The 230,686-nt window shown below is 40.9% G+C and carries 196 protein-coding genes and 2 pseudogenes (1 of these 198 cut by a window edge); 80 read left to right on the top strand and 118 right to left on the bottom strand.

From position 1 onward, the window contains the following. The 7 genes in view from ACM2FC_RS09245 to ACM2FC_RS09215 are tightly spaced (at most 40 nt apart) and all read left to right on the top strand, a layout consistent with a single transcriptional unit that may run on beyond the window. Window positions 1–68, top strand: partial view of a type II secretion system F family protein gene (locus tag ACM2FC_RS09245; protein WP_498480620.1) — the 3' end only. It extends 811 nt beyond the left edge of the window; 68 of the gene's 879 nt are visible here — the last part of the coding sequence; its start codon lies off the left edge, out of view; its stop codon occupies window positions 66–68. A gap of 23 nt (window positions 69–91) precedes the next feature. After that, window positions 92–901: a tetratricopeptide repeat protein gene (locus ACM2FC_RS09240; protein ID WP_498480619.1), complete on the top strand. Its 810-nt coding sequence runs from the start codon at window positions 92–94 to the stop codon at window positions 899–901. Window positions 902–903: 2 nt separating this feature from the next. Next, complete coding sequence (locus tag ACM2FC_RS09235; RefSeq protein ID WP_498480618.1) at window positions 904–1,404, top strand: pilus assembly protein; 501 nt, start codon at window positions 904–906, stop codon at window positions 1,402–1,404. Further along, complete coding sequence (gene tadF, locus ACM2FC_RS09230; RefSeq protein WP_498480617.1) at window positions 1,385–1,936, top strand: tight adherence pilus pseudopilin TadF; 552 nt, start codon at window positions 1,385–1,387, stop codon at window positions 1,934–1,936. The genes ACM2FC_RS09235 and tadF overlap by 20 nt, the downstream gene beginning before the upstream one ends. A gap of 2 nt (window positions 1,937–1,938) precedes the next feature. Next, complete coding sequence (locus tag ACM2FC_RS09225; RefSeq protein ID WP_498480616.1) at window positions 1,939–3,195, top strand: TadE/TadG family type IV pilus assembly protein; 1,257 nt, start codon at window positions 1,939–1,941, stop codon at window positions 3,193–3,195. Window positions 3,196–3,234: 39 nt separating this feature from the next. Beyond that, on the top strand, window positions 3,235–3,906 hold the full coding sequence (locus tag ACM2FC_RS09220) for an OmpA family protein (protein ID WP_498480615.1): 672 nt from the start codon (window positions 3,235–3,237) through the stop codon (window positions 3,904–3,906). 40 nt (window positions 3,907–3,946) lie between these two features. Beyond that, a complete protein-coding gene (locus ACM2FC_RS09215; protein ID WP_498480614.1) occupies window positions 3,947–4,966 on the top strand; it encodes a phosphatase PAP2 family protein in 1,020 nt (339 codons plus the stop codon). Window positions 4,967–5,106: 140 nt separating this feature from the next. On the opposite strand, the gene ACM2FC_RS09210 is transcribed toward ACM2FC_RS09215, so the two are convergent. Next, on the bottom strand, window positions 5,107–5,412 hold the full coding sequence (locus ACM2FC_RS09210; RefSeq protein ID WP_498480613.1) for an MFS transporter: 306 nt from the start codon (window positions 5,410–5,412) through the stop codon (window positions 5,107–5,109). A 718-nt stretch (window positions 5,413–6,130) separates the two neighbouring features. Here ACM2FC_RS09210 and ACM2FC_RS09205 point away from each other — a divergent pair. Together ACM2FC_RS09205 and ACM2FC_RS09200 are read left to right on the top strand one after the other, a co-directional pair. Then, on the top strand, window positions 6,131–6,328 hold the full coding sequence (locus ACM2FC_RS09205; RefSeq protein WP_498480788.1) for a group II intron maturase-specific domain-containing protein: 198 nt from the start codon (window positions 6,131–6,133) through the stop codon (window positions 6,326–6,328). Window positions 6,329–6,833: 505 nt separating this feature from the next. Next, on the top strand, window positions 6,834–7,991 hold the full coding sequence (locus ACM2FC_RS09200) for a hypothetical protein (RefSeq protein ID WP_498480612.1): 1,158 nt from the start codon (window positions 6,834–6,836) through the stop codon (window positions 7,989–7,991). A gap of 485 nt (window positions 7,992–8,476) precedes the next feature. On the opposite strand, the gene pcp is transcribed toward ACM2FC_RS09200, so the two are convergent. After that, window positions 8,477–9,145, bottom strand: coding sequence for a pyroglutamyl-peptidase I (gene pcp / locus ACM2FC_RS09195; RefSeq protein ID WP_498480611.1), 669 nt, complete (start codon window positions 9,143–9,145; stop codon window positions 8,477–8,479). A gap of 362 nt (window positions 9,146–9,507) precedes the next feature. Between pcp and ACM2FC_RS09190 the strand changes: the two genes are divergently transcribed. Then, the gene (locus ACM2FC_RS09190; protein ID WP_498480610.1) at window positions 9,508–11,445 is read left to right on the top strand and encodes a hypothetical protein; all 1,938 of its coding nucleotides are present in this window, start codon (window positions 9,508–9,510) and stop codon (window positions 11,443–11,445) included. Between the two features lie 236 nt (window positions 11,446–11,681). Continuing rightward, entirely contained in the window at window positions 11,682–12,530 is an 849-nt protein-coding gene (locus tag ACM2FC_RS09185) for an AraC family transcriptional regulator (protein WP_498480609.1), read from the top strand. 36 nt (window positions 12,531–12,566) lie between these two features. Here the strand turns inward: ACM2FC_RS09185 and ACM2FC_RS09180 are convergent, their stop codons facing one another. Further along, the gene (locus ACM2FC_RS09180) at window positions 12,567–13,319 is read right to left on the bottom strand and encodes an SDR family oxidoreductase (protein WP_498480608.1); all 753 of its coding nucleotides are present in this window, start codon (window positions 13,317–13,319) and stop codon (window positions 12,567–12,569) included. A gap of 42 nt (window positions 13,320–13,361) precedes the next feature. Here ACM2FC_RS09180 and ACM2FC_RS09175 point away from each other — a divergent pair, with 42 nt between their 5' ends. Beyond that, the gene (locus ACM2FC_RS09175; protein WP_498480607.1) at window positions 13,362–13,946 is read left to right on the top strand and encodes a hypothetical protein; all 585 of its coding nucleotides are present in this window, start codon (window positions 13,362–13,364) and stop codon (window positions 13,944–13,946) included. A gap of 27 nt (window positions 13,947–13,973) precedes the next feature. Here the strand turns inward: ACM2FC_RS09175 and ACM2FC_RS09170 are convergent, their stop codons facing one another. The 14 genes from ACM2FC_RS09170 to ACM2FC_RS09105 form a co-directional block, all read right to left on the bottom strand. Then, on the bottom strand, window positions 13,974–14,282 hold the full coding sequence (locus ACM2FC_RS09170; RefSeq protein ID WP_498480606.1) for a hypothetical protein: 309 nt from the start codon (window positions 14,280–14,282) through the stop codon (window positions 13,974–13,976). A gap of 305 nt (window positions 14,283–14,587) precedes the next feature. Then, on the bottom strand, window positions 14,588–16,057 hold the full coding sequence (locus tag ACM2FC_RS09165; protein WP_498480605.1) for an NADH-quinone oxidoreductase subunit N: 1,470 nt from the start codon (window positions 16,055–16,057) through the stop codon (window positions 14,588–14,590). Beyond that, window positions 16,044–17,552: a complex I subunit 4 family protein gene (locus ACM2FC_RS09160; RefSeq protein ID WP_498480604.1), complete on the bottom strand. Its 1,509-nt coding sequence runs from the start codon at window positions 17,550–17,552 to the stop codon at window positions 16,044–16,046. Before ACM2FC_RS09160 ends, ACM2FC_RS09165 begins: the two co-directional genes overlap by 14 nt. 16 nt (window positions 17,553–17,568) lie before the next feature. Further along, a complete protein-coding gene (gene nuoL, locus ACM2FC_RS09155) occupies window positions 17,569–19,449 on the bottom strand; it encodes an NADH-quinone oxidoreductase subunit L (protein WP_498480603.1) in 1,881 nt (626 codons plus the stop codon). After that, the gene (gene nuoK / locus ACM2FC_RS09150; RefSeq protein ID WP_498480602.1) at window positions 19,449–19,775 is read right to left on the bottom strand and encodes an NADH-quinone oxidoreductase subunit NuoK; all 327 of its coding nucleotides are present in this window, start codon (window positions 19,773–19,775) and stop codon (window positions 19,449–19,451) included. Before nuoK ends, nuoL begins: the two co-directional genes overlap by 1 nt. Continuing rightward, window positions 19,772–20,311 carry an NADH-quinone oxidoreductase subunit J family protein gene (locus ACM2FC_RS09145; protein WP_498480601.1) on the bottom strand — a complete coding sequence of 180 codons (540 nt, stop codon included), beginning with the start codon at window positions 20,309–20,311 and terminating at the stop codon, window positions 19,772–19,774. Before ACM2FC_RS09145 ends, nuoK begins: the two co-directional genes overlap by 4 nt. Window positions 20,312–20,327: 16 nt before the next feature. Next, complete coding sequence (gene nuoI, locus ACM2FC_RS09140) at window positions 20,328–20,861, bottom strand: NADH-quinone oxidoreductase subunit NuoI (RefSeq protein WP_498480600.1); 534 nt, start codon at window positions 20,859–20,861, stop codon at window positions 20,328–20,330. A 44-nt stretch (window positions 20,862–20,905) separates the two neighbouring features. Next, on the bottom strand, window positions 20,906–21,883 hold the full coding sequence (gene nuoH / locus ACM2FC_RS09135) for an NADH-quinone oxidoreductase subunit NuoH (RefSeq protein ID WP_498480599.1): 978 nt from the start codon (window positions 21,881–21,883) through the stop codon (window positions 20,906–20,908). Beyond that, window positions 21,883–24,252, bottom strand: a complete 2,370-nt coding sequence (gene nuoG, locus ACM2FC_RS09130) for an NADH-quinone oxidoreductase subunit NuoG (protein WP_498480598.1) — start codon at window positions 24,250–24,252, stop codon at window positions 21,883–21,885. The genes nuoH and nuoG overlap by 1 nt, the downstream gene beginning before the upstream one ends. 2 nt (window positions 24,253–24,254) lie before the next feature. Next, window positions 24,255–25,544, bottom strand: a complete 1,290-nt coding sequence (nuoF, locus tag ACM2FC_RS09125; RefSeq protein ID WP_498480597.1) for an NADH-quinone oxidoreductase subunit NuoF — start codon at window positions 25,542–25,544, stop codon at window positions 24,255–24,257. After that, window positions 25,544–26,110 (bottom strand): NADH-quinone oxidoreductase subunit NuoE, encoded by a 567-nt coding sequence (gene nuoE, locus ACM2FC_RS09120; protein ID WP_498480596.1) that lies wholly within the window; start codon window positions 26,108–26,110, stop codon window positions 25,544–25,546. The genes nuoF and nuoE overlap by 1 nt, the downstream gene beginning before the upstream one ends. Before the next feature lie 121 nt (window positions 26,111–26,231). Then, the gene (gene nuoD, locus ACM2FC_RS09115) at window positions 26,232–27,959 is read right to left on the bottom strand and encodes an NADH dehydrogenase (quinone) subunit D (RefSeq protein ID WP_498480595.1); all 1,728 of its coding nucleotides are present in this window, start codon (window positions 27,957–27,959) and stop codon (window positions 26,232–26,234) included. Beyond that, window positions 27,960–28,511, bottom strand: coding sequence for an NADH-quinone oxidoreductase subunit B (locus ACM2FC_RS09110; protein ID WP_237360291.1), 552 nt, complete (start codon window positions 28,509–28,511; stop codon window positions 27,960–27,962). Beyond that, complete coding sequence (locus ACM2FC_RS09105; RefSeq protein WP_498480594.1) at window positions 28,508–28,882, bottom strand: NADH-quinone oxidoreductase subunit A; 375 nt, start codon at window positions 28,880–28,882, stop codon at window positions 28,508–28,510. Before ACM2FC_RS09105 ends, ACM2FC_RS09110 begins: the two co-directional genes overlap by 4 nt. A gap of 841 nt (window positions 28,883–29,723) precedes the next feature. Between ACM2FC_RS09105 and ACM2FC_RS09100 the strand changes: the two genes are divergently transcribed. Next, window positions 29,724–30,659 (top strand): ketopantoate reductase family protein, encoded by a 936-nt coding sequence (locus ACM2FC_RS09100; protein ID WP_498480593.1) that lies wholly within the window; start codon window positions 29,724–29,726, stop codon window positions 30,657–30,659. Window positions 30,660–31,063: 404 nt separating this feature from the next. On the opposite strand, the gene ACM2FC_RS09095 is transcribed toward ACM2FC_RS09100, so the two are convergent. Continuing rightward, window positions 31,064–31,555 (bottom strand): hypothetical protein, encoded by a 492-nt coding sequence (locus tag ACM2FC_RS09095; RefSeq protein WP_498480592.1) that lies wholly within the window; start codon window positions 31,553–31,555, stop codon window positions 31,064–31,066. Between the two features lie 405 nt (window positions 31,556–31,960). Between ACM2FC_RS09095 and ACM2FC_RS09090 the strand changes: the two genes are divergently transcribed. Both ACM2FC_RS09090 and ACM2FC_RS09085 read left to right on the top strand, forming a co-directional pair. After that, complete coding sequence (locus ACM2FC_RS09090; protein WP_498480591.1) at window positions 31,961–32,974, top strand: ABC transporter substrate-binding protein; 1,014 nt, start codon at window positions 31,961–31,963, stop codon at window positions 32,972–32,974. Beyond that, on the top strand, window positions 32,974–34,329 hold the full coding sequence (locus ACM2FC_RS09085) for a GGDEF domain-containing protein (RefSeq protein ID WP_498480590.1): 1,356 nt from the start codon (window positions 32,974–32,976) through the stop codon (window positions 34,327–34,329). Before ACM2FC_RS09090 ends, ACM2FC_RS09085 begins: the two co-directional genes overlap by 1 nt. A 161-nt stretch (window positions 34,330–34,490) precedes the next feature. Here the strand turns inward: ACM2FC_RS09085 and ACM2FC_RS09080 are convergent, their stop codons facing one another. The 3 genes from ACM2FC_RS09080 to ACM2FC_RS09070 all read right to left on the bottom strand — a co-directional run bounded on the left by ACM2FC_RS09080 (window position 34,491) and on the right by ACM2FC_RS09070 (window position 38,047). Beyond that, the gene (locus ACM2FC_RS09080) at window positions 34,491–35,501 is read right to left on the bottom strand and encodes a LacI family DNA-binding transcriptional regulator (protein WP_498480589.1); all 1,011 of its coding nucleotides are present in this window, start codon (window positions 35,499–35,501) and stop codon (window positions 34,491–34,493) included. A 203-nt stretch (window positions 35,502–35,704) separates the two neighbouring features. Next, the gene (locus ACM2FC_RS09075) at window positions 35,705–36,718 is read right to left on the bottom strand and encodes an ester cyclase (RefSeq protein ID WP_498480588.1); all 1,014 of its coding nucleotides are present in this window, start codon (window positions 36,716–36,718) and stop codon (window positions 35,705–35,707) included. A gap of 30 nt (window positions 36,719–36,748) precedes the next feature. Next, entirely contained in the window at window positions 36,749–38,047 is a 1,299-nt protein-coding gene (locus ACM2FC_RS09070) for an MFS transporter (RefSeq protein WP_498480587.1), read from the bottom strand. A gap of 302 nt (window positions 38,048–38,349) precedes the next feature. Between ACM2FC_RS09070 and ACM2FC_RS09065 the strand changes: the two genes are divergently transcribed. Then, window positions 38,350–39,903: a sodium:solute symporter family transporter gene (locus tag ACM2FC_RS09065; RefSeq protein WP_498480586.1), complete on the top strand. Its 1,554-nt coding sequence runs from the start codon at window positions 38,350–38,352 to the stop codon at window positions 39,901–39,903. A gap of 105 nt (window positions 39,904–40,008) precedes the next feature. On the opposite strand, the gene ACM2FC_RS09060 is transcribed toward ACM2FC_RS09065, so the two are convergent. The 3 genes from ACM2FC_RS09060 to ACM2FC_RS09050 all read right to left on the bottom strand — a co-directional run bounded on the left by ACM2FC_RS09060 (window position 40,009) and on the right by ACM2FC_RS09050 (window position 43,381). Continuing rightward, the gene (locus ACM2FC_RS09060; RefSeq protein ID WP_498480585.1) at window positions 40,009–41,772 is read right to left on the bottom strand and encodes a hypothetical protein; all 1,764 of its coding nucleotides are present in this window, start codon (window positions 41,770–41,772) and stop codon (window positions 40,009–40,011) included. 579 nt (window positions 41,773–42,351) lie between these two features. Further along, window positions 42,352–42,648 carry a Dabb family protein gene (locus ACM2FC_RS09055; protein ID WP_498480584.1) on the bottom strand — a complete coding sequence of 99 codons (297 nt, stop codon included), beginning with the start codon at window positions 42,646–42,648 and terminating at the stop codon, window positions 42,352–42,354. A gap of 43 nt (window positions 42,649–42,691) precedes the next feature. Beyond that, window positions 42,692–43,381, bottom strand: a complete 690-nt coding sequence (locus ACM2FC_RS09050; protein WP_498480583.1) for a substrate-binding periplasmic protein — start codon at window positions 43,379–43,381, stop codon at window positions 42,692–42,694. A gap of 173 nt (window positions 43,382–43,554) precedes the next feature. Here ACM2FC_RS09050 and ACM2FC_RS09045 point away from each other — a divergent pair, with 173 nt between their 5' ends. Next, the gene (locus ACM2FC_RS09045; protein ID WP_498480582.1) at window positions 43,555–44,382 is read left to right on the top strand and encodes an aldo/keto reductase; all 828 of its coding nucleotides are present in this window, start codon (window positions 43,555–43,557) and stop codon (window positions 44,380–44,382) included. A gap of 78 nt (window positions 44,383–44,460) precedes the next feature. Here the strand turns inward: ACM2FC_RS09045 and ACM2FC_RS09040 are convergent, their stop codons facing one another. Then, window positions 44,461–47,136 (bottom strand): heavy metal translocating P-type ATPase, encoded by a 2,676-nt coding sequence (locus ACM2FC_RS09040; protein ID WP_498480581.1) that lies wholly within the window; start codon window positions 47,134–47,136, stop codon window positions 44,461–44,463. Between the two features lie 168 nt (window positions 47,137–47,304). Between ACM2FC_RS09040 and ACM2FC_RS09035 the strand changes: the two genes are divergently transcribed. From ACM2FC_RS09035 to sthA, 3 genes are all read left to right on the top strand, one after another. Further along, window positions 47,305–47,538, top strand: a complete 234-nt coding sequence (locus ACM2FC_RS09035) for a hypothetical protein (RefSeq protein ID WP_498480580.1) — start codon at window positions 47,305–47,307, stop codon at window positions 47,536–47,538. Between the two features lie 182 nt (window positions 47,539–47,720). After that, window positions 47,721–48,782, top strand: a complete 1,062-nt coding sequence (gene uxuA / locus ACM2FC_RS09030) for a mannonate dehydratase (protein WP_498480579.1) — start codon at window positions 47,721–47,723, stop codon at window positions 48,780–48,782. Window positions 48,783–49,065: 283 nt separating this feature from the next. Next, window positions 49,066–50,466, top strand: coding sequence for a Si-specific NAD(P)(+) transhydrogenase (gene sthA, locus ACM2FC_RS09025; protein WP_498480578.1), 1,401 nt, complete (start codon window positions 49,066–49,068; stop codon window positions 50,464–50,466). 78 nt (window positions 50,467–50,544) lie between these two features. On the opposite strand, the gene ACM2FC_RS09020 is transcribed toward sthA, so the two are convergent. Continuing rightward, window positions 50,545–51,360, bottom strand: coding sequence for an alpha/beta fold hydrolase (locus tag ACM2FC_RS09020; protein WP_498480577.1), 816 nt, complete (start codon window positions 51,358–51,360; stop codon window positions 50,545–50,547). A 193-nt stretch (window positions 51,361–51,553) separates the two neighbouring features. On the opposite strand from ACM2FC_RS09020, the gene ACM2FC_RS09015 reads away from it, so the two are divergent. Both ACM2FC_RS09015 and ACM2FC_RS09010 read left to right on the top strand, forming a co-directional pair. Continuing rightward, window positions 51,554–51,790, top strand: coding sequence for a hypothetical protein (locus ACM2FC_RS09015; protein WP_498480576.1), 237 nt, complete (start codon window positions 51,554–51,556; stop codon window positions 51,788–51,790). Between the two features lie 96 nt (window positions 51,791–51,886). Next, window positions 51,887–52,390, top strand: a complete 504-nt coding sequence (locus tag ACM2FC_RS09010; RefSeq protein WP_498480575.1) for a hypothetical protein — start codon at window positions 51,887–51,889, stop codon at window positions 52,388–52,390. Window positions 52,391–52,439: 49 nt separating this feature from the next. Here the strand turns inward: ACM2FC_RS09010 and ACM2FC_RS09005 are convergent, their stop codons facing one another. Then, window positions 52,440–53,525, bottom strand: a complete 1,086-nt coding sequence (locus ACM2FC_RS09005; RefSeq protein WP_498480574.1) for a threonine aldolase family protein — start codon at window positions 53,523–53,525, stop codon at window positions 52,440–52,442. A 164-nt stretch (window positions 53,526–53,689) separates the two neighbouring features. On the opposite strand from ACM2FC_RS09005, the gene ACM2FC_RS09000 reads away from it, so the two are divergent. Continuing rightward, window positions 53,690–54,442 carry a substrate-binding periplasmic protein gene (locus ACM2FC_RS09000; protein WP_498480573.1) on the top strand — a complete coding sequence of 251 codons (753 nt, stop codon included), beginning with the start codon at window positions 53,690–53,692 and terminating at the stop codon, window positions 54,440–54,442. A 57-nt stretch (window positions 54,443–54,499) separates the two neighbouring features. On the opposite strand, the gene ribB is transcribed toward ACM2FC_RS09000, so the two are convergent. Next, window positions 54,500–55,573 carry a 3,4-dihydroxy-2-butanone-4-phosphate synthase gene (gene ribB / locus ACM2FC_RS08995; protein ID WP_498480572.1) on the bottom strand — a complete coding sequence of 358 codons (1,074 nt, stop codon included), beginning with the start codon at window positions 55,571–55,573 and terminating at the stop codon, window positions 54,500–54,502. A 494-nt stretch (window positions 55,574–56,067) separates the two neighbouring features. Between ribB and ACM2FC_RS08990 the strand changes: the two genes are divergently transcribed. From ACM2FC_RS08990 to ACM2FC_RS08975, 4 genes are all read left to right on the top strand, one after another. After that, window positions 56,068–56,979 carry a CgnE/CgnB domain-containing protein gene (locus tag ACM2FC_RS08990; protein WP_498480571.1) on the top strand — a complete coding sequence of 304 codons (912 nt, stop codon included), beginning with the start codon at window positions 56,068–56,070 and terminating at the stop codon, window positions 56,977–56,979. Between the two features lie 23 nt (window positions 56,980–57,002). Next, entirely contained in the window at window positions 57,003–57,809 is an 807-nt protein-coding gene (locus ACM2FC_RS08985) for a class I SAM-dependent methyltransferase (RefSeq protein WP_498480570.1), read from the top strand. 210 nt (window positions 57,810–58,019) lie between these two features. Beyond that, window positions 58,020–59,195, top strand: a complete 1,176-nt coding sequence (locus tag ACM2FC_RS08980) for a cation:proton antiporter (protein ID WP_498480569.1) — start codon at window positions 58,020–58,022, stop codon at window positions 59,193–59,195. Between the two features lie 352 nt (window positions 59,196–59,547). Next, window positions 59,548–60,894 carry a sodium/glutamate symporter gene (locus ACM2FC_RS08975; protein ID WP_498480568.1) on the top strand — a complete coding sequence of 449 codons (1,347 nt, stop codon included), beginning with the start codon at window positions 59,548–59,550 and terminating at the stop codon, window positions 60,892–60,894. Between the two features lie 240 nt (window positions 60,895–61,134). Here ACM2FC_RS08975 and ACM2FC_RS08970 read toward each other — a convergent pair whose 3' ends face one another. From ACM2FC_RS08970 to ACM2FC_RS08960, 3 genes are read right to left on the bottom strand one after another with little or no spacing between them, the layout of a single operon-like run. Continuing rightward, window positions 61,135–62,172, bottom strand: coding sequence for an alpha-L-fucosidase (locus ACM2FC_RS08970; RefSeq protein WP_498480567.1), 1,038 nt, complete (start codon window positions 62,170–62,172; stop codon window positions 61,135–61,137). Between the two features lie 9 nt (window positions 62,173–62,181). Next, window positions 62,182–63,288 (bottom strand): glycoside hydrolase family protein, encoded by a 1,107-nt coding sequence (locus tag ACM2FC_RS08965; protein WP_498480566.1) that lies wholly within the window; start codon window positions 63,286–63,288, stop codon window positions 62,182–62,184. Beyond that, on the bottom strand, window positions 63,281–64,465 hold the full coding sequence (locus ACM2FC_RS08960) for an MFS transporter (RefSeq protein ID WP_498480565.1): 1,185 nt from the start codon (window positions 64,463–64,465) through the stop codon (window positions 63,281–63,283). Before ACM2FC_RS08960 ends, ACM2FC_RS08965 begins: the two co-directional genes overlap by 8 nt. Window positions 64,466–64,745: 280 nt before the next feature. On the opposite strand from ACM2FC_RS08960, the gene ACM2FC_RS08955 reads away from it, so the two are divergent. Beyond that, complete coding sequence (locus ACM2FC_RS08955) at window positions 64,746–65,531, top strand: hypothetical protein (RefSeq protein WP_498480564.1); 786 nt, start codon at window positions 64,746–64,748, stop codon at window positions 65,529–65,531. 72 nt (window positions 65,532–65,603) lie between these two features. Here the strand turns inward: ACM2FC_RS08955 and ACM2FC_RS08950 are convergent, their stop codons facing one another. The 6 genes from ACM2FC_RS08950 to ACM2FC_RS08925 all read right to left on the bottom strand — a co-directional run bounded on the left by ACM2FC_RS08950 (window position 65,604) and on the right by ACM2FC_RS08925 (window position 70,802). Continuing rightward, window positions 65,604–66,443, bottom strand: a complete 840-nt coding sequence (locus tag ACM2FC_RS08950) for a hypothetical protein (RefSeq protein WP_498480563.1) — start codon at window positions 66,441–66,443, stop codon at window positions 65,604–65,606. Between the two features lie 237 nt (window positions 66,444–66,680). Further along, window positions 66,681–67,367 (bottom strand): arginine ABC transporter permease ArtM, encoded by a 687-nt coding sequence (gene artM, locus ACM2FC_RS08945; RefSeq protein ID WP_498480562.1) that lies wholly within the window; start codon window positions 67,365–67,367, stop codon window positions 66,681–66,683. Further along, a complete protein-coding gene (locus tag ACM2FC_RS08940) occupies window positions 67,364–68,014 on the bottom strand; it encodes an ABC transporter permease subunit (RefSeq protein WP_498480787.1) in 651 nt (216 codons plus the stop codon). The genes artM and ACM2FC_RS08940 overlap by 4 nt, the downstream gene beginning before the upstream one ends. Before the next feature lie 36 nt (window positions 68,015–68,050). Continuing rightward, a complete protein-coding gene (locus ACM2FC_RS08935; RefSeq protein ID WP_498480561.1) occupies window positions 68,051–68,779 on the bottom strand; it encodes a transporter substrate-binding domain-containing protein in 729 nt (242 codons plus the stop codon). A 44-nt stretch (window positions 68,780–68,823) separates the two neighbouring features. Then, complete coding sequence (gene artP / locus ACM2FC_RS08930) at window positions 68,824–69,552, bottom strand: arginine ABC transporter ATP-binding protein ArtP (RefSeq protein WP_498480560.1); 729 nt, start codon at window positions 69,550–69,552, stop codon at window positions 68,824–68,826. A 329-nt stretch (window positions 69,553–69,881) separates the two neighbouring features. Continuing rightward, a complete protein-coding gene (locus ACM2FC_RS08925; protein WP_498480559.1) occupies window positions 69,882–70,802 on the bottom strand; it encodes a LysR family transcriptional regulator in 921 nt (306 codons plus the stop codon). Between the two features lie 241 nt (window positions 70,803–71,043). On the opposite strand from ACM2FC_RS08925, the gene ACM2FC_RS08920 reads away from it, so the two are divergent. Next, window positions 71,044–72,432 carry an MATE family efflux transporter gene (locus ACM2FC_RS08920; protein WP_498480558.1) on the top strand — a complete coding sequence of 463 codons (1,389 nt, stop codon included), beginning with the start codon at window positions 71,044–71,046 and terminating at the stop codon, window positions 72,430–72,432. An 83-nt stretch (window positions 72,433–72,515) separates the two neighbouring features. On the opposite strand, the gene ACM2FC_RS08915 is transcribed toward ACM2FC_RS08920, so the two are convergent. Both ACM2FC_RS08915 and ACM2FC_RS08910 read right to left on the bottom strand, forming a co-directional pair. Beyond that, the gene (locus ACM2FC_RS08915) at window positions 72,516–73,289 is read right to left on the bottom strand and encodes a DNA/RNA non-specific endonuclease (protein ID WP_498480557.1); all 774 of its coding nucleotides are present in this window, start codon (window positions 73,287–73,289) and stop codon (window positions 72,516–72,518) included. Window positions 73,290–73,413: 124 nt separating this feature from the next. Beyond that, a complete protein-coding gene (locus ACM2FC_RS08910) occupies window positions 73,414–74,340 on the bottom strand; it encodes a LysR family transcriptional regulator (protein WP_498480556.1) in 927 nt (308 codons plus the stop codon). Between the two features lie 107 nt (window positions 74,341–74,447). Between ACM2FC_RS08910 and ACM2FC_RS08905 the strand changes: the two genes are divergently transcribed. The 3 genes from ACM2FC_RS08905 (at window position 74,448) to ACM2FC_RS08895 (ending at window position 78,123) form a co-directional block, all read left to right on the top strand. After that, window positions 74,448–74,834: a carboxymuconolactone decarboxylase family protein gene (locus tag ACM2FC_RS08905; protein ID WP_498480555.1), complete on the top strand. Its 387-nt coding sequence runs from the start codon at window positions 74,448–74,450 to the stop codon at window positions 74,832–74,834. 370 nt (window positions 74,835–75,204) lie between these two features. Continuing rightward, the gene (locus tag ACM2FC_RS08900; RefSeq protein ID WP_498480554.1) at window positions 75,205–76,593 is read left to right on the top strand and encodes a TadE/TadG family type IV pilus assembly protein; all 1,389 of its coding nucleotides are present in this window, start codon (window positions 75,205–75,207) and stop codon (window positions 76,591–76,593) included. Window positions 76,594–76,821: 228 nt separating this feature from the next. Next, the gene (locus ACM2FC_RS08895; RefSeq protein ID WP_498480553.1) at window positions 76,822–78,123 is read left to right on the top strand and encodes a DEAD/DEAH box helicase; all 1,302 of its coding nucleotides are present in this window, start codon (window positions 76,822–76,824) and stop codon (window positions 78,121–78,123) included. Between the two features lie 66 nt (window positions 78,124–78,189). Here ACM2FC_RS08895 and cobA read toward each other — a convergent pair whose 3' ends face one another. From cobA to ACM2FC_RS08855, 8 genes are all read right to left on the bottom strand, one after another. Continuing rightward, complete coding sequence (cobA, locus tag ACM2FC_RS08890) at window positions 78,190–78,945, bottom strand: uroporphyrinogen-III C-methyltransferase (RefSeq protein ID WP_498480552.1); 756 nt, start codon at window positions 78,943–78,945, stop codon at window positions 78,190–78,192. A 37-nt stretch (window positions 78,946–78,982) separates the two neighbouring features. After that, window positions 78,983–79,306: a nitrite reductase small subunit NirD gene (nirD, locus tag ACM2FC_RS08885; RefSeq protein WP_498480551.1), complete on the bottom strand. Its 324-nt coding sequence runs from the start codon at window positions 79,304–79,306 to the stop codon at window positions 78,983–78,985. Next, window positions 79,306–81,867 (bottom strand): nitrite reductase large subunit NirB, encoded by a 2,562-nt coding sequence (nirB, locus tag ACM2FC_RS08880; protein ID WP_498480550.1) that lies wholly within the window; start codon window positions 81,865–81,867, stop codon window positions 79,306–79,308. The genes nirD and nirB overlap by 1 nt, the downstream gene beginning before the upstream one ends. Window positions 81,868–81,945: 78 nt before the next feature. Next, the gene (gene narI, locus ACM2FC_RS08875) at window positions 81,946–82,623 is read right to left on the bottom strand and encodes a respiratory nitrate reductase subunit gamma (protein WP_498480549.1); all 678 of its coding nucleotides are present in this window, start codon (window positions 82,621–82,623) and stop codon (window positions 81,946–81,948) included. After that, window positions 82,620–83,345: a nitrate reductase molybdenum cofactor assembly chaperone gene (narJ, locus tag ACM2FC_RS08870; protein WP_498480548.1), complete on the bottom strand. Its 726-nt coding sequence runs from the start codon at window positions 83,343–83,345 to the stop codon at window positions 82,620–82,622. Before narJ ends, narI begins: the two co-directional genes overlap by 4 nt. Further along, a complete protein-coding gene (gene narH / locus ACM2FC_RS08865) occupies window positions 83,345–84,880 on the bottom strand; it encodes a nitrate reductase subunit beta (RefSeq protein ID WP_498480547.1) in 1,536 nt (511 codons plus the stop codon). The genes narJ and narH overlap by 1 nt, the downstream gene beginning before the upstream one ends. Continuing rightward, entirely contained in the window at window positions 84,880–88,644 is a 3,765-nt protein-coding gene (locus ACM2FC_RS08860) for a nitrate reductase subunit alpha (RefSeq protein WP_498480546.1), read from the bottom strand. Before ACM2FC_RS08860 ends, narH begins: the two co-directional genes overlap by 1 nt. Before the next feature lie 352 nt (window positions 88,645–88,996). Next, window positions 88,997–90,397: a NarK family nitrate/nitrite MFS transporter gene (locus tag ACM2FC_RS08855; RefSeq protein WP_498480545.1), complete on the bottom strand. Its 1,401-nt coding sequence runs from the start codon at window positions 90,395–90,397 to the stop codon at window positions 88,997–88,999. 291 nt (window positions 90,398–90,688) lie between these two features. Between ACM2FC_RS08855 and ACM2FC_RS08850 the strand changes: the two genes are divergently transcribed. After that, window positions 90,689–92,434, top strand: coding sequence for a histidine kinase (locus ACM2FC_RS08850; protein WP_498480544.1), 1,746 nt, complete (start codon window positions 90,689–90,691; stop codon window positions 92,432–92,434). Beyond that, window positions 92,434–93,084, top strand: a complete 651-nt coding sequence (gene narL / locus ACM2FC_RS08845) for a two-component system response regulator NarL (protein WP_498480543.1) — start codon at window positions 92,434–92,436, stop codon at window positions 93,082–93,084. Before ACM2FC_RS08850 ends, narL begins: the two co-directional genes overlap by 1 nt. Window positions 93,085–93,368: 284 nt before the next feature. Here narL and ACM2FC_RS08840 read toward each other — a convergent pair whose 3' ends face one another. The 7 genes from ACM2FC_RS08840 to ACM2FC_RS08810 all read right to left on the bottom strand — a co-directional run bounded on the left by ACM2FC_RS08840 (window position 93,369) and on the right by ACM2FC_RS08810 (window position 106,656). After that, window positions 93,369–93,953 (bottom strand): hypothetical protein, encoded by a 585-nt coding sequence (locus ACM2FC_RS08840; RefSeq protein WP_498480542.1) that lies wholly within the window; start codon window positions 93,951–93,953, stop codon window positions 93,369–93,371. Window positions 93,954–94,801: 848 nt separating this feature from the next. After that, complete coding sequence (locus ACM2FC_RS08835) at window positions 94,802–96,613, bottom strand: FUSC family protein (protein ID WP_498480541.1); 1,812 nt, start codon at window positions 96,611–96,613, stop codon at window positions 94,802–94,804. Window positions 96,614–96,802: 189 nt separating this feature from the next. Beyond that, window positions 96,803–97,693 carry a DMT family transporter gene (locus ACM2FC_RS08830; protein WP_498480540.1) on the bottom strand — a complete coding sequence of 297 codons (891 nt, stop codon included), beginning with the start codon at window positions 97,691–97,693 and terminating at the stop codon, window positions 96,803–96,805. Then, window positions 97,690–98,520, bottom strand: a complete 831-nt coding sequence (locus ACM2FC_RS08825) for a PLP-dependent lyase/thiolase (protein WP_498480539.1) — start codon at window positions 98,518–98,520, stop codon at window positions 97,690–97,692. The genes ACM2FC_RS08830 and ACM2FC_RS08825 overlap by 4 nt, the downstream gene beginning before the upstream one ends. Before the next feature lie 357 nt (window positions 98,521–98,877). Beyond that, window positions 98,878–100,275, bottom strand: coding sequence for a hexose-6-phosphate:phosphate antiporter UhpT (gene uhpT, locus ACM2FC_RS08820; protein WP_498480538.1), 1,398 nt, complete (start codon window positions 100,273–100,275; stop codon window positions 98,878–98,880). Window positions 100,276–100,548: 273 nt separating this feature from the next. After that, the gene (locus ACM2FC_RS08815; RefSeq protein ID WP_498480537.1) at window positions 100,549–105,075 is read right to left on the bottom strand and encodes a hypothetical protein; all 4,527 of its coding nucleotides are present in this window, start codon (window positions 105,073–105,075) and stop codon (window positions 100,549–100,551) included. 681 nt (window positions 105,076–105,756) lie between these two features. Next, window positions 105,757–106,656, bottom strand: coding sequence for a DMT family transporter (locus tag ACM2FC_RS08810; protein ID WP_498480536.1), 900 nt, complete (start codon window positions 106,654–106,656; stop codon window positions 105,757–105,759). 308 nt (window positions 106,657–106,964) lie between these two features. Between ACM2FC_RS08810 and ACM2FC_RS08805 the strand changes: the two genes are divergently transcribed. Beyond that, complete coding sequence (locus tag ACM2FC_RS08805; RefSeq protein ID WP_498480535.1) at window positions 106,965–107,447, top strand: MarR family winged helix-turn-helix transcriptional regulator; 483 nt, start codon at window positions 106,965–106,967, stop codon at window positions 107,445–107,447. A gap of 124 nt (window positions 107,448–107,571) precedes the next feature. Here ACM2FC_RS08805 and ACM2FC_RS08800 read toward each other — a convergent pair whose 3' ends face one another. From ACM2FC_RS08800 to ACM2FC_RS08790, 3 genes are all read right to left on the bottom strand, one after another. Beyond that, window positions 107,572–108,546 (bottom strand): glycosyl hydrolase family 18 protein, encoded by a 975-nt coding sequence (locus tag ACM2FC_RS08800; RefSeq protein ID WP_498480534.1) that lies wholly within the window; start codon window positions 108,544–108,546, stop codon window positions 107,572–107,574. 234 nt (window positions 108,547–108,780) lie between these two features. Next, a complete protein-coding gene (locus ACM2FC_RS08795; RefSeq protein WP_498480533.1) occupies window positions 108,781–110,664 on the bottom strand; it encodes a glycoside hydrolase family 125 protein in 1,884 nt (627 codons plus the stop codon). Between the two features lie 863 nt (window positions 110,665–111,527). Beyond that, a complete protein-coding gene (locus tag ACM2FC_RS08790; RefSeq protein ID WP_498480532.1) occupies window positions 111,528–114,260 on the bottom strand; it encodes a GH92 family glycosyl hydrolase in 2,733 nt (910 codons plus the stop codon). A gap of 630 nt (window positions 114,261–114,890) precedes the next feature. On the opposite strand from ACM2FC_RS08790, the gene ACM2FC_RS08785 reads away from it, so the two are divergent. Beyond that, window positions 114,891–117,635 carry a glycoside hydrolase domain-containing protein gene (locus ACM2FC_RS08785; RefSeq protein WP_498480531.1) on the top strand — a complete coding sequence of 915 codons (2,745 nt, stop codon included), beginning with the start codon at window positions 114,891–114,893 and terminating at the stop codon, window positions 117,633–117,635. A gap of 72 nt (window positions 117,636–117,707) precedes the next feature. On the opposite strand, the gene ACM2FC_RS08780 is transcribed toward ACM2FC_RS08785, so the two are convergent. Continuing rightward, entirely contained in the window at window positions 117,708–118,274 is a 567-nt protein-coding gene (locus ACM2FC_RS08780) for a hypothetical protein (protein ID WP_498480530.1), read from the bottom strand. A gap of 509 nt (window positions 118,275–118,783) precedes the next feature. Between ACM2FC_RS08780 and ACM2FC_RS08775 the strand changes: the two genes are divergently transcribed. Next, window positions 118,784–119,569 carry a hypothetical protein gene (locus ACM2FC_RS08775; protein WP_498480529.1) on the top strand — a complete coding sequence of 262 codons (786 nt, stop codon included), beginning with the start codon at window positions 118,784–118,786 and terminating at the stop codon, window positions 119,567–119,569. Window positions 119,570–119,705: 136 nt separating this feature from the next. Here the strand turns inward: ACM2FC_RS08775 and ACM2FC_RS08770 are convergent, their stop codons facing one another. The 9 genes from ACM2FC_RS08770 to uxuA (ACM2FC_RS08730) all read right to left on the bottom strand — a co-directional run bounded on the left by ACM2FC_RS08770 (window position 119,706) and on the right by uxuA (ACM2FC_RS08730) (window position 131,819). After that, window positions 119,706–120,782 carry a class I mannose-6-phosphate isomerase gene (locus ACM2FC_RS08770; protein WP_498480528.1) on the bottom strand — a complete coding sequence of 359 codons (1,077 nt, stop codon included), beginning with the start codon at window positions 120,780–120,782 and terminating at the stop codon, window positions 119,706–119,708. A 741-nt stretch (window positions 120,783–121,523) separates the two neighbouring features. Then, window positions 121,524–122,183, bottom strand: a complete 660-nt coding sequence (locus ACM2FC_RS08765) for a substrate-binding periplasmic protein (protein ID WP_498480527.1) — start codon at window positions 122,181–122,183, stop codon at window positions 121,524–121,526. Between the two features lie 255 nt (window positions 122,184–122,438). Further along, on the bottom strand, window positions 122,439–122,618 hold the full coding sequence (locus ACM2FC_RS08760; RefSeq protein ID WP_498480786.1) for a DbpA RNA binding domain-containing protein: 180 nt from the start codon (window positions 122,616–122,618) through the stop codon (window positions 122,439–122,441). A 271-nt stretch (window positions 122,619–122,889) separates the two neighbouring features. Beyond that, window positions 122,890–123,870: a LysR family transcriptional regulator gene (locus ACM2FC_RS08755; protein WP_498480526.1), complete on the bottom strand. Its 981-nt coding sequence runs from the start codon at window positions 123,868–123,870 to the stop codon at window positions 122,890–122,892. A gap of 259 nt (window positions 123,871–124,129) precedes the next feature. After that, window positions 124,130–125,512: an ATP-dependent RNA helicase DbpA gene (dbpA, locus tag ACM2FC_RS08750; RefSeq protein ID WP_498480525.1), complete on the bottom strand. Its 1,383-nt coding sequence runs from the start codon at window positions 125,510–125,512 to the stop codon at window positions 124,130–124,132. A gap of 130 nt (window positions 125,513–125,642) precedes the next feature. After that, window positions 125,643–127,334 (bottom strand): methyl-accepting chemotaxis protein, encoded by a 1,692-nt coding sequence (locus ACM2FC_RS08745; protein ID WP_498480524.1) that lies wholly within the window; start codon window positions 127,332–127,334, stop codon window positions 125,643–125,645. Between the two features lie 329 nt (window positions 127,335–127,663). Continuing rightward, the gene (locus tag ACM2FC_RS08740; protein ID WP_498480523.1) at window positions 127,664–128,773 is read right to left on the bottom strand and encodes an SGNH/GDSL hydrolase family protein; all 1,110 of its coding nucleotides are present in this window, start codon (window positions 128,771–128,773) and stop codon (window positions 127,664–127,666) included. A 448-nt stretch (window positions 128,774–129,221) separates the two neighbouring features. Continuing rightward, the gene (gene ulaA, locus ACM2FC_RS08735) at window positions 129,222–130,481 is read right to left on the bottom strand and encodes a PTS ascorbate transporter subunit IIC (RefSeq protein WP_498480522.1); all 1,260 of its coding nucleotides are present in this window, start codon (window positions 130,479–130,481) and stop codon (window positions 129,222–129,224) included. 153 nt (window positions 130,482–130,634) lie between these two features. Next, window positions 130,635–131,819: a mannonate dehydratase gene (gene uxuA, locus ACM2FC_RS08730; RefSeq protein ID WP_498480521.1), complete on the bottom strand. Its 1,185-nt coding sequence runs from the start codon at window positions 131,817–131,819 to the stop codon at window positions 130,635–130,637. Window positions 131,820–132,354: 535 nt separating this feature from the next. Between uxuA (ACM2FC_RS08730) and ACM2FC_RS08725 the strand changes: the two genes are divergently transcribed. Further along, window positions 132,355–133,950, top strand: coding sequence for a hypothetical protein (locus tag ACM2FC_RS08725; protein ID WP_498480520.1), 1,596 nt, complete (start codon window positions 132,355–132,357; stop codon window positions 133,948–133,950). A gap of 45 nt (window positions 133,951–133,995) precedes the next feature. Here ACM2FC_RS08725 and ACM2FC_RS08720 read toward each other — a convergent pair whose 3' ends face one another. The 3 genes from ACM2FC_RS08720 to ACM2FC_RS08710 are packed head-to-tail and all read right to left on the bottom strand — an operon-like array spanning window position 133,996 to window position 136,002. Beyond that, window positions 133,996–134,361: a GtrA family protein gene (locus tag ACM2FC_RS08720; RefSeq protein ID WP_498480519.1), complete on the bottom strand. Its 366-nt coding sequence runs from the start codon at window positions 134,359–134,361 to the stop codon at window positions 133,996–133,998. Continuing rightward, the gene (locus ACM2FC_RS08715; RefSeq protein ID WP_498480518.1) at window positions 134,358–135,035 is read right to left on the bottom strand and encodes a class I SAM-dependent methyltransferase; all 678 of its coding nucleotides are present in this window, start codon (window positions 135,033–135,035) and stop codon (window positions 134,358–134,360) included. Before ACM2FC_RS08715 ends, ACM2FC_RS08720 begins: the two co-directional genes overlap by 4 nt. Next, the gene (locus ACM2FC_RS08710; RefSeq protein WP_498480517.1) at window positions 135,019–136,002 is read right to left on the bottom strand and encodes a glycosyltransferase family 2 protein; all 984 of its coding nucleotides are present in this window, start codon (window positions 136,000–136,002) and stop codon (window positions 135,019–135,021) included. Before ACM2FC_RS08710 ends, ACM2FC_RS08715 begins: the two co-directional genes overlap by 17 nt. 534 nt (window positions 136,003–136,536) lie before the next feature. On the opposite strand from ACM2FC_RS08710, the gene ACM2FC_RS08705 reads away from it, so the two are divergent. Together ACM2FC_RS08705 and uxaC are read left to right on the top strand one after the other, a co-directional pair. Further along, window positions 136,537–138,000: a mannitol dehydrogenase family protein gene (locus ACM2FC_RS08705; RefSeq protein ID WP_498480516.1), complete on the top strand. Its 1,464-nt coding sequence runs from the start codon at window positions 136,537–136,539 to the stop codon at window positions 137,998–138,000. 36 nt (window positions 138,001–138,036) lie between these two features. After that, entirely contained in the window at window positions 138,037–139,449 is a 1,413-nt protein-coding gene (gene uxaC, locus ACM2FC_RS08700) for a glucuronate isomerase (RefSeq protein ID WP_498480515.1), read from the top strand. 67 nt (window positions 139,450–139,516) lie between these two features. Here the strand turns inward: uxaC and ACM2FC_RS08695 are convergent, their stop codons facing one another. From ACM2FC_RS08695 to ACM2FC_RS08645, 11 genes are all read right to left on the bottom strand, one after another. Beyond that, entirely contained in the window at window positions 139,517–140,128 is a 612-nt protein-coding gene (locus tag ACM2FC_RS08695) for a cytochrome c oxidase assembly factor Coa1 family protein (protein ID WP_498480514.1), read from the bottom strand. Window positions 140,129–140,226: 98 nt separating this feature from the next. After that, on the bottom strand, window positions 140,227–141,213 hold the full coding sequence (locus ACM2FC_RS08690) for an ABC transporter ATP-binding protein (protein WP_498480513.1): 987 nt from the start codon (window positions 141,211–141,213) through the stop codon (window positions 140,227–140,229). Beyond that, a complete protein-coding gene (locus tag ACM2FC_RS08685) occupies window positions 141,210–142,196 on the bottom strand; it encodes an ABC transporter ATP-binding protein (RefSeq protein ID WP_498480512.1) in 987 nt (328 codons plus the stop codon). Before ACM2FC_RS08685 ends, ACM2FC_RS08690 begins: the two co-directional genes overlap by 4 nt. A 1-nt stretch (window position 142,197) precedes the next feature. After that, window positions 142,198–143,082, bottom strand: a complete 885-nt coding sequence (locus tag ACM2FC_RS08680) for an ABC transporter permease (RefSeq protein ID WP_498480511.1) — start codon at window positions 143,080–143,082, stop codon at window positions 142,198–142,200. 12 nt (window positions 143,083–143,094) lie between these two features. Next, window positions 143,095–144,048 carry an ABC transporter permease gene (locus ACM2FC_RS08675; protein WP_498480510.1) on the bottom strand — a complete coding sequence of 318 codons (954 nt, stop codon included), beginning with the start codon at window positions 144,046–144,048 and terminating at the stop codon, window positions 143,095–143,097. Between the two features lie 91 nt (window positions 144,049–144,139). Next, window positions 144,140–145,897, bottom strand: a complete 1,758-nt coding sequence (locus ACM2FC_RS08670) for an ABC transporter substrate-binding protein (protein ID WP_498480509.1) — start codon at window positions 145,895–145,897, stop codon at window positions 144,140–144,142. Between the two features lie 211 nt (window positions 145,898–146,108). Further along, window positions 146,109–147,011 carry an EamA family transporter gene (locus tag ACM2FC_RS08665; RefSeq protein WP_498480508.1) on the bottom strand — a complete coding sequence of 301 codons (903 nt, stop codon included), beginning with the start codon at window positions 147,009–147,011 and terminating at the stop codon, window positions 146,109–146,111. Window positions 147,012–147,152: 141 nt separating this feature from the next. Beyond that, the gene (locus tag ACM2FC_RS08660; protein ID WP_498480507.1) at window positions 147,153–148,172 is read right to left on the bottom strand and encodes an ABC transporter ATP-binding protein; all 1,020 of its coding nucleotides are present in this window, start codon (window positions 148,170–148,172) and stop codon (window positions 147,153–147,155) included. Next, on the bottom strand, window positions 148,169–148,957 hold the full coding sequence (locus tag ACM2FC_RS08655; RefSeq protein WP_498480506.1) for an ABC transporter permease: 789 nt from the start codon (window positions 148,955–148,957) through the stop codon (window positions 148,169–148,171). Before ACM2FC_RS08655 ends, ACM2FC_RS08660 begins: the two co-directional genes overlap by 4 nt. Then, entirely contained in the window at window positions 148,944–149,780 is an 837-nt protein-coding gene (locus tag ACM2FC_RS08650) for an ABC transporter permease (protein WP_498480504.1), read from the bottom strand. Before ACM2FC_RS08650 ends, ACM2FC_RS08655 begins: the two co-directional genes overlap by 14 nt. Window positions 149,781–149,839: 59 nt before the next feature. Continuing rightward, the gene (locus ACM2FC_RS08645; protein ID WP_498480503.1) at window positions 149,840–150,970 is read right to left on the bottom strand and encodes an ABC transporter substrate-binding protein; all 1,131 of its coding nucleotides are present in this window, start codon (window positions 150,968–150,970) and stop codon (window positions 149,840–149,842) included. Window positions 150,971–151,306: 336 nt separating this feature from the next. On the opposite strand from ACM2FC_RS08645, the gene ACM2FC_RS08640 reads away from it, so the two are divergent. The 4 genes from ACM2FC_RS08640 (at window position 151,307) to ACM2FC_RS08625 (ending at window position 154,377) form a co-directional block, all read left to right on the top strand. Beyond that, the gene (locus ACM2FC_RS08640) at window positions 151,307–151,966 is read left to right on the top strand and encodes an HAD family hydrolase (RefSeq protein ID WP_498480501.1); all 660 of its coding nucleotides are present in this window, start codon (window positions 151,307–151,309) and stop codon (window positions 151,964–151,966) included. Window positions 151,967–152,005: 39 nt separating this feature from the next. Next, a complete protein-coding gene (locus ACM2FC_RS08635; RefSeq protein ID WP_498480499.1) occupies window positions 152,006–152,812 on the top strand; it encodes an alkaline phosphatase family protein in 807 nt (268 codons plus the stop codon). 153 nt (window positions 152,813–152,965) lie between these two features. Then, window positions 152,966–153,523 carry an HD domain-containing protein gene (locus ACM2FC_RS08630; RefSeq protein WP_498480498.1) on the top strand — a complete coding sequence of 186 codons (558 nt, stop codon included), beginning with the start codon at window positions 152,966–152,968 and terminating at the stop codon, window positions 153,521–153,523. Next, on the top strand, window positions 153,520–154,377 hold the full coding sequence (locus ACM2FC_RS08625; protein ID WP_498480497.1) for a phytanoyl-CoA dioxygenase family protein: 858 nt from the start codon (window positions 153,520–153,522) through the stop codon (window positions 154,375–154,377). The genes ACM2FC_RS08630 and ACM2FC_RS08625 overlap by 4 nt, the downstream gene beginning before the upstream one ends. Window positions 154,378–154,479: 102 nt before the next feature. Here ACM2FC_RS08625 and ACM2FC_RS08620 read toward each other — a convergent pair whose 3' ends face one another. After that, on the bottom strand, window positions 154,480–155,886 hold the full coding sequence (locus ACM2FC_RS08620; RefSeq protein ID WP_498480496.1) for an aldehyde dehydrogenase family protein: 1,407 nt from the start codon (window positions 155,884–155,886) through the stop codon (window positions 154,480–154,482). A 679-nt stretch (window positions 155,887–156,565) separates the two neighbouring features. On the opposite strand from ACM2FC_RS08620, the gene ACM2FC_RS08615 reads away from it, so the two are divergent. Next, window positions 156,566–159,379, top strand: a complete 2,814-nt coding sequence (locus ACM2FC_RS08615) for a hypothetical protein (RefSeq protein WP_498480495.1) — start codon at window positions 156,566–156,568, stop codon at window positions 159,377–159,379. Between the two features lie 278 nt (window positions 159,380–159,657). Here the strand turns inward: ACM2FC_RS08615 and ACM2FC_RS08610 are convergent, their stop codons facing one another. From ACM2FC_RS08610 to ACM2FC_RS08600, 3 genes are all read right to left on the bottom strand, one after another. After that, a complete protein-coding gene (locus tag ACM2FC_RS08610) occupies window positions 159,658–161,658 on the bottom strand; it encodes a heparinase II/III domain-containing protein (RefSeq protein ID WP_498480494.1) in 2,001 nt (666 codons plus the stop codon). A gap of 65 nt (window positions 161,659–161,723) precedes the next feature. Continuing rightward, window positions 161,724–163,490: a sodium:solute symporter family protein gene (locus tag ACM2FC_RS08605; protein ID WP_498480493.1), complete on the bottom strand. Its 1,767-nt coding sequence runs from the start codon at window positions 163,488–163,490 to the stop codon at window positions 161,724–161,726. Between the two features lie 241 nt (window positions 163,491–163,731). After that, window positions 163,732–164,517, bottom strand: coding sequence for an FCD domain-containing protein (locus ACM2FC_RS08600; protein ID WP_498480785.1), 786 nt, complete (start codon window positions 164,515–164,517; stop codon window positions 163,732–163,734). 282 nt (window positions 164,518–164,799) lie between these two features. Here ACM2FC_RS08600 and ACM2FC_RS08595 point away from each other — a divergent pair, with 282 nt between their 5' ends. Together ACM2FC_RS08595 and ACM2FC_RS08590 are read left to right on the top strand one after the other, a co-directional pair. Continuing rightward, window positions 164,800–166,800 carry a hypothetical protein gene (locus ACM2FC_RS08595; RefSeq protein WP_498480492.1) on the top strand — a complete coding sequence of 667 codons (2,001 nt, stop codon included), beginning with the start codon at window positions 164,800–164,802 and terminating at the stop codon, window positions 166,798–166,800. 356 nt (window positions 166,801–167,156) lie between these two features. After that, a complete protein-coding gene (locus ACM2FC_RS08590) occupies window positions 167,157–167,774 on the top strand; it encodes a LysE family translocator (RefSeq protein WP_498480491.1) in 618 nt (205 codons plus the stop codon). A 785-nt stretch (window positions 167,775–168,559) separates the two neighbouring features. On the opposite strand, the gene ACM2FC_RS08585 is transcribed toward ACM2FC_RS08590, so the two are convergent. Beyond that, entirely contained in the window at window positions 168,560–169,279 is a 720-nt protein-coding gene (locus tag ACM2FC_RS08585) for an SDR family NAD(P)-dependent oxidoreductase (RefSeq protein ID WP_498480490.1), read from the bottom strand. Window positions 169,280–169,424: 145 nt separating this feature from the next. Between ACM2FC_RS08585 and ACM2FC_RS08580 the strand changes: the two genes are divergently transcribed. Continuing rightward, window positions 169,425–169,802, top strand: coding sequence for a thiol-disulfide oxidoreductase DCC family protein (locus ACM2FC_RS08580; protein ID WP_498480489.1), 378 nt, complete (start codon window positions 169,425–169,427; stop codon window positions 169,800–169,802). Between the two features lie 46 nt (window positions 169,803–169,848). On the opposite strand, the gene ACM2FC_RS08575 is transcribed toward ACM2FC_RS08580, so the two are convergent. From ACM2FC_RS08575 to ACM2FC_RS08560, 4 genes are all read right to left on the bottom strand, one after another. After that, on the bottom strand, window positions 169,849–171,375 hold the full coding sequence (locus ACM2FC_RS08575) for a cryptochrome/photolyase family protein (RefSeq protein ID WP_498480488.1): 1,527 nt from the start codon (window positions 171,373–171,375) through the stop codon (window positions 169,849–169,851). A gap of 76 nt (window positions 171,376–171,451) precedes the next feature. Then, complete coding sequence (locus ACM2FC_RS08570; RefSeq protein ID WP_498480487.1) at window positions 171,452–171,556, bottom strand: DUF2474 family protein; 105 nt, start codon at window positions 171,554–171,556, stop codon at window positions 171,452–171,454. Further along, entirely contained in the window at window positions 171,556–172,554 is a 999-nt protein-coding gene (gene cydB / locus ACM2FC_RS08565; protein WP_498480485.1) for a cytochrome d ubiquinol oxidase subunit II, read from the bottom strand. The genes ACM2FC_RS08570 and cydB overlap by 1 nt, the downstream gene beginning before the upstream one ends. Before the next feature lie 16 nt (window positions 172,555–172,570). Continuing rightward, window positions 172,571–173,959: a cytochrome ubiquinol oxidase subunit I gene (locus ACM2FC_RS08560; protein ID WP_498480484.1), complete on the bottom strand. Its 1,389-nt coding sequence runs from the start codon at window positions 173,957–173,959 to the stop codon at window positions 172,571–172,573. A gap of 313 nt (window positions 173,960–174,272) precedes the next feature. On the opposite strand from ACM2FC_RS08560, the gene ACM2FC_RS08555 reads away from it, so the two are divergent. Further along, window positions 174,273–174,536: a DUF3081 domain-containing protein gene (locus ACM2FC_RS08555; RefSeq protein ID WP_498480483.1), complete on the top strand. Its 264-nt coding sequence runs from the start codon at window positions 174,273–174,275 to the stop codon at window positions 174,534–174,536. Between the two features lie 79 nt (window positions 174,537–174,615). On the opposite strand, the gene kdgR is transcribed toward ACM2FC_RS08555, so the two are convergent. Continuing rightward, window positions 174,616–175,407: a DNA-binding transcriptional regulator KdgR gene (gene kdgR / locus ACM2FC_RS08550; protein WP_498480482.1), complete on the bottom strand. Its 792-nt coding sequence runs from the start codon at window positions 175,405–175,407 to the stop codon at window positions 174,616–174,618. Between the two features lie 252 nt (window positions 175,408–175,659). Between kdgR and kduD the strand changes: the two genes are divergently transcribed. The 7 genes from kduD to ACM2FC_RS08515 all read left to right on the top strand — a co-directional run bounded on the left by kduD (window position 175,660) and on the right by ACM2FC_RS08515 (window position 181,887). Then, entirely contained in the window at window positions 175,660–176,421 is a 762-nt protein-coding gene (kduD, locus tag ACM2FC_RS08545) for a 2-dehydro-3-deoxy-D-gluconate 5-dehydrogenase KduD (protein ID WP_498480481.1), read from the top strand. A gap of 16 nt (window positions 176,422–176,437) precedes the next feature. After that, complete coding sequence (locus ACM2FC_RS08540) at window positions 176,438–176,986, top strand: YgjV family protein (protein WP_498480480.1); 549 nt, start codon at window positions 176,438–176,440, stop codon at window positions 176,984–176,986. Window positions 176,987–176,993: 7 nt separating this feature from the next. Further along, window positions 176,994–177,314 carry a cupin domain-containing protein gene (locus tag ACM2FC_RS08535; protein ID WP_498480479.1) on the top strand — a complete coding sequence of 107 codons (321 nt, stop codon included), beginning with the start codon at window positions 176,994–176,996 and terminating at the stop codon, window positions 177,312–177,314. A gap of 35 nt (window positions 177,315–177,349) precedes the next feature. After that, window positions 177,350–177,994, top strand: a complete 645-nt coding sequence (locus ACM2FC_RS08530; protein WP_498480478.1) for an RpiB/LacA/LacB family sugar-phosphate isomerase — start codon at window positions 177,350–177,352, stop codon at window positions 177,992–177,994. A gap of 424 nt (window positions 177,995–178,418) precedes the next feature. After that, the gene (locus ACM2FC_RS08525) at window positions 178,419–178,835 is read left to right on the top strand and encodes an Hsp20 family protein (protein WP_498480477.1); all 417 of its coding nucleotides are present in this window, start codon (window positions 178,419–178,421) and stop codon (window positions 178,833–178,835) included. 132 nt (window positions 178,836–178,967) lie between these two features. Then, window positions 178,968–180,866, top strand: a complete 1,899-nt coding sequence (dnaK, locus tag ACM2FC_RS08520) for a molecular chaperone DnaK (RefSeq protein ID WP_498480476.1) — start codon at window positions 178,968–178,970, stop codon at window positions 180,864–180,866. A 118-nt stretch (window positions 180,867–180,984) separates the two neighbouring features. Continuing rightward, window positions 180,985–181,887 (top strand): DnaJ C-terminal domain-containing protein, encoded by a 903-nt coding sequence (locus ACM2FC_RS08515; protein ID WP_498480475.1) that lies wholly within the window; start codon window positions 180,985–180,987, stop codon window positions 181,885–181,887. Between the two features lie 108 nt (window positions 181,888–181,995). Here the strand turns inward: ACM2FC_RS08515 and ACM2FC_RS08510 are convergent, their stop codons facing one another. From ACM2FC_RS08510 to ACM2FC_RS08495, 4 genes are all read right to left on the bottom strand, one after another. After that, complete coding sequence (locus ACM2FC_RS08510) at window positions 181,996–182,751, bottom strand: carbon-nitrogen hydrolase family protein (RefSeq protein WP_498480474.1); 756 nt, start codon at window positions 182,749–182,751, stop codon at window positions 181,996–181,998. A 74-nt stretch (window positions 182,752–182,825) separates the two neighbouring features. Continuing rightward, complete coding sequence (locus ACM2FC_RS08505; protein ID WP_498480473.1) at window positions 182,826–183,314, bottom strand: GrpB family protein; 489 nt, start codon at window positions 183,312–183,314, stop codon at window positions 182,826–182,828. 483 nt (window positions 183,315–183,797) lie between these two features. Then, window positions 183,798–184,847, bottom strand: a complete 1,050-nt coding sequence (locus ACM2FC_RS08500; RefSeq protein WP_498480472.1) for an alpha/beta fold hydrolase — start codon at window positions 184,845–184,847, stop codon at window positions 183,798–183,800. 494 nt (window positions 184,848–185,341) lie between these two features. After that, the gene (locus ACM2FC_RS08495) at window positions 185,342–186,106 is read right to left on the bottom strand and encodes a hydratase (RefSeq protein WP_498480784.1); all 765 of its coding nucleotides are present in this window, start codon (window positions 186,104–186,106) and stop codon (window positions 185,342–185,344) included. 716 nt (window positions 186,107–186,822) lie between these two features. On the opposite strand from ACM2FC_RS08495, the gene ACM2FC_RS08490 reads away from it, so the two are divergent. Next, window positions 186,823–187,227: a VirK family protein gene (locus ACM2FC_RS08490; protein ID WP_498480471.1), complete on the top strand. Its 405-nt coding sequence runs from the start codon at window positions 186,823–186,825 to the stop codon at window positions 187,225–187,227. Window positions 187,228–187,457: 230 nt separating this feature from the next. On the opposite strand, the gene ACM2FC_RS08485 is transcribed toward ACM2FC_RS08490, so the two are convergent. Continuing rightward, window positions 187,458–187,967 (bottom strand): GNAT family N-acetyltransferase, encoded by a 510-nt coding sequence (locus ACM2FC_RS08485; RefSeq protein WP_498480470.1) that lies wholly within the window; start codon window positions 187,965–187,967, stop codon window positions 187,458–187,460. Between the two features lie 1,006 nt (window positions 187,968–188,973). Here ACM2FC_RS08485 and ACM2FC_RS08480 point away from each other — a divergent pair. Beyond that, window positions 188,974–190,080, top strand: coding sequence for a DSD1 family PLP-dependent enzyme (locus tag ACM2FC_RS08480; RefSeq protein WP_498480469.1), 1,107 nt, complete (start codon window positions 188,974–188,976; stop codon window positions 190,078–190,080). A gap of 24 nt (window positions 190,081–190,104) precedes the next feature. Here the strand turns inward: ACM2FC_RS08480 and ACM2FC_RS08475 are convergent, their stop codons facing one another. After that, the gene (locus tag ACM2FC_RS08475) at window positions 190,105–190,770 is read right to left on the bottom strand and encodes a helix-turn-helix transcriptional regulator (RefSeq protein ID WP_498480468.1); all 666 of its coding nucleotides are present in this window, start codon (window positions 190,768–190,770) and stop codon (window positions 190,105–190,107) included. A gap of 1,480 nt (window positions 190,771–192,250) precedes the next feature. Between ACM2FC_RS08475 and ACM2FC_RS08470 the strand changes: the two genes are divergently transcribed. The 3 genes from ACM2FC_RS08470 (at window position 192,251) to ACM2FC_RS08460 (ending at window position 194,353) form a co-directional block, all read left to right on the top strand. After that, a complete protein-coding gene (locus ACM2FC_RS08470; protein WP_498480467.1) occupies window positions 192,251–193,048 on the top strand; it encodes a COG4705 family protein in 798 nt (265 codons plus the stop codon). Between the two features lie 153 nt (window positions 193,049–193,201). After that, window positions 193,202–193,759, top strand: a complete 558-nt coding sequence (locus ACM2FC_RS08465) for a cytochrome b/b6 domain-containing protein (protein ID WP_498480466.1) — start codon at window positions 193,202–193,204, stop codon at window positions 193,757–193,759. Window positions 193,760–194,119: 360 nt separating this feature from the next. Next, window positions 194,120–194,353, top strand: a complete 234-nt coding sequence (locus tag ACM2FC_RS08460) for a hypothetical protein (protein ID WP_498480465.1) — start codon at window positions 194,120–194,122, stop codon at window positions 194,351–194,353. A 172-nt stretch (window positions 194,354–194,525) separates the two neighbouring features. Here ACM2FC_RS08460 and ACM2FC_RS08455 read toward each other — a convergent pair whose 3' ends face one another. Continuing rightward, window positions 194,526–194,948 carry a DoxX family protein gene (locus ACM2FC_RS08455; protein ID WP_498480464.1) on the bottom strand — a complete coding sequence of 141 codons (423 nt, stop codon included), beginning with the start codon at window positions 194,946–194,948 and terminating at the stop codon, window positions 194,526–194,528. A 142-nt stretch (window positions 194,949–195,090) separates the two neighbouring features. Here ACM2FC_RS08455 and ACM2FC_RS08450 point away from each other — a divergent pair, with 142 nt between their 5' ends. Further along, window positions 195,091–195,993, top strand: a complete 903-nt coding sequence (locus ACM2FC_RS08450) for a LysR family transcriptional regulator (RefSeq protein ID WP_498480463.1) — start codon at window positions 195,091–195,093, stop codon at window positions 195,991–195,993. A gap of 16 nt (window positions 195,994–196,009) precedes the next feature. On the opposite strand, the gene ACM2FC_RS08445 is transcribed toward ACM2FC_RS08450, so the two are convergent. Both ACM2FC_RS08445 and ACM2FC_RS08440 read right to left on the bottom strand, forming a co-directional pair. Next, window positions 196,010–196,741 carry a GntR family transcriptional regulator gene (locus ACM2FC_RS08445; RefSeq protein WP_498480462.1) on the bottom strand — a complete coding sequence of 244 codons (732 nt, stop codon included), beginning with the start codon at window positions 196,739–196,741 and terminating at the stop codon, window positions 196,010–196,012. 56 nt (window positions 196,742–196,797) lie between these two features. After that, window positions 196,798–197,943, bottom strand: coding sequence for a glycerate kinase (locus tag ACM2FC_RS08440; protein ID WP_498480461.1), 1,146 nt, complete (start codon window positions 197,941–197,943; stop codon window positions 196,798–196,800). 210 nt (window positions 197,944–198,153) lie between these two features. Between ACM2FC_RS08440 and ACM2FC_RS08435 the strand changes: the two genes are divergently transcribed. Then, the gene (locus ACM2FC_RS08435; RefSeq protein ID WP_498480459.1) at window positions 198,154–199,743 is read left to right on the top strand and encodes a PTS transporter subunit EIIC; all 1,590 of its coding nucleotides are present in this window, start codon (window positions 198,154–198,156) and stop codon (window positions 199,741–199,743) included. A 77-nt stretch (window positions 199,744–199,820) separates the two neighbouring features. Beyond that, complete coding sequence (locus ACM2FC_RS08430) at window positions 199,821–201,146, top strand: 6-phospho-alpha-glucosidase (RefSeq protein ID WP_498480458.1); 1,326 nt, start codon at window positions 199,821–199,823, stop codon at window positions 201,144–201,146. A 26-nt stretch (window positions 201,147–201,172) separates the two neighbouring features. On the opposite strand, the gene ACM2FC_RS08425 is transcribed toward ACM2FC_RS08430, so the two are convergent. The 4 genes from ACM2FC_RS08425 to murQ form a co-directional block, all read right to left on the bottom strand. Then, a complete protein-coding gene (locus tag ACM2FC_RS08425; RefSeq protein ID WP_498480457.1) occupies window positions 201,173–201,886 on the bottom strand; it encodes a substrate-binding periplasmic protein in 714 nt (237 codons plus the stop codon). Window positions 201,887–202,163: 277 nt separating this feature from the next. Further along, on the bottom strand, window positions 202,164–203,627 hold the full coding sequence (pbp4b, locus tag ACM2FC_RS08420; protein ID WP_498480456.1) for a penicillin binding protein PBP4B: 1,464 nt from the start codon (window positions 203,625–203,627) through the stop codon (window positions 202,164–202,166). A gap of 121 nt (window positions 203,628–203,748) precedes the next feature. Then, window positions 203,749–205,218, bottom strand: a complete 1,470-nt coding sequence (gene murP, locus ACM2FC_RS08415; protein ID WP_498480455.1) for a PTS N-acetylmuramic acid transporter subunit IIBC — start codon at window positions 205,216–205,218, stop codon at window positions 203,749–203,751. 44 nt (window positions 205,219–205,262) lie between these two features. Continuing rightward, a complete protein-coding gene (murQ, locus tag ACM2FC_RS08410; RefSeq protein WP_498480454.1) occupies window positions 205,263–206,165 on the bottom strand; it encodes an N-acetylmuramic acid 6-phosphate etherase in 903 nt (300 codons plus the stop codon). 215 nt (window positions 206,166–206,380) lie between these two features. On the opposite strand from murQ, the gene ACM2FC_RS08405 reads away from it, so the two are divergent. Continuing rightward, window positions 206,381–207,244 carry a MurR/RpiR family transcriptional regulator gene (locus ACM2FC_RS08405; RefSeq protein ID WP_498480453.1) on the top strand — a complete coding sequence of 288 codons (864 nt, stop codon included), beginning with the start codon at window positions 206,381–206,383 and terminating at the stop codon, window positions 207,242–207,244. 32 nt (window positions 207,245–207,276) lie between these two features. On the opposite strand, the gene ACM2FC_RS08400 is transcribed toward ACM2FC_RS08405, so the two are convergent. Further along, window positions 207,277–207,771, bottom strand: coding sequence for an Lrp/AsnC family transcriptional regulator (locus ACM2FC_RS08400; protein ID WP_498480451.1), 495 nt, complete (start codon window positions 207,769–207,771; stop codon window positions 207,277–207,279). Window positions 207,772–207,865: 94 nt separating this feature from the next. Between ACM2FC_RS08400 and ACM2FC_RS08395 the strand changes: the two genes are divergently transcribed. Next, complete coding sequence (locus ACM2FC_RS08395) at window positions 207,866–209,077, top strand: MFS transporter (protein ID WP_498480450.1); 1,212 nt, start codon at window positions 207,866–207,868, stop codon at window positions 209,075–209,077. Window positions 209,078–209,330: 253 nt separating this feature from the next. Here ACM2FC_RS08395 and ACM2FC_RS08390 read toward each other — a convergent pair whose 3' ends face one another. Continuing rightward, window positions 209,331–209,735: a hypothetical protein gene (locus ACM2FC_RS08390; protein ID WP_498480449.1), complete on the bottom strand. Its 405-nt coding sequence runs from the start codon at window positions 209,733–209,735 to the stop codon at window positions 209,331–209,333. A gap of 163 nt (window positions 209,736–209,898) precedes the next feature. Beyond that, on the bottom strand, window positions 209,899–211,371 hold the full coding sequence (locus ACM2FC_RS08385) for a peptide MFS transporter (protein WP_498480448.1): 1,473 nt from the start codon (window positions 211,369–211,371) through the stop codon (window positions 209,899–209,901). A gap of 332 nt (window positions 211,372–211,703) precedes the next feature. Between ACM2FC_RS08385 and ACM2FC_RS08380 the strand changes: the two genes are divergently transcribed. Beyond that, window positions 211,704–211,871 (top strand): hypothetical protein, encoded by a 168-nt coding sequence (locus tag ACM2FC_RS08380; RefSeq protein WP_498480447.1) that lies wholly within the window; start codon window positions 211,704–211,706, stop codon window positions 211,869–211,871. A 196-nt stretch (window positions 211,872–212,067) separates the two neighbouring features. Here ACM2FC_RS08380 and ACM2FC_RS08375 read toward each other — a convergent pair whose 3' ends face one another. From ACM2FC_RS08375 to ACM2FC_RS08365, 3 genes and pseudogenes are all read right to left on the bottom strand, one after another. Beyond that, window positions 212,068–212,454, bottom strand: coding sequence for a nuclear transport factor 2 family protein (locus ACM2FC_RS08375; protein ID WP_498480446.1), 387 nt, complete (start codon window positions 212,452–212,454; stop codon window positions 212,068–212,070). A gap of 6 nt (window positions 212,455–212,460) precedes the next feature. After that, entirely contained in the window at window positions 212,461–212,985 is a 525-nt protein-coding gene (locus ACM2FC_RS08370; protein WP_498480445.1) for a GNAT family N-acetyltransferase, read from the bottom strand. A 249-nt stretch (window positions 212,986–213,234) separates the two neighbouring features. Then, window positions 213,235–213,327 (bottom strand): annotated as a pseudogene (locus ACM2FC_RS08365) (efflux RND transporter permease subunit); the annotation flags it as partial. Between the two features lie 326 nt (window positions 213,328–213,653). On the opposite strand from ACM2FC_RS08365, the gene ACM2FC_RS08360 reads away from it, so the two are divergent. The 5 genes from ACM2FC_RS08360 to ACM2FC_RS08340 all read left to right on the top strand — a co-directional run bounded on the left by ACM2FC_RS08360 (window position 213,654) and on the right by ACM2FC_RS08340 (window position 217,493). Next, complete coding sequence (locus ACM2FC_RS08360) at window positions 213,654–214,415, top strand: response regulator transcription factor (RefSeq protein WP_498480444.1); 762 nt, start codon at window positions 213,654–213,656, stop codon at window positions 214,413–214,415. Between the two features lie 111 nt (window positions 214,416–214,526). Further along, the gene (locus ACM2FC_RS08355) at window positions 214,527–214,904 is read left to right on the top strand and encodes a hypothetical protein (protein WP_498480443.1); all 378 of its coding nucleotides are present in this window, start codon (window positions 214,527–214,529) and stop codon (window positions 214,902–214,904) included. Between the two features lie 415 nt (window positions 214,905–215,319). Beyond that, complete coding sequence (locus ACM2FC_RS08350) at window positions 215,320–215,586, top strand: hypothetical protein (RefSeq protein WP_498480442.1); 267 nt, start codon at window positions 215,320–215,322, stop codon at window positions 215,584–215,586. Window positions 215,587–215,722: 136 nt separating this feature from the next. Beyond that, entirely contained in the window at window positions 215,723–216,118 is a 396-nt protein-coding gene (locus tag ACM2FC_RS08345) for a hypothetical protein (RefSeq protein WP_498480441.1), read from the top strand. 418 nt (window positions 216,119–216,536) lie between these two features. Beyond that, window positions 216,537–217,493, top strand: coding sequence for a sulfatase family protein (locus ACM2FC_RS08340; RefSeq protein WP_498480440.1), 957 nt, complete (start codon window positions 216,537–216,539; stop codon window positions 217,491–217,493). 69 nt (window positions 217,494–217,562) lie between these two features. Here the strand turns inward: ACM2FC_RS08340 and ACM2FC_RS08335 are convergent, their stop codons facing one another. After that, entirely contained in the window at window positions 217,563–218,177 is a 615-nt protein-coding gene (locus ACM2FC_RS08335) for a hypothetical protein (protein ID WP_498480439.1), read from the bottom strand. A 536-nt stretch (window positions 218,178–218,713) separates the two neighbouring features. After that, window positions 218,714–219,136, bottom strand: coding sequence for a hypothetical protein (locus tag ACM2FC_RS08330; protein WP_498480438.1), 423 nt, complete (start codon window positions 219,134–219,136; stop codon window positions 218,714–218,716). A gap of 574 nt (window positions 219,137–219,710) precedes the next feature. Here ACM2FC_RS08330 and ACM2FC_RS08325 point away from each other — a divergent pair. Then, window positions 219,711–220,025 (top strand): c-type cytochrome, encoded by a 315-nt coding sequence (locus ACM2FC_RS08325; protein ID WP_498480437.1) that lies wholly within the window; start codon window positions 219,711–219,713, stop codon window positions 220,023–220,025. Between the two features lie 231 nt (window positions 220,026–220,256). On the opposite strand, the gene ACM2FC_RS08320 is transcribed toward ACM2FC_RS08325, so the two are convergent. Both ACM2FC_RS08320 and ACM2FC_RS08315 read right to left on the bottom strand, forming a co-directional pair. Beyond that, window positions 220,257–220,562: a hypothetical protein gene (locus ACM2FC_RS08320; RefSeq protein WP_498480436.1), complete on the bottom strand. Its 306-nt coding sequence runs from the start codon at window positions 220,560–220,562 to the stop codon at window positions 220,257–220,259. Next, window positions 220,550–220,684: a hypothetical protein gene (locus tag ACM2FC_RS08315; RefSeq protein ID WP_498480435.1), complete on the bottom strand. Its 135-nt coding sequence runs from the start codon at window positions 220,682–220,684 to the stop codon at window positions 220,550–220,552. Before ACM2FC_RS08315 ends, ACM2FC_RS08320 begins: the two co-directional genes overlap by 13 nt. 85 nt (window positions 220,685–220,769) lie before the next feature. Between ACM2FC_RS08315 and ACM2FC_RS08310 the strand changes: the two genes are divergently transcribed. The 4 genes from ACM2FC_RS08310 (at window position 220,770) to ACM2FC_RS08295 (ending at window position 225,498) form a co-directional block, all read left to right on the top strand. Further along, window positions 220,770–221,480, top strand: coding sequence for a Crp/Fnr family transcriptional regulator (locus ACM2FC_RS08310; RefSeq protein WP_498480433.1), 711 nt, complete (start codon window positions 220,770–220,772; stop codon window positions 221,478–221,480). A gap of 40 nt (window positions 221,481–221,520) precedes the next feature. Beyond that, window positions 221,521–222,750, top strand: a complete 1,230-nt coding sequence (locus tag ACM2FC_RS08305) for an anaerobic sulfatase maturase (protein ID WP_498480431.1) — start codon at window positions 221,521–221,523, stop codon at window positions 222,748–222,750. Window positions 222,751–223,234: 484 nt separating this feature from the next. Continuing rightward, window positions 223,235–223,756: a hypothetical protein gene (locus tag ACM2FC_RS08300; protein WP_498480430.1), complete on the top strand. Its 522-nt coding sequence runs from the start codon at window positions 223,235–223,237 to the stop codon at window positions 223,754–223,756. 383 nt (window positions 223,757–224,139) lie between these two features. Further along, the gene (locus ACM2FC_RS08295; RefSeq protein WP_498480429.1) at window positions 224,140–225,498 is read left to right on the top strand and encodes a sensor domain-containing diguanylate cyclase; all 1,359 of its coding nucleotides are present in this window, start codon (window positions 224,140–224,142) and stop codon (window positions 225,496–225,498) included. 66 nt (window positions 225,499–225,564) lie between these two features. Here the strand turns inward: ACM2FC_RS08295 and ACM2FC_RS08290 are convergent, their stop codons facing one another. Together ACM2FC_RS08290 and ACM2FC_RS08285 are read right to left on the bottom strand one after the other, a co-directional pair. Beyond that, window positions 225,565–226,281, bottom strand: a complete 717-nt coding sequence (locus tag ACM2FC_RS08290; RefSeq protein ID WP_498480428.1) for an ElyC/SanA/YdcF family protein — start codon at window positions 226,279–226,281, stop codon at window positions 225,565–225,567. A gap of 238 nt (window positions 226,282–226,519) precedes the next feature. Beyond that, window positions 226,520–226,792 (bottom strand): IS3 family transposase, encoded by a 273-nt coding sequence (locus tag ACM2FC_RS08285; protein WP_498480427.1) that lies wholly within the window; start codon window positions 226,790–226,792, stop codon window positions 226,520–226,522. 25 nt (window positions 226,793–226,817) lie between these two features. On the opposite strand from ACM2FC_RS08285, the gene ACM2FC_RS08280 reads away from it, so the two are divergent. Continuing rightward, complete coding sequence (locus ACM2FC_RS08280; protein WP_498480426.1) at window positions 226,818–227,114, top strand: helix-turn-helix domain-containing protein; 297 nt, start codon at window positions 226,818–226,820, stop codon at window positions 227,112–227,114. 202 nt (window positions 227,115–227,316) lie between these two features. Next, window positions 227,317–227,520: a hypothetical protein gene (locus ACM2FC_RS08275; protein WP_498480425.1), complete on the top strand. Its 204-nt coding sequence runs from the start codon at window positions 227,317–227,319 to the stop codon at window positions 227,518–227,520. Between the two features lie 147 nt (window positions 227,521–227,667). On the opposite strand, the gene ACM2FC_RS08270 is transcribed toward ACM2FC_RS08275, so the two are convergent. Next, complete coding sequence (locus ACM2FC_RS08270) at window positions 227,668–228,387, bottom strand: 4'-phosphopantetheinyl transferase family protein (RefSeq protein WP_498480424.1); 720 nt, start codon at window positions 228,385–228,387, stop codon at window positions 227,668–227,670. A gap of 613 nt (window positions 228,388–229,000) precedes the next feature. Here ACM2FC_RS08270 and ACM2FC_RS08265 point away from each other — a divergent pair. After that, window positions 229,001–229,169: pseudogene (locus tag ACM2FC_RS08265) on the top strand (nitroreductase family protein); the annotation flags it as partial. A 257-nt stretch (window positions 229,170–229,426) separates the two neighbouring features. Here the strand turns inward: ACM2FC_RS08265 and ACM2FC_RS08260 are convergent. Continuing rightward, window positions 229,427–230,686 (bottom strand): class-II fumarase/aspartase family protein (locus ACM2FC_RS08260; RefSeq protein ID WP_498480423.1); only part of this gene is annotated, 1,260 nt, incomplete at its 5' end.

Below are 230,686 nucleotides of genomic sequence, written 5' to 3'. Positions count from 1 at the left end.
TCATATTTCATATGTTCCCAATCGTACCTTTAGTCGTTGGGCCACCGATTATGAAGTTTTTCTCCTAACCTAATTAAATAAGTAGACAGACATGATTAAATATAAAAAACTTTTAGTATGCCTTGTCATACTAATTGCCTCAGGGTGTGCATCAACACCGCAAAAAAGCAATAACTCTACCGTTGAATCAGCATTAACGGTAACTAAAAACTATCAAGGTTTAATCAAAATTTATCGTGATGAGTTGAAGAAGGAAGATACTGATTCAACTCGCATTAAGCTGGCTCAAGCATATTTAGACTTTGGTGATCCAGCCAATGCAATGTTCGTTATCGAGCCAGTTAATAAAACCAAACCTGTTGTAGCTTCTCTAATTATTCAAGCGAAAGCTCAACTTAGGCTTGGTAAAACAGATGCCGCAATGAACACAGCTATCAAAGCAAATAAGCTAAATAACAGTGATGGTGAAGTTGAGAACTTACTAGGTGTCATCTACGCATCTAAAGGTTTGTATGCCCAATCTAGACATTATTTTGATTTAGCGCGCGCTCACTTTTACGATGAAAAGAAAGTAACAAACAACCTAGTTGTTCTCGATATATTGCAAGGTCATTATCAGCAAGCAATCGATCGCATTATGCCACTGTACAAAAGCGATCAAGCAGACCAACAGATGACAGCTAATTTAGTGTTGGCAGTAGCAAAATCTGGAAATTTGCAGTTAATGCAAAGCATTCTTGAAACCAAATACAACGATAGAGAAATTGCAGAACTGTATCTAACTCTTAAAACAACAAAAGAGGTTTCTCTAGCTCCACAATATCCTAGCAATCAGCCAAAACACACTTCTTCTGAACCAAAAACGGCTGCAACATCTAGCAGTAGCAAAGCTAAGGGTTAGGAATGAGATTGCTTAGACGCAAAATGCAGGGAACGGTCGCCATCGAATTTACGTTTGGCTTCCTCGCATTATGGTTGATTATGATGCTTTGGGTTGAGATTAGCTACATGTCTTACATCTCATCGATTAGTGATCTTATTGCAACTCAAGCAGTACGAGAAGCGAAAGTGACCGATGGAAGCACTGAATACCTTAGCGTTGTACAAAAGGTTATTGATAATAGTAGCTCTTTTTGGTCTGGGGTCATTGACGCAAAGAATTTTCGTCTCACCGTTCAGTATCTAGATAGCATGAGTGCACTTGCAAGCGTCACTGGGTCGTGCCCAATACCAGACGGACAAACATCTGCAACTTGTGGTAACCCGGTAAATAGCGATATTGCAATATATCGAGTGAACTACGAGTTTCATGCAATTTCCGATTATTTTACCTTCACTTCTGGCTTGTTTAGTCGCGAGATGATAGCTGTACAGGAATACCAACGTGATCAATTCCAATACTAAACGCAAGCAAAGCGGCGTCTACGCAATTGAGTTTGCGATCATCACATTTTTTGTATGCATGCTATTAGTGTTTAGCGAGCAGGTCCTGGTGCAAATTTCATTGAAAGGGCAACTTGATAGGCTGTCATTTTCTTTGGTAAGCCTGCTAAGAGAAAGAACACAATTATACGATAGCGATGAGACCATAAGCGTGTCGGATGCTAACACGCTTTACACCGTCGCTCAGCACTCACTCGATAGAACGCTGGCCGTCTATGATCCAAAGAGATTTGGTGCAACAGTTGAAGGATTAACCTACGACCAAAACGATAATAACTCTGTTCACGTAACGAGTTACCAGTTAGGCCAGTATAAATGTACCTCTAGCAAAAAAATTAGTGACTACCAAGATCTAACTGTCACTACAACTTGGGGTCGTAAAGCACCGCTTTACCGTGTCACCCTTTGCTACAAAGGCGTCAACTTCTACGGTTATAACTACGGTGGTGACTATAGCGACATCAGTACATCATCAATTTCTATAGGCAGATAGCAATGACGAATACTCGACACAATCAACAAGGCGTGGCCGGCATTCTATTCATTTTACTTCTGCTAGGCATGATTGGATTTTTAGCATTAGCTACTGACGGTGCTCGTGCCTTGCAAACTAGAGCCAGGCTGGATAATGCATCTGAAGTCGCTTCAATAGCTATCGCGGCACTGAATGATGACAATTCCAGTACCGATGGCAATGGTAGTGCTGTTAATCAAGCCTTGGCAACGAACTATGCCAAAGCCTATATCCCTGATATTCAAGACATAAAGGCTCTCAAAATTACTAAGCTAGACTGTAGCCAAACTGATACAGAATGCTTACAAAACTTTGTCGACGGCTACCAGTATCAGATCAATATATCGACTGATCAGTTGTCTTGGTTTTCCGGCAATTCTGAGCAACCTGGATTAGGTGCTAAATTTACCACTTCAAGTGGAGCGATCTCACAAAAAGTTGAATCGCCAGTAGATACCGTGATCGTTGCAGACTTTTCTGGTTCGATGAAAGACAGTCCATCGGAAGGCGGTGACCCGAAATACAAACAGCTCCAGCAAGTAGTGCAAGAAGTTACCGATCAATTAGCAGTGCAAAATGCGGGCTTGTCATCTGACTATCAAAACAAGATTGGGCTTGTTGTATACAACTATGCAACGCACTCCATCCCATCGGATGGCACGTCATATATAGGTATGATTCAAACTGTTGATAGTCATGGAAATCCAACAAACAATTCGAGTAATGTTGACGCAAGTAAAACAGTCGAAGGCATATTTGACGTTAAAGACAGCTCTTACGAGATTGCAAAACAAGATGCTACGTTTCACGATATGAAACTGACTACAAATTTTAATCTATTTAACAGTACCCTAGATGGATTCAAACCAAACAATGGGACATCTTCCTACCAAGGTATTATTCGCGCAGCCCAAGTATTGCAACAAGGAACACTACCAAGACGGTTAATGATTGTCATCTCTGATGGAGTGGACAACCACAAAGACGTTACCAACAAACTAGTAGATGCTGGAATGTGCTCCACGATTGTAAACACTCTCGATAGCGGTACAGCATCAGTAAATGGACAACCAATTAAAACGACTTTGGCTTTTATCGGATTCGATTACGACACAAGTACCAACCCAGCTCTTACGCAATGTGTTGGTAGCAACAACGTCTACGAAGCTAAGGACGGAGAGCAAATGGTCAATCAAATCCTAGGAATAATAAACGAGGAAACAGGTCACTTACGATGATCTGCTATGAAAATTAATTTAAGTATTAAAGTGACAACTATGAAAAAACATTATTTATTGCTACTAGTGGCTTTTACTATGCCATTAACAGCATTTGCAAAAGAAGAAATCGATAGTAACAAAGCTTTTAGTCTTTATTGCGGCTCTAAACATGGAGAGTTTAAAGAACAAATTATTGTTGGGGATGGCACAGAGCTAGAACTAAACCAAGGACCATTTTACCAAGTACAGAAGCTGGATAAAGTGTCTCCTGACAAGTATTTAATTGAGAGCATTCTGAATCAAGACTCATTTAGCCAGCAAAATATCAACAAGCAGTGTGAAGAATACTTGCTAAAAAGCATTATTTCCGAACATCAAACAGTGAATATTACCCAAAAAGGGAAAGTATTGGCACGCGTCTATTTTGCCTTTAATAAATCGAACTTAACCAACCGCTCTAAGTACGTTTTAGATCAAATGATCAAAGATATAAAACAAGAAAAGCATAAGCTAACTGTAGAGGGCAATACCGACTCAATTGGTAGCATTGCCTACAACAAGAAATTAGGGCAAAAGCGCTCAGATGCTGTAGTTAAGTATCTAGTTGCACACGGCGTTAACGCTGATCTCCTAACAGCAGAAAGCAATGGTGAATCAAAACCAATCGCAACCAATAAAACATCTGCTGGCCGACAGAAAAACCGCCGTACTGACGTCGTAACAGACTAAGTCTGTTACGCGTTAAGTTCAAAAGTTACGTAGAGTATTCATGAAGATGACACTTGTAAAACAACCAAGCAATAGCAAGGCTTTTTATGATAAAAGGCTAACCTGTTCAGATATTTTTAATCGTAGTCTTATCGATAATTTTTTAATCAAAGTTAAAAATATTAACCGAGCGAACCAAATTACATTTATCAGTTTCCTCTCGATATTGCTACTAAGTTTATGTAGCTATTCATACAATGAAGCTGTTACTCAATATCTAACCGGTCCAAGCACTTATGTAGTAGCACTAAAGGTGATGCTGTTTTTAATCGGTTTAACGTTAGGGTTCATAATCTTTGAAAAATTAGTGCCTAACATTAAAAAGCCGCTCATATTTATTTTTGTATTTATGACCCTATGGCTTTCAATGTACATATCGACAATAATTAAGGTGACCCCTTTTCAACCGGTCGATGCCTTTTTGTACCAATTAGATATGAGACTTGGTATCGATCAAAACAAGATCTTGGACTGGTTTTTCCAGTATACTTATGTCGTAAACACATTGTCAGTAGCGTATGCATCCCTAACACCACAGTTTATCGTGTTACCTTTTCTCTTGTTTTTTTTCTATAAAAAGGAAGAAGGGGAGTTATTTTTAGCTAAGTTTACTCTAGCTAATGTTATTGGAATGACGATATACTACTTCTTCCCAACTGCTTCTCCAGCTAGCGTGCTCGATCATACGCACCTGATCGAGCCTCAGATCAACCTAGCTCTGCAATTTCAGCAAATTCGCCAAGGCATTGAGCCTACAGTTGTTGGTGGCGGGCTAGTAGCTTTCCCGTCATTTCATATTATTTGGTCAACCCTGTTCACTTACACGTTCAGAAAAACCAAGTGGCTTTTCTATCCATTACTTGTGGTCAATGCACTGTTAGCTAGCGCAACGTTTTTACTAGGTTGGCACTATTTTGTCGATATCATTGGTGGCTGGGTGATCGCCGCAGCTGTGATTTACTATGTAGATGTATATCCATCGAGATCGAATAAAAAAGTGAAAGAGCCTAAATATACATAGATGTAATCCAAGAGCTAGTCATGCTGGCTTGGAGAGAGGTGCTTTGGCATAGATGGACTCTGGGTGGCTGGTAAAATTCGAACTCTGATCCGAGTACCATGATTTTATCCGCTTTCGCTTATGCGCACCTCTTTCGAAGCCTAGATCACACCCGAAACCGTTCGAAGAGTAGAGAAAGCCATTATAAAAATAGAGTATGAAAAAAATTTGGCTCGTCCATATTTATCACCAAGGTGGCCAAAAATAATTCCACCAAGTGGCCTTGCTACATAGCCAATAGCAAAAATTGACAATGTGGCAATAAGAGCTGTCATACTATCTGCATGAGGAAAAAATACTTCGGCAATATAACTCGACATAACGGCATAAACGATGAAATCATACACATCGAGCATACCACCTATATTTACCATTAATATTTTTTTAAAGTTACTATTAGATTCCATTAGATTTTCTCTTATACTGCTTTGTAAAACAATAACATAGCAATCAACCATTAGTGGAAGCAAGTAAACGTAAATACCCCATGGATAACTAAGAAGTACTTTTACAGCACTTGTACTAACACATTTACCTTGTTTGATTTATATCAAGAGAAAAAGCTCTTTTGCCGATGTTACGTCATGACTCCTATTCATTGACATAGCGAGCCACTTCTATATCATTCAAATTAGCAAATGTAGAACTTATTTATGTAGTCGAGGAACAGTTGTCAACAGTGCACACATTATCAATGATCGGAGCCACTGTTTTATAGCGTCTATAACAGCAACACTTTATAACTAAAGATTTCGCTTACGCGTCTAGGTTTATGCGCTGGATCGAGCGAGCGGAAAGCTCAAAAAACGGGTTGGGAAAACTCAAAAATATGCCACAATACACGTAAGGGTAAAATAACATTATAAATCTATTATATACCCTAAAAATCTTGACTCATAGAGGCTCAATAAAGTGAGGAAGTACCCTAAAATACTGAGGATTAACACTCTCCTTGGAAAAGACGCACATCACCTACATTAACCATGGATTTGCTTTCTCGATTTTAACGTACGTAAGTACAAAACCAAACTGCTCATAAATCCAATCAAAGAGAACATCAAAACCTTTTTAGCTAAAATAAAACTTACTATCGTTGACAGTGGCTACTTAACGACCCCATAGCTTATCCGACAGCTCAATCCCAAAATAAGGTGGTGGTCGAATTACTACGGGCATGTTGTGTCCAAGCGAACTTTTCCTAGTTTCCTTTGCAAGCCGCTACAATTTGGCGTTTTCAGGGTTATTTTTCTAGTGGCCTATGGTTTTACCCTACTGTCTCCATGGAGTTTTAATTTAATTACAAACATAAAGTTAACTCTTTAATCGTTGTTTTCTGTTCCGTTGTACTTCAAACCGGAGCACAAGCATAAACGCAAAACGCATCTAATTGCATTTTCTATAATAGATTAAATATTTTAATTATTCTTAATCTATATGAATAATTTATATTATATATTTATATAATTTTATTAATTACATTCAACAAACTAATTTAATGTTAGGTTTTATTTTATATATACGTAACATACTATGAGCAAAGTTAGACTATTTACTTTAAGTTAATGTAACCTTCCCCCCTTTTTATACATCAATCATGTCTGTTCTTATTTGTACTTAGTTTGTGTTTCATATATAGCTACTGGATGTATATACCAATATATTCCAAGTAAGAATAATTAAAATATTAAATGTTATACATATTGAATAACTCCAAGCAAGTCTATAATTTATTTGAATATTCTTAATGAAAAAATATAAATTTTGGGACTTTTTATTTTTAATAATTTTTTGTTAATTGCGTAATCACTAATAGATTAAGGAGTAATTTATGCCGAAAAAGACGAAACTTAGCTGTATGGCTATGACTTGGAACCAAGCAGGACAACACATATCAGACAAGACCATAAATTATTTTATAAAAAAAATATTCGAAAATAACTGCCCTGATTTGTTGTTTTTTTCTCAGCAGGAAGCAGTTAGATCGTCACAAGGGAACTTATACGCAGCACAAAGAATTGCTAAGTCAATTAAGTTTCGAGTACAGAATCCAGCACAATTGTCTAGCGCAGCAAATAATAATCAGGGAAACGCATTAGGTACTCCAGTGTCTTATGATACGTTAGTCGCTGAAGCTTTTGGTGGTTATGCAGGCGCGAAACCAAAAGACTTTTTGACCTTAAGCGCCAAATCAAATAATTGTACGCTGCATATTTTTTGTCGGTCTGATCTACGGAAATTTTTGCGGGTTAAAACTTTAGCAGCCGACACAAAAAGACACTTCGCTACCCGCAACGTTAATGGTGTAAAAACGTTAAATAAACTTGGGAATGGTTCTAATATGGGTAAAGGGGGATGCGTTGCAACTATAGAAATAGATGGCTTGCGTATCGATACTATAAGTGCTCATTTAGATTCAAAAAGTGCGGTTAGCAGGCAAAATGAGATTGAATATCTATTAAAATCAATAGGGTTTACTAGCCACAATCCGGTTTTATTTATGGGAGACTTAAATGAACGTCTAACAAAATCAGATGTATCCAATTTCGATGAATTGAAGACTTTTGGAGCCCATATCGAGAATGGTACCGACAGCCCATTTGAAACAAGTCATAGTAATCTGAGTGAACGATATTATCTAGAGAAATATGACCCTTTAAGTAATGGACAGGTCAAAGCCTTTCAAAAGGCGGGCATTAAATTTGAGTGCCTCCCAAACTATACATACAGAAAAATAAAAGATAACCATATTAAAGCCAATAAGAAAAGGCTGCTCCCCGATGTTGGGGGACTAGATAACATTGGTTTTTATGATGATACTCAATACAATGTTAGGTTTGATTCAAAAGAATTAACCGTCGTCGACGAACACAATGCTCCTGAAAGTGATCATAGACCCGTAATAAAATTCTTCGATATTAATCTTGATATTAATAAGTTTCAGCCTAAGGTAGAACCTTTAGAGGGACCCAGTCTTTATTGGGATTAGGTGTGATAATTTAATTATTTTTATTGGAATGGCTCAAAAACAGCGGTTTTTACTGATCATTACACACGCCTATCTCTAACTGATTAGGGAATATCGACTGCTGTCTTTTTGAACTGAATTAGTCAACCATATCGAGTCGCTTGAAGCACTTAAGTCCTAGTATATACAACCATCTTGGACGAGTTGCTGTGCCAGAACTTCAGCTGGAAATTTGCCTTGGAGATAGGCATGCTGACTGCGACGGAAGACCTAGTAATTCTAATAAAAGCGAATAGAATCTAGGCTCATCTGGGTGACCTGTTTATCCGTATAAAGATACAGGAGTAGCCGGCTATTGACTTCGTTTATGCACACCTCTTTCAAAGTCCAGGCCACACCCGATAGTGTTCAGTTGATTAGAATCATACCGTTAATTCAACCTTAAGAATGCGTTAAATTAACGCTTTAACGCATTTTTTATAACTAAAAGCGACTTTATCCACGCACTAAATTTGAAAATTAGACAATACTGCTTCTTCAATATCGTACTTGTTCTCGATTGCAGCTTGTATCGCATGCGATACTCCTTTGACCGACGTCTCTAACGACATACTTGGTGCCCCTAAATTATGTTCTAATGCTGCGACACTCGGTAAGTGTGGCAGATGTAGCCAACCTGCTTTAACTGACAATTTATTTGTAGCGATATGATGCAGCACGCCATACATTAAATGGTTGCAACAAAATGTTCCTGCGGTATCGGAAATATCCGCGGGAATCCCCTGCTCTCTCATTACTTTTGTCATTGCGCGAATAGGAAGTGTGGAATAGTACGCGACTGGGCCATCAGGCTCGGTCATTTGCCCTTGAAATGAAAGACCTTTGTTATCTATTAACTGATAGCGAGTTGAATCATTTAAATTATGCGCAATTCGCTCAACAGTTATCATCGCACGACCTCCAAATTCCCCTAGCATTACAACCCAGTCTGGATTTATCTCCTCGACCGCGCTTTTTACGCAAGTGATACAGTCATAAAATGAGTTGGGTACAATTCGAGATACAACTTCTACACCACAAATTTGGGTGCCATCTAACTCTTTTGCCACCAGCTCTGCAGGGTTAATTGGGGTATTACCAAAAGCTTCAAACCCAGTTAATAAAACTTTTTTCATTTTTGTTCCCACCAAGATCAAGCTGCATTAAACAGTGTATAAAAATCATACACTAATACAGCTTATTTGAATGCTGAAAAATTTCTATTCAAGCTCCATTTTCTATCCAAATCCTAAATGTATTCGACAACTCATTCCTTACCCTGCTAGTTAAGAATTTGGATAAAAGAATATACATGCCTCATATTTTACCATTTGCTAATAATGTACATATCTCAGCAAAATAACTATATAAATCGAATTTCAATGGTAAATATCAGCCAAAACTGGTTAACCAAATATTGGTTATGTGAACACAATCGCCTATAAAAAATACCTCCGTGATATAAGAAGCGCATTCATGAACAAAAGGAGTTATTAAAATGAATGCGATTAGTAAGTCCTTGTTATTAGCGAATATGACGCTGATATCAGGCTATGCAAGCGCCACCACTCAAGTTCAAGTAGATTTAAATGTAAAACACGTTGTTGGTGGAATTTCTGATTTTGACCGTAGTAAATATATCGTAGCTCACTCGATGATCACTTCGAATGATTGGGTTGGTGAACAAGATAAACTCGATTATTTGTTCAATGATCTCGATATTTATTTTGGTCGGGACAATGGCTCAATGCCGTATTACGCAACTCAAGTCGAAGAAGATCCCAACAGGCCCGGCTATGCGGATGCGTCAAAACTTGAAGCAATAGGAAAATACTATCGCGAGCAATATTACGGTCAAGAGCTAGCGGGTCAACACCATTATGAAGATCGTTTTAACGTCATGATTGGTGGCCAACTCAATCAGTTTTGGATCGGAAACCATACTGGAAAAGGTGGCTGGTCTTTCAAAAATACCGATGCTGTGGGTGAGTTCATGGGACGGTATTTGAATGACTTCTATCGAAACGACAACCAAGACGCGAGTCAAGGGCCTAAACGTCCAAAATACCTAGAAATATTGAATGAACCTTTGTATGAAATCGTCGATGTTGAACACGGAAAACCTATTGACGTATTTACTTATCACAATGAAGTTGCCACCTCGATTCGAAAATATAACAAGGATGTCATGATTGGCGGTTATACCGCAGCTTTTCCTTGGTTCGACGATAATAATTTCTCAGATTGGGACGAACGCATGAAACTATTCATCGACACGAGCGGTGAATACATGGACTTTTTCTCAATCCACTTATATGACTTTGGCTATTTGAGCCGAGACGGTGGCGTTGCCAATTATCGGGGAGGACGGATTGAAGCGACCATGGACATGATGGAGCAATACGAAAAGTTAAAACTTGGTAAAGTGAAACCATTCATGATCTCAGAATACGGTGGCCGCGATCATCAAACCGAACAAAACGTCTGGTCAGCTAAAAATGATTGGCAAACCATGAAGTCATTCAGTCCAATGATGATGCAATTTATGGCGAAACCAAATCAAATTCTCAAGGCAATCCCATTTAGTCTTATGAAAGCAGAATGGTCTGGTGATGAAGGAAGAAATTATCCTTGGCGTTTAATGCGTCACAACGATGAGAAAGCAGGTGAACAAGGTAGCCAATATATTTTCAGCGATATCATCAAGTTCTACCAACTTTGGGCGGATGTTAACGGCACTCGTGTAATCTCCTACTCCGACCAGCCTGATGTGATGGTCGATAGCTACGTTGATGATAAAAAGGCTTATGTCATCCTCAGCAATCTGGTGACTAACACTGCTGATGTTGCTATTAACCTTACTGATACACAAAACGCATCGCCACAAAGTATCAAAATGAAACAACTTCACTTTGCCAATGGTGAACCAACATTGACTGAGACTCAGCTTTCATCCATGCCAGAGTCTATAAAGATTGATTCGGAAGCAACGGTCATCCTTGAGTACACATTCTCACAAGAACTCAACATCAATGAGACGGCTACAGAAAGCAAGTACTACGCGAACAGCTATCTAAAACCAATTAAGAAAGACACGGCTATTAATTTCGAGATTGACGACGTGAAGACCAGCCAATACGGCGAAGCGACGCTGCGCCTGAGCTTTGGTCGACAACATGGCCTTTCCCTCAAGCCAATTGTTAAGATCAATGGTACTCAGGTTGAAGTGCCGAATGATTTCGCAGGCGACGACCAGGACTATCGTCCACAGTTCTTTAGTATGCTGGCTATAAAAATACCATACCAACTACTAAGTGGAGATAACGACATCTCTGTCACTTTCCCTGATGACGGTGGGTTCGTAACCACAGCAACACTTAAGACGGTTGATTTTTCTTCAGATATTGGTAAAAACACCTTAGCTAAAATTCAATAGTCCAACCTTTAGGCAAAGAGGGAAACCTCTTTGCCTACCTCTTTATTTAACGAAGTATGCCTTTCTAGATCCAACTTACATTCGAGTTTCATTTGTCCACAATATCGCAGCTGCGTGATAAAACTGGTAAACCAGATAATAGATACTGTGATCTAGCATAAGCTCTGTTTGCTTACCTATAGACTTAACCGGCGACAGATACAAAATTGGGGCACTTACAATATTAGAGCACTCGCATGAAACCTGTTCTTGAAACTATTCCAAATAGCGATCAACAATCTTTCTACCTTGGTCACTATGAACAGAGCAACTTTAGCTTTCCTTGGCATTATCACCCTCAATGGGAGCTTACCTACATAGTTAAAGGCTCCGGAATTGCCTATATACACAATTCTATTCGCGAATTTAGCGCAGGAGAAGTCGTACTTGTCGCGCCAAATACACCACATTGCTGGAAAAGCGAGACAGAAAAAGAAGACAAGGTAAAGTCAACCTACATACAATGGGACAATAGCTACCTAGGCGAAATGTGGTTAAACAAACCTGAATTTCGCTCCCTAAAAAACATGTTTGACCAATGTAGCTCAGCACTGAGCTTCCAACTACCAAAAACAAATGACATTGCCAGAAGAATAGAAAGACTACGTTTTTTAAACCCATTTAAAAGGCTTTGGGAATTCACGGACTTACTTTACGAACTAAGTCTTGTTGAGAAAAAAGCATTGGGTTACTGGAATAGGATTACACCAGATTTGGATAAATCTGGTCGAATTGAAAAGGTGCTAGGTTACGTACATCAGCATTATGGAAAGCCGATTAGTGCTGAGGATATGGCTAACATAACCAGTATGACTCAAGTATCCTTTTCCAAATATTTCTCACGAACCTTTGGCAAGCCGTTCACTAAATTCTTAAATGAATTTCGTGTCAGCAAGGCATGCAGCCTCCTTATCTCCAGTAATAAAACCGTTGATGAAGTTGCCTATCTTTGCGGATATCAAAACATGTCTTTTTTTCATCGCCAATTCAAGTCGATAACCACAAAAACGCCACTTCAGTATAAGCAAGACTATATGCCAAACTAAACGCGATTAGAGTTTCCGTCTTTACTAGCCAAAAAGTCAAAAGCCTTTGAAAAAACCACCATCAAGTAATAGGTTTTGCCCGCTCATATGGTTTGACAACGGACCAAGCAAAGATATGACGGCTTCGGCAACATCTTCCACTGATGCATATTTTTTAAGAGGAATATTTGCAACCTCATCCACCATTAATTGATCGTAGGAAATACCGAGCTGTTCAGCCTTAGCCTTTAGCTTGCTGATATAGGAATCGGTCATCACCCCGCCCAAAGAAAGTGTATTGATGGATATCCCTTGCTCACCTAACGCTAACGCCATTGTCTTAGCTTGTCCTAGCCAAGCGCTTCTCAAGCAATTATTTGTCGCGTAATGACTTAATGCCGATTTAGAGCTTAGACCGGATATCAGGACAACCTTTGAGCCCCTTTGCAAAACTTGTTGTTCAACGAGCCCTTTAATCAAACTTAAAGGCTGAATGAAATATTCATTAAACAAAGCTCGCCAATCCTGCTCGGTAGGAAACACCTCATTTGAAGGCAGAATGCGCGGTATGATAAATACCAAGTTATCTACCTGCCCTGCTTGCGCTACCTGCTTAACACAATGCTCGACACTGCTTGAATCGAAAAAGTCCAACGGATAAATCTCAGGAGAAATACTCCACTCGCAAGATAACTTCTTCAACTTATCTAAATTTCTCGATGCTAAAAGGACTTTCTCTTTTTTGGACATTCGCTTCGCAATTTCTGCTCCAATTTCGCTATTAGCGCAAGTGATCAATGTTCGTTTCATTGTCATCCTTTTGTTATCAATTTCACCTAGCATTGCAAGACAATGGCGAGCAAGTGTACTATTTGCTCTGAGTCCGCCTACAGTGAAAATAAAGATTTCTATTCTATGCAAATTACTCAACAAACTACTGCAGAAGTGGAAACAAATACAGCGATAAGTCGCGGTTTTTGGGTTTCGACTTACGTCTGGCTTTCGATACTTGGTTCGGTACTCATCATAGGTTTATGTATCGAGGCAACACCTATCTCTCAATGGATTCATAACCAAGTCGTTATTGCGGTACAAGTCATCGAGCAAATGATGGGAACTCTTTTACCTACTTTGGAAATGTATGGCGTTAAGCCGGCTGAGCTCACTCAACAACTGCATACGATAGAAACCACTTCGTATACCCTTTCAGATGGATTGCTAGTGGCTTACAGCCTGATTTCTGCTGTCAATATTGTTGGCTGTTTAGGCATCTGGTACTGGAAAAAGTGGGGCGTCTTCATCACTTATTTAAGTATGGTACTGGCGTTTTTAACCAACTACTACACAGGCTTTAGCTTCACAAGCTTTTTGTTTAACCTAGCCAACGCTTACGCGCTATATGCCATTGCACGTCACTACTGGCAACAATACTCGTAGCCAGCGGCGATATGTTAAACAAAACCGCTAATGTTTGAGTTTAGAGAGCATGGGAGCTGAAAAAGTAGCATTCTTACTTCTCTTCTCTCCTTCAATTACCTTCGCTGTTCCCTCTACAAACTGTAAGTCAGCCAGTAAGCCGGGAAGATCTCCCTGATATTCGTTCAGAGCACGTATATTTTGAAAATTCGGACTATCGTCGCCGACGCGGTTGTCAAAGTGGATCAGTTTACCCTCAATAGAAAGAGAGCCCGAAACAGCAACGTCCAAAGAAGATGTAAGTTGCAAAAATTGTTCTAGTGCTAGCTCCAAAGCAAATTTATCTTTGGTTCTCATACCTAACTCCTAAATCAGTGCAATGAAAATTTTCATTCCAACTCAACGATTTACTCTTGGCATAAAATCAAATTGACAGCTATTACAGACAATTACAAGCGTAGTAACTCTCAATTTTTAAAAAGCTGGTAATCAACCAGATTAAGTATAATTAATATTATCAATAAACAATGGCACAATTTTGAATGAACGTCATAGTGTCAAGCTCTCTCTGACAAAGCTCTGACATTGCTACTATCAGATACGGTGCAAAAAAAACCCCACCTTATTAGGCAGGGCTTAATGTTTGCTATTGAAACTGTAACTTAGAACATAAAGTTAAATACAGCCTGAGCAAAGATACCGAACGCTAGTGTGCCGATTGCACAAATTGCGATAACTAGAGCTGGGCCAAATGCTGTTGGCTCGGCAATAACAGTACCATCATTGTTAATGGCAACATTCACAGAATCTTCTTCTGTAGACTCTTGCTTAGCAAAGAGGGCCAGTAGGATTCTTAGGTAGTAGAAAATTGATACCGCTGAACCTACGACTGCAAGCAATACAAAACCTAGGTGGCCATTTGCAAGAACATCTGAGAACAGGAAGAACTTCGCAAAGAAGCCGGCTGTAGGTGGAATACCTGCTAGAGATAGCACAGAGATTGCCATAGCAACACCTGCTAGGGGGAAACGACGGCCTAGGCCACGGTATCCATCTAAGTCGCCAGTTGGGTTGTATTTACCTAGCATCGTGATAACCGCGAACGCTACCATGTTCATAATCGCATAGCTAAAGCCATAGTACGCTGCCGCACGAACAGAGTGGTGCATTGAAATAGCGTCGTTTGGAACAATACTCGCTAGCGCCATCATCACATAACCGAACTGAGCAACAGATGAGTATGCCAGAATGCGCTTGGCGTTCTTTTGACGTAATGCCAGCAAGTTACCAAATACGATGCTTAGGAAAACAAGTGCCCATAGAACGCTTTCTAGGTGATACCACACAGGCGCAATTTGTACTGCAAAGCTGATTAAGAAAGTCAGCATGGCAATTTTTGCGATACTACCGATAAACGCCATAACAGGTGCAGGAGATGCTTGGAATACATCGGCTAACCATGTATGGAACGGTGCAAGAGCCAATTCAAACGCAACACCAACTAGCAAGAAGATAATACCCATGATAGCGATAAGTGGGATAGCGTGAGCCGTTCCGAGCGCTTCTGGGATTTGATCAATTACGAGTGTACCAGTGCCGAAGTAGATAAGCGCGATGCCGAACATAAAGAACGCTGCAGCAACTGTTGCTGTGATTGCATACTTAATCGCACCTTCGACCGCACCTTTGCGGCGAGGGTTCCATGCAACAAGAGCAAACATTGGAATCGCAACTGTTTCCATACCGATAAACGCTGCAAGCAGGTTTACAGAAGAAACCAACAAGAACGTACCAAGTACAGCAATCAACACTAGCCCGTAGAACTCTTCGTCTACATGCTTGTTCAGCGCTGGATAGTTCTGCGCAAGTAAGATAGTCGCTAAACCACCCGCTGCAAACAGCTCAAACGCAACCAAAACGAAATGGTTTATCTGGACAAAGTTTTCAATACGATGGTCACTGCCAAACAGGGTTCCAACTTGGAACATTGTCGCCAGCAAAACAACGATAGAACCAATGTAAGGGACTTGGTTGTTCTTTTTGCCCGGTAATACACCGAGCAATAGAACGATTAGCGCACCAATACCAACGAAAGCATATGGCATCACATAAGTTAAATCATGGAGTGACATACATTACCCCTTTAATAATTGCGTGAGTAATTTCGACAGGCTTAGCGTTAACTAAATCTGATGTTGAGTGCGCCATAAGCTGCAATAGGTAGTTTGGATCTAAACCCACCCAGAAAATACCGATTACTAGAACTGCAGCAATCATTTTCTCGCGAGCAGATAAGTCTAGAATGTCACGTGACTGGTTCTCTTCAGAGATAGGACCAAGCATTGAACGGCCGTAAGCTTTTAGGAAGTAAACCACACCCAATAGAATTGAGAATGCCGCGACACTTGCCCAAAGTGGTGAAGTGCTAAAGCTACCCACTAGAAGTAGGATTTCACCAGCAAAGTTTGCAAGACCCGGTACACCAACACTTGCTACCATCAAGAAGACAAGGAAAACACCGATTCCTGGGATAACTTTGTATAGGCCACCCATTTTCTTCATGTCGCCTTCGTAGCCGCGAGATTGCAGCATACCAACTACAGCGAATAGGCCAGCAACTGACAGGCCGTGTGCTACTAACTGTAGAACTGCACCGTTAAGTGCTTGTAGCTGCCAAGCAAAGATTGCAAGAACAACAAGGTTCATGTGGCTCACACTCGAGTAAGCAATCACGTTGCGGATATCACTTTGTCTAAACGCTAAGAATGCGCCGTAAAGTGTGCCGATTGCGCCTAACGCCATGCCGATATCAGCGAACTGATGCATTGGACTTGGGAAGATAGCTAAGCAGAAACGTAAGATACCGTAAGCACCGACGTTCGCCATTACACCAGAAAGCAACATTGTTACTGCTGGGTTACCTTCACGGTAAGTATCTGGTGCCCAGAAATGGAATGGGAAACCCGGCACCTTGATTAAGAATGCAATCAAGAAGCCCGCTAATACATACTTCGATAAAGTGCCTGCCATTGGGTGGCTTGCTAAGTAGAAGTAGTCAAATGTCATGTGGCCAGTCACATTCATATTCACGATGTATAGAATGATCAGCGACACCAACATTAATAGTGAGCCAGTGATGGTCACAATCATAAACTTAAGCGCAGCTTTCTTCGTGCCTGCCGAGCCCCAGAAGCTCAACATGAAGTAGATTGGGATTAGCATTAGTTCCCAGAACACGTAGAACAGTAGTAGATCAAGCGCTAAAAATGCACCGATGATACCACTCAACGTTGCTAACATAAGTGGACCAAATGCGTTCCAGCGGTCAATCTGCTTCCAGCCTGTCATAATGGAAACTAAGAACAGTGCACAGCTAAGGCCAATCAAGCTTAAGCTAATGCCGTCTATGCTGAGCAGATATTGGACCCCAAAATCAGGGATCCAGTCTAGGCGCTCGGTCATAGAGAAGCCATGTACATGGCCAGAGGTAAAGATCCACGCCACCATCAAACATTCGATGACGACCGCAGAAAGCGTCAGTGAGCGAGCTAGCTCAGGTTGTTTACGACAACCTAGCCATATCAGCACTGCTGCGATAAGCGGGAAAAAAATCAATAAACTAAGCATAAATAAACCTTATTGATTAAACCATGTAAAACAGCAATATAACTGCACCAACGATCATCCATAGGACGTAACGCGATACTTGATTGCCTTGCCCTTCGCTAACTATCTCACCACTGCTTGAAACTGCAGAAGAGACACCACCGACGACACCTTTGTTAAGAATCCAACGCTCGATTACTGTATCTAGTAAACCAGTCAGCGCTTTAAAACCACGGATAAAGATAAGCTTCGAAAGATCATCGATATACCAAGCTGCATTGAGGAACTTGTTGTTACCAATCCCTTTGCCTGTAGCCAGCTCTTTCTTAACCATTACATGGGCAATCCACACACCAGCAATTGCAATTACAGCACCTAGTAGCTCAAGCAACAGGCCTGTTGAAGGGTCAAGTTCAGGCACATCACCCAGTACTTGGCTCAACCAAGGAACAAATAGGTGTGGACCGAAAGACCAATCTGATGGGAACTGAATCCAACCAATTGCGATAGAACCAACCGCTAAGATGCCAGTTGATACTTTCATCTGCCAAGGTAGGCCTTTCTCACTGATGTAAGACGGCTTAGTGAACTCAGTACGGTTTTTGCCGTTGAATACCATGAAGTACATACGGAACGCGTAGATACTAGTAAATAGCGCACCTACTAGACCCAATCCAGCGAGCAACCAGCCTAGATGGCCTATATCTGTTGCAGCAATGATCGCATCTTTTGAGTAGAAGCTTGAAGTGATAACCGGCAGTGCTGCCAAACTTGCAGAACCTGCTAGATAAGTCCACTTCATCCATGGTAGACGTTTGCCAAGGCCACCCATCTTACGGATGTCGTGATCATGGTTGTACATGTCGATGATGACACCAGAACCGATGAACAGTAGCGCTTTAAAGCAAGCGTGAACAATCACGTGGAAAATCGCTAAGTCGTAAGCACCTACACCAAGAGCGGCAAACATGTAACCGATTTGGCTGATTGTAGAGTAAGCAAGAATACGCTTGATATCGTTTTGCGCTACTGCACAAGTCGCTGCGTAGAATGCAGTGAATGCACCCACTAGCGATACCCACCAAGCCACATCAGGAACTAGGTTGTAAAGAACGTGAGTACGTGCGATTAGGTAAACACCAGCCGTAACCATGGTTGCCGCGTGAATCAGTGCCGAAACCGTTGATGGGCCTGCCATTGATTCAGGTAGCCATACGTGCATTGGGAACTGCGCAGATTTCGCCATACCACCAACTAGGAACAGTAGGCAGATAACTGCGATGATACCAAGATCAACAGGTTGCGTTGTTGCTAAGTGGAAGATCTCTTGCAAGTTAACTGTCTTGAAAGAAACAAACGCAAGCAAGATACCGATAGCAAGTAGCGTATCACCAATACGGGTAACAACGAATGCTTTACGACCAGAGTAAACGTTCTTCTCTTTGTTGTAGTAGTGAGAGATCAAGCCGTATGAACATAGGCCCATGATTTCCCAGCCTGTGTACAACAAGATTAGGTTATCGGCCATAACGAAGAACAGCATGCCCGCTACGAACAAGTTCAAGTAACAGAAGTAACGACGTTCACCAAAGTCTTTACGCATGAATGGCACAGAGAACAAGTGGATTAGGAAACCAACCCAAGTTGTTACTGTGATCATCACAAGCGTTAGTCGATCAACGGTTAAACCAATGTTGACCTTCCACGCACCGACAGACATCCACGTCCACAGCTGTTGATGGTAATCAGGATTAAAATCACTGTTAATCCAAAGCGCACCAACCAAAATCGCAGAGATAAATACCGAGCTTGCCGCCATAATACCGCTTGCACGAAGTGGCATTCTGCCACCTAGCAATACGATGATTGCAGCACTCAATAGTGGCAATGTAGGGATTAACCATAAAACGTTATTCATTATAGCTCTCCCCCTTTCGCAACTAGGCTGTCACTAAGCTGGTTAAGCTTGTCAACGCGAGTTGTTTTAAGATGACGGTAAGATAGCATCGCTAGCATAAGAACCACTGAAAGTTCACAACCTGCAGCAATCATCAAAAATAGTGTCACAACCTGACCGGTTGGGTCGTTCCAGTATTGGCCTGCACCAACAAGCGCAAGTGCAACACCATTAAGCATGACTTCGATGCCCATCAGGACGAACAGAAGTTGACGACGAACTAAAACAATTAAAAGACCAATCACAAACATCAACAGTGACAGCGTCAGAACAGTAAACACACTCATGCTTGTTCCTCCAATGTCGCTTCTGAAGCCTCAGCTTCAGGCTGTGGTTTGACATGTGCAGCTAGATAAATCACAGCAACAAGAGCACCTAGTAGAAGAGTTGAAATCGCTTCAATAGCCAGTTTGTAATGCTCGAATAAGTCATAGCCAACGCTCTTCGCGCTGATCATATGTACCGTTTGCGCAGTTTCAACAGTTAGAGAACTGGTCATTACAAGGAAGCCTTCAACCAACATCACCACCAATAAAATGATTGGCAAAATGATGCTTTTATTGGCTGTCATAGGAAAACTTTCACTTGCTGGGCTGAGCATAATGAAGAATACAAACAACACCATAATCGCGCCGACGTACAAAATAATTTGCAGTGCAGCAACAAATGGCGAGCCAAGAAGATAGAAGATCACTGCCAGTGCCAATAGAGAAGTGGTGAGATACACCGCCCCATGCATCGGCTCTTTGACGAACAGCAAACTTATTGCAGCGAGCAGCATAATCACACTGCTGGCATAGAATATAATATTCCAAGTTAACATTATTTACCTCGCCAAGTTACGGCAGCAAAGTGTAAACATCGATAGGCGGTTTTTCGTCCGCACCATCACCGATTTCTTTTCCTTCAATTGCTACGCCAGCGTGCTCGTAGTAATTAAAGTCAGGATGCTTTCCTGGTCCATCAATCAACAGATCTTCTTTCTGATAAATCAGTTTTTCATGGGAGTATTTGCCCATTTCAAAATCAGTCGTACATTGAATTGATAACGTTGGACAAGCTTCTTCACACATGCCGCAGAAAATACAGCGACTAAAGTCCAACTGGAATGTTTTCGCGTAGCGACGTTCGTCTTCTCGCTCAGCACCTTGAATGGTGATCGCGTTAGAAGGACAAACAGAAGAACACAAGTAACAAGCAACACAGCGCTCATCACCCGTTGGATCTTTTGTCAAAACAATACGGCCGCGCCAACGCTCTGGTAGATCTGGCTTTACTTCCGGGTAACAGACAGTGTCTCTTGGAGCCCAAGCATGTTTAAGGGTCGTTCCGAAGGCCCCTGTGACTTCACTGAGTATTTTTAATATTTTCATAATTCTTTCTCGATAAAAGAGCTATCTCGATCAACTCCGTCCTGTTACATCCAGAATGCACCGATGATTGCTGTCGCAAGGATATTCAACAAACCAAGTGGTAGTAGGAATTTCCAACCGAACGCCATCAATTGGTCGTAACGAGTTCGTGGCAAACTTGCGCGCATCCAAACAAAGAAGAATACGAGTAAGAATGTTTTTAGGCAGAACCAGAATACGCCCATTAGTGGGAATGTTTCTGCCCAAGGACCATGCCAACCACCAAGATACAGAGTCGTTGTCATTGCGCCGACGAGAATCACGCCTAGATATTCACCTAGGAAGAACATCGCAAATGGCATACCACCGTATTCAGTGTTGAAACCTGCGTTCAATTCGTTTTCTGCTTCTGGCATATCGAAAGGCAGACGGTGAGTCTCTGCGATACCCGCAATTAAGAAAACAATAAAACCAACGGGTTGCAGTACGATGTAAGGAATGGTTTGAGCATCAACAATTTTGCTTAAGCTGAAGCTACCTGCAAGCATAACTACACCAAGCACAGCCACACCCATAGCAAGCTCGTAACTGATTAGCTGAGCGATGGTACGGATTGCACCCAACATAGTGTATTTAGAGCTTGAAGCCCAACCACCAAGGAACACGCCGTAAGCATGAATCGAGCTAAGGCCCATCAAGAACAGCAGACCAACGTTTAGGTCACCCGCCCAAGAAATGTTTTGGCCGACAGGAAGAAGAGCAAAACTTACTAGTATCGCTACCACAACCAATATTGGTGCTAGGATATAAAGTTTTCTGTCTACGAAACCTGGCAAAAAGTGTTCTTTAGTCAGTAGTTTAGCTGCATCACACAGCGCTTGAAACATACCAAATGGACCAGCACGGTTCGGGCCGTAACGGTCTTGTAGAAGTGCTAGAGCACGACGTTCAAACAGTACCGTATAACCAGCAACAAGGATCAGACCAAAAATGGTGACCACCATGCCAATTAGAACGTAAATCCAATAATGCAAAGGATCCATTAAGCTTCTCCTACCGTTGCTGTTTTCGCTTCGGCTTTGCCATTAGCGTCAACATTTGTTGCATCAATAAAGAGATCCGCTGCTTTCTCAAGTTGAACTGGAGCAGCAATCTCAGTACCCAGCTTGTTCACATCTGCGCGAGACAACGCGACAGTGCTGTCAGCAATATGAGAATCAATCACGACAGTGCGTGTTACTTGCTTCTTCGCGACTTTTACAGTTAGACGGTCACCCGTTTTAACCGAAATCGCTTTCGCTAACTCAGCATTGACATAAATAGCTGCATTCGGTTTTAGAGAAGCGAGCTCCTCTGCGCTATCTGCAACGTAGCCTTCGCCGTGCCAGCGTGAAAGAGCAACTTGACTTTGCCCTGCTTTTGCTGGTTTGAATACTGCTTTTTGCTCACTCGCTGAAAGTTCAAGCGCGAATTTGCTTGCATCAAGGCGAACACCTTGAGAACCGGCTTGCGGATGCGTTTCTGTTAAACCAGCAAGGAAGGTGTTGATCGCTTGTTGGTCAACGTCGACCATTTGCTCAATCAATACTTCAGCGCTGAATAGTGACTCTTTACGCTTGAACGATTGTGCGAAGCTTTGTAGGCGACCTTCGTAGTTGATAGTCATACCATTGCGCTCTGGCCATGCAGCCAAAGGAATCACAAGATCAGCCGCTTTCACAGACGCTGTGTTGATCTTGTCAGCAACGATTAAGCGCTTAACTTGGCCACGTAGTTCAGACCAACCTGTCGCTTTCTCGCCGAATGGGTCAGAACCCACCACCAATAGTGTATCGATTTCGCCCTTAGTTAGTTTCTGCTTCAGTTTTTCGCAAGAATCAGCTTCAGCAACTAGTGCAGAACCTGTTGAGCCAGCTGCTGATTGAGCAACGGCAAGTTTTGCTTTCTCGCCTAGAGTCGTTGTCACTTTCTCTAGTGCTTTAATACCAGCAACATTAAGGAGCTCAGCCACACCTAGAACCACAACTTTGTTGGCGTCTTTAGCGGCTGTCGCAAACTTGTTTGCCCATTCGTTGTTAACAGACTCACCTGCACAAGCTTTAGCAACTTGCTCTAGCGTCTCTAACCATTGTGAAGGAGCAACAGTTTGGCTTAGACCTTTTTGGAACTTACGTGACGCTGTCACCAAGTGAGAACCAGTCGCGTGAAGAATATGAACTGGACGCTTCTCTTTCATCACTTGGCGAACTGCCATGTCTAACATTGGAGCGTGCTCAGTGAGCTCACCAACAACAAGAACAACGTCAGCTTGCTCAATCTCTTTTACGCTTGGTGCGTTTGAGTTTGCTGCAACTGCTGCTTTAGTGAACGCTTCTTCTGTTTCAGAAACAAACGGAGAGAAAGGCGCATTCAATTGAGCAGCTAGCTGGCGAAGTGCCGCGTTAGTTAGTAAATCTTCTTCAGCAGAACCTAAAATACCCACGCGGCCTTGCGCTTCACCTAGCTCTTTCGCTAGACGCTTCGCTGGCTCTGCATCAGCAAGTGGTTTACCATCAAGCAGAACTTGCAGTGGACGATCTTTTGCTTCAGTACCATGCGCGCCATAACGGCCACGGTCACAAATGAAGTATGGGTTTACCGCAGATTTGCCTTCTTCAGCTGGATGAACGCGACGTAGAGTACCTTCACGGCCACCTACTTCAACGTTACAACCTACGCTACAGCCAGAGCAGATAGAATCTGCTTTATCTAGCATCCAAGTACGGCTGTACTTACGACGATAAACTTTATCCGTGAATACGCCCGTTGGACATACTGTCACTAGGTTACCAGAGAATGGGCTGTCGAAAGCGCCATCGTCTGTACGACGGAACAATACGTGGTTGCTTGAACCCATTGCGCCGAAGTCATCGCCTAGTGCGTAGTTTTGATAGTAACGAACACAGCGGTAGCAAGTCACACAGCGGTTCATGGTTTGATAAACCAGTGGACCTAGGTATTGATCAGGCATAGTACGCTTCATACCATCGTAACGACGGTACGCATGACCTACGCTGATTGTTGTGTCTTGGAGGTGACAGTCACCACCTTCATCACACACTGGGCAGTCGTTCGGGTGGTTAGTCATATAGAACTCAACCACACCTTTTTGAATTTGCTGAGCTTTGTCGCTCTTGAACTTGTAGCGCTGGCCATCTTGAGCCGGAATGGTACAAGTCATCACAGTACGTGGACGCTCGCCTTCTTTTTGCGGCACAGTTTCCATCGCACAAATACGACAAGAACCCGCAGCGCCTAGCGCTGGGTGATAACAGAAGTAAGGCGCTTCGATGCCTGCACGGCGAGCGGCGTCTAGAACGTTCTCACCTGCTTCGAATTCGACCGCTTTATCATCAATATAAATAGTACCCATGATTAAGCTTCCTCCGCTTCTACACTTGCTGCCATTTCGTGCGTGCAAGCTTTCGCTTCGATGTGTGCTTCAAAAACGTGTCTAAAGTGCTTAAGACCAGTCATGATAGGCATTAACGCACCCGGTGCTAGTGCACAGAATGTGTTTGGATAAATCGTGTCACACAGCTCATGGAGTAGATCAAGATCTGCTGCAGTCGCGACGCCTTTCTCAAACTTCTCAAGAACGTGAACCACATATGGAAGACCGTCACGACAAGGCGTGCAGTAACCACAAGATTCACGAGCGAAGAACTCTGTCAGGTTGATCATGAAATCGATTGGACAGATAGAATCGTCCATTACGATGATGCCGCCCGTACCAAGACGAGAACCAACACTTGCAGGACCATCCCAATCTAAAGGCACATCTAAATGCTCAGGAAGCATAAATTGCGTAGACGCACCGCCCGGTAGGAAGCCAACTAGCTCTCTGCCATCTAGTAGACCGCCTGCGTGCTCAAAAATCAGCTCGCGTGCTGTCGTACCCATTGGCAATTCGAAGAAGCCAGGTTTTTTTACTGGGCCAGATACTTGATAGATGTGGCTACCTGCTGCGTTGCCTTTACCTTGAGACTTAAACCACTCAGCACCTTTGTGCGCAATCCAAGGGATATGACAAACGGTTTCGACGTTGTTAATGATTGTCGGTTGTCCCCAAAGACCTTTTACGATTGGGAACGGCGGCTTAGCTCGTGGGTTACCACGGTAGCCTTCTAATGCGTTTAGTAGTGCAGTTTCTTCACCACAGATATAACGACCAGCACTTAAGTGCACGTCAACATCCAGATCCCAGCCAGATCCTTTGATGTTTTTGCCTACCAAACCGGCTGCTTTCGCGTCTTCAACTGCTTGTTCTAGTAGTTTTGCACCTTCACGGTATTCGCCACGAATGAAGACGAATGCTTTGTCAGCGCCCAATAGATAACTACTGGCAATCACACCTTCAAGGATGGTGTGCGGGTCGCGGTAAAGTACTTGACGATCTTTGAATGAACCCGGTTCAGATTCATCTAAGTTAACCACTAGATAAACTGGGTGAGACGCGTCTTTTGCAAGGAAGCCCCATTTAACACCAGTAGGGAAACCACCACCACCGCAGCCACGTAGGCCAGAGGCTTTGATTTCTTCTAGAAGTGGCTCTCTGTCTTTACCAATAATGGTTTCTAAACTCTCATAACCACCCGCTGCTTGATAGCCAGCTAGGTCTAGAGGTTTTTCGTTGTGGAAGTTACGGCTTAATACGAGATCCATTATGCTTTCCCCCCATTTGGCTTACTTGGCTCATCTTGAGGAGTCAACATTGCGATCATGCTGCGGTAATCAGGTTTCTCAGCGAGCTTCATTTCTTCTTCAGCCATCTGAGCGATGATGTCACGTACTTTTTCTTCTGTTAGCTCACCTTCTACGCGATCATCGTTAATTAACGCTGCAGGAGCGCGGTCACAAAGACCTAAACAGATGCTCGGTAAGACAGTGACACTGCCGTCATTTGCAATTTCACCCAACTCTTTTCCAGTGGCTTTCTTTGCAGCTTCTAGTACCTTCTTTGAACCACGCGTATGACATGAAATGCTGTCGCAAACACGCATGATGTTTCGGCCGACTGGTCGACGGCGTAACAAGGTGTAGAAAGTAATAATTTCATCTAGTTGAGTCGTTGAAAGCTCAGTTAGTTCACTAACCGCTTGCAAACCCTCTTTAGTAATATATCCATATTTATCCTGCACAAAGTACAGACAGTAGATAGCTCCTGCCCGCTTTTCAGGATAGTGAGCAATATGCTCTTCCAAATGTGCGATTTCTTGTTCAGTTAACATTTTTTCCTCACATCGGCCCGACTTTACATCGACCAGTATCTAAGTTATCGCTTCTTAGCGTGCTATAGGCTAAAAAGCGCCTAACTTCAGCATCTTATAAACGGTGCTGTTTTAATGATATTTAACGGTCAATGTCCGCCAAAACATAATCTATTGAGCCTATCAAGCAGATGATGTTCCCGAGCAAATCGCCTTTAGAAACTGCTTTAACAGACTGGAAGTGGGTGAAAGACGGAGTGCGAATACGCACACGGTATGGACACCCGGTACCATTACTTACGGTGTGGTAACCTGTAATACCCTTCGAGGTTTCAGTAGCAAAGAATGTTTCTGCAACTGGGAAGTCAAAGCCACGGCCAGTATCAACGAAACTGTGAATCAAGGTTTCGATGTCTTTCAGTGCATTTTGCTTACGAGGGAAACCAAATTTTGGCGCATTGTCCGCTAGGAATGGGCCTTCAGGCATACGATCCGCCGCTTGGCGAATGATCTTCAAACTTTCTGTCAGTTCTTCAACACGTAGAACAGTACGAGTGTATGCGTCGCCGTCTTTACCGACTGGCACTTCGAAGTCGTAGTCTTCGTAGCCCATGTATGGCATTTGCTTACGCACATCAAAGTTAATACCTGTTGCACGCAAGTTTGGACCTGTTAGGCCATAATCTAACGCTAATTCTTGGCTGTATACCGCAACGCCTTGTGTACGCGCCTTGAAGATCATTGATTTAGTCATCAACTTCTCAAGATCGGGTACTAGCTTTTCTACCGCGTCACACGCTGCATCGACGGCTGCTCTCCAACCTTCAGGTAGGTCTTGAGACACACCACCAATACGGAAGAATGCTGGGTGCATACGACCGCCACAGATAAGCTCGATTACATCGAAAATCTTCTCACGCTCAGTGAAGGCATAGAATGCTGGCGCCATACCACCAAGGTTGTGCGTGATACTACCGAACCAAACTAAGTGGCTTGAGATACGGAACAGTTCGCAAAGCATGATACGCATGGTTTTGGCGCGCTCTGGAACTTCAATACCTGTCATTGCTTCTAGGCCAAGAAGGTATGGCAGCTCACCTGCTACACCGCCTAGGTAATCGATACGGTCAGTGTATGGGATGTAGTTATGGAAGGTATGACGCTCTGCAAGCTTCTCAGCACCACGGTGGTGGAAACCAATCTCTTGGTCTAGCTCTTCAATGCGCTCGCCTTTCATTTTTACTTTAAGGCGAATAACACCATCCGTACCCGGGTGGTTTGGACCAATGTTCAATACCATTGAGCCATCTTCTTGCTTACCTTTGATCTCGTAAGATTCCATTACGCTTTGGAAGTCATCACCTTCAAGATCAAATGGTTCGTCCATTAGCGTAGCGCGAGCTGGGTAAGTTTTACGAAGTGGGTGACCTTTCCAGAAATCAAACGTCAGGATACGGCGTAGATCTGGGTGGCCCGCAAATTTGATGCCGAACATGTCATAAACTTCACGCTCGTACCAGTCTGCATTCGGCCATACAACGGTCGCTGTCGGTACTTCAATAGAATCGTTCGCGATGTGAGTGCGAACAGAAATAAATTGGCTAGTTGAAATGCTCAGTAGATGGTAAAAAACTGTCAAACCACCACCACGCTCTGCTTCATCAATCGCGGATAGGTCAAACAGCATTTCAAATTTAGGCGTCGACTCTTTCTTTAGGTAAGTCAGCATCGCAATGAGCTGATCACAGTCAACTTGATAGCTTTCAGTGCCGATAACAGAGTCTGGAAGCGCTTTCGCACCAAAACGCTCTGTTAACGTTTGTTGTAAATCGCTTACAGCGACTTCTTCTATTGTTAGTTCTGTGCTCATTTATTCAACCCTTAAGCCAAGAGGTTTACGATTTTTCTTTAGAACAGAAACTGGGTTTGCTTTGACGTAGTCTTGAAGCATCAACAAACCTTCTAACAACGCGTCAGGACGAGGAGGACAGCCTGGAACGTATACGTCAACCGGTAGGATTTTATCGACACCTTGAACCACACTGTAGATATCGTACATACCGCCAGAGTTTGAGCACGAACCCATAGAGATAACCCATTTTGGTTCAAGCATCTGGTCGTAGATATGCTTCATTAGTGGAGCCATTTTGACAAAGCATGTGCCCGCCGTAATTAACACGTCACTTTGGCGAGGAGAACCACGTAGTACCTCAGATCCAAAACGCGCCATGTCGTAACGTGGCGTCGCGGCTGTCATCATTTCTACGAAACAGCAAGAAGTACCAAAGTTATATGGCCATAGTGAGTGTTTACGGCTGTAAGAGATGAGGTCATCTACTTTGCCAACGATATTAGTGATTAGATTATTGCCTTTTTCAGATTGCTCTTTATCGGCATTAACAACAGGTATGATATCGCTCATGATTCGTATACTCCGATCTTAAAAGCGCCTTTACGCAGCATATACACGAGTCCTAAAAGGAGGATTACAATGAAAACTACCGCAGCGATAACGCCCGGAATACCTAGCTTCCAGTAATCAACGCCCCAAGCGAGTAAGATGGCTGCTTCTAGTTCAAAAATGAGGAAAGCGACAGCAATGAGATAGTAGCTAATTGAAAAGTTGTGTTTTGTTGTGCCAGAGGGAAGAAGGCCACATTCGAAAGGTTGTTCATCTTCATATCGACGATCAAAACCGCCGACCAGTTTGCTTGCAAATAGGATTGCAGAGATTACCGCTATGACAAGCACAGTAAATATGCCGATCAATAAGGCTGGACTAAAGCCACTCATTTTGAACTCCTCGTATAACCTCGTCCATTGAGTGCGCTATCAGCCCGACTGCTACTGACTTATCAATACACCTCATGAGGAGGGTGTACTGAGCGATCCTTTTTTATTACTAACATTACTTTAAAATCGGCATTTCGCTCAATTTGTTACTATGAACAACTGCCACATATTTATTATCAAATTGCACAAAAGCAAACTGCCAGTCCATGTGACTAGCCCGTTCGCTTCCTACTGTCCTTAACGTGCAACTTTTATCCTAATCTGGCATGTTTTACTTCTTTAATAGCCATATGGCTTACGGAAGAATGAGCATCGATAAATAAGCTTCATCAATCACTTTGAATCACTATTTAGAACTGCTTGCTCAAATCTTGATCTAACTGTTGAAAATCTTATTAGTTTGTCAGACCAATGTACCAGATAGTGGTCGTCACTCTAACAACTCTTAATAACAAATCAAGAGTTTATTAAAATCGCACTGCTTACTATTCATTCAAAAAGAACAAGAAAAAAATCAATAACTGATATGCAAGATTGTCGTAAATTAGCTGCTAATTCTTGATTAAACAGGCAAGAAAACACCCTGTTTTAGAAAAATTGATATAAAAAACCCATCAAATTTGGCAATGCGTTTATCAAAAATGAACTTTAATATTGCATTTTGTTCGGTAAATATTTAGTCAATTTCAGAGAACCATCTCAAGTTTCATGATGCATGTCATAGACGCAAATGATTAGTTACTCAGTGAGGGCTCCTTTTTTGATCTTCCTCAATCAAACAAATGTTGGACAGCTCGCGCAGTAGAGTTATATTGGAGTTTTCCTCTCTACTGGATTAACTATGAAAGTCAGCATCATAGGTGTAGGAGCTATCGGCGGATATATTTTCGCCAAACTATCACAGACAAACGCATACGACTTGCAATGCGTCGTCCATCCCCACTCAGCATTATTAAATCACGGCAAGCTCCAACTCAGCACACCAAACATTCATTTAAGTTTCCCTATAGAAAGGGTGACTTCCGATTATTTAGCTATCGACGGGGATGTCATTTTTATCACCGTCAAAGGCACACAAAATTCCATCGTATTCCCACGTTTACAGCATCTGAGAAACAAGACTTTTGTTGTGGTACAAAACGGTATTGGCAACGAACAACATCTCTCCCAATTTTTACATCAAAGCAATACCATAATCGGGGCCACGACAAACGTTAAAGTGACGAAAGAAATAACAACAAACCAAGTCACACTACATAATGAATTCAATAACTTAAATTATGCATGCTATCGTAAGGGAACTAGTGAGATCGAATTAGAGCCAATTTTTGGTCATGTCTTTGTCTCCGTATATAAAAGACACAATATCTACCAAACACGATTTCCCAAGCTACTGGTCAACACATCATGCAATCTAGCCTCGATAATCTATGATGCGTGTATGCAAACCCTCTCCCTATCCTCACAGCCGCGCCAGCTCGTAGAAAAGGTTGCAGATGAGGTCATTCAAGTTGCTCAAGCTTACGACGTAGATGTAGATTCCACTGCAATCACTCAGTTAATGGAGCGATTAGCAGTACCTGCATTTAAAGGTGTTTATTTCAGTATGAAAGAGGATTTCGACGCAGGTAGGGCTATGGAAGTAGAAACCATCTTCCACAACTTAGTTGAACTGGCCAATAAAATGGGCGTGCAAATACCAAATACTAAGGCGGCACTTAACACAGTGTTGTCAATGATTGAGCAAAGAAACGATCAACTAAAACCTTGCAATTAGCTTATAAAAGCCTGTGTCACCCAGCAGGCTTTAGAACCGGTTTCTGAGTGAAATACAGGATATGCTAAGACGAATATATCGCTGCTTTCGCCTCGGCAGATAAAATGGCGACTTGTTGCCATTAATACACTGCCGAGCTATCACCTCTGACACCTATAACTTTAGATTTATTCTTGAAGATACTTTCTAAGTAGTGACAGATTCTAAAACTCTCTACCCTAGAATCAGTTAACCTTCCCCTTTCAATATTATAAAAAGAATTTATATTTTCCACTCAAGATTAATCCGAATTTAAAATATCAAATAATGTATAGCAACTGATAGATTAAATTAACATACTAATTAAATAAATAGTATAGGTTAAAATTTTGATAAATAAAAACATCAAAATAATATAACAACTTTTAAGATAATGGTGTGCTCGACACAAACTTAATATCAGCGTACTTACGAGAAAGAGCAACATCACAACCCATTTTTTGATACGAAAAATCGGCAGAGCATACTACATTATATGGTGTATCCTTCCGAAACTTCGTCGGCATAGTTTGAATATAAAATTCTCCCAGCGCCTTTCCATATTTGCAACCGTTTGTTGAATAATCATAGACAAGACACACCAAGTCAGGTTCGCTGTTTACTGCTAAGTACTCAAGTTCGTACGTCGATTTTAATGGACGGAAATTATCAGAACAGGCATTTTGTACATTCGTATTAGATAATACGAAGCCGGTATTGGTAGCGTAGATAGTATTGCCACTAGTGCTGTCTGCATCCTTACATATTACCACTTTATTATCTGGTAGTGCGCTTGAATTAAAGTGGAGAGTATATGCTTGGACAGTCGAGAAACTTGAAGATCCTATTAACGTAAAAAAGATAAGTACTTTATTCATACTGAAATCCTATCAATGAATAATAAAAAATATACTAGTAATATAAAGTAAGGAAATTTTACACTAGCTTTTATATTATAACGATCAATTCTATAGAAGATAGTTCGTAAATAAATGGTAATCATCACTAATAAATCAAATAATTTAACCTTAAGCAGTAGAAAGTGGTTCGATTCGAATATCATCTAAAAATATGTTTAACACTACACAACCTAATTATATTTTGAGGTTACACACGATTTTCCTAGCTGTTTAGCTAGTATCACAAGCCTGTAGCGCAAATTTAAATACAAAAAGTTTCTCAGCTTGTCGTTCATCATACAAAATATTCATAAACACGCACAGTAACTGTCAAATACATCAGCTATACTTATGTTTATTTGTTATGTAGCAGAGGATAAGTGAATGATAAAAAAGTGGCTTTATGTCATACCCTTCTGTTTTTCCTTTGTTATCCCATCTGCTTCGGCTAACTCTGAGCCATTTCGCATATTGCACGTGATGAGTTATCACAAAACTTGGAAATGGAATATTGAGCAGTTTCAAGGGTTCAAAGATGGCATTGGAGATTTAGATATAGAGTATGAGGTTATTGAACTTGATACTAAGCGTAACAGCTCCCCCGCTGCTATTGAGGAGAAAGTGGCCATTGCGGAGCAAGTTATTGAAAAGTGGCAGCCAAACTTACTTTATACCAATGATGACAACGCTCAAAAATACGTTGCTCAAGCGCTAGTTAATTCTGATTTACCAATAGTGTTTAGTGGTATCAATCGTGATCCTTCAGAGTATGACTTTGTCGGCTCTAACAACGTAACTGGTGTATTGGAGCATGAACACTTTGTTCCTACCGTCAACCTAATTCAATCTCTATCGCCACAAGTAAGCAGAATTGCCGTTATTGTAGACAGTGATCCTACTTGGAAAGGGGTCATGGCTCGTATTCGAGCAAGTAGTAAACATTTAAATGATGTCACGATTACCGAATGGATTTTGGTTAAAACTTTTGCCGAATATCAAAAGGTTATAGAACGGCTACAAAACCAAGTTGATGCTATTGCTCTGTTAGGCATATTCAACCTAAAAGATAAAAACGACAAAGATGTGCCCTATGAACAAGTACTAGAGTGGACTGTAAACAATAGTCAATTGCCTGACTTTTCATTTTGGGAGACTCGCGTTAACAGCGGCACTTTGGCAGCAGTGGCTGTTTCTGGCTATGACCAAGGCTATGTAGCAGGACAAATGGCAAGAAAAATTCTGGCTGAGAAAGTGAGCCCTAGCGATATCGAAATACGACCAAGCTACAAAGGCGTACCCATGCTCAGCTTACCAAGAGCAAGAGCTTTAGGAATAGAGCCAAACGTCCACGTGTTGCTAAATAATACCATTAAACAAAATTATACTTGGGACAAATAATGTTCAATCAATTGAATTCGATACGAATAAAAATTGTCTTATTATTCTTGATTAGCCTGTTTCTGATCTTGTTTATTTTTATGGGCATACTTTCTATTGAAATACGCCATCGCTACGAAGATTTATTCATCCAGCGCGGCTACATTAATGCTGAGCAGCTGGCTCTAAAGACCGATAGGCTGCTTGATTTAGGTTTAATGCCGTCTGAGTTCTCAGGATATGAAGAGCTATGTGAGGAAATTATCACACGCACCGAGGGCGTCACTTATGTTGGTTTGTTAGACGGGAAAGGAGCACCAGTATTCCAAGCTGGCACCTCATTATCTAAACCAGCCAGCCGCGACGACCATATATCTAATATCTTAACGAGCACAAGCCCCAGTGATTTTTATATTTATGTCCCATTAACAAATGAAAATTTTCGTGGATCAATACTCGTTGTTGTCGATGAAAGCTTGGTAGAAAGGCAAGTTGTCTCGGTACTTAAATATATACTGATGTACGGCGTCATCACTGTATTTGCTTGCGCCGTTGGTGTGCTTGGATTTCTAAGGCTTTATTTAGGTAAACCTATTGAGACTTTGGTGAGTCATATGCGGCTAGTTGACCTCCACGAAGGCGAAATAGAATCCGATGAACTAGCTGAGAGAAAAGATGAAATTGGCTTAGTCGCCAGAACCTTTGATGATCTAATTAAAAGCCTACGTTCCAGTCAAATTTCGTTGTCCAAATCCAATGCTGAATTGCAAGCTATTGCTGAAGAGCTTGAGCACCGAGTTGAGCTTCGCACCGAAGAACTTAAAGAAGCGAATAAGCAGTTAAAACTCGTCGCGCATACTGACGCATTAAGTGGTCTTTCTAACCGACTTCAGTTTAGCGAAGTGTATTACCAGCGTTTCGCCCATGCGAAAAGACATGCTCACAACTTCTCAATACTGATGATCGATTTAGATCGCTTTAAGGAAGTGAATGATAAATATGGACACATGGCGGGCGATCACGTCATCCAAGTGATCGGACAAAGGTTACGTGAAGACTTACGCGAAGGTGACAGTTACTTTAGAATGGGTGGTGATGAATTTGTATTCTTAGCAGAGGAATACGACACTCCACTTGAGTTACGTAACATTGTTGAAAAGATACGTAATCTAATTTTAACGCCAATCGATTACCAGAATGTGCATTTGCCAATCGGGGTGAGCATTGGTGTTGCCAGTTTAGAGAACGATGCTTACAAAACTGCAGATGAACTCTACGCATTAGCTGATTTAGCTATGTATCGCGCTAAACAAGATGGTGTCGACTATCTTTACGCTGCAGAATCGGTTGATCCTCCGATAACACAAGATAAGTAAGAGGTTACTTTAGAAAAGAAAGAGTATCTTGCTAAACAGCAGCTTTGGAGCATTTTCAAGTTAGAAACCTGAGACCCAATAACGTCACTGCCATTTCTGTGCGACTCTTGATTCTATATCCAAATTGACATCAGTGCGGTCAGGTATCTAGGGTTCACGCCCTAGATAGTCTTTAGTGTCTTCCTTTCGATTAACTTAGTAGGGACCATCAGCTTAACTAAACTATCGTCCTGCTCTTGAATTTGATGCACAACTATTTTTACGGCTTCTCGCGCTAACCGACCATAGTCTTGTTGAAAGGAAGATAGCTGATAGCTTGTCCAGTTTGCTTGAGGAATATTGTCAAAGCCAAGCACTTGCAAGTCACCTGGGATGGATAAACCAAACTCAAAGCGAGCAACATCCATTAGGGACATGGCAATAATATCTGTCGCGCAAAAAGCTGCATCAATCGTTTCATCGCTGGAGAGCAGTTTTCGAAGCTCTTTTTGGGCAAGCTCATAGTTGTATTTCGTTTCAACGTAAATTGGCTCACACCCCAAACTTTCTTTCACGGTATCGTTGAAACCATTCACTCGCTCTGTATTTGTAATTGTCGGGATTTCACCAGTGATATAAGCCAGCTTCTTTGCGCCTCTTTCGATCAACTCCTTCGCCGCTAATTGACCTGCACTATAGTTATCGCTCACTGCAAAGCTGCATTTGGTATTTTGCTCCACACGAGCAAATTGCACGATAGGAATATTGAAATTTTGGCATTCCTCATAGAGAGCAGTATTAAACTGAGCAGAAGCGGCTATCACGCCATCGACCTTATATTGGAAGATATTTGGAATCGTATGATTTGCCCTGTCATCCAACGTCCAAGGGATCAGTACCGCTGAATAACCATTTTTCTGTAACTCGGTACTAAGTAATTGCAGTGTTTCCATATGGATGGGATAGTCCGCATCAGGAAAAACAAGACCTATTAGTTTCGACTGCTTGGTGGTGAGACTACGTGCAAACGCATTTGGACGATAGTTTAGCTCTTTTGCTGCTTTAAGTACTTTGCTGCGTGTTTTTTCTGATGTTGCCTCTGCATTCATGAACACTCGTGAAACGGTAGACTGCGATACGCCAGCCAATTTTGCGACGTCTTTGGACGTTGCATTGATACTCTTTCCTGCCATTAATAAACAACCAAGTATTCGCTAAAAACCAACAGATTATATATCCCGAACAAAATAAAGGTACAGGATTTAAAGTGAAACCTGCTTGCTGTGATCAACAACTATTTATAAAACGTTCACTATTATTTTAATGCAATACTAAGCCGTATAGGTTCGATACTTAAAAATGCCCTAAAAAGGGCATTATCGCGTAGAAGAATACATTAGATACAAGGGTTCATAATTTGCTTAGTGCGTTCAAAGACATCAAGTCCTTGTTGCTTTAACCAATAAGGGATATCGATCAACACCCAGTTTTCAGACAACTTATCACCTGTTCTGTAATAAACATCGACCACCTGCATATCCGCTCGGACCTCTCCGCCCGGCATACCGAGGAATCCGCCAATAGGTGTATTAGATAGATTCGGCCAACCGAAGAAACAAGCAAAATTACCCTCCGCAAAACGGCATACATGGCCATTAAACTTTTTATCTTTTAGATTGTTTCTAAAAGGTAACTGGTGCTGAACCTGATAACGCGGAATCGTATATGACGCCCCGATCCCACATGGGCCATACCAGATCATATCCTTAGACCAACTTTTTTCTAGTACTTCCGGTGGACACCCCATCGCTCCACTATCGTTTAGTGCACTGAGATCGTCGACCATCTTATTAACTAAAGCGAGTGTTTCTACTCCTTCTTCTTCTGGCGCATCTTCAAACAAAAGACCGTTGTGGTCGCGAGGGCCAGGATACACAAAGTGGCGTCCCGTTGAAGGTGGTAACGGATAGCAACCCGCTTGGTCCATGACTCCTAGTAAATCCATAAATAGGCCGGACTTAGTAATTTTGCCGTTTTCAACACAAGTAAATTCTGCATATCGAATATTAACCATTTTACCTGTTGCCCGAATACCCAACCAATCGGTATCGAATAGGCCCATAAAATGGCCCATGCTCATCACCCACTGTTCCCCGCTGATCTCATTGGTTCCACCAATAAAAATATCTTGACGGCGCTGCATACGAGTCATTGACTGTTTTAGAGGAGCCCAAAAAACCTCTGCGACAGCCTCTGCACCTTTTTGCTCACGAAATGGATACACACCACGCCAATCGTAATCCTCACTCACATAATCTTTTAACACACTGGCTACTGACTCAGGCGTTGCACCTTCTAAAGCATCAAAATATTCACGGACTATACGCTTCGTTTGTTGATATTTGCTCATTATAAAATCCTGTTGTAATTATTAGGTAAATCAGTTTGTGACGGGCTCACCAGCTCTTTGTTTTTTATAAAAAATACCGCCTTTCAATGTTTCAGGGAGTGAGAACCATAAAAGCCCAGCAAGAATCCACACTACCGGTGAACCCCACATCGCTGTTGTTAAATCGGTACGATCTTTGATGAATACCAGCACCATCGGCGCCCACATACCAATGATCCGCCCACCATGGAATAAAGCTGCACCAAAACTGCGTAAGTGAGGTGGAAATAGCTCGGAAAAATATCCTCCCCATACCGCACTTGATGAAAGGCCAAAGTTATAAATCAGCCCTAATAGTGCTAGAAGGTTTAAGCTACCAATAGTGATGTCATTAGGTGCAACAAAGAAAATCGCCGCCATCGCGCCAGCAATAATGAAACCAAAAGCATTCACTTTACGACCATATTTGTCGGCCACCACTCCCCATACCCAAGCGCCAAACAAACTACCAAACGCAGAAATAGAGAAGATGACACCAATTGTCGCACCGTCAAACATGCGAACTTCTTTTAAATAGGTTGTGACAAACCCCCCAAAGAACTGATAGCCATAGAAATTTAAACCCGCCAACAAGAGGCAAGAGATGGTTATCTTTCTGTGTTTAGCACTTAGCATCTCAGCCCAAGAACCTTTTTTGCCGCTAGCGCCTTCGTCTGATGGACTCTGCTGCTCTTCTTCGCCAAAAGCGATGACCTTTTTATCCGAAGGGAGTATAAATATCATAACGATAGAGGCGATCAACGGTGGTAAGCCACCAACCCACATAATGCTCTGCCATGGCGCTTCAATGCTTGAGATAAATGCTGCGTACGCCCCCATAATCATTAGCGCTAAAGAGAACATACTTGATGCAAAAGCGGTAAGTTTACCTCTTACACTTGGTTGAAACATGCCAATCATCGTTGAAACAGCGACGGTAAAATACCCCCCGAGAGAAATACCAATAATGAAGCGCATCAACGCCCAAGCGGTATAATCGGTAAACATCATGTTTACTATGGTCGCCCCACCATTTAACGCTGTTATGGCAATCAACGTCGATTTTTTACCAAAGTTTGTCGCAACCCAAGCACAGCTTAGCGCACCAATTAACGCGCCAACGGACTGCCATGTATAAAATTGTGCAGTATCTGCTAGGGTGATACCGTCATATGCGTCAACGATATACGGCCTGACATAATCAATGATGACAAAGTTGTAGCAGTAGAAAAAATAACCAACAAGGATAGCTAGATAAGCAGCAATCCTTTGAATTAATGGTACTTCTTCCATATGAATTTTTTCAGCCATGAACAGTTGACCCTCTTAATGCGAGCTTTTAATGCCTCAATGAATGCAAAGATATTAACCAGATCCTATGTGTTCATACCGTGATCTAACTCGCTATAAAATGAATACGTACCCATTAAAGTTATTAGCGTGATAAAGATCTAATTCGAACTTAAAGTCATAGAAAGAACCTTTTCTAGGATTAAAAGTAGTCATAAATCACGAAGTTTATCTCCAAATTGCAAATTTTAACGTGTTCATTACCTTTTAATGAGTAATATGTTGTGACATTTGAAGTAGTAATTGAAAGTAGTGGAATCTAAATGGTTGCGTATTCAAGTTTTGCAATAATGGGGATATACCTAGCCACAACTCTAATGATTAGCTTGATCGTTAGTCATAAAAGCACTTCTAAATGCGACTTTTCTACAGGAGGCAAGCAGTTTGGTTGGATAACGGCAGGGATTTCTATTCTAGCCACCTACATCAGTATCATGACTTTTCTTGGTCAGCCTGGGTGGGTATATAACCAAGGTATGCAGGTATTAGAAGTTCATCTCTCCTATCCCATCGCGATTTTCTTTGCTGCCGTCTTTTTTATTCCCATTTTCTATAAGCTGGGATTGACCTCGATTTACGAGTATTTGGAGCTTAGATTTGGAGTGATCGCTAGAACGATTAATTCTGTCGTGTTTATTTTAGTGCAATGTATATCAGCGGGAGTCATTCTTTACGCTGTATCCATTATCCTAATAAAAGTCCTCCCTATTACCATTCAACAATCGCTTATTTGTATTACTCTTTTTACTGCGCTTTATACGTACTCGGGAGGGATCTCGACTGTGATATGGACAGACGTACTACAATCTGGGGTACTTTTCTCCGGTTGTATTGCCATCTTTTACATTCTTTTTAATCAAGTTCACGACATTACAACCACGTTAGAGCTCAGCCAATATGCCAACAAATTAACGATCATCAACACTAACTTTGATCTTCAAAGCGACACTAATTTATGGGCAGGTTTAATCGCAATTTCATTCTTAAACCTTAGTGTCTATGGAACTAATCAACTTATTATCCAACGTACGCTTGCAACCAAAAATGTAGAAACAGCTCAAAAATCCATGCTGCTATGTGGTTACGGCACCTTTTTTATCTACCTGTTTTTTAGCGTGATTGGGGTAATGCTGTATATCTTTTATCATGGTCAGACATTTGAAAATTCAAATGACATCATTTTGGATTTTGTATTTAACCACACAAACCCCATTGTGATCGGGCTTATCATGTCTGCTCTAGCTGCAGCGGCCATGTCGACGCTCGATTCTACGTACAACTCTATCGCAACAGTCGCGACTTACGATATATATAAGCGTTTTGTTCGAAAACAAGAATCCAACCAACATTATGACAAGATTGCTCGTCGACTAAGTTTGTTTAGCGCCATTGCGGTACTAATACCTGCAATGCTTTCTGTATCGAATGAATCCGTACTAAAAACTATCGCCAGTCTCACGTCTATTTTTGTCGGTATTCGCTTAGGTTCGTTTGTTCTTGGTATAGGTTTTAAGAGTGCCAATGAAAAAGGGATAATCATCGGCAGCCTAATGAGCATACTGGCAATAGCAACGTGCAGATTTATCCATATCTCTTGGCCTTGGTACGCGCCGATTGGAACCATCATATTTCTACTTGCAGGATATTTGACTAGTCAATATTGGGGAAGTGTTAGTGAGGAACAAGCGTCATTTATCAAACGACAGAAAAGCCTTTACCGAAAGCCCGCTCGAAGCCAACTTTTATTGCTTATATTTACAGCGATATCTGTTGGGTTATGCTTTTTTATACCTGAATGGTTGACTTCGGTGTTCTAATTGCGCATATCATCTACTTTCAATTCTATCGACAGCAATATCGTACACTAGGTAGCCGAGCCTCATGGCTCGGCTAAAAGTAAGTAAACTTACCGACTTCGAGTTCTATGCATCGTCAACAAATACATATCGTGTTTTGCATGGATTGGTAAAGTGACTACCATCTTCATTCCACTCATCAAATGTGTCTGGCGTATCTACCGTCGTTATGTAAACTGTCCTTACCCCTGAATCGATAAGGTACTTGGAATCATAATCGAGATAATCTTCATTCTTTATTTTAGCAGCAAAGCCATACCAAACTAATTCACCAACGGTACTATTGTGGCTACTAGCGTAATTTGATAATGCAAGCTGGAGAAAGTCCTCCGTGTCTGCATAGACGTCATCTCTAGTTATCACTTCAAAATCAGCATATGTATCTAAATTATTGGTAAGCCAACTTTCTAAGTAGTCATGTACACTCACATCCGTATTTTGATTGTATGAGCCTACATCTGTCCCGTACCTACTATAGTGCCCCGAATGAAAGGTCAAAAATATCAGGTGGTATCCGGCATGAAAATACTTGTTTGCTGCGATTTTAGCACTTTCATACATCTCTGGGGTGTAAGACTCATACCCACCTTGTAGTTTTTCATCAAACTCCTTTTCCGTCATTGTTTGTCCAACAAGGAAAGCAACTGTAGGAGTTTGCGTCTCTAGTCCACACTCTGGATTGACTTGGCGTGTTGCCGTCCCCTTTCCTGTCACCAAAATGACGTTGGCCTCCCCATCCTCTTCTTGATTGCTGGGTGTAAGAATAGAAGTTCCTTGAGCAAGTTCTTTGGATTCGAAGCTTAAAAAGTCACTGACGCCATCTTTACCAGTCGTTGGGTCAAACTCTGACGCTACAACATAGTTTCCACCTGCCTCTGAAGCATCTTCTGCAGCTGCATTCGCATCATAAGCTACCGACAACGTCGTTTTTCCGCCGAAATACCCACCACCACCGTAACCTACACTCCCATCATCAGCATCATCCTCAGCGACAACTGCACCATTACCAAGTCGAAGTTTGTTAGTGGCATAGTCATAGCTAATCCATTCACTGCTTGAGTCCAGATTCAACCATTTAGGTGGAGTTTCGTAGTCTGCTCTATATCCGCCTTGCCCACCTAAAGCGTCGTCCAAAACATCTTGTGAATCGTAATTCGCAGAGGCAGGGATATAATACATTACACCATCTAGAGATATGGATTCATCCCCTCCTCCGCCCTCAGTGTAATAAGACCCACCACCGCCACCACCCGCAACCATAATAACGTTATTTGAGGTTGGACTTTGCTCTAGCGGATTACTCGTCATAATAAGAGTCGCCGCTCCCCCGCTTCCCCCGAGTGACGTGGACTGTTTTACACCAGCTTCACCTATTGCCCAATAAACCGGGGCTGAGAAACCGCTTTCATTCGAAAAATAGGCATTGTGGAATAAACTTAGCGTAGTGGCCATGACGGCAGTACCACCATTACCTCCATTGTGGTATCCACCTATGCCTAAGCCTTGACCTCCACCACCTCCCTTAGCTAACAAAATCATAGGGGTCGCTGAATTGACAGATTCTGGAAAGTCAGAAGTATCTAAGTTGATATTTTTTTCGAGCACTTCCAAATCAGTAGAATAATTTCCAAGCTCTTTTGAAAGAGGACATGTTATAAAATGGTAATAATCGTACTCTTCTGTATCTGTCGCTAAATAATGTTTTTCAAAACTACATTGTGTAGAAACATCAATATCCTCCGCATAAGTGTAGTCTGTAAATAAAAATGATAGAATTAAAAGTAACAATATTAAATATAAAACTTCCGTCAAATAGTATTTCTTATTCATAATAAACAGCCTCCTGCTTTTTTATAAGCCATGGTCCAAGCTTTTATAGAACACCACTACTAATCTATATTCCTCTCACTTTACTAAACGAAAGAGTAGGCTCTAGCAAAGAAATCTTTGCGTAACGAGCCCTCCAAACATTGGATATAAAGCAAGTAAGTTTAACCAAACAGACACGGAACGTGGCTTTGCAAACAAGGATTTAGGTTGCTTACAAAACTAGAGTTCTGATGTCTGATAAATACGTTATTCGTTAAGGCTAAAAATTTAAATTGGCAATAATATATTTACGGATATATATCACATAACATTTTAATCTTAATATTATTGGTTAATTGCCATGTTAATTATAAGGTTTATTTTGAATTGGATTTTATTATTCCGAGATGATGTGTAATTTATTCCACCAATTAGTTAACTTTGTAAAGGTTTAATTTCAGATAATAAAACTCTAAAAACTTAAGTTACTTAGATTATGATTCTCTATTAATAACATTTTATGCTCTAGCTTTTAACGGAGCAGTGTAGGCTAAAGACAGTGCATTAGATAATTAAGTGTGGATAGCGCTATACATAACGTTATATCTGATAATCAAATACAATCACATCCTCTAAAAGAGGTCGAAACACAGCTTTCAAAGCTTCATGTTCAGGATGTGGTAAGTAATTTTGTCTGCCCTGCTCATCAGCAAACGTCATAAACACACAGTGGGTGTAATTTTGGTTTTTACCTTCTGGGCTGTCATTTTTTCCCCACTCGACCGACGTGACACCTTCGACTTTGTCTGGCATAAACTCAAACAACGACTTTAAGTGATTGATGTCCGATTCTTGGGCTGACTGTTTAAATTTGATCAGTAATACGTGACGTATCATTCGAAGCTCTCTTTAGGGTAGTGTCGCCCATTTAGAGTAAACTTTAACGGCGCTCGCGTATAGCCTCGTTTAGTTTATCCATAAACTCTGGATGCTCTTCTAGAAAGGCTTTAGATACGTAGACACCGAACTCTTTTTCTTTCTGCGTCAAGATTTGGTATCTTGCATCATACTTAAACGCACTATTGAATACTGCCTCCGCTACCAAAATAGCGTCCACTTCCCTACTATCTAGTTTGCTAACCAAAGACCGTATATTCATCGCTGGTTTCACCGTCTTATAACCAGACTTCTGTAACCAATAGTTGGTGTTGGTGTTAAGCAAACTCGCCATCACATAATCGTCTTTTTCATCTGGATTAAAGCTTTCCCTAGATTGCCTTAACATCACCCAAACCCAACGATTAATCATCACAGATTCAGAGAAGACAGCGAATTGATCTCGCTGCTCATTTTTTGAGGCCATAAAGAATCCATCTGAGCGACCACCTCTCAACTCAGATAAGGCTCGTCCATGATTAGAGCCAACTTGAATGGTATATTCAACGCCAATTGAATCCAAAATTGGTTTCATCGCGTCTAAACCGATACCAGAAAAGTCTCCTTGCGCATTCACTATTGTGTAAGGAGGGAAATGAGGTAGGAAAAAATGCATTTTATATTGCGCATAAGCTTTTCCAGCACAAATCAAAAATAGAACAAACATACCTCGAACTAGCGTTTTCGCAATCATAATCTATCGCTGAAACTCTCACCTATTACCTATTGAAATTATAGATACATTTATTCAAGTGTGCTGAAGAGAACAGAGATTATTAAAGCAAGCTTTTTTCATTCTCACGGATAAATTTTCGTGTATTATGAAATGCCGTTTCATAGCGTAATACTTCCCCAATCGAGGTTCTTATGAGTAACGAACAACCAATCATCCAACTTTCAGATGGAAATCAAATTCCTCAGCTTGGTCTTGGCGTCTGGAGAGCAAGCCAAGAACAAGCAAAAAACGCGGTTAGCCATGCTTTAAAATCCGGATATCGTCACATTGATACTGCTGCCATCTATGACAATGAAGAAGGTGTGGGTGCCGGCATTCGTGACTCGGGTATCGACCGAGAGGAGATATATCTAACCACCAAGGTGTGGAACTCAGAGCAAGGCTTTGACTCTGCAACTGCGGCACTTGAAGCGAGTTTAAAACGCTTACAGGTTGAATATATCGATCTACTACTTATTCACTGGCCAGCGCCAAATAAAGATAAATACGTTGACACTTGGCGTGCGTTAATTCAAGCCAAAGAACAAGGTAAGGTTCGTTCCATTGGCGTCTCCAACTTTACCGAGCAGCACATTCAGAGACTTATCGACGAAACTGGTGTCACACCAGTATTGAACCAAATAGAGCTACACCCTTTCTTTCAGCAAGCTCCATTGCGAGAAAACCTAAACAAATCCGGCGTGAAAACCCAAGCTTGGAGTCCATTAGGTCAAGGGCAAGCTCTTGAAAATAAAACTATCATAGCTATCGCCAGTAAGCACCAAAAATCGCCAGCACAAATAATCATTCGCTGGCATCTTCAACTTGGCAATGTCGTGATTCCAAAGTCTGTGACGGATCATCGCATTGAAGAAAACTTCAATGTGTTCGACTTCGAGTTAGATCAAGACGATATGGTGCAAATAGCAAGTTTGGACAACAACCAACGCATTGGCCCCGATCCACTTGAGTTTGAATAAACTCTCAAGAACCTGCTCTACTCGGTTAAACATAAAAAATCCGCCATAATTCGGCGGATTTTTTATTCTTTCAGATTATTAGCTGCGTCTGCTCGCTTTAAATCTGCGCAAGCGATTAGCGTTAGTAACTACAGTGAAGGATGAGAATGCCATCGCTCCACCAGCAACAATTGGGCTAAGTAAAATACCCCAAACTGGATAAAGTACACCAGCGGCCAATGGGATGCCTAATCCATTGTATATAAACGCGAAGAACAAGTTTTCTTTAATGTTTCTAAGCGTTGCTCTAGAAAGCTCGACTGCATCAGCTAGACCATGCAAAGATGCTCTCATTAAGGCAATATCGGCCGATTCAATGGCAACGTCAGTGCCAGAGCCCACAGCAAAACCAACATCTGCTTTCGCTAGTGCAGGCGCATCATTAATGCCGTCACCAGTCATACCCACCTGCAAGCCTTGTTTTTGTAGCTCATCAATTAACTCGGCTTTCGTTTCGGGCAAGCATTCTGCACGGAAATCATCTAGATGGACTTGCTTCGCAACCGCTGCGGCTGTTTTAGGGTTATCACCTGTTGCCATAATCACTTTTAAGCCCATTTTGTGTAGGCGACGGATAGCTGCTGCTGAGTCTTCACGAATAGCGTCAGCGACAACTATCAGGCCAGCAAGCGTACCATCAATAGCAAGATACATTGGTGTTTTTCCTTGCTCAGCGAAACTATCTATCTGAGTTGTGACAGATTGTGTATCGATGTTGTTGCGCGCCATGAGTTTATGGTTACCCATTGCAACAACTTTATCGCCTAATTTACCTTCGATACCAAAGCCAGATATTGCTTCAAATTCTGAACTTACTTCGAGTTCTAGATTTTTAGTCTTGGCTGATTCTACAATCGCTTCCGCTAACGGATGCTCTGAAGATTGCTCAATGCTACCTGCTAATTGAAGTAATTCATCTTGTTGATATCCGTTGAGTGCAACAACATCGGTAACACTCGGTTTACCCTCAGTCACAGTACCTGTTTTATCAACAATGATGACATCAAGTTTACTCGCTTTCTGCAAAGACTCACCGTTGCGAACCAAGAGTCCTAATTCCGCTGCTTTACCAACTCCTGTGATTATGGATAGCGGTGTCGCAAGACCAAGAGCACAAGGACAAGCGATAATAACAACGGTTGTAAAGACAATCAGAGCATGAGTCAGAGCTGGTGTTGGACCAACGAAATACCATATTAACGCAGAGAGTATCGCGACACCGACGACAAATGGCACAAACACTGCTGAGATCTTATCCGCTAACTGAGCAATTGGTAGTTTGGTATTTTGCGCACTTTTTACAAGACGAATGATGTTGGCTAACGCGGTGTCTGCGCCCACTTTTTCAGCGACAAAGATCAAGCTACCGTTTTTGTTGATGGTACCAGCAGAAAGCAAATCGTTCGCTTCTTTAGTCACAGGAATAGGTTCACCAGTGAGCATTGACTCATCCACTGCAGACGTTCCTTCAACGACACGACCATCAACAGAGACTTTGTCTCCAGGGCGCAAACGAATTCTATCACCTACTTTCACTTCCTCAATAGGCAAGTCGATTTCTTGGCCATCACGGATGACGCGAGCGGTTTTCGGTTGCAGGCCAATCAGTTTTTTAACCGCTTCACTGGTTTTACCCCGCGCTCTAAGGCCTAAGCCGTGACCTAAATTGATGAGACCAACGATAAAGGTTGCCGCTTCAAAGTAGACGTAACGCCCTGCTTCAGGAAATACATCAGGAAATAGAACAACAACCATACTATAGAGCCATGCGGTACTAATCCCCATTGCAACTAGAGTATCCATGCTGGTACTGCCGTGTTTTAGGTTTGCCCAAGCACCTTTATAGAAGTGTCCACCCGGACCAACAAGGATACCTAAAACAAGTAAACCGATAAAACCCCAAATCCATTGCTCTGTAGGGGTATTTATTGCCGTATCACCGATAAAATCCCATATCATGAGTGGAACACCAAGCGCCAACGATAGCCCAGCTCCCCACATCATATGCTTATACTGTTTACGCTCGGCTTCCGCTTTTTTCTTTTCCCTTTGCTCATCAGCTAGCAGTTTTTTACCTGGATAGCCAACCCCTTCTAATGCGCTGAGCATTTCTGACTCCAGTGCAGTCCCTTTTACGGTGACGGATTTATCAGCCAAGCTAGCAACTGCGCTCACAACACCAGATAAGGAGTTGAGCGCTTTTTCTATTTTGGCTACGCAACTCGCACAGCTCATATTGTCAATTTCAAATGTCACTTCATTTGCTACTGTGACCACGGCTTTACCGGGATAGCCAACATCTGCCAAGGCTTTTAAAAGTTCGGCTTGTGAAGCTGAGCCAGCGACAGTAACTGTTTTATCAGCCAAGTTAGCAAACGCTTTTGTTACTCCAGACACGGCGTTTAAGGCGGTTTCGATTTTATTTACGCAGCTAGCACAGCTCATATTTTCGATGTCGAAAACTTGCTCAACGTGTGCTTTCGCAACAACTTGACCTGGGTAACCAGCACTAGAAAGGGCCTTCAAAATTTCTTGCTCAGTCGCGTTTCCTTCAACTGTAACCGCTTTGTCTACAAGATTAGCAACCGCTTTGGTCACGCCGGGTAAGACATTCAAAGATTTTTCAATTTTGTTTACACAACTTGCACAGTTCATGTTTTCAATATCAAACGTTTGAGTCCGCCCGATGTTATTGTATTTCATTTGAACACCCATAATCTTCACCTTCGATTTATTTGGTATGGACATATCCTAAAGGTTACCCTTCGGTCAAGGTCAAGGTGTTTTTACCAAATAAATTGACGGTTACTTTCTATTGACTTTCCCCTAAGGGTAAACCCTAACGTACTACAAGTTAGCCACATTAATATCTAAGGGAACATGATGAACCTAAAAAAGTATAGCCACATTGCTATTATCGTCGCTTTAGTCGCAGCCGTAGGATATCTATTTAATTATGGAAATATTGTTACGGGAGCACTAGCCAGCGCTTTTTTGCTGCCGCTAGTATTTTGCCTAATTATGGCACTCTTTATGATTGGCATGACCCACAAACCTAATAGGGAAAGTCAATCCATTAAAAAATTAGAAAATCACTCGAAAAAGTTTGACGCTTAAAAGATTGATCTTGTTGAGAAATGAGGCTCTTATGGCCTCATTTACTATTTGCGGCCAAATATAATGCCTCCTTCACATAACTAACATTTTAAAACACCGTTTCTAAACGATGACTTAGTTTCTTTGCCAGTGTTATGATAGGAGTCTACATTCTCAAGCAAAATGCCAAGATAGGGTTAGTTATGAAAATGACATTTCGCTGGTATGGCGAAGGCAATGACAAAGTCACTTTAGATCAGATTAAGCAAATACCGGGTGTTGAGGGTATTGTATGGTCGCTGCACGATATGCCCGCTGGAGAGCTATGGAGTGAAGAGCGTATTACAAAAGAGAAGCAACGCATAGAAGGCGCTGGATTTAATATTGAAGTGGTCGAAAGTGTAAACGTTCATGAGGACATAAAACTCGGCCTTGAAACTCGTGATTACTACATAGACAACTACAAAGAAACATTAAGACGGCTGGCAATAGCAGGTGTGAAAGTCGTTTGCTACAATTTTATGCCTGTGTTTGATTGGACTCGTACCGATTTGTTTAAGCAAACAGAAGATGGCTCCAACGCTCTGTTTTTTGAAAAAAGTAAAATAACCGATATCGACCCAACAGAGCTGATAGAAAAACTTTCCCAAAATGTTGACGTAACCATGCCTGGTTGGGAACCAGAAAGGCTAGGTAAACTTAAAGAAACCTTCAAACAGTATCAAGGCTTCACCGCAGAAAATCTTTGGTCTAACCTCCAGTACTTCCTTGAACAAGTTATCCCAGTTTGCGAGGAGTGCGGTATTAAAATGGGTATCCACCCTGATGACCCAGCCTTCCCTATCTTTGGCCTACCCCGCATTATCATCAACAAAGAAAACATTCAGCGCTTTCTAAATTTAGTGGATAGCCCATACAACGGTTTAAGTTTGTGTACAGGTTCGTTAGGTTCTACTGAAAACGATATCCCGGAAATTATTGATGCTTTCCATGACCGTATCCACTTTATCCATATTCGCAATGTAAAACGTTTTGATAACGGAGATTTTATTGAAACTTCTCACCGCGCATGTGATGGTTCTGTTGATACTGTCGAAGTGATAAAAACACTGTATAAACACAAGTTCACAGGATACGTTCGTCCTGATCATGGTCGCCATATTTGGGGTGAGGAGAAGTGGGCTAGACCAGGTTATGGATTGTATGATCGAGCGTTGGGCATAATGTATATACTGGGTGTGTGGGATAGCTTAAATAGTCAATAGCGTTATTTTGTTTGCGCACAAGTTACCTACTTTCATATCCAGCGATTAACTCTCAGAACTCGCTGTTTACTACTTTTGCATGGACGCAAAAGTCAGTACCTATACTCAAAATCTCACCTTTTACACACTATCCTGCCTGCAATGATGTGTATCAACCTTTGACATTATAATTTAGTTGCAATCTAAGGTTGCGTACGTACTTTTCGTTATTCATGTGACGCGTGTATGCTGGTTTGTTAACATTTCCTTACACTGACTATTGAGTAATCTGAAAGGAGTGGGAATGACCCAAACAACGCACTTCGATGCCATAGTAATTGGCAGTGGTCCCGGCGGTGAAGGGGCTGCAATGGGATTAACCAAAGCAGGGATGAACGTTGCGGTAATAGAAAAAGAACACAGCATCGGCGGCGGATGCACACATTGGGGAACAATACCTTCTAAAGCACTGCGCCAAGCAGTGAGCAGAATCATTGAAATCAACAGCAACCCCCTATTTCGCAAAAGCAATTCAACACTACGCTCGACTTTCTACGACATTCTGAGCCAAGCAAAATCCGTTAGCGAAAAACAGACGCGCCTTAGACAAGGCTTTTATGACCGTAACGATTGCACATTGATTTCTGGTACGGCGAAATTTGTAGATGCACACACAGTAGCAGTAACAAAGTCAGATGCAGGCACTGAATACTATAGTGCAGATCATTTTGTCATCGCTACTGGCTCTCGTCCTTATCAACCAGACAATGTGGATTTTAACCACAAACATATTTACGATAGCGACTCTATTCTTGAGCTAAAAGAAGATCCAAGACATATCATCATTTATGGTGCTGGCGTTATCGGCTGCGAATACGCTTCCATATTTAGAGGATTAGGGTTAAAAACGGACCTCGTTAATACCCGTGATCGCCTGCTAGCCTTCTTAGATAACGAAACTTCTGACGCGCTCTCTTATCATTTTTGGAATAGCGGAATAATCATCCGCAATGATGAGACATACGAAAAAATAGAAGGCACCGATGATGGCGTTATTCTGCATTTAACATCTGGCAAAAAATTGAAAGCAGATTGCTTGCTTTATGCCAATGGCCGAACAGGGAATGCCGATCAACTTAACCTTGAAGTATTAGGCTTAAATGCCAATTCAAGAGGGCTGATCTCGGTTGATGATGACTATCAAACGAAAGCTGAACACGTTTATGCGGTCGGTGATATTATTGGCTATCCAAGCTTAGCTAGCGCAGCATACAACCAAGGCCGCTTTGCAGCTCAAGCAATAACTCGTGGCCAAGCACAAGGGCATTTAATCGAAGATATACCTACAGGTATCTATACGATTCCAGAAATCAGCTCTGTGGGCAAAACTGAGCAAGAACTTACCGCAGACAAAGTTCCATACGAAGTAGGTTGTGCGTCGTTTAAACACTTAGCTCGCGCACAAATTGCGGGTAACGATGTTGGCAGTTTGAAGATTCTTTTCCATCGAGAAACCAAAGCGATACTCGGTATTCACTGCTTCGGTGAACGCGCATCGGAAATTATCCATATCGGTCAAGCGATTATGGAACAAAAAGGTGAAGGTAATACCATCGAATATTTCACTAACACCACATTCAATTACCCAACTATGGCAGAAGCCTACCGCGTCGCTGCATTGAATGGTTTAAATCGTTTGTTCTAAACTAAACTTACAAGCCGCTGTATTCAGCGGCTTTTTATTCTCAACGCTAATTTAATTCGCACATATTTAAAGTTAAGCTCAAGAATTATCAGACTTTTCTAAAAAAAGCATGGGTTTAATTTCTTTTATTATTCGTTGTGGGTCTTTCCATAAAATAAAATGCCCTGCCCCTTTCACTTCAACCAATTTTTTACCTTGACCGTTTAATCTTTCCATCGCGAATTGTGAGTTGTGCGGATCAGAAATTGTGTCTTCTTTGCCATGTATGAGCGTCACATCCGTGCCATCAAGTTTATGCCAATCCTTGCGACTCAGCTTACTCAATTCATCGGCTAACGGCATCATCTCGCCGTTAGATTTTTTCCACTCGTCAGATAGGAATGCTCCTACTAACCAAGTATCAGCGAGCTCATTGTACCATTTAGGTTCTTCTAGCTTAGGGTCAAACGCGGGAGCGACGAGTACCAACCCTTGAACCAAATCTGGATACATGATCGCGAGATTAAGTGCAATAGGCCCACCCAAGGAATGACCAACTAAAATATTTTTTTTGTCCTTAGAAAGTAAAGGCGCGATAGAGCTTGCCTGTGATTCTATTTCGTAATCCAGTTGCTTAGGCGATTGACCATAGCCAATTCGATCGACGGAAATTAACTCTGCATGTTGAGCAAGCCAATCATCGCCTAAATACGTTTGATATCCCTCCTTGCTTCCAGGAGAGCCATGGATAAATATTAAACGATACTCACTGCTGGAATCCCCTTGCTTCATATAGGCAATACCATTGTCGCTATAAAGCGTTTCTGCTGACGCTTTGGAAGCCAAAGCTTCCGACTTGATAAACAAACTAACCAAAAAGCTGAGAATAGAGATGCGAATCCACCTTGATGTCATTTTATTCCTCCAAAAAAACACCCTGTACGTCAGACCGGATAAACTTTACTTTTTATTCAGTCACCAATGCATATGCGCTTTTTTATGCCATTTATACAAATACATTATGTTCAAAAAGTAAGCTAGTAAATGGAAGCTTCACTACACTATGAACAATAAGATAAGTTTATAGAGTGTTTATTCAATGAGGCAGATGTTCATCACAATAATGTTGTATGCAATAGCTGTGATCGCACATGCATCGGAAACATCTTGGAAAGAGTTAAAGTGGATCACTGAAGAATATCCACCTTGGACCTATTCAGAAAATGGTGGCTACTTTGCTTTGCACAAAGACACCGACAAAATTCTGGTCCAAAGCTTTCAAAACGCATTTGATGAGCTAAAAAATGAAGGCGTATTGGAACAACTTGTCAGCAAGTACAAATAACAATAATAGAACAGACATACAATCATTATTTTTAATCATTAGTTTAGAGCCTCCTCATATGGTATAAATTTTTTTTATCATATGGAAAATACTTTCATGAAAAAAATACTTTTATCATCAATATGTTATCTTTTTATGTTTCCCGCATTCGCTTCGAGTTTGCATTTCGAAAGTAGCCATGTCGTAGATACAGCGTTCAGGTTAAAGCTAAGCGCAGATAGTACTCCTTCCCACCCAACTTACTTTGCTTGTACCGTTAGCTTACAACCTACGTTTGACAATGGGGGGCATCCTACATTGAAAAAATGGACGCCGAAAATGGAATTCACGCCTGTTGTACTCGTTAATTATGCGCAAAACGTTAAAGGTTTTAATGGGTTAGGTATTATCAACACTACGGCTGGCTATATTAATAGTCATTACTTTATGGCTTATCACGATCCTGATTTTAAAAACCAGCTTGGTGCTAAACAATCGATCTACTACCCTGGCTTCATTGATGCGCATGTATTGTGGGCAGGCTATCAAATCCAGTGTCATATTATGGATATCAACACAGCAAAAACTTCTCGAGTATTAGCTGGTAGCGACTACAACTAAATTTGTTCTCTCTCCCCCTTAGATTGCTAAGGGGGAATATAACGTATAGTTAAGCCGGAATTTGCATTTCTTTAGTGAGCCAATCAAGCACATCACGTAAAGTATCATCTTCCATAGCGAGTAAGTTATCTCCTACATACCACTCCATCTTAGACATACTTGGATGCTCCATGATTTGCGGCCGGCCAATCCAGACACCTTTTTCTTTTGCAATTCGGTCACGCAACTCCACCAGTTTCTCATAACTGACAGGAAACATCAGATGCAGCATATTGCTCTGAGGTTCAGTTGGGTTAAGTGTAAAGAGTGGAAATTCATTAATTATTTTATACACTTGCCGTGTACGCTCAAACAAGCTGGGCATTTGAGCTAAACGCTCATCAAACTGCATTGCTGCTGAAACAACGTAGGGCGTTCGATGGTAGACATTCCCACCTTGGCGCTTCATCCAAAGGGAAGCGAGCTCAATGAGTTCTTTGTTACCAAGTAGCATGGAACCACCTAAACCGTTAATGCCTTTATATAGAGATACATAGGCGCTATCAAAGCCGCTAGAAATTTCCTTATAGTCTTTCTGATAAAAAGCTGCAGTTTCCCACAAACGAGCTCCATCCATATGCAAATGAATTTTCTTCTCCTGACAGTATTGCTTAATTTGTTCCATCTCTTGCCAGCTAGGAAGCTGTCCGCCCAACTCTCTCATTGGGAGTTCATAAAGAATCGCCGCAAGGTCATCCGGCCAAGCGTATAAATCTTCTCTGGTCCAAGGGCGATAACGGTTGCCTAGTGGAATAACATCAAACCGGTTCTGCATTCGATACCCTTGGCTTTCAAACCGAGTAATATGGCTAGACTCATGCATCCCCACCAACGGGTTTTTCTTTTGCTTACAAACAAGTTCCAACACGGTCGCTTGAGTCATAGTACCAGTAATAACAAATAAGCCAGCTTCAAAGCCTAAAAGATCTGCCACTTTTTGTTCAAACGATTGGATTAATTCGCCGCTACCGTATACATCATGCTGAATGTTATTTGTTTCGCACCACTGTGCCATTTCAGCGAAATATTCTGCCGGTGCTGGTTTTCTATTACCTGGAATAAATAGTTCACTTTGAGATTCTATGTCGTTAGCCATGGGGTTTTCCTAGTCACATCTGAATGCGCAAAGTTATCTTTAAACTCACCGAGAGTAAAGAAGTCGTTAGTGAAGACGTTGGTATAGCGCATCAAGCAACTATTTCTTCTCAACGTATTCTTTTCGACTACTATTAATGAAACTATCAATGACAAGGAATAGTCATGAGGGTAATACTTACATTATTGTGTTTGCTGCTCTCGCCTGTTGTTTGCGCAACCACAATTAATGTTTATACAGAAGAGTTTCCACCCTACAACTACACAAAGCAGGAGCGTATCGTCGGTGTTTCAACTCAAATCATTAGAGCTGTATTAGACAAGGCCAATATCAGCTACAAAATACGCTCCTTGCCTTGGAGCCGAACGATGGTAAGCACCCAACGAGACGCTAATGGGTTAATTTACTCAATATCCAGACGAGCCAGTAGAGAAGATAAATATATTTGGATTGGGAAGCTGGTTCCCGCTCAACAATCCATTTTCGGTTTAAAATCTAACCAGTCCATTGTTTTAAATCAGCTTTCTGATATTGAAAAGTACAAAGTAACCACAGAGATCAATGATTCAAGAGAGCACTATTTTATTGAGCAGGGTATTGATATTAGTGACTTTACAAGACTATCTGGGATGGAAACAAGATATAAGCAATATGAACTGCTTAAGCAACAAAGAGTCGAGTTATGGCCTATAGCAGATGCTGTTGCCTACTACGTGGCAAAAAAAGCAGGTGATGACCCAACGATTGTCTTGGAAAGAAAATGGAATCTTAGTTTAAATGAGCCAGTGCATCACTATTACTTGGCAGCAAACAAACAGTTTCCAAAGGATAAATTACAACAAATTCGTCAGGCACTGAATGAGTTTCGTACCACAGCAGAGTATAAAGAGATTCTTCGAAATTGGGGACTAGAGTAAAAAAGAAGGAATCGGCCGTATTGTGCGGCCGATTGTATTAGAGGCTTTTGAACTAAATCAGTTAACGACCTGATATTCAGTAATTTCCAACCCAAAACCTGACAGAGAATGATAAGGAGCAGCAGTAGAAGAAATAAGCTTCATTTTCTCAACGCCTAGCTCACGTAAAATTTGTGAGCCGATTCCAATCTCTTGCGTACGGGCATTTTTCACCTTAACCGCGTCTTGATTTGGTAGAGCTAGGCTATCTGTTTTACCGATGCAAAGCATAACACCTGGAAGATCCGACTTTGCAATATGCTCTAAGGCTTGCTTAATTGAGCACCCTTCACTCTTAGCGAATAAAATATCTTCTGGCAATTTAATGTTGTGAACTCGTACAAGCGCTTCTTCACTATTTTCTAAGTCACCTTTGCACAGTGCGTAGTGTAATTGCTGATCAACGATATCTTTATAGATGTGTAGATCGAACGTACCGTATTCAGTTTCAAACTCTCTAGAATCAATTTTTTCGACAATACCCTCAGTCGCCAAGCGGTATTTAATCAAATCAGCAATAGTTCCGAGTTTAATATCATGCTTTTTAGCAAACTCTTCTAACTGAGGACGACGTGCCATTGTGCCATCTTCGTTAAGGACTTCAACAATAACACATGACGGTTCCAAACCAGCGAGACGAGCTAAATCACACCCTGCTTCGGTATGCCCTGCGCGAACTAAAACGCCCCCTTCTTTAGCTACAATTGGAAAAATATGTCCAGGGGAAACAATGCTTGCAGGAGTCGCTGAACTATCAATCGCGGCTTGTACTGTTGTTGCCCGATCACTTGCCGAAATACCAGTCGTCACACCTTCCGCAGCTTCGATAGAAACCGTAAAGTTAGTTCCAAAAGCTTCCGTGTTATTTCTGACCATCGGAGACAAATTCAGCTGTTGAGCTCTTTGCTCTGTGATAGTAAGGCAAATTAACCCTCGACCATTCATTGCCATAAAGTTGACGAGTTCTGGGGTAATTTTCTCTGCTGCTATCAGAATATCCCCTTCATTTTCGCGATCTTCGTCATCAACCAGTATGACCATTTTGCCCGCTGCTATATCAGCAATGATGCCCTCGATATCATTCAGATACATGTTTCTCTCACGTTCAATTGAAGTTGCCGCCAATCATATCAAAAAACCCCAGTTTATCTACGTTCGTATAGTTTAGAATGCTGGTTTGGACATAAAATAAAAGCATATTTGAAAATTTAAAGCTCAACCTCAGTACCAATCCGTTATTCGTAAATTCACTAATTAACCAACAGCTCATATGCGCAATAGAAAGTCACAACTTTTCTCGCCTTCTAGAGTTCACCCTTACCGAAAAGTAAAGTTATCTTCAACACACACTTGTTAAAGATATATTTCAAATTTGATAACTTTGTTTTATGCAACAGGTTGTTTACTTGGTTAAAAAATTGTTGAAAATATTCCAACGACAAACACTTACCGTGTTTGCGTATAACCCCTTCAAATAAGGAAGAAAAAAATGCAACAACAAACAAAGAAAAAGCTGAAAAAAGTCAATGCCGATACAAGAAAGTTCACTGGCAATGCGTTTTGGTAAACGACTAAGGAACTAAGCTATGAATAATTCCCTATCAGTTATTGAGTTTTTTGCCCTATTTCGTGATAGGGAAATTTCCATTGTGGTTGATGACTCAAATTATTCCAACATTTTTAACGATTTAGGCTTTAAAGTTATTCACTTTGATGACTATGATTTTCTATCTCAACAGACGATATTTCTCGTTGTGACGTCGTTTGAATATCAAGAGAGAATCAATCAACTATGGGACAACACAAACAGTATTATTTGTCTTTTATCCATCGCGAAGTTTCTACCTAGCATTAAAAATGCGAGTTATACGCTAGATAAAATACTTCTGGCTGACATCGCACAAATTCTCGAAACTAGAGATGACGCCTATGAGTTCGTACGTTGTAACGATCACCTCAAAGTAAACACCTCCAAGAGCCGTTTCACTGTGGATTTCCACAATGAGATTGATGTAGCCAACTACGAGAAAGAGCTCCATTCTGGATTTCTCTATTCTGTTCCTGAATTGTTTGAAGCTTCTTTTGTTAATTTCAAAGAAGAAAATACTGGATACACTGTCAATGGTATTTTTGCATTTGATGGTGTTGTCACTGCAACTGTTAACGAGCAGCTAAGAAACACTCACAAAGAGTCAATTACCGAGCTCATTAGTACAGTCAATACTGCAAAATCGAAGCATCTAGTCATAGAAAATAACCAAATAGTGTCACTGGTCATTGATGGACAAGAAAGCCAATTGTTAAGTCATTTCGACTTTGAGATTGGCAATCAAATTACTGAACTTGCGTTTGGGTGCAACCAAAATATCGGAACAATAGATTGGGGTATTAATTCAGTGGCCAATGAAGGCGTATATGGCACTCATATCGGCATAGGAATGGGACGAACTGCTCCTCATATAGATTTTATTGCCCAAGACCTAATGCCTATTTATTAGGGTCTACTTACCTAGGACGACATATGACTATTGAAGATCCATCGATCCAATATTATGACAGCGATTACCCAGACGTTAAAAACCCTGTTTGGCAAGAAAACCTCACTTGTTTTGAAGAGTACCCTCTATTAGCAAATGATACTCAAAGCTTTATCAACTACGCACATAAACGTGGTTCGAAAAGCGTTCTTGAAGTTTGCTGCGGAACAGGCAGAGTAGCTATCTCTTTAGCCAGCGAAGGAATGAAAGTATTCGGGGTTGATTACTCGACTGAAATGTTGGGCTTGCTCAGGCAGAAATGTCGAAGCGAAAACCTGACTCATACAATACAAATTACCCACTCAAATGCACAAAACTTTGAGATTGATTTTAAATTCGATTTATCTATCATTGCTTTCAATGGCTTCCTCTGCCTCGCAGATGAAGCTGTGCAGAGCTCAACTCTAAAAAACATTCATCGGCATTTAAAACCTGATGGCATATTGCTAATGGACCTCCTTAATCCCGCTCATCTTAACTTGGAAGGAACAAACAACTTTCGAAATGGATCAGTACGAAGATGTGTGTACTCTGGGAAAAAATATGTCCGATACAGCCGCTGCACACCCACAGATGTCAATCAACAGCAAAGGATTTATGGCTTTTATCATGAACTAGAATCTGGGGAAGAAAAACCATTTGAGTTTCCATGGCGACCAGTATCAGCAGAGCAAGTCGTTGACATGTTAATAGAAGCAGGCTTCTCGAGCGTGAATCTATATAGCGATAGTGAGAGAACTCTGAAGTTTCACCAAAACAGCCAGCATATTTTTGTCGAGGCTTTCGCTTAAAAGTCACAGTGCCGATTAATTACAACACGTTCTCTTAAAATCTGAAATTGTACCGATCGGCACTATAACCGCAGTTCCACTCCTCAACACTCCATTTACCTGTTTAACCTTGTTGACCTAATTTCAGCTTAGAGTTTGCATACGCCTGAAATAAGACAAAGCGATTCAGGCACTCTAATTGCAATGATTGACCTTAAACGGAGTCATGCTATGAATATGGATCCAACCATGCCAGAAGCAGTAACGGCTTTGTTACTTGTTCTACTTACAGGCATGATCCTCAAGTTGTTTCGTCAACCCAATGTCATCGCCTATCTCATTGCTGGTATTCTAATTGGGCCATGGGGATTAAAGCTAGTCACCGATGTTGACCTCATAAGCCGGTTAGGTTCTGTTGGGGTGGTGTTACTGCTGTTTTTTGTGGGTATGGAAACTGATGCCAATAAACTCGTTTCTAATTGGAAACTCGCTATTTTTGGTACCATCGTTCAAATAAGTTTGAGCCTTCTATGTGTTTGGCTACTTTCCATTAATGCAGACTGGCCTACTTCAAGAATTGTCCTTATCGGCTTCGTCATTAGCTTAAGTAGCACCACCGTCATTATAAAGTTGCTCCAAGATGGAGGGATACTATCGACGAATGTTGGCCAAGGCGTTCTATCTATTTTGCTTGCTCAGGATCTCGTCGTGATCCCGATGTTAATTATTTTAAGTTTAATGGGAGCTTCCCATATAAGTGGTGCTCATCTATTGAAACAAGGTATTGGAGGCATCTTGGCTGCTTCTATATTCGCTTTTGTCGTCACTCGTCGCCAGTTCCACCTACCCTTTTCAAGGTGGCTCAAGGAAGATAAAGAGCTTCAATTGTTTGCCGCACTCAGCATCTGTTTCGGTTTAGCTTATGTAACAGCATGGTTTGATCTCTCAACGGCGTTAGGCGCGTTTATCGCTGGTATGCTGATCGGCGCAACCAAAGAAACCCAATGGGCTCATTACCGATTAGAACCGTTTAAAGTACTGTTTGTTGCACTGTTTTTTATTTCTATCGGCCTTTTGCTTAACTTGAGTTTTCTTGTTGAACACTGGCAACAGGCTGCATTGTTTACACTAGCAACATTATTAACCAATACCTTCATCAACGCCGTGGTCTTAAAAATAGCGAGATACGAATGGAAAGACAGCTTGTATGCAGGTGTCATGTTATCTCAAGTCGGGGAATTCAGTTTTGTTCTAGCCGCTATAGGTGTAAAAGCAAAAATAATTAATGATTTTGGTTATCAGTTAGCAATTTGCGTCATTGCACTGTCTCTATTGGTTTGTCCTATATGGATAAGCCTGAGCCGTAAGATATTAAATTGGCAAGGCGGGTTATCAGTGCGAACCTGAATATATCAATAGGCATGTATAACCCTAACCACCTCAAGATACTTGTTTCAGCAAGGCAGATAAGGCTTCAATACTAGGCAGCGATTTGCATACATAGCCACTCTACGTTGAAAATTGATAGCAATGGAGTGGAGCCTTATCTCAATAACTTAGCCAGTTCTTACGTTTATATTCCATTCTAGACACTTAAACCATTAATTAAATTTATGAAGAGTATTCGGCATGATATGCTGTTCGGCTAATTACGGTGTGTGAACCGTGGACGTTGAACGATAGCAATCGCTGTAAATACAGAGTCAACCACTCGTGCTATGGAAGTTTCAACAAGAGTGAAAATACTTAAGGGAGTAAAATGAATATTTGGGATATTGCCATTGACTTTGGCATTGTAAGTTTTTTAATCATACTTTGTAAGGCAGTTCGTGTTCGTTCCGTCGCTATTCAAAAAATGTTTCTGCCAGTAGCACTACTTGCTGGTTTCTTCGGGCTATTTCTTGGGCCTAGTGGTGTTGATATATTACCTTTTTCCGAACGTTACAATGAATACGGTGGATTCTTAATCGCACTCATCTTTGGAGCTATCGGCTTAGCAACCCAATTTCCAAGCGCAAAAGTTTTAATGAAACGCTCTGGAAAGTTATGGGCATATAATCAAACAGTCACCGTAACTCAATGGTTGGTCGCGATTCTTCTAGGCCCGCTTGTATTCGCGCTGCTGTGGCCAACCTTGACCCCTGCATTCGGTTTAACAATGCCCGCTGGTTTTATGGGAGGTCACGGTACTGCAACAGCAATGGGGAATGCTTTTGCTGGCCTTGGTTGGGACGATGCAAAAACCATTGCTTTGACTTCTGCGACATTCGGGGTATTTGCTGCAATTATTGGTGGTTTAAGCATCATTAAATACGGTGTTAGTAAAGGTTTGATTAAAGGTGTCACCCCGTTTGAGCAAATGGAAGAAAGTCACAAGAAAGGTCTTCTAACTGGAAGTGACAGAAATATCATTGGAAAAGAAACGGTGGCTTCATCTTCACTAGACGTTATCACACTACATCTTTCAATATTGCTTGTTGTCACTGTAGCAGCGAAGTACCTGAGTAGTTTTCTTCCTGACTTCCATGAATTTATCTCCGTGCCTATTTTTGCTTGTGCATTTCTAATTGGCAGTGTCACTCGAATCATTCTCGACAAAACACGCATATCTCAACACTTTGAGATGAAGATATACAACCACGCGGCTAGCACAGCAACAGACTATTTAATTGTCTTTGGCATTGCGTCCATTAAAGTATTTATTCTAATTAACTACGCACTTCCATTCATTTTATTGATGGTATTTGGCCTACTTTGGTGTTTGTTTTTATTTTTCTATGTGGCACCACGAATGCTAGGTGATAACTGGTTTGAAAAAGGTATTTTCTCTTGGGGTTGGATGACAGGTACAGTTGCAATGGGCATATTGCTGCTAAGAATTGCTGATCCAGATAGTAAAACATCTATCTTAGACGATTACGCAATTGCTTATGTTCCAGGTGCGGTTGTAGATATTATTTTGATCTCTTTCAGGCCAGCATTAATCATTAATGGTTATCTTTTAGAGTCTGTCATCACTCTGTTTTTCTACCTAGCGGTTGTACAATTGATTAACAGAGGCTTGTCAAAAAAGAAATTGCCGGAGTATCAGTCAGCACAAGGATAAAAAAAGACCCAGTGCGAATTGAGCACTGGGTATATATATGTGAATAAAAATAGGTTCACTAATAACGTCAGTTGGCTAGGTGACCCTCGGCTTAATAAGGGTCAGTATACATATAGCAGATAACATGCCAAAATTTCTCACCAACAAATTCTTCAAAAATCAATGATATATACACTTCCACCTAAATGGTTTAATTGCATATTGCGAACCATCTTGCATATTGTCGGAAAAGAACAATTTCTATTTTTCAAAAAAGCCGACTTTCTGCAAATTTTCTCTTAAGGTTTGAAGCGACTTTATCCACTTTTCTGGCATTATCCCTTCTTTGTTTGGTGGTACATTAAGTAAGCAATTCACACCACGAGAGGTCGAGCCTAAAACAATAGCCAACAAATCTAAGTCATCACGCGGCTGATCGTCTTCTTGATAAAACCACTCCCGTCCTATCGTGTCGTTATACTCACCAGGAATGTAGTAGGTTCCACTATCTACATGCTTCCAATCGTAATATGACTTCTTAGCATGCCCTGCTGCATGGTTCGGTAGCGTGCGCTCCATCGTCATGATATCCGTTGGGAAGAAAGTCGTTGCGTCTATCTCAGTCCCATCTTGACAAGAATGGTTGAAAGCAAACAGAACATTCGGATCAATATCTTTCACCATCGCATAGAGCTCTTTCTTCTTATCGATTGGTAGCACATGTGGAATATCCACCCACAACATTTCTATCGGACCATATCGGGTCAGAAGTTCACGAATCTGATTCCACATAAACTCTCGGTATTCGTCGTTTGTGTGGATTAAGCCTTTGGAATATGTAGCCCAATCTGGCGTCGGCTTCATGCCAAATAAATTGGTGTTATCCCAAGCGCAATAGTAAAAACACGGTTTAACATCGTATTTTTTGCATGCCTTAACAAATTCTGCCACCACATCTGTTTTATCAGCGCTGAATTTAACGCTGTACTCCCCATAATCGGATGGCCACAACGCATGACCAGATACATGTTTAACCGTAAGCACCGCATACTTCATACCAGTATCAGCAGCAATACGAATCCATTGATCTACGTCTAATGCAGTCGGTTGGTAAGTGTCAATTGGCTCACAGGAAGAAAGCTCTTTGCCATCGTAGGTCGACATACCCCAATGAATAAACATACCGAATCGCAGCTGCTTGAATTCATTTAGCCTTTCGACAGACAAGAATTGATCACCCTTTCCCCGAAAGTCATCAACAGAATCTGCGATGGACTGTGGAATAGTAATTTCCGCCATTTTATTTCCCTATAAATTTAATTTGAAGATAGAACTGGTTGACGTTCGATACTTGCCGCCAATGACAGCGCAAAACATCGCGGTCGGTTTTCCGTCTTGCATCAAGATCTGTGGTCTTTCAAATCGGCCTTCTCTATCCAAACCGGGTAGAGGTTCATCTGAATAATTGGCCATCTCGAGATATGCCGTCTCTGGCTCACTCCACTTAATTCCATCGTCAGAGCACATATAGACACCGCGAGTATGGTTTTCAGTACCCATATCACGAGCGATGAGATGATAAGAGCCCTGATAAGTAAATACACAGGCATCTTCAAGTTGCGCATTCTTACCAAGGTGTTCAAAATCTAAAATCGGGTTTTCTGGATGCTTAATGAATTTGCCTTCTGGGCTGTCAGCTACAGCGACACCATATTTACGATTACCATGGCATTGATGCCAGCTAGAAAAATCCCAAGATTTGTAATATAGATAAATCTTATCATCCAAACCTTTAACCAGTGCAGGGTTGCTGGTGACAACAGAATCCCATTCGTCTTTATTACCGACGTCTAAAGTCGGCGCTTCTGGCCCCGTTAGTCTTTTCCATTCGCCATCTAACGAGTCTGCTACTGCAATACCTACACGTTTACTCTCAACCAAGTGCTCATAACAACGCCAGATTTCATTATTGAAACTCGTTTCTTCTGTTGCTACTTCATCAGGGACTTTAAACTCTCCTCTCCCTTGCATATCAATAATGTGCTGGGATAATGTTTTCTGATCATAAGGCAGTGCGCTACCGCTGGAGCCCATATAAACCATATAATATTTACCATTAATATAAGTCACACTAGGATTGTGAATAGACCAACTGTCCCAAGCATCACCACCACGCCCTTCTAATGCGCATCCGATGACTTCAAAAGGCAAGTCTATGCTGTCTGCCACTGCATGATAGATCTTACAAGAAATGACCCACGCTGCATGAGGCTCATCTTCCCCCCAAGCGCTGAAAAACACATGAATTTTTCCATCTGGCCCCTCAACAGGGGAGGCTCCCCATACATGTTGCCCTTCTATTTCCAACGCCCTTCCCATGAAAGTTTGATTATTTAGTACGTCTAACTTAGGCATAAGCTGGATTTCCTTGTTGTTTTTTAGTTGTTACTGCTAGCGCTAAGAATGCCCCAACAAGTGCCATAAATGCACAAGCGGTGTAGGCGAGTTGTGGCCCAAGCGCATCCCAAAAATAACCTGATATAAGCGAACCAACGATATTGCCAGCTCCAAGGCCGAATGAGGCATAAAGACCGGTTGCACGGCCAACATGTTCTTCGGAAAATGATTTTTGAATAAAGTTAATCACTGATGCATGGAGCAGAGCAAAAGTAAAGGCATGACCAATTTGGCTAAGAGCCAGAATCGTAAGGCTGTCGCCACCCCAACCTTGCATTAACCAGCGAACAACTGTAAAGAAGCATGAAACAGCCAGCAGGTGAGATATCTTGAAACGAGATAGCAAGAAAATCGAACCAAGCAACATCACCATTTCAGAAACGGTTCCAATGCTCATGATAATGCCACCGGTCGTTTCACTGAATCCCATCGATTTCACGTAAATCATGAAGAAGTTGTTGTAAACACCTTGCGAAGCAAAGATGAAGAATACGACTAATAGAAGAATAACGAAGTTTGGTGTGAATCTGAATTTACCAACGCGACCAACACTCTGCTGTTTCTGAACGTTCTTAACATTATCTTTGGGCAAAAACATCACCGACAACATTAGCCCCGCTTGCACTACGATCATGTAGTAAATAAGCGCATGAAGCCCCCAATGTTCACTGATGAACCCACCAGTAATGACTGTGACCACGAAGCCAATTGAGCCCCAAATTCGCACGGCACCATAACGCTTTTGATCTTCCATTGTATTAATTGAGTGAGCATCTAACTGGGCAGCCGTACCCTGCTGGAAGAAGGCTTGTATGACGATCAATAAACCGAAAAACATATAGTTCAAATCAAGTAGTAGTCCGATCACGGTAATACCTGACAAGAAAGAGCCGATTTGCAGCGCTCGTTTTCTATTGCCAATTTTCTCGGTTAATAAAGCGTATAAGAAAGGTGCAAACGCTACCATGGCATATCCATATGCTCGCAACTGACCAATTTCGACACTACTAAAACCACGCCCTTTCAATATTAGAGGTAAGTAGACACCAACGAGGCAATCGATAAGAAACATTATAAAGAAGTTAAGTGCCAATCTTGACTCGATGGCCGTATAGCGAATTTTTCGTAGGTCCATTTTATTATCCCTGTCCATTTTACGAGCCAATAAAGTAAACGTTTACAAACAAAATTTACGTGATGAAACACTTATAAATTAACATTTAAATGTGACCAACAGCAGCTAAACCAATGGATTATTTACTCGACAGCTTAATTAAATGGAAACGATTACAATTTAACTACACCCTCTTGAACCGGCCGCGTTTGTTTCTTGATTAATTTTTAACTAACTTTAAATCATGAAGTAAGCGCTAAGCTTCGCAAAAAAGCTGCGGCTAAAAATTAAGGTAAGTGACATGCAAGATAACGCTACAGACAAGGATGATGAAACTCAGTTTGGCGTTTTTAAACTCGCCCGAATAAACCTAAAAGGATGCAAACGAGCGATCATTTTCCCTTGGTCGATCGCACTGTTCTTCACAGTGATATTAAGCCTATTTCTTGAAATGGTAGAAGGACTTATCGAGTACAACCAAGGCAATATAGCGATGATTTTCTTAGTTCTCGTATTTATCATTGTGGGTAACTTTATCGTTGTTCCTGCATTTACTTCGATTGGTAGCACCGCAACAGCCGTTGTGGTTTTAAAAAAGCTGAACAAAGATGAAGTTACATGGAAGGATGGCTTCAATATAAAAGAGCACTGGAAGAACGTATATCTCGCGATAATTGTTCAGAACTTTATTATGAGCTTTCCTATGTTTGTATTTGGGCTAATTCTTGGCCTCGACGAAGCCTACTATATTTCAGATTCTCAATTAGTATTCTATTCTTTTTTAAGTGTTTTCTACGTTTTTATTATGTCGATATTGCTTTTTATCAACACTTTTCTGGTTGTAGATAAAAACATGGGGCCAATTCAGGCCACCATCACTTCAATTAAATTTATGGTCAAGAATTTTTTAAGCGGTTTAATGATTATGCTGATAATTCTCATGCTCTCGGTTCTGTCGCTGATCACTTTAGGAATACTCAGTATCTGGCTAAGTCCATTAACTGCGTTGTTAATGGGCGCATTCTACATTAAGCACGTAGCGAAAGAACTGGAAACCTCCCCCTACTCAACAAAGTTGGACGCATAATGATATATAGGTTGGTAAATGAGTTAAATGTCGCCCACATACGTTTGAAGTGTTGTGGGCGAAAGAGCAGCCTTATATGGTAGAGGTTTTATTTGTTACAGGTAGTACGTCTTTCAACACCTTAGAAAGGTTGATTGAGAAAGGAAGCTGAGCGTTTAAATGATGCCATGCATTTGGAATCGTGGTGTGTGGCAGATCGTAATCAGAGCTTAAGCCGCCAAACCAGTCCAGCTCACCAATACACTGAGTCACGTTCATCATACCAGTTGGAATCGCAACCACAGCGCCAACAGTGATGACATTAATTTTTGCAATATCCCAAGTTTGCTTAACGTTGCTCAAGGCGTGAACCAAGCTAAGGCTACCTTTTGAATGGCCTAACAACGTTTTGATATTTCGATCTTCTTCGTTAAGCAATTCAATCAATATCTGTGTTTCTGGGCTGTGTTCATGCTCTTCTTTGGCTCTTTTCCAAAATGCATCAACACTCGATGGTAGTGAATCTTCTTTAACGTAACGCTCGATACCACCAAAGAAAAACCAACTTTGCAGCGCATCGATTGGCAACTCTGATAAACCCATACCTGACGTAATAACGCCGACTGGCTCATTTAAGTGATTTGCCAACGTTCGACCCAGCGAAGCGGCGCCTGCATCTGAGCTGCTCGCCCCAGCAATGACAAAGTGCTCAATTTTAGGCCCTTTGACTGCACGAAACTCTTCAATATCACTGTATTTAAAAACCTGCATTCCTGGAGCTTCAGGTTTAACAACTAAAATACTACCTTCAATGTTGATATGAGTTGTTAGTAGCGAATATTCAGCAAAATTAAGGTTACCGATATCGTAAAACATCCCATCTAAAAAACTGTTACCGGCAGAAACTGGCAACATGCCCATTGTACTAAACATCCTATTTCTCCATTTGCAGTAAGATCTTTATATTGAAAGAAAGATACGCATTTCGTCACATATTGTATGCCTCGAAGGAGATCGGTCAAATGGTTCTCATCAAAAATGTTATATGTTGAGCAGGTTTACTAGCGTTGGTGAAAGAATATACAAAATATTAATCATTTCATTATGATATGAAGAAACAAAGCGTATAAAAAGCGGTTGAAATTTACACTTTCAACCGCTTCTATTCTATTAAGCAGCGCGAGCCGTAAGCGCGGTTTCAAAACGCAAAACACGCGTTTCTAGCATGCGAAAAAGAATGGTGAGTAGCGAATTAATTGTGAAGTACATAACCCCAGCAATGGAAAACACAACCAAGGTATCATAAGTCATGGTGTTAATTTGCTCTGCGTATCCCATTAGATCCATTAGAGTAATCGTGCTAGCCAATGATGTGCCTTTAAATACGAGGATAACCTCATTCGAATATGCGGGTAGTGCCCTTCGAAACGCGTAAGAAAGCAACACTTTTAAACGATATGGTGTGGTCATTCCGAGCGCTCGACACACCTGATGCATCTCTTTTGGAATCACATCATAGGCCCCCTTAAGCAACTGTGTGGTATAAGCAGCCGTATTGATCGCAAAAGCGGTAATCGCACAAAACCACGGTTGTTGCAACAGCTCCCACAAAGAAGAATCACGTACTACTTCAAACTGTCCTGGACCATAGTAGACGAGATAGATTTGCACCAGCAAAGGCGTTCCAGTCATCACCACAACAATTACTTTACTCAAGTGAGAAAGCACTGGTATACGCATGACTAAAGTTATGGTCATAAAAACCGCTAGAATCAGCCCGACAAAGACTGAAGCTAAGGTTAACTCTATGCTGGTCAACAAGCCATGGAGCATCTGGACAAAATAGAATTCGTTCATTGTGCTACACCTTCGCTGTGACCATGAATATGGAACTTACGGTCGATAATTTTTATTAAATGCTTACTAACTAGTGTAATGGCCAAATAAATCGCCCCAGCGCTTAAGTACCAGTTAAAATAGTGACTGGTCGCCGATGCAGTAACAAATGCTTGGCGCATCAATTCAGTCACGCCAATTAACGACACCAAAGCAGTATCCTTCAACAGAACTAACCACTGATTCGATAGTCCAGGTATCGCATGCATAATCATCTGGGGAAATACCACTCTCACTAGCGTTGAAGCTTTGGACATTCCCAACGCACGAGCCGCTTGCACCTGCCCTTCTGGTACAGCTTGCAAAGCACCACGTAGAGTGTGAGAAGCATAAGATGCAAAAATCAAAGATAGTGCAACCGAGCCTAATAAAAACGGGCTAAGCTGAACATAATTCCCTGTAATAGCATACAGAATTGGCGTTGATCCAAAATAAATAAAAAAGATCACTAAAAGCTCTGGTAACCCTCTGAATACTGAAGTAAATCCAATCGCAAACCAACGTACGAGAGTTATCGGTGACATCTCCATAACCGATAGTAGGATTGCAATTACCATACCTAATGCCAAGCTAACAGCGGCAATTTTAATCGTCATAGTTGCTGCCATTAGCAGCTCAGATGAATAGGCAGAAATCACAGGCAATTATCCGAAATATTTGTGGTAAATCTTGTCGTAGGTACCGTTCGCCTTAATTGCAGTTAACGCCTCATTAAGCTCTTCTACAAGCTCATGGTTACCTTTGTTTACAGCAATTCCAAATCCTTGACCAAAGTAGCTCGTATTAGTAAACGGTTTGCCGACAATATGCAGTTTTTTATTCTCTTTCATCCATGAACTAATGACTGCCATGTCTGCAAAAACAGCCTTCACACGGCCCACTTTCATATCACTCATCGCGTTCTGGTAATTAGGATAGGTACGCCCATGAATGTCAGATAACTGCATTTGCATATATTGCTGTTGAGTGGTTCCATTTTGGACCGCAACTGGCAACCTTTTCAGCGAATCAATCGTTTTTAAAGATGGATCGGCGGTGACAAACGCAACTTCATCTGGGATATATGGAGTGGTGAAGTCAACTTGTTGACTACGCGCTTTGGTGATATTCATCGCTGAAATTGCAGCGTCATATCTGCCAAACTTGAGGGAAGGAATAATGCTGTTAAAGGGTACATTATGAAAGTGGCATTCCGCTTTCATTTGTGTACACAGTGCATTTGCAATATCTATATCAAACCCAATAAATTCTCCTTTTGCATTCATAGTTTCAAAAGGAGGATACGTCGCATCCGTTTCAAAATTTAGGACTGTTTTGGCGAATACTGGGAGAGAAAAGATCAATGCCAGACACCCTACAACCACTTTGTTCATACTAACTCCTGATAAATAATTTTCGCTGCATTAGAGCGGTGACTCTAGTGCGATAAATAATGTTCAAACTCTTCTGTTTGAGGGGCCTCAAACGCTTTACGGCATCCTTGCTCGACTATTCTTCCGTGCTCCATATACAACACATGTGTTGCGACTTTCTTAGCAAAGTCAACATCATGGGTCACTACAACTTGGGTTATTCCAGTCTCAGCAAAATCTAAGATTAATTTAGCAACTTCATGAGTCACTTTGGGGTCCAGTGCAGCAGTAGGCTCATCAAACAACAACACATCTGGCTGCATCATTAATGCCCGCGCTATTGCCACCCTTTGCTGCTGCCCACCAGAAAGAGCCAAAGGCCAGCTATCCGCTTTATCGGCCAATTGAAGTTTTTCTAATAGTGCCATTGCCCGTGGCTGCGCTTGCAGCTTTGACTCTTTAGCGACACATTTCGGCGCTTCAAGTAGATTCTCCATCACCGTCATATGAGGCCACAAATGATACTGCTGAAAAACCATGCCTACTTTTTTTCTTAGCTCTAGGCCCTTTTTCTCTGTAATGTTCTGAGAAAAATCAAAGTCATGTTTGGCTATCGATAACTGACCGGATTGTCCGAGCTCTAATAAGTTAAGCATTCTTAACAAAGAACTTTTCCCTGCCCCACTAGGCCCAAGCATGACTAATATCTCGCCAGTTTCGCATTTAAAACTGACGTCATGTAATACCTTAAAATCGCCATAAGACTTGTTTATCTGATTCGCATAAATACTCATTACTTACAAATCACCTCATACTCAATTTGGCATCATCCTATCGCTTAGAATTCGCTATGTAAATATAGTTTTGCGACAAGATACGTAAATAATGAGCAATAGACTTGACGAAGCTTCACAGAATTAATATGCATTATTTGTGAAATTAAAGTCATCTAAATGCACTTTATAAGTGCACGAATGGCACCATTAAGATGCAACTAACCCCATAATAATTGGTTTAGCTATGGGGCATTTTGGTGCATCGGGGTAATTGGTATGAAACTCTGTATAAGTAGTCGACTTAAAGAACAATATAAAAAGCTATGTGGAAAATAGATTCAGAGGTATCAACGATTTTCCCCCACTCTCTCTAACATGAAGTTGATAAAACACTTTAACTTGCTAGGCATATGACGAAGGCTGGGATAAACAAGATAAAAGCCAATTTCTCGAGTAGGCCAATCAGTAAATAATTCAACTAACTTTCCTTGAGATACTTCTTCTTCAACTAAATAGGATGGTGCGCGAGTGATACCTTGATTCGCGAGACAAAACGAAAGCTCCATTTCGGGGCTGTTGGTAACGATCTGACTCTCTAGGTTGATCTTAATCTCCTCACCATGATGGTTAGAAAATTTCCATACGTTTGGGGACTTTGCATAGCTATAGCTAATGGTCCTGTGATTTGGCAACTCATCTGGATGATTGGGAGTTCCAAAATCAAGTAAGTACTGAGGCGAAGCGACGATGCTCCCTTTTGATTTAAACAGTAATTGACTGATCAGGTTAGAGTCTACCATTTGCAACGCCCCTCTGATTACAACATCAAACCCTTCCGATATGATGTCTACAGACCGATCGGTGAAATCGATCTCAAGCTTTACTTTTGGGAATTGCTCAGCAAACTCAGCTAAATGTGGCGTTAGCTTTTTTTCAGCCAGACTGAGAGAACAGCTCATTTTTAGCACCCCTGACGGTTCAGACTGCTTTTCATTTAAGGTCTGAGCCAGTGCACTTGCTTCGCCAATCAGCAGCTTGCTACGTTGAAAGTAAATCTCCCCTTCCGTGGTTAATTTCAAAACTCTAGTTGTACGGTGAAGCAGTCTCACTCCCAGCCTAGCTTCCAGTTTACTGACTTCTTTACTGATATAAGAGACTGAAGATCCAATACTTTCTGCGGCTTGAGTAAAACTACCACTTTCCACAACAATGGAGAACACAACCATTCCATTAAAAAGTTCTGTGTCCCATAAAGACTTCGAAGACATACGCTTAACTTATCTATTTGTTTAGATAATCTTTACCACTTTTAATTTAGCTTTACCATTATAAAAGTATGACGATAAAGCCGTTGCGACTCTACACAACCTCGCAAAACATAAAGGCCGTCAGTCTTTTGAACTAGCATTACAATCAATTTGGAAACAGTGTATGCACGATGCCCCTATTAATCACCTGATTGTTTCTCTTTACAATTTCTCGCCACCAAATTGAAGCAAGAAGGAAAGCATGACCCAATTACTCCAAAGACCTGTAAAAAGTGCTCTAGTATTTATGACCATACCGACTGCCTTCAGCATGTTAATGACATTTTTGTTCCAGCTAGTTGATACCTATTTTGTAGGTAAGCTTGGCGCGGCAAGCCTCGCCGCAATCAGTTTTTCATACCCAGTTTATATTTTGATTGTTGGTTTATTTATGGGAGCGGCTGCTGGTGTATCTTCAGTTGTAGGAAAGGCCATTGGAGAAAAAAATCAGCGAAAAGCCCAAATAGCTTCCACTTTATCCCTGATTATATTTTCCTTAGCTACTATCGGGATTAGCATTCTTGGATATTTCCATATTTCCTTTGTTTTCGAGCTACTTGGGGCGATGAAGCAAACCCTACCGCTCATCTCTGAGTTTATGAAAACCCTTTATATTGGCATGTTTGCTTTGGTCGGTGCATTGGTGGCCAACTCGACATTAATGTCAAAAGGGGTAATGATTAAACCTACCATTGTTATGGGGTTAGCTGGCCTTGCAAATCTGATTTTGGATTATCTGTTTATATTTGGCCATGGTCCTTTTCCAGCAATGGGCTTACGCGGCGCAGCCTTAGCCACAGTTTGCTCTTGGGGGCTAATGTTAGTGTTAATGCTTGTATTGCTCATCAAAGAAAAGCTAATCACTGTCCGCTTTATTCAACCCGAGTCTTTTTCTTACTTTCGTGACGTTTTACGTATCGCTACGCCATCAATACTGGCACAAATCATTAGTCCTATTTCAATCGCAGTGGTAACACGATTGGTTGCCAGCAGCGGTGAACACGCTGTCGCTGCGTTTGGTATTGCTTCGCGTATACAGTCTCTAGCCTTAACCGGAATAATGGCGTTGAGTGTCATCATGACGCCTTTTGTCGCGCAAAATTATGGAGCGAAAGCCTACAAACGCCTCGATGAGGTAATCGCAACTTCAGGAAGAATGACCACTTATTGGGGGCTTGCAATCTATGTCATTTTATTGCTTTTCTCTAAACCAATTATGGAAATTTTTAGCCAAAACAGCAGTGTGGTTGAATATGGGCAAACGTACTTTTATGTTTTAGGTATTTCTTTCGCCGCATACGGGCTAGTAATGACAACGACTTCTTTTTTTAATGGGGTAGAAAAACCCAATGAATCGCTAAAAGTCATTCTGCTCAGCTCCCTTGTCTTAGGTATTCCTCTAGCGTATATAGGCTCTTTATTTAGCTTGACTGGGATCTGGACTGGCCTTGCTGTAGCGAACGTTCTGGGCGCTGCTTACGCTGGAAAATTGTTGTATCGATGGATACACAAAAACAACTCGTCTCTAAAAAATCACAACCCGCTGTTAGATTATCGCAGTGATATAAAGTGGTTGCTTAGGATCAAATAGGTTTCCCCAGACTTAAAATTTGCTAGCAAATGCCATATTCCTAGAAATATGGCATTTGTTTTGACTATCTAGCTTCAGATTATCTAGCACCCGAGTTCATTTGACAGGCCACCTAGCGTTCCTTCTACCGCATATTTGTCGATTGACGGTAAATCTGGCATAAAATTAATCCCTGTTCTTGATTCGACCTCTTCAACGGTCACTTCAGAAGAACAATAATTGTCATTGCGACCCGCATCTTGATACATAATATATGCGGAAGTATATACGTGACCTGATCGCTCTTCCTCGACCACTTTGAAATAGCCTGACGGAATCGTATGAGGTTTCGTTGTATCTGGAAGTGTTGCAAAGTAGTTTTCATAGAGTGGCCCTGTCACCACGTAAACGTCATGTCCTTGCGAGACATAATTTCGTACTGCATTTTCTAGCTTTGCCCAAGGACCTTGGTTCAAATCTGAAGCCTGAGGCGTAATGTTAGAAAGGTAGTTTGTTTCACTCCAATAGTCAGTATTACTGAAGGATGCAATTGGCGCTTGATGGCCTCTATCAGTGTGGATTACAGCATTTGCATCTTGATAGTCTGACGGTTGGAGCGTATTAGCCACATCTAAGTCTGGATCCGTTTTCCAATTTCTACTTCTTGAGGGACCACTGATGGTACTTGGTGTTACATGGTAAGCGACCCAATCAGCAAATTTGGTTTTTGCGTTATTTTCTAACGTATATATTGGCCGGGTTATTGTCTTACCATTGTCCACCCCCGTAGGACAACCTAACAAGCAATTTTCAGCATGAGAGCTAGTGGAAAAAACTAAGCCAGAGATGGCAACAATGCCAAATATGTTCCATTTCATTTCATATTCCTTTAATGAAAATATAACGGTATTTCATATGGTTACCAAGCAGTCATTGCTCAGCTAGATGATATTGACCTATCAAATTTCATTAATCAAATGTTACTTTTATGACATATGAAACTTAGAGTGATTTATGGTTTGTTCCAACGTTTGGCGGAGAGTGCTCTTTTAAATAATCGATAAATATACGCAAATATTCTGGCATGTGCCTATTTTGAAAGTAGTACAAGTACCACCCCTCAAAGCTAGGACAATACTCAGCCAATATATGGGTTAACTCTCCGCTAGAAAAGTAAGGCTGAAGCCTATCTTCAGTCCAAAAGACAATACCAGCACCGTCTAAAGCTGCACTAAGAGCTAACTCGCGGCTCGTCGTCGTCAAAGAACCGTCTACATTAAAATTTGTCCAGCGATCCGCAATATAAAACTCCCAGCGATAGATATTTTTCTGCTCCATATGCCTCCAATTAATACAATTGTGGCTTAGTAAGTCTTCAGGCACTGAAGGTACACCAAACTTTGACAGGTATTCTGGGGTAGCGGCTGCCGCCATTTTTAGCTGCCCTCCTAAGGGATAAGCAACCATATCATTTTGTAAAAACTCGCCTAAACAAATACCTAAATCGTAGCCCTTGTCATTTATGTCGACCAGTTCATCCTCGACAACAATATCAAGCTTGATGTCCGGATATTGCTGACAAAATCCGCCGATAACGTGAGCCAAAATACTTTGCGCAGCCATCGATGTGCTGTGAATTTTCACGGTTCCCGTCGGCCTGCCAGTTCGTTCTTTTGCTTCTAGAACCGCCGAGTTCAATTGCTGAAAAGCAGGTTTCGCTCTGTTGAATAAATCAGTCCCACTTTCAGTCAGCTGCACACTGCGAGTGGTCCTATTGAAAAGCTGCACACCTATCTTATTTTCAAATCTTTTGATTATTTGACTCAATGCTGAAGGAGAGATCCGCAGGGCTTTTGAGGCACTAGAGAAGCTTCCGTGTTCCGCCACCGCTAAAAATGATTTCAGCTCTGTATATTCACCATTCTTCATGATTATGTATCTTAATATAAATAGTATATTGAGATTATGAAGTATAGAAACATAAATACAATCTCCTCATACTGCTAGCACTTCCCAAAAATAAAAAGATAAACATGATGGAAAGATCTCGTTTTGATATTGGTTTAGATCAACTTAACAAGATTGGCGGAGAAGCAGGTCAGAAAGTACTTTCTAGCTTACAAGACATATGTCCAGATTTAGCTAAGTTTATTATTGAGTTTCCATTTGGCGATATTTATTCAAGACAAGCTCTAGATATTAAATCGCGAGAGATCGCGACCGTCGCAGCGTTAACAGAGATGGGGAACTGTCAGCCTCAGCTGACTGTCCATCTTAACGCTGCTTTAAACGTTGGTTGCACAGAGGAAGAAATCAAAGAGGTCATCCTGCAAATGGCCGGATATGCCGGCTTTCCGGCTGCAATAAATGGCATGCTAAATTTTAAGCAAGTTTTAGAAGAGAGGCGAAAAACACAAGATTGAGCGCGCAACGTAAATCTCGGTGTTTCATTGAGAGCGCTAAACTCAAGCAATTGGCAAATGTTAAGTTCGCGGCCTGAAGCTCTGCGTTATGTGCTCTCAAAAATCGTGATAGGAATAATACGTTGCTTCTCTCTAGCTGAACGCAGAATTAAGGTACTTTCTTCGAGGTTACTTTTCTTAGCAGTTCAACAATGCTTCTTTTCTCATCGGCACTACCGAGTATTTCGTATAACAAAGAAAATCCATAAACCAATGCAATAATTGAGATAGTGGTGTTATTGAGTACCTACTTAAATAACTCATATCTAGACTACACTTAACTTGAAGGGTTGAAAATTAGTCTATTTCAGAGCATATGGAATATCATCGATTGAAAGAAAAGAAAAGCTGTAAACATGGCCAGAAAGGTCACGCCGCAATTATGTTCGCCATAATGATTCCAATAGTGTTTGGCATATTCGTGCTTGCCGTGGAAGGAACTCGTGCCTTAATGAATAAAGCGCGTACCGAAAATGCTACCGAAGCAGCAACTTTGGCCATTGCCTCACTTAATGAAGTAGACGCGCAGTCTAATGTAGACAACCAAGATCTGGTTAGAGATTATCTCAATGCCTATTTTAACGATATTGACCAAATTAATGATGTATCTGTTATTCGACTAGATTGTGACAACAACCCGGAATGCTTAGCCGATCTGTCCTCTGGTGGTGCTCGCTATTTCGACTACCAAGTTGATGTCGATGTTCAATGGCAATCTTGGTTTAGTGGTGATATTAGCTTTGGCGAGAACTTCTCTGCAACAGGAGGCACCATTGCCACCAAAACTCAAAGCGACGGTATCGATATCATGTTTGTCACCGACTTTTCGGGCTCTATGTTCGACGACTGGTCAGGTGAAAACCAAAAATACATCGATGTCATTAATATCATTGAAGCGGTTACAGACACGTTAGAACTCATCAACGAACGGACAACAGGCGGTATCAGTACCGTAGGTATTGTTGCCTACAACTCCAATACGTTTACCACTTACGAAAGCAATGAAAACGCAAGTGATACTGGTTATGACAATGCAGGAGCCAAAGATGACGATGATGATGACGATGATGACGATGATGACAACGGCAATGCTACGCCCGGAGGCCTTTATGATACCTGTTGGATGCGCCATGAAGAGAACTACGAAATTGATGGCAAATTGTATGTGGACGTTGAGCTAACACTTGAAAACTTGTTCGTCGCAAAAGGAGCGGATTACTGCGGACTCAAACATATCGACAACCGATACGTTGAATATATGGAGGATATAGAACTGACCACCAATTTTGCCACTTTAAATGACACATTGAGCACCTTTGTTCCCGGGGGTGGTACCGCTTCTTACCAAGGATTAATAAGAGGAGCACAGTTACTCGACCAAGGGCAAAACGTTAGAAGGCTCCTTATTCTATTGTCGGATGGTATTGATTTTCATTACAATATAAAAGAACCTTACGGCCGTTCAGATTATGATACCGCCAACATACTCGTTAATGGTGGCTTGTGTGACACCATACGTGATGGCTTAGAAGACTACACGTTAGACGGCCGCCCAATGCAAGTGACAATGGCTGTAATCGGATTTGACTATGATCCGTCAGGCAACCCCGCACTGACAAATTGTGTCGGTGAAGATAACGTTTATCGCGCCTACAACTCCCAACAGCTATTTAATCAAATACTTGAGTTGATATCTGAAGAAATGGGACGCTTAAAATAATTAACTTACAATCAAGTGTGAAATAATTAGAGCCTTGCCTAATTCGAACAACATTGGGCGTAAGCTTAGAATCTCATTTCTAACCTTTATCATTTTCGGTTGAGTTCAAACCGTAAACACTGCAGAATGCGCGCTTATATTAGTGGTGTGTTGCCTTTTCCTTGCTTGAATGAGCATTTGTTGTTTCTAGCAAGTTCACGAATTATCTATTTACCGAGAGTAAGCTATATGAGTTTTTCCCCTTTGGGGCTTTCCGCTCCAATCTTAAAAGCCGTTAAAGAGCAAGGCTATGACAAGCCAACCCCTATTCAAGAACGTACGATCCCAGTCGTGCTTGAAGGCAAAGATGTAATGGCAGCCGCTCAAACGGGAACCGGAAAAACTGCAGGTTTTACCCTACCGATATTGGAAAAGCTGAGTAATGGTCCTAAGGCTAAAAGTAATCATATCCGTGCTTTGGTTTTAACGCCGACTCGTGAACTTGCCTCTCAGATTCATGAGAATGTGGTGAAATACAGTAAATATCTTCCTATTTCATCCAATGTGGTATTTGGTGGCGTTAAAATCAATCCGCAAATGATGAAGCTGCGCAAAGGCACAGATATTTTAATCGCAACTCCTGGTCGCTTAATGGACCTGTTTCAACAAAATGCCATCAAGTTTTCACAGCTAGAAGTATTAGTGCTCGACGAAGCCGATAGAATGCTCGACATGGGATTCATTCGCGATATACGCAAAATACTCAATTTGCTCCCTGCTAAAAGGCAAAACCTGTTATTTTCTGCAACCTTTTCTCAAGAAATCATTGAGCTGGCAAAAGGACTAGTCAATGATCCCGTTGAAATATCTGTCACTCCAAGTAACTCCACTGCTGTCACTATAGAGCAAAGTATTTATCCTGCTGACAAACGCAAAAAAGCACCGATGCTGGCACACTTGATTAAACAAGGAAATTGGCAGCAAGTACTGGTTTTCTGCAGAACAAAACATGGAGCAAATCGTTTAGCTTACTATCTCAATGATCAGAACATCAGTGCCGCAGCAATCCATGGAAATAAAAGTCAGGGTGCTCGAACAAGAGCTTTGGCGGATTTTAAATCCGGTGACATTCGAGTGCTAGTAGCGACGGATATTGCCGCGCGTGGTATCGATATCCCACAGTTGCCTCAAGTGGTCAATTTTGAGTTGCCTAATGTTGCCGAGGACTACGTACACCGTATCGGCCGTACAGGAAGAGCAGGACAAGTAGGTAAAGCCTATTCTTTAGTTTGTGCCGATGAAGCTTCTGAGTTATTTGCTATCGAACGCTTAATCCAACAACTCCTAACAAGGGAAGAGCTTGAAGGCTATCCTGTCACAAATACCCTACCGGAATCAAAGCTAGATACTCGACCATTTAAACCCAAAAAACCAAAGAAGCCGAAAAAACCAAAGAACAAACATCATGCGGATGGCCAACGCTCAGCGAGTAATGCTCGCGGCCACAAACCCACTGGCAAAAACCGCCGCCATATAAAGAAGAAAGTATAACAAACAAGCCCTGCCATGATATAACCACCAAGGCAGGGCTTTCGTTAACAAATTCAAAACTGCAGATTACTGATTAAACCAATCGAGTTTTTTATGCAGTGTTGCAACACCACCGATCACAATCAAAGCTGGGCTTTCTACTTGGTTAGCTAACGTCGCAAGGCTATCAAGACTATCCACTAGAACGTGCTGCTCTCTTCGGGTGCCTTTCTCAATCACAGCGCAAGGCGTTTGTGCATCGAGCCCATGTGCTATCAAGTTATCCGAGATACTTTCGCTTTGCTTTAAGCCCATATAAAACACTAGCGTGCTATTTGACTGCGCAAGCGAAGCCCAATTGATCTCTTGACCATCCTTTTTTACGTGCCCCGTGACAAACTGAACGCTTTGGGCATGATCGCGATGGGTTAAAGGAATCCCTGCATAAGACGTTGCACCTGCGGCAGCTGTCACTCCTGGAACCACTTCGAATCGAATCTCTTGTTCGACCAATGCTTCAAGTTCTTCGCCGCCACGGCCAAAAATAAACGGATCGCCGCCTTTTAAGCGCACCACCTTTCGGCCCTGTTGAGCTTTTTCAACCAATAACTCATTGATCTTATCTTGTGGCACACAATGATAATTAAGACGCTTACCCACGTAGATCATTTCTGCAGTGTCGTTAGCTAACGCCAAGATATCTGCTGACACTAACCGATCGTAGATAATCACATCCGCATTTTGAATTAAACGAAGCCCTTTAACTGTGAGCAGGTCAGGATCGCCTGGGCCTGCTCCCACGAGTGAAACAAACCCCTGTTTAGGATTAAAATATGTATTCATAAATAACTTCTAAGACGCTTGTCTCACTCAAATGCGACTAAGCTGATACCTCGACTTGTCCATCTACCACTCTGGCTTTGTACGCACGAACACTAAAGCGTTCATCTTCCATACATTTACCAGTTGCCAAGTTAAAGCGCTGCTTTTTCAGCGGACTTGCCACCCATAATTCTTTCTGGTGCTCGCAAATTAGGCCACGGGATAACACGTTAGAACGCGCAAATGGGTCCATGTTGCTGATCGCCCAAACTTCCTTGGCGTCTGAAGGACGAAAAATTGCTACTTGGTTACCTGCAACATCAGCGCAAACACCGGTACCGGGAATGATGTCATCGATACTACAAACTTTTTCAAATGTCATTACTGACTCTCCAACTCTACATGCAAAATATCGCCTTTCGCTTCAGGATGCTTTTCTGCATATGTCGCTGGGCGGTGCTGATCGCGTTCATCAACAAACATTACGTTCTCATCACGCTTGTCTGAGTTAATAAAATGAGCAAAGCGTTTTAGCTGCGATTTATCGTCAATAGTCTGTGACCATTCACATTGATATTGATCGACTAATTGTTGTACATCTGCTTCTAGTTGAGCGTTGATGCCAAGCTTATCTTCAATGATCACTTCACGAAGATAATCAACACCACCTTCAATATTCGCTAACCATACAGAAGTACGTTGTAATGGCGCAGCGGTGCGAATGTAGAACATCATAAAGCGGTCAACGTATTTGATAAGAGTTTCAATGTCCAAATCGGTCGCAAGTAAGTCTGCGTGACGAGGCTTCATACCACCATTACCACACACATACATGTTCCAACCAGCATCTGTGGCAATGATGCCAAGGTCTTTACCTTGTGCTTCTGCACACTCGCGAGTACAACCAGAGACACCAAATTTCATTTTATGTGGCGTGCGGATGCCTTTATAGCGATTTTCCAGCATTGCACCTAGACCAGTGGAATCTTGAACACCGTAGCGACACCATGTCGAGCCAACACACGTTTTCGCCATGCGCAGTGCTTTCGCGTAAGCTTGGCCAGATTCAAAACCAGCATCAATCAGCTTGCGCCAAATCTCTGGTAAATCGTCTTTTTGTGCACCGAATAGACCGATACGCTGCGCACCAGTGATCTTGGTGTACAAGTTATACTCCTGCCCTACTTTGGCTAGTGCTTCCAACGCTTTTGGGGTCACTTCACCGCCCACCATACGAGGGATCACTGAGTATGTACCGTCTTTTTGCAGGTTACCTAAGAAATTGTCGTTCGTATCATGCAGCTTGACCAATTGAGGCTTTAGTATATGCTCGCCCCAGCAAGACGCCAAAATAGAACCTACCGCTGGTTTACATACTTCACAACCATAACCTTGGCCGTATTTTTTCATCAACTCGTCGAACGTTTTGATTTCTTCAACACGAATCAAGTGCAATAACTCTTGGCGAGAATAAGCAAAGTGCTCACACAGGTGGTTGGTAACCGTAATACCGGAATTTGCTAGCTCTGCATTCAGTACTGAAGTAACAAGTGGAATACAGCCACCACAGCCCGTACCCGCGCCAGTTGCTGCTTTGACATCAGCAAGCGTATGGTTGCCATCCGCTACCGCTTGGGCGATTTTGCCTTTCGTGACGTCAAAACAAGAACATATGACTGCACTCTCTGGCAAAGCATCAGCTCCAAGAGCCGGTTTTTCAGCACCAGCATGAGCCGGCAAAATCAGCGTATCTGGGTTTTCTGGTAGCTCGATGTCATTGAGTTTTAACTGCAGCAAGTCACCGAAGTCAGAGGCATCCCCGACAAGCACTGCGCCAAGCAATTTCTTGCCATCTTCAGAAACAATAATGCGTTTGTATACTTCTTCTGCCTCGTTTTGATAAACGTAGCTTTTACAGCCTGGAGTGCGACCGTTCGCATCACCAATCGAACCAACATTTACGCCAAGAAGCTTAAGCTTAGTACTTAAATCTGCACCTTCAAATTTGCTGTCATTACCTAATAAGTGATCAACAGCAACTGTCGCCATTTTATAGCCTGGTGCGACCAACCCGTAAAAGTGTCGATTCCAAGAAGCACATTCGCCAATCGCGTAAACATTTTCATCCGACGTTTGGCAATGATCATTCACCTCAATGCCGCCACGAGGTGCAATACCAAGCCCCATGTTATGGGCTAGCTTATCTTGCGGACGAATACCTGCCGAGAATACAACGAAATCCACTTCCAGTTCACTACCATCAGCAAAACGCATCACGTTGCGAGCTTCTTTGCCGTCTGGTGCAATTTCTAATGTATTTTTGCTGGTATGAACTTGAACGCCCATACGTTCGATTTTGTTGCGTAGCTGTAAGCCACCTTGATAATCAAGCTGCTCAGCCATCAACACTGGCGCAAACTCAACCACATGAGTCTGTACCCCTAAGGACTTCAATGCACCAGCAGCTTCCAAACCTAGTAAGCCACCACCAATCACCACACCGCTTTTGCTATTCTTCGCTGTGGCTTCGATTGCACGTAAGTCTTCAATGGTGCGATAGACAAAGCAGTCTTTGCTTTCATGGCCTTTGATAGGCGGAACGAACGGATACGAGCCTGTTGCCAATATCAACTTATCGTACTCAACTTCGCGGCCACTGCTGGAGTGCACGATACGCTTCTCGCGGTTAACATTAATTGCACGCTCACCGATATGAACGTTTATACCGTGTTTCTCATAAAAGCCTTCTTTAACCAGTGACAGCTCTGCCGCTGTATGATGGGAAAAATAAGAAGACAAATGCACGCGATCATAAGCAACGCGAGGCTCTTCGCAAAATACCGTAATGTCCATTGCCGATAAGTCGGCCTTTTCAACCAAGTCCTCAATAAAGCGATGGCCAACCATGCCATTGCCTATGACGACTAGCTTTAACTTACTCATAAAATATCCTATCGGTCGTGACTAGGTTCGTCACATATTCTCGTATGTTTTAAGTTCACTGTTATTGATAAGTATCAGTTAACGTCGATTTCGTACTAATTGATAACGCCTAGTTAAGTACTCAATCGGTACACTCCATATATGAACCAAGCGGCTAAACGGAAATAAAACAAATAGCGTCATACCGAGTACTAGGTGAACTTTGAAAATCAGGCTGACATCAGTAATGTAATGATACGGGTCGGAGCCAAAAGTCATCACAGCTTGAGCCCAATGAACCAACTTCATCATCTCACTGCCATCCATATGTTGCGCAGAGAAAGGTACCGTTAAAACACCTAGAATGGCCTGCAATAGTATTAACGCAATGATGGCAATATCCATTGTGGTTGACGTCGCTCTGATTCTCGGGTTGGTTAAACGACGTTTAAGTAACATAGCACCACCAATCACCACCATCACACCCGACGCACCACCACCAATCATGGCCATCTTTTGCTTCACTGCGATTGGGAGAAAGCTTTCATATACCCAGTGCGGCGTCAGCATACCTAAGAAGTGACCAGCAAACACCCCCAGAATGCCGATGTGAAATAAATTCGACGCAAGACGCATATTGGTGTTGTCCAGCATTTGGCTTGAGCCTGCACGCCAAGTGTATTGGCCATAGTCGTAACGTGCCCAGCTACCAATCAAGAACACAGTCGAAGCGATATAGGGGTAAATATTAAAGAAGAAATTGTCGACGTAACTCATGACTGATCTCCAGATAAAGAATCGATGCTGATGTATTGAGGCTGTACGGAGCCAGAGAAGCGTTTTTGGTGAGCAACCTGCTGAGCCGACGCACAGCCTTCTTCACCCATAAATTTCACTTGCTCTTCTTCCCACACAGCGTCTAATGCTTGTGGGGTATCGTCTCTGTCTTCATTTTCCACTTCTTTCGCAAGCATCGAAGCCTTCACGCCAGAATTAGAGAAGCTAAGCAACACATCAAACAGCAACGAATACAAACTGTTACGCTCTTTCAATCTCGCGCCAAGAAGGGCTAATATTGGCGCAATGTCTTTCAAGCCTTGAACCGCTTTCTCTCGACCTTGAACGGCTAAGTATTCAAGATACAAAGGCAAAAAGTCAGGCAACTCTTTGCTGTCGATTTCAAGCCCAGCTTCATGATATTGATTCATCAAGTCCACCATGGCTTGGCCACGGTCACGAGATTCGCCATGAACGTGCTCAAACAACAGCAAAGACAACGAACGACCACGATCAAATAGCTCTGTGTATTCTGACTGAGCGTCTAACACATCGTTTTCTAGTAGCGATTCGTAGAAGGCATATAAGGCATCTTTTTGTGCTGGATTTAGAAAAATCAGCGAGTCGATCGCCTCTTCGACATCTTTCTTCATGTCCCAGAGCGGCTGCTCTGGGTATTCAAGAAACTGAGAGATAATTTGTAAACAAAGCACTGGTTCCATTACTTCTTCTCCCCATCGTCGACAGCCACATTAATTGCATCAATTCGGCGGCTATTGAATAAGTTGAATTGACTATCGCTACCTTTACACCCATCGCCAAAGCTAAAGCCACAACCTTTACTTTCAGGGAAGGCTTCACGTGCGAGTTCACGATGACTTGGTGGGATAACAAAACGATCTTCGTAGTTAGCAATCGCTAGATATCGATACATTTCTTTTGCTTGCGACTCAGTAAGCCCTGCTTCTTCCAATGCACTTAAATCAGTCACGCCATCGACCGTTTCAGCGCGTTTGTACAAACGCATTGCGATCATTCGATTCAAAGCGTTTACTACTGGTTTTTCGTCACCTGCAGTAAGTAGGTTTGCCAAATACTTAACTGGAATACGTAGCTTTTTGATATCCGGTAGCACACCTTCACCCTCTAACATTCCAGAGTCTGCCGCAGACTGGATTGGAGATAGTGGCGGCACGTACCACACCATAGGTAGTGTGCGATATTCAGGGTGAAGCGGCAGCGCCAACTTCCAATCTACCGCCATTTTATACACTGGCGATTGCTGAGCGGATTCAATCACACTCATTGGAATACCCTGTTCTTGAGCCTGTTTGATCACTTCTGGATCGTTTGGATCTAGGAAGATATCCAGCTGACGCTGATACAGGTCTTTTTCATTTTCTGTAGCAGCTGCCTGCTCAATACGGTCTGCGTCATACAACATAACGCCAAGGTAGCGGATACGACCGACACAAGTTTCAGAACATACCGTTGGTAGCCCAGCTTCAATGCGAGGGTAACAGAACGTACATTTCTCTGATTTACCGCTCTTCCAGTTGAAGTAGATTTTTTTGTACGGGCAACCCGTGACACACATTCTCCAACCACGGCACTTATCTTGATCAATAAGTACCACGCCATCTTCGTCGCGCTTGTAAATTGCGCCACTTGGACACGTTGCCACACAAGCAGGGTTTAAGCAGTGTTCGCACAAACGAGGAAGATACATCATGAATGTATTCTCGAACTCGCCGTACATCTGCTTTTGCATATCGTTAAAGTTTTGGTCTTGAGAACGTTTTGAGAACTCGCCACCTAAGATCTCTTCCCAGTTTGGACCCGTTTTGATTTTGTCCATACGCTTGCCAGTGATGGCCGAACGTGGACGAGCGATTGGCTGATGCTTACCTTGAGGTGCGTTTTGTAGGCGCTCATAATCAAAGTTAAACGGTTCGTAGTATTCATCAATGGTTGGTAGATGTGGATTGCTGAAGATTTTCGACAGCAAAGTCACTTTATTACCCATACGAGGAGTGAGCTTGCCTGAAATGCCTCGAATCCAGCCACCTTTCCATTTTTCTTGGTTTTCCCAATCGTTAGGAAAACCAATACCCGGTTTACTTTCAACATTGTTAAACCAGCCGTATTCAATACCTTCACGGCTTGTCCAAACATTCTTACAGGTTACTGAGCAGGTATGACAGCCGATACATTTGTCTAAATTCAATACCATGCCGACTTGAGAACGTATTTTCATTATTTCTTCTCCTGCTGAGTGTTTGGAGATTGGGTATAATCGTTACCTTCATCATCTAACCAACGAACATCTTTCATCTTGCGGACAACGACAAACTCATCTCGGTTTGAACCCACAGTACCGTAGTAATTAAAGCCATAAGATTGCTGCGCATAACCGCCGATCATATGAGTCGGTTTAGGGCTAACGCGAGTCACAGAGTTGTGAATACCACCACGTTGCCCTGTCACTTCAGAACCCGGTATATTTACCAAACGTTCTTGGGCGTGATACATCATTACCATGCCTGCTGGCACTCTTTGACTCACTACCGCACGTGCCGTTAACGCGCCGTGGCTGTTGTACGCTTCTAGCCAATCGTTATCTTCAATGCAAAGCTCTTTCGCATCGTCTTCACTCATCCATACAATTGGACCACCGCGAGACAATGTCAGCATAAGCAGGTTCTCACTATAGGTTGAGTGAATCCCCCACTTCTGGTGCGGAGTGATAAAGTTAAGCGCTTTTTCTGGATAACCGTTGCTCTTCTTGCCGACAACTGATTTCACTGAGCGTGTATCAACGGGTGGACGATAAGTCACTAAGCTCTCACCAAACGCGCGCATCCATTGGTGATCTTGATAAAGCTGTTGGCGACCAGACAGAGTTCTCCATGGGATCAGCTCGTGGACGTTGGTATAGCAAGCGGTGTACGACACATGCTCATCTTCAAGGCCAGACCAAGTTGGGCTAGAGATAATCTTACGCGGCTGCGCTTGTAAGTCGTGGAAACGGATTTTCTCGTCTTCTTTGCAGTTCGCTAAGTGAGCGTGCTCACGGCCGGTTTTCTCTTCCAGCGCTTTCCACGCTTTTACTGCTACTTGGCCATTGGTTTCTGGTGCTAGCGATAGAATCACTTCCGCCGCATCGACTGCAGTTTCGATTTTTGCTTTACCAGCGTTCGCACCCTCTTCATGGGTGTAATTCAGCTTTTTAAGGAAATCGACTTCAGTCTTCGTATCCCAGTTTATACCTTTACCACCGTTACCTTGTTTTTCGAGTAGTGGCCCTACTGAAGTAAAGCGAGCGTAAGTGTTTGGATAGTCGCGCGTCACTGTCTTAATGTGTGGCGCGGTTTGACCCGGGATCAAGTCACATTCACCTTTTTTCCAATCAAGCACATCAAATGGCTGAGCGATTTCGGCATTGGAATCATGTTGAATAGGCAACGTGACTACGTCAGTTTCAATGCCTAAGTGCCCTTCACTCACTTCAGAGAACTTCTTAGCGATGCCTTTGTAAATTTCCCAGTCACTCTTTGATTCCCATGCAGGGTCAACAGCTGCGGATAGCGGGTGAATGAACGGGTGCATATCCGAAGTGTTCATGTCGTCTTTTTCATACCAAGTCGCTGTTGGCAACACGATATCGGAGAACAGACAAGTGCTCGACATACGGAAATCTAATGTAACAACAAGATCAAGCTTGCCTTCTGCAGCTTGCTGTTTCCATTCGACTTCTTGAGATTCATTTTGGCCTTCTTCGCCCAAATCTTTGCCTTGGATACCGTGCTCAGTGCCTAGCAAATATTTCAATAGATATTCGTGACCTTTACCTGACGAGCCCAATAAGTTTGAACGCCAAATAAACATGTTACGTGGATAGTTTTGCTCTTCGTCTGGTTGCTCAGAAGCAAATCGGATGCTGCCTTCTTTCAGTCCTTGAACGGTGTAATCTACCGCCGTCATGCCTTGAGCTTTCGCATTTTGCTCAATGTGCAGCGGGTTAACATTTAATTGTGGCGACGAAGGTAGCCAACCCAAACGCTCTGCTTTCACATTCAAATCAATTAGGCTTTGGCTAAAGTCTTCTTTGTTTGCCATTGGTGAGAGTAGTTCGTCTGTTTTCAACGACTCATAACGCCATTGGCTAGAGTGTTTGTAGAAGAACGATGTGCTGTTCATGTGGCGAGGTGGCTTTTGCCAATCCAAACCAAATGCGAGAGGCTGCCAGCCTGTTTGTGGACGCAGTTTTTCTTGACCAACATAGTGAGCCCAGCCGCCGCCGCTTTGACCAATACAGCCACAGAAAATCAACATGTTGATAAGAGCACGGTAAGTGCTGTCCATGTGATACCAGTGGTTGATACCCGCACCAACGATGATCATTGATCGGCCACGAGTAGATTCCGCATTTTCACCAAACTCTCTGGCGATACGAATAATCTCTGCTCGGTTTACACCAGTAATGCGCTCAGCCCATGCAGGTGTGTACGCTTTAACGTCGTCATAAGATGTTGCACAGTGTTCATCGTTCAAACCACGATCAACACCGTAGTTGGCCATAGTTAAGTCATAAACACTCGCAACGAGTAGATCGGAGCCATCAGCGCCTTTAAGACGTTTAACTGGAATTTTATGTGGAATGATTTCATTTAAAGCAACACTCTCGAAGTGCTCACTTTGCTCACCACCAAAGTATGGGAAGCCTACTTCTACGACTTCATCGCTTGAATCAACCAGACTTAAACGAAGATTTCTTTCTTGATCGGATTTACCGTCTTTTTGCTCAAGGTTCCACTTACCATCGTCACCCCAGCGATAGCCGATTGATCCTTGTGGTGCAATCAATTCACCGCTGTCTTCATCGATTGCAATTGTCTTCCACTCAGGGTTGTTGTCTTGACCAAGGTTATCCACTAAGTCCGATGCACGCAGCATTCGGCCTGCACCGTACAAACCGTCTTCCTGAGATTCAAGAGTGACCAACATAGGCATATCTGAGTACTGGCGAGCGTAGTTGCTAAAGTATTCCACTTGGCGCTTAGTGTGGAATTCAGTTAGCAACACATGGCCCATTGCCATCGCCATTGCACTGTCGGTGCCTTGTTTCGGGTTCATCCAATGGTCACAAAGCTTGGCTACTTCTGCATAGTCTGGAGTGACTGCAACCGTTTTGGTGCCTTTGTAACGAACTTCGGTAAAGAAGTGCGCATCTGGTGTACGGGTTTGTGGAATGTTAGAGCCCCAAGCGATAATGTATGAAGAATTATACCAGTCTGCCGATTCAGGAACGTCAGTCTGCTCACCCCAAGTCATTGGCGATGCTGGCGGCAAGTCGCAGTACCAATCGTAAAAACTCAAGCAAGAACCACCTATCAGAGATAAGTAGCGCGCACCGGCTGCGTAAGAGACCATCGACATGGCAGGAATTGGTGAGAATCCAACAATACGGTCTGGGCCGTATTCTTTAATAGTGCTAACGTTTGATGCTGCAATCAACTCGTTCACTTCATCCCAGTTGGCACGGACAAATCCACCACGACCACGGGCTTTTTTGTACTGCTTCATTTTTTCTGGGTTGGAAGAAATGGACTGCCAAGCATCAACTGGATCAGAGTGTTGCTGCTTCGCTTCACGCCAAAGTTTTAGCAGGCGTTTACGAATCATCGGGTATTTTACGCGGTTCGCGCTGTATAGATACCAAGAGTAGCTTGCACCACGCGGACAACCACGAGGCTCGTGGTTTGGTAAATCAGGGCGAGTACGAGGATAATCGGTTTGCTGGGTTTCCCATGTCACCAAACCGTTTTTGACATAAATTTTCCAGCTACATGAACCTGTGCAGTTCACACCATGGGTAGAACGAACAACTTTGTCATGTTGCCAACGACTGCGGTAACCATCTTCCCAGTCACGATTCGTGTCAAGTGTCTGACCGTGTTTACCAGAAAAGGTACCATTGAGCTGTTTGAAGTAGCGAAATCTGTCGAGAAATTTACTCATGCGCCAAGTACTCCTAATCGCGTATTTATCAAGCGAATTAATATATAGCGATAGAGTAATCAGTAGCGAATATACGCTGCTTGATAAGGATCAACTTAACTTAGCACTTAAAAGCCTTGATACAGCCCAAACTACCCACTATTGGGTAGGTTTATATCTAACCTAATTCATTGTAATTTAATCACTTAATAATAAATTAAGCACTAGTTCAACATCTTTTTAAACTGTTGGGATATTTGGGGGTAGTGTTAAGGTTGAGGAGGTATAGAGTTATACTGACTTTTCAAATGCGCATTGAGAAAAAAGGGTCAGCATTGCTAACCCTAAGAGTTTGTATTTTGAATAACTATGACTACTGAGCAGTACTTAAGCGGAGCTTTGCTTCTCTTCGACCATAGATGCAGACACAAATTAGGATACACACTACGTAAAAAGCCATAAATATCTCTAGAGCGGCGACTGGCGAACCTGTCAGTGAAATGGCTGTACCGAATGATTTTGGTACAAAGAATCCACCCGCAGCACCGATTGCTGAGATAAACCCAAGTGCCGATGCTGTACTTTTTATCGCTTCGTCTTCCGCTTCCTCTTGGCTTTGATTGCTTGCTAAGCCGCGCTCAACCGAAATTTTTCTAAAAGTCACGGCTATCATTTGATATGCAGAACCGCTACCTAAACCCGCTGTCGCAAACAAGAACATGAACGCTGTGAAAAATAGAGGAAAGTCCCCTGCTGATGTTGCCGAAGGCAGTGCCATCAATACCACACCACAAAATACAAACATCGCCACAAAATTAAGAGCGGTAACTCGGATACCCGTGTATTTATCGGCTAACACACCACCAATCGGACGCATTAGAGAACCAATCAATGGCCCCAAGAACGCATACTCGATGATATCTACGTTAGGAAACTGTGTTTTCGTTAAAACCGCAAACCCCGCACAGAAACCGATGAAAGAACCAAATGTCCAAAAGTACTGAGTGCTTAGGATCCACATATGTGGGCGTTTCAAGACGGGTAGTTGATGTCTCAAAGACGATTTTGCAACCGTTAAGTCATTCATACCAAACCACGCTAGTGCTGCAGCAACAAGGACCAAAGGTACCCACATAAACGCCGCATTCGAAACGTAGATAGTAGAGCCGTCTAACAAGCTTGTACCTGTCTCACCAAAGATACTAATGGTAATAACTAAAGGTGCAAAAAGCTGCATGATACTGACGCCAAGGTTACCTAAACCTCCGTTTAATCCTAGTGAAGTACCTTGCTGTTTCTTAGGATAAAAGAAACTGATATTTGCCATACTTGACGCGAAGTTACCACCTGCGACACCGCATAGTAGCGATATCATCACAAAGGTAGAATATGGCGTCGTAGGGTCGTTAACCGCAAAGCCTAACCAAAGTGCTGGAATAGCTAAAAATGCCGTACACAGCGTCGTCCATAAACGACCACCGAAAATAGGCACAACGAAAGAAAACGGTACACGCATAATTGCGCCAGAGGCCGCAGGGAATGCCGTTAACATAAATAATTCACTGGTAGAGAAGTGAAAGCCTATTTTATTTAGGCTGATTGCTACTGTACTAAATAGCATCCAAACACAGAAAGAAAGCAATAAACATATTATTGAAATAACTAAATTTTTATTTGCTATCTTTTTTCCACCGTTTTCCCAAAATGATTTGTCTTCTGGGTGCCACTCGGTGATTAAACCTTTGGCTCGTCCTTGAGTGTTCACTTTAGCCATAATATTAACTTCCAATGCTGAGGATATTTTGCTCAGTTATACTCAGATTTCTTATACCATTACTGATCTCAATCAACCCCGTGATATATTGAATGTGGTTTAAATGCTCAAAAATACCTATAATTAGGTACTTGAGATAAATATAAATACTCATATAAAACAGTATATTATAAAAATAATATTGTTTTATACCTAATAATAACGTGCTAGGTATATCTTTGGTGGTAGTTCGGTTTTCTATATGAAATCGAACTCTTAATATAGTGACGTATACACAATTAGAGAGTACAAATGGCCCTAGAAAATACAAAGCAATTCGAATTCAGTTCATCTTCAGTAACTGGCACAATGTTTCTCTCTATGATGTTTCTTAGCATCTGCGCGATAATGAGTATTTCAATCTGTATTTGGATATCCGGCAATATTCAAGGTGATGGACACGAAATAAATCGACTGGGCCACATGCGTATGGAAAGCTATCGTCTACTATCTAAAGTTCCTTTAAAACAAGAAGATATAAGATACATCGACCAACTTGAAGCCGACACCACATCGCCAATTCTAGACTCGTATTGGAATGACGATTCCATCAAAAATAATCAAAAAAAAATCATCGCTTTTTGGTTTAATGAAGTGAAGCCCTCTCTTCTCAAAGCGACCAGCATTGAAGAGGAAAGTAGCATGATTGCAGAATTCGAACACCGTATTGACAACTTAGTTAACACCTACGATCGCGACACAGAGTATAAGGTGCTGCTTTTAAGGATTTCTCTATACTCATTTTTGGCTATCACTCTTTTGTTGTTTTTCTTTATCTCTATCCAGTTAAGGTTAAAGATATTACTTCCATGGAAAGATTTGATGTGGACCATAAGTTCACTAAAATCTGGCAACTTGTCGGCACGATGCAAGGCTAAAGCTTACAAAGGAGAGCTCAGTATATTAGGTACCGTAATCAATGATATGGCTGAGGAAATTCAGCTTACTCACACAGGGCTAGAAGACAAGATTCGCGATAAAACAAAAAATTTAACTTATAAAAACAGGCTGTTAGACTTTATGTTTCGCGCCAGTGGAACACTTATTTCTAAGTCTCAACTAGACGATAAACTTCTATACGAGCCGATACTTAGTGAATTAAAAGACATCACCAACAGTAAGAGCGTTACACTAGATATCTACAGTGAAGACAGCACACCAACAAACACAATTAGGGACGTTTCTGAGGATGGTGTACCGCCTGAAGATAATTTTGAATGTCTGCTACTCGATGAACACAAACACTATGGCTCTCTTCATATCGAGTTTTACCAATCTAACCAAAATACCACGATTGCAAAAAATTTGATTCAAGCATTAGCCGATCAAATTACTCGTTCTATTGCTTCAAAACTGCAAGCAAAAGTAAGCGAAAGTTTGGTATTGGCCGAAGAGCGGGCTGCAATCGCCAGAGAGTTACATGATTCTATCGCTCAATCATTGTCGTCACTAAAAATGCGTGTCAGTGCACTTCAAATGCAAAAGGCAACGCTGACTGACACTCAACTTAATTTAATTCAAGGAATTCGTGAAGAGGTGAGCAGCGCATACTCTCAATTGCGCCAACTGCTCTCAACCTTCCGGCTACAATTAAGTGACAATGATTTCTCTTCAACAATGAAAAATATCATTACCGATTTTAACCACCGACTCGGGTTTAATATTGACTATACTCTAGGCCCAATTAAAGGCTTATTGACATCAAAACAAGAAATACACTTAGCCTTCATAATTAAGGAGGCGTTAAATAACGTTTACAAGCATGCAAATGCGACACATGTTATCGTTTCGATTTTAGCTAATGATGCAAATAAAGAAATTAGCATCTTGGTTAAAGACAATGGTGTCGGTATCAGCGAAGAAAATAAGCCTAACCACTATGGGCTGAATATTATGAAAGAGCGAGCGTCGCTAATAAATAGCCAAATTAACATTCAGTCTTCTTCCGGTGAAGGCACTGAAGTACAATTGACGATAGGTTGGAGTAAAGAAAACTAATGACTACCGAAAACAGCAAATCTACCGTACTACTGATTGATGACCACCCTACCATTTGTAGTGGTCTCCAGTTTCTTATCAACTCAACCGAAACAATGCAGGTTATCGATACTGCTAATGATGGTGCAACAGGCATTGAGCTTGCTAAGCAACACGAGCCAGATTTAATTTTGCTCGACTTAAATATGCCTGTGATGAATGGGCTAGAAACGTTAGAAGAGCTGAGAAAACAACATGTCTCGAGTCGAGTGGTTATTTTTACCGTTTCAGATTATAAAGGTGACCTAACAACGCTAATCAAAGCCGGTGCAGACGGTTACCTACTGAAAGATATGGAACCAGAAGAGCTTCTAACAAACATTGAAAAAGCCTGCAATGGCAACATGGTACTCAGCCCCGAGCTTGCGCCTTTGTTGCTTGAAGGAATGAGACCAAAAGCCAACAGTAGAAATATTGAGGACCTGACTCGTCGTGAGCTTGAAACTGTCCGCTTACTCAGTAAGGGCCTCACCAACAAAATGATTGCCAAAGAGCTGGATATCAGTGAAGGCACAGTAAAAGTCCACGTAAAGTCATTATTGAAAAAACTCAATTTACGCTCAAGAGTAGAAGTAGCCATTTGGGTGAAAGAAGAGAAAGTGTTTAAGTAAAAAACTGAATAAACCACTGCTAGCTACTAGCCCTATATAAGAATATGTTTCAATGGGCTGGTACTATGTTGTACCCTGCGGAAGCAAGGTAATAGGTTTAGGTACTTGCCTCCCGTGAATAACTTGACGTATTCTGTGTGCCCTACCCCTTTTGCTCGCTTTCTTAACACACCAATTGATACATTTGCTGCGTTCAGTAAAGTTTTAGGTGTTATCCCCCGCCCATATTGGGCGAGGGTTTGCGGCTAAATTGTCCTATCTAAAATAGAATATAAACAAAATCACTACATGACTGTGACAGACGGCATTGTCATTTTACATTCAACTGTTAGACTCTCAAACGCTCCAAGATGCTCAAAATCGAGAGCTATCTGGAAATGAGAGTTTCCTTTTCTTCCTACTCTTGGATCAGCTGGTTGAGGGGTAAAGTCAATCATTTGATCAGGTATACCTTTTAAATAAAATTTTGTGCTTGTCGAGCCTGTGGGTGTTGAGATCTCATAACCATTTCCATTATTGTTTGCGATATTTTTAGCGTAAACAGTATCACCACTTGGTGTAATTATATCACATTGCATAAACTTCAAATTAGAAGCCGTATTATTATTATTCAACTCCATAGTATTGTAGTTTAGATCAGGCGTATTAAAGTCAATAGTTAAAGCGCCATCGCCTATGAATGGCTGGGTCAAATATATAGTGCCTGAATATATTTCCGAATTGTAATCACTTACTGGGGTTAGATAAAGTACGTTTTTTAATTTACTTAATTGTGTATTTTCGTGATTGTTTTCTGAAGCTGCTTGAGCAGGGATAATAAAAGCAAGGGTACTAGCCAATCCTATCGCAGTTATAATGCATTTCTTCATGTAATTAGTCCTTTATATCTGATTTTTAAAAGCAAAAATGCGGTGACATTTTAAACTAGCAGCGTATCGTGTAGCTAATAATAAATTCTAATATAATAATTTCATCACTAATTTTATATGTAACAAATAAAATTAACAAAAAGTTATCTAAGGTAATTTTTGAAACTTAACATAAAGCTCAATAGTATAAAAACCATTTATAGTTAATGTCTATATTAATATTAAATACAAATATATTATAAGGTTTCCATAATTTTATATTTTATTTATATTCCCATTTTATTTTTTAAGTTTTATATTCTTGTAAAAAAGAATTACGATTCATGTTACCTATGTAACCTTTTACGCAAATGGACATCAATCGCTTTTACTTTCCTAATGATAAAATTTACGACAAGGTCCTCCCGCATAATTACTGTTATAAAAGGTATGCACAAGCTCGATTGCCCTTTAAGATTATTTGGGGCAGTAGAGTAAGTCTAATGAATTTGGAGTGTACACCTACTACGACTTCTTAACCCATGTAATGCTCAAAGCTTTAACGCTAATCTATACTTATTTCTGCTATGAATGTTGCTATCAAAATAAAGTCAGACTACGGATTGGTTGTGTTGCACGTTATCACTCAAACTGAGCCTATTCGCAGCTAATGAGAGTCAGTCGTCGGCTTATTTTCAGTTAATTTGAGTAACAACAAGGCAAAGTGTTTCGCTCTCTGTTGTATAAGTTGGTCAAAAGGACTAAAGCAAATAAATTCATCAAATTAATTTTTCACACCATGCTTTAATGGTAAAATGCTATACTTCAGTACTAAGTTCACACCGCGATTTCCTCTGAACGTACGAATATTATATATCGTTCGCCAGCAGTTTTTGAAGTCGATTTAACTCAACTAAACTATAAACAAGGTCAGTTTTAGTGACTTGCTCTTTTTTAAGTGGAGACAAATGAGAAAAAGCATTGTGGCTTAGCTGGTTATACAGCCCAATATATTTTTCTGCTATTTGTTTGTCGATTGACTTTGTTCTATTTAAATCATGTTCTATTTGCCAATGCCAATAACTATTTAGAGGTTTTCTACGATTAAATAAATAGTTTTGAATTAGATTACATCTTACTTCTTTGAGGTATTTTTCTAAAATATATTTCGACTGATGTAGAATCGCTTCTCTCTCTCGTTTTATATTCTTTGGCCATATCCATCGAACAACCACTAGTGTAAGTATTATCCCAAAAAACACACCTACCACTCGAGAAATTGAAGCATCTATATGTGAGTCAGATCCGAGACCAATCAAGAAACAGACAACCGCTTGTAAAGCGATATAGTTATGCTTAGCTTCATAGAAAATCGCCTCCAAAGCAAAACAGACAACCAGTATAACTAGAAAATAATAAATTTCAGTGCTGTGTATGATCGCTAAAGCCGGGATCGCTAGTAAAAAGCCAGTTACAGCGCCAATAAGCCGATGTTTAGTTCGAGTTAAGTTATTTGCTTCGTAGAACATTAACACTAACATTGCCGTCACCGCTAACTGTATATTTGGCTCAAAACCTAACAACACCCAAAATAGTGGTAAAGAAACGATAATAAGCGACCAACGAAAGCTATTAATATATTCAAAATACCTAATTTTTTTGGTCCACATACGTTGGTATAGCTTTTTAGGTTCATTTAAATTAGCAACATTGTGGATAAATCCAAGTGTTTGATGCCAAAATTGCTCCGAGTATTTAGTCTCGAAGGTCAGTCCTTGTTCAATTTCCCAACTTATTTTGTTTGCCTTTTCAACGGAGAACTTCTCCAAACCTTCAAAAATTGAATACGTCAAGTTTCGCAATTGCTTTTTTTCTACACGGCTTAATTCTAGGCTAAGTTTTCCATATCGTTGTTCTTTTGGGTAAAAATCACTAAGCAAATGATTCATCGCATAAAGGTAGTGCTCAATTTGACGACATAGCCTGATTTGATCGACATACTTTGGGTAGTGGTTCTCCATATTCGCTGAGGCAATTTTATTTTCTAGTTTTTTCGCATTCGCAAGCATATTGCTAACTTCTATAAGTAGTCTATTTTGCTGCGAATAATCTCTCGATTTTAAGTTCAAATACAAATCGATCAGAAAGTTTTCAAATTTACTCTCGTAGTTTCTCCAAAGCCCGTCAAGTTCCTTTGAAGCGCGATAGCTGAAGCTAAGCCAATGTGTTCCTAATCCGATTACAGAACCGATGACAATCTCATAGATTCGAGAAATATGAATAGGTATTATCAACTCTTTTGGTATACCAAGTGGTGTACTAAATATTAAAAAAGTGAATGAACCATAAAACCAAAAATAACTATGCCTAATATCTAGCTTTGAGAGTGCAAATCCATAAGATGCGAATAAAACTAAAGTAAATAGATAATAGTAATTATAGGAAGGAAAGAAGTACGATATCATTCCCCACAGAATACAACCAGATACAGTACCATATATTCTCTGCTTCGCTTTGCTAGCAACATGACCGATTTCGTTCAAAGAAGCAACAACGGCTGCACTTATACCTGCCCAATATGTTTCATCTAGATGAAGAAGCTGAGTAATCGACATGCTTATTGCGATAGCAAGAGCGATCTTAAACGCATGCTCATAGCGTGCAACATTTTTTTTCAGCATAATATTTAGACTTTTCACCTACTGCATAAATTCAGGTTAACCTACTCTAATTTAGCAAAATTTAACGGCTAAAATACTGTTTTTGATCATAGAAACGAGTATCGCTCGGACTCTTAAAGTTGTAACCCAGCTTATCTAATTAGCTATAGAATTAGCCTATAATTGGAATGACATTCATTTCTGATAAATTTATAGCGTATCATCTATGTTAGACTTGGATATCATAGTTATAGAGAAAAGCACTAAAAACATACCTAAAATAAAATAGAAACTAATGCTTTCCTTATATAGAGCATAAGAATTAATCATCGTAAAAATAACCGAAAGGTTAAATATAATTGCAAGTACACTTGAAGACAAAAATCTCGAGGCTAACGCCCATAACAAAAAAGCCAAGGAGGTAGGAAAAACACCTAGATATAATAACAACAATATATTTTTCCCACTTAAGACAACATCATACATACCTAAAAATGGTGTTTGCAGTAAAAAAGCACCAAGAAAAATGTACATCATATTTTTTATCGTATGATTGATAGAGTCATTCGATTTATTAATCTTATATGTTAACATGATAAAAATTGCCCATGTTAATCCGGCCATGAGTTCAATCCCGTTCCCCTTAAAAGTACCAAAGTTGCTTGTTTGTACTATGAATGCAACTCCCACAAAAGAAGTAAGAGAGTAGACAACTTCAGATATTATTAATTTTCTTTTAAAAAACAAAAATGAAATCAAAACACAAAATATTGGCGCCGTGGATTCCAGTAAAATAGCATTGTCAGGTGTTGTATATTTAAGTCCATAATGAAATAAAAAGAAATTAAAAGAAACAAATAGAGATAACAACCCCAACAAACTTAAATCATGCTTTTTGATTTTGAAAATACTTAAGTCTTCTTTAAAAAAAACAACTTGCATAAGCAAAAATATAAATAAAACTAAAAATCCAATCAACAACCTAACAGATGAGATGGTTAAAGTCGGAATACTATGAGATAAAAACTCGCCGACTACAGCATGTGTACCCCACAAAAACGTGGCACAAATAGCAAAAAATAGCGGATTTCGTAACTTCATGTTTTCATCTCACTACCAGTTATAATACAAAGTATATTTTCCCTAGTAATATTTTTCTTCTCTTTTAACAAGCAAGCTGCAGCAAAAGAAGCAGATGAGCTTGCCTCACAAAAAATTCCCTTGCCGAGTAACTCACTATGAGCTTTTCGTATTTGAACATCAGAAACTGGTATAGCCATACCTTGTGATTCCTTATACACCTCTTCAGGATTATCTAAACCGTAATAGCCAGATATACTGGTTGCATAATCAGACTCTTGAGTCGTTGCCCCTATCATCTTGACCCTACTACTTCTTTCCTTGAGCCCTTCCCATATACCTCTTAATAAAGTCCCATTATTAGTAGGGCATATAATATAATCAAACTGAATTTCTGAATCCAATATCTCATATCCGATTTCTTTGTGCGCAAGATATTTTAAATGACATTTCCCTGGATTTGCATTGTAAATGCCATGCTTCTCTATCTCTTGATTGCAAACGTCGTAAATGTTTCTAGATTCGTTAACGACATGAATTATCGAGTTTTGAGACTCTAATATTTGCCTCTTACGTAAACTAATTTTTTCCGAAACCCAAACATGACACTCTATGTTGGTCATTTTACAATGTACTGAAAGAGAAATACCAAAATTACCTGTTGATGCACAACCTATTTTTTTTATCCCTTTATTAAGGCAATAATTTATTATATTTCTGCTTTCTCTATCTTTATGACTACCAGTAGAGTCAAAGTATTCTATTTTAAAAAATACACCATTGTCGGAGGAACGCTCAGGAACAATCACTATATCTGTAGACAGCTTATCTAACTTATTGATACCCATACTTTAAAACATACAAATGATATTATTAACAACAAACTATCACGTAAAGTTACATAACAATAACAATCAAGAGAGGTAACTTATTTTTTGCAATTGAAACGACAAAAATAATGGTGGAGCAGAGCCATCGTTAGATCAAACAGAAAACTCGTCAAGCCTTAGGTTGAAAATCAGTTTAAAGAGCAATGGCATCACTTTATGGACCAGAAGTTTGCACCATGCTGAAACGAGGGCAAAGTCATATCGATGGAAAAAAACCTACGAGAGATTTAACACTCTCGCAGGATAAGTACGCCTTAGAGGTTGATGCCTGCACGTCATGAACAAACATTACGACAGAACCCAAAGAAGTGCCATTTAACTAATCTGAATAGATTCCAAATGTTGTTTTTTTAGTTTCCTTATCTTTTTCTCTTCAGCAATAGCAACACATGCCATTAGAATTATGCAGCAAATAGCTGCAGTATCTAGAGCAGCGAACGTCCCTGCCCACCCAGTTAAACCAAAAATGGGGGTACCATCCGCAATTAAGCCTAAGCCTAATTTGGCAAAACTGTCGCCAATAAGGTAAGCAAAAGTGCCTTTGATGCCATCTGCAGCACTCAAGCCTCTTTTGGGGACGAAACCAACCGCAGCGACGCCAATCAACAGCTGGGGACCAAAAACCAAAAAACCGAGCGCAAACAAAGACGCTAAATAAGCAAATTCTGTATGAGCATGCTGATATACTGACAGGGTAACAATAATTAGAGCCAAAGAAATACAAGACGTTAAACCTCGTCGACCATTGGCTAAATCCGATAAATACCCCCACAGAAGAGTACCGACTAGCGCACCCACCTCGAACATAGTAAAGCCGTCAATGGCCACGTCCTTTGACAGTCCTAACTCTTGGTAAGCATAAACAGTTGACCACTGGTCAATACCAATACGGACTATATATAAGAAGATATTTGCGAAACATAGCAGCCATATCACCTTGTTCTTTAAAACAAACTCAACAAATATTTGCCATTTTGTCATTTGTTCTCCTTCTGCTTTTTGGTCCTCTTCACTCATGTCTTCGTCAAATAACTCTTCAACTTTTCCTAATCCATAAGCTTCCGGTGAATCATTACCCATGAATAAACCAATAAAACCAATAACTAACGCTATCAATGATGGAAAAACAAACATACCAATGACATCACCATTGAATAGGTAATTAGCGCCAAACAGCGCCACCACAGCGGCGCCAGCACCTCCTATGTTATGAGACATATTCCAAAGGCCAATGAATGTACCGCGCTTATTTTTAGGGGTCCATTTAGTAATGGTCGCAATACTGTTAGACCCTCCCACACTCTGAAATAATCCACTTAATGAATAAAAGCCGATCATAAATATTAAATTGGTTAAACCACCACCCATGGAAATACTAAATCCTATCATCGCTATACCGGACAAGATCAACATAAAGGGTAAAAACTGTTTATTATTTTTTCCATCAGCATAATAATTCATAGCGGTTTTTCCAATTCCATATGTAATTGAAAAACCTAGTCCAATAAGCCCCAAGTCAGTCATGGATAGACCATACTTATTGATCATATCGACTTGTGCAACATTGAAGTTTTTTCGAATAAAGTACATAGCCATATAACTAAGAAAAACAACCAAATAAGAGTATATAAAAGGCTTTAACCACATTTTTTTTCGGGTAGACAATGGTAAATCTAACTTCGGAATACGTGTTTGTTCTAATATTTTTAACATGATGATATCCTATCGATAAAAATCAGCATCCGCTGTTTATCTATTACGTTTATTTATTACAAATGAAAATTTTCACAATAACACTATATTTATTTATATCGATTGTTTTAAATTACACGTGTTATATTTAAATTTGAACTTCAAGCAATTCACAAAAACATATTTTTTTATGAATTAAGGAACATGATAATATATTCCTTATATTCAAAGTAACTTGTTATAATTCACTCTGTTTCTACGGCCATAATTTAGACGTTTAGAAACAGAAATGAATTACCCCCAAGCCTCGTCTGCATCAAGAGCTTTAGTCATCAAATCCAACGTAAATGAGGCCCATATGGCTGCAAAAATGGTTTCTTGTTGCGATTCATAGGTCGCAATGTCCATATTCCATGCCATACACCCAACAGCAAATTTATAATCCTTTGTTAGCATTTTGAACACACTGTTGCCAAAGCCAAACCATTCAAGAGCATCATGATTTTCTTCGACTTCTTCATCCAAAAAGTCGATAACTCTAATAACCAATTTTACATTACCGAGGATAATCAGTAGATTTTTCAGCAGCTTTACTAGAATCTTCCTTTTTTCGTCGGTCCCAGGCCACCACTTTTTGATGCGCATATTCCATACAACGGCTATCCAAACTATTGAATTGACAGTATCTAGGCAAAAACTTTGGATCCATTTATCGTCTACGCCTTTCTCCACGCCTTTTCTAGTGTATTTAATTATTGTTCGGAGAGGGTCTAAAACTGCTTTGTTACAATCATAAAAAAGATCACAACGTTTCGTTGCCAAAGTTGCTTCACTTTCCAAATCAGGCATTTTTCGAGATAAAATGTCTCCTTGCATTTTGAAGGTCCAATTCAGGTTCTTAAGCAGATATTGAAACGAATCGTAAAAATCAAACATCGTATCGTAAACCTTCCAGGAATCTTCCCCATCCATTAGTTTTGTGGGCTCATTGATTGACGGTAAAGACGGTAAGGATTTGATGCTTTTGCCTGTGATGATGTACATAAAAGACCACGAGAAGATCCCCATCAGAATACTGCTGACCTCTTTCATGCTCATGCTGACTGACAAATCGATACCAAACAACTTTAACAGTGCCGTGTACTGGGGAATTTGGAACGTGATCACCTTCTCGTTCCATATTTTATTAAATTTTTCAAACGCCACTTGTAAGGTGGCCTCTATTTTTTCAAAGCCCCAATCGACCACACCTTCGATAGTTGAAACCAGCTTATTTGCAGCGTTAGAGACACTGTCCAGCAAGTATTGTGGTTGAAATACAGAGTTGAATAAAATCTCAGTCATAGCCCCCACATACTCATTAATGAGCTCGAAGTTATCAGGACAAGCATACCCAACCATATTATCGATAAGATCTTCAGTATCCATGCTGGTAATATCAGCAATCAATATAGGGCTGACAACGTTATATATTTCGTCCAATATATCGCCCATCACCTTGTTGAGCCAATTAATAGCGGGAATGAGTATATCGTTGACCAATGGGTTATCGACGAGCATCCAAAATGTCTTCTGATTCAGCTCTAATACTTTGACATACGCTTCTGAAACGGTTTGCCCTGCTCCTCGATACTTATCTTGCACGTCTGGCAATTGATTTTTAATGTACTCAAAGCCCTTATCCACCTCAGAATGCATGGTGCTCACCCCTTCCGTCACCGCGCTTTCTGCACTCAACAGATATTCAAATAGCTCATCATGAAGTGAGCCTGCCGAACTGATAGTACTCATCACATCTTCAATATGAACCAGCAGCATAATGAGCGCGATGATAGAGCGAACAAGCACCGCTGCTACATCAACAACCATGGACGCAATATGATAGACCAAATCACAAAATTGCTCATTTGTTTCAATGACTGCATCCACCACATCTTCCATAGAAAAGTGGCCGATTTTGTTCAAAAAGTCTTTATCAATAGTCGCCTTGCTGACGCCGGTTGTGACATCGATGGTAATACCCAAAACGTCCGGAAGATCGGCAAGAAAGGTTTTATCTATTTCGTTATTGAGGCTGTGTATGGCATCAGAGATAACCCCGATAATTTTTTTGAACCAACCATTGAACACGTATGCATTGCCTTCAGTGAATGTGTCAGTCGATAATTGACCTGAAGAAAACTTGAAAGCCATCCCTTGAGCTGAAGAGGCGCGGACATTCGGGGTAGCACTCGCGACCTGCATCGAAACTAACGGATCATTTCCTGGTGCGGCTAAAAACAACCCCGCGGCTTGGCTAAATTTACTCTCATCATCAGGGTCAGTTTCATTCAACACCTCTAATGATTTTCCTGCGTTGACGTACAAATCACTGAGCGCTTGGTAGGCTTCATCTTCTTGACCTGCATATTGTTTATTGATTTTTACCCCATTGGCTGCCGCTTTTTCTTTCAATGCGGTCGCATTGTTATAGGCAGGATCGGTCATCCTTTTCGTCGACTGCTCAGCCAAGTTGATGCTGTACCACGCCGTGCTTGCCCCCTTATCTGCGCTGTCCGCATACAACATCGAATCGGTTGCCGTCGGCGATAAATATTGCGTATCAACAATGCGCACCATCAGCGTACACGCCACATCATCGGCTTTGACTAACACATTCAGCCAGCCGTTCGCCTCACTCAGTGGCAGCATCGCCCCAACCGTGCGATCGATGTGGAAGCTTTTCTTATTCTCCACCACAATGTTGGTCGGCGCAGGGCTGCGTATTTCAAGGTATTGTGTGCTCGTGCCGGCCACTGGCGTGCCATAGGCGTTTTGTGCACGTATCGTGGCCCGATAACAGTCTTGGTATACCATATCTTGCGCTTCGGCTTCTGAGCTCGACAAGCTCTGGCATATCGGGATTTTGACCCAGGTCTGCTCGACTTGCTTACGATAGCTCACAAAAGCTTGATGGACCTCAGTACTGCCGGATGTTTGAGATTCTATTGATAGGGTCTCACAACGCTGGTTGAAGCGGTATTTGCAATACAGTGCTGCCGATTTATTACCCAGATAAAAACCGCTGTAGGTTTTATAATTGTTTACATTAGGTTCAGGTTCCGTGAGTATGTTGGCAAAAGCGGGAGAACCGAAAATGAGGTTTGCCCCATCACTTTTTTGATCTGGTGTAAACGTGTTATCCGTGATAACTGGAGAATAGGGCTGATCATCATCTTCGCAGGCCTGTCGATACATCAGCACGTTATTACTGGCGTCTTTCGAGAAAAATGTAAATCCACCAAACTTACTGCGTCCGCCTGTTAAAAGCACAGGTTTATTGAGAAAATCCAAGTCGGGAGATAAAAATGATCTAAACCCGACTAATTCGCCGGTATCCTCTTGATGGGCCAATCGAACAATTTCGGTCCGAGTTACACCTGAGCTGTTGGCAACACTTACACGGGCCACCTTAATACTCGCTCTATATTCATTGCTATCGTTGGGATATTGCACCGTCCCTTTTGCTATTTCATACACTTCACTAAGGAAGCTTTTCATATCATATGACATACTACCTTGAACATTCCCATAAACCTTACCTTTCGTTTTAATAGGATTTTCATACGCACCGTCGAATGTTTCCTCTCTGTATGTTCCTTCTGCTATGGTGTCATCAAAGGAAACGTCCACCACGTTAGTCGCTCTATCTGGCCCAAATTTTATTCGCGTATTTGCGCCTGAATCCGCCGAGGACATGAAATACGTGATGTCATCCCCATCCACATGCACGTGATTTAGAGCAGTCATCAGATATGACGCAAATCGAGTGTACTTAATTTGGCACGCATCGACTCTTAACTTTTTGAAACTGTCAATGGAGAATATGTACGAGTGCAAGCCATCAGCGTTAGTCTTACCTAGGTGGACAGAGAAATACGTCTTACCATCGACATCGGTGTAAGGCTGAAGGCACTGGATCTCTTTGGTGAAAATATCGTGCATCGGTTTAATATTCCAATCGGTGTAGCTCACCTCACCCATGGAAGAAAAGTCGGTATCACTGGTCATCCACCGAACGCACAAATAGTTTCTAGTGTTCCCCGTTTCATCAGAGAGAAAAAAAGCCTGTACCCCGGTGACTTTTTGCAGCGTGGCGTCGTAAGTATTGTGTAAGGGGTGATGAATTGGCCAAAGTTTGGATTTAGGATCTACACCATATTTGAATTTTGAGTTAGGAATTCGACTGGTGATATACCCACCGGCGACCTCATCATCACTCTGGGCGACGTTATTGTGCTCGACGAGTTCTACCGTATATTTTCCATCGCTGGTTTTAACGACTTGCGCCATGTCCATTGAGCCAAAGTTGGCATTATCATCATCAAAGCTTTCTTCTAAGGGAGTGGATGAACCCAAGCTCGACTGCAACTTAACTTGACCGGCGTTAAACCCTTCTAACGCCATGTGCTGGCCTTGGTTTTGAGATGAAGACTCAAAGAGTTTGCCTTGCACGACTTGAGTATACAGTTCTGTTCCGGAAGATAACTGATAGGCCGTTTTTTCGATGGCCATTTCAGCTTGAGTAATGCCAAAATCCGCGGGGTTACTGTAAAAGTCTGGATCCACTTTTCCCCAAGCACTTGGCATCAAGCCACTGGTGGCCAATAGTCCAAAACCACTTAATTTAGCACTGCCTAACAAAAACTTTCGGCGAGAAACTAATGCATCAAAGCAAAGTATTTCTTTCTGTTTTAGTTTTTCATTCTTTAATGCTTTATTTATAGTATTGACTACTAATTTTCTTATTTCCGTAAATTTTTTATCCTTAGCACCCTTCATTTTCCACTCCATTAAGTCAGGCAATAAAAATTCCGAGTACTCTAATGGATAAAAATAATAATATTTGTGACAAAAGTTAAATAACACACAATAATTAAAATAAAAACCAAATGATATTAATAAATTATACTAAAGATAATTAATAATAGTTAATAATAATAATTACTAAATATTTTAAAGGTTTTCTTTTTGCACTCAGCCCACTCTGCCTTTTGATGTCATCAGGAGTCTAAAGTGATGCTAACTGGATTTTTAATGCCTTGTTTTTGTTTGCATACAAGGAAAGTCGGCATAAATAAAGGAAGAACGCTCAGCCAAATTTCACGATAGAGCGAGTGCCTCAACGAAACCCAATGGAGATGGTTAAATCATAAAATTATTATTAAATTATTTTAATTCTCATTATTTAAAAATAATGACACCCTTGTTAATCTCATGTCATATTTAGATATTTTATTATATTTACCAGTAATTTTCAGCCATTTAAAATTTTTATAAAAATTAAAAAACCAGTGAGGAAAATAAATTCAACCTTAAAGATAATGACACGTAAAATAAGACACTGGCGACTAGGTGTTAGGTATAATAAAAACAGTAGTTGATACCAAAAATAAAACACAGAAGAGTTAAAAAACTAAAACAAACAGAGACGATAGCTTGAGATTGCTTTAGCAAAACATATTAAGCTTGAGCTTTAATCTCTGCGTTTTGTGGTTTTTTTGTTAACTTGGTTACGATTTGAGGAACAAGGGCAACCAAAACCATACCAACCATAAGTGCGTATTGAGTGAGAGAGTAAGTATTGTTCAGAAGAATATAACCACTTAGAACACCAGCAGTTGGGTTAGCAATATTACCGAAAGTAAAATCAACAACGGACATATTTTGAAGTAACCAAACGCTAAAGCCGTAACCAAATGCACTAGTACCGATAATTATCCATAACAAGCCAATGAGATTTTTTAAATCAAAATGTGTGAAAGCTTCAATATAGGGATGAGGGTTGATACCGACTGCTACTACGTTTGCAATGACTAACGCAATACCTGCAAATAAAAGCTCCCAAGTAATAATGGTCCACCAGTGAACATGCTTACCAGCAATTCTAGTTAAGTTACTGCCCACCACGATACAGATAATTGCACCAAGCAAAGCAAGCAGACCTACTGGATTTAGTGTCATGCTGCTTGGGTTGAAGAGCAAATAAGCTAAAGCTATCAACACGAAGCCAGAGACAACTTCAATAACTGACGGTTTTTTTCGTAGGAATATCACTTGGTAAACCATGGCGAACACTGGCACAGATATCATGCCTACACCAGATATTGCAGCCGGAAGCGTCCCAGCCATAACAAAAACTAACACAAAGAAAATGGCGATGTTTATCAAGCCTAATATCGCTAGCAGCTTGCGATGAGGAAATTTAGGCAAAGAAGGTTTAATTGCGAATAAAATCAGCCCAGCCGGGAGAGCGCGGAATAACGCCAATAACAAAGATGGGAAATGAGGTAAAGTATATTGTGCGACTGCGTAGCAAGTTCCCCATACAAAGTAAATTATAAATGTAAAAACAAAGTTCATAAAAAGTATCTCTACATAAAGATATATTGTCCAAATCATACTAATCTCACTCGTCTAACATGTAAAGTATCTTTACATAAAGATTATTATCTTAAAGCGGCTGCCTCGTAGAGTGTTTAGATTACGTAGCACGTATAGAACTTTTATGAATTGATATTTTATTTTTTATTATCAATATCTTAAAATCATCACTCTAAAGAATATTGTCTTGTAAAACAACACTAGTGTAAACTTCTTTTGATCAAAGAAAATTATGTTCCTATAAAGATACTTTATATCTAACAAAAATTTTTAAGGGGGTATCAATCATGGATTCTATTGATAGAGTGAAAGAGCAATTGCATAAAGAGATGCCTGAACTCGATACCACTGCAACGGGTATTTTTGGCCGACTCATCAGGCTTTCTAAGCATTTGGAATCGAGGATTGCCGACCATCACAAGCAATATGGATTAAAGTCAGGTGAATTTGATGTTATCGCAGCTTTAAGAAGAGCAGGCTCCCCTTATAAGCTAACACCGAAAGAGCTCATCGATTCTTTATTTCTTACATCTGGAGCCATGACTAACAGACTCGATAACCTTGTAGAGAAAGGGCTAATTGTCCGCACTCACAGTGAAGAAGATCGTCGAAGTGTTACTATTACATTAACGCCTTCAGGTAGGCTATTAGCGGAGGAAATGCTTATTTCAGTCTCGGCTATGTATAAAGATTCACTTGAATTTCTAACCGGACTACAAAAACAGAAATTAGATAGTCTACTAGGAGTAATGTTAGAAAAATTGGAATAAACACTGCCCTCATTGTTTAAGTATTCAGTCTTCTGGGATATGCCCTGGCCTCATGCGATAAGAGTTGGCCTCAAATTTACAAACGAGGCCAACTAACAAATTGCACTTTGTAGGGTTGTTATCACTAATTAATCATCTGCGTCCACATATCTTTAGTGACCGCGAATTTGTCCGATTGATCCGAAGTCATTTCCCAATTGAAAATACCGGCTAACCCATCTTGTTGATACCCTTGCACGCGAACACTCACATCATCCCCAGCTCCTCCGTCTAATCCCAATGTGGTCTTACTGGCTAATTGAGGATCGACAGAAAGAATATCGTCCAATAACGAGCACACTACTTGTCCTTCGCTATTAATTGATACACGGCCCCAGTAAGTCATCAAATTGATCAAATCAAATTCGTTTTCATTTTGTGCTGAAATAAAGCCAACATTGCTGCTGTCTAGAGTGATCGTTATGTAGTATTTTTTGTGGGTAATATTAGACAATCGATCCAGAGACTGGCGAACATTAGCAAATATTTGTGTCCAATCTTGATACTGAGAGGATGGAATCGTCTGCCCTTCAAAATCAATATCAACACCATCTAGCCCATTAGAGACAACAAATTTAGCAACACTCTTAGGAAAATGGTTGACTCCATTCTTGTAGTCATCATAAATCTTGCTCCAATCACTACTATTGTCACCAAACGAAATAAGAACTGGTACTTTGTTGTTTGGATTTTCTAATTTCACTGCGGTAACAAGTTTTAGCAATCGATCATGGTCATTGTCTCCCGCTGCAGGCGGGTTTGGTTGGCCAGTGTCTGGATTTGTTCCTCTTTGGTTTTCATAGGATAGCGTCGTTTTTCCATTTATTGTGTAGGCATGAGCAAACGCAGCAATAACGAAATTGGTTTGATTTAGTGGAGGGATAGGTTTTGAGCTTGGTGCCATCCAAGGGGTCAAGAAGTCGTTTCCACTATTATAAATAGGATAATATTGCGCAACTACTGGTGCATTGTTCAGATCATCAGTAACCTGAGAAAAAGCAGGTGTCAAAGATTGCGCTCCAAGTAATATCGCAGAAAGTACTAAGCTTTTAAATTTCATGTTTTACCCTCGTCAATTTTAAAATAATGCTTTATTTCTATCACTTAATAAAACATTCGTACCACTTAACCCATGGTTCTATTGAAGTCGAAATAGCATTGCAGAAATAAAAGCTACGCTCCCAACAGATACAACTAAACTCCAGCAGGGGTAGCCTCGGAAAATTGGTCTAACTTAAGTGCCTGAAAATAAGAGCTACCCACAGCAGGTAGCCCTTAAGAGATTAAATAAAGCTTAATTGTAAGGCGTAATTTCGGGCTTGAACCAGCCTCTAGCAAATAGTGAGTAAGTCGATGCCATCCATCCGAATGAATCGTCATTTCTGGTTGGAGAATTACCAGGGTTACAGACGTTAAAACTTTCTGGGAAGCTATATACGTTGTCTTGAGTATTCAAGAATCCTTGTAACTGCTGCATATCTTGCCAGAACTTTTTAGCGTTAACGTTTTGGCCATTTCTTGTCTGCATCCAAGCATCCATAACGATAGCCATTGGCCACACTTTATTGGTAGAAGTATAAGAGCCTAACCCTTTATAGTTTACTGAATCACTGCCACCGCAATTGCCGTAATTGGAGTCATAATAGTAATTAGTCACTTCCGAATTCTCTTTCTGACCATACGTATCTTGGTAATACGTTTTAATATAATCTACGGTATTGTTGTACTCGTTCATATTGTAAAAAGAGGGATCGGTCAGCAGCGGTATACTCAACAAGTCAGGGAAGTTAGCATCATCCATAATGACCACTTTTCGGTTTGCATTACCTTCAGGATAACCATTTACTTCATAGTCATAGATAGTAATTTTATTTTTGTAACCGTTTTTGTCGGTATACGTAATTTGACTAGTACCATACTTCTCTACCCCATTTGCTATTTTTTGCGCTAGCAATTTAGCTTTGTCGACAAGGATAGGATCATCACTATAATTTTCCGATTGTGCGTATGCTGCAGCAATGGATTTTAATGCCGTCGCAATGTATAGGTTGTCTGGAATATTATAACCGTACTTCATTGGCGCATCAGATGGACGGTACCCTGCCCATGTTAATATCGCATCGTCTTTTTGGTAGTTGAAGCCTTTTACGGGTTCGCCTTTTCCGTCATTAGGTAGAGAATACTTTTCTAAGTAAGGTGATTTTTTATCGTGGTTTGTTTCGACTGCAATAGTGTCAATAAAATCCTTTAATGAAGACACAACCCAAGGGTGACTTAGAATATCTTCTTGTGGGTACTTACTGTTATATAACAGAACCGCCAATGTCCAACTGGCCAAGCTATCTGGCTCATACAAAGAATCATAGATATAAGATTCGTTGTCTATCTGATTGCTAAACCCACAGTCTCCGTCTTCATTTCCCTCGATGCTTGAGATCGATTTATACGAACCCGATGGCTGCATTAAAACCCAATCGCCATTTGGTACAGTCCCCGATTTCGGTTTCGCTGAAAGATTGCACGTATCGGTGGTCACTTGAGTCATTGGTATTGGAAAGCTAGGGCCATTATTGCTAGCTTTGTTGGTACCTTTATAAATATTGAAGTACACACCCGTTTCTTTGCCTTTAGTTTGGAACGGATCAGAGCTAATGAAATACGCTAAAGACAGTATCGTTCCTCTCGATAAACATCTTAAACTAGGGGTATCGGGATGCTGTTCACATGAGTCTTTGGAAGTAGGATCCGACTTTGCATAGACGATATACGGCATTATTTGCCACATTGAATCCCTTCCCCACATAGCAGGGATATCACCAGTAAGCATCTGATAATAAACTGCGCCATCACCATTTTGTGGCGCGGGATTCTGCGTTGACTTTAGATAGATCTGTTTAAACCAATAATCCGACCCTCTATTAGGGCTGCTTCCATTATTACCATAAACAATACGATTCAAATTGAAGCTATGCTGGAAGACTTTATCTAACAAGTCTCTATCCAAGCCATATTTTTGAGCAACTTTGTCGCTAAATTTGGGCAAGTTTGGCTTTGCTCCCCACTGACAGAAAAAACAATCGTCTATTGGTTTTTGTTTTTCTGATACTGTTTTAGCAAAGCAACTCATAGGAAACAAAAAATAACAGAGTGCGACCAAAGCAATTATGATTCTCTTCATTATTATAATTCCTTATGCAATAAAATATGCAAAAGCCAATTCCAAACGTAATTAGCTTATTACCTTTATAAATGACATATGCAACATGACAATTAATGATCCCCAAAAGATACAACAAATTAAATCATTTGAAGAATAATCTTGGGCATTGATTGACTAAAAAGAATACTAATCAACCATATAATTCATTTTTGTGACACATATTATACTGAAGATTATTTTGATATTTTTAGAATGTCATTCTTAAAATATAAAAATTTAAAGCAATGGAAATTGGAAGGTATTTTCATATTGACCTAGTAACACTCTACAAATAACACCATGCACAAAAAACCACCCTGAAGAATGAAAATATTTCTATTATATTGTTTTATAATTAACAAGAAGTGATTTTATTTATTTTTATATAATCAACAAGGCATAAACACCGAAAGTTTTCATCTATTCCCTTCTCTAGAAAATAAGTTATCTATAGATGAATTTCCTCTAGTTCCTAGTAGGTCAAAGATGAGAATAGACATTATTCATCAAAGGCGAATTTTTGCTTAGCCTCATTAGAAATATTACTTTGTGAAGCTATTAACACTAAAGTCCTATAACAAGGTCAGCAATTAAGTGATCAAATAGTTGTGCAGGGATAGCTGCTCAAAATAAGGTAGAGTTTTTGTTGCTAAAGATTCAAATTATGCAAATTCCAACGGAGTAGCGAACACTTTAACCAGCAAGGAGCATCAAGTAACTGCTGGAATTGGAATTAACATAGATCTTACTCGTTAAATTTTTTTACTTTAAGTAAATGCAAAAAAGGCTAGTTGCATTCGCAACTAGCCAAGAAGTGAAGAATATTTAAGTAACCAGTCTCTCTAATTAGTTACACTTTCCGTGTTTGGCTCACTTGCCATATCAAACGTTAATGTTGAGTGATTTGTCTTAGAAAACAGGTCGCTTTGGTTAATACCATAGTTATTCTCTTCTAAGTCTGACAGTTGTTGTCCGTTTAAGGAAATACTCGACACATAGATATTACTTTCACTGTTTTTTGGCGCCAAAATAGTTAAGCTTTTCGCTTTATGGTCAGCATACGCGGGCACTTCGATTTTCATTTTACTGAATAGTGGACTTCCGAATTCTAGGCGATCAGAACCCGGTAGTGGGTGTAACCCCATCGCACTGTTGATATACCAAGCCGACATGGAGCCATTATCTTCATCGCCACTTAAGCCATCATGTTTGTTTGCAAACATAGCTGATACATTTTTATCTGGATCCGTGCCTGCTGGCGTATCCCCAAAGCACTGATATTCTTTATATGTGTCAGCGCGGTTCGGATCCATCATATTGCGAACGATACACTGCGTTTTCCAAGGAGATTCAGTGTAGTTGTATGCGTAAGCATATCCCCATGATGGTTGGTCATTGAAACCAAATTGACCAAGGCCGATATAAGTCATTTCCTCACCTTCGTGGATGTAACCATAACCGCCTCCATTATATCGCCCTATACTGGTAAACAGCTTATCAAGTTGATTTTCAAGTGCTTGTTTTGGCTCTCCAGCCATATCGTTAGCTTGTGCAAACATTGTGGCTAGTGCTGGGTAATCATATTGCATGTAGAACATAAACTGCCAAGCACTTCCCTCATTGTAGCCATAACGCCAAGTATACAGTCCTGACAATTCGCTATTGCCAGGCAGAGTTAGCCAATTTCCATTAGAATCTTTGGTATGGAAGAAACCTTTAAGCTTGCTCTTCTCACCATCTGGCATCGTCACTTCCATTTCAGTGTCCGAATCGAATAAGTTAGTCGTTATCGTTCTAGACGCTTGACGCATCTTGTTAGCGAAGTCTTCATAATCTTTTTTGGTTTCTTGGTTATCAGTAGTCAAAGCAAGGGCTTCCGACATATTTGCAATACAATCATTATCATACGCGTAATCTAAGCTATTGCCCGTCGCTTCAGAACCTGCGCTATTTCCAGGTATATATCCGTGCTGTGCAAGCTCATCAAAATCAGTCCTGCCACACTCGTTACCATTCCGGCAAGTATTGTAATCTGGGGCTACCGTTGCATTTTGTTTAATTGCTTCAAAGGCGGTCGTAACATCGTAGTTTCTCACTCCCCTTAGGTACGCATCTGCAATAACGCAATCACTGTGTGTTCCTGTCATTGAGTCCCGATAGCCAGGGCTCGACCATTGGGAAAGCCAGCCCCCCTCCTTGTAAACATTCAACATACCTTGGATTAATTTGGACTCAACATCCGGATAAACAAGGCTATAGAAAGGATATTTAGTTCGATATACATCCCATGTACCTTCATCGGTAAACATGTAACCGTTGTAGACTTTTGGCTTACCCTGTTCATCATCGGTGAAAGCAACATATGGGCTTCTATGGAAGATGTATTTATACTCAGTACTACCATCCGTTTGTACATCTCCTTGCGTATTACATTGCCCATCAGCATTGTATTTCGTGCACTCAAACCATGCATGAGGATTAATTAAAGTCCGGTATAAGCTGGTGTAAAATACAGAGCGCTCTTCATTAAAAGTACTTGGCTCTACATTTTTCGATTCAATTTGAACTCTAGACAAGTAGGTATTCCATAAGGATTCGCTATTTTGTACGACTTTGTCAAATGAGTAAGGCACCCAAGCGTTTGTATTTGCGACAGTTGGATCGCCTACTTCGTTTTCTGCATTAAATTTAGCTTGCTGTTCGCTGGTGTAAGAATTTCCGACAACAGCCGTGACAACTTTTGCATCAAAGTTAAACACAATATAGAGGTGGGAGTTTGAAGCACTCGTGATGCCTTCTTCATTCGCCGTTGGATCAATTTTGTTATTTCCATCCCACACTTCTATACTGGTAGGTTTAACCCGTTCTTCACCACCTTTGTTGAAAAATTGAATATTATAAAAAGACTTGAACCCTCCTGGTGCACCTCCAGAATTATTACTCACATAACCTGAAAATTGATCCTCAACTGAATCCCAAGAAATTGTATTTCCACCACCTTGGAGATCCAACACTATTCTAGAAGTATCTTCATTAGAGGTAAAACGTAGGTATCCTGTGCGTCTAGTTGACGTGAGATCTGTTTTGATTCCATTATCAAACGTTACCGAATACTCATAGGGGTGGGAGGACTCATTCTCATGGCTGAATTTCCCCAAGTTAGCACTGCGTATTGCAGAATCAGATGGTACTGAGTCCACCCCTAGGCTGCTACTCACCGGAATTGGCATCAAACTAAAATGGCCATAGTCTCCAATCCATGGGCTTGGAAGGTGAGATTGCCTGAAACCGCTAATCGGATTCACGACACTACTATCATTGCAAGTTTTTTCTTTATCCGAGCAATCTGTATACGCGTAATACCAGCTTCCATCATTCATTTGTGGAGACCACAATGTCATTGGCATTGGAGAAGCAACATAAGGAAGTTTATTACCATGAGAAAAATCGCCATGTGAATCAGTTCCTATAATAGGGTTCACATATTGCGCCAAGTCAGGGGTAGTTTTCGCGACAGCGAAATTGGATAGGCTCAACGAGATAACAGCCGCAACAACGGTCAGCTTACTATTCATAATATAATTCCATTTTTAATAGTTTTAGTAGATATCTTTCAGAAATAGCTTTATTTTCCTACAGGGTATAACACCAACTGTAAGTTCACATTTTTATATTGGATATGGTTTACTAATTAATACAGAGTTCTATTTGTATTATTAAACTACCTCCTATATAGCCCTATCTTACCTAGCCTAAAAATTTATTGAATTTGGAATAAAATTACTCCAAGCACTTAACTTTTTCTCTTTGCATTATTATTCCCCTTAGTAGAAGATAATAAAACTAGATAAAAAATCCATTTACTGGATTATTGTACCACCCTATAACAAACGTGCTCATAATCACCTAAATAAATGGTAAGCATCAAGTAAAGTAATTTTTCTATGATCAGGTTCAAAAATACCACCTATAATTTAACATTAGAATTTAAGGCATATTATTTGGTTCGTTAATTTATGAAAAAACAAGATTTATATATAAATATGAATATATTAATAATTTTAATTTTGATCGTTTTGATCACATTATTAATTTTAAAATAGATATAGTGTACCGTACAAATCAATCCAGAACACATCTTCAATTTTTCATTAAATTCTTTCGTGGAAATAAACAAAGAAATTAAATAAATAAGGATATTTGTTTTGAAACTTAATAATATTATGTCTGTAATTGTATTGTCTGCATGTTCTACTTTTTCTATTGCTGGTAGTTTAAATACATCAGACTTGTCGAAGTATATTAATCCCATGATTGGCACTGATGCCCACCCTGGTTTTTCACACGGAAATAAACTTCCATTTGTCGCGGTTCCAATGCCAATGACATTAATATCACCACAAATGTTAACGGACAATGCCAACAAGAATGGGCCTGGTTGGTTCTATACTTACTGGAACTGTACAAAAGAAGATCAAGATATAAAAAATTGCCAACAAAAAGAGAGACTTATAACAGGATTTCGTTTTAGCCACGAACCAAGCCCATGGATAAATGATTACGGCTATTTCAGTTTTATGCCTGTGCTTTATTCTTCTGAAATTGGTAAAAATACGTCACCTGGGACACCAACTGCTGAATTTTCTCACTCAAACGAAGAATCACACCCATACCTATATAAAGTAAGTTTTGATAACAATCTAACCACACAGATAACGACTAGCCGTAGAGCTGGAATGCTTGAGTTTAAATCCCCAGAAGATAAGACTCGAATTGTTCTTGATTTACAAGGTGACGGCAGTTTTTCTTGGGACAAAGAGAGTCAGAATTTTTATGGGAATACCAGCAATAGTAGCGGTGGTGCTCCTAGTGGGTTTAAAAATAACTTTTCTGTTAAATTTTACGATTATAAAGGGCTTATAAACAAAGCAATAAAACCTAGTGATATTAAGGTATGGAATGGCAGTAACGAACAAGAAGCTACCTTTGATGAAATTACACAAACCTATCAAATTCCTTCAGGATCTTTAAAAATAGTGCTTACGTTTGATTCAAATGATGTTGTTGCGAGTGTAGGAACATCATATATCAGCGAACAACAAGCCAAGTTTAACCTTGAAAGTGAACTAGGTAATCCAAAGCTTGCTGGAAAATCTAACTGGAAACCATATAACTTTAACCTAGTAGAGAACCGAAATAAGGACCAGTGGAATCAATATTTATCTCGTATGACCTTCAAAGCAGATAACTTTCCTAAATCCGTCGTCGATACCGAAAGAAAAGTTTTTTACACCGGAATCTATAGAACACTAATAAACCCACACTCTTGGTTTGAGTGTGATAATTATGATGAAAACGGACAATGTAATACAGCTCGAACACGAAATGAGGATGGAAGCTATAAATACGAGCATATTTTCCATCGCAGTCCGTATTTAGCCTTTGAAAATGACGAGACTGGAAAGCCTGTTGTTTACAATGGATATATGTTTACCGATGAAGGCATGTGGGACGTATACCGCAGTAAATATCCATTCTATAGTTTGGTCTACCCAGATGTAGAAAATAAGCTCATCGAAGGTCAGCTCAATACCTTCCGTGAAGGCGGGTGGCTATCCCAATGGTCTAGCCCTGGTTATCGTGAATCTATGACAGGTACACATAGTGATTGCGTTATCGCGGATGCTTATCTACGTGGAGTCACAGATTACTCGGTACAAACTGCCTTAGATGCAATACTCAAAGATGCTCAACAAGCACCTGACGATAAATGTGCCGGTGGCACCAAGTGTGGACGCTATGGTTGGGACAAACTTCAAGAGTATGGCTATATTCCTATCGATGACAACTATAGCTCCAATACATCTAAAAATGTTACTAACAGCTTGGATTTTTCTTATGATAATACCTGTATCGCCAATATGGCAAAGTCTCTAATACAAGACAAGAACAAGTACGTCACTTCTACTCAAACAGAGCTAGAAACTATTGTGAATGATATGACAAGTCAGGCAACAGGTATCATCGAGCAGTTATTTGATACTGATACAAGTTACGACGTCACATATCCAGATGGAGCCACTGCCCCGTTGAAAGGCTTCTTCCATGGAAAGCAATCAAATGGTGATTGGTATAGTCCTGAAAACGTCTACGGTAACCTCTCTAAGCTATATATGTGGTTATACGGTTATGTGGAAGGCAGCCCATGGCAGTATATGTTCAATATGCAATATAACATGCCCAAGTTGGCAAATAAAATCGCTACTGCAAACGGTATGTCCGATTCGAAAAAAGCGTTAGAAAACCAATTGGATAAAATGTTTCAATCTACCTCTGCCTACAACTCGCAATGGTACGGGCATGAGCAGGAAGAAATGACATACCTAGGACTTGGCCAATTCGGAATTAACAACCAACCATCATGGGGATTTGAATACGGATATGTCTATACCGATGCTCCGTGGAAAACCCAATGTATACTTCGAAACATCATGGATCCCGAACGCGACAAAACGCATCAAAATTACAACTGTTTTGGTGATGGAGAACGCTCGTTTGGCACCCTAAACTTGGTTCATTCATTGTTCTTTGACGCAGCAGACGGACTAAGTGGCGATGAAGACAACGGTTCAATGTTTGCTTGGTATTTAATGAACAGCATGGGCCTCAGCCTACTGCCTGGCACTGATACTATTCAGTTTGGCAGCCCGCTCTTCAATCAATTGACAGTTAACGTTCCTGCCTATGGTACGCACCCTGCTCGAACATTAACGATTAATGCGCCAAACAATAGTCCTGAAAATATCTACGTTAAGAAAATCTTGTTAAACGGTAAACCGATAGACGACTTATCGAAAATTAACTATTCAATTTCTCAGAACGAGCTTTACAACACTATCAATCACGCAAGAATCACATTTATTATGGGAGATAAACCATTGAAAGGTTGATATAATAGCTAGGAAAATAAGTAGCTCGGAGTCTTTCCGAGCTACTTATTCAAGAGAACATAATTGAGTTAATCACAAAAACGCAATTGCACACCTTTCTGCTTTACAATGCCAGAATGTTCCTTCATCCCCTCTAGACGCTACATCAGGCTCCCAACCCTCAGGTCTAGTTAATGCCGTATGAACACTCCCCATCGGTAACATTGGACTCTTCGATGGATGTAATGTGATGCGTTTGCCATCTTCTGTTTCATAAACCAAAGAGTTCACCCAAATAACACGGATCGTGCTTCGTATATTCGCAGCAACACCGTAAGCTTCAACAAATTTTGCTTCCTTGGTCGCGCCGCCCAACGAACCTGTTAATGGTAGAATCATTGTCTTAGATGAAAATTGTGCCACTTGGCTACAAGCCGCTGTATTCGCCTCGTTTTCTTCATCATTGTTATGGGTTTTAGCCACAAAATATCCTGTGTACCCCAATACATCACCAGTTTTATTTTGAATAAGTCCATCATTCATCATATTTAAAGACGAAGTAATCGTTTGGGGGGCGACACAAACTAAATCACTCGCGTTAGCAGTTTGAGAAAATAGCCCAAGTAGAAGAGAAGAAAGCAACGTTGATGTATATTTCATATTAATTCCATGTATATAAGATTTCCCATTCATTATCAGAGATTAACAACTAGTTAAATCTGATAAGAGAATTATTTAACATGTCGCTGTTTGCCTTTCTGGGAAAATTTTCGAATACATGAATGAATTCATATTTTATTTATGAAAAACAATTAGTTACATAACAACACAGAATGCATTACCAAACTGTATCCACATCAGCTATATTCCGGCTTACAGGAAGGTTTCGTCTACGAACACTACAACAAAATTTCATGATTCAATTTTTTTACTCAGATGAAGAAATAAACTGGCTATATCATGCTTTTGAATGTCATTCGTATAATTTCAAATAGAGTTATAACTCACGCCACACCTTTTTATTACCAATGAATTTATCAATAAAAACATTACCCAAATTAATAAATAATTAATTGAATACGCCGCCGCTTTGCTTTATTTTCTTTGCTTATCAGCCTGTCAACTAAATCCCATATAATAAGAACAATTAACTAAAGCAGTGAGAAAAAATGACCGATTCAACAGTAAAAAACAACCACTCCGATACCTCTGAAGTACAGGGACCATTTAAGCGAGCCCGTAAGAACCTTAAAGGTTGTAAGAGGGCGATTCTATTGCCATGGGTAACTGTCGCAATAGTCAATGGTGCGATTACCTTTCCATTGCAATATATGACGAACAATACGGGCACAGCTCCGAGTTCAGAAGCCGGTTTACTGGTATTTTTAATATGTATACTGCTTATTACCCCTGCAATTATGGCTGTCGCCAGTGCGGGAAGTGCGAAAGTTGTGCTTAAAAAGCTTAAGGGAGAAAGTGTTAATTGGAAAGAAGGCTTCAATGCAAAGGGTTATTGGTCAAGGGTTTACTTTATATCGGTAATCACCATGCTTGTTAGCAGCTTACCTACATTATCAATATCCATCCTTACTTTATCGAATATTTCTGTCAGCCCCTCAACAGTCTTTTCTATTTTCTCATTGGGCATAGTGCTTCAACTAGCCGTTGCGATATTACTTCTAATCACCTCAATGCTAGTAATTGACCAAAGCATGGGAGCGATACAGGCTATCCTAACATCCATAAAACTGATGAGTCGCAAAATTTTCAGTGGAGCTTGGCTGCTTATTGCAGGCTGGCTGCTAATGATGATTTCTATGATCCCCATATTTATCGGGCTGATATGGGCTGGACCTCTGTTCTCACTATGGATAGGTGCTTTCTATTTACAGAACTTTAAAGGCGAATTTCAGCCATCAGAAGTAAGCCATGACAGCGCTTCTATAGAAGCATAAAACAACAAAGGCTGGAGGCGTTAATCCTCCAGCCTATACAATTCCATAGATTTAACGCCAACCTAAGCCTTATAATGTCTCTTCAAACGGCCTACTTTTCGGAGTCGACAACGCTCAGACTACAAGATGGATTGGGCTACTTTGGTGGAAACACCATTGTCACTTCCATTTTTGATGCCGACTCATAGATTACGGACTTTGTTTGATAAGGAATGAAGAATCGTGTACCCATTTTTGCCGGGACTTTTTCCCCATCAATATCAACAACGCCCTCACCCTCAGTCACGATGCCGATGGCAAACGAAGTCATCGTTCTCACATACCTATCTCGTATTTCGAGGCGATTGACACTGAAGCAAGGAGTGTTTGAGCTATCAACGATAGAAAACTCTACGCTCTGATTTTGTTGGTCAATTTTTTTGGGAAGGCAAAAGTGTCTTTGCTTAAATTGCTCCGTTGATATTGGATTGAAATCAAACATCGACAACGCGAAGTCAATATCTTGATTCATATAGCGTGACGATTCTGGCAAAACATAACCACCACGCTCAAACTCCACTCTTACAGTAAAATCCGTTGGCTCCATGATTTCCACCATAAACACCCCTTCCCCAATAGCATGAGGCATACCTCCCGGTACAATAAACACATCACCGGGTTTTATCGCTATTTTTTCGAAGTAAGAAAGCATTTTGTCTGTATCCTGCTTTTCTATCACTTCTTTAAACTCTTCCTTAGTTGGAGGCCGCTGGAATCCAGCGTAAATATAAGGATCACTCACTTCATCTCGAATAGACAAAATAAGGTACGCTTCTGTTTTCCCTGAATTACTGTTGAGATAAGTTTGGGAAAACTCCACGGTTGGATGACATTGAATATGCAAGCGAATAGATGAGTCTAAAAACTTAGTCAAAAATTGGGTATTAGCGCCATATTTCTTATAATGATCTTCCCCTAACATTTGTAACGGCGCATTTTCACAAAGTGATTTTAATGAGAGTGACTCACCGTCAATGTTAACAAATGATAATCCCTCACCTTCTAGATGCTCTCTGCCTTTGTTCACTGCACGCGTGGTTGAGCCAATCCAATCTTCAGGAAAATGATCATCCTTCGGAGAAGAATTCCCTTCCATATTGTCTAGCTGAACACCACCCAAGTAGGTTCTCCATACTCGGTTCGGTTGTAAAAAAAGTATATTTGGAATGTTCATTTAACTACCCATAATGAGATGAAATACGCCTTGTAACCCCATGTACGATGTCACTATCGAAAACAGCAAGATGGCAATAAGAAAGCCGTTTTCAGCGTATGAGTTTTTGTGGTTCCCAAGTGAATCAGTTCGATTCCCGAGATAGAAAATACAAGCAACGAAATGGCAAATACTATAATTCGATATCGCGGTAGCGTCATATCTCGCTTACTCTGTCTGTAATAACACAACAACCAAGGGAACATAAGAATAACATTCTTAATAATAGGTTGGCTCGTTTTTCTGCCTTCCTAGCTTTCAATCAAACAACCATAACACATTAAAAAATAAAGCATATATAGAATAAAACGGATACGTCCCTAAAAGAAGAAAAAGTAGTGGCGCTTAAACCCTCTTCTTATGATATCGAACCATGGCTGTAACGCTTTGGATTAGTGGGTTTGAAGATAGATCAGCGAATTTTCTAGTATTACTTTGAAGAGGACAGGTAGAGCTATTGTGACATAAAAACTATTCGGAATAGAGTAAATAAGCTGGACTAACTGGCTAGCGGAAAGAAATGAATTCTCTACAGTTAGGAGGGATACCCCTGTATCACCTGTGTAATCGCACTACCTAACCTCTTCACCCAATCCCAGAAAGCCAATTAGTCTATGTCGTACTTGTCTTTGAGCTCTCTGTATTGACTGGTCAGCTTAAATTCTTCTATAGCATCGGCAAATCGTCGTGACCAGTGTTTATTTAAGCTTTTTTTGAAAATGCTAGATACTGTGGGAGCGATTGTAATTCTGGCTCTAAAAATAAAATTTCATCATAGGTACCACGTAATTTTGCAATATAAGTTATTCGTGCTTTATTACCTATTGCGACCTCAAATCGAGACAACAAAAGTTTAAGCAACAGAGAAGTATCATCTTTTGCTCCTTCATCAACTGATCGCCAGCGAATCTTATTGAATTCCTCACCATAATCAAAACCAAAAATTTTTCCGACTGAGTGCTTAGCCAGTTTATTTAAGTTTCCATTATATTGAAAAAGTTGAGCGTTCTCTCTACGGATAAAAAATGCATTTATCGTATGGCTTATGATATTTCCCTCTTCATATATTGAGAACTCTTCCCTTTTAGGTGCCTTACCAAAATAAGTAATAGCGTCTGCTTGCCCTTGCTCGATCATACTAACTGCTCGCTTCCAAGGAACGCTTTCATAACGAACCTTCACACCAATTTTCTCGGCCACAATATTAATTAAATCGATGTGGAATCCAGTTAAGGACGTATTTGGTATGTATATCTCATATGGAGGATAACTCTGGTTGCCACGAACAATGTGTAATGTACTACCGTTTGTTCTACCTATAAAAAGTAGTATAAAAGCTAAAAATATAATTCTAGGTAACATTGCAAGTTCACAGCCACTATAAAGCACTCTCTAAGTATTATAGGTTAGAGCCAAACCAACTTCTGCATATTGCTTCAACCATACGTTCTCAGTAATCGATTTGACATTAGGCTTGGAAATACCTCTAGCTTGGCTTGGTAAATTAGATAGGTTTGGAGTTGAAATTTCTTACCCTACCTCACCCGATTAGACTCAAGTTGGAAAACATGACAATAAATACTGTGATCAAGCAGTATTTATTGTCTGTTGACGCTTCTAGGGTTTAATCAACCGTGCTCTAAACTGCTTACTTCTTAGCTTTCCATTCTGTAGCTGTTTTAGTGCTTTATTCGCCACTTTTCTGCTGACAGCCACGCAAGAGCGCATTAGATATAGATTAATTTTACCGATTTGCTTACCATCAATTCCGCCTTCTTTAGTGAGGGAACCTAAAATACCTCTAGCGAGTAAAAATTTACTAAATACCTATTCAAAATTAAACGCTTAAGTAAAAACAAAGCTAACCTTGAATCACTTCAGGTTTCGAAAAAATACCATTAAAAACACCTTGTACTACAATAATATTTTGTCAACTTTGAAATAAGATCAGTAAATGTTAAGTGATTCTCTACAATTAGCGTGTATGTCCCCTACAACGCCTACAGCGCGGTTGTGTCGATGATGTAGGTATTGACCGAACCAGTCTCTCCTGACTCTCTAAGTTAAATCAACTGGTTGGTATTGCGAACTGCTTTCTATTATTTAAATCAACAAAATGGTAGTCTTTTATTAATGTTTCTTTCAAATTACTTATTATTTTTTTGATTTTTAAATTTATAGGTCGGTTAGCCAAGTAGTAGATAGAAAACTCAAAGAAATCTATATCTAATGATATTCTAATTAATTTTCCTGACTTAATTTTTTCTTCTACCAAATAAAAAGGTACTAGAGTGCCAGCCTTACCAGATTCGGCTATTTTAATCCGAACATCGCTGCTATCTACTTTATATTCAATATTTCCTTTTTTCTCAGCTTTTAAGTAAAAGTCTCTAACCATTGGATTATTTAATCTAGAAGAAATATGATTTTCATCAAATTGAGGAAATGCCCACTTATAATCTGTGATATCTTCTTTTTTCTCTATTAATGGACTTATCACACAAGCGGTTTCTAGACTTAGAAATGGAAGTTTCACTAACAAGTCTAACTCAGGTATGTTTGGAAGTATTTCTGACTGAGAAATAAATAAGTCAATTTCTCCTTGTAATAGTTTTTTATTTAAATTCATAAAAGTGTCAGAGCATATATTAACCTTGATATCTTTAAGCTCCGCTGATTTTTCTAAGTTATTTAAATAAATGGCTTGACTAATTAATGGAGAAACAAGTTTTCCTATGCCAATGCTAAGGCTACCATAACGTCCTTCATGGAGTTTTTTGGTCATGCTTTCAAGAGATACGAACTCTCGATATAAATCATCAAACTTTGAATAAAGGTAATCTGCTGCTTGTGTAGGGACTAAGTTTCTAGTGTGCCTATCAAATAATATAGTATCGAGTTTTGCTTCAAGGCCTTGCAGCTGCTTAGTTACGCTTGACTGAGATAAACCGGAGATCTTAGATGCTTCAGTAATACTTTTAAATTCATACACATTAAGGAAATTTTTTATAATTCCTCCATTTATATTCATTATTTTATTTTTAAGCATATTACCTCCAATAGAATGAATGTGAAGAATCACTTTAAAATAAGTGAAAGTCAAGAATGAGAACGAAAATAAACCATCCAAATAGATTTTATAACTTTAGTTATCGCTTATTTATTCGTTTTGTTGAATATAATAAATGAGAAAAAAGTTAACTCCATAATAAATTATTATTCAGTTATAGCGATATCTTAAAATCAATTTGGACAAAAAAAGACAATAAATACTGTAATCAAGCAGTATTTATTGTCTGTTGACGCTTCTAGGGTTTAATCAACCGCGCTCTAAATTGCTTACCTTTTAGCTTGCCGTTCTGTAGTTGTTTTAGTGCTTTATTCGCCACTTTTCTGCTGACGGCTACGTAAGAGCTCATTGGGTACAAGTTAATTTTGCCGATTTGCGTACCATCAATACCGCCTTCTTTGGTGAGAGAACCTAGGATATCTCCAGCGCGTACCTTTTGTTTTTTGCCACCATTGATCTGGATAGTCACCATATTCACCGACATTGGCTTGCAACCTTCAAGGGCTCTCGGCAGTTCGCTAGGCTCAATAGCAATATCCATATATTCTTCAATTAACGCCATTTTGTAGCCATCTTTTTCCGTGAAAAAGCTATAGGCCGCGCCTTTGCTTCCTGCTCTACCTGTACGACCAATACGATGGACATGCACTTCTGGGTCACGTGACAGTTCAAAATTGAATACGGCATCTAGGTTATCGACGTCGAGTCCACGAGCGGCAACATCAGTAGCAACCAACACTGAGATACTTTTATTTGCAAACAAAACCAAAGCTTGATCGCGCTCGCGCTGTTCCATATCACCATGCAACTCAGTCACACTAAAACCACGCTGATGCAATTCATCGCACACATTCTGCACTTCTCTCTTTGTGTTACAGAAAACTACCGAAGACTCAGGCTGATGTTTTAAGAGCAAAGCTTCCAACGCGTTATCCCGTTGCTCTACAGAATCCACTTTGTAGAAAGACTGGGCAATGTTTCGAGTTGAGTGTGTTGACTCCACTTTGATCAGCTCAGGTTTACTCATTACATGCTTAGCTATCGCTTCAATTGTCGACGGGAATGTTGCGCTGAAAAGTAACGTTTGTCTCTCTTTTGGCGCTTGGTCGATGATGCTATCCAACGCGTCTTGAAAGCCCATATCGAGCATGCGATCGGCTTCATCAAGTACCAAAGTATTAAGTTCAGATAAATCGATTCTATCTTTTGAAAGGTGATCCAAAATTCGGCCCGGCGTGCCTACCAAGATATGAGCCCCATGCTCCAATGATCCAATTTGAGGCCCCATTGGCATACCACCACACAATGTCAGCACTTTAATATTGTGAATACCACGTGCCAAAGTTCGAACTTCTTTAGCAACTTGATCAGCCAATTCGCGTGTCGGGCAAAGGATCAGAGATTGAACGCGAAATCGCTTCACATTTAAGTTTGATAGCACGCCGAGACTGAATGCCGCTGTTTTACCTGAACCTGTTTTGCCCTGTCCAATGACATCTTTACCTTCAAGAATCAAAGGTAAGCTATGCTGCTGGATAGGTGTCATGTTGGAGAAGCCTAAGCTGTCTAGCGTATCAAGCAGAGCTTTCTTTAGGGGTATTGATGAAAATGGAGCAGTCACAAGTTTACGCCTTTAAAGGTAATAATGAAGTGCGGCTATTATCCGCAAAAACGTCGCCGTTACCAGTAATTAGTGATCTAGGGCCTGATCTGAACCTTTTTGCTAAAAGGAGCAAGTTAACGTGTGCACTTTATACTCGGAAATTATTCAGATGTTGCTGCAAACCAGACACACTTTTATCAATGGCTTCGCTTGTGCTAGCAGTGTTTTTTGTCTCGTCAGCTGTCTCTTCCGCTAAAGAGCGAATCACTTCTAAGTTGTTAGTGATTTCTTGGGCAACAATGGATTGCTGCTCAGCAGCAGTTGCGATTTGCATATTCAATGCTGCTATCTGTCTTACTGACTCTGCTGCAACAGAAAAAGTTTCTGCTGAATCTGAGCTTCTAGTCAAGCACACCTCAGCCGTCTTCGTTCCTTTGCGCATACTTTCCACCGCATTTTGAGCCTCGGACTGCAACCGTTCAACTAGCTGTTGAATGTCCACGGTCGCATCTTGTGTTCTTTGAGCCAACGAACGTACCTCATCAGCCACAACAGCGAACCCTCGCCCAGTGTCCCCTGCCCGCGCAGCTTCTATCGCAGCATTCAGTGCCAGCAAGTTAGTCTGCTCTGCAATACCTTGTATAGATTCAAGAACCTGTCCTATCTTATTGGTTTCAGAAACCAAGTTTTCAATCACTTTTGAAGAGTTCGATACCTCGTCTGCCAGCTCTTGTATTACTTGCTGCGTTGCTAATGACTCCTTCTGTCCATCTATAACACGCTGCTTGACTTCATCTGTTACTGATGATGCATTGGTGGTGTTTGAAGCGACTTCCTGAGTCGCAGTGTTCATTTCATGGATTGCATTTGACACTTGCTCTATATCGCTACGCTGTTTTTCCACATTAGATAGTGTTCGCTGCATGGACGAATAGGCTTCTGTTGAGGATATCCCCAGTTCCTTTGCTTGGTTGTTTACTTGTTGAATCGTTTTGGTCAACACCGATTGCAGGTCATTAAATGCCCTGGCCACGCGACCAACTTCATCTTTTCTCGAATCATCCAATCTAACCGTTAAGTCACCATCACCATGCGCTATTTGCTCAATACGCTCAACGAGTTCACGCATAGGTTTAGTAATTGATTTAGCAATGAGTAGTGGCATTGCAATACCAATGACGATTGCGATAACCGCAATTACAGACATCCATTTCAGTGCGAACTTTTCATCTTCTTCTGCTTGAAGAGCGCTACTAAGAGTAAAATTCTGAACTTCATCCAGAATATCAATCAGCACATGATCGAGCTCATCTTCTAATGCCTCTACTTCTTTCGACTTTTCCAACATTTCTTCAATTTGGCCATTTACACCTAATGCCAGCACACTGTCGACTTCTCTAATGAGTACCGAATAAGATTTCTCTACCTCTTTTAACTGAGCATGTAATTTGGCAAATTCCTCTTTTGCTTTTTCTGAGTGCAGCAAAGGAATGGCTTTTTCAATGAAATGCTCAATCTCTATAATTTCATCTTTAGTTTTTTCTGTTAAGTCATGAACCTTTTTACTGGCTAGTTTATATTGACTCAGTTCCTCTAACCCCTGAGATACTCGAATCGCCTTAACTAAAGCTCGTTCAAATAATATGGCTTGTTCAAGCTGATGTTCTGTTACTAAAGTCATTTTCTTTGTTAGAGGAATATCTTCTTCCGCAATATCAATAAGCTCATTACCAATTTTATTCATTTGGAAAAGCGCAAACCCTCCCATTACCAACATAGCCAGCAACTGAGACAGGCCGAGAAAATATATTTTCTTCGCAATATTTAAACGTGAGAGCATAAGGTTCAATCCATTGTAAGTCCTTTATAAGTATAGGTACTCCAGAGAACCGTTCTAAAAACCCAAGCCAATTCTCAAATATGAGACAGGTGTGTCAGATACAATTAAATTAGAGTAAAAGCTTGATAAGGCATTAAATGAAGGTCTTCTTGAACCTATAGAAAACCGCGCTTAATAGAGATTAAGCACGGTAATATTGAGCAACCTATAGTTAACTTCAACTTCAGATGTGCTAAGCCAATCGGCTCGGTTATCTTATAATTCCCCAAAACATATCATTAAAAATATTTATTCTTGACTTTCTAACCCAAACTGAGATTTGCTGCCTATTATTGAACGCCATACAATTCACAGACTTTACCATCTTGACCACTTGAGCCTGTTTTAACACAGCTTGTCACCGCTAAGCCCAATGCATACTGAGCGAGGCCTGATGGGTGAACCAAACCTGCAAATAGATAATCTTCAGTATCTTGGTTAGGTATACAAGTTAATGCCTTCCCGTCACATGCTGGGTGAGTGACATCACTAAACGTTATCGTTCTGCCCGCAATCGTGATCTCATGGTCATTATCAGCACTAATCACCGAGTTAACAAGGTTGTAGGCGTTGATATAGTAGACGTGAAGAGAGCTTGCTTTAACGTCTTTTAGCAACTCAGTATTGAAGGTGTACGTTAGCGCTGATAGTGCAGCAGAAACCGTAGTACCAGCAGCAAGAGCTTCTGGAGTTTTGCCCATATCAGGTAAGTTAATAACGATGAAATCTGGTGAGTTACTATGATCAACTTTCACCATATTTGAATCCAGACCTTTCATGGTGTCTGTTTCTTGATCTGCGGCTAAAACTGCTAACTTTAGCGCTTCAGTCATGGTTATTTTGTGCTTCTGCAGTTCATCTGCTATCTCAAATATATTGTTTGCTCCAGCAAAGAATCCATAAAGATTGTTACCTTGTTCGTCGCTTTTCCCCATTGCGGTAGTTTCATACGTCGCCACCTGATCTTGCACGGATGGCGGGTTGTAGCAATAAACGTTGTCACTGTTTGGACAAAGCAATGGGATACCCTGACCTTCGGTCGTCGCGCCACCTGCCGCATAATCATTACCACCAGCGATAACCTTTACGTAGCTATTTGGGCTATGGGGGCCTGTTACCATTGCGAATGCTTGGTTGTTATATGTAATCGTTGTACCGAGCTGTGCGGCTAGATATTCTGGCCAAATCCTTCGGCCTGGAGTTGTATACGTTGAAGTCTTTAGATCAGCCAAGTTGGTTGGGTTTTGGTTCTGTACACCCATATCAGACAAACTGTCGCCAAATACGTAAAGTTGCTTTTGCGGAGCAGCATACTGTTCCTGTGAAATTGTATTTGCATAACTAACAGAGCTAACTCCTAACGCTAACATCCCACAAAGTAGCAACGACGATTTGTTCATTTTCATGTTCCTCAATTATTAATTTAACGGTACAGGTTAGCTAAATAAAATAGCCAGTTTAGAGACGTAGTTAAGCCAGACAACTCATATAGTTGACTGCTTTTATAGCAATTTTCTTGCTTTATAGAGAAACATGTTGATATGACAATTAAGAGTATGGATTTATGAAGAAATAGTTATTTAATTATGAATAAATGAACAAGTATATTTGGAGTTACTGCCTCGCTCACTTCTATATTACATAATGTATTGCTCAAAAACGAAATGTCAGTTGTCTTATCCAAGTGCTCTCTATATACACGTACCTAGATTCGTACTCATTCATGTACTTTCTATTCATATGTCAGTGAATGAGAAAATAGTGCACGGCGCTATTTGCCCGTAACTGAAACCAAAAAACCCACAGCTACCATAACTGTGGGTTTCTTAACTTCAACCAGACCATCAACTACAAAATAGCGAATCCGTAGCCTAGTAAGATGCCCATGGTTGCGAAGTCTGGGTCTCCGAATGTGGTGTCGTGGAAGCCCATTTTGGCCAAGACAGGAATCAGGAGTGCTGGCAGTAATGTTAGGATAATGCCATTGATGAATGCACCGACGATTGCGCCTCTTCTTCCTCCGGTCGCGTTGCCATATATCGCTGCTGCTGCGCCTGTGAAAAAGTGTGCAACTAAGCCCGGGATCACTAGCGCGAGTCCCAAAAGTGGCAGAATAAACATGGTTACGATACCGCCGACAAAGCTTACCACGAAACCAACAATAACGGCGTTTGGAGAAAGGTCGAACAACACAGCGACATCCACCGCAGGTACACTGCCCGGAACCAACTTTTGCGAGATTCCTTGGTAAGCAGGGACAATCTCATTGATGAAAAGTTTAACGCCCGTTACTACGATAAACAGACCGCCAGTGAATGTCACCGCCTGAACGATGGCGAAAAGTATAAGCTGTTGTCCACCTGCTAACTTTTCAGCAAACGCATGATCGGCTTTGAAAGTGACAATCACAAACAGCACCAGCATGGTAAGCGTTACCGACACCATTGAGTCTTTTAGGAACATCAATTGTTTTGGCATCTCCACTTCTTCAATGGAGTGTTTTGGATTGCCAACCCATTTACCTATCGTAGCAGCGATGAAATATGAGATAGTGCCTGAGTGCCCTATTGTATAGTCGTCGGACCCAATAATAACTCGGCTTGGCTTTCTCAGCACATATGGCGCAATCGAAATATATATACCGAGAAGAATCGAGCCAACCACAATAATATATAGCGTGCTTACTCCATCGCAATATAGTGCTGATGCGATAACACAAGACATATACACCAATATATGCCCCGACAAGAACATATAACGAAAGCGTGTAAACCGAGCTAATAATATGTTAATTACCATGCCAAATAGAACAATAAGCGCTACCGCTGAGCCTACCTTAGCCAGCGCTAAGCCAAGTGCCGCTTCATTACTTGGAATCACCCCTGTCATATGGAAGCCGTTTTTAAACAGCTCACCAAATATCGCTAAGTTTTCACCAATAATATGACCGCCCAACTTCAGAACAATAAAACCCATCACGGTTTTTACAGTTCCGGAAATGACTTCGGTCCACGGTTTTTTCTGAATACATAAGCCTATTAATGCCACTAGGCCTAAAAGAAGAGAAGGAGTCTGAAATATATCTGTTATAAAATTTATGATGTACATATAAACTCACATTAATTAAATAAGTGTTGAATATATGGCTCAATTCATCGCGATATAGAGCTATACCCGCACAACAAAGAAATGCAGTATTGGTGTCGATTGGGTATTTAAATTTGTAGAATAAAGAGGGTCTGTCCTTAGACCTTTTGCGATTTAAGAACCGGACATAGCGCGTTTCAGAGCGAGTTCTAAGCCCCGAATTTCTGCTAAACCTTTTAATCTACCAATGCAGGAATAACCTGGGTTGGTATGTTTTTTTAAGTCGTCAATCATTTGGTGGCCGTGATCTGGGCGCATCGGAATACTATCTGGCGATCCTGATTGCTCGCGGCGTTGCTCTTCTTTTAGTAGTGCCTCAACCACCTGATACATATCGACATCACCTTCTAAATGAGACGCCTCATGAAAACTTAGCGGGTCGTTTTCACGTTGAGTTGAGCGCAAATGAGTAAAGTAAATTCTATCCCCATAGCTTTCAATCATGTTGACTAAATCATTGTCGCCGCGAACACCATAAGATCCTGTGCACATGGTGATACCATTCATTTTGCTTGGCACTGCTGTTACCAATGCCTGAATATCATCGATAGTGGAGACAATTCTTGGTAAACCTAGAATTTTGCGCGGTGGATCGTCTGGATGGACAGCGAGTTTTATACCGTATTGTTCACACACAGGCATTAACTCGTTGAGGAAATACACCAAATGCGCCCTGAGAGTATGCTCATCGATTTCAGAGTAGGTATCTAATCGAGCTTGAAACTCATCCAATGTATACCCTTCTTCAGCGCCTGGAAGGCCCGCAATAATATTCGCAGTTAGCTTATCGATTTGCTCCTGCGTCATTGCATCAAAGTAAGATTTAGCATTGTCTCGTTCTTGCTGAGAATACATATCTTGAGCACCTGGTCTCTTAAGAACATAAAGTTCAAATGCTGCGAATACGATATGATCAAAACGTAGTGCTTTCGAGCCATCTGGTAATTCGAATTCTAAATCGGTACGTGTCCAATCAAGAACAGGCATAAAGTTGTAACATACCGTCTTTATTCCGCATTCAGCTAGGTTAACAAGGGACTGTTTGTAGTTTTCAATCCACGTTTTATAGTTCCCAGACTGGGTTTTTATCTCCTCATGTACAGGGACACTTTCGACCACAGACCAAGTCAGACCTTTTGCTTCTATGACTTCTTTACGATTAAGAATTTCTTCTTTTGTCCAAATTTCCCCATTAGCAATATGATGCAGTGCAGTAACGACAGTCGTTGCTCCTGTCTGTTTTATATCATCCAAAGAAACTGGGTCATTCGGGCCATACCAACGCCAAGCATGTTTCATACAATTATACCTTCTAGTTTTTCTTCGATAGCAACAAACCCTTGCAATCTTGCTCATCTAATTATCAACGACAAATTGGCATGCCAATATCAACTTGCGGCCTGATAATCGCTCTTCTTATCGACTCAGACAACAAGAGTTAAGCATTAAATTGATGTAGATCTCAAAAAATTATAAAATTGGAATGCCAATTTATCGAGTGCAATATGAATCAAGCTTTAGCACGTCAAAACTGCCATACAACCTGCTATTTGTCGATGAAACCCCGTGTTAACCTCAGTCTGGTTATAGTAGCTGGACTACAAAACCATTCGAAAGTTTATCGCTTTTTCAATTCAAAAAAGCACTGATGGCATTTGATCATTGAAAAGAGTCACTACTTGCGCAAAAACATAAGAGGCAAATGCTGCTTACCGAAACAGAAATTTGCAGACTTTTCCAACTACCACTTAACTCGCAAGAAATGCACTTTGTATTATACTTTCATTCAAACATTATAGCTTTTTAAAAACTTGAAGATAGACTAGCAATAGAGATGACCAACATTAACCGTTATTCATATCACTTAACTGATAAGAAAATTGATATTATTTTCTATTTGATTTTAATTTTCCTAACTCTACTTGGATATCTCTATCAAAGTGGTTTTACACTTAATCATGACGTATCTTGGCTATTATATATCTCTAACCATATGATAAATGGAGAAATATATAGCAAGTATCATGAGATCAACCCTCCAATTATTGTTTATATCTATAAGCTGTTTTTATTTCCACTTGAGTGGACTAATTTTTCAGACATAGCAAGACTACGAATCTCTACGATTTTATTATTCGATGCTATCGCTATTTTTTCGTTTTACAAAATAACCAGTTTTAGTAGTGATAAGAAATTAGCTTTATACGCAAGTGTCTGTGTTTTGTATTTCAACTTTCTACTAATTGATTATAGCTTTATACAAAGAGAGCAAATTATATTATGTCTTTCTTTACCTTATATTTTATACTCCCTATCATGCATTTATAATAAAAAAAATAGCACAATAGAATCGATAATCATTTATTTTTTATTGGCTATAGCGATTTGTATTAAACCATATTATATATTTATATGGTTATTTGGTGAGCTGACGATATTTTATTTAACAAGAAAGATTAAGCTGTTTTCTATTGGAAATTTAGTTCTTGTCACAACAGGTATAATATATATAGCGTATGTCTATATTTTTCATCATGATTTTTTCACAATTATAATCCCTTTAGTAACAAGCTTATACTCTGGCTACAATGAAAGTCTACTTTCTGCATTCTTTATATTATTAATGGCATTTACTGCCTTGATGATAACTTTAAGTTTATTTTTATCTAGAAAAATAAATGATAAAGAAAATAAAATGGCTATACAATTATTGGTGTTTTTTGTTTTATCAGTTTTACTTCCTGTTTTAGTAGCGAGGGTACCCTTTTTCTATCATCTTATTCCGCTCGCCTTCCTTGTATTTTTTACATTAGTTTTTACATTCTATTACAGAAGAAGAACATACCTTATTATATGTATTGTAGCCACTTTAGCGTTTATAAGCATGCATAACCATACAATTAATATAAATAAAAACTTCTTAACAAACAGCCTATATAACGAATCATTTATTCCAGACACAAGCAGGCTATCACAAGAAGAAATCAAGATACAAAGTATAATTAAAAACAACACAACGAAAAAAAATAGTTTCTACTTTTTCAACATCATATTCGAGCCACAGTTTCCAATGTATCTCTATACAGATAGGACGATACCCATTAAATATCCTGTCCCTTGGTTTCTGCCAAAATTTATTAAAGACAAAAACCAACTAAGTGAAAAAGAAACTGAGATCATGAGTAGCATATTTACTGATATTCGAGATGACTTAGTGAAGAACGATCCTAGGTTGCTCTTTGTTAATACTTCAGATAAATTGCCTTACTTCCATTCTGACTTCAGTTTCCCTGATTTTTTAAAAGAAAATACACTGTTTAGCCAGTTTATGAAAAACTACAAGAAAGTAGACACTGTTAGCTATGGTCAATATAAGTTTGATGTATATATTAATAATCAATTCTCATACCATAAAGCTAAAAACAACTAACAATCACATGGCCCTATGAAAGAAATGGACTTATTCTATAGAAGGTTATTTAAACACCCATAGTTTTGACAAAATGTACATAGATATGGAGTAGCTTATACCAGCTAATACTTGCGATAAATACATATTCCACAACATAGTTAGTGCAAGGTGTAAAACAATAAAGTTAATCGCATAAGAGATACCAAAAGCAACCATAAACCGGGTAATTTCAGTTTTTTTATCAGAATTGCTATTAGAAAAAACAAAATTTCTATTCAATAAGTATGAGCATACAAGGCCTACAGCATATCCTAAAATATTGCTGATATAGGGTGATACCCCCAAAAACATAGTGGTGAATATGATAAGGTATCCGACTAAGGTATTGATGACACCAACTATCGAAAATTTAACGAGCTCAAGAATCATATTTTCTTTGCTATAAAATAATACTGCCCACCTAAAGGTAACCACTTTAATAGTTTTTCAGTTGACCTTAAGAAATAAAGTAACTGAGGAAAAAATAGAGTATAGCCCAAAGAAAATTGTTCTAACTCACTTGAAGTTAAGACTAACTTTTTAAGCTCTCTCTTTGTCAATAACTCTGCGTCTTTATCAAATGGGCAAGTGGAAACCATGCGCCGTGTAACTGGATTAAATGGATTGTGTTCAAAAATAACCAGTCGTCCACCAACGGATAACAGAGATTCTAAACGCTTAACTACAAAGGCTCTGTTTTTCACTGGTATGTGATGAAACACACCTGATACGAAGATTAAATCAAACTGCTGCTCTTCGAGTTTATCACTCTGAATAACTATAACACCGGGGTAGTTGTCTGATACATACTGCAAACTCTTCTCCGATAAATCGGTCGCATACAACTTGGAAATAGGGAAACTCTCCTGCAACGCCTTTAAACTCAACCCTATTCCACAGCCAAAATCTAGAATCTTCTTAGGTGTTGTATCAATTAGGCTTAGCATCAATTTGACTTTATAGCTTGAAAAGTATTCCCGATCCGAGCTAAAAAACGAAAGTTGTTGCTGCAGTAACGATTCGTATTTCTCTGCATAGTCATCGAAATCAATTTTCTTGGTCATTAGACTCTTTCTTGTTACAGACAATACTGTCTATCAAATACCGAGGCCGCCTCTTTACTTCCAAGTACAGCTTACCAACATACTCTCCTAATATTCCAATAGAGAGCATGATAAGTCCACCTAGAAGGTACAAAGGGACAACGATAGATGCCCAGCCAGGTATGGTATTACCTGTAAAGTAACCAATAAACGCATAAAGAAGCAAAGAAAGTGATACTAGAAACACTAAAGCGCCGGTCGCAGTTATAAACCTAAGTGGCGTTACCGATAGAGAAGTAATGCCATTCCACGCTAAAGATAGCATTTTACTAAGGGGATACTTTGTTTCTCCCAATTCACGCTCGGCACGCTGATAATAAACAACACCCGTATTTTTATGTAGCATATGAACTAAACCTCTAAGAAAGAGGTTCACTTCCCCAAATTGCTGAAGGTGAACTAATGCAGCACGAGAAATTAACCTAAAATCTGCGTGATTTTCAATTGTGTTCGTTCCAAGTAAACGCATAACCCGATAAAACATCGCAGCAGTGTTCCGCTTAAACCAGCTATCTTTTGAGCGAGATTCACGAACACCAAATATGAGTTCCTTCCCCGCTTTAAATTGCTCTACCATTTCTGGTATCACACTAAGGTCATCTTGAAGATCAGCGTCAATACTAACCGCAGCATCACAGCGGCTTGAGACATAATTTAAGCCGCTTAACAAAGCATTTTGGTGACCAGAATTAACCGAAAGACGGATCCCGGATATTAAATCTGGATTCTCTGAGTTTGCCAATAAAACTTTGTTCCAAGTGTCATCACTCGATCCATCATCAACGAACAATACATAGCTAGTCGTAGCGATAACATCATCGTTGATGAGCTGATTTAAAAAACTAACCAGTTTATTGATTGTTATATCCAACATACTCGATTCGTTATAACAAGGTACAACAAGGGCAAGTTGAGGAAAAGATGACATATTAACAATCCTTACTGAGCATAAAATCTACATAGTTAACTAGAGAATAGATAAGTTAAGTGACTTAAGTAATCAAATAAGTATATCAAACGCTAAAATAATTCATGCTGTTTATATGTTTATACCTGCTCGAGTGTTAAGAAGAGGTTATGATGTTTGAGGGTTTGATTTTTATATCTCTTCCCTATAACCAGCATTAAGCGACGGCAGTCTGGAACATAAAATTTCCGCGACATTGGCATGCCAATATTAATAGCGGCCCTTAAATTTGCTTATTACATCAACAATCATAAATAACACCACGCCATTTCTTGAACTAACCCACAAAAAACATCAAAAATTGGAATGCCAATAAATTTGATAACTGGATCACACAAACACTTTAAAGCATGATCTAGAATGCGCTAAAAGTTCCTACCACTACCTTATTTGTTGGGTTCAATTGAATTCATCTATCATTACTGACAAAATTACATGGTAGAACGACATTTTTAAATTGGAATACCAATTTATTAACTTTAAAAGAGATCACAAATGCACACCATTTCGAACACCACACTGAATGAAAAAGTCAAAATACCAAGTTATGATCGTAACCAATTAAAAACTAAAATCATTCACATTGGTTGTGGTGCGTTTCACCGTGCACATCAAGCCGTATTTACCGATGAAACGCTGAGTAAAACTCGATCAGACTGGGGTATTTGTGCCGTAAGCCTATTCAGCAGTCAGGGACTCATCAAAGATCTCCGGAATCAAAACCATTTATTCACTGTGGCAGAAAAAGGAGCGGTATCTACCGATGTAAAAATCGTTGGCTCAATTAAAGAAACGCTTCACCCTGCTCTAGATAGCGTGAATGCTGTTTTAGAGAAATTCGCCGAACCTCAAATCGCTATTATTTCCACCACTATTACCGAAAAAGGGTACTGTATTGACCCAGCGACAGGGACTTTAGATACAAGCAACCCAATGGTGATAGAAGATGCTGCTCAACCAGAAAACCCAAAATCTGCTCTAGGCTATATAGTTCAAGGGTTGCGATTACGCCGTGACCGTCAACTTCCTCCTGTGACTGTGATGTCTTGCGACAACCTGCAAGGAAACGGCCATGTTGCGAAAGCAGCAGTATTAGAGTTTGCGCGAATGATTGAGCCAGAACTCAGTGAATGGATTGAGAGTAATGTCAGCTTTCCGAGCACCATGGTAGACCGTATTGTTCCAGCCATTACACCTGAAGCATTAGAAGAAATCGCTGAATTAGTCGGTGTTAAAGATCCTTGTGGCATAGCCTGCGAGCCCTTCCGCCAGTGGGTTATCGAAGATAACTTTGTCGCAGGACGCCCAGATTGGAACGTCGCTGGCGCAAAGTTTGTTAGCGACGTTGCACCGTATGAAGAAATGAAACTGCGTATGTTAAACGGCAGCCACTCATTTTTAGCTTATCTTGGCTATCTTGCCGGGTATCCATACATCTCAGATACCATGCAAGACGCAGGTTTCAAAAAAGCCGCTTTTCGACTGATGATGGAGACTCAAGCACCATCACTCAATATGCCAGAAAGCACGGATTTAGAGGCCTATGCAAATCAGCTTATCGACCGCTTTAGCAACCCAAGCCTTAAACATAAAACTTGGCAAATCGCGATGGATGGGAGCCAGAAAATTCCACAACGTTTTGCGGGTAGCTTAGCTTACCACCTAGAAAATGGTTCGGACTTCGCTCTTATCGCTCTCGCAATAGCTGGCTGGATGCGATATGTCTCAGCGAAAGACGAGAAAGGTAATGACATCGATGTTCGCGATCCCATGGCGGATACTCTAAAAAATATTTGCGAACAACATGGCTCCAATGTCACGGTCGTCCCTGCTCTACTTGCTATGGAAACAATATACCCAGCAGACATTGGCAGTAATCCAAAAGTTATTGATGCTGTTAGCAGTGCCTATCAAACATTGGTAGAAAATGGCGTAAAAGCAACGATTAATTCGCTTTAATAAATAATTAGTGAAACAGGCCCAACGAGAAAAATGATGAAAAACTTTCTGTGTGAAGACTTTCTACTATTGAACGAAACTGCTCGTAAACTTTATCACGACCATGCTGCTTCGCAGCCAATCTACGACTACCATTGCCATTTAAACCCCGCAGAAGTTGCGCAAAATCGTCAGTTTGCCAACATCAGCCAAATTTGGTTAGAAGGCGATCATTATAAATGGCGCGGAATGCGTGCCGCTGGTATAGATGAACGCTTTATTACTGGAGATGCTAGTGATTACGACAAATTCCTAGCTTGGTCTAAAACGGTTCCAAAAACGCTTGGAAACCCTTTATATCACTGGTCTCATCTAGAACTAAAACGCCCCTTTGGTATTACTAATACATTACTTGGGTCGGATACCGCAGACCAGATCTGGCACCAGTGTAATGAGCTTTTGGCAACGCCTGAATTTTCTGCTCGCGGCATCATGCAGCAAATGAATGTTGTCATGGCTGGCACGACTGACGATCCTATTGATTCACTCGAACATCACCAGCAGATCGCTAAAGATGACACATTCGATGTTCAAGTGTTGCCAAGTTGGCGTCCGGATCGAGCTTTCAAAATTGAACTGGATGGTTTTACTGATTACATCCACCTGCTTAGCCAAACAAGTGACGTAAATATTACTCGATTCAGCCATCTCATCGACGCACTAGACAAACGCCTTGTTCATTTTGATCAACATGGCTGTCGCTCTGCCGATCATGGCATCGAGAACATGTGTTACGCACCTATCCCGACAGAACAAGTGTTAGATGAATTGCTCACAAGACGTCTTGCTGGTGAAACTTTAACTGAGCAAGAGTGCGCCCAGTTCTCAACCGCAGTGCAAGTTTGGCTGGGCTCACGTTATGCAGAGCTTGGTTGGGTGATGCAGCTACACATTGGCGCACAGCGCGACAATAACACTCGCATGTTTAAGCTACTTGGGGCAAACGCGGGTTACGATTCCATTGGTGACAAGCCATACGCTTTAGAGCTCGCCAAGCTTCTCAATGAAATGGATAAGGAAAACAAACTTCCACGCACGATCCTTTATTGCTTAAATCCACGCGACAACGAAATGTTGGCGTCTATGATTGGTAATTTCCAAGGTGGCGGAATAGCGGGAAAAGTTCAATTTGGTTCTGGATGGTGGTTTAACGATCAAAAAGATGGTATTCAAAGACAAATTGAGCAGTTAGCTCAGTTTGGATTGTTAAGCGAATTTGTTGGTATGCTAACCGACTCACGTAGTTTCCTCTCCTACACTCGTCATGAATACTTCCGCAGAATCCTGTGTAATATCGTCGGAACATGGGTAGAAAATGGCGAGCTACCAAACGATATGTCTCTGCTAGCACCAATGATCGAAAACATCTGCTTTGGCAACGCGAAGCGGTATTTTGAAGAGAGAGGTTAAACTTTACACTACACGAAGGAGTTGAGGCTACGAATTCCTCAACTCCATTGACCATTTTATAGTTGAATCAGTTCTCAGCGCCTATTACCTCAATTCGTTTACCTTGTTTTTGATTGAATACAACCAGTTGATCTATCTGCCAAATCCCCATATTTTTATGAGCTTCAAATACAACATCTGCTTCACCTTTAGGGCCAGAGATTGAGTAAGATAGATTTGCATAACCAATTCCAGAGCCACTTGAAGAAATGTTCCCTGCAACAAAAAAACCGGGTTCAATAGGCGTTCCAACAAACGCTATGACTTCTTGGCTTTGTTTAACTTTGCTCAAAGAAAGTTCGTAGGCTTCACCTTTCATCATTGAGCCCATTCCCCAAATCATGAAGCCAATAAAGAATACAAAGACTATGGCTCCTACTATAGCCCATCGTCTCTGAACTCTTTTAAAATGATCAATACTATCCCAAGTACGGTTTTGCCACGCCCATTGGTTCCCTTTTGCGCCTAAAACAAAAAACATGACAATGTTAACCAAAGGGATGAACACCAAAAATGCAATGTAAGTACTATTTCCTATTCCCCAAATCCAGTTTAGAAAGCATGCTCCCCAGTTCCACCTTTTCAACTCTGGAGGCAGTTGCGATTTTTTCCCTAGTCCCGGTTGATATTGCTCTTCCATTTAAACCTCTATTGCAAATCTAATTACTTCATTAGCCAAACTCATGCTTATTCTGGGCACTTATTCTAACTCACAATCCGTTCCGCTTAATTGTTTCCCTACCTTCCAACATCATACAAATGACAAGCCACCAAATGTTCTTCATCACTTTCCCCAACATTTTGCGCTATAGGTACACTTCGGCTACAGCGTTCGTTGGCATGCTCGCAGCGTGTTCTGAATGTGCAACCACTGGGTGGGTTTAATGGCGAAGGAATATCACCGATAAGCCGGGTTACATCTGGTGTATGTTTTGGATCAGGTACTGGAATCGCTGAAAGCAACGTTTGCGTATATGGATGCTTAGGGTTCCGATATAGCTCTTCAGCAGAAGCTTTTTCTACCATTCTGCCTAAGTACATCACCCCAACTTCATCACAAATATGCTGCACTACCGCTAAGTCGTGGGCGATAAACAGAAATGAAATCCCTTTGCTCTCTTGCAGCTCAGCAATCAGGTTTAGCACCTGAGCTTGCACTGAAACGTCAAGAGCTGATACAGGCTCATCAGCGACAATAAATTTTGGCTCTAGAACTAGAGCTCTGGCAATACCGACTCTTTGCCGTTGGCCGCCAGAAAACTCGTGCGGATAGCGATTAAGCGCTTGAGGACGAAGACCAACAATCGCCATGACCTCTCTAATTTTCTCTTCTCGCTGTTGCACGGTGCCGATATTGTGTGTGTCTAGCGGCTCACGCAAAATATCGTGAATCGTCATTCTCGGGCTAAGAGAAGCGAACGGATCTTGGAAAATAATCTGGATATCTTTACGCATGCTTTTCAGCTGTTTGCCATCCATGCGCAGGATGTCTTGACCCGCGATTTCCACTTGACCATTGGTTGGCTCTAATAGGCGCAAAACACAGCGTCCAAGGGTCGACTTGCCACAGCCGGACTCACCCACTAACCCCAGCGTTTTGCCTTTGTGGATCTTAAAGCTTACATTATCGACCGCTTTGCAGACTTGGCGGTTTCTCTTTAGAAAGCTTTTGCCAACCAAGAAGTGTTTCTGTAAATCTTTCACTTCTAACAATACTTCGCTCATGAAACTGCCTCCATCACGTTATAACAGGCCACTTGGTGTTGCTTTTCTCCCTCTAGATTTGGTGAAGCCTGATGACATTCAGACGTCACCCTGTCACAACGATCGACGAAACGGCACCCTTTAGGAAGATGGAACAGATCAGGAACAACACCTTCAATAGTAGGTAATCTCGGGACTTTTTTATCACGCACGACAGGAATGGATTTAAGTAGCCCTTGTGTATACGGATGCTTTGGATGATAAAAAATCGCTTCAACGGTACCTTGCTCAACGATTTCCCCGCAATACATCACCACTACCCGCTTGCAAGATTCAGCCACCACACCAAGGTCATGAGTCACCAAGATAACAGCCATATTGAACTCTTTTTGCAGTCGAACTAACTCACTCATGATCTGTGCTTGAATGGTCACGTCCAATGCAGTGGTGGGTTCGTCTGCAAGTAGTAAGGAAGGATTGTTCGACAACGCCATGGCGATCATAACGCGTTGGCGCATTCCGCCAGACAGTTGGTGAGGATACTCATTGATACGCACTTCAGGGGATGGAATCCCCACTGTTTCAAGCATTTCAATCGCACGATGTTTGGCTTGTTGTTTGGTCACTTTGTTATGAATGCGAATCACATCAATCATTTGCGTACCAATTTTAAGTACAGGGTTCAAAGCTGTCATCGGCTCTTGGAAGATCATAGAAATATCACTGCCACGTATACTTCGATACTCTTTTTCATTTAGCCCAACCAACTCTTTGCCATCAAAACAAATACTGCCTTCGACAATTTTTCCCGGTGGAGAAGGCACCAACCCCATGATGGAAAGTGAGCTGACGGACTTACCGCAACCAGACTCGCCAACAATCGCCAAAGTCTCTCCCGGCATGACCTCAAAGCTCACGCCGTTAATCGCTCGCACAACGCCTTTGTCAGTCGAGAACTCTACCGACAGGTTATCCACCTTCAATAACGGATCTTGTTTACTCATGTTATACCTTCCTTGGGTCCAGCGCGTCTTGCAGGGAGTCAGAGAACATATTGAATGCCAGCACCAGAACGAACAACATGCCCGAAGCGGCAAAGAAGTTACAAAAATGTCCCGCTGTCACCTCACCACTCGCCTCTGCTATCATTAACCCCCAACTAATGCTGTCTTTAATTCCTAGTCCTAGAAAGCTCAATATCACTTCACTTTTAATTGCGGTGATAAACAACAATGTCATCTCGACGAGTAATATATGAGTGGTATTTGGCATCAAGTGCTTAAAGATGATCTTGTATGTGGGAACACCAAGAGAATGTGCAGCTTCGGTAAACTCCATATTCTTAAGCTTAATCACCTCCCCACGAACCAGCCGAGCAGTGCCCGTCCAAAACGCAGACATCATGGCAATGTGCATAGAATAAGGGTTTTCATTCAGTGCGACGGCAATCGCGGCAACCAATAAAAAATAGGGAATGCAGTCGATACAGTTCATTATCCACAAGATGAATTCATCAAAAATGGAGCCTGAGAAGTATCCCATAAATGAGCCAGCAATAGCCCCCATCATAGTGGCAAAGACCGCCACCACTAATCCCACTTCAAACGCTGTTTTGGTGCTGTATATGGCACGTTGAAAGATATCTTGCCCATTGATGGTAGTGCCAAACCAGTGAGCTGCAGATGGCCCCATTTGCCCCGGTGCTAACAACTCATCCCACTGCTGGGCAATTAAGCCCATCCAAACCAAAAGTGCGATAATAAAATAAACGCCCACGACAAAAAGACTGATCATGCCGATTTTGTCACGCGCAAATTTTTTAACTGCCTTGCTCCATAGAGATTCTCTCTTCAAAGGTGCATCGGCAACTTGCGAGCTTGTGATTTCCATACCAATACTTCCTTATTTTAATGAGATACGTGGATCAACCATCTTATACAGCACGTCCACCACACTAACGACAACTATAAACAACACCGTGATAAGAACGATTACAGCTTTTAGCACAGGTAAGTCGCCTGTGGTGATGGCATCGTAAGTAATTAGACCCACTCCCGGAATGCCGAAATAGCTTTCCAACAATAGCGAGCCACCAATGACAACGAATGGTATTGAGAAAACGATGCGGGTAATTATTGGGATCATGGCATTTTTCAACACATGCTTGAAAAGAATGGCGGAAGGTTTGTGGCCAAAGGCTTTGGCGGTTCGAATATGATCTCGGGTGGTTTCTTCAACAATAATGGCACGGTAGAAACGCGTGTTATACCCCACCGATACAAACACCGAACACAATGTTGGTACAGTGATGTAATAAAGATAATTGGAAAAAGAATTCACTTCCCAGCCGTAAACAGGAAACAGGTTTAAACCGTAACTGGAACAAAAAATAAGCTGGAATGCGATAATGATGATCAGATAGGAAATGCTCATCCCAACCACAGACGATGACATGATGGTTTTGTCTATCCATCTGCCGCGATGTTGGGTGGCAAACAGACCCAAACAAATGCTTATCAAGTGACCGATAATAAACCCTGGTAGCACCAAAGCGAGAGATATTGGAATGGTTCTGGCTAAGATACTCGTCACGTCTTCGCCACTGGAATCTGAATGGCCGAAATTAAATGTGACGATTTGGTGTAAATAATCAAAATAGCGAACGAGAAATGATTGATCGTAACCTAACTGATGGCGTATTTCGTTAATCTCTTCGATGGTCGGATTGCGACCTAGCAAATCATAGGTCTTATCCGGCCCAAAATAGACCATAAGAATAAAGCTTATGAGAGTCACACCAAATAGAAGAGGTAAGCTATAAATCAACTTCCGCGCGCAAAACTTCAAGGTTTCCATTTAAACTACCTTTTGCTTTCCATATCGAGTTAGCTTGAAGGTGTAAAAATACAAGTAGTACCTTCAAGCTACGGTGGTATAGAACTTATCCTTAATTAACGATATCTACGTATTTAAAGTAGTTACCGAGAATACTTCTCTGCGGCCACATCACTGCATTCTTATGCCACAACGCGACGCCTGTTCTGGAAAAACCACTGATACCCACACAATCATCAACTAACATCTGATTAAGCTTTTGGTAGATAGCCGTACGCTCTGGACTCGGCTGCATGGTTGAAGCTTTAGCAAATAACTTGTCGTATTCTGGGTTGCTGTAATTGGCACTGTTTGAACCGGGCGAATGATTTGGTCCGTAGAACAGCTGCAATGTGTTTTCAGCGTCGGGATAGTCTAATCCCCACCCCATTGGCACCATTTGTGTCTTACTATTTTTGATGTCACGATTAAAGTCGCCAAAATTAGCATAAGTTTTTATTTTCACTTTATTTTTCGGATAACCAATCTTAGTTAAGTTGCCCCTAAACTGTTCGAAAAATTGCTTAGATCTCACGCTGGAAACCGTTGGGTAATAAAGTACCGGTAAATTTCTAGCGTTCCATCCGTTGTCTTTGAGTAACGCTTTTGCGCCTGCAATATCTTGCGTGATGGAAGATTTATCCATATTCGGATCAAACCCTTCTGTGCCCGGTACAATAAACCCTGGATACGCATTACCTAACCCTAGATAGAAACGGTCGACACGTTGTGGCCAACTAAATGATTTCACAATTGCACAGCGCAGTGCTTTGTTTTGCGCATTGGTTTTTGGGTTATCGGAATGGCCAAAATATTCATCATCAAAGTTAAATACGTTGTACACAAAGCCTGCTTCTGTGGACACTCTGTAATTGTACTTTTCAGCATATTCTGGGCGTAGCTTAACTGGATGCTTTGATTCTAATACCGTTTCAATCTGTTCGTTTTGCAGAGACGTGTTTACAATTTCATTGTCTTTAGTAAATGAATTCCATCTTGCAGAAGCTTGCTTGACCCAATTGGCTTCAACACGATCAACAATGGGTAAAGTCTTCCCTTCCAATTTGGCAATGCCGGTTTCACCTTGTAATTTAGGATCATACCCTTCTTCTTTTAGATGAAAAACTTCGTGACGATAATTAGGATTCTTCTCCAAAACGGTTTTGGTACTGTTATGCGACACAAGTTTAAATGGACCACTGCCAACTGGGTGAATCGACAATTCACGACCATACTTTTTCACCGCTTCTTCAGGAACAACACCTGAAAAGCCCATAGCTAACGTATAGATAAGCTGCGGATATGGCTGAGTTAGCGTAATTTGAATGGTGTATTTGTCCAGCGCTTTCAGCCCTTCTATAGTTTTGCTGTAATCAGCGCCGTCTTTTTTCCACTGATCTAACCCGACTATTTTTCCGGCCCATAGCCAAGCACCTTGAGAGCGGTTCACCGGGTCAAAGTGCCTTTTTATCGAGTAAACAAAATCGCTAGCGACGACTTCTCGGCCCTTGCCATCTTTAAATGCCGGATCATCGATAAAATGAACATCAGGCTTAATGGTAATCGTATAAGTGAGCCCATCTTCGGAGACTTTGGGCATTGAGGTCGCTAAGTTTGGCTTGAGTTCGAAAGGTTGCTTTAAATACTTGTATTCATACAAGGTATCGTAGACTGCAGTGACGATGGTATTACTATAGTGAGTACCCGATTGGACAGTATCGAAGGTGGTTGGGGTGCCATCATCAGAAAATTTAAACACTTTTAAATCGTCTGCATTGGCAAACGAAGATGCCATAGCTAGCGCTAAAGCTAGCATTCTATACTTGGCCATACAAATTCCTTTTCGTGATTCAATTTTGAAGAATAAATTACATATTTATTAATAATCAGCCATTTAAATGTTTACGTAATGTAACAATATTTTAAATCCTATTGTCAATACAAAACACTTAGCCAGCTCTAATTAATGCAACGTTTGACTGCGGCTAAGATAAATAACCAATTTATAAACTAGCTGTGCGGTAATGACTGTCGTCAATCACCTAGCTAAAAGACATGACCAACCCTGCCATGATTAATGTCACCCCTACAGAACGTGTAAAACTCCACGATTCACCAAGAAATACGCAGCCCATGATTAAGCCAATTACAATGCTAACTTGGCGCAGTGCAACGATTAAACTGACATTGGTGGTCATATTCATAGCAGCCAACACGATCCCGTAAGTCACGCCCATCATAATTCCAGCGAGCCCAGCGTTCTTGCGTATCCTCCATGCCTCTACGATCTGATTTTTTTGCCTCGTCACCCCACACCACAATAATATGGGCAGTACCATCGCCCAATACTGAATCCCAAGATAAAATATTGCGGTATAAGTGTCGCTGACAACGTGGTTGACTAATTGAGTGGCAACGTCCAAAGCCTGTTTATCAATGATGGAGTAGCCTGTCGTGCCAATCGCTGCGACGGCTGCCCAAAAGACCCCTAGATTCAGATATGAGCTAAGTTTAAATGTTCGAAAACTGGTTAAAGGGACAAACACACAGCCAAGGGTAATCAATATAAACCCAAACCATTGCTCTACATTCAATGTATGGCCTAGGAAACTACTTACCACGCCTACCATCAACACAGGAAGCGAGCGAACAATAGGATAAATCACACCGATATCGGCATACTTATACCCTATCATCAGACCAACCAAATAGATGATTTGGCTTATTCCGCTCACCAACACCAACTCCCAGAAATAGTTAGGAAGCGTCTGCCAGCCAATAGTGACGAGATACCAAACGATATAGGGAGTTAAAATAGCAGCAACCGTGACACTCGCTGACAGAGTAAACGCAACGCCTGAACCACGATTACTCTTGCCAAGAACGTTCCAACCAGCATGCAGAAAGGCCGAAAAGATGACGAGTGTCATCGCTAAAGTGTCCATGTATCCAAAAAATTCCTGTGAATTGATAAAAGATAAACAGCTTAGCTGCGCTTATATACTAAGTTCTCATCATCGATAAATCTGATACTTAAAACGCAGCTTTTTAGATAGACAGGCAACTAAACCTAGTTTTTGGCTAAGCTAGGAAACTTGTTTAATTTCAGTGGTAGCGAAACAAATTTGAATATCCGATCCAATATCGTGCAGCTGTTGGGTATTTCGGAACAAAGTATCCACCATCAACATCACCGAATTAGATTCGACCTGATAACGAACAACGTTGCCCAATAGAGAGCGCTTTTTCACAGTCGCAGTAAAGGTTTCACTGTACCCTTCCCCACTGATTTGAATGTCATTTTCGATGATATAAATCGATTCAGGACGGATGGCTACTTGGGCATCAACATGATACAGACCAAATAACGCCGCTTCACGCTGATTTAATATGTTGAAGTTACCAATAAATCGAGCAATAGAGGTACTGGCAGGTGTGGTATAAATTGATTCAGCATTACCAGATTGGGTAATTTGGCCATCTTCCATCAGCAATATGTGGTCAGATAAAGCCAACGCTTCTTCTTGATCGTGAGTAACCAAAATAGTGGTGATATTCAGCTCTTTTTGAATCTCAAGCATTTGCTCTCGCAACTGACGACGTATTTTGGCATCGAGCGCCGAAAGTGGTTCGTCGAGTAAAAGCAATTTGGGCCTGATCACCAAGGTTCTCGCGAGTGCTACGCGCTGTTTTTGGCCACCAGATAATGAAGCTGGATAAGCGGACTCTTTGCCTTTTAGCTCCACTAACTCAATCACTTGCTTTACGCTGGACTCAATCTCTTGTTTGCTTTTACCACTTACTTTCAACCCATAAGCAATGTTTTGCCATACCGTCATATTAGGGAACAAGGCGTAAGATTGAAACATCATGCCTATCTTGCGATCTTTCGGCAGAACAGTGGTTATATCGCTGCCCCCTAGAATAACTTGCCCATTATCTAATGGGGTTAACCCAGCTAATCCGCGCAGCAACGTTGATTTACCACAGCCGCTCGCTCCAAGAAGACTGACAAACTCACCTTTGCTGATATCAAAGGAAATATCGCGAAAAACTTTGTTCGAGGAGAAAGACTTCTCTAGGTTTTTAACTTGCAAAAAGCTCATGATTTTTTCCTGTTAGTAAGCAAGGCACCAGCCAAAGTGATAAGTAAGGTAAAGGCAAAATAAGAGATAACAATGGCACTTTGATAGTGTCCACTTGTTCCCATCTTTTCGTTGTATATAAACACTTGCAACGTCTCATAGGAGCTACCGACAAGCATTTGCGCATAGACAAACTCGCCAATAAGAATCGAAAAAGACAAAAATACCGAGATAAACAACCCTTTTTTCAACAAAGGCAAAACGATGTCAAAAAATGCTCTGAAGGTACTGCTGCCTAGCATATGCGCTGCGTCTAGAAGTTCGTGAACATTAATACCGTGTAGATTATTGATGATACTGCGATAAATATACGGCAAGGCAATGGTGACGTAGATTAAAACCAGCATCCAAGGCGAACCTACCATAGGCAAAGGGCCATTAGAATAAAGATTCAATAAGCCAATACTGGCAACCACTGGGGGCAATGCAAAAGGCAGCAATACTAATATTTCCATATACTTTTCTAGCTTCGGGAAATAGTAATGCACGACAAAGATCGCTGGAGTCACAAACAGTACACTGAACAGGATGGAGGCAATACAAATCCAAATCGAGTTCTCAAAGGCGGTAATAAATAATGGGTTTGACCATAGAACTTGATACCAATGCAAGGTAAAGCCGCTTGGCAAAATGGTGGACGCCCATTCATTTACAAAAGAGTAAATGGTGATTCCCAACAACGGTAACAATAGGAACAACATTACAACGGTAATGATTAGATAGTGCTTGAGTTTACCGCTTCTCATCGAACGTCCCCTTGAGTAAATAATGATTCGCAACTGAAATAACGGCTAAGACGACAATCAAGATTAAAGCCATCGCACTTGCCATATCTGGCTGCAGGAAAATGCTGCCACTAATCATGCTCGCGATACGAATCGTCAATAAGTTAAATTCGCCCGAAGTCAGCGCATAAGCTGTCGCGTAGGCGCCCATTGCATTGGCAAATAAAATGATGAAAGTACCTAAGATCGGTCGAGACAGTATTGGTAGGAGAACTCTGAAATTGTAATCCACCCAAGTGCCACCTAACAGAGATGACGCTTCTTTCCACTCATTTTGAATATTGTCCATGCTTGGATAGATAAGCAGCAAACCCAGAGGAATTTGGAAATAACTGTAGATAACAATGATGCCATCCAAGGAGAAGATGTTAAAACTGGTGATGCCAAAATGCTTCAAAACCAGAGTAAATACGCCGCTTAAACCAAAAACAACTATAAATGCGAAAGCCAACGGAACTCCGCAGAAGTTACTGGTCAAGTTGGAAAACGACAGTGTGATATCCCTAACGCGACCGCCAACTCGATGCACGGAGTAGGCGCATATTGTCCCTAATACAATTCCGATAAGGCTTGACCAAAAAGAGATAACTAAGCTGTTCTCAATCGCTTGATAATAAAGTTTGTTGCTGAATATGGTGGTGAAGTTGTGTAGCGAAACGCTGCCGTTATCTAAAAATCCATGAATAATCACCCATATCAAAGGGACGACCTGAAATAGTAGGAATATCAAAGTTAATGGAATTAGACAGGCTAGCGCTATCAAAGGTATGCGTTTGTTGGTCATAGTCTCGCCAATTGTACTTAGAAAAAAGTAACCGGGGCGGTACCACCCCGGCTGATCATTTAGCTCAAGTAAGGCATAACATACTGCTGCCAGTTCGCTGGGATAGATTTAACTGTCTTCGTCCAGCCAGAATAGCTCTTAATATGGAACGTATTCTTATATTCAGATGCTGGTAACAATTGCTTCTTAACCGATTCTGGTAGCTTCACATCGCTGCGGATTGGTCGAGCATTGCCTTTCGCAAAGTTAATTTGTCCTTGGTCGCTAAGCATATACTCACGAGAAAGCTTAGCCGCAGCAAGCTGTTTACCATTGATATTTAGAACCGTAGAGTAACCATTTGTCACTGCGCCATCAGTTGGAATCAGCACTTCAAAGTTGCTCTTGTCTTTAAGAAGCTTGTGCATGTTCAGTGCGTTGAAATCCCACATAATCGCTACACCGATACCACCTTTTGCAACGTTCGCTAGGGTTGGGGTTTCTAGAGTTAAGCGGTGTTTTTTAGCTAGTTTTTCGAAGAACACATAACCTGGCTTCAAGTTGTCCTCGTTGCCACCCATCGCATGAGCTGCCGACAGAAGACCTGCATTCGCCTGACCCGCACTACCCACACGCCCTGCGGAGATTTTGTAGTTCCCGTTTAGCAACTCATGCCAGCTAGTTGGGACTGTCTTAACCAATGACTTGTTAACAAGGAAAGCAATGGTTCCCGTATAAGAAAGGATACATGCTCCATCTTTGGTCTTGGCCCAATCTGGAATTGAATTCCAAGTCGTAGGTTTAAATTTCGCTAAAAGTCCTTTTTTATCAGCAATTTTGCAGTAGCTGAATCCTGCGTCGCCAATATCAGCATTTGCATTCTTGCCTTGAGCAATAAAGGTTGCAATTTCCTGACCTGACGTCATGTTGTTGTCAGTGTGTTTAATATCGTATTTCTTCTCGATGTCTTGCCATGTTTCTAGGTAGTTAGCCCAGTTGTTTGGCATACCAACACTATTAATCACCCCTTGTTTAGTCGCTTCTTTACCAAGTTCTTTCAGAACGTCTGGCGTTGCGACAACGGCACTTTGAGCTTTATCAAGAGCGCTAGACTGAGTATTTGCAGGAGAATTACTTTTACTACAACCAGAGAGTGCAACCAAAGCAAAGGCACTGGCCGCCAATGTGGAAACGATAGCTTTTTTGTTCATAATTCCAGACTTTCAATATTAATAATAACAAAAGGAGGCCCATTATTATTCCGGATTTATTTCAGAACCATGAAAAATATACTTCATCGATATTAATATATTGAGAGTTAGTATTATGTTTATGATCTAGCTTATATAAAATACAAATAATAAAGCAATATTAACTAGGATGTATGAATGCTAATACTAATTAAAACAAAACAATTAGAGTGTAAACATAAACATTATTTATCATTTAGATATATTTGCTTCATAAAATATTCATACTTTATTATTTAATTAAGTCTGAATTTTATGTTAAACCGTTTATAACTATCACTGTTTTAAGAGCTTAATATGCCCAAACCTCTCTATGTATTTGATATGGACGAAACCTTAATCAACTGTGACAGCGGAATGATTTGGCACGAATTTCTAGTCGAAAAAGGCGTTGCAAAACAACCTAACTTTATCCAAGAAGATCAACGCTTAATGGACCTTTATGCACTGGGTGAGCTAGATATCAGCGACTACATATCATTTTCGTTAGCACCAATCGCTCATATGAAAACTGAAGAAGTAAACAAACTGGTCTCTGAATGTGTACAACGATACATTCTTACCAAACAGTTTAAGCAATCAAAAGCCTTGATTAAGAGGCTCTCAAATGATGGCATTGATATGGTTGTCATCTCTGCAACCGTTACTTTTATCGTGCAAGAAATCGGTCGACACTTGGGCATTAATCACGCGTTAGGCATTGATTTAGAGGAAAAGCAAGGCTGTTACAGCGCAGAAATCATAGGCGTTCCTAGCTTTAAAGAAGGAAAGGTAACTCGTCTGAAACAGTGGCTTAATGAACAGGCAAAAAGCTATTCAGAAGTTCATGTTTATACCGACTCAATCAATGATTTACCTCTTTGCGAATTCGCAGATCATGCCAACTTAGTCAATCCTTGTCCCTTATTAAAAGAATACAAAAGCAGACCTAACTGGAAAGTTTTAAATTGGGATTAATTTAGCAAGCCACATTTAATAAACTATAGAGAGTACGATATGAATAATAAGGTTATCCTGATTGTTTTAGATGGATTAAATTATTACGTCGCCAGTAAGTGTATGGGTTATCTTAGCGGCCTTCTAGAGCAGAAACGAGCGACACGATATAGAATCGAGTGCGAATTACCGTCTATGTCTCGCCCTCTATACGAATGTATTTTAACGGGTGTACGTCCTATCGAAAGTGGTATCGTTCATAATAATGTTGTACGGCTTTCTAATAACGATTCAATTTTCAGCCTTGCTCAATCTCAAGGCAGAATTACAGCTGCAGCCGCGTATTCATGGATGAGTGAATTATATAATCGAGCTCCTTACCACCCCCAACGGGATCGATTTACCAATGATGAAACTCTGAATATCCAACATGGCTGTTTCTATCAATGGAATCACTATCCTGACGAAGCATTATTCTTGGATGCTGAGCACCTACGACGCACTCACCAACCAGATTTTTTGCTCATTCACCCGATGAACATTGACCATGCAGGACACCAATATGGCCTCGATTCACCTCAATATCGCAACGCTGCTCGTCACTCGGACGTCTTACTTTCCGATTATATCGAACAGTGGGTACAAGATGGCTATCAGATTATGATAACCAGCGATCATGGTATGACTGATGATAAAACGCACGGAGGCACTTTGCCGGAAGAGCGAGAAGTGCCACTGTTTGTTATCGGTGACAAGTTTAGCCATCATGAATGCCATATCAAACAAACTGAAATTTGCGGTACCGTTTGCCAGCTTCTTAAACTCCATCATGACAAGCCCCACGCCCCAGAACTATTAGCGCTATAAATCACTGAGCTTGGTTCTACAAAGTCCTATCATTAGCAAAATGTCAGAGCCAAGTTTTAATTTCCTAATGTCACAAAAGGTTAAACCTGAGCACCTAAAGTTTAAATATCCTATTTGTTGATAATTTTGTTTATATGAGAGTGGTTACAAGTAATGACAACCGAACTAATGAACGCAATTAACACCCTATTCAAAAAACAAGGTAACATGCAATATGGAGAAGATATTACTCAATCAGAGCACGCGATGCAGTGTGCAGAACTTGCAATAAAGGCAGGTGCAAGCAACGAGTTAATTATTGCAGCGTTACTACATGACATTGGTCACTTATTGGCAGAGACAAGCGTCGCCTATGGTAACTATCAACACGATAAAGTTGGTGCGGACTACCTAAATCATTGGCTGCCACCTGAAGTGACTGAACCCATTAGACTGCATGCCCAAGCCAAAAGATATTTATGTGCCAAAGAGTCAGGCTATTTCGAAGATCTCTCCACGGCATCTAAGGACTCTTTACAGCACCAAGGTGGCGTTATGACGTTAGAAGAATGCCAAGCCTTCGAGAAAGAAGAGTTTTTCTTCGATGCTATTCAATTAAGGCGCTGGGATGATGAAGGAAAAGACGTCACCCTAAGCCACAATAACTTCGATAGATATTTGCAATATCTACTCGATATAACAACGTCAAATCAGAGAGAAGTCGTCGCATGAATAACGATGAACAGTTTCAACTATATGGCTACAAAGTGCTTCAACAAGCATTAACATCCAGCGAAGTATTAGAGTTAGATGCAGCAGATAAAGATCTGACAAACCAAGCACAAAATATACTGCAAGAAGTGACCAACTCGGGCATTTCATTGGCAAATTATTATCGAAGCCAAGACAAACAACTTATTGTTGTTCCAGAACGTGACGACGTAAAAAAAGTATGTCGTTTTGAGTACTTAGCAGAAAGCCATGAATTCATTAAACGTTCACTCGTGCCGAAACTTGCAGCAATCATTGAACAAGAAATCGGTCAACCCGTTACTTTGTTTAAAGACAAGTGTAATGCCAAAAATCCGGGAGGCGGCGCGTTTAGGCCACACCAAGATGTTGTTGCCTATCGAGACTTTAAGCCTAACTATCATGTCACTGCAGCTGTATTTTTAGATGCTGCAACGCTGGAGAACGGCTGTCTAAATTTCGCGACCAATTACAAACAGCTCAACGAGACTCTATTTGAATCGCTTGAGGATGTTGCTGGGCAAATGCTACCAGTATTTCCTAGATATCAAGGCGGTGAGCTTCATGGTGACATTAAAGGTAACGTCTGTGATCGGCTTGAATGGCAGCTATTAGAAGCCCAGCCTGGTGACGTGGTGATATTTGACTCTTATGTCCCTCACTATTCGGAAGCCAACAACTCCGAGTTCTCCCGCAGAGCGATGTTCTTCACCTTTAACCTTACAGAGCAAGGCGAATATTATTCAGATTATTATCAGATGAAGCGTACTCAATATGATAACCCAGTGTTCCATATTTCTACGCCATCGACGCATACTGAATCTGAAGCAGTTTGATACCAATTGCTGAAGAACACAAAAGTTTGATCGGCTTTTGTTCATATTGAATCTAAAGAGGCAGGGTCGCCAAGACGGCTCCTGCCCCATTATGTGGTTACCTTATATAGAAGTGACGTTGATGACTTTCTGTTGAGTAAACTCTTCTAAGCTGTTTGGGCCAAGTTCATATCCTATTCCCGAGTGTTTTGCTCCAGCAAAAGGGATGCTTGGATCTAAGTCTCCATGCTTATTGATCCATACTGTCCCCACATCAATGTTGTTGGCAATCTCTAAAGCTTGTTCAAGGTTTTTGGACCATACTGAGGCACCTAATCCGTACGGTGAGTCATTTATATGTTTTAGCGCGGAAGAAATATCACTAATCTTAATAACTGGCAAAATTGGTCCAAATTGCTCTAAGCAAATTAAGTCTGAATCAAGCGGCAATTCAGAGAAAATTGTTGGACAAATGAAAAAACCATGAGAGTTATCTACTGGACAGCCAGTCAGCATTTTTCCCTGCATTGAAGAGTTTTCTATTAAATTGACTAAACGCTTGTACTGTTCACGACCAGTGACAGGCCCAAAATCGACGTCCTGCTCTAGTCCATTGCCTACTCTAGATTTAGCACAAAGTTCTACTAGCTCATCGCATAGTTTGTCGTAAATTTTTTCGTGAATATATAGGCGTTTGATTGCGACACAAACTTGTCCTGAATTTCCAAATGCGCTTTGGAAGATCGACGCAGCAATTTCTTTTGGATTGCAGTCAGCGCAGACTATCGCAGCATCGTTACCACCAAGCTCCAATGATAAACGTTTTAGTGTCGAGGAAGCGCTTTCCATTATTTTCATTCCCACTTCACATGAACCGGTAAACGTAACCTTTCTGATGAGTTTGTGAGAGACCAGCATCTCACCTAAATCATCGTTACCTGTAATGCAATTGAGAACGCCTTTGGGGAGCGCATTTTTTAGGAGTTCCATCAATCTCAATGTAGCGAGTGGTGTATTGGGAGATGGCTTTAAAACAACTGTGTTACCAGCAATTAAAGCAGGTGGAATTTTAAAAGCTAAAAGCAACAAAGGAAAATTCCAAGTGGTAATGGCAGCAACGACTCCAAGAGATTGTCTAACCAACGTTACTTTTTTTGTTGTATCTTCGTGAATTAACCTAGGTTCAATATTAAGCGTACTAAAATACCGAAAGATATCCACAGTGGCTTTGAGTTCGAATATAGAGTCTTTCAGCGGCTTACCTTGCTCTAAAGTGACTAGCTCGGCAAGTTCATCTAAATTCTTTTCTATAATAGTTGCGATGCCTAATACAACTTGTTTTCTTTGTTCAAGGTGGGTGTTTTTCCAATTTGAATAGGCATCATTTGCCGCGATAACGGCTGCGTTTAGTTGAGTCTCGCTAGCGATAGGGCAAGATCCAATCACAGTCTCAGTTGCTGGATTGATAACATCCATATACTTATCCGTTGTAACTAATTCTCCATTTATCAATAGACTAAGCTTTGGCATTGCTTTAAAACCTCTTAGAAACAGAATAAATTTTGGATAGTTCTGTGTTTAAAATAGAGTCAAGTGGGTTACGAGAAGGTTAATAATGGGTGCTTGAGTCGGTACAAACTTGATAGGCGCTTTTTACTTAGCCTAAACGACAAACAAAAAGGAATATGAGCCATAAAGATGCACTAAGCGTTTAATGGTTACGTAGTTTCCGAGGGATAATAAGGTGACTATTATTGGTCTTATAAACTAGCTTACTAATGCCCCTCCCCCATTTAGCACTTGAGGTCGCTCAATATGTCTATTGTTCCTTTTGCTCTACCAACGTTATGCGAATTGGGTTCATCCATTAATGTTTCCTATAATTCGGCCTATCTATTCTATTAGTTATCTAGTAAAGGTGTTGGCTTATTATAATAATTATATATACATCCATCCCATATATTAATAAAGATACTACGCAAAACGAATATTCTCTTAGTTATTAGCTAGACATTACTAATGTAGTGTACGGGGATAATTTACAATTTAATGCAGCGGTAACTACTGTATTTACCTACAGGTAACTACCAAATCATTTTTGTTTTTAGAATCAGTTACATTTTGAAACACAATTCGAGAATGTAAGTAAAAATAGTCGTAAATTTACTCCGCTTAATTGCGTTTGATTTAAGTTTTAGGAGTAAATACCATGAAAACATCAAGAAGTTTTATTGCGATAGCAATAGGGCTAACTTTATCAAGTACGGCTTATGCCTCAACAAACGACATAAAAATAAATCAAGTCGAAAAGCTCTTTGGTTTAAAACACAAAGTAGCATCGGATGAATCCCCAGTCTTGCAGGTGGGACAGGGGTACTTGCAGCATTATGATACTTCTATCCCAGCAACATGCATTCAGACAACTGATGACAATGGCGATTCACTCATACAAATAAACTATAATTCAGAGGCTCAAGTCACAACAAAAGCATCGATGTCCAGTCAAGAGTTAGATCAAAGCTTGGGGTTGAGTGCTAATGTCTCATACAGTGGACTTATAAATAAGGCTTCAGCCAGTGCTGAGTTTGCTGCAAATGCTACCCAATCGAATACGAACCTTTCCTTTACTTCTTCCTACAGTTTATTTGAAGGTACAAAACAAATCTCTGGCATGCCAACGCTTACACCAGCTGCCGAACAGATATTAGACCCGACTAGCGACACCCCAAAAGTGAATGATTTTTACGGGACGTGTGGTGATTCTTGGGTAAGTTCCCAGAACTTAGGGGGAGATTTATACACCAACGTTAAGATTCGTTTTGCCTCTAAAACAGAGTCATTGAGCTTCCAAGCTAACGTAAGTGCTAAGTATGGTTCTGTAAACGCAAGTACTGCGCTTAAATATGCGCAAAATTACAAAACAAGCGGCATCAGTATTGAAGTTTCACTATTGCAGCGAGGCGGAGACCCAACCTTGCTAGGGGACGCGGTTAATAACGATTTAACCACCTGCCAAGCCGGTACTGGCCCAGACAATATTAAAGCATGTAACGCAGTTCTTGCTGACGTGAACACATATGCCAATCATACCTTCCCTAGCGAGTTTAAAGACTCTGATGGAAACATTAATACTAAAGCGCTTTCTATTTTAAGTAGTCAATATTCAGACTATGCTAAGGCGTCAGTACCTCAAGCTGTATCTCAGCAAATAACGACAGCTGGGCAGCCAACTGCAGCAACCGTTTCCGAAAGGCAATCTGTTGTAGACGACTACAACACCTATACTGATTATCTGGGACGAGCAAAAGCGATACTCAATGACCCAAGTGTATATAGTAAACAAAGAGACAGGGTCGGCAATGTCAGTCAACAAGCTCAAACGTCGTTGAATTATATCAACCAAGCAGCCGATGAATGCTGGAGTCAAGACGAAGATTGTACAAAGGTATATCAAAATTTAGAGAGTATTTTAACTCAGAACCCTGTTAGTTTAGATGACCTTACTTCTTCATATCGAGTATATGAAGGAAATAGTGGACCACTTACTTGGGGAGTCTTCAAGTATGTCGCTGATGGTACTAAAGATGCTTCCATTACGAATAGTTATCACTTTTCTGTCGATATCCCCGACGGGTGGGTGGTAGTTAATGGAGGAGGTAGCGCTGATTCGACGACTACGTCTAATAATCTATACCAACTCATTGATTCGTATCCTGAATCTGATTTAACCGCCTGGAATATTGGTATGCGGGAGGATTATGTAAGTGCATCAAGTAAGCCTAGTTTTTCTGGCTATGCGTTTGCTATACGTATTAACCCTGACAGTTCTGCAATCAGCGATCCAAATTTCAAGTCTATGACGAGGGATCAGCTAAGAGACGTTCTTTTTGATTCTGGTACGGAAACCGGAGCTATTCATTTACAGTCAATACGAACCGATGATGTATTGAGAAACTTAACTTCACCTGAGTCTATACCTGTCGGCGCGAATCAAATACCGTTGTCCGCAGGCATCAGGATGACGAACCCAACAGATGGCGATGGTAAGGCGATTCAATCTATAGGTCTAGACTTTGCTAAGTTGGATGTCACTAATTTTGACACCGCTTCAGAGCCAAGTACAACCTTTAACAATTCTACACTAGAAAACAATGGCATTATTAAGCTCGATAATTACTTCGATACATACAACGCAAACGGAGCGAATGACAACCCTGTAGAAATGACACACTACCTCATGACGGTAGACAACTATATACCCGGATTGGGTACCGTAGATGTCAATACGGTCGCAAATCAAAAAACATTTAGCACACAAAAAGGCTTAAACGACTATACACCTCACTCACTCCAAAGTACTGTGGAAAATGTAGGCGCTTGGGTTGGCTGCCAAGCTTCAATCACAGCCGAACCAAATCGCACCATAATGCCAGGTAAGGTTCCAAATCAGGTAAACGGTATTGATGCTAATGGAGAAGGTGTAAGTTATTCTACATGTCAACCTTTAGGGAATTCCGTCTTATCAGGTGGCTTTGTACTTAACAATGGTAACGCTTCATTGGCTCTACAGGGATCAGGTGGGAAGCTAGTGGTGTATGATGCAAATGGCCCTATTTGGACCTCTAACACTCAAAGCTCACAATATACTCAGTTCTGTTTCTACCCGAATGGAATGGCATATTTAGAAACAGCAAAAGGGACGAAAAGTACAGCGTTATTCTCAGGCAAAGCTGCGATGGGAGGATTAACACTTGAAACCAATGGTGACTTAGTAACGAAGGACGCGTCTGGTAAGGTGTTATGGCAGTCAAATAGTTTTATCAACACTAGCGGTAAAAATCAGCAATCTGCTCCAGTGATTGGTGGGGTTGGCCTATGGGGCAATCAGCCTGAAACGACAGACGATAACCCAACGACATACACATGCTTAGCTGGAGCAAAACGCCTAGGATATACTCAAAGTACAGGCAGCTCAGATATATTTAAGCTAACGTCTGGTGTTACTACGATGACAATAGGGTAATTTATAACGAAATTAATTATTCAATCCCAAAAGGAGTTGGGATTGTGTTATCGGAAGAATATCAAACCATATATACTGAAAAACATCTTATATAGAAGCAATATTGTACTTATTACGTGCGTGTATAACTTTTAGCTATGTGTGGCTTCCACAGTTCCTATAAATATAATGATCTTGCTTAATCGATTCACTGTATTCTTCTCATATTCACAATATGTAACTTACATACACCAATTAAGATGACCACGAAGCAAACTTTCGTGGTCATCTATCGTCAACTAAGCAATGTTAACCGTTCCTGATTCATACTCTACTTCTATTTTTAGTACTTTGTCAGCTTTAGATAGGACCATAGACATACCTAGCTCCGACTGAATCAGCTCTGATATCTTTGCTTCCGCATCATCAGCTAGATTGTGCACAACAACCGCTGAAAAGGTTTGCTCTTGGGAACGTAAAAGAGAGTACGCTAAATCGCTGGTTGCCGGGTTATCTGGCGCATACCCGCGCAGCAGCTTAGCGTTTGAGTGGGTAAAGATCTGTTGTTTAAATTCACTCTGCCCATCAATATCGTAAGCGATCATCTGTCCATCACTCACAGGCTCTATATGGCACTGAGTCATACGCTCTAAAGGGCCAGATAACGGGTTGTCGCATTGATATTCGGATTCAAGTCCAATATGGCTTCCTCGAACGTGCCAAACCAGATCGAGCTGTTTGCCTTTCGGGTTCTCTACAGAATCAAATTCGATGGCGACATCACCTAGCCAAAGCACTTGCCTACGGAATTTAACGCCTTCATAAGCCTCATTGTCCCACTGAACTATGGTATGACTATCCACTTCTGGTTGTTCACCATTCCAATCAACTTCTACATCAAGCCATGTATAGTGTTCATCCTCTGTGAAGCTATTCACTCTAGGATTGGCAGGTGGTTGATTTTTCTGTTCAACCGCAAGTGTGTTGTGAGTTACGGTGTTTTTGTAGTAGCCATAATGCAACTCAGCGCCATAACCTGTTGTGCCGAGATCCGGCAAGATTTCTTTGCCATGACGATTGATAATCAAGCCCAAGCGATCGTAGTGATCATGTTCACCACCATACGGTGAATGTTTAACAAGTAACATGTTCTCTAGCTCGGGCTGATACATCAACGTGATACCAGACTCTTTAGCATGAATAGATCGGCACCCTAACCTCTCTTGCTCTGGTAACTCATCAACCCCGTACAAAAGCGCGTCAAGATTATTGCGGGCTTGGTTGAGGTAGATATTATGCAGTGCAGAAGCAAACAATGGTTCTCTAAACTCGCTATAGGCAAATTCAAACAAATGGCTATGTGTCAGCTTTTCTTGACCTGTTATGCAATCGTTCAGTTTAGGGAATTCACCTGTATTAGTGAGCAATGTTAGCGGGAAAGCTAACATGGTGTAGAAATTGGGTTCCGCCTTTAATGAGTGTTCTGTTTTGCGAGCCAACTTCTCAAAGTTCACAACCGCCTGAAGTGCATAGTAGTGATAATGAATTGAGCCTTCAAACCACAGGCCTTCCCCTTTCACGCCATGTTGCATTTGGTATTTCAGGCCATATTTTGAGTTAACGGCGAAATCAAGTAGCGTATTGTCATCCAGAATTAACCCGATGATGCCAATCGTGGCAGAGATTTTCACTTCGTGATTGTGCAATTGGTCGCTACGATGCTTCATTAGAAACTCAGCGCCTTCAAGGAGCAAGCGTTGCTCAATGTATTGCTGTTCATTTTCGCTCAACGCATCTTTAATGAAATCGTAACCTCGAGCAAATTCTAAATGGCAGTTGGCCTCACATAACGTCTGTGCATTGGCTTTACCCGGTCCATTATATGGAATACCGCCATGCTCTTCGTAATCTGGATAGTGCTCGGCATAACCTAATAATATTTCGCGTATTTTTTCAAAATATCTGCTTTCTTGGGTAAGCTGCCAAAGTAAGCCTAAATCATAACAAGCCTTGGAGTTTAAACCGTTTAAACCACGCCACCAAGCGCCATCGTAAGGCTCACCAGTGAGAACTTCTCCATCGACTGGGCAAACGTGTTTAGTAGGACTGTTTCGATCCCAAATTAAGCGCACCGCATGTTTCGGGCAAAAATAGTAGAGATTCCAAGTTGCTCGAGCGTCAGGAGGCACGAGAGTATCAGAGTTGAGCACAACATGGTTATCCTCAATGATTTGCGCAATGATCTCTTGGCTCGCCTTGTTGCGAATGGCTTCAATTTCCTGCTGGGTAAACTGTAACAAAATCGATCCCTATCAAATTAAAAAGTATCCAAAAAAGCCAGAGAGTTCCCCCCTCTGGCTTTCTGTTATTTCGAGGCTAATGTTTGTAAGTTAGTTGATTTAGCAGCACTCTTTAGCAATAAACTGCCCACTGTCACAATCACCATTCCACAAAAGATAAAGGCCATTCTTCCCCAAAAAGGATTCGGTATTAATACCATCAGTGACACTAGAGAACCAAACACCAAGATCAATTTACCTAGCATATTGCGTTGTTGGCGATCCATCTCATCCTGACCTTCCTGTGCAACAACTGGTGTGGAAACATCTTGCCAAAAGTCTGCCATTTCCTTACTGCGATCTTTCGCTGGCTCTTTATAGAACTTCGTTGTCAGACAGAAGAAACCACCAGTAATAAATAAGTGAGCAATAATGCCATTCATTACTTTGAAGTCTGCCACTTCACGGCCTGTGAACGGATGACTTAAACCCAACCAGCCGTTAATCACTTCTGGAGTTATGACAAAGCTTACCAAGTAAGACACTATCATCCCCACGACCAAAGTCGCCCAAGCAGCACAGTCAGGTGTTTTCTTGATAAAAATGCCAAAGAATAGAGGAACAAGAATTGGCATTTGAAGAAGGGTGCTCACGTACATCATTGCATCGAACAAACTTAGCCCACGTAAGGAGTTTATGAACAGCGCAACCATGATTATTAGCGCGCCAAAGATCATTGTGACGATTTGGCTGACAACCATTAGCTTCTTGTCAGACGCTTTCTTATCGACAATTGGAGAGTAGAAGTTGCGTACAAACACGCCCGCATTTCGATTTAGCCCTGAGTCCATAGAAGACATCGTTGCCGCAAACACGGCTGACATTAGTAAGCCGACCATACCCACTGGCATAACATTTTCAACAAATACCAGATACACGGCATCAGCAGCTTTCTTGCCAAGAGCAGCTGCGTGAACTGTGGCAGCGTCTGGGTATATAACCGCAGTCACCCAAGGTGGTAAGAACCAAATTGCTGGCCCAATCAGCATCAAAACAAACGCGAGCAGTGCGGCTTTTCGTGCATTGGTCGAATCTTTTGCCGTTAAAAAGCGATAAGAATCCTGCATGTTGTTAATGTTCATCAACTGCTTGGCGAACATAAATATAAACCAAGAAATAAATAATAGTGGATAGTTCATCCCCGATCCCATAATGCTTTCAGCCGGGAACTTCTCAATCAAGTTAACTGGGCCACCAATTTTAATCAACGCGGCCACTGCGCAAACCACGGTTACCGCCATAATAACAACCATCTGAACAAAGTCTGAAGCTACGACGCCCCATGCTCCACCAAGCGCTGAGATAAACAGTACAATCAGCCCTGTTACGATAATGGTTGTTTCAATATCTACCTTAAATACCGCACTCACAAACAAGGCTAATCCGTTCAGCCAAATCCCGGTATAAACCACACTCGTTGGCATGGTTGCCCATGTAAACACCTGCTCATTCGTGGTACCAAAACGGCGGCGGACACCCTCTATTGGAGTGACAACTCGCATTTGACGAAAACGATAAGAAAAGAAGTACCATGATAAAAGGAAGCCAAAAGCGTTGGCCATAAAGATAACCATGATGGGGAATCCATCGGTAAAGGCTTTCCCTGCAGCCCCTGTGAAAGTCCAAGCACTAAATTGGGTCATAAAGGCGGTGGAACCGACCATCCACCAAAGCATCTTGCCGCCCCCACGAAAATAGTCACTGGTCGAGTTACCAGCAAAACGTTTAAAGATAACCCCTATTGCAATCATAAAAACAAAATAAACACCAACAACGAGCATATCGACATTCATGTCAACTCCTTTTCTAATATTCTGTTGTATTTTTATTTTTTAAAACTATGTTTCATTATTGCAGGTATAATGTTTTATCAAAGTGGTTTAATTAGGATTTGTGACATGAGATATGCAAAAGTCATATACTCACTTTCAGGTTATTTGTAGAAAAAATGTAAATAAATAGTGCGCAAAAACCTCAGGCTACTTAAGCAGCCTGAGGTTATCATTCAACGAGAACAAGATATGTTAATTGACGTTATTCTTCGTCCATCAAGATGACGGGGTTAGAGCTGAACAAGTAGCCATCAAAGTTAGGGTCATCAATATCAGACAGTTCCAACAGCCTCTGTTTGACGTTTTCGAGATGTTGCCACATACAACTTTTAGCAAGTACTGGATCTTTTCTTTGTAGCGCAGATAGCACTCGCGCGTGGTCTTCTATCCACTCCTCTCGATAGCCGTGAGTGCTAATCCGTGCATGAAGCTTTTTCCACATTGGGCTGGTTTTTCGTCTTTCCCATGTTTGCTGAACCATATCGACCAAGACTGAGTTTTGAGTCGCTTCGGCGATGCATAAGTGAAATTTTTCATCACCAAAACAATCCTCAGTGCCCTTCTCTAGCTCCTCTGTTTCTAGCCTGAGTGCTTCTTTCATTTTAGCAATATCGCTTGGTGTGACTTGGGTTGCAGCAAATTCAGCAATGTTACTTTCTAAGAATTGACGTGCCTGAAGGATCTCAAACGGACCCGCATCATCGGAGATGACTTTTTCGCTCAGATTAGATGGAGATGGGACATTGAGGACATAAACGCCTGACCCTTTTTTCACCTCTACTAGGTTTTCGAGCTCAAGCATGATGATTGCCTCCCTGATCACAGTTCGGCTCACATTTAAGCGCTCTGCAATGTCCCTCTCTGGAGGCAACCTGTCTCCCTTTTTGAAAGAGCCTTCGATGAGCTCTTTTCGTAAAATGAGTCCTATTTCTTGATAGCGTCTTTTCGGTTCAAAAGGCAGCATGGTGATTCTATCACTTCGATCTATTGGTGTTGTTAGCTAATGATATACCCAACTCAGGCGAAGATGCTAGCTTCCACTATACGTAGCAAGGGCTAACGGACTCTGACCAAACGAATTTAAACCTATTGAGAGCACCTATTCTAATTTTATTCACTTAAACATAGTTCACATTTTTGTTTAAAAAACTATCAATAAAATAAGGTTTGTGAAAAATTAAAATAGCGTTTTACATATGCAAAATTAATTATAAATATAATTTTTCTTTATTTAGATTGAATGTTATCCAAAAAATAAAAGGCATAGAACATGAAGTTTAAAGCAGTGACAAAAACGACTATTTTACTCAGTGCACTAATCAAAGTAGCTATAGTCAATGCATCACCTGGCTACAATCAAGGAGGTCCAATTCCAACGGAGTATGACCGAATTATAGATGCAACAGAATATGGAGTGGTGGCCAACGACGGCCTGGATGATTCAGCTGCCCTACAATCCATCATTGATTCACAGATCGATGCAAACTCAGATAAGCTTGTCGCGATCCAGCTTCCAACTGGTGTGATTAACATTAGCGATGAAATTCACGTCGATAAGTCTGGTGTCATAATCAAAGGAATGGGGAGTGACCCAGCAACAGGTACGCAGATTGTTGTTAAATCTTGGGCCCCTTACGGAGTCGACAGTGAGAATGCTCCTGACTTCGATAAAAAATATTGGCCCGGGTTTGGTGCATTTAGAGTCGAAACAAGAGAAAAACACAGCAAGGAACCAAACTACGAAGGTAGCATCAACTTCCATTGGAAGCATTCGATAGAATTCGCCAAAACCGCCAAAATCGGTGATACCAGTGTTTTCCTTGAATCAGGCAAGGCAAAGGAGTTTACTGTCGGCGGGTTAATCTATATTGGCGCGGCAAACGATGAAGCATTTCTCGATAAAGGGCAAGTGCCTGAATCTCGCCGCTCTGCTTCTCACATTACGACAGGTCATATGAGGACTCAGATATTTAAAGTGCTGGCAGTTAATACTTCAACTGATGAAGTCACCCTTGACCGCCCTTTAGAGTTCGATCTCCCACTGCAAAATGAATCTGGTTACGACAGCCGCGCGATGCCTGTCACTGCAATACAAAATTTTGGCCTACAAGACTTCTATATGACCATGGATACAAAAGGAAGCCATTGTGAAAGCTACAACGCTGGCGAGTACTCTGAAGAAAATCCTAACGGTGTATTACACCGATACGAAAATGTTTGTCCTCAAGATGCCATTCATGGCGTCATCCTAAAATGGGCTTACAACGGCTGGGTCGATAACTTGAATATTGAGATGATTGGTTCACACCCTATCGTTACTGAGTTTGCCAAGGATATTACGATCTCTAACAACACAATCAATGGTTCATGGAACAAAGGTGCAGGAGGCAATGGATACTTGCGAAGCTCTAAACTGTATGACAGTTGGATCAAAAACAACAATATTCAAAATATTCGCCACCTAGCAATACAGTGGTCCGCAACTGGCAACATCGTTGAAAATAACTACCTCAACGAAGACTTGAATCTACACGGCGGTTGGGAGCGCAATAACCTAATTCGCAACAATGTGATTGAAGTGCCGTTTGAACACCGAAGCTGGGCAAATGGTGCACCTGAGCCGGATGCAACATGGCAACCTATCTGGTACGGCTCTGGAGATCACGCGAGTAAATGGTCTGGCCCGACAGGCCCGAATAATGTACTGCTTAACAATACGTTAAAGAAAGCTAAAGCGGAAGGCGATGCTATCTCCGACTGGGGTATGTTTAATGCTACCGATGTAGAATATGCATTGGCTTGGGATGGCAGCGAATTTAAACATTTGAACATTGACGGCACACCAGTCGAAACGTGGAATCAGAAAATCGCCGAAGGCGTCTATTCTCAAATTCCAAATTCAGGTGTCAGCACCGAAGGAGGCTCTTGGCAACGACCAATGACGGATATTTCCGACAACGATGATCCCTCTGATCCACCTTCAACCGGCGACTGTGTACTTACCCATTATGTATGGAATGACAAACAAGAGATCGAATTGTCAGATAACTTCTGTTTACAAATCGACAGAGACTTGTCCGATAAAACCGTACAAATCTGGGACAGCGATGTCAATAGTAGCTGCGATTTTAGAGGGTCAGTGAAAAGCCTTGATGGAACAGGGGAAATCTCTGTTACTTCCAACTACGTTAGCCAAAAAGGACTAACCGGAACAGTCATCTATTTCGAACCTAACAATAGCTGCCAATATCTGAAGTTTAGGGCGTATTGATGTAACCAATGTCGTTAGGGTATGTTGATATTCTACAAGAATCACTGTCACGGTTTGTTAGGTGTAGTTATAGGATATTCTCTCTTGTGGTAAACCGATCGAGTTGATGTGTAACCTAAAAAGTCAACTGCCCTAAATTACTTCTTTTCTGCATACCGCTGAAAAGATATATCTGATAGTGTCTTAACTTTTGGCCTTGGGCTTAATCAGCACATGTCCCAACAAATACAATTTCGACACAGATGTTACACAGGAGTCCCAAGACCTTAATATTACGGCGTGAGCAAAAATATTGATTAAGTCTAAATATCTATGTTAAAACCACGGTGGGGTTTCTTTTATTGGGGGATACTGAAATGTCAATTGAAAGCGCATTAACCTTCTTTTTTGTCATGGTCGTTTTTAGTATTACTCCAGGACCAGGGGTATTTGCATTACTTGCTCGAGCTTTAGTCTCAGGCACAAGAAACTGTTTTACTCTAGCCATTGGTATGGTTTGTTCTGATTTAATTTATCTTATATTAGCCTGCTTAGGATTAGCAACTGTAGCTGAGCACTTTACCGAAGTGTTTACAGTAATCCGATATATAGGAGCGATCTACCTCATCTATCTAGGCTATAAAATGTTTAAAACACTTCCTCAAATGAAAAATGAAGAGATTAAACTAGAAAGCAAATCCCATAGAGCTAGTTTTTTACAAGGTTTCTTAATTTCTGCATCAAACCCAAAAGTCATCCTTTTTTATATTGCGTTTTTGCCGACTTTTATTGATCTTACTACGCTACACTCGACTGATATCGCCTTAGTAGCAATATTGGCTGCCATGGCACTCATCCTTGGCTTAATGTTTGTCGCATATTGCGCAGGCAAAGCAGCAAAATTGTTAAAGTCTCAATCAGCACACCGTAAACTAAATAAAAGTGCTGGAGGAATTATGATTTTAGCGGGCACTTATTTAGCGTTGAATAAATAATTTTATATCTATGTATTGATAGATGTCGCCGCCAATAAAGCGTTAAGTTGGCGGTACAAATTATGCTATTTTAAGATCATAAACCTCAAAAGTCATAGCAAGTGTTTTTCTATTTTTTATCGATAAGTGTTTTAGACAGATAAAAAAAAGTCACCCCTTCTTTCGAAGTGAGTGACCAAACATAAGACTTTAAAAGAGTGTAAAATCATCGGCTATGATGAACATTGAATAGGTCGTGTCCAAGCTTCCATATCCTTATGCAGTTCAGTCAATCCATGACAGCTTTGGAAACTTCAACCTATATGTCCTGACATTTGCTATAACTTACCTTTCCGTTATAAACCCTGTTCAGAACAGGTATAGCTAACGGAGTGAATGGGTACTAATTCATTCGACAACCTTAACTACTCTCAGTATGCAAGATGAAGTCTTGCTCAGAGAACGTGAGACTAATCGAAACCCTGTGCCCACAAATTAACATCCGCACCAATATTCGTTCGATAAGGAAAGGCTTATCTAATTGAAAATACGCATGTTTCCCTGCGAAACAGTCCGAAGGTTGCTTTCAAACCACGTAGACCAACTAACCTGAGTTTTAACCAGTCAGCTCTGAATGACTGTATGGTAGGCCATCATCCCAGCCTTTTTATTGATCTAGATCAATAAAACTTAATTATTCCGTATAATTTACGCAATAATTTCGAGGTAATAGATTTTCTCTTTAATTCTATTGGACAGAAAGTTAGTTTGTGATCGTTGTATGACCACCAACTAACACTACAACATCAAGGCAGGATTTCTTTTCCATCCCAAGCGAAGCATCGACCACTGTGCTCCAATGTAAGAGCGTCAATCGTGTCTAGTAAGCAAGCAACTGAAAAGTCTGGAGTAAACAGCTTTTTACTGTCAACATTATGCTGAAACGGTTTTGATAATGGGCTGTCTACGGTTCCGGGGTGCAGGCCGACAACAATGGCATTTTTGTTGATCCTACTAGTTTCTAATGCTGCTGTTTTGATAATCATGTTCAAAGCCGCTTTAGAAGCTCGATAGGAATACCACCCCCCTAATCGGTTATCTGAAATGCTACCAACACGAGCAGATAGCGCTGCAAAAACACAGCGTTTTCGTCGATTCAGTTTAGGAATGAAGTGTTTAGCCATAATAGATGGGATAATGGTGTTAACTGAAAAAACTTTATTGAAGTTATCCATTGAAAAGTCCTTCAACGATTTTTCAGGATTCAGCTTGCCTTCATGAAGTAAACCTGTCGCAATAAAAACCATATCAACTGGCACTTGAGAGCTGACCACTTTCGCAGCTTCACATATGGTGTGTTCATCAAAGTAATCCACAACACGCTCTTTGACATTACCAGAGACTTTGTTGGTCTTGTCACGACAAAACGCATGAATATCCGCGGCAGGGTAAAGTTCTGCGACTTTTTGGGTAAAAGCGCTTCCAATTGCACCTGAGCTCCCGATAACAACGATATTTCGGTACATAGCTGCCGTCCTTACTTTGTTAGTGGTATGGCTTGTATAAAATTACGGGAGGGATGAGATCAAAGATCAACTATTGAAAAAATTATGTGATCTTTTCGTTCAATAAATACGTTTTTTATCTTGAGAGTAGAAAAGAGAAGATTGTATGGCTTTATTAACGATATTTTATGATGGTAGCTGCCCGCTATGTGTAAAAGAAATAACCGCACTTTTAAGGCAAGACAGAGAAAATAGCATAGAAGCAATCGACATTATGTCAGCCGACTTAAGCCGCTACACGGAAATTGACGTACGCAAAGCCAAAACGATTCTTCATGCACTAGACGACCAAAAAAAGCTTCTTTTGGGTTTGGATGCCGCGCACAAAGCTTGGGAGATAGTAGGAAAAGGCTGGTTGTATGCCCCTTTGAGATGGAGGTTGATAAAACCGTTGGCGGATAAGCTCTATTTAGTTTTTGCCAAAAATCGCTATCGAATATCGTTATTATTAACTGGAAGCTCAAGATGCAGCTGCATCAAATAACTAGCTTGAAGTGCCATCAACAACAAATTGTTAAGGTTCCGATGCCTTATCTCTTAAGACTTTCTAAGAAAGTTAAACTATCTGACTCAATTGATTTTTTCTTGCTTTCACTCATTCTATCATAAGTCGTGTACATCATACTTACTCGTCGATTTGACTGGAGTTTGGCTCGATTTCTAGCAAGAAAGTTCCAATAGAGGTAGTTAAACGGACAAGCCTCAGGCCCCGATTTTTCAGCGACTTTAAATTTGCAGTTTCTGCAGTAGTCCGACATTTTATTAATATAAGCGCCGCCAGACGCGTAAGGTTTGCTTGCTAAGAATCCACCATCAGCAAACAAGATCATGCCTGTGACATTTGGCAACTCTACCCACTCGAACGCGTCAGCGTAAACAATTAGAAACCATTCGTTCACCTGTTTAGGAGCTACGCCAGCAAGAAGAGCAAAGTTTCCCAACACCATCAGCCTCTGAATATGATGAGCATAGGCATTCTTACTGGTCTCTTTTACACATTGCCGGATACAGTTCATTTGACAATTACCCGACCAGTAAAAGTCTGGTAAATCCCGATTAGCGTCTAGATAGTTACTTTCGGCATATTCAGGCATGGTTAACCAGTATATTCCCCTAACATATTCGCGCCATCCAAGGATTTGTCTTATGAAACCCTCGACGGCATTTAACGGAGCAGAACCCTCAAAATACGCCTCTTCAGCTGCCTTGATACATTCGAGTGGTAACAACAAACCTGTATTGAGATAGAAGCTAATATGAGAGTGATACATCCATGGTTCACCTTCAAGCATCGCGTCCTGAAAGTCGCCGAACGAACTGAGCCTATGCTCAATGAATTCTTTCAGTACAACAAGAGCTTGTTCTCTAGTGACAGAAAAGTAAAAAGGTTCTAACTCACCAAAGTGGTCAGGAAAACGCTTATCTACCAGCCGCATAACCTCTGTTGTAATTTGGTCCGGTGCAAAAGTTGTTGGGGTAGGTATTCTAACGTCGCTTTTTGGCGTTTTTCTATTTTGGGTGTCAAAGTTCCATTTTCCACCAACAGGGCTGTTTTCGTTCATTAACACATCGTACTTTTTACGCATCTCACGATAAAAATACTCCATTCTGAGTTGTTTCCTGCCACTCGCCCATACAGAAAATATTTCCGGTGAGCTTAGGAAGCGATCGTCAGAACGTATGTCTACTGGTATATTCAGCTCTGATGACCAACCCTTGATTGATTCCAATACGCGGTATTCACTTGGTTGAGTGACAACGACGCTATCAGGTTGATGTTGCTTTACAAATCGCTCAACTTCGCTCTGAAAACTACCACTATTCCCTTTTTCTTCTAAAGTGACGTACTCGACGTTATAACCCTTTTGGCGTAACTCTTGGGCAAAATGACGCATTGCAGAAAAAATAAATGCGATTTTCTTTTTGTGGTGTTTGACATAAGTTGCTTCATCCCAGACTTCACACATCAATAGAATATCGTTGTCACGGTCGCAGCCATTTAGACTGGAAATAGAATGGGAAAGCTGGTCCCCTAATATCAACCTCAGCGTACTCATTACTAAAACTCCTTTAAACATCGAGGCAATGCTTTTATCTACGAAGGCATTACGATACCGATTCGTCTATCGCTACTTAGCCAATCACAAACCTGATAAGATAAGCGAACAAAGAAAGGGCCAACACACTTGCTGTCCAAATCAACAAAAACCACAAACACTGTTTAGTAAGCTGGCGCATCAATGATACCTATCTTCATGGTTTAACCTACCTCTGAACACCCAATATGCGTATGCGCTGTAGCCAATAATGGTAGGCAACAAAAAGCAGGTTCCAACAAGTAAAAATGTCAAACTACTGGCTGGCGCAGCAGCCTCCACATAAGTCAACGTAAAGGGAACAATGTAGGGATAGGTACTTATAGCAAAACCAACAAAGGATATCAGGAATAGCGCCACACCAAATAGATAAGCACTCCCCCCTTTGCACTCGTTGAGCGCTTTAAAAAGTTGCCAAACAAATAATAATGCTGACAAAGGGACTAACAAGTAAATTAACCCATTTGGGAAACTAAACCAGCGATTAAAAATAATGTCGTTAGTAAAAGGTAGCCAAACGCTTACCACTGAAATACACAGCACCAATCCTAGTCCCCAATTCTTGGTCACACCGTAGTAACGTTCAGCGATATCCTCTGGCAATTTCATGATTAGCCAGCAACCACCAAGCAAAATATAGGCACAAACAGTGGACAAACCGCAAAACAAAGTGAAAGGCGTCAACCAATCAAACCATCCTCCGGAATAAGCCCGTCCACTCATTTCTATGCCTTGAAGCAGCGTTCCTAGCATAATGCCCTGCATGACTGTAGCACTTAACGAGCCGACAAAAAAAGCCTTATCCCACAAAAACTTACCTTTCTTTGTTTTAAAACGATATTCGAACGACACTCCTCTCAACACCAATCCAAGAAGCATGATGGTAACTGGCGCATAAAACGCAGGCATGGTCACTGAGTACGCCAAGGGAAACACAGCAAACAAGCCTCCTCCTCCTAATACCAGCCAAGTTTCGTTCCCATCCCAAACAGGCGCGATGCTATTCATCATCAAGTCTCTCTCAGCTTGATTTGACGCGAAAGGAAAAAGGATCCCTATTCCCAAATCAAATCCATCCAATACCACATAGATGAGTACTGCTAACCCTATGATGCCGTACCAAATTAATGCAATGTCCATACATATTCCTTCACTTTCAGTTGAGCCTGTTTGGGTGTGATGCAGGGGGTACTTGGGTGCCATCTGGTAACCGATTGCTCGGCGTCTGTTCATACTTAGAAGGTGATTTGCGCATTAAACGGACTAAATAAAAAAAGCCCGCACCGAAAACGCACAAATAGGTAATAACAAATGCGAGAAGCGATGCGCTCACTGCTGAAGCATCTACAGGTGATACTGAATCTGCGGTTCTGAGCAGTCCATAAACGGTAAAAGGCTGTCGACCCACTTCGGTCGTGATCCAACCAGCGAGCACCGCAATAAAACCCGAAGGCCCCCAAAAAACACATACTCGGTGAAAACGTGAAGCCGTGTAGAGTCGACCTTTTTTTCGCAACCATAAGCTAACAAGTCCAATCGCCAACATGCCAAAGCCAATCACAACCATCGTTCTAAAGCTCCAAAAAACAATGGAAACCGGTGGGTGATCTTTTTTGGGAAAAGCATCGAGCCCTTTTACCTCGCCATTGAGGTCATGAGTCAGAATTAGACTACCCAAACTAGGTATAGCGATTTGAAATTTCACCACTTGTGCTTCTTCATCAGGTATACCAAACAAGATCAGCGGAGCGCCCTGACGGGTTTCGAAATGCCCTTCCATAGCCGCGACTTTAGCGGGTTGGTGTTCAAGTGTATTAAGTCCATGAAAATCACCAGCAACAATCTGTAAGGGTGTCACCAAAGCGGCCATCCACATCGCCATCGAGAACATCGTTTTAGCTAACGGATTATTCGGTGATTTGAGTAGATGATGTGCACCAACTGCCGCTACAACAAAAGCTGTTGTCAAATACGCGGCAAGTAACATGTGAATCAATCGGTAAGGAAATGACGGATTGAAGACAATTTGAAACCAATCATCCGGGACAAACTGACCCGCTTCATTAATCGTATAGCCAGCCGGTGTATGCATCCAGCTGTTGACTGAAAGGATCCAAAATGCAGAAAGAAACGTTCCAAGAGCAACTATACAAGTAGATGCAAAATGCAACTTCTTGCCAACTTTCCCCATACCAAAAAGCATCACGCCCAAAAAGCCTGCTTCTAGGAAAAAAGCAGTGAACACTTCGTAACCCATAAGAGGTCCGAGTATAGGACCAGTTTTGTCTGAGAATACGCTCCAGTTTGTACCAAATTGGTAGCTCAACACGATTCCGCTCACCACTCCCATACCAAAACTGATGGCAAAGATTTTCAACCAATATTTGTAAAGCTGTAAATACTTGTCTTGGTTTGTTTTCAACCACAGCCCTTCAAGAACGGCAAGATACGATGCCAACCCTATAGTAAATGCTGGAAATATGATATGAAATGAAACGGTGAAGGCGAATTGTAACCTCGCCAAATCGATAGCTAAAGTATCCACTGGAGGTCAAACTCCTTTTGACAAACACTCCTTTCATTACGGTACATGTTGAAAAATCGATCAAAAAGTTAAGAGGTAAATTAAGCAAAGGTTCGTTCAGATCATCTCAATGTGTTTATTTTTTTAGAGAGTATTGTTACATCGATAGATCTCAGACAACGTCTAATCTTTTTAAAATCAAAGGAAAGATACGCTCAAAAAAGATTGGCCAAGTAGACATAAGTAGAATACACAACTTAAAGGTGATCGATAAGATGAACAAACACGTAACTATTAATTCGCAACACCTCGATTTTTGAAGCAGGAGCGAAACATGAATAATCGCCTCACAATTAGAGAGTTTTTAAGAGTATTTGATAAAGTCCGTTCAGAAGGCGACAAACTTGAGCACAAATACCAGTTGGGTGAAATGTTAGCATGGCACGATTATGATGGTTACACGTGTTGGTTAGGGTTTAAAGATGTAAAGGTGACTTTGATGTTTCATGGTTCATTGGATATCAAATACGCCGACGCATCAAATTACTCCGATTTCATTGAACAATGCCTCGCTTTAAGTGCTAATGCTGCAAGGTAGATAAAGACACCTCTTTGAGGCAATTCTATCAACTAGTATTCCTCAAAGAGCACCCGAATATGGGTGCTGTAACTTTCAATTAATCAACAAGAACTGGGTAATCGTGGTAGCCAAGCTGCTCCGAAATATTTTTCGCCGCTTTGTGTAATTGTGCGACATAGTCAGATAAAAGGTCTTCATTAAACCGAACCGTTGGAAATGAAATGGAAATGCCAGCAATGACTACGCCAAATCGGTCATAGATTGGCGTGGCGACACATCGTAGCCCCGGCTCTTGTTCTTCATTATCCTCTGCGAAGTGTTGTTCGCGCACCATCTCTAGCAAAGAAATGAACTGATCCGCATTCTCTACCGTTTTTTCAGTGTGCTTTCTAAACTCGACATTAGAAAGAATTTCGCGAACAGAAGCTTCGTCTTTTTCTGCTAACAACACTTTACCAATTGCGGTGCTATAGAGGGGATTTAGGCTGCCAATCCGAGATTGCATCCGTAAGTTATATCCAGAATCGATTTTATGAATATAGGTTATCGCACCCTCGCCTAACGCTCCTAGGTGCAACGCTTCATTAGTCTGCTCTGCAATAACTCGCATCTCTTTGTCAGCAATAGAAATCAGATCAACATACTGTAAAGATTTGGCTCCCATCTCGAACATTTTTATCGTGAGCGAGTACTTATCCGCTTCACCCTCTTGGCTGACATAGCCCAAACTTTTCATCGTCTGCAAAAACCGATATGTGGTTGACTTAGAAGACATCAACCTTTGAGAGAGTTCTGATACACCAATTTCCTTTTGGTCACCCATTGCCTCTAAAATGCTAAATACTTTCAATACTGAGGAGACTGCTTCGGGTTGAGTTGCTTTTTCCATCCTTCTACCTTTGTTATTTTTCTATCTAGGCCGATTATATCACCCATTTTTTTTAAAACACCTGTTCATAACGCGATTTACTGGTAAACAAGTGAAAAAAACAAGATATCTATCAATTTTTTTAAAACATCATTTCATTTTAAATTGAAAGCCGTTCTTAATTTCTGTTATCTTTAGTTCATCAACGGTGAGCATCCCTACAGAAACCCATATGGACATGGTCACTATATTCGACACCTTTGAGGTAAGCATATGATTTTAGATTCTTTTAATCTTCAAGGCAAAGTGGCCATTGTGACTGGCTGCAACACAGGGTTAGGTCAAGGTATGGCTCTAGGGCTTGCAGGTGCAGGCTGCGATATTGTTGGCGTTAACTTATCAGAACCGTCAGAAACAAAACAAGCAGTTGAAGAACTAGGGCGAAAGTTTGTCGATGTTCGTGCAAACTTGATGAAGCTAGATGACATTCCATCCATTGTCGATAAGGCCGTCACTGAACTAGGTCGAATAGACATTCTAGTCAACAACGCAGGCATTATACGCCGTAGCGATGCAATTGAATTTACAGAAAAAGACTGGGACGACGTAATGGATATCAACGTCAAGTCTGTATTTTTCATGTCTCAAGCCGTTGCTAAGCAGTTTATCGCTCAAGGAGAAGGAGGCAAAATCATCAACATCGCTTCTATGCTCTCTTATCAAGGTGGTATTCGCGTTCCTTCTTATACCGCGTCCAAAAGTGGTGTGATGGGCATTACACGTTTGATGGCAAATGAATGGGCAAAGGATAACATTAATGTGAATGCTATTGCGCCTGGCTATATGGCGACAGATAACACTGCCGCACTTAGACAAGACGAAGCACGAAACAAAGAAATTGTTGATCGCATCCCAGCGCAGCGTTGGGGTAAGCCAGATGACTTAGCAGGGCCTTGTGTATTCCTAGCATCAGCCGCGTCCGATTATATTAATGGTTATACCATCGCTGTAGATGGCGGCTGGTTATCTCGATAACTAAAAGTCAATAAAGGTGGAGCTACTTAATCTCGCACAACTCTTAGGAATGCTGAGTTTTGTCATCGGCATCTCCACTTTCTATCAGAAAAAAGATAGAACGTTGAAAATATTGATGGTGTTTTTGAACGTCAATCACCTTATCCACTACCTATTACTGGGTTCGGTGGCGTCTGCATTAGCAGCTTTGCTTTCGATGATAAGAACCATAACGTCAATTTATACATCGTCACTGTTGCTAGCGAGCTTATTTATATTTGCAAGTTGGTTGCTTGGATACTGGATTTCAGATTCTATTTGGCAACTCTGGCCAATATTAGGAACGAGCATAGGTACGTACTCGCTATTTGCTCTGACCGGAATCAAGATGCGCATAGGTTTTCTTATCGGTGCAGCTTGCTGGCTTACGAACAACATACTAGTTGGCTCTATAGGCGGAATGCTATTGGAAGCAACAGCAATATGTGTCAATGGCATTACAGTGTTTCGCCTCTATCGAGATCAACAGAAGCGTTTTGTGGTCAATGACCAAAAAACTGCGAACAAATTACAACACAACATTTAGGTATCTCATGTTTGTACACAATAAAGATATACAACTGGAAGATTTAGGTGATGGCATTTCACGCAAAGTCCTCGCCCACAGCGACAATATGATGGCAGTGGAAGTGCATTTTGAAAAAGGCGCGATTGGCGCTATGCACTCGCATCCTCACGAGCAACTGACTTATGTTCTTTCCGGTGAGTTCGAATTCACTATTGGCGGTGAAAACAAAATCGTGAAAGCTGGCGACACCATGTACAAAGAGCCAAATGTAGAACATGGCTGCGTATGCCTGGAGCAAGGCATCCTTATCGACAACTTTACACCAATGCGTAAAGATTTTATTTAATTAGACTTATTACAATCATACTGGCGGAGAAAATAATGAAAATCGCTCTAATGATGGAAAATAGCCAAGCTAGCAAAAACGCTGTCGTTTTCAATGAACTGCAAACTGCTGTACGTGACCTAGATTATCCAGTTTATAACGTTGGAATGTGTGACGAAAACGATCACCTCCTAACCTACATTCACCTAGGAATAATGGCGAGCATTCTGCTTAACTCAAAAGCCGCTGACTTTGTCGTGACTGGCTGTGGCACTGGTCAAGGCGCAATGATGTCACTTAACATCCACTCAGGCGTTGTATGTGGCTATTGTTTAGATCCTTCTGATGCGTTTCTTTTCAACCAAATCAACAACGGGAACGCGTTATCTTTGGCTTTTGCTAAGGGCTTTGGTTGGGGAGCAGAACTCAATGTTCGTTATATTTTTGAAAAAGCCTTCACGACTGGTGAGCGTGGACAAGGGTATCCACTAGAGCGCGCGGCACCACAGCAAGCAAACGCAGCGATTCTCAATGATGTAAAAGCTGCAGTTGTTAAAGAAAACTACCTTGATACTCTGAAAGCTATCGACCAAGAGCTAGTAAAAACCGCAGTGACAGGAGAGCGCTTCCAACAATGTTTCTTTGAAAACTGCCAAGTTCCAGAAATTGAGGCCTATGTTAAGTCACTGCTTGATGCATAATTGCTCACAGTGAAAACGTGCTAAACTCGCAATAGCCAGAGATGTTCCATTCTGGCTATTCCTCTATTTTATATCTGTTCACTCGCACTACCCTAACTGCGGTTTTCCTCGCTCCATTTAAAACCTCCCCCCGAATTAATCATTATAAAAACTAATTTAAATGTTGACATCAAAATATCGGAAGCATATATTAATTACACGAACCGCCTTATGGAGTTCATTCGCCGTTTACTTTGCCAAAAATTGGGAAGTATAAAGCGGTGAAAAGATAACAGATCGCAGTCAAATATTGCGGCTGTTTTTATATTTAATCATGAACTGATGTATGTCCTGCTTAGAGTCAAATAAGCGAAAGGAATACAAGTTCATCCTCTACACCTTTGTATGTGGTGTATAGGCTATTGCTTATTGAAAGGATAGTATTATGCGAAACTTAGATTTTTCTCCCCTTTACCGTCATGCCATTGGTTTTGATCGTTTATTCAACTTAGCTGAAAACAGCGCGAATAAATCATCAAGTGGTTATCCACCATATAATATTGAGCAAAAAGAAGAACATAACTACCGTATCACTATGGCTGTTGCTGGTTTTTCTGAAGAAGAGCTTACTCTCACACAAAACGAAAATATGTTGATTGTATCTGGTGAAATGAAGTCAGATGAAACGCAAAAAAATTACGTTTATCAAGGTATTGCAGAGCGCAACTTTGAACGTAAATTCCAACTTGCAGACTATGTAAAAGTGACCAATGCAACCTTGGAAAACGGTTTACTTCATATCGATCTCGTGCGTGAAGTTCCTGAAGCGGTACAACCAACAAAAATAGCGATCACTAAGTAGCTATTAGGCCTGAAGTAGGCAACTAACTTAGGCAGTCACTTATCGAAAAACCGACTGTCGAAGAATTAACTATTAAATGATTATTAAGCACATTCATTAGAAAAACTAATGGATGTGCTGGAGGGATATATTATGGGTAAAATTATTGGTATTGACTTAGGTACAACTAACTCTTGTGTTGCGGTTTTAGAAGGTGAACAACCACGTATCATCGAAAACGCAGAAGGTGAACGCACCACAGCATCTGTTGTTGGTTATACCGATGGTGAGACATTGGTTGGTCAGCCAGCGAAACGTCAAGCGGTGACAAACCCAACCAACACACTATTTGCGATAAAACGTCTAATTGGACGTCGCTTTGAAGATAAAGAAGTCCAGCGCGACATCGAAATTATGCCTTACAAAATTGTCAAGGCAGACAATGGCGATGCTTGGGTAGAGGCTCAAAGCCAAAAAATGGCTGCTCCACAGGTATCTGCTGAAGTTCTTAAGAAAATGAAGAAAACTGCCGAGGAGTTTTTAGGTGAAAAAGTGTCCGGAGCCGTGATTACTGTTCCTGCTTACTTTAATGACGCACAACGTCAGGCAACAAAAGATGCTGGTCGTATTGCTGGTTTGGAAGTAAAACGCATTATTAACGAGCCAACCGCTGCCGCACTTGCTTACGGTTTAGAAAAACAAGGCGGTGACCGTACAATCGCTGTTTACGACTTGGGTGGCGGTACATTTGATATTTCGATCATTGAAGTGGATGAAGTCGATGGCGAGAAAACCTTCGAAGTACTTGCTACCAACGGTGATACTCACCTTGGTGGTGAAGATTTCGATAACCGCTTAATTAACTACTTAGTGGATGAGTTCAAATCCGAGCAAGGAATCGATCTTAAGAACGATCCTTTGGCGATGCAACGGGTGAAAGAAGCTGCTGAAAAAGCAAAAATAGAGCTTTCTTCTGCACAACAAACAGATGTTAATTTGCCGTATGTCACAGCGGATGCAGCTGGCCCAAAACACATGAATGTGAAAGTGACTCGCGCAAAACTTGAGTCATTAGTTGAAGACTTAGTGCAACGCTCTTTAGAGCCATTGAAAGTGGCACTTGCAGATGCAGACCTATCTCCAGCAGAGATTACTGACGTAATCCTAGTGGGTGGTCAAACTCGTATGCCGATGGTTCAAGCAAAAGTAGCAGAATTCTTTGGTAAAGAAGCACGGAAGGATGTCAACCCAGACGAAGCAGTAGCAATGGGTGCAGCCATTCAAGCTGGTGTACTTGGCGGTAATGTCAAAGATGTCCTACTACTGGATGTTACTCCACTCTCGCTTGGTATTGAAACCATGGGCGGTGTAATGACCAAACTTGTTGAAAAAAATACCACTGTGCCCACAAACGCACACGAAGTATTCTCAACAGCAGAAGACAACCAAAGTGCAGTGACTGTACATGTTTTACAAGGTGAGCGTAAGCAAGCAATGTACAACAAGTCTCTAGGCCAATTTAACCTTGAGGGTATTCAACCCGCACCACGTGGAATGGCTCAAATTGATGTCACGTTTGACATTGATGCTGATGGAATATTACACGTCTCTGCGAAAGACAAACAATCTGGCAAAGAGCAAACCATTATAATCCAAGCTTCGGGCGGATTGAGTGAAGCTGAAATTGAAAAAATGGTACAAGAAGCAGAAGCGAACAAAGAGGCTGACAAGCAATTTGAAGAGCTAGTGACTACTCGTAACCAAGCGGATCAATTGATTCACTCAACTCAAAAACAGATGGAAGAGCTAGGGGATGCACTTCCTGAAGATAAGAAGGCTAAGATTGATAGCGCAATTTCTGAACTGGAAGAAGCTAAAAAAGGCGACAATAAAGACACTATTGATGCTAAAGTTCAGGCACTAGTTGAAGCATCTAAAAAGCTAGTGGAAATTGCGACGCAGAAGGCTCAAAATGCACCGTCTGCAAATGGAGCTCAAAATCAACCTCAGCAAGATGACGTTGTCGATGCAGAGTTTGAAGAAGTTGACTAAGGAAAATATAGACAGGTGAAGCCTACAAAGCTTCATCTACTATTAACCTTAGACGCAAGTATCAATGGGCGTATGATGTACGCCCATTTTTTCGATTAATTATTAGAGAGGTGACAGCATGTCCAAGCGGGATTTTTATAGCGTGCTCGGTGTTTCGAAAACAGCCTCAGAAAAAGAGATCAAAAAGGCCTACAAGAAGTTGGCCATGCAGTATCATCCGGACAAAAACCCAGATGACACTGTAGCTGAAGCAAAGTTTAAAGAAATCAAAGAAGCATATGAAGTGCTCACAAACAAAGAGCAGCGTCAGCAATATGATCAGTTTGGTCATGCTGCGTTTGATAAAACAGGTTTCGGAGGCCAAGGTCAACGAAGCCAAGGTTTTGGTGGGTTCGAAGATATTTTTGGTGGCGCATTCAATCAACAAAGCCAAGGCTTCGGTGGTGACTTTGCAGGATTTGAAGACATATTTTCTCAAGCTCGTGGTGGTCGAGGCCAAGCACGACCAAGAAAAGGACAAGATATCGAGTTTACCTTAACGGTGGACTTTGTAGATGCAGTCCAAGGGGCAGAGAAAGTTGTAGAGCTGCCACTAAATGGTGAACAAAAAAAAATCAATGTCAAAATTCCTGCCGGAATTAATAATGGTGAAAAGATTCGCTTTGCAGGAAAAGGCTCTGCAGGAGTCAACGGTGGACCTGCAGGAGATATGTTGCTCATTATCGCAACACGGCCCCATGCCTTTTTGGAAAGAGATGGCAATGACCTGATTTACAACTGTAAAGTAGATATGGTGACTGCGGCTTTAGGTGGTGAAGCTGAAGTGAATGTGATTGATAATCGCTTTAAGCTCAAGATACCCGCTGGCACACAAACGGGCAGAAGATTTAAAATGACCGGTAAAGGTGTAACTAGCCGAAAAGGCCAAACAGGCGATTTGTACGTGAAAGTATTTGTTGAAACACCAACAAATCTAACCGACAAACAACGCTCGATATTGGAGGAATTTAAGGCTGCATAAAGCCTGAAAATATAATTAGCTCGGAGACATTCAGTCCCGAGCTAAGATTTTCCAATCGAACTTCACTTTGGCTCTATCGACAAACTCTAAATATACTGAGTATTGTTGCTAGCAGGAAAGAAACCTCGTGCTTTGGATTTCTTGGTCATCTATTTTACAAAGCACGATCCCTTCATCTACACCACTTCCTTGCTCCGCTATTCTACCTTTCCTATCCCAAACACCACTTTTCCCGGCTGCATCCCATCCTCCTGTTTTACCAACGTAGTTTGACAATAATACAGGTGCATTCAAGTTAACGGCGATTGAAGAGAGAGCGTCACTATCTAAAGAATATCCCGATTTAGAAATCAAAGCGCTCACTATATACGCGTCGACATGATGAGACTTGGCGTCATCTATATGCTTCGGTTCTAAAAAATCTGCACATATAGCTAACGATACTTTCATGTTTTTGATAGTGAAAAAGTAATTCTCATTGCCAAGACTACAATACTCACTTTCACCTTGGTGAAGGTATTGCTTTCGATATACTTCTGTCTTTGCGTTAGGGAAGCAAATGATAGCTCCGATATTCGGCTTTGAGCAATCAGTCTTTAATGGGCATCCCGCTATTACCACTATATTCTTTTCAATCGAAATACGTGATAGCTGCTTTACTATCGGAGAATTGATATCAATAGAAAATGTATCGGCCGAAGCCAGTTCATAGCCTAATAAAGACAATTCAGGAAATACGATGATATCCGCTCCAGACTCAGTGGCTACGCTTGTAACTTGCTTATGCCGCTCCAGATTTGCCTCAATATCAAACGGAGTAACTTTAATCTGTGCTAACGCTAACGACACTTCACTAACTACCACTACTACCTCAATCTAATCCAAAATAGTAAATATCGGCTCATCTTAAGCGATTAAAAATTGGAGTCAATTTGGCTCTAGTGCATCGAAGGCGCTTGCTCAGAGTTCAACACGTGTTCAATAAAAAGAGATTTTTTCTGTCGATATTCATCCGATGTCATCCCAGTACAAGCTAGCTTCAGATCATTATATTGTTTTACTAAACTGGGATTTGAACGTAGTCGATCCCTAAAAGTTAAAAAATTTTCAAACCTAGAACCATTAACCACTAATTGAATAGCCACGTCATCATTTATAGATTCAAGCATACACAGTTCCTTTGTTCTTAATGTATCTAGCTTTTCTACGAATTCTAATTGTTCAAGCAGCATTATCGAGGACTCGAAGTGCACTTTCTCTACCCCGACAAATATGTCCAAATCACCTTTTGAAACTGTTTCGGCAATTGAAGAAGAACCTATGTGTTCGATCCTTGCTGTGGGAATTAGCTTGTTAAGCTTTAGCGAGTAGGAGTCGAACCGTTTAATACAGTCTTCTTGATAATCCTGAGCGGCAAAAAATTTCATTAAAGATATCCCTAATTAAGTGAAAGGCATGCAGTAGTGAACACTTTGAAGTTGAGACATATTAGCCAACCATCAAGCTGCATTTATCCTTCCAAACCCGCTTATGCCGAAAATATATAGGCTCATGATAGATACAAGAAAGGGCGTTTAAAGTCTAAACGCCCTGCCTTTTACCTTCGAGACTAACCTAGATCTTTTGACTAAAAGTGACTTGATAACTTCCAATTCCCTCATAAGTCATGGTCGTTGGAGTATCAAAATCAAGCTCAGCAATACCACAGTAAGATCCCGTGATGATTGTGCTGACTGAATAAATTCAACAAAATGCCACGATACACATTGGGATAAAGTGGCTTTATAAATCAGATGGATAGATATAATGATGGCTCACTTAAGCGAAATAAACCATACAGTTTCATATTGATCGATAAAAGTCAGATGATCTATAAAGTATTCCGAACTTTACACCATATATCCTCCATCCTAATCGGGCGAGTGTTTACTGTGAAATTCTAATGCATTAGATAATGCTTTAGAAAACAAAGAGAAATTTTCTAGTTGAGGCACATGACCAAGCCCTTGTATTTCAAACAAATTGGCATTCTTTATTTCATTGACTGCATTGTGAGCCAGCTTTGTAAACTGTCCCAATTGATAGTTGGTATCTGGTTTTTTCCAAGCTCTACCTGGAGCCGTGGTATCTCGCGTACCAATAATTAATGAGGTAGGCATGGATAGTTTCTGTAGTTCTTGAACTACGGGGCCTGTAAAAATCATGTCATAAGTGAGTGCATTATTCCATGCTATGATTGGCCAATCTGGGCCATTTATCCAGCCCTCGAAAGCCGTCAGCCTTTGTACATACTCCGGCTTCCATTTGTTATCGTAATAGTATTTTTTTTGGTAGGCTTTTACGCCTTGTATCGTTTTCTTCAGCTCGGATTGGTAGAAGAACTCTGGATCTTTGTACTCTTCGTATTGAAGATAGTCCTCAAGCCCTAATGGGTTGATAACAATTAACTTTTCTACATCATTTCCGTACATCAAAGAATAGCGGATCGCCATCATGCCACCCATGGAATGTCCCATGACAATAACTTTGTTCAGATTCAAGCTTTTTACCAATAGGTGGGTATTTTTAGATAAATTCTCGAAGCTGAATTGGTAGTGAAGAGGCTTTGATGATTTACCAAACCCGACTTGATCCACAATGAGTACACCGTAACCTTTTGCTGAAAGCCAGTCAGCGGTCGATTTCCAATAATCAGAGGTGAAGTTCTTGCCATGTAAAAGAAGTAGTGTTGGCATGTTTCCGGTGGAAGGAAGGTACATATACGCTATCTTGAGTGCTTGGCGCTGACTTTGAATGTTGAAGTATTTGACTGGATAAGGATAGGGATAGTCTTTCAGTAACTTTCCGTACTTTAGAGGCTCCCTGCCGTTGGTGTCTGCCATCGTTTGCCAGCTAAACAGTGCGGCAAGAAAAAAGATGAGTCCCGTTATTACGGAGTAACTTTTATGCTTCTGCATCATAGAGTAAAACCTTTAAAATAAATATGCAGTATACTATTTTTAAGTTTATATATTTGAATCTATTACTTAATTTTGGATGCTATTCAAGTCTTATCCGCACCAGCTGTTTTGGATACTGAGTTAAGAGAGTTTGAAACTGCCTCAAGATGAGGCCGAAAAATATCTGTGGCTCTCAGGGTAATCGCATAAATGTTTTTTAAGCAAAAAGGTTCGGCAAGTAATCCCAACTTGGACAAGGTTATTGCATCAGTTCGGCAACATTAGATGATAAACAGATTGGTCAAGCCGTTCGAGGGCTCTGGGCTGATGAAAAAAGCCTTTGTTGGGTTTTGGATGCGATGATGTCGGAAGCTGCTCATAGACAGTGGAGAGACACGTAGATTTGCTAGCCTACTTCTTACTGTAGCGCCAAGAATTGATTAGTAATATTGATAACCAATATTATCCCGCCCTAAAATAAGTTAACGATTATTAGGACGGGGTTTACAGATAGCCTAGATATTCTGACTAAAGGTGACTTGATAACTTCCAATTGCCTCATAGGTAATGGTTGTTGGTGCATCAAAATCAAGCTCAACAATACCACAGTAAGATCCTGTGATAATCGCCTCTCCCGCCTTAAAGCTGGTTCCTCTGCGAGTCATATAATTAATTAACCAATAAATTGGTGCTTGAGCCGATTGGTTTGGGTGCTTGCCAGCAAACACTCGCTTTTTCTCGCCTTGAGAAATCGTTACGGCAACTTCTGCTGCGTTGAACGCCTTATCTCTTGATATTTCTGGGCCAATAAACATTCCTTGATTGACAAGGCAATCGGCGAGTTTCTCGTAAAATTCAGCACCAGAATCTTCTGCAAAGCGAACTTGCATTAACTCAAGAGCCATATGGCAAGAACCAATGGCATCATTGATTTCCTCTTCACTATAACCGTCTGCTTTAGCTGGAAGTTCTTTACCTAAAACAAAGGCGATTTCTGGCTCAACCCGAGCCATACCGTTATCAGCAAACAGTTGACACTGTTCACCGCGTTGGATTGTCGCTGCAAAAATAGGAGCAACGACCAACTTATCTTCAGCAAGTGGAAGCAAACACTTCCAGCCTCCAACCATATCACTGTGTAAATCAATCATTGAAGATTGAATATGTAAGGCATCATCTAGGTTTTCAGGACGTTGCGGTATGTCTAAGCGCGGCGCTTTCGTACCTGCTACTCTGCGATTTAAAAGCTCTGACGCTGCTAGTCTATAGTCATTCATAATATTGTATTACTTTTGTTGAAGTTGAGATTATTGTACCAATTAACTTCTTGTATAACATACTGATTTACATTAAAAGTGAGCTCAACTTAACGTTCCAAGTTTGATTATTTTAATTTTAAAAACACTTACAGCCGCAGAAGCCACTACGAATGGCATAAGTTTATTGAAGGGCGATAACACTTTCGAAGCACACTTAACTGTAACATCCCACAAACGAAACCACTTAGACCGATTACATCTGAGTTTTGGGCCTACAACGAGTAAGAGCTCATTTAGTTTTCGACCCACGAACAACGCATTTGGACCCACTTTATTTAAGAATTATACTAGAGCCTATTAATGTCGTAATGTGCGACAGAATTACTTGGTGATCACATGTACTGAACGGTCTTCCTAACGCGATAATGCCCCAAAACGTTTCAGTCTGGCTAGCCCGAGGTATCTCTTGAGCTAGGGTTAGCCTTCGAATAAAGTAATTCGATGCTCTCGTATTTAAACGCATATCTTTTAGAGGGTATACTACGTACGATGCCGTCACTACGAGGTAGTCAGTAAAACTGTCATCGTTTTGCGTTGTGATTTCTACTTCTGTATCTTCGGCCTTTGCTTGTGGTACATATCACTCTTTTTTATTCAAGTGGAAACGCCTGTTTTCAACCCAAAACTTGAATGTTAATGTTGTATTCTAATTCACGGAAAGATTAGGTAACTTTACTATGAAGTATGTTTTGGCCGCTTCGTTGGCTATGTTAGCTAGTAATGTCAGTGCATCTACACTGAAAAATTATACGGATGTCTATGCAGCGCTGAATAAAGGAAAAGAAATCACAGTGGTGGCTGATTTTTCTAAATGTGAGCCAGCTTTTGATGTATTAGCTCAAATATCACCGAAGGAAGTAATGATAACAGGTGAGTCTGTTAAGTTTTCTTCTTTGCACTTCACTCTCAATAACCCTCATTATTCTTCTACTCCCATATACGAGTATAACGTCTACTCTATCACCCAAAAAAATCAATTATTGCTGCAAACACAAATTCTTAGCGCTGACAGCATGAAACCGGTTGGAAATAAAATTGAGATTACTTGCTTTCTTAATAGAGGTGTTCATATTACCGATTGATAGACTACGGTAATTTTAGTGGCATGTTAACTAGCGAGTGTCGCAATACAATAAAACTTGGCAGTTTTTACCTGTGTGTTGAATCAAAAGGGTAGGACAAGCAAAACAGCTCCCGCCCCAAAACTTTCACAGAACTAGGTTTCCAATGGGCTGATGACTATTAAGTTCCACCCAAATAAAAGTAATTTCGGTCAACTTATAGGAGTTAGCAACCAAGCGAAAAACAATAGCTATTGGTGCCTATACACACACCACTGACTATTTCTAAATTCAATATTTTTTTCAAATGACGCATTGACAGAGATAGCAAGATTTTTAGAGCGTAGGTTATCTGAATGGATAAGACTGATAAGTCTTTTATCGGACAAATACTTTTTCGCTATAGCTAAAGTTGACAATGTCGCTTCTTTTGCGAAACTTTGCCCCCAAAATTCTCGGGAGAGGGCCCATTTAATCTCAGGCTCTGGCCACTCAATAGGATACCAGAAACCGGATATACCGATAACTTTTTGAGTTGACTTAAGCTCAATTGCGTAAGGACCATAGCCTTTAATCTGCCAGTGGCCAATCATACAGGCAAGTAATCGCCATGTATCCGCTGGAGACATATCCCTATTTAGGGTGTACTGGGTTGCTTCTCTATCAGAATAGTACTTGTGGAGATCTTGCCAATCACTCTCAACGAATTGTCGTAAAAACAATCTTTCCGACTCTGTTGATTCTGGAACTAAATATTTCATAGGACAACACTGGATTGAATTTGGGAAATAATGACAGGCGAAGAAAGAAGATTCAAGTATACACTACCGGTGTTTAATGGACTAACGCGATATTGCCCATATCCACACAGCTCTAGATTACAAATCGCTGACGAAGCTCGTGCTTTTTCCCCGTAAAACTGAAGCGACTAACTCCATTTTTTTACGGATTTTAGGCTGAATGCTTGTTGTCGACATGGAACGACACGACAATCAAAGAGAAATGCGCCTGATTAAAAGTGAATTTACATCTTAAACGGTAGCGAGGTAGGGAACACTACTGTCAGAGAAATCTCGCAACGGAGCCCATTGATACCTACAGAAAATGTCAGGCTAGACTTTTACATACCAAGTCAATAAAACCCAATTAATTGAACGGCTATGAAAAAATGCCCACTAACGTGGGCAAACAGTCACAATGCTCAAGATTTTTGTGAAGAGGCGAGCATAAAGTTAGTTGGCTATGTATAGCGCACCCAGCAATTGGTTAGGGTAAAGCGCTATTGTTTTATGCAATATAAGCATCTCAAACAATGAGTACTCCACTAGAGAATATTAATACACAACTAGTTGCACAAAAACGAAATACAAAATAACTACATATTTTCTAATGGTCAACACTTTTTCTAAAAGTAAATAATTAAAATATTATATTATGATGAAGGTGGAAGTGGAATTAACTAGCAGAGTAACCAGCAGTAAAATTTAACACATAACCAGCAATGTAAAATAATAGAATTATCACTATCAGCGGGTGTTCAGTTCAGTTACTCTTCTACTATTAGCTTCAATTAAAACTAAAAAAATCTAATCCAATTCCCCCTAATTCTTAATCAAAACTTCAGTAATAAACATAGTCGAGTTGACCATTGTTTTATAAAAAAACCGCTGATATAGTTGAAGGTTTAAAAACATATAATTCATCATAAAAAACAGAATTTATTACCAAGTTATTCCTATAGGCTATAATACAAATTAAGGATTCTTAATGGATATCCATTCGCTAGATACTCCCGCACTAATCGTTGATCTCGATAAAATAGAAAACAACCTGAAATCTATGCAACAACGCATAGATAGTTTAGGGTTATCACTTAGACCGCATACTAAAGCTCATAAAATACCTGCTATAGCACAAATGCAATTAGACGCTGGCGCGAAGGGCATTTGCTGCGCGAAGCTTGGTGAAGCTGAGGTGATGGCGAAAGGCGGAATAAAGGATATTCTGATTACCACGCCGATAGCAGGGCAAGTGAAAACACAAAGGCTAACATCCCTTCATCAGCAATATCCAAGCACCCGTTTTATCCAAGTCATCGACAGTGCCGCTCACGTTGCCGAAATCGCCCTCGCAGCCAAGCGAGCAAATATCGTGGTCCAACTCATGATTGAAGTGGAAAGCGGGCAGCAGCGCTGCGGTGTCGACGTAGGTGAAGAGCTACTCAACCTAATCCGTATTATTGTAAGTACCGATCATGTCGCTTATGCTGGTATTCAAGCATATTCTGGGCATTTACAACACATCCCAACCTTGTCAGAGCGCAATCGAGTCGCTAGAGCTGCTGTAGAGAGCCTGTTCGATTTTGTTGAGAGCACACTTAAACCACAAGGGTTAGCGCCTGAAATAATAAGTGGCGGAGGTACTGGTACATTCGCTGCGTATCAAGGATTGGAGTTCACTGAAATCCAAGCGGGTTCTTATGTCTTTATGGACGCAGCCTATCGTAAAATTGGTGATGAAGAAAATGATTCTGTTAATAGTCAATTTGATTGCTCGCTAAAAGTAATCAGTACCGTAATTAGTAAGCCGAATAGTAATAGAATCGTTATCGATGCAGGCATGAAGAGCCTGTCTATTGATCTTGGCATGCCAATTGTAGAGCAAGAAAAGGGTGTGACTTACAAGAGTGGCGGCGATGAGCACGGTATCTTGATTTCAGATCAAGGAGATTGCGCACTAACTCTTGGTGACAAGGTCATCCTAGTTCCATCTCACTGTGACACTACTCTAAACAACTTTGACACCTTGTATGGCGTCAGGAACGGAAAAGTTGAACAGCAATGGGCAATTGAGGGTCGAGGTCGTTCAGACTAGCACCGACCACGACTCATCGTATAACTAATTGAGCACTTTATGGCGAACTAGGTACTTGGCTGGGATGTATTTATCCCAGCCATTGTGCTTACAAAAGTCGATCGCTTGTTTGGTTGAATGCACTCCAAATTTGCATCGAATGTTTTCGATATATTTCCTAACAGTGTTGTATTGTAGTGATAACGCAGTAGCAATTGTTTTGGCCTGCTCACCAGACAATAACAGGTACAGTACTTCCCACTCTCGCTCTGTCAGCATCGATGACGGAGGGTTCAACAAAATAGACGTCGGTTTGCGGCCAAAAGTAGTATAAACGTCCTTATCAAGACACCTTGCTGGCTCTGCCCAAAAATATACCCCGATTAAATTGTCTCGCGCATAAAAAGGTTTCTTGTGAAAAATCCACCCCTCTAGCAGTTTGTGTTTACCAAAGGGGTGTATTTCTATTGAAGACTTGGTCGCATCACTTTTAATAACAAGCTGGTCATGGGCTTGGAACTCTTTCTCAAACTCATGAGTATACGTAGGCAGTTCACCATCAAACTTACCCTCAATGTCATATTGCCGAGATAGATTCTGCATCCTCCTATATGCAGGATTGATATACAGAAAACGAGAGTTGAGATCTTTTACACCACATGGCCACTCAAAATTTTCCCAAAACGACAAAAGGTCTTGGCTCACATCCATAGTTGTGTCCCTAAAAAAATTGATTATCGGTTCACATTCGCATCATAAAATAGCCTACAAACAGGTTCTAATAAATAGCTGTCAATCAAGTAACAAAATGTAAATCCAATTCTATTGGAAATAACATTCTTGTTGTTACTTGGATGATAATAACAATTTACTCACTAATATCGGCAATAAATAGAATAATCAATATATTCAAAATTAAGAAGTCACCAACTATGCATAAGCGTGTTAAATAAAAGTTTTAATTACTCGTTTTCTTTACTTTGTATATTAACTTTTGACTATTTATTCATCTGAAAATTCATTTATTGAAGGAATGTACTCGCGTACAACCCTACTCCAATACTCGCTATAAAATCAAGGTGGAGTACACGGAAAGAGCCCTAAAATAACCATGCTTGATTATGTGCGAAATACTAACGTATATACGACTTGCTTACTTAACCGAAGAAGAACCAGAAAAAATAATTCGAAGAACTTGGTAATAAATGTCATTCCTAAGAAGATTTCGTCCATTTTCGCGCTCGTAAGACCGTTCAATACTTGTGATCACCAAGCTATTCTGTCGCATATTGCAACTCTAATAAGCTCTAATGCAATTCTAAAATAAAATGAATCCAAGCTTACTATTTATGGACTTCTGCACTTAACTACACCTTAACCTCTCGTTATGGACAATAAAGATAATAAACCAGCTGATGAAATAAAATAATCCTATAAAAAGTATCTACCTAGCCGGTCCAGACGTGTTTCTGTCGGATTCAATTGAACAAGGGACGCGTAAGAAAGAGCTCTGGGAAAATATGGATTTACCGCTCTTTATCCTCTAGATAATGAAATAAAGAATAGCTATTCTGCCAAAGCTAAAATGGGTTTATAAATGCAGATGTCGGCACCGTATACAAGGTTAGCTTAGCGAAAGGTTTAAATAAACTCGTACTTGGCTATAGCAATAACGAACGTAAGTTTCTACAAAGGAACTGCGACGAGCTAAAAGGAGTAAGTAATAAGTCAGGGGAACACTTCACCGATCAGCAAGGTATGTTTCTTGAAGACTCTGATTTGGTGGATAATATAATGATAGATAGTGGTGTTCATTACCCAATACTAACCAAAGAAATCTACCAAGATGGAGAAAAGTTTAGATACTTGAGGCATTTGAAGCCTGCCTTATGCGTTTAGTAAATCACTACTAACATGTAGTGGTTTGCAAACAGTGAGTGAGGTTTCAGTTAAATTCCAATCATATAAAGCCACATCTTGCCCATTAAAATGCTCAGAAAAGCCACTTCATTATAGGTATAGCTTGCAAAAATAACCTTTAATTATTTGATAATTAAAATCTTTCTTCCAGTTAAAAGTTTCTAACCTCACACTAAATGTGTTCTTCTCTTCTTCGGGCGAATATTCTGGGTATACAACTTTTTCACAAAAAATCACCTATACAGATAATTTTTATAGGTAGACGCTAAACATGCTTTCCATTGTGCAAAATCATACAGAATCCAAGCCTTTAAATAAGGTTGCAAACGTAACGATATTCTTTTGGATTATCAAAATTATTTCTACAACTGCGGGAGAATCCACTTCAGATTTCTTAGGTGAACACTTAGGCACCGCCACTTTTATCACGCTATTCCTTTTACTCGTAGGCTTGGTTGCATCCATTGTGATTCAAATCCGCTACAAACGGTATGTCCCGTGGATGTATTGGACCGTCATTGTGTTAATAGCTGTCTTTAGCACTATGTTTGCCGACACAATCCATTTTATTGGAGTGCCGTTCATCGTGACTACATCAAGCTTCTTGGCTCTGCTTCTCGCAGCTCTCGCAATTTGGCATCGGAGCGAAAACTCTTTGGACATGCACTGTATTAATACTCCTAAAAGAGAAATCTTTTATTGGGCAGTCATATTTCTCACCTTTTGTTTTGGAACCGCAGCTGGAGACTGGGTATCAAATGGTCTGCATTTAGGCTTTCTCGATGCAGCAATCTTTTTTGGAATCGTGATGCTAGCGATGCCAACAGCCTTATATCTACTAGGCGTAAACAATATTGCGCTTTTTTGGGTGAGCTACATTCTAACCCGCCCCTTTGGTGCAGCTGGCGCTGATTTGCTTGGTAAACCAGTAGCCGCTGGAGGGTTTGGCTTAGGGGATGGGACAACGAGCGTCATCTCACTCATCGCCATTATCATACTTGTAGCGATTATTAGCTTAACTCACCGCACGAAAATGCGAAAAGAAGAGCACATCTACCAAGATAAATGATTTCTTAATCATGTCGTGTCAGTGAATTGAATACTGGCTGACACGGTCTTTTATCCGCACGACTCACTAGAGCAAAGTGTCGACTCACTAACCGAAATCGAATGTTAACTCTGTTACATTCTTTGATACACAAAAAAGACGAAGAACAAAGCCATGACTTCTCGCGTAACTGAAGGGTTCAACGCCCTATTTGAAAATCTACCTAAATCAGAAAAAATTCTCCATCTCCTCACTGTAATATGGGTGCTCACACAAATCATATCTTCTTCCTTCATGCATGTGCACGGCGATACGCCTTGGAATGATATAAACACCGTCAGCCGATTCCATATTTATAGTGGCTTAACGCTGTTACCTGTCACCTTGGTATTCATGATCGTCGTTATCCGCCGTAGAAAACTGTCAGATATGTACCCTTGGCTATACAAGAATTTTTCGGTCATAGTGGAAGACATTAAGACACTGCTCACCTTCAAGTTACCAAAGGCTCGTCCAGCTGGTTTATCGGCAACTATTGAAGGTTTAGGGTTATTAGCTTTGCTACTGGCCATCTTAACGGGGTGCTTATGGTATTTAACCGCCAGTACGGGACAATTGAGCCCTTTGTTACTTGAAATACATAAAACAAGCGTCGGTCTTATTGAAACCTACTTTTACGCTCATGGCCTATTTGGCTTGCTGCACTTAGTTGAGTGGTGGAGATCTAGATAACAACAATTCCAGCAATGTTCTGATCACAAAATTACTGGCGTTGATATAACCCTAAACTCTACATTTAAAGTGATGCATTTCGAACGAATATAAAAGTGCGTCACTTCATTTAAAATCCAATGTATATCCTTCGGATTAACCATATCAGTTTCAATTTAACACCAGTACTATAATTAATATTTACCCCTAAACTTACCCTTCATAGATGTAAATTAACATACAAACATTTGTTAAATAAATAATATTAATAGCAAAAAATTAGTTATCACATGATACCTTACCAAAGGATGGTAAAGGCAACCCGAACACTATACGATATGAAATAAAGAGCTTATAAATACTAATGTATAAGGGAAAGGAATGAGGAAAAGAACTGTATTATTCGCAATAGTTGCTGGACTATTCGTTTTCATTGGCTTTCAAGGGTATAAGTACACCTTCAACCATGAATCACTCATGCACTCAATTGCGATGAATCTAAGTAAGGAAAAATTAAACTACGTGGATTGCAAATCGAATATCGCCTATTTGCCAGAATATGAAAGCCTCTGTTATGAACAACGCCATCAGATTGCTAAAAACCAATTGGGATAATATAACAGTATTACGGCATTGAATATTTCGGCTATAAGTACCCCAATTGAGGACATTAACAACGATAAAGCGGCGCTCATTACAACTTTTTTATTCTCCTTATAGCGCTAACTTTTGAGGTTGAATGTTGTGGAATCTCGCTCAGGTACTGACAAGCAGTACCTGAGTAGCATTAAGCGTATTGGCCTAATAGCCTATTAACCATGGGGATTTTGAGTGCGTAAGCACCACTACCTAACAACCCCGTCGCGACCTGTACCATTAGCCAGAATAGCGGGAACTCCCAGCCACCACCAGTATTGCTAAACACCCAGCCATTTCCTGAATGCGCCCAAATGACACCTAATAAAAGTGGGACTAAAGCCAATGAAACAACTCGTGTGGCGACACCGAAAATCAAAGCTAAACCACCTGCAATTTCAGCAAAAAGGGTGAAATAAACAGCTATTGCTGGCAATCCTAAGCTTTCGAAATAACCGATAGTGCCTGGGATAGTGAATACAAATACTTTAAGCATCGCATGTGCTAGAAACAAAGTACCAGATATAACACGCAGCATTAATGCAGCGTATGGTGCGGTTTTAAGTTCAATCATAATGACCTCTCCTTCAATGAGTTGAGTGGACTAAGCATTACTTATGCGTTCGATATGAAGAAGTATTACGTCTTATACTTTTCAATACAATGTTGATTATGTAGAATGATTATCAACAATATGTTCCTAATTGAGAGTTAATATGGACTTAATTGATGGCTTGAATGCATTTGTCGCGACCGCACAGACTGGGTCTTTTACACAAGCGGCAAAACGGCTTGGCGTTTCAAATCGTATTACGTCAAAATACGTTGCCCAGTTAGAAGAGCGCATTGGGGCAAGGCTCCTACAGAGAACGACCCGAAAAGTAAGCCTAACCCCGACCGGGGAAGAATTGCTGACCCGTGCCCCCATCCTACTCCAAGAGTTAGAAGAACTATTGGGCTCGGTATCTGAAGACTCAGAGAGCCTCACTGGCTTATTACGTATTTCAGCCCCAGTCACCTTCGGAGAAATATACGTGTCTGGCTTAGTAAGCCGATTCTCTGCCTTGCACCCAGAGCTTTCTATCGATCTTCGCCTAAATGATAACTTTGTTGACTTAGCCTCCGATGGCTTTGATTTAGCCTTTCGAGTTGGAGTTCCTAACACAGCCAATCTCAAAACACGTAAGTTAGGGGAGATCACCAGCTATCTTATTGCTTCTCCTCGCTACTTAGAGTCGAATGGCACACCAAGAACACTTCAAGATCTCGCCGACCATACTTGCATCGTCGATACAAACCAAAGGGATCACGGCAAATGGACATTTTTTAACGGGGATCAACAGGAAACGTTTAGCCCACGAATGGAGTTAATGGTAAACAGCGCACACATCGCAAGAAATTGGGCGATTGAAGGACGAGGGGTAGCACTATGCCCAGACTTCGTTCTTGACGAAGCAATTGAACAAAATTGTATCAAAACACTGCTTAATCACTATTCTAGGCAGACACTCCCTGTCAACGCTGTCTATTTAGCTGGAAAAGTCATTCCGAAAAAAGTAAGAGCCCTGATAGACTTTGCCGTCGAAGATTTTAAGAATCATGGCACTAAAGCGAAATAGCTTTATTAGTTCAAGGCTAGCGCTCACTGCTTAACGTAAAAGTGTAATACTCTTGGTTGTAATAAATATTTGAAACTTCAAATGGGATTTTTTCGTCCAAATACGCCACTGAAAGAGCATTTAGGACTGGCTCATCACGCCTTAACCCCAACAAGCCACGAATTTCTTGGGATGGAAGCTCTGCCTTTATCTGCTTTTCACTTCCCATAATTTTATGACCATGCTGCTCAACAAAATGATATTTAGAACCGTTCAAATTTTGCTCCGTTAAATCTTGAAACGGCTCAAACAGCATATGAGTGCGCTCATATACAAACGGCACATCGCCAATCATACGCAGGCGTGTCATTAACCAAACGGGTGTACCGACTTCAACACTCAATGCCTGAGACACTTCCTCACCCGCCACTTCTTTTGAAAGGTGCAAAAGCTTGTTCTTAATTGTCGCATTTAAACACTCCGCCACTTCACTGGATGTAAGGTGTTTATCCAAAGGAAGAGGCATTTTAAATTGTGCCTTGGGTTCAGCGACAAATGTGCCTCTTCCACGTTGACGTTCCACTACGCCTTGGCGCACCAAATAATCAACAGCTTTGCGAATTGTCATTCTCGACACACCATACAGTTCTGTCATGTCTGGCTCAGAGGGCAACATATCCCCCGGCTTCAATTCACCATTAGTAATCTTTTCAGTGAGCAATTGCTCTATCTGCAGATACATGGGGATGGGAGAAAATTTGTCGATCATTATCCGTTACTCTATTTCAATCTATTGATTATTTTGCCATTCTTATCAAGGTATAGTCATCTAGACAAGTGGGTTGAACTGTGCAGCAATGATGCAACATTTTGCGCGGTAAGTTCAACATTCTTAGCGGCATTTTTAAATGCTTCATCCAAGCTACAAGCACCATTAACCACACTGAACACTGAGTCGATACCATGCTCATGAACAACACCAACATCATGAGAAATACTCCCAGCAATACCTATTACTGGAAGTTGAAACTCTTTCGCTAATTTCGCGACACCAACAGGGGTTTTACCGTGAATACTCTGGCTGTCAATTCGTCCTTCACCAGTAATAACGAGATCGGCGTTTTCCATTTGTTTTCTGAGTTCAGTGGCTTCAATCACAATATCAATTCCAGAACTCAACTCAGCGTTGAGCGCCCCCAAAAGTGCCACGCCTATCCCGCCAGCCGCCCCAGCTCCCGGTACATTGCGAACTGATTGATTCACGGCATTTTCAAGTAGATCTGCAAACGTCGAAAGACAAGTGTCCAGCTCTTTCACCATCTCAGGTGTCGCACCTTTTTGAGGCCCAAAAATATAACTGGCACCAGAAGGTCCACATAATGGTGTATCCACATCACATGCGACAACGATTTCAGCATCAGCTAGTCGCTTATCTAAGTGAGACAGATCCAGTTTATTAACCTGTTGTAATGCCCCTCCCCCTAACTCTAACTGTTGGCCAGAAGCATTTAATAACTTTGCACCCAACGCGACGAGGATCCCAGCACCAGCGTCATTAGTACCACTACCACCTAGTCCAATGATAATGCGCTTCACGCCTTTATCTAACGCAGATAGGATTAACTCACCAACGCCAAAAGAAGTCGTTTTCATCGGATCTCGCTTGTCAGTAGGGACAAGGTGTAATCCCGCAGCAGCAGCGACCTCAATAACCGCGGTTTTCTTATCGCCTGTTAAGCCATAAAAGCCTTTCACTGTTCTACCCAGAGGCCCTGTGATATTAAGCTCTACAACTTCTCCACCCGTCGCATCAACGAGGGATTGCACAGTCCCTTCCCCTCCATCAGCCATAGGAACTTTAACAATTTCTGCGTTTGGGTAGTAAGTTCTAAACCCTCGCTCGATAGCTTCAGCCACCTCCAAAGCGGATAAACTTTCTTTATAAGAGTCTGGTGCAATTACCACCTTCATACATTCACCTTGCTTATACAAATAATTCAATAAGTTAAATTTGTTTCTCATCCTATAGAGTATGAACATTATTAACTATCCAGCGGACGACGTTCGTGATAGAACTCACAACACAAGTAAACTTGTATAGACAACTATACACAAAAACCATTTTAATGAAGCGGAAATTAGAACATCGCAACTTACAATTAAAATATGGAGTATCCAGTTATGAAACATCTGGGTTCTAAATTACAAGACTTAGGGAAAGCGCTCATGATGCCGATTTCGGTCATCGCCGCAGCAGGTATTTTCCTAGGCCTAGCCGCAGCTCTACAAAATCCGAATATCACCGGACAAGAGTTTAATCAGCTTGAGATCGTTCAGCTGATTCTCGGGTTTATTCGCAAGGTTTCTGGTTCACTGTTCGCCAATCTTCCACTATTTTTTGCCGTAGCCGCAGCCATTGGCCTAGCGAAAGAGGAAAAGCCAACCGCTGCTTTTGCGGCTATCATCGGTTTTATGGCTATGCACGTAGGCGTGAACTATAGCTTGCTTGCGCAAGGACTCACTCCTGCTACTACATCCGTGGACTATCTGGTATCTCAAGGCATGGACAGCACATCTGCGATGATATATTCCGCAGAGTTTGGGCATACATTGGGTATTTTCACCTACCACATGAGTGTATTAGGCGGGGTAATTGCCGGGCTGGTCACCGTTTATCTGCACAACCGCTTCTATACCATCACGCTTCCAACAGCGATCAATTTCTTTGGTGGTCGTCGATTCGTTCCCATTATTACGGTTATCGTTCTTCCTCTAGTAGGGGTCGGCTTGTCATTTATTTGGCCAACCATCGGTGCAGGTATAGCAAAAGTTGGGGAGTTTATTGGCCAAATGGGCAGTTTCGGTACATTCCTGTTTGCCTTTTCTGAACGTCTTCTCATTCCAACTGGGCTGCACCATATACTGAACGAAACCGTTCGTTTTACTCCCATTGGTGGTGTTGCTCATGTTCATGGTGAGAATATCGTAGGGGCACTCAATATCTTTAACGCATGGTTAACCAACCCTAGCTCGATTAGCCTAGATACCGTTCGCGAAGCAACTCGATTCCTTGCTCAAGGGAAAATCCCAGTGATGATGTTTGGCCTACCTGGTGCAGCACTTGCGATGTATCACTGTGCCGATGCAAAAAACAAAACCCGAGTCAAAGCACTTGTGTTGGCTGGTGCCCTCGCTTCATTCACTACAGGAATTACTGAGCCACTAGAGTTCAGCTTTATCTTTGTGTCACCACTGTTGTATCTATTCCATGCTGTGATGACCGGCTTGTCTTTCGCATTGATGCAAATCTTCGGCGTCATCATCGGCAACGTGCAGGGCGGTGTGATTGACCTACTCGTATTCGGAATATTGGGTGGTGCGAAAACCTCTTGGTGGTTCACTGTGTTAGTGGGTGCATGTTACTTCCCTATTTACTACTTTGTTTTCCGCACAGTCATCATGCGTATGAATGTAAAAACACCCGGTCGCGAGGAAATCAGTCCAGAAGCGGTAATCAACACTATTCCCGCTTCAGAAAAAGCCAAAGAGATAATTTTAGGACTTGGCGGTGCAGCGAACATCAAGCTCATCGACAACTGCTTTACTCGTTTACGCGTCAAAGTATTGGATATGGCAAAAATTAAAGATGATTCACTGATCGCTACCGGCGCTTCTGGCATCAAACGTGCGACAGATGTTGACTTGCAAGTTATCTACGGCCCACAGGTCGAAAGTATTGCCAACGACGTAAAACGAGCATTGGCAGTATAGAGATTCAACATTCAAATTTTATTCGGCCCTAGTGCGATTAGGGCCATCAAACCAAATTCTTATAGTGAGATGAAATAATGAAAAACGCATTTAATATTGTTCTAGTTGGCGGTGGTTCTACATGGACGCCAGGTCTTTTAAAAGCCCTGTGTAAACGGAAGGAATCTTTCCCTCTAAAACGCTTAGTAATGTTTGACGTCAATGCAGCGCGCCAAGAGGTGATTGGCGAATACGCAAAACTGCTATTTTCAGAAGAATATCCTGAACTAGAGTTTGAATATACAACTGACAAAGACGTTGCCTACAAAGACGTAGACTTCGTGTTGTGCCAAATGCGCACTGGCGGTTATGAAATGCGTGAAAAGGACGAAAAAATCCCACTGCAACACGGCGTGATAGGCCAAGAAACATGTGGCCCGGGTGGATTTGCTTACGGTATGCGCTCTATTGGCGACATGATCGACATGGTCGAAGACGTTCGCAGCCGCGCGCCAGAAGCTTGGATTTTGAATTACACTAACCCTGCAGCCATCGTTGCAGACGCATTGAAGAAGCGTTTCCCAGACGATGAACGTATCCTAAATATCTGCGATCAACCGGTCAACTTACTTCGCTCTTACGGTCGTTTGCTTGATGTTAACCCTGATGAATTCGATCCGGTATACTTCGGATTAAACCACTTTGGTTGGTTCACCCATCTATACAACCAACAAGGGGAAGATCTGGCACCTAAGCTTAAAGCATTTATTGCAGAGAACGGCTTTAGGCCAGTCGATGCGGAGCAACGTGATCAATCGTGGTTAGACACCTATGCTGCAGTTGCTGACATGATGAATGATTTCCCAGATTACTTGCCAAATACATACCTGCAATATTATCTGTATCCAGAATACAAGCTATCGAAGCTAGATGCAGAATACACTCGCGCTAACGAAGTCATGGATGGCCGTGAAAAGCGCGTATTTGACGAGTGTCGCCAAGCCGTATTAACGGGGACAACACAAAACTCAACGGTGGTACACAATGACGCGCACGGCGACATGATTGTAGAGGTCGCGGAATCCATTGCATTTAACCAAAAGCGTAAATTTGTCGTCATCCTTGAAAACAATGGCTTAGTAGCAAACCTTGATGACGATGTCATGGTTGAAGTCACTGCAGAACTAGGCTTCAATGGTCCACGTCCATATGGGGTTGGCAAAATCCCAACGTTCTACAAAGGACTCATTGAACAGCAGTTCGCTTATGAGCGCCTAACTGTCGAAGCATGGTTTGAAGGTTCTTATACTAAAGCGCTCCAAGCGCTGACATTGAACCGCACTGTTGTTGATGCGAAAAAAGCACGTAAGGTTTTAGACGCTCTTATTGAAGCCAATAAGGGCTATTGGCCAGAGCTTAAATAGGCACTAATAAATTAGAGGGCATGTCATCAAGGAACGCCCTCTTCAGAACACAATTTCAATGTATCATTAAAGTTGGAAACTAATTGAGGCCAAGCCTCCAATCTTTTCTTATTGAAATACAGATAAAGGGGCTTGTCTTTCAATATAGCCGAGTCAATCTCATTGGTCATTTTGTGTTCTTTGAGCAACTTTTCAGCGACTAAGTTATTTGCTAAAAAAATGTCAATACGAGCTTTTTTTAGTTGCAACAACAGTTGCTCTGTTGTCACGGGCTTACTCACAACTGGGTAATTATTGGCTTCAAGCCAACGCAACATATTTGATCCGATAAACGCACCGATTCTTGTTCCTTGCTTCAATTCACCAACACTCTGTGGATTAGCTTTTAACCAATACCAACTCCACTTTTGTTCAGCAATAATGTTTGTTCTTTTGGCATAGCCATCACGGAGATCATTTTGGGAGCCCGCAAAGAAACCATCAACGTCGCCTTTTTGTGCAAGTAGCTGAGCTCTCGCCCAAGGTAACACTTGGATAGTTAGTGGTATGTTTAGCCTATTGAAAACACATCGTACACGATCTACCGCTATTCCAGTAAATTGCTCATTCGCAATAGGTAAAACTTCGGCTCCTTTTGAATAGCTTCCATACGGAGGCAGGTTGTGTGTAGCCAACACCAATGTTTGCGCACAGACAAAGCCTGAATATAGAGGTACCAAAACTGTTAAAAAATAACGCATAGTCAAGCTCTACTTATACAGCTCATTGATTCAAGTGTAGCTCCCTTTTTAAATTACTGAGTAATCATTCATTCTCGGGCGTCAACGCGATATATTGGGTTGGTCATGAGTCTGGGCTTTGGATAATTGGTTCTTCCGCTCGATTTTGATCAAATGTAGATAGAATAGAAGAGCAAGATTACAAAAGGACCAGATAATCTGGTCCAGATTGTGGTGACAAGAATTCCTTCCCGCTGTAATTTACTGCTCTTGATACACTTTTGGGTCGTATTAAAAACTAGTGAATGGGGAGTATGCTCAAAACCTCTGGCTGCACCACGAATTGAGGTTGACCCGCCAACCCAAGCGACTTATACACTTCGTTCATAACTGGCCCATAACGACCAACATTCATGCTATCACCTTCAAATGAGCCGCAAAACTCACTGGCGCAATCCATTTTAATATGCGTGTTTTTCTTGTTTGATAGCAAAACAACCATGACTTGGTTTTCTGGGTCAATCAGTGAGGCAATACCGACCCACCCTGAGTGACCAAAGGTAGACTCGCTGGCGTAATCACCAAATAACCAAGATTTGCCTTTGTTGTAATTAACATTCCATCCAAGAGCGAAACCTTTGCTCTTAAAATCTGGGTTTAATGTTAGAAACTCATCAATTACGCTCGGCGTGAAATATTGAATCCCATTGTCACTTCCACCGTTAATCATCAGTGACATTAACTTCAGCATCTCAGTAACGTTGGAGAATAGCCCTGCGTGCCCCGCAATACCTTGCATTGAATAGTAGGTTTTCTCATCATGAACCTCACCCTGCAGAGTGTAGGTACGAATGTTATCAAAGGTAAGTTGCCCTTCTCTTGTGTTGCCATACACTTCTGTTGCTGCAAACTGATCGGGGGTATAGCTACGACCATTTACAGGATGATCAAGCAAGGTGTATCCGGTACTTTTTAGCCCCAACGGCGCATAGAATGTTTTTTCTACAAACTCATCTTGTCGTTGGCCTGTTAACTTCTCAATAATTTGGCCAAGAATCATATAGTCGATGTCTGAGTAAGCGACAACGGTATGTGGTGGATACTTCAAGTCCGTTTTGAGCATTAATTCCATCGTTTTTTCGCGCTGCTGGGAATACATATCACCCGACTCCATATAGTATTCCACTGTTGGTTCGTTTCCGGCAGTGTGATGCAGTAGATCTCTCACCGTAACCAAAGCTTTGCCCTTAATGATTTGGCAGTCTTCAACGCCTTCTTTGCACTCGTTGTCTTTGAAGTCCGGCAATATATCTTCGACCTTACTGTCTAAATCGAGCTTTCCTTGGCTAACAAGATACTGTAGCGCATAGTTAGTGGAATACATTTTAGTGTTGGATGCCAAGTCGTAAATAGTGTCTATGGTCGTAGGAATCAATTCCTCAGTAGGCAAGCTGGGAAGGTTATTATGATCACTACTGCCCATTTCTCGTTTTGGAGTGTTTTCATCATGAATTTTGCGGGAGCCGTAAGCAGACAAATTGACGATTTCACCTTTATACCAAACACCTAATGTTGCCCCAGGGAATCCATTCTCAACATCCGACATTATCAGCGAGTCGACGTTGGAAAAATCATACACTTGTGTCGTACTCGGCGACAATATTTCATTATGGATATGAGTAGGAGTTTGGTGAGCAAAGGTGGGATTCACAATTAAATTTGCACCAGCGAAAACGAGTGCTGACGTCCATTTTTTGAACATAACAACTTTCCTTAGTAACGATCAAATGAGAGAGGTGAAAAATACTGATTTGCTTTACCTAACCTTCAAACAAGCTAGATTTGGATAGGCTTTCGCCTACCCAACATGAAAGCTATGGTGATCAGCTGAGATCGACGCCCTTTGTTCCAAAAAGGTAGGTAAAAGCGAAACCAGCAATGTAAGAGATAACAATGCCGACCAAATACACGCTCATTCCAGCAAATATTCCGTCTGTGGAAGTCATTAGTGGCAGGGCAACAAGACCAGATGGACCAAACACGGTATTTAAACCAATAGGCAAGCCAAAATAAGCAACACTACCAATAAATAAACCGCCGACAGAGCCACCTAAACACGCAGTAATAAAAGGCTTCACCCTTGGCAAAGTCACCCCGTAAATAAGCGGCTCACCGATACCTAAGAAGCCGGGGAAAATAGAGCCTTTAACCTGAGTTCTCAATAAAGAATTCTTGGCCGATTTATAGTAAAGCGCCAAGGCAGCGCCCACCTGCCCTGCCCCTGCCATCGCTAGAATTGGAAACAGAGAGTTGAAACCTTGAGTATCCATCAATGCAAAATACACTGGTACAAAACCTTGGTGGATACCAAACATAACCGAGATTAAAAATAGGCCCGCTAGAATAGCGCTACCGATAGGGTTGCCATTGAGGTTTAAGAACAACCAAGACATACCCTCATACAAATAACCACCAATAGGCATGATCACAACGAAAGTCACAACACCCATAAATAGCAGCGTAAAGAAAGACGTGAAGATCATATCTAGGCTATCTGGTATATAACGTCGAATCGTTTTCTCGACTTGGGCGCCTAAGATTGCGGCAATGAGCACACCAATGATATTGCCTCTCGGCTCAATTGCGAGGCCAAAGAACGAATCGATACCTGAATAAAATCCCTTGGCGACATTTGGGTCATACCCCAGCAAAAATAGCGAGGCAATAATAGCTCCATTCACACCTGAGCCACCGAATGCTTTCTGAGCGTTATATCCAATCAAAATACTTAAGAAACTGAATAGTCCCTTACTGAAAACCTTCATATAGCCTATGAGATAAACCAAATCTTGATTCGGATTGGCGACACCTTCTAATAGAACTTGCTCAAGTAAGGTTGCAAATCCTAACAACAAACCTGCGGCAATAAACCCGGGAATGAGAGGAGTAAAGATTGTGGCGAATTTCGACAGAAACTTGTGGATTGAGTTTGTTTGTTTAGCTTTGATACTTTTCTTGCGCTCACTGGCAATGGAGCCTAAGTCTGTACCAAATTCAACACCCTCAGGCGTTGTCATAGCCGCGCCCATCTCTGGGCGTTCATTTAGCATAGTATTCATCATTTCTGCGGCAGTCTGCGCTTTTCCCGGACCGAGAACAATTTGCAGCTGACTGTCGCTTTCCACTAAACCAAGCACACCCGTTATTCTTTTAATCCTATCTTTATCGGCTAAAGCTTCATTGTTTAACCCCAACCTAAGCCGCGTCATGCAGTTGGTACATAAGGCAACGTTACCTTCACCTCCAATAGCGTCAATAATTTGCGCTATCATGTCTCGATTGATTTTTGCCATCGCGATTTGATTCCTTCCAATGTAGGTATATAACGTTATTCAGCTTATTTGCAGCCTAAGTCCAACGCCTCTCTAACAAATCCTTTGCTTTGCTTTAAAAGAGCACGAGCCTCAACATTGCTGTGGTTGGTTAAAATCATCACAATAGCGGTTTTGCAGTGGTGTCCACACTCTTCCAAAGCGCTTTCAGCCACTTCACGAGAACATTCTGTCGCTTCCATTACGATTCTTTTTTGACGCTCAACCAGCTTTTCATTGGTCGCTTCTACGTCAACCATTAAATTTCCATATACCTTGCCTGAGCGGATCATGGAGCCAGTTGTGAGCATATTTAAAATAAGCTTTTGCGCGGTTCCTGCTTTCATACGAGACGAGCCCGTTACGATTTCAGGGCCGACAACTGGCGTAATGCTAAAGTTTGCAACCTGAGCCATCGGAGATTCTGGATTACAACTGATACTCGCCACTTTAGCATTGAGAGAGCGAGCATATTCCATCGCCCCTAAAACATACGGAGTACGGCCGCTAGCAGCGATTCCTACCAATACGTCTCGTTCAGAAAACTCGATACATTTTAAATCCTCAACCCCCATTTCCGGGCTATCTTCTGCGTTCTCAACCGCCTGAGTTATCGCTTTGTGGCCACCAGCAATAAGGCCAACGACTAAATCTGGATTTGTACCGTATGTTGGAGGGCATTCACTCGCGTCGAGTATCCCTAATCGGCCAGATGTCCCTGCTCCAACGTAAATCAACCGCCCTCCTTGAGAAAAAGCGTGCACAATCGCGTCTACAGTCTCGGTTATCTCGGGTAATGTTTTTTCCACTGCAAGCGCGACTTTCTTGTCGTCATCATTGATGACCTTGAGCATGTCCATTGTTGAAAGCGTATCGATATTTTCACTGGCACTGTTGCGACTCTCTGTCACTAATTTGGTTAAATCCATCACTACTTCCCGAATTGTGTATGTTGGTATGAATAGAGAATAAACGAATAATATATTCCATTTCATAGATCAAGATCGAAATATTTAATTCTAATTAAATTTTTTGTATCCCGCATAGATCTAATATGACGGTTGAGAAGTCTTTGGAATTTTTTATTCCACTGCGGGCAAAATCATACAATAATGTCTTTACATTGATTGTGTTGGAATACGTTGTGGCAACATTAGCAAAAATAAAAACTATCAAAAGCACACTGTCCCCTAGCGGACTCAAAATAGCGGATGTGGTGCTAGCAGACCCAGAAATAATCGTAAACCTTTCGTCAGCAGAGCTTGCTCAAATTGTTGGCGTTAGTCAGTCGGCTATCATTAAGTTCACGCAAAAAGTTGGCTGCAAAGGTTTTACCCAATTTAAAGTCGGAATCAGCCAGGAATTAGGCAGGGTTCAAGCTCAAGACCTCAACTCAGACAATCACCTACACAACCACATTACGTCAAACGATTCCCTTACCGAAATTGCCGATAAGCTCGCGCAAGAAAAGATCAATGCCATCAGAGACACAACCACCTCAATCAAAGAGTCAGACTTCCATAAAGCGATTGAAATAATAAATAAAGCAACGCGAGTGCAAATCGTCGGAGTCGGAGGTTCTGCATTGGTTGCGCGAGATCTTGCTTATAAGTTGTTAAAAATTGGCATTACCTCCATCGCTGAAGTCGACGCACACGTTCAACTAACAAGAGCGAAAGCCCTCGATGCAAACGACGTGCAAATCGTTTTGTCTTATTCCGGCAAAGGTTCAGAAATTCAGTTGATCACTCAAGCTGCAAAAGAATCCAAAGTGCCAATTGTTGCCATTACGTCCATACATAAAAGCCCGTTGAGATCGCTTGCGTCCATTTGCATCGATTGCATTGCAGACGAAAGCAAATGGCGCAGCTCTTCAATCTCTTCAAGAGCCGCTCAAAACGTCGTCATTGATTTATTGTTTATTGCGTTGGTGAAAAAACGCGGCAAATTGGCTGAGGCGCTTATCCGAGACGCCTCTATTGCTGTTAAGGGCCTAAAAAATGAGTAGCCGCGATATGACGAGCTAAAATTTGGCATTTCCTAATCGCCCGGTTGCACTGGCCGTTCTAAATAAGTTGAAAGCACAATATAAGTGCGAGTAGCTTCAACTCCAGATATCTTGAATAGATCAGACAATAGCTTTTCCAACGTTCGCGTGTTTTCTGTACGAATTTTCAGTAACATCGACGTGTCTCCGGCTACCGAGTGAATCTCTTCTACTTCATGATGAGAGGATATTGCCATAAGATCCGGCGTCATTCCCCACCCTTTTGTATCAATATGAACAAAAGAAAGTAGCGGCTTTTTAACCGCATCAGGTTCGATTAGAACTGATGTTTGTCGAATCGCGCCTGAACGCTTCATTCTTTTTACTCTCTCATGGGCAGCAGGAGCAGAAAGCGCAGCCCGCTCGCCAAGTTGTGCATAGCTGACCGTCGCATCATCAACCAAAACACCTAATAATCTTCGGTCTGTCGCATCGAGATCCCAGTCTTTCGGTGGATTTTGCTGAACCTCATCTGTTTTTTCCTTCATATTCGCACCTTTGGTTTTCTGCTGAATTTAGTTTGTGTAACCTAACAAAATCTCGAATAACATTAAGTACAGAAAAAAATAGTAGGTCAAGGTTATGTCTAATAGCAAGATTTTAGAACATGGTTCAGCCACCAATAACAAGATACCTAAAGCGGCATACCTGTTAACCGGATGTATTGGAGTGATAGGCGCAAACTCACTAGTTCTAGGGCCGATTGCACCTGAAGTGGCATTATCGCTAAACACCAACGTGTCTAATATTATGTTAGCTTCTTCTGCTTTTGGGCTCGGAACAGCATTGAGCGCCCTATTTTTTGCGCATCACATTGACCGCTTGGGCGCTGTTCGAGTGCTTCGTGCTGCATTAATACTATTGGCGATAGCATTGCTTGCGAGTGCGGTGGCACCAATGAATATCGTCTTGATTGTAGCCCAGCTGATGGTAGGACTCATTGCCGGCATAGCACTCCCAGCGATTTATTCTAATGCCATTTCCGTCGCTCCTAGTGGACAACAAAGCAAAATTTTAAGCGTTGTATTAACAGGTTGGACTATCAGTATGATTGCAGGGGTTTCATTATCTGTATTAGTCTCCGAGTGGCTTGGCTGGCGGGCAGTTTACGGCGCAATATCCATACTCTCTCTAGCAGCTTGGTATGGCTTATCTAAGCTAGAGATAAAAGAGTCAATTACAAAGCAATCTGCACCCATGCCTCTCACCGCATTAAAGTTACGCGGCATCAAACCGCTGCTAATATGTTGCTTCGCGTTTATGGCTGCGTTCTACGGAATGTATGGTTTTATTGGGGATTATTTACACCATGGGCTTGGGTTACCAATATTAGCCAATAGTCTGATCGCCATGATATACGGAATAGGTTTCGGCTCAGCCGTCATTCTTCATCCAATCACTAAGCGAGTTGGCACCAAGCAACTGCTGTTTGCAACCTTAATTTTGGTCTCTATCTTCTACTTATTTTTGGCCCAACTAAACCAATATGTCATCGCGATATATTTAGTGTTATTTTTGCTCGGTCTGGGCAACCATTTGGCGGTAAACCTATTGATTCTTAGGCTAACTGACGTTGACCCAAATAAGCGCGGCACCATTATGGGTTTGTACAGTGCGATAACCTATATTGGGGTGTTTGCAGGAACCAGTATCTTTGGGCAAATCTATCTACACTACGGTTTTTCTGCAATATCATATACCTCAATGGGACTCACCACATTCGCTGCCATAATCGGCCTTTACAAACGTAAAGCCTATCCAATTCATTCTGCTCGGCAAAAGTTGCTTCAATAATTCATGCTGTTAATTAACCTGAAATCGGGTTAGTTATATGGAATTCAGCAAAATATCAATTGCAACAAATCGATACCATTGCCTATGTTTTATATATACCTTTCAAAAAGTTAGTGCAATGTTCGCAAGACGATCATACTGTGATATCGACTTCTGATATTTGTTGCACCTAAGAAGATTTTACCGAGCTTAATAGTTCGGTATTTTTTTACTGAAAAAACACGCTCTAAACACAAAATACCTCAAAGAGCGATTACCTCTCTTTATCAATGAGTGCGAGTTGCTCATTGCACCACTCTAAAGCTTCTTCTTTTGTCTCAAAATAACTTTTCTTCAGACTAGGTGTGATTTGAAAACGCTTTTCCAAAAGATATTTGGCTAACTCCTGATGACAAATTACTGCCTCGAATTTATGGTTGTGCTGACTGGCCCAAAGAGCGGTTTGATTTACTGTCTCCCATACTTCTGGAGTGGCAAGCTGCCAATCTTTCACATCGACAATACTCCCCCAAGGTTTGTCATCGAACTCACTGACAAACTCTCTGAATTCTCTATCGAAGTTTTGCGCCCCTTCTTCATTCCAACTTCCGGATATCTTGATAAAGGCAATATTAAACTCATGAGAAAATTCATAAAATCCGTGCGCGTTATATCCCACAATTCAAGCCTTAATATTGGATGTGTTTTACTTAAGTATACGTGCAAAACGCGAGGATTTTGGTTTAGGCGAGAGCAAAAATATGCCTATTAAAACAGCAAACCACCTAGCTTAAATATCACTAAGTGGTTTGACTATGAAACATCGATAAATGTGAATAGTTTTATGAAGGCTGAACGCTACTTGGTAGCTCTGCTTCATCTGCCGCTTTAAGCATTTTCTTGATGATCACCGAGCATACAATCGCGACAACAACCAGCACCACCGCCATAACGGTAAGTAGCTCAAAGTAGCTTCCATAAACGTTTTGCACAATCTGCTGAGTAACTTGTTGACCTTTCTCTAATGCAATAGATGTGGAGAACACCGCGCCAACAATACCGCTGAGTGCCATCGCAACATAAAACAAGCTAACTGAGAAGTTTTCTATTTGTTTTGGCGCAACAGAAAGAATAAACGCAACCACTAAACTACCAACAATGACTTCTGCAAATGCTTGGAAGAAGTGAATAGCTAAGAATATTTCTGGCCTAATGACAACGTCACTGCCGATATTCGTTACTGCGACCGTTAATATACCAAATGCAATCGCCGTAAAAACAAACGCAATGGCTATTTTAGCCGCAGTTGAAAAGTGAATATCGCGCTTTTCGAGCTTAGAAAACGTTATAGCGATGGCAGGCCCTGCCACGATACACCACAACGGGTTCATAGCCATGGAAGCTTCAGGGGCAATAGGGATAATACCAAACAAATCTCCGCGCATGGTATTGATTGCCACCATAGTCATCGAGGTCATCATCTGTCCGTAATAGACGAAAAAGCAGGTAGTCAAGACCGTCATAATTAAAATCGTCCCCATCTTTAACGCGGCCGATCGTCCAAGCTTAAACATCAAACTGATGAAATATAATATCGCTGCAGCGCCAATGGCATAAACAATATTTTGCCCAACTTCCATGTCAGAAAACATAAGAAATACGACACCAACCATGGCAATCGACAAGCCTGTAAAGCTTATCCAATTCTTTTTCGACACTGGTGTTGTATCAATTTCTTCACTTACTGATTTAAGTGGCTTGTTCAAAATAATAATAGTGATAAATGCAAGTGCAGCCATCACAGCAGATAACATGAAGCCGCCATTGAAGCCGATCACCAATACAATCATAGGGAACAGGTATTGGCCTAATAGAGCACCAATATTGTTCACTGAGTAGTTAACTGGATATCCATTTTCGAATTCTTCTTCACTCGAAAACGTTCTCTTATACAAGCTAGGGTAGGATGGAGACATTAATCCACGGGCATAACTTGCTAGTGCGATGCCAACCAAGCTTAAAGGCACGTTAACAGTTGATGCTCCTAAAACTAACAACACATAACCAATCACGAATGTACCGTAAGCAATGGCGAGAGAACGATAAGCGCCCAAAAACTTATCCGCAATAAAACCACCGGCAATAGCAAACAATGGGCCAATTGCAGAAAAAGCGCCCACAATCATCATGGTGTTTGCTTCGCTGTAATTGAGGTCTTCTAAAAAAAAGCGGGTAAGGATGACCAGAACGCCATAAAACGACAGACCAAACATCATTTGGCAGAACATCATTGATTTATTCAGTTTATTCCACATAAATCACTACCTTCAATCAATATAGCTAGAATATACAGCCAAGAATTATACATAAAGTAGTCAGTAATAAATCATGATCACCCGCAAAATTGGCCTGATTGGCAGACCTATCTTGGATATAATTGCAACGAAATGTGTCTAAAAACACACCAAATAACTCTAGTTATTTCGCGATTGATCGGTTGCTTTTTGCTATAAGATCACAACAGACCCTACACACTCGATTTCGATAAGTTATTAAAATGTAAACCTAATGTTCCAGTATTATGTGTACAGATTCGCACAGTCTAGGGCTATGGTTTAATAAAGTGCATTTACTGAGGATCGCCGTTATGAAAGTAGTCGTAGAGTTCTTACAGTCAGGTCATTTTAGAGATAACTTTTGGGATGATGACATCTTTGTTGAAAAAGGTGAACGCAGAGCCGTCACCCCATCCTACGCTGCACAACTGATTCAAAATGAAGTCGCAGCCTTTACCCGTGTAGATAACGAAAAGTAGTTGAGGAAACACTGTAGGGAGTAGTTCTAGTATCTAAGTTGCTCCAAGCCCTTTACAATTCCACGAGATCATTAGAAAGCCCGAGCTATATGTTCGGGCCATTTAGGGCAAGTGAAAGTTAGAGCTTTGGGTTTCGCCTTTGGCATTTCGATACAGCACTCTACACCTTAAGCCAAGTGATCATATTTTATATCCATTATGGGTATTCTTTTAACTCAAATGATGAACATGGGGTTCCTTGGTGGTACTTCATTTGCCATCTGTTATCTTCATAAATCCATATAGATGAACGCTTAGCAAAGCAGCTTACAGACCTTTCATCCGAAACCCATGCCGATTTATAAAGTATCAAATAAACAGTTTTTTCTAGTTCCAAACATTGATAGTCTTGGGAATGAAGGTAACCACTACCTGCACTTGGATCTTCTGACTTCATCAGATCAAGAATGCTACTGAAAGAGTAGCTTTCTCCAGAACGACCAACTTCAGTGAACGTTGGGTGTAGAAACCGAACGACTTCAACCAAATTTTGACGAGTTTCGTGTTTATGAAGTGCTTTTTCTTGCTCAATTAAAATATTCACTTAGCCTCAAATATTATGTGAATGTAAATTCATTTGATAACAATCAAAAATATGGTTGTCCTGCTTGTGCTTCCGAACATATTGCATTCCTAACTTCTTCAGTACGCGAGTTGAAGCCAAGTTATCTGACATTGCTGTACCATATATGGTTTTAATATCCATATGTTTACGCGCATATTCTATACAAGCTTGAGTGGCTTCGGAAGCAATACCCAGTCCCCAATAGTCTGGATGAAAACGGTATCCTAAATCGACTCCATTAATACGTGCTTCACTTTTGAAACCACAGAAACCTATAACTTTCGCAATCGTTTTTAAGACGACCGCCCAACGAGCAAAACCAATTTCTGCATATTGTTTTAGCCATATGTTTTCAATTATTGACTTGGCATCTTCAATTTTCTTGCATAGGTCCGCATCACCTGTGTATCGAGTGACTTCGGTTGGTAAATTGAAGTAGAGAACATCTTCAGCGTCTGCCAGTATAAATTCACGAATTATCAGCCTTGGAGTTTCAACAATAATTTTCATCTCAATCCCTTCATGCATTAACACGAACTCCACTATACACAACGTAAGAATAACGTAAATAGTTGAGCTAGTAGGTTAATAGCTTTTTAAAATCAAAGATATAAAAGAAAAACATTTAGTGAAATTTCCGAAGTACGGATAACTTAAGTTAAGTTCCAATCGAACTCTTCTATAGTGACACTTTAATTCCATACGATTACTCCTACTTGCCTAATGCAGTTAAACCATTTCTAAGCCATTTTGAAACCAAAGCGTTGCGGCTATCATTCCTCCCATCACTGATGTGCCAAGGGCATTTCTCGCATTCGCTCCCGCTCCACTACTATTCACTATCGGTAAAACTACAGAGCATTCCATCTGCTAAAAAAAGATGTCTTTTGTACAGTAGTAAGTGATTTAGGGCGGAAAATAAAGTTATTTAATCTGTGCTTGGGATAAGAAAGTCAGCAAAACCCATATGTTCAATAGATAGTTCCGTTGAAGAAATCAGTGCCGATATTTAGATGGATAACTAGGAAAAACCATAAACAGCAACGAGTATATAGCGTTTATTTAAACGACGTTAAACGCTAAAAGGACAATTCTGATAGGCATAAATTATCTCAAGTTCAGGTTATTTGTATAAAAGCTGGCATACTAAATATGTAGATAAGCTTCATAGGTGATTTATGAACAAGAAATGCTGGGATGTACTTTCTGTCAAAAATAGGCACTTAGTCAAAACGTTAGTAAAGGACATAAATCATCTGAAGGATTTTTCGAGCATTGCGATAGCAATAGTTCTCAAGTCGGGAAAAGTCGCTTGGATTTCCAGTGCTCCAAAAATTGCCCTATATACTGAAATGACGGGACTAAGCCGAGGGGATGTGCTTTTGTCTCCTCATTTTCACCAAGACAAGGAGCTTCTAACACCGGAAGAATTTGTTAACCTAGACTCGATACAGAAAAGAATAAATACATATATGAACGATAACGGTTTTTACCGCTGCTACTGTATATCAAGGAGTTGTAATGACTGTAATATCATCATTGCTTACAACACAAAATCTAACCATGAGAGTATTAGCAAAATATATGAACAAACCAAGAATGAAGTATTGTCCTTCTCATTTAGATTCGTTAGCACATTCATCGACGAATATACATCGGTGCTTCCAGAGTTAAAGGTAACACGATTTTATTCTGACCAAGAATATCGGAAAAATATCATTCTTAACCATTATAAAAATGACACTTTAGAGCTTTCCGAGAAAGAGACTCAAATCCTATACTGGACTGCGAGGGGAAAAACATCCGAAGAAATTGCGACAATTATTGGGCTTTCTAAAAACACCATTGACTCATATAGAAGAAACATTATACAAAAGCTCAATGTTTCAAACATTACACAAGCTGTCTATATGTCTTATTTAAATGGGTTGATTGTCTAATAAAAACCAATCAGCACCTAGCTTACTTTTTGTAAACCCCAGATGTGAGGTTTACTCATCAATCACCCAAAGTAGAATTGCATTTCACTACTGACCAACCAGAGCAATATTATGCAATTTACTACAGAGAAACTTTCTATTGAAATCGAAACGTGGCTGACAACAGGAATACTTAACTCAGAAGTATTATCAGCAAACTTCCTGTTTTCATCACCTTATTGGAAAAATGCTAACAAAGAAGAGTTTTTAAATAAGTTTGCAAACCCAGAAGAATATATCCAAGTAAGCTTATCGAAAATTAAACATTTTGAGCCTATCACACGTTGTTTTAACGATGAAAATAATACGTTCACTATCGTGATACGATATCATACGCTCAACGAATCCATTGTAGATGAAGTGGTTGTCTGCACAGTGAAAGGCGGACAAATCGAAACAATGTTGTCGGTTTATGATTTGAACTTAACTAAAGTAGCTCTTGAGCTATAAAGAACCAATTGTAATTTAATTCTTTGGTTACCTTCACCCAACGTACTCTTGATTAATTCCAGCCCGTAACTAAATATTAAGCAGTGACCGTTCGTTATTAAAAGTAATCAATAATAAGTACGAAGGCTTTACTATCTTTTTCTTATTTAAGTTTAGGTGAATTATATTTGGTTTCTTTCCCGCCATAGGGGCAAAAGGAAAAGACGTAAAGGGACTTTTAAAAAACAGCTTCCTACTGCTTGGCAAAGATAAAGACGTCTTTAAACCTGCGCTGTATATGACCTTATATGGTTCAATGAAACTCGTGGCGGTCTTCACTGCTCTGTTTAGCTTCTTCGTCTGGGGCAATATGGGCACTGGGCTCTTATTATTGATGCTCTACTTTTTCATTAGCCCTATTGTCTCGTATTGCTATATGAAGCACAAAGCCATATCGAGCGGCATGGTGTTTGATATACTCAGAGGCATCGACACCGATATGACCAAAGGCAAAGCCGCCGTTAAGGGCCAAGGCTTTGCGATATTCGTTTACTCCCTCATTGATTTAATCATTATCTCACGAGTGCAAACCGAAGATGGTAATGAAAGCAGCTTTATGACCACAATCAAAGAAATCGTCTTTGCCGCCGTTCAAGACAAGAAGTGTGGGGCTAAATTAAAAACTTCTCATTGCCTGCCATAGTGATTGATAAGGCCTCACTTAAAGAAGTGCCAACAAAGCTCAAGCTCGTTAAACAGGACGTGCCAGCGGCCCTGGTTGGGATACTTGGCATTGATATCGTAGGCAGTGTGGTGATGGGCTCTTTGGCGCCATTCAATTGCCCGCTATCTTTATCGGCTTTGTGGTCAGGTATTTTGGCTCAGACTTTATACCAACCGACTGGCTCTGGACGTTCGTCGCCACTCAAGCAGAGAGGAGTGACATTCTTATTAATATGCTGCCTGTGTACATGGTGCTGATTTTCAGCAGGATCTTGGTGTGCTTTTTAAATAACCTGGCCCGGCTTTTGAAAACCTCGTATTTCACTACGTTCTACGTGAGTGTGACGCAGCCCGAGAGCATGAGCGAGGATGTGACTCGATTTATGAACTACGGGAACCGCCTCAAAGGCTACAACTTCGTTGATCTTAAAAAAGATGAAGAAGAGGGCGAGCCGAAAAAAACGAGGAATAAAAAATCGCGACTGGACTCTGACGGCGATTTTGGATCTTAGGTAATATCAAAATGAATATAAAGTGTATCTTACTGAGAGCAACGCCACTATAACCCATTTTTCTACCGTATGTTAGTCCTCAAAAAAGGCGTCCGTAAATAAACACATCGTGCCTGCGATAATAAAGCACGTTCTCATGATAAATAAGCTGTCTGGGTCCACCACATCACCCAGATACGACGTGATGAGCGCCTTGATGAAATAACACCATTGGCCCCACAAGGTAGGAAAATATCGCCTTGGGCGAGACGGTCACTGAATAATCGTTGGCCGTAATGCCAAATTCCGATAGATTGGTGCCCGCGAACCTCAAGAAGAAGTCCATCAGCTTGACTTCCCAGACGAACGGAGGAATGATCAGTATGAGATTAACCGAGGCCATTATGGTCGTTGGTTACACAAGAACCATAAAGAACAATTGGAAAACGTCTTTCCTGGAGAAGACATCAATACTAAAGAAGGCTCTATCGCAAGTGATATCTACGCCTCGAAATTACCTGAAGAATTGCACAATACCATGTGGCTGGCAGATGAAGTTTGTCAGCATTTAGAACAGAATCGTGATAACGATAAACCAAACTTCCTCTTTGTTGGATACCCAGATCCGCATCACCCGTTCACACCGCCGGAATCATTAGCAGCGGAGTTCCACGATATTCCAGTGCCCGATTTTGCTCGCCGAGAAGATATTGTCGGCAAAAAACCTGAAGCGGTTGAAAAAGCCATGCAAAACTTTAGTGCAGACAAAGAAGATCTAGAAAGAGCCTATCGCTATACTGCAGCTTCGGTAAAACTTATCGATAAGTCAGTTGGAAAAATTATTGAGAAAACCAAAGAACTTGGCATATACGACGACACCATTATTGTATTTACTTCAGACCACGGCGATTTCCTAGGTGACCTCGATATGATCTGTAAATATGATGTTGCCTTTAATAACTTGTTGCACCTACCGTTCGTGCTTAAACCAGCTGCTGATACAAAACTGCCAACAGAGTGCGACAATGCTATGAGTAACGCTGACGTAGTTCCAACACTGCTTACCCTTGCGGGCATTGAAGTTCCAGCTCATATTCAAGGCATTGATATTTTTGGTGAGAGCGGTGAGCAAAACACACCAATGGTCACTTGCTATACCGCCCGTTTGGATAATCGTAATATCTCTTTGTTTGATAAACACTATCGCTACACCTATTACTTAGATACAGGTGAAGAGGAGCTGTATGATCATCGAACTGACAAAAAAGAATTGATCAACCTTGCCGTGACTGACGACCCAATCATGCGCGCGATCTGTGCAGATATGAAGGCTCGACTAATGCAAAAACATGTCGAAAGTCATTTGGGGGTGTTTAACCATTATGCGTTGTGGTAAGCACTAATTACCATTAGCTAAAATAAATCTCCCAGTTTGATTTCAACTCTGGGAGATATTTCAATTTGCTTAGATGCTATCCCACAAATCCAACACCGAATTATGCTCATGCCCTTTTTGTAATTCTATGAACTCTTCAATCAATCGATCATACCCTTGATGTCTCATAGAAAACTCTTCGGCAGACTCCAACAATGATGGAGTTATCGAAATCGTCCTCTGATATAGGTAATCACTATTTGCAATTTGCCAATCGCCCATCGCAGCTAAATTGTATGTGCTGAGCAAAGCGCCGATAGGCGATAAAAGCAACGTCATCGCTTCCATAAACGATTGGGGAAGGTTCTGATCTACCACGGAAAAGCCATCACATTTCAGTTTCTCCGAATTAGATAACGAGACTTCCTGTTTGTACACCCACAGATCGTCATTTTCTAATATTTGGTGAGCTTGGGCGCCCAATGATGACATGATTACTTTGAATTCCTCTTTCAAAACTTTCAAACCATCGACACCAAGACGGGAGATGACATTGGGCTGTGCCTGAAGTGCAGATTTCACCATGTTCTCTGCTGTATCTCTGAGGCAACACACCGACTCCTTAATTAGATGATCTCGATACGCATCTAATTCATAAGTTTTCTGTGAGATTTTATCCAGTAAAGGCTCTACGTTAATTTTCATAATCTCCTCCAACAGTGCGACACATCTATTGACTCTATACTGGCAAGCAATGCAATCCAGTTTCAGCCAGAATATCAAAGGACACATGGCAAAAAGTTGATCAAGTATGGCTTTGCAGATTAAACCGTATAAAAAGCATGGATTAAGTAATGAGAACTAGCCTCCCATTGGAAGCTATTTAAACACCGTCTAAATTTTTTGGTCTCATAGTAAGAATTGTTGAGTGCCAAGGTTTCGGGCGTGCCATTAAAGATTTTGTTTTTTCAATGTAGCTATATCTCAAGAAATAGAGTACCTACAATAAAAACGATTTAATATTCTAAAATAGACTCTTCAGACCAATGGTATTAGGTCACAAATTAAAACCATATAACTGCCGGAACAACAAACTATATCAAGTCTATTATGATGTATTTATGGTAGTTATCTTTGAACAAAATAACCACCATATAATATAGAATCTTCGATTTCGTACTCTGATAGAATTACCCAACTTAGATTGCAAAGCTAGGTATGTGTTTCTATGATATCTATCTTTAAGATGTAGCGTTACATTCCTTCTTAACAAATATCTGCAAGTAGCCCATTAATTGATGTCTAGTTTCTGATTCCATATATTGACATATTTGTGGATTATCCTCTGATATAAGGTTGATATTGTTCATCGCGGAAATTTCAGAAGGAAGCGATAAAGGGCCATCAATACAATTTTTATAGTAATTGGAAGGATAAGCGTCACATATGGCCTCTTGTAACGAAGAGTCCCCTGCTAGTTGGGGGAGTTCTTTCGCCAACTCGAATGACTTTTCTGGACATTCAAAGGCGTCCAAATTCTTATAGAGGTCTTGTATAAAATTACATTGTTTCTGGTTGTCATTTGCCCAAGTATATACAGAGAATGTAAATAAAAGTGCAGAGAAGATAAATTTTGAGTATAGCGAAGCTTTGTGAAAAGGCATGAGTTCTTTCCTTAGTATATTATTTTTCCATTTTAAAAATATAAAGAATTATATAGGTTTTTATTCTTTAAAAGAGTATCTATAATTTACAGAACATTACCTCCTAAGTTTATAAATTCACAATATATTAATATTTCAATTTTATTTAACTTGCAATAAATATTTAAAACTTTATTTAGTTATTCATTCTGTATTATTTAATAAAACCTCGTAATATATACATAATGAATAATGCCTAATATGTAATTCTTTATAGATATTAAATTATTTTTTTGATTAACTCTCAAGAGATACAATAAGTTTCTAGAATACCAAGCGCAGTAGCTTGTTCAGCACCTTGATCATTGCGTAAGCCTCACACCAATACTCCTAATTTCATTAGTATCCTTTAAACCTTTAATTTCAAAGAAATAGAATCACACAGCAAATAATTGATTGCTCCTCACTAATAGGTACATGTTCCTATTTTAGAGCGCATATGTATCTAAAGTGTGAATTATTGTGGAGTAAGTATTTTCCATATGTGTTATATCTAGCAGGCTCGAAGATTAAAAATCAGTAACAAGGATAGATTATGAAAACACTCATGATTGCAGTTGCTATCGGTGCAGGCTTGGCTTGTTCAAGTGTGTATGCTGCTGGAGATGCAGAAGCAGGAAAAGCGAAATCGATGGTATGTGCAGCCTGCCACGGTGCTGACGGCATTGCTGTTATCCCTGGCTATCCAAATATAAAAGGGCAGAATGAGCAGTATATTGTATCTTCACTCAAGGCCTATAAAAATAAAGAACGTAGCGGCGGACTAGCAATGTTGATGCAACCACAAGCCGCTATGCTTAGCGATCAAGATATTGAAAACCTTGCTGCTTACTATGCGAGCTTAAAGTAGTCAAGCAATTGTATAGGTTATAAAACTCAAACTTGTTGAAGACACTTGAGCTATCAACGATCAAGGGTCTTCTACAAAAGCTCACCAAAGGTTTACTAATTTCTACAGCACGATATAACAGCGTCGTACCACAGCTATCTCAATATACGGCAGGTTATAAGAATGCCTGACCGATTACAAATACTCCCGCACAAAGGCAGGAATACTCTAAACCAGACATAAGGAATAAAATTATCCACGTGGGAACCAGATACTCATGTCTTGTTCTTCTCTGTTGGCCCAAGCGAAATAAGGAATTAAGCGTACGTTAACTTGACTACTGAGGTCAGGTTGTACCTTAAAATACAAAGTATCTTTGTTTGGTCTTACATTCATTTGGGTTGTTAGTCCGACCATTTGATATGGCAGGTCGCTAATTGTTGTCTCTTCGAACTTGGCATCCAGTGGCATGACGAGATCATCAATTGTGTACTCTTCACTTTCAATGTCTATGCCTTCGATACAATAAACAACAGGGCCACGTTTCACGGCAACCATGCCGTTGCTTTGCTCAAGTGACGGATTGGCACCATATAGACGCCAAAAATACCACCTAAAAGTACTTTCAATAAAAGCGCATCTGCAGATAGCAAATCCGTTGCTAATGTTACGGTCTCCATAAATATTTCCTTGAATCAAAATGTTATAAGGTTGATCTGCTGTTTCATTTCGCATCACTATAAGTTGTCACAGGCAGAAATATTTATGGCAGCGATCATATTTATATTTGTTTTGATCAAGTATCTTGTTGGTCATATCAAGCAACAACCTTTTGGCGATGCAGTTAGAAACTCAAACCAGCTTAAAACAGCACATGAACAAAATTGCAATAAGCAAGAAGCAAGAAGCAAGAAGCAGAGAGTCTATCGCGGTGGTGATTTAGCAAGTGGATTCTACTATGTTGAAAACGGTCTTGTTGGCCTCTACCAAGTGAGTGAAACCGGCAAAGAGTCCTTACTCAGGATCTATGGGCCCGGCTCTTACTTTGGTTATCGTTCACTATTTACTGAACAAAACTACCCTGCTACTGCGAGAGCAATGCTCAAAAGCGCCATTACTAAAGTTGATATAAAGAACTTCAAACGATTAGATCAGCTAGCGCCAGACTTGGCCACATATCTCATGCAAAAAGTCTGCTGCGAACTCGGTGAAGCCGAGAAACGATTAATGCAATTTAACGCGTTTAATGCCAAAACACGTATCCTAGATACTATCTACCATGTTTTCCGAATGTATCCAGAATACCCTTGGACTTATCGAGAAATTGGTGAATACAGTGGCACTGACGTGACAACAGTCATTCGATATTGCAAAACACTCAAAGAAGCAGGCATTTTAAAAAAAGGCCATCGCAAGCTCTGCCCGGTTGACCTACACAACCTAGCTGATTTTAGAAACGCTTTAACCATCAGCTAAACATTTTTCATATTACGCCCCAGCTTTAATAGGATATTTAATGGTGCAAGTTTCAAACTGTCACGTTATGACCAAACCTTCTGGCTCAGTATGCAATATCGATTGCGAGTATTGCTTCTACTTAGAAAAAGAAAAGCTCTACCCTGAGAGACAACAAAACTGGCGCATGTCAGACGCTACATTAGAAGCATTTATTAAACAGCATATCGAAGCTCAAGCGGGTGACAATGTCGACTTTGCTTGGCAAGGAGGAGAGCCCACCCTGTTAGGAATCGACTTCTACCAAAAAGCGGTCGAATTTTGCAAAAAGTATGGCGCGAATAAAAAGATCACGCATGCTTTCCAAACCAATGGAATATTGATCAACGATAAGTGGTGTGAGTTTTTCAAAAAGAACCATTTTCTGATTGGCATTTCGATAGATGGACCTGAAGATCTTCATGACTATTATCGCAAATCTCGAAGTAAAAAAGGCACGCATAAAAAGGTTATGTCTGCCATCGCATTGCTTAAAAAACATGGTGTTGAGTTTAATACACTTACCGTCGTTAGCGCTCACAATGTCAAACAACCAAAGAGAGTTTATGATTTTCTCAAAGACATAGGCTCTGAGTATTTACAATTTATTCCATTGGTTGAAAGGGAAACCAAATCGCCCGAGCCGACAGAGGGGTGGCTAGCAAGCCCAGAAGAGAAATTCGCGAACGTCACAAAGTGGTCAGTTGACCCGAATGAATACGGCACGTTTTTGAATACCATTTTTGATCATTGGGTGAGAAATGATGTAGGCAAAGTCTTTGTGCAGATGTTCGACTCTACTTTATCTAGCTGGATTGGGCAGCCTGCTTCTATGTGTGTCCTCGCGCCTCAGTGTGGCCATCTGTTCGCGTTAGAAGCAAACGGAGATCTCTATCAATGCGACCATTACGTGTACCCAGAATATAAATTAGGCAATATCCATCAAAAGTCGATTATCGAAATGAACAACAGTAGCGAAGTACTATCATTTGGCATAGAAAAATTTGATACACAAAATGCTAAATGCAAACAATGCCGCTATCAATTTGCTTGCTACGGCGGTTGCCCAAAACATAGGTTCGAAAAAGGCCCGTCAGGAAAACCCGACCATAATTACCTATGTAATGGGTATTTTAAATTCTTCCAACATTCTGAAAAAGCGATGATGATAATGGCAAAGCTTATCAAGCATCGAAGAGCCCCTGCAGAAATCATGCAGTACTATCGCGAACATTTAGATACGGTGCGTTAATAGCCAATTATAGTCATCTTATGAAGACACGGAGCGACTTCTGATAAAAACGCCGTGTCTTATCCTTCCAGAACTTGTAACAGTAGACATATCCTTAATGATACGGCCTCGATATTGTATTGGGGCTATTTTTTAAAAGCAGCACAGAAGCCTAATAGCATTGTTTTCATTTATACTTTCTCTATTCGTAAACTTCCATACTCGAAACTTCACCCTTCAAGCATTAACATGGAAAAATATATACCGCCCAAATTCATAATCAAAAGAAATGTAAACCACTAGAAGAACGATGAGAATATAAATGAAATTTATAGGCTCTACTTTTACTGTCTCATGCTTGTTTCACGATATATATGATATTTATCAAAGCATTAACTAAATGGGCTTTGTCACCCCATTTTAGTGCATACAACAAATTAATTGTTTGAATCTGGCCCATACTACTCTACTTTCATATCCGCCATGTAGATAAGGAGTTGGCTTTATGAACAATAAAAGAATTATATTTTCAACGTTAGCAGCAGTTGGGGCACTTTCAGTCTCATTTCCTTCGTTAGCGAATACACAAACAAACAAGAAAGAAATAACACCACCAGTTTCAGAGTATCCGATAGTTATGACACTATCTCAAACGGGTACTGGTCCAAATTTTGTTGGCCAAGTCACTAGACCCCATCCAAGTGATAGCTCTATGAAAATAGATTTTACTAACGTAATTAGTTACTACCTAAATACAACGGGAACCTATCCGGCAACAATTCATTGTAACTGGATTCCTTGGGGTGGAGTGAGCTCAACGATTAAAAATCATGACAATACTGGTGGCGGATATATTATTTACACAGGAAACCAAGATAAAACTAATTGGTTTGACCTGAATAAAAATACGACAACACCTCAAGCGCCATACACAATTGACGTGTCATATTATGCGTACGCGAATTTCACTGGTGCCGCTGTAACTTGCAGCATTCCAGACACGTATGCCAATAAACACAGTAGCTAGCCCTACAATACTGAACCGGTGCTCCTGAAAATCGGGAGCACCAACTACAACTATCAGTTCACTATATTTTGGGCAATTCCTATAACAATCAGGAAACTTTAAATTGTCATGAATACAGTGAGCGTTTTCATTCCAAGAAATCCTCTTGAGTTAATACACTCATACTCCTACTAGAAATAATCAACCCATCATTGTAGAAAACTTCTCAACACTTGGTTCGTTACCTAGAAGCCTCTACTTTCCGTTTTCGATCCACGAAGACTCCTAGCATTAAAAACTACCCCCAATGACAAATTAAGTATGAAAGTAATCAAGGCCAACCTTGCCCTTTAATCACGATTCGTTCGAAAAGTTTCATATAAACCATAGATAAATGCGTTCAAGTGGCTAAATTAAAATATGACGAACATGATTTCGTATGGAGTTTTCCAACACATAGCAAGGACGTTGCGAGCATGAATCCAGATAATATTAACCTAACCAAGCTAATTAAGTCTTTGAAAGAAGGAGTCGTCGTGCACGATGCCTCTACAAAAATCCTATATGCAAACCCGAGTGCGCTAGAAATATTACGCTTAACTGAGGAACAAATTTTAGGGAAAAGTGCGCTTGACCCAGATTGGCGATTTATAGACAGCAATTATAAGTGGCTACCTCACCAAGACTATCCCGTTAACCGTGTTCTCAAAGATAAAAAGGAAATATCAAACCTTGAAATCGGCATATGCGATAGTACTTCTGAGGTCGTAACCTGGGTCTTGTGCAACGCTTTCCCTCAGTTTAGCGTTGAAGGAAATATTGAGCAGGTTGTTGTGAGCTTCTTAGACATCACCAGCCAAAAAACCAAAATATCTTTTGAAGATATCGTTGCCCATGCAAATGATGTGATAGTCGTAACCGAGGCGAACCCTATCGACTCAGACGGCCCTAAAATAGTGTATGTTAATAATGCTTTTTGCGATCTGACTGGGTATACCTCCAGCGAAGTTATCGGAAAAACACCAAGGATACTTCAGGGTGCTGAAACGAGTGTAGAGGTCACACAGCGGGTTCGGGAAGCCCTAGTCAAGAAAACAACCGCTAGAGAAACAATTTTAAACTATACAAAATCAGGCGTTCCATATTGGTTAGATATGAACATATTTCCTCTTACTGATGAATGGGGAGAAGTCTCTTATTTTGCCGCCGTTGAACGTGACGTGACTAAGCAGGTTGAGAAAGAACAAAAGCTAAAAGTTATCGCCAGCAAGGACTCACTAACAGGGCTATTAAATCGACGCGGCTTCTATGAGCTAGCCTACAAGAGTATTGTAAAACAGCCAAATCAGAACCGAATAACCATTGCCCTTCTTGATATAGATTTTTTCAAAAAAATCAATGACTCCTTTGGCCATAAATGTGGTGATATCGCTCTAGTAAAACTCGTAGAAAAACTGAAACATTCATTTCATGAATGTGATCTACTCTGCCGATTTGGAGGAGAAGAATTTCTGATATTGTTAGCAGACTCAGACTTAGAGCAAAGCGAGAATAAACTCGAAACACTTAGCAAAGACATTGCCTCATCCCCGTTAAGCTTAGGTGACGATAAATCGATCACAATGACCGTGAGCATCGGATGCGCTCAAGTAGTCCCTAGTTCACGCTCTATTGAAACGGCAATTAACAAGGCAGATCAAGCCCTTTATGAAGCGAAAAGAAGCGGAAGAAACAAAGTGTGTGTCTTTCGGGAAACAGACTAGAGCGTGATGCAAGTTGGCTTTAAAAAGTGCCACTCTTTGAAGCAAGTAGCACTTGAGAAATAGGCATTATATGAGAGAAGCTTTCCACTCCTTAAGTTTATTCCATGCTTGTCCTAAGTATTCATGAAACGCAATTTGTGTTTTAAGAAGATCCCGCCCGTCTGGTATGTATAGGAAGCGAATATCTTCACGTAAAAAGTTTGTTGGCGCTGGAATAGGGTTTAAGCCTTGTTCACGAAAAAGACTCATAGCTCTCGGCATATGATACGCAGAAGTGACTAAGATGAACGGCTTTTGACCGATTAAACGTTTGATATTTTCTGCTTCTTCTTCAGTATCTTTCGGTTTACTTTGGATAAGAATATCTCTTCTCGGCACCCCTAGATTAACCAGTCTTTTTGCGCTTAACACTGCCTCTGGAATCTTTCTTCCAAGGCCAGGGAAACCAGACGTGATGATTGTAGTCCCATGTAAATGATGGTGGAGCTTAATCGCTTCATATGCTCGCGCACTAAAGTCACCACCAAGAAGTAATATATATTTCGCATTAATTTGACTATTAATAGCCAGCGGTGGATACGCAGATTCTAGTGGCTCTATTATTGTATTGGACACCGGAGAATACCCTATCAAGAACATCCATATAAATGATAAAGTTAACAGTATCTTGGCCTTTTTATAGCTATTTCGGTACAGGAACCAAAGCCCGAGCAATAGCAGTAGCAGACCAATTGAAAAAGGCATTAAGAATGCCGCTATTACCTTTTTAAGAATAAATCCCATCTACTCCTCTTGTATAGCAACCAAATAGTGAAATTAAAACAAAATTATATAGTCAAATTTTCCATTTTTTCAAATAGTTAGAAAAAGTCCCGAAAACTTTAGCTTTCAACTGCTTTTGAAAGTCAGGCTTTCATATAATTTTTTGAGCTTTGAGGTATAAAGCTTAAACTTTTATCCTAATACCCAACTAAAAGACTTGATACGTAAATGTAACGGTCAAGTAAACTTGGAGACTTCTTTAGGCACTTTTTCTCAATTTCATTTCATACTCTACTGGTGAGATATTTCCTAATTTATAATGTCGTCGCTTTTGGTTATAAAACAGCTCGATATAGTCAATAATATCAGCCATCGCTTCACGCCTTGTTTGATAGCGACGATAATTAATCCGCTCAGGTTTTAACATTCGGAAAAACCTTTCGGTTACAGCATTTTCTAAACAATTTCCTGCATGACTCATACTTGAGATTAAACCATGCTTTTCCAGAGAATGTTGAAATGCTTCACACATATATTGCACACCATGATTGAAAGGTGTGGGGCTATCTCATAAAGACGTTGCCGAGCAAATGGGTATTTCGAAAGTGAGTGTGAAGCGTTTGCTAAACATGAGTCAGTCGCTTTTTACAAGCTGCCTAGTTAAGTTGGCTGAATTGGCACAAATATCTCTGTCTCAAATTGTGGTTGAAGCAGAAAAGTTAGTGATTCAAATACCTACATTTACAGCTAACCAAGACAAGGCATTTTGTGAAGAGCCAGAGCTCTATACCGTGTTTTCAGAGATTTGCGGTGACAGAGGACCAGATTCTGATGAAAAGATTTCAATTGGATGAAGCATCATTATACCTCTATTTAAGAAAGCTAGAATCAATCGACCTTGTTGAGATAGTAAGGAGATGTCAGTTTAAACTATTGGTCTCTAAGCATATTTGTTTTTCAGATTCGAATCAGTTTCCAATGTATTTTAAAAACCAACTTATCGATAGTTTAAAAGAGTAAGTACAAAACATTACGTCTAACGATGCCTATTTTATTATGGCTAAATTTAGGCTTACAGAAGAGGAATTCAAGCATTACAACACGAAACTTGAAGAGCTGATGCTTGAGCATCTCAAAATTTCTCTGGATAGAGACCAAACGACAATCAATACATCTGAATATACGATTGTAGACATGGGTGCCAAAGGTGCATTTCATCCAGAGCTCATGCAGCCAAAAATGCATAATGCGGCGAAGTAAATGATGTAGAGCACAGAGTTGGCAGCTTTACTGCCTCATTTCGTGCTGGCGCTACAAATCGACAAATAGTGCCGTCAGCGATTTGACATAAAAAATCTCATGCACTATTTCTTCCTTCTCTACCTCCAATTCACTTCAGTCAGTGTGTTAAATCATAGGAACGGAGCAGTTACTAATGACTGTCAAAACTGACTCACTTGACTGATGAAAGTATCCTTGAACTTTCGATCCCTTTAGATTTTTTTTGCTCAGATCTTCAGTTAAGGATATAGAGAATTCACCTGTATTAATATCTATGTAATTCATTTGAGCACATTCGAAGCCAAAAAAAGATCCAACGATAGGGTACAAGGCCTTATACAGACTTTCTTTTGCCGAAAATATTACAGTAAGCCCTCGGCTGAATTCGAAGCTGCTTTTATTAATAAGCTTACGTTCTTGAGCATTGATAATAACTGGAGCTATTTCTCTAGCGATGTTAGGTTCAATCCAATTTTCTAGGTCCACACCTATAGCTTTCTGATGTTTAGACAGCACTGTAACTGCTATTGCATGCTTGTTCGTATGAGTAATAGAACCGATAACTCCAGTAGGCCAAATGGGGGTTCGGTCTGCAGCCATCAATATTGGATGAATCTTATTAGTTAAATTCAGTAAAGCTTGTTGTGCTGCTAGTCTTCCAGCTAAGTATTCTGCTCTACGCTTAGGTATGGAACCAATCAGATCCAGTGGGAAGTCAATAGCATATTGCTGAAAGAGTTCGTCTTTGTAATTCGATTGACAATAAGATACTTGGCTCCAAGTTGTTAGAGGTAGCTCAATTGGACGTTCGTTACTAATATCTTGTAAAAAACTCTTGCGTTTCATGAAAAATTTTTCGTAATAGCTTTATTGTATAAGTTTCTTAGTCGTCACACCAATGTGAATTGAAATTCTCTCACTTAACTAATTGGTGGGTAAGGGGTAAAATAGGGTAGCATACATTTTCCACCTCTTTTTTCAGCAAATTAAAATCAATTTTTTGAATTGAACAACGCTCGGCGATTCGTCTGCTGCTTTTTGAGGAATCACCCCACATTTGGCCTCAGCTTTAGCAAGTGCTACTTCTATTTTGATTAGTAGTTGACTAAAGACTTATCACTGAATATTTTTCTCATTGCTTCTGTGCTAAATGAGTTTTTAAACAAGAATGAGTCGTAAATTGTACAAGATTCACGGTTCACTGCACTACACATATAAATATCACCTTTATAATCGTCAATTTCAATAGATTTAAAGAATAAAATTTATCCGGTTAGATTATATCTACGATATTATTTTTTCGCTCCAGAGCGAAGTTTGACAATCTTTTCTTTGGTTCTTTTCTGCTTAAGTGAACTTAAGTTTTTGAATAAAACATAGAGTATGTTTCTTTAACTGAGATTTGCCATATCTTTAACTTGACGTATTCTGTGTCCCTGATTCCTCTTGCTTGCTTAACAAGACAATTGACACAGAAGATATACAAGTCATTAAAGAGGCACTTCGTCTATCTGCATCATCGATTAACTCTCAAACCTTGGAAGTTCATTGTTATTGATTCTGACGAAGCAAAAAAGCGTTTCTACGGTACGTTTGCTACCAACTTCCAATTCAACCAGCTGCATGCGTAAGAAGCTTCACATACGACTCTTCTTTGGAACGTTTGTATAAATGCTTTTTAAAGTTCTAATCTTGACAACAAATACGTAGCTCCAAAATTTCTTTTGTTGAGTAGTGATTGATACTAGGCGCCTCGATAGTAAACCGATTTATCCTGCTTGATATAAGCGAGAGCTATCGAGTTGCCTAGTGACAAATAGGTTGAGTACAACAACACAACTCTTTAGTGTGGTTTATTTAATGTTCAATGCGATATGCACCTCAACTAGTAACCTCCTCGCTTTTCTGAATGCGATAGTGTTCGATTGATCATATTTTCAACCTCACCTAAATAATTTGCAGGATTAGTAAAGTCATTAATTTGTTCTTTGGTAAAATTATCCTTTATGACACCCAACTCATAGAGGGAATCAGATAATGTTCTTCCTTGTTCATTCGCTGTACGGCAAGCATCGTAAACCACATCGTGGGCTTGCTGTCTCCCTATTATTGGAGCTAGCCCCATCATAACGGCTTCAGACATTATCATTTCGTTGGTCAATTCAAGGTTCTCTCGCATCTTTTGCTCATCTACCTCTAAACCATCAAGTAAAAACCTGGCTTGATGCAATGCGCCAGAACATGCAATAAAGCTTTCAGGAATTGCCACCCACTCAGCTTGCCATGGTCCTGTCGCTCTCTCGAAGTCCTGCACCATTGCGTCCAGCATCAAACCTGCATTTTGCCTAACTATTTTTGCTGAAGCGAGAATGATCTCACAAGATATAGGGTTTCTTTTTTGTGGCATTGTGCTGCTTGAGCCTCTACCCTTGACGAAAGGCTCATAAAGCTCACCAATTTCATTCGTTGCCATTAGCATGATATCGTAAGCTATTTTAGCGAGAGAACCTGATAAAAGCGCAAGGAAGTTAACGACTTCACCAAATGTATCTCTAGCTGTGTGCCACGTGGATTCAGGAACATTCAATCCTAATTCTTCCATCAACATTTTTTGCACTTCTAAGCCTTTATCCTTCAAGGAAGCTAGAGTACCAGCTGCACCTGCAAAACTACCGACCATAACTCTAGGCTTAAGTTCTAGTAAACGGTCATGATGTCGGTCGAACATTGATAACCACGTGGAGGTTTTATATCCGAAAGTAATTGGCAATGCCTGCTGAAGATGCGTCCTACCAGCCATAAGGGTATTTCTATGAAATAGAGATATCTCATTGAGCCTATTTCTTATCGCTTTTAAATCATCTTCAACAAGTCTTAAACTTTCTTTCATTTGCAAGACAACTGCAGAATCCATAATATCTTGAGTTGTCGCGCCCCAATGGAGATACTTACCAGCTTCACCAGATTGTTTAACTAATTGGTGAATAAGGGGTAAAATAGGGTAACCTACATTTTCCGTCTCTTTTTTCAGCAAATTAAAATCAATTTTTTGAATTGAACAACGATCGGCGATTTCGTCTGCTGCTTTTTGAGGAATCACCCCACATTTGGCCTCAGCTTTAGCAAGTGCTACTTCTATTTTGAT

The organism is Vibrio sp. A37, from assembly GCF_059777565.1.
The sequence above is the reverse complement of the archived record's forward strand: the minus strand, read 5'-3'. Positions and strand labels throughout refer to the sequence as shown.

Coding starts and splice junctions, on each gene's coding strand:
- ACM2FC_RS09240 (WP_498480619.1), top strand. CDS start 92: ATGATTAAATATAAAAAACTTTTAGTATGCCTTGTCATACTAATTGCC.
- ACM2FC_RS09235 (WP_498480618.1), top strand. CDS start 904: ATGAGATTGCTTAGACGCAAAATGCAGGGAACGGTCGCCATCGAATTT.
- ACM2FC_RS09225 (WP_498480616.1), top strand. CDS start 1,939: ATGACGAATACTCGACACAATCAACAAGGCGTGGCCGGCATTCTATTC.
- ACM2FC_RS09220 (WP_498480615.1), top strand. CDS start 3,235: ATGAAAAAACATTATTTATTGCTACTAGTGGCTTTTACTATGCCATTA.
- ACM2FC_RS09215 (WP_498480614.1), top strand. CDS start 3,947: ATGAAGATGACACTTGTAAAACAACCAAGCAATAGCAAGGCTTTTTAT.
- ACM2FC_RS09210 (WP_498480613.1), bottom strand. CDS start 5,412: ATGGAATCTAATAGTAACTTTAAAAAAATATTAATGGTAAATATAGGT.
- ACM2FC_RS09200 (WP_498480612.1), top strand. CDS start 6,834: ATGCCGAAAAAGACGAAACTTAGCTGTATGGCTATGACTTGGAACCAA.
- pcp (WP_498480611.1), bottom strand. CDS start 9,145: ATGAAAAAAGTTTTATTAACTGGGTTTGAAGCTTTTGGTAATACCCCA.
- ACM2FC_RS09190 (WP_498480610.1), top strand. CDS start 9,508: ATGAATGCGATTAGTAAGTCCTTGTTATTAGCGAATATGACGCTGATA.
- ACM2FC_RS09185 (WP_498480609.1), top strand. CDS start 11,682: ATGAAACCTGTTCTTGAAACTATTCCAAATAGCGATCAACAATCTTTC.
- ACM2FC_RS09180 (WP_498480608.1), bottom strand. CDS start 13,319: ATGAAACGAACATTGATCACTTGCGCTAATAGCGAAATTGGAGCAGAA.
- ACM2FC_RS09175 (WP_498480607.1), top strand. CDS start 13,362: ATGGCGAGCAAGTGTACTATTTGCTCTGAGTCCGCCTACAGTGAAAAT.
- ACM2FC_RS09170 (WP_498480606.1), bottom strand. CDS start 14,282: ATGAGAACCAAAGATAAATTTGCTTTGGAGCTAGCACTAGAACAATTT.
- ACM2FC_RS09165 (WP_498480605.1), bottom strand. CDS start 16,057: ATGTCACTCCATGATTTAACTTATGTGATGCCATATGCTTTCGTTGGT.
- ACM2FC_RS09160 (WP_498480604.1), bottom strand. CDS start 17,552: ATGCTTAGTTTATTGATTTTTTTCCCGCTTATCGCAGCAGTGCTGATA.
- nuoL (WP_498480603.1), bottom strand. CDS start 19,449: ATGAATAACGTTTTATGGTTAATCCCTACATTGCCACTATTGAGTGCT.
- nuoK (WP_498480602.1), bottom strand. CDS start 19,775: ATGAGTGTGTTTACTGTTCTGACGCTGTCACTGTTGATGTTTGTGATT.
- ACM2FC_RS09145 (WP_498480601.1), bottom strand. CDS start 20,311: ATGTTAACTTGGAATATTATATTCTATGCCAGCAGTGTGATTATGCTG.
- nuoI (WP_498480600.1), bottom strand. CDS start 20,861: ATGAAAATATTAAAAATACTCAGTGAAGTCACAGGGGCCTTCGGAACG.
- nuoH (WP_498480599.1), bottom strand. CDS start 21,883: ATGGATCCTTTGCATTATTGGATTTACGTTCTAATTGGCATGGTGGTC.
- nuoG (WP_498480598.1), bottom strand. CDS start 24,252: ATGGGTACTATTTATATTGATGATAAAGCGGTCGAATTCGAAGCAGGT.
- nuoF (WP_498480597.1), bottom strand. CDS start 25,544: ATGGATCTCGTATTAAGCCGTAACTTCCACAACGAAAAACCTCTAGAC.
- nuoE (WP_498480596.1), bottom strand. CDS start 26,110: ATGTTAACTGAACAAGAAATCGCACATTTGGAAGAGCATATTGCTCAC.
- nuoD (WP_498480595.1), bottom strand. CDS start 27,959: ATGAGCACAGAACTAACAATAGAAGAAGTCGCTGTAAGCGATTTACAA.
- ACM2FC_RS09110 (WP_237360291.1), bottom strand. CDS start 28,511: ATGAGCGATATCATACCTGTTGTTAATGCCGATAAAGAGCAATCTGAA.
- ACM2FC_RS09105 (WP_498480594.1), bottom strand. CDS start 28,882: ATGAGTGGCTTTAGTCCAGCCTTATTGATCGGCATATTTACTGTGCTT.
- ACM2FC_RS09100 (WP_498480593.1), top strand. CDS start 29,724: ATGAAAGTCAGCATCATAGGTGTAGGAGCTATCGGCGGATATATTTTC.
- ACM2FC_RS09095 (WP_498480592.1), bottom strand. CDS start 31,555: ATGAATAAAGTACTTATCTTTTTTACGTTAATAGGATCTTCAAGTTTC.
- ACM2FC_RS09090 (WP_498480591.1), top strand. CDS start 31,961: ATGATAAAAAAGTGGCTTTATGTCATACCCTTCTGTTTTTCCTTTGTT.
- ACM2FC_RS09085 (WP_498480590.1), top strand. CDS start 32,974: ATGTTCAATCAATTGAATTCGATACGAATAAAAATTGTCTTATTATTC.
- ACM2FC_RS09080 (WP_498480589.1), bottom strand. CDS start 35,501: ATGGCAGGAAAGAGTATCAATGCAACGTCCAAAGACGTCGCAAAATTG.
- ACM2FC_RS09075 (WP_498480588.1), bottom strand. CDS start 36,718: ATGAGCAAATATCAACAAACGAAGCGTATAGTCCGTGAATATTTTGAT.
- ACM2FC_RS09070 (WP_498480587.1), bottom strand. CDS start 38,047: ATGGCTGAAAAAATTCATATGGAAGAAGTACCATTAATTCAAAGGATT.
- ACM2FC_RS09065 (WP_498480586.1), top strand. CDS start 38,350: ATGGTTGCGTATTCAAGTTTTGCAATAATGGGGATATACCTAGCCACA.
- ACM2FC_RS09060 (WP_498480585.1), bottom strand. CDS start 41,772: ATGAATAAGAAATACTATTTGACGGAAGTTTTATATTTAATATTGTTA.
- ACM2FC_RS09055 (WP_498480584.1), bottom strand. CDS start 42,648: ATGATACGTCACGTATTACTGATCAAATTTAAACAGTCAGCCCAAGAA.
- ACM2FC_RS09050 (WP_498480583.1), bottom strand. CDS start 43,381: ATGATTGCGAAAACGCTAGTTCGAGGTATGTTTGTTCTATTTTTGATT.
- ACM2FC_RS09045 (WP_498480582.1), top strand. CDS start 43,555: ATGAGTAACGAACAACCAATCATCCAACTTTCAGATGGAAATCAAATT.
- ACM2FC_RS09040 (WP_498480581.1), bottom strand. CDS start 47,136: ATGGGTGTTCAAATGAAATACAATAACATCGGGCGGACTCAAACGTTT.
- ACM2FC_RS09035 (WP_498480580.1), top strand. CDS start 47,305: ATGAACCTAAAAAAGTATAGCCACATTGCTATTATCGTCGCTTTAGTC.
- uxuA (WP_498480579.1), top strand. CDS start 47,721: ATGAAAATGACATTTCGCTGGTATGGCGAAGGCAATGACAAAGTCACT.
- sthA (WP_498480578.1), top strand. CDS start 49,066: ATGACCCAAACAACGCACTTCGATGCCATAGTAATTGGCAGTGGTCCC.
- ACM2FC_RS09020 (WP_498480577.1), bottom strand. CDS start 51,360: ATGACATCAAGGTGGATTCGCATCTCTATTCTCAGCTTTTTGGTTAGT.
- ACM2FC_RS09015 (WP_498480576.1), top strand. CDS start 51,554: ATGTTCATCACAATAATGTTGTATGCAATAGCTGTGATCGCACATGCA.
- ACM2FC_RS09010 (WP_498480575.1), top strand. CDS start 51,887: ATGAAAAAAATACTTTTATCATCAATATGTTATCTTTTTATGTTTCCC.
- ACM2FC_RS09005 (WP_498480574.1), bottom strand. CDS start 53,525: ATGGCTAACGACATAGAATCTCAAAGTGAACTATTTATTCCAGGTAAT.
- ACM2FC_RS09000 (WP_498480573.1), top strand. CDS start 53,690: ATGAGGGTAATACTTACATTATTGTGTTTGCTGCTCTCGCCTGTTGTT.
- ribB (WP_498480572.1), bottom strand. CDS start 55,573: ATGTATCTGAATGATATCGAGGGCATCATTGCTGATATAGCAGCGGGC.
- ACM2FC_RS08990 (WP_498480571.1), top strand. CDS start 56,068: ATGAATAATTCCCTATCAGTTATTGAGTTTTTTGCCCTATTTCGTGAT.
- ACM2FC_RS08985 (WP_498480570.1), top strand. CDS start 57,003: ATGACTATTGAAGATCCATCGATCCAATATTATGACAGCGATTACCCA.
- ACM2FC_RS08980 (WP_498480569.1), top strand. CDS start 58,020: ATGAATATGGATCCAACCATGCCAGAAGCAGTAACGGCTTTGTTACTT.
- ACM2FC_RS08975 (WP_498480568.1), top strand. CDS start 59,548: ATGAATATTTGGGATATTGCCATTGACTTTGGCATTGTAAGTTTTTTA.
- ACM2FC_RS08970 (WP_498480567.1), bottom strand. CDS start 62,172: ATGGCGGAAATTACTATTCCACAGTCCATCGCAGATTCTGTTGATGAC.
- ACM2FC_RS08965 (WP_498480566.1), bottom strand. CDS start 63,288: ATGCCTAAGTTAGACGTACTAAATAATCAAACTTTCATGGGAAGGGCG.
- ACM2FC_RS08960 (WP_498480565.1), bottom strand. CDS start 64,465: ATGGACCTACGAAAAATTCGCTATACGGCCATCGAGTCAAGATTGGCA.
- ACM2FC_RS08955 (WP_498480564.1), top strand. CDS start 64,746: ATGCAAGATAACGCTACAGACAAGGATGATGAAACTCAGTTTGGCGTT.
- ACM2FC_RS08950 (WP_498480563.1), bottom strand. CDS start 66,443: ATGTTTAGTACAATGGGCATGTTGCCAGTTTCTGCCGGTAACAGTTTT.
- artM (WP_498480562.1), bottom strand. CDS start 67,367: ATGAACGAATTCTATTTTGTCCAGATGCTCCATGGCTTGTTGACCAGC.
- ACM2FC_RS08940 (WP_498480787.1), bottom strand. CDS start 68,014: ATGGCAGCAACTATGACGATTAAAATTGCCGCTGTTAGCTTGGCATTA.
- ACM2FC_RS08935 (WP_498480561.1), bottom strand. CDS start 68,779: ATGAACAAAGTGGTTGTAGGGTGTCTGGCATTGATCTTTTCTCTCCCA.
- artP (WP_498480560.1), bottom strand. CDS start 69,552: ATGAGTATTTATGCGAATCAGATAAACAAGTCTTATGGCGATTTTAAG.
- ACM2FC_RS08925 (WP_498480559.1), bottom strand. CDS start 70,802: ATGTCTTCGAAGTCTTTATGGGACACAGAACTTTTTAATGGAATGGTT.
- ACM2FC_RS08920 (WP_498480558.1), top strand. CDS start 71,044: ATGACCCAATTACTCCAAAGACCTGTAAAAAGTGCTCTAGTATTTATG.
- ACM2FC_RS08915 (WP_498480557.1), bottom strand. CDS start 73,289: ATGAAATGGAACATATTTGGCATTGTTGCCATCTCTGGCTTAGTTTTT.
- ACM2FC_RS08910 (WP_498480556.1), bottom strand. CDS start 74,340: ATGAAGAATGGTGAATATACAGAGCTGAAATCATTTTTAGCGGTGGCG.
- ACM2FC_RS08905 (WP_498480555.1), top strand. CDS start 74,448: ATGGAAAGATCTCGTTTTGATATTGGTTTAGATCAACTTAACAAGATT.
- ACM2FC_RS08895 (WP_498480553.1), top strand. CDS start 76,822: ATGAGTTTTTCCCCTTTGGGGCTTTCCGCTCCAATCTTAAAAGCCGTT.
- cobA (WP_498480552.1), bottom strand. CDS start 78,945: ATGAATACATATTTTAATCCTAAACAGGGGTTTGTTTCACTCGTGGGA.
- nirD (WP_498480551.1), bottom strand. CDS start 79,306: ATGACATTTGAAAAAGTTTGTAGTATCGATGACATCATTCCCGGTACC.
- nirB (WP_498480550.1), bottom strand. CDS start 81,867: ATGAGTAAGTTAAAGCTAGTCGTCATAGGCAATGGCATGGTTGGCCAT.
- narI (WP_498480549.1), bottom strand. CDS start 82,623: ATGAGTTACGTCGACAATTTCTTCTTTAATATTTACCCCTATATCGCT.
- narJ (WP_498480548.1), bottom strand. CDS start 83,345: ATGGAACCAGTGCTTTGTTTACAAATTATCTCTCAGTTTCTTGAATAC.
- narH (WP_498480547.1), bottom strand. CDS start 84,880: ATGAAAATACGTTCTCAAGTCGGCATGGTATTGAATTTAGACAAATGT.
- ACM2FC_RS08860 (WP_498480546.1), bottom strand. CDS start 88,644: ATGAGTAAATTTCTCGACAGATTTCGCTACTTCAAACAGCTCAATGGT.
- ACM2FC_RS08855 (WP_498480545.1), bottom strand. CDS start 90,397: ATGGCTAAAGTGAACACTCAAGGACGAGCCAAAGGTTTAATCACCGAG.
- ACM2FC_RS08850 (WP_498480544.1), top strand. CDS start 90,689: ATGGCCCTAGAAAATACAAAGCAATTCGAATTCAGTTCATCTTCAGTA.
- narL (WP_498480543.1), top strand. CDS start 92,434: ATGACTACCGAAAACAGCAAATCTACCGTACTACTGATTGATGACCAC.
- ACM2FC_RS08840 (WP_498480542.1), bottom strand. CDS start 93,953: ATGAAGAAATGCATTATAACTGCGATAGGATTGGCTAGTACCCTTGCT.
- ACM2FC_RS08835 (WP_498480541.1), bottom strand. CDS start 96,613: ATGCTGAAAAAAAATGTTGCACGCTATGAGCATGCGTTTAAGATCGCT.
- ACM2FC_RS08830 (WP_498480540.1), bottom strand. CDS start 97,693: ATGAAGTTACGAAATCCGCTATTTTTTGCTATTTGTGCCACGTTTTTG.
- ACM2FC_RS08825 (WP_498480539.1), bottom strand. CDS start 98,520: ATGGGTATCAATAAGTTAGATAAGCTGTCTACAGATATAGTGATTGTT.
- uhpT (WP_498480538.1), bottom strand. CDS start 100,275: ATGTTAAAAATATTAGAACAAACACGTATTCCGAAGTTAGATTTACCA.
- ACM2FC_RS08815 (WP_498480537.1), bottom strand. CDS start 105,075: ATGAAGGGTGCTAAGGATAAAAAATTTACGGAAATAAGAAAATTAGTA.
- ACM2FC_RS08810 (WP_498480536.1), bottom strand. CDS start 106,656: ATGAACTTTGTTTTTACATTTATAATTTACTTTGTATGGGGAACTTGC.
- ACM2FC_RS08805 (WP_498480535.1), top strand. CDS start 106,965: ATGGATTCTATTGATAGAGTGAAAGAGCAATTGCATAAAGAGATGCCT.
- ACM2FC_RS08800 (WP_498480534.1), bottom strand. CDS start 108,546: ATGAAATTTAAAAGCTTAGTACTTTCTGCGATATTACTTGGAGCGCAA.
- ACM2FC_RS08795 (WP_498480533.1), bottom strand. CDS start 110,664: ATGAAGAGAATCATAATTGCTTTGGTCGCACTCTGTTATTTTTTGTTT.
- ACM2FC_RS08790 (WP_498480532.1), bottom strand. CDS start 114,260: ATGAATAGTAAGCTGACCGTTGTTGCGGCTGTTATCTCGTTGAGCCTA.
- ACM2FC_RS08780 (WP_498480530.1), bottom strand. CDS start 118,274: ATGAAATATACATCAACGTTGCTTTCTTCTCTTCTACTTGGGCTATTT.
- ACM2FC_RS08775 (WP_498480529.1), top strand. CDS start 118,784: ATGACCGATTCAACAGTAAAAAACAACCACTCCGATACCTCTGAAGTA.
- ACM2FC_RS08770 (WP_498480528.1), bottom strand. CDS start 120,782: ATGAACATTCCAAATATACTTTTTTTACAACCGAACCGAGTATGGAGA.
- ACM2FC_RS08765 (WP_498480527.1), bottom strand. CDS start 122,183: ATGTTACCTAGAATTATATTTTTAGCTTTTATACTACTTTTTATAGGT.
- ACM2FC_RS08755 (WP_498480526.1), bottom strand. CDS start 123,870: ATGCTTAAAAATAAAATAATGAATATAAATGGAGGAATTATAAAAAAT.
- ACM2FC_RS08745 (WP_498480524.1), bottom strand. CDS start 127,334: ATGCTCTCACGTTTAAATATTGCGAAGAAAATATATTTTCTCGGCCTG.
- ACM2FC_RS08740 (WP_498480523.1), bottom strand. CDS start 128,773: ATGAACAAATCGTCGTTGCTACTTTGTGGGATGTTAGCGTTAGGAGTT.
- ulaA (WP_498480522.1), bottom strand. CDS start 130,481: ATGTACATCATAAATTTTATAACAGATATATTTCAGACTCCTTCTCTT.
- uxuA (WP_498480521.1), bottom strand. CDS start 131,819: ATGAAACATGCTTGGCGTTGGTATGGCCCGAATGACCCAGTTTCTTTG.
- ACM2FC_RS08725 (WP_498480520.1), top strand. CDS start 132,355: ATGACCAACATTAACCGTTATTCATATCACTTAACTGATAAGAAAATT.
- ACM2FC_RS08720 (WP_498480519.1), bottom strand. CDS start 134,361: ATGATTCTTGAGCTCGTTAAATTTTCGATAGTTGGTGTCATCAATACC.
- ACM2FC_RS08715 (WP_498480518.1), bottom strand. CDS start 135,035: ATGACCAAGAAAATTGATTTCGATGACTATGCAGAGAAATACGAATCG.
- ACM2FC_RS08710 (WP_498480517.1), bottom strand. CDS start 136,002: ATGTCATCTTTTCCTCAACTTGCCCTTGTTGTACCTTGTTATAACGAA.
- ACM2FC_RS08705 (WP_498480516.1), top strand. CDS start 136,537: ATGCACACCATTTCGAACACCACACTGAATGAAAAAGTCAAAATACCA.
- uxaC (WP_498480515.1), top strand. CDS start 138,037: ATGAAAAACTTTCTGTGTGAAGACTTTCTACTATTGAACGAAACTGCT.
- ACM2FC_RS08695 (WP_498480514.1), bottom strand. CDS start 140,128: ATGGAAGAGCAATATCAACCGGGACTAGGGAAAAAATCGCAACTGCCT.
- ACM2FC_RS08690 (WP_498480513.1), bottom strand. CDS start 141,213: ATGAGCGAAGTATTGTTAGAAGTGAAAGATTTACAGAAACACTTCTTG.
- ACM2FC_RS08685 (WP_498480512.1), bottom strand. CDS start 142,196: ATGAGTAAACAAGATCCGTTATTGAAGGTGGATAACCTGTCGGTAGAG.
- ACM2FC_RS08680 (WP_498480511.1), bottom strand. CDS start 143,082: ATGGAAATCACAAGCTCGCAAGTTGCCGATGCACCTTTGAAGAGAGAA.
- ACM2FC_RS08675 (WP_498480510.1), bottom strand. CDS start 144,048: ATGGAAACCTTGAAGTTTTGCGCGCGGAAGTTGATTTATAGCTTACCT.
- ACM2FC_RS08670 (WP_498480509.1), bottom strand. CDS start 145,897: ATGGCCAAGTATAGAATGCTAGCTTTAGCGCTAGCTATGGCATCTTCG.
- ACM2FC_RS08665 (WP_498480508.1), bottom strand. CDS start 147,011: ATGGACACTTTAGCGATGACACTCGTCATCTTTTCGGCCTTTCTGCAT.
- ACM2FC_RS08660 (WP_498480507.1), bottom strand. CDS start 148,172: ATGAGCTTTTTGCAAGTTAAAAACCTAGAGAAGTCTTTCTCCTCGAAC.
- ACM2FC_RS08655 (WP_498480506.1), bottom strand. CDS start 148,957: ATGAGAAGCGGTAAACTCAAGCACTATCTAATCATTACCGTTGTAATG.
- ACM2FC_RS08650 (WP_498480504.1), bottom strand. CDS start 149,780: ATGACCAACAAACGCATACCTTTGATAGCGCTAGCCTGTCTAATTCCA.
- ACM2FC_RS08645 (WP_498480503.1), bottom strand. CDS start 150,970: ATGAACAAAAAAGCTATCGTTTCCACATTGGCGGCCAGTGCCTTTGCT.
- ACM2FC_RS08640 (WP_498480501.1), top strand. CDS start 151,307: ATGCCCAAACCTCTCTATGTATTTGATATGGACGAAACCTTAATCAAC.
- ACM2FC_RS08635 (WP_498480499.1), top strand. CDS start 152,006: ATGAATAATAAGGTTATCCTGATTGTTTTAGATGGATTAAATTATTAC.
- ACM2FC_RS08630 (WP_498480498.1), top strand. CDS start 152,966: ATGACAACCGAACTAATGAACGCAATTAACACCCTATTCAAAAAACAA.
- ACM2FC_RS08625 (WP_498480497.1), top strand. CDS start 153,520: ATGAATAACGATGAACAGTTTCAACTATATGGCTACAAAGTGCTTCAA.
- ACM2FC_RS08620 (WP_498480496.1), bottom strand. CDS start 155,886: ATGCCAAAGCTTAGTCTATTGATAAATGGAGAATTAGTTACAACGGAT.
- ACM2FC_RS08615 (WP_498480495.1), top strand. CDS start 156,566: ATGAAAACATCAAGAAGTTTTATTGCGATAGCAATAGGGCTAACTTTA.
- ACM2FC_RS08605 (WP_498480493.1), bottom strand. CDS start 163,490: ATGAATGTCGATATGCTCGTTGTTGGTGTTTATTTTGTTTTTATGATT.
- ACM2FC_RS08595 (WP_498480492.1), top strand. CDS start 164,800: ATGAAGTTTAAAGCAGTGACAAAAACGACTATTTTACTCAGTGCACTA.
- ACM2FC_RS08590 (WP_498480491.1), top strand. CDS start 167,157: ATGTCAATTGAAAGCGCATTAACCTTCTTTTTTGTCATGGTCGTTTTT.
- ACM2FC_RS08585 (WP_498480490.1), bottom strand. CDS start 169,279: ATGTACCGAAATATCGTTGTTATCGGGAGCTCAGGTGCAATTGGAAGC.
- ACM2FC_RS08580 (WP_498480489.1), top strand. CDS start 169,425: ATGGCTTTATTAACGATATTTTATGATGGTAGCTGCCCGCTATGTGTA.
- ACM2FC_RS08575 (WP_498480488.1), bottom strand. CDS start 171,375: ATGAGTACGCTGAGGTTGATATTAGGGGACCAGCTTTCCCATTCTATT.
- ACM2FC_RS08570 (WP_498480487.1), bottom strand. CDS start 171,556: ATGCGCCAGCTTACTAAACAGTGTTTGTGGTTTTTGTTGATTTGGACA.
- cydB (WP_498480485.1), bottom strand. CDS start 172,554: ATGGACATTGCATTAATTTGGTACGGCATCATAGGGTTAGCAGTACTC.
- ACM2FC_RS08555 (WP_498480483.1), top strand. CDS start 174,273: ATGAATAATCGCCTCACAATTAGAGAGTTTTTAAGAGTATTTGATAAA.
- kdgR (WP_498480482.1), bottom strand. CDS start 175,407: ATGGAAAAAGCAACTCAACCCGAAGCAGTCTCCTCAGTATTGAAAGTA.
- kduD (WP_498480481.1), top strand. CDS start 175,660: ATGATTTTAGATTCTTTTAATCTTCAAGGCAAAGTGGCCATTGTGACT.
- ACM2FC_RS08535 (WP_498480479.1), top strand. CDS start 176,994: ATGTTTGTACACAATAAAGATATACAACTGGAAGATTTAGGTGATGGC.
- ACM2FC_RS08530 (WP_498480478.1), top strand. CDS start 177,350: ATGAAAATCGCTCTAATGATGGAAAATAGCCAAGCTAGCAAAAACGCT.
- ACM2FC_RS08525 (WP_498480477.1), top strand. CDS start 178,419: ATGCGAAACTTAGATTTTTCTCCCCTTTACCGTCATGCCATTGGTTTT.
- dnaK (WP_498480476.1), top strand. CDS start 178,968: ATGGGTAAAATTATTGGTATTGACTTAGGTACAACTAACTCTTGTGTT.
- ACM2FC_RS08515 (WP_498480475.1), top strand. CDS start 180,985: ATGTCCAAGCGGGATTTTTATAGCGTGCTCGGTGTTTCGAAAACAGCC.
- ACM2FC_RS08505 (WP_498480473.1), bottom strand. CDS start 183,314: ATGAAATTTTTTGCCGCTCAGGATTATCAAGAAGACTGTATTAAACGG.
- ACM2FC_RS08500 (WP_498480472.1), bottom strand. CDS start 184,847: ATGATGCAGAAGCATAAAAGTTACTCCGTAATAACGGGACTCATCTTT.
- ACM2FC_RS08490 (WP_498480471.1), top strand. CDS start 186,823: ATGAAGTATGTTTTGGCCGCTTCGTTGGCTATGTTAGCTAGTAATGTC.
- ACM2FC_RS08485 (WP_498480470.1), bottom strand. CDS start 187,967: ATGAAATATTTAGTTCCAGAATCAACAGAGTCGGAAAGATTGTTTTTA.
- ACM2FC_RS08480 (WP_498480469.1), top strand. CDS start 188,974: ATGGATATCCATTCGCTAGATACTCCCGCACTAATCGTTGATCTCGAT.
- ACM2FC_RS08475 (WP_498480468.1), bottom strand. CDS start 190,770: ATGGATGTGAGCCAAGACCTTTTGTCGTTTTGGGAAAATTTTGAGTGG.
- ACM2FC_RS08470 (WP_498480467.1), top strand. CDS start 192,251: ATGCTTTCCATTGTGCAAAATCATACAGAATCCAAGCCTTTAAATAAG.
- ACM2FC_RS08465 (WP_498480466.1), top strand. CDS start 193,202: ATGACTTCTCGCGTAACTGAAGGGTTCAACGCCCTATTTGAAAATCTA.
- ACM2FC_RS08460 (WP_498480465.1), top strand. CDS start 194,120: ATGAGGAAAAGAACTGTATTATTCGCAATAGTTGCTGGACTATTCGTT.
- ACM2FC_RS08455 (WP_498480464.1), bottom strand. CDS start 194,948: ATGATTGAACTTAAAACCGCACCATACGCTGCATTAATGCTGCGTGTT.
- ACM2FC_RS08450 (WP_498480463.1), top strand. CDS start 195,091: ATGGACTTAATTGATGGCTTGAATGCATTTGTCGCGACCGCACAGACT.
- ACM2FC_RS08445 (WP_498480462.1), bottom strand. CDS start 196,741: ATGATCGACAAATTTTCTCCCATCCCCATGTATCTGCAGATAGAGCAA.
- ACM2FC_RS08440 (WP_498480461.1), bottom strand. CDS start 197,943: ATGAAGGTGGTAATTGCACCAGACTCTTATAAAGAAAGTTTATCCGCT.
- ACM2FC_RS08435 (WP_498480459.1), top strand. CDS start 198,154: ATGAAACATCTGGGTTCTAAATTACAAGACTTAGGGAAAGCGCTCATG.
- ACM2FC_RS08430 (WP_498480458.1), top strand. CDS start 199,821: ATGAAAAACGCATTTAATATTGTTCTAGTTGGCGGTGGTTCTACATGG.
- ACM2FC_RS08425 (WP_498480457.1), bottom strand. CDS start 201,886: ATGCGTTATTTTTTAACAGTTTTGGTACCTCTATATTCAGGCTTTGTC.
- pbp4b (WP_498480456.1), bottom strand. CDS start 203,627: ATGTTCAAAAAATGGACGTCAGCACTCGTTTTCGCTGGTGCAAATTTA.
- murP (WP_498480455.1), bottom strand. CDS start 205,218: ATGGCAAAAATCAATCGAGACATGATAGCGCAAATTATTGACGCTATT.
- murQ (WP_498480454.1), bottom strand. CDS start 206,165: ATGGATTTAACCAAATTAGTGACAGAGAGTCGCAACAGTGCCAGTGAA.
- ACM2FC_RS08400 (WP_498480451.1), bottom strand. CDS start 207,771: ATGAAGGAAAAAACAGATGAGGTTCAGCAAAATCCACCGAAAGACTGG.
- ACM2FC_RS08395 (WP_498480450.1), top strand. CDS start 207,866: ATGTCTAATAGCAAGATTTTAGAACATGGTTCAGCCACCAATAACAAG.
- ACM2FC_RS08385 (WP_498480448.1), bottom strand. CDS start 211,371: ATGTGGAATAAACTGAATAAATCAATGATGTTCTGCCAAATGATGTTT.
- ACM2FC_RS08380 (WP_498480447.1), top strand. CDS start 211,704: ATGAAAGTAGTCGTAGAGTTCTTACAGTCAGGTCATTTTAGAGATAAC.
- ACM2FC_RS08370 (WP_498480445.1), bottom strand. CDS start 212,985: ATGAAAATTATTGTTGAAACTCCAAGGCTGATAATTCGTGAATTTATA.
- ACM2FC_RS08360 (WP_498480444.1), top strand. CDS start 213,654: ATGAACAAGAAATGCTGGGATGTACTTTCTGTCAAAAATAGGCACTTA.
- ACM2FC_RS08355 (WP_498480443.1), top strand. CDS start 214,527: ATGCAATTTACTACAGAGAAACTTTCTATTGAAATCGAAACGTGGCTG.
- ACM2FC_RS08350 (WP_498480442.1), top strand. CDS start 215,320: ATGAAGCACAAAGCCATATCGAGCGGCATGGTGTTTGATATACTCAGA.
- ACM2FC_RS08335 (WP_498480439.1), bottom strand. CDS start 218,177: ATGAAAATTAACGTAGAGCCTTTACTGGATAAAATCTCACAGAAAACT.
- ACM2FC_RS08330 (WP_498480438.1), bottom strand. CDS start 219,136: ATGCCTTTTCACAAAGCTTCGCTATACTCAAAATTTATCTTCTCTGCA.
- ACM2FC_RS08325 (WP_498480437.1), top strand. CDS start 219,711: ATGAAAACACTCATGATTGCAGTTGCTATCGGTGCAGGCTTGGCTTGT.
- ACM2FC_RS08320 (WP_498480436.1), bottom strand. CDS start 220,562: ATGGTTGCCGTGAAACGTGGCCCTGTTGTTTATTGTATCGAAGGCATA.
- ACM2FC_RS08315 (WP_498480435.1), bottom strand. CDS start 220,684: ATGGAGACCGTAACATTAGCAACGGATTTGCTATCTGCAGATGCGCTT.
- ACM2FC_RS08310 (WP_498480433.1), top strand. CDS start 220,770: ATGGCAGCGATCATATTTATATTTGTTTTGATCAAGTATCTTGTTGGT.
- ACM2FC_RS08305 (WP_498480431.1), top strand. CDS start 221,521: ATGGTGCAAGTTTCAAACTGTCACGTTATGACCAAACCTTCTGGCTCA.
- ACM2FC_RS08300 (WP_498480430.1), top strand. CDS start 223,235: ATGAACAATAAAAGAATTATATTTTCAACGTTAGCAGCAGTTGGGGCA.
- ACM2FC_RS08290 (WP_498480428.1), bottom strand. CDS start 226,281: ATGGGATTTATTCTTAAAAAGGTAATAGCGGCATTCTTAATGCCTTTT.
- ACM2FC_RS08285 (WP_498480427.1), bottom strand. CDS start 226,792: ATGTGTGAAGCATTTCAACATTCTCTGGAAAAGCATGGTTTAATCTCA.
- ACM2FC_RS08275 (WP_498480425.1), top strand. CDS start 227,317: ATGGCTAAATTTAGGCTTACAGAAGAGGAATTCAAGCATTACAACACG.
- ACM2FC_RS08270 (WP_498480424.1), bottom strand. CDS start 228,387: ATGAAACGCAAGAGTTTTTTACAAGATATTAGTAACGAACGTCCAATT.